This window comes from Bifidobacterium sp. RTP21102st3_E2_RTP21102_210122, assembly GCF_040916945.1.
GTDB lineage: Bacteria > Actinomycetota > Actinomycetes > Actinomycetales > Bifidobacteriaceae > Bifidobacterium > Bifidobacterium longum.
This window is the reverse complement of the sequence record NZ_JBCPAN010000003.1, coordinates 236,286-409,926: the sequence shown is the minus strand read 5'-3', so window position 1 is coordinate 409,926 and position 173,641 is coordinate 236,286. Positions and strand designations below refer to the sequence as shown.

Here is a 173,641-nt window from a genome sequence, read left to right as displayed (position 1 = left end):
GGACGAGGAGATCGCCAGGCTACAATCGAAGGCAGCCAGCCCGAACACAAGCGTTGCGCTTACAAATTGAACCCGGGGGTGGCAAATTGCCGCCGATAAGCGAGTAATATAGCCAACAGTGTCACCGTCGAAACAGGAGTAGTGAAATGCCGAATCGTGCAGAACGCCGTGCCCAAGCCAAAGCAGGCCGCAGGGGAGTGCCGTCGCAGTATGACCAGACCCGTGGCCGTGGCCGTTCGGGAATGATTGACGAATACCAGCTGCAGCAGAAGTCCCAGCGTCTGCAGGACGGCACCGACGGCACCGAATGGAAGCCCAGCGGCGGTACGATTGCGGACACCGAAACCCTGCTGACCACTAACCCGAACTACACGAATCCGAAGATGTTCAAGGCACCGCATTCGCTGCGTCAGTGGTTCCGTGTGGGCAGCTGGACGCTGATCGCCATCGCGATTATCGCGTTCTTCGTGGTTATGTGGCTGCCAAGCCATCCGATGTGGCTGATCATCACCGTTTCCGCGGTGTTCATTGTGGGTGTGCTGAGCCTGTTCTTTACGGCTGGCGATTCCAAGCATAATCCGAATTTGGATCAGAACGGCACGGCAGTCTGATCTTTTGCCTGGTGAATCCGGCTTGAAAAGCAAAACGCACGACGGAAGTTGTGCGTTTTCTTGTATGCGGTGCCCTAAAGTAAGAAGTGCTTGAGTTTCTTTCTGACGCACGAAGGAGAGGCAGTCCGATGAAAGTTGATATTCTAACCCGCGAATACCCGCCGCATGTCTATGGTGGGGCCGGCGTACACGCCGAGGAACTGTCCAAGGTGCTTGCCGAGCGCATCGACGTAACTGTTCGTGCGTTTGATGGCAAGCGCACCGAGGCGGACATTCCTGCTATCCCGAATGCTGCCGATGCTAAGGGCAGCTTGAAGGTCGTCGGCTATGACACGCCTTCTGAGCTGGCTGATGCCAACCCCGCATTGAAGACCTTCGGCGTTGATTTGCAGATCGCCAATGATGTGGACGCCGACATCATCCACGCGCACACCTGGTATGCCTGCCTGGCGGGCTACCTGGCCAAGATGCTGCACGGCACTCCATTGGTTATTACCGCGCACTCTCTGGAGCCGTTCCGCCCGTGGAAGCGTGAGCAGCTCGGCGGCGGCTACAATCTGAGCTCCTGGGCTGAGAAGGATGCTTACGAGCACGCCGACCGTGTGATCGCCGTGTCCGGCGGTATGCGCAAGGACATTCTGACCGCCTACCCGAACCTCGACCCGGACAAGGTCGTCGTGGTGTACAACGGCATCACCATGGCCGACTTCGCCACCCCGGCCCCTGACGACCCGGGCTGGAAGGTGTTCGATCGTTACAACATCGACCGTTCGAAGCCCACCCTGCTGTTTGTGGGCCGCATCACCCGTCAGAAGGGTCTGCCATACCTGCTCAAGGCCCTACATCTGATTTCCAAGGACATTCAGGTGGTGCTGTGCGCGGGAGCGCCCGACACCCCGGAAATCGCCGAAGAGGTCAAGACCGCGTTCGCCAAGCTGGATGAGGAGCGCGGCAACATCGTCTGGATTGAAGAAATGCTGCCGAAGCCTGAGCTGAATGCTTTGGAACACGGCTGTGATGCCTTCATTTGCCCGAGCATTTATGAGCCGCTCGGCATCGTGAACCTTGAGGCCATGGCCTGCGGTCTGCCGGTCGTCGCATCCGCCACCGGCGGTATTCCGGAAGTCGTGGTCGACGGCGAAACCGGCTATCTGGTCCCGATTGACCAGCTGCACGACGGCACCGGCACCCCCACCGATCCGGACAAGTTTGTACACGATATGGCCGCCGCTATCGACAAGATCATGGCTGACCCCGAACTCGCCAAGAAGATGGGACAGGCCGGCTACGAACGCGCCCGCGACGTGTTCAGCTGGGAGACCATCGCCGACAAGACCGTGGAAGTCTACCAGTCCGTGCTCGACGAGCAGAAGAAGTAAGTAGCGCTGCAACGAGTGCCCCCCTCAGTCCGGCTGCGCCGGCCAGCTCCCCTCAGGGAGGGGAGCCAGAATATTGTCTCTTGGCTCCCCTTCTTTGAGGGGAGCTGTCACCGTAGGTGACTGAGGGGAGTCCTCAGATCGCGAATCATAGTTAGCATTTCACTCATGACAAACACCGTCCTCCAACTCGACAACGTCGAATTCCGGCGTAACCGTCGTGTCATTATCACCGACGTGAACCTCACCATCAACGCGGGGGAGCGTTGGGTGCTGTTCGGTCCGAACGGCATCGGCAAATCCACCGCGGTCGGCATGCTGGCCACCCGCACCTTCCCCTCGGAAGGCCGCGTGTTCATTCTCGGCCACCAGCTCGGCAAATACGACGTATTCAAGCTGCGCACCCGCATCGGTCTCGCCTCTGCCGACCTGGGCCGGCAGTTCCCTGAGTTCGAGGACCCGCTGGACGCCGTGGTCACCGGCCTGTCCGCCGTGACTGGGCGCTGGCGTGATACTTATACGGACGAGGAATATGCCCGCGCCCGCCAGCTGCTGCGTGATTTTCGCGTCTCCTATCTGGAAGGCAAGGAGATGTGGCGACTGTCCGAAGGCGAACGCACCCGCGTATTGATCGCCCGTGCGCTGATGGGAGATCCCGAGCTGCTCATCATGGATGAGCCGACCACCGGCCTTGACCTGGGCGGCCGCGAGCAGGTGATGCGCACACTGAGCCGTATCGGCGAGGAAAGTTCTGATCGCGCCGTGGTCTTGGTTACTCACCGCCTGGAGGAGATTCCGGCAGGCTTCGATCACATCGCCATTATGGGTCGCAAGCCGATTCCCGCCGAGGATGCCACTGAAGCGGGCCTCGATGTAATGGGCAATCCCGGTGCGGGCACCATCGTCTATACCGGTTCACTGGAAGACGGTCTGACCGACGAGCGTCTCTCCAATCTCTTCGGTATGCCCATCGAAGTCCAGCACACCCACGGTCGCTGGGCCGCCTACGCCGTGTGACGGCCGTCATTGGACTCTTTTCGGCGACCTTTTCCCTTAGCCTCTGGAGGGGGTTGTCAGCGTAAGCTGGCTGGGTCCCTTTATTAGCCCCCTCTGATGAGGGGGGGCTGTCGGCGAAGCTGACTGGGAGGGGGAGAAAATTGGGGAATATGGAAAGCAACATGACCAACAGCAAACTCGTATTCATCGATATCGACGGCACCCTAGCCGACGAAAACCACGTCGTACCCGAATCTGCCAGAATCGCTTGCAAACAAGCCCAGGCCAACGGCCACAAGCTCTTCATCTGCACCGGGCGTTCCGTGCCGAAAATCGAACGCAGCATCCTCGACCTCGGTTTCGATGGCGTGGTTTCCGTGGCGGGTGCTCAGGCGAATGTCGGAGACAGGCTGCTGTTCCAGCATCTCGCCCCTCCTGAAGCGGTCGATGCGGCGATGGCGTATTTTGCCAAGCATCATATCGAGAGCTACCAATGGCAAGGTGCGGATGGCATGTACATCTCGGAAGGCTACCGTCAACATCTGGAATCGAAAGGCAAGACCTGGAATCGTGGCGAATTCGCGCGATTCTGGCACCTGTTGGATGAGATTGACGTGCCGGCCGGCTCCACGCTGGGGCACACGATTCACGTGAGCAAAGGCTCATACTTCACCGCCCCGAATCCGGACGTGACCTTCGAGGAAACCCAGCGTGATCTCGCTCCTTGGTTCGAGCTCGTTCACGGCTCATACGACAAAATCTCGCCGAATAACGGCGAACTACTCATCAACGGCATCGACAAAGGCACTGCCGTACGCGACGTGGCTTCTTTGCTGGGCTACTCCGTTGCCGACACCATCGCCATCGGCGACTCCGACAACGACACCGCCATGCTCAAGGCCGCCGGCATATCCGTAGCCATGGGCAACGCCATCCACGGCATCCAAGCCTTCTGTGACTTCACCACCACCGACATTCACCAGGACGGCCTGGCCAACGCCTTCAAGATGTTGGGACTGGTGTGAGGCTATGTCGTTTGCTCTCAGACGAAGGATCCTTTCGTGCTGTAGTATTAATAAATAAGTTGAATATACTGAACGGGGAAGGAGGGAACGATCTTATGCCGACGATAATGAAAGAACGGATGGAAGTCAGCATTCGTGTCACTCCTCAGCAGGCTTTTGATTTCATCAAGCAGCAGATAGACACCAATGAAGGCTTTGATGAGGATACTCGACCAGTGCGGGTGCATGATTCAGCTTATTTGAAGCAACTTCTGGAGAGCTGATGAGCTCCGCCGTATGTGTCATTTTCGACTGCAATATTTATATCGATGTGGCAGAAGCCCTAGGTTTTGACGCGTCGCTAGCTAATTTGCGTAATTTCAGAACTGCAAGTAGGCCTTTACAAGCCGAAATCGATGCTTTTCAATGCGTGCTAGCAGGAAAATTTGGTCCGTATGATTTAAAGCTTGGCAGCTCGCTGCACATCAAAGACACGGTACAGCATGAGCTAAGCAGATTGCCGGAATGGTCGGAATCCTCGGCGAAATCATTCCTCGATCAATTCCATGACAATCTTGTTGATATTATGTTGACCGGATTTATCGGAGAAGAACACGTGCCACCCTTGGATCATGAAGATGGAGTGGTATTCGGCACATGCCATGAAATCAGGAATACTCCGGGCATCGTGCAAACGATCCTTGTCACACGAGATAAGCAGTTCGCGGATTCATTCAAAGATGTGCCTTCCCATACTACGGTGCTTCATCCGATTGGCTTCATGAAACTTTGCGACGCGGCACAACGTATGCTGCGCCGAGCATAGAGAATTGTGAATTCAAAATGGTTTGTTCATCATGCGAAAACAGTGGTCATCTGTCCGTCGCGGTTGCGCAATTTACGGTGGCAGAGGAACCGGAACGGAATCTGGAGATCATCGACGGATTCGCGCGTGATGCTGCGGTGGGCGATAGGGAAGCCGATCTCATTACTGCTGAGCTGAGTCGTGAGTGTCTTGATTCCGCGCATCGAACATTGCCGGTGTTGCAGAATCGCCGTTTTGCCGATCCGCAGTTGTGTGACTGACCTCTGAATAACTTTACTAGCGCTGTTGATAAGGGTTCTATGATGGGAATCATGACCACTACTGTTGATAGCTCTGATTCAATGCCGGAACGTCTGCAAGAGGGGAGCGTGGCGCCCGATTTCACTCTGCCGGCGGTTATACCTGGGTTTACAGAGAGCGGATCAATCAACCTGTCTGACGTGCTCGAGGCCGGCCGCAAGGTAGTGCTGTACTTCTACCCGGCCGCGATGACGCCCGGTTGCACCACCGAGGCTTGCGATTTCCGTGACAATCTCGCCCGATTGGCGTCGAAAAACGTTACGGTGCTTGGCGTCTCCAAGGACTCGCTTGACAAGCTGCGCAAGTTTGCACAGCGTGATCATCTCACGTTCCCGCTGCTGTCTGATCCCGACCTGACCGTGCACAAGCTGTACGGCGCATATGGCGAAAAGAAGCTCTACGGCAAGATACACGTAGGCGTGATCCGTTCGACGCTCGTCATCAATCCCGACGGCTCCGTGGTTATCGCTCGTTACAACGTACGTGCCAAAGGCCATGTCGATTCGCTATTAAAGGCACTGGAAAAGTTGGAGAAGCTGGAGAAGTAGTGCGTTCTCGTTGTTCGGACACAGTGGTTCGTGCGGTATGCGCCGTATGAACCACTGCCGTATGAACCACCGGTTGACTTCTCGGACTCACCGGCAAATAGTGAGACCGTGGGCGCGCAGTACGTCTATGGCTGGCATGTAATCGAGCGATGTTGCGGTGGGATTGAGCATCAGTTCGCGGATGGCGGCGGATGCTGAGGACTCGCTTGTCTTCGAGGATTCTGCGGCCGGGAACAGAGCGTCGGCGATTAGGGAGATGATACGGGAACGTGCATCGCCGGCATTGGCATTGTTGCTGCTGTTGCCGGCGTCGGCAGTGGCGGATTTGCCAATAATTGTGGAGCTGTTTCGTAGAATCGTATTCAACGCTGCGGCAAGCGGCTCGGGATTGTTCTTTGTCGCTTCGACAATGTCATCGAGCTGATCGAATAAGGCGAACAGCCATGCACGGCGTTGCCCCTCATCGTTGCCAGCCGCAAGCCTTTCATTGGTGACGCGCACGAGTTCATCAATCGGTACTGCTGGCGTCTTTGCCGGATCGCGATGCTCGCGGTTGTCTTCGATATCTCCCATCAGATGCTGGATTTTGCACTCGTCCTGCAATACGGTGGTCTCGGCAAATGCGGTGGCGATGGCGTCCGCATCGATGAACTTGCCACCCTCGGACTGGAAGCGCACGCGCTTAGGCTCGCTGTAATAATGCGACATGCCGAATGTGATGTACTGCGGCATCTCGTCCTGCAATTGCTTGACCGCATCCGCCACTTTGCGCATGTCCGCAAGCTGCTGATGCACCACAATAAAGGCAAGCACTGCTTTGGCGTCGGCGAGAGTGAGCGGCTGACCGATGCTGGCTCCATGATGGTGCTCATGATGCGCGAACATGTTCTTCAGCGAATCAAACAATCCCATAATATCCTCCTTCGGACTGGGCGTAACCGGCCGACGTGCCTCACGTTTTTTGAGCGCGTAGTGCATAGTGGTGCCTCATCGGGAATGAGCGCGAACGGTACCGGTCCTGTTTGGCTTGTCTTATGGGAGACGGGATCAGCATGGCGACGAAGCGGCAGATCACCCTGAGATTCAGGGATGAGTACATGAAGGCATCGAAGAAGGACAAGGGACGCATCCTCGACGAGATGTGCTCCGTGTTGGCAATCGGCAGGAGCACCGCAAGACGCAGGCTCGCGGAAGCCGGACGCGGCAGGCCGTCGCCGCCGCCCGAGGAGCGGCTGAAGCGGTATTCAGAGCAGTCGCGCGACCTGCTGGTGCGGGTGTGGCTGATGATGGATCTGCCGTGCGCGAAGTATTTGAAGGCGATGCTGCCGACGTGGCTGCCGATGCTGCGCGCGCATGGCGAGCTCGCCGACTATGACGGGTTCGCGTTCCTGGAGCTGGAGAGGATGAGCTCGGCCACGATGGACCGGTACCTCGAAAAGACGCGGGACGCCGCCAGGCCCAGGGGAACCGTGCCGACCCGGCCCGCGGGCGAGCTGCTGCGCAACTCCATCGCGATCAGGAAGGCCGGCGACGAATTGGACGGCCTGCCCGGCAACGTCGAGGCCGACACCGTCGCCCACTGCGGTCCGAGCGCCAGAGGCGAGTTCTGCCGCACCCTGACCGTCGTCGACATCGCGACCGGATGGACCGAGAACGCCTCCTGTCGCAACAACGCGTTCGTGAACTTCTCCAAGGCCGAGGAGACGATCGAGGGGCGGATGCCGTTCCGCATCCGCCCCTACGACACGGACAACGGCAGCGAATTCATCAACCGGGACCTGATCGCATGGCTACAGGAGCGCGACATCGAGCAGACCCGCTCCCGCCCCTACAGGAAGAACGACCAGGCCACCGTCGAATCCAGGAACAACCACATCGTGCGCCGTCACGCGTTCCACTACCGGTACACGGTCGACGAGCTCGGCCTTCTCAACGAGCTATGGGAGTTGGTGCGCATCAAGGCCAACCTGTTCACCCCGTCCAAGAAGCCCGTCGGCCGGGCCTGCACCCGCGACGGGCGGCCGCGGCGCGTCTACGACGAGCCGCGCACCCCGTGGGAGAGGCTCAAGGAGTTCGACGAGAAGGACCGGGCCGCGGGAGGACCGGGATTCATCCTGCCCGGCAAACGCGAGGAGATCGAACGGATCATCGCCACGACGAACCCCGCGGAGCTCGTCCGGCGCATCCACGCCATACAGGACCGACTCGAAGCCCTGGCCGCGCCACGCACTGCACAGCTCGCCAGACGCGCCGGCCCGGACATGGCATACTTGAACAAGACGCTCGCCCGGATCGCGGGCGTCGAACCGGAAGACGACGAAACCCGGCAGGCCGACGAGGACTAGGATTTCGCGCTCACCCCCGGTGAGGCACCACTCCGGATTACGCGCTCACTTTCAAATGAGGCACCTCGAGGCAAGGCGACGAAGGTGAGTTTGACATCAGAACGTGCCGAGTGAGCCGCTTGCACTTATATGCGAACACACTGATGAAATCTGCGAATAGAACCTATATTTTGTCCTTAAACTCCAATACTCGGTTGGTTCTCGGTTGCAAATACTCAATACCGTATCTTCTCTAAAATTTCCGATAATGTGACCCCAAAAAACTTTGTCTCACGAATTAATTGTCTCCCTTATACTCAGAATAAGTTTCGAGCCTTTTGCGACCTTACTATTTCCCCCCATATCACGGTATAAATTATAGACCTGATCCAGTGCAGATTGAATCTGCTCATCTTCGATAGCAGAAAAATCAATATTCATGAAATCTGCAAAAGTAATATCTGTTTTCTGGCAGATTGAAGCAACAAGAAAATAAAGTACATAAAATAATATATCATTTTGATCTCCTCTTGGCAAATCAGAGCCCTTGATAAAGCGTTCTACCCTTTTGCCTAATTCGGCACTTCTCCAATAAACTTGTATACCAATATCATTTGAATATAGTGCCTCGTAGTGATTATCATCGTTTAATAATGTCGACGGCCTAGCCCTCGCCGTATTGGGAGCGGATTTAAAGATCGACATAAGGCATTGTCCTAAAAAGGCAACACTAACAATTTCAGAAGGACGTTTACCCTGATTGCGGTAGTAATTCTTGCGGCGATCATAGTATAGACCATGATACTTAAGACACATTTCTATGTTGCGATGAATTGCGTCAGTGGTTCTCAGTGCTACAGCTGGAATACTAGTCTGACTATTTGTTGCAAGTATTATTTTATCCCGCGAAGACTCACTTTCGGCGACAATCACTCTGACTAGAATATTACGATATTCCATATCCAATTTATCTGGATTATTCTTAAAAAATGAAAAAATTTCATTAGATGTTTGAAGTCCATTAACAATTTCCGGATCAGTAATCAATAGTCGCTTTGATGTTTCTTGAATCGCGTCAGAAGCAATAATGGTGACTCCATTGTTGAGCCACCAGAAATCATCTTTATCATTTGCCGACAATGTATGTTGTATTGCCTTGTTCACATTGTTGTATCCTTGATAATCACGTACATTTGATTCAAAAATTGATTTCCGAATATTTCCATTATCGTCAGAAATAAACTTATAATACGTGTTTAGCTTTACGAGAGCGACATAATCTTTTCGCTCGCCTAATGCAATTGGAATATCCGCCAGAGGAAGACTCAGCTTCATTGTTGGGGCGGAATTCACTAAGGTCATAAGTTCCTTAGCGCCTATATGCCGCACATGGACTTCCTCTTCAGGAAAAAGCTTCTGTATTTCTTCTTTTAGTTCGGCTTCCTGGGCGAGTACATTAGGATGTACTTCCTCACCTAAAGAGACATACACGAATTCAAATGAAATTGAAACGGTTTTACCCATAAGGTCCTGACGCAGTCTGCGAAACATCGCGAAAAAATCTATTAACCTCGAATCATATCGATCTCTGAAATTGAAAAGCTCTTTATCAAAATCTAAAACATTGGAAGCAAGAGTCTTCCATTTCATAATTACATTTTCATTGAATGAAAGTTCATTTTTAGCTTGAATAATCACTACTCGCAATTGCGCTTCGCGTGAACGGTCGGCCACACTCTTAATCTCATCCTCATGTACCAATTCCGAATTACAGAATAGATAGGCGCCATCACATCCGCCATCCCCACTGCGTCCCATCAGCCCTAGATTGATATCGTCAGCGCTGAGTTCATCTTCCTTAAGAGTTTTATCAGCAGCGAAGAATTCAAAATAATCGGAAACTCGAGTGTAGTCGGATCTATTAAACTCTCGTTCGATAAATCCCCTCAGCAGCGATTGATTGTTACTTAATTTTTTTGTCATGCTTAATACCTACTTTCTAGTCTGGCGTCGATTTTACTTCTTGTGCATCTATCCATCAAGCTGTTCGATGTTCATGACCGTGTTTGTTCTTCCGGAAAAAAGGGAGGTAAGACAGGAAGCGACTGGAGACCGCTTATTATGTCCAGAAGCTTCTAAATCATTTCTCGCTGCATCATCAGGACAACGAACACAGTCAAAGTGTCAAAGTCGCTGTGTTTGCTTACCAAGTGTGTTGAGCGGCTATGCTGATGTTCGTAGCATGCATGGCAATGTTTGAACACACGTACGCACAGGCGTGGTGCGGTGTTATCGTGTGCCGTGTCATGTAGAGCGTTTGCGGTTGCTGGCGATGATGTGGGTCTGTGTGACGGTAGAGTCTTTGCCATCTCTTATGCAGTCGTCCTGTGCGTTCTGCCTCAATGTCTGTTCGATGGGCTCGATAGTATTTTTTCCGCAGTGTAGGCTGGTTTTTCCTGGTTTCCGATATGATTATCGGGGGAAAGCATAGGCTCGCATGTCTGTATATTCTTCCAAGTCGCAATTCGAATTGGATTTAGGCTGGTTGCCGCTTGCCGAGGCTCAGGAGAGGAAGGAATAATGATACCCACCGTGCAGGCTATCAGGAGACTCGACCTGCCGGGGCTGTAGCGAGCGGAGATAGTGTGTCATCTGCATGTGGACCGAGGGGCGGCCAAAGTTATGCGGATATGGAGGATCGCTCGCCAAGTCCGAAAAAAGGAATTGCAAGCAGGTAATCGACCATAACGCAATAGGTTAGGGCCGCATCCGAAAGCCGTTCGTCCACGATGAGCTTCTCATAAGCGGGATTGCGCCAGCCGCTGTGACGCTGCGTGCCGCCTTTGGTGGTCATTTCCGGCTGGTACTTGATGCGGTCGATGATGTTCCGGGCACAATCTCTGGCCAGCCCATCAGCCACGTCATGCCATTCGTCTGCGCTAAGACCGCCGTAGATGCGTAACAGATTGCGTAGTTTACTCACGTAATGGGTATCGGATCTGTCGTTGCAGGAAAGAATGTAGTACCGATACACGTTGGCGAGCAGGCCAACGTCATTGAGTCCCTCGGCGCAGCATTCCATGATGGTATGCCATCCATGGGGCAGCAGGTCCGGCAGCAGACCGTTATGCCGGGCATCGATATCGACATCTTCCATATCCCGGCTCGACAGAAGGAAACCTTGTGCGAGCATGTATGCGGAACGCAAGTGCCCTTCATGAATCATGTTCGCAGCGTTCATCAGTGTGAGGGCCATTGACTCCGAGTATTCGCTCAGAAGCTGCTCGCGTCCAGCGTCATCGTCGGACAGAACATACAGATCGTAGGCGTTCATTAGCGTGAACAGTTGCAATACGTGCAACGATTCATCCGAAATGAAGTCGGTTTCGTCGTCTACTTCGCTCGTGTCCTCGTTATCCTCATCCTCGTCGTCCTCGTCGCTTTCTTCGCTCTCTTCGTTGAACGAGTATTCCAGATTACGCGTTATCGCGTTGTCGATCACGTCATAGGCCCACATGCGTTTGTCGTCATATTGGGCGAAAGCGAGCGCGCTGGAAATCAGCAACATACTGTTCAATGGTTCGTATTGCCGCATGTCTTTGTCGTTCGCGGCCTGCGCAATGGTGTTCAATGCCTTGCCGGCGGTAGAGGAGTCGGCGAATTCCGCCACATTCTCCATATAGCATCGCACGCGCATCGCCAGATCATCCATAAGCGTGAGCAAAGGTTCGGAGCCATCATCGTTCTCGGACGAGAGCAGAAGCGCGTGGACTTCGTGTATGCACAGTCGCAGGTTGCCGCATGCGCTCGCGTAATCACTGGATTGCAGGGCATTGCCCGCGATAGCCTGCACGGTTTTGATGAATTCTGTGTAGTCACATGATTTGCTGTACGCATCGCTGTGCTTACTGATATGAATAATGAAACGTTCATGGCATCGGCGGATTGTGTCGGAGAGCATGGTTTGTGCGTCGATCAGCGGGATTAGCGGTCGTTCTTCGTCTGGCTGGGCGCAGAACGTCTTTGCGGCTTCGCGCAGTTGGGTGGACCACAGGAACAGCAGATGGCCTTTGCCCTGCTCTGCGCGCGCGTCGAGGTGTTGCTGGATGGGATCCAGCACGGTGCGGGGGAGTGCGATGACACCATCGTGAGCGTTGGCGGTGTCATCATTGTGGTGATTGCCGTGCGCGCCAATGAGCTGTTTGCGCAGTTCGTAAAGCACGGCACCTATATGCTTGCAATATGGTGTTCTCTGATACGGGCAGGTGCACGCGGCGGATTGTATGCGAATCGAATTGTCGTCAGTTGTGGATTCGTGGTCGCTGTTACTGCTGGTAGTGGCTTGGCCATCAGTGTTTGCTTCATTGGCGTTCTCGCCGTGAGCGTCTTTGCTGAGGCGGATGTCAACGTCATAACAGTCATCGGCACTGCCGGACACCTGCGCGTGATACAGCTGCGGCGCAATCTCCTGCACCGAACTCACGCGGCCCGATTCCCAGTAATCGGTGGCGCGTTCGAGAATCAACGGTGTGCCTTCGAACATGACCTCGAATTGAGCCAGCGTTGGCTTTTGCGGAACAACCATACTGCTGATTGTAGCGGGTGGAGTGTTACTCGCCGCTTGGCGGTGCATACTGGTCTGATGTAGTCTTGTTCCCACTGGGTAATCGCATTCGGGGAAGAGGCGTCAATGGCTGTACTGACAGATGCTGAAGCTCGTCGTATGCTGGAACTGCTGAAGGAAGCTTTGTCTCCGAAGTCCATCACCCTGAATAAAGGCGAGAAGCAATTCCAATTGCATCAGATAAGTTTGTAGTCAAATGAATCGTAGTGTTTACGACGAGAAGAAAGTATGACGAGTTCTGATTTTGACTCATTAATTCGAAGTTACGGAAAATGGCTGTCTGATAACACGACTTATACGCAACTGGATGAGTGGTATGAAGTTAATGTTCCACTTCTGGATGAAGACAACGACTATACGCAGTTCTATGTGAAGCCCGGGAAGAACAGCGTAACGTTCTCTGATGGCTGTGCCACATTACGCCGTTTGGAGTCGCATGGGACGACTGTGACGGAATCGCGTTTGGCAGTGCTCAAAGATATTCTGAATCAGTTTGGTATTGAACGTAACGGCGACGAGCTTACTCTGACGAGCGATACTGCTGATTTTGCTGATGCCAAGAATCGGTTCCTGCAAGCTATCATCAAAGTTGGTGATATGTCTATGCTGGCCAATCCCATGTGCAGACGTATTTTGCAGATGACATTCGTATGTTCTTTAATGCGAACAACATACGGTATGTGGAAGGCGCTCAGTTCCGTGGCAAGTCTGGTTTGCTGTGCCAGTATGACTTTGTGTTGCCGTTCACGAGTAAACAGGCGGAACGATTCTGCACATCTATTACGCGGCCTTCCCAGCGACTCATTTCCGGTACCTTATTTCATGGGAGGATACGCAGGCGGCACGAAAGACACCAAGTGAACTGGTTGTTTTCCTCAATGATTCGGATCGGCGCATTGACAATCAGCTAATAACCGCTTTGGAAAAGTACAATGCGTATCCCATTAAGTGGAGTGAGCGGGAATTTAAGGAGAACTTGTACAAGCTTGCTTCGTGAGTGGTGTTTGTGGCTTTGGTCGGGAGCGAGGTTTCTGCTGTTTGCCGTGTCGACCTCCCCTCAGTCGCCTACGGCGACAGCTCCCCTCGGGGAGGGGAGCTGAGGAAGCGCTTAACGAGCATAGGGCTTCAGCCGCTCCCAATACGCCCGAATCGCGCCGAACGAATACACCGCGATCGCGACCCAAATCACCATGAACGCCGCATAGCCCTGCGCGCGCATCGGCTCGTGCAGCAGGAGCACGGCCACACAGAACTGGATCAGCGGGTTGAGATATTGGATGAAACTCACGGTCAGGTAATGGCTGTGCTGCACGCCGTAGGAGAACGTGGCCAGCGGAATCGCGGTGGCCAGGACGGAGAACGCCACTAACAGCGCGACCATGGCCGCCAACGTGGCGACCAAACGATACGCGAGCACGCTGATGGCATTCATACTGGACAGTGCGCGCCAGTACAGCGGCAGCACGCCCCAGCCGATATTGGACACGAGCGGCGCGGCTATCCCCATTCGCGTCTGCTCGACGGTACGAACCGAAGTCACGTCTCACCACCATAGCGACTGATCACATGAGTGTCCCGCACCTGGTCACATGGCATATTGGACTTGCTGATGATGAACAGTACCGGTTATTGTTAGAGTCTTTTCCACAGGACACGGAGATTGAACAGATGATTCGGCCTTTTCTGAGGGCGCGAATCAGATTCGTAACGCAGTGGTTTGCCCCAGACTCTGTTACGGTGATAATAACTTCATCGTTGATAAGGGAGTCTTCATGGCAGGCAATGGCAACACGGCATTTCGTTTCCGAGTCACTTTGCGCCTTGACGGGCGTGAATGCTGGCGGGAGATTCTGGTGCCGGCATCATTGACGTTCTTCGATTTGCATGCGGTATTGCAGGAATGCTTTATGTGGTACGGCGAGCATCTGTTCTGCTTCTGCGCCACATTTCCGAATGGGAAGCAGGTGCAAGTGGAAGAATTGTGGGGAGAAGAGCCCTCATACCATGAGGCGAGATACGAACAATATATGCCGGTGGAGCCGTTGCCGGAAGTTCGCATTGCTTCGGAAACCGAGCTGGGCGACGTGTTTCCCAAGGCGCGTGCCGCTCGCTATTACTACGATTATGGTGACGATTGGATCCATGATATTAAGCTGCTGCGTACCTACCGCAGCGTGCACGTTGCGGATCCTCAGCTTTGGGATGGGGCGGGGGATGCGCCTCCGGAGGATGTCGGCGGGGCGTATGGGTTCGAGCGGTTCCTTGATACCTTGGGCAATCCCGAAGATGAAGAACATGATGGCACGGTTGAGTGGGCCGAGGACCAGATGTGGGATCGTTTCACGCTGAACCGCCATCGTGAGCGTCTGTTCCGTTGGCACAAGCACCGTGACATGATGTTGTATGAGTGATGCTGAACAGATGATAGCCGAACTGCATTAGGCTACTACGTCCCACACCGTAATGTATGACCAATCATTAGGAGGCCCGTCATGACTGCCCATTTCGACGAGTTCGAAGAGGAGATGACCTCCCGCAGCCTGGAACGAGCATATGATTACGTGGACGAGCATAGGATCGGTGGGTTAGAGGAATTGTCGGCCGGACTATTCCACGCCGAAGTGCACGGTTCTGAACTCTACGATGTCGATATTCGACTTCGTGGCAACGATATCGTGTTCGCATCCTGCACCTGCCCCTACGACTATGACGGATACTGCAAGCATATTGGTGCGGTGCTCTTGACGTTGCGTGATTACAAACACGGCGGTAATCATCAGCAGAACGTGACATACGATGCGATGATTGCAAAGCAGGACGACTCTCGGCCAGACATACCCGTAGCAGCAAATCCTCTCGCATCGAAACCTGAAGTGTTCAATCGAGTGCTGCAACATATTCGAGAACGAGTGGGACTGCGCAAATCAGAACGGTGGACGCCCGCTCAGCATTTCTATCTGATTTGGAATCAGGACGAAATCAATGCCATCATGACTGCGAATCCGGCAATCGCGAGCGGCATGGAACCATTGATGCCCGAAAGCGCCGTGGATCGCGTCATGGAATCTCCCATGCGGCGACATCTCGGCAAGGACTACGGCTGGAAATTCGAATGGGGAGATGCCGCCATAAACGGCGTGATGGCCGTATTCGAGGAAGCAGAACAATCGAACGACTATCCGCTGGCCATGAGACGCATGTGCGCGGCTTTGCGAAAAACAGTGTGGTTCGCGAGACAAGTCGATGATGAAGAGGGTGCGCTACAGACATATATCGAACACCTCAATGAGCGGATCCTCGCTTATACGTATGCCGCGGCACCAATCGTTACAGGCGAGCAAGCGCAGCAGATGCTGATTGCAGCGTTGGGATTCATACGTGATACCCCTATGATCGAGATGCTGTTTTGGCCGCACACGCCGCTGGAATGCGTCATCCCATTCGCGGATATTCACGCACGAGGTACGGCGGACATAGAACAGATGGAGCATCAGCCCCGCGAGATCGGCACGACCTCGTTCATGTGCCGCACCTATGCGCAGTCCACATTGAATGTTGCCCAACAATTCCTTCATGACAAGAAGGGGGATTCCATTGACGGCCATCGAACGAGCCTGACCGATTACGATTGGCGAGCTGCACAGGACTATCTGCTAAAACTCCATCATGACTTTCTGCTGTACGGCGGCGACGCAATTAGTGCCGATGAGCTACTGTCCAAAAACACGGACGTGGCCGAATGCAGATTTGCCGTCATCGCACGTAAATTCCTGGACGGGGATTATGCCTGGGCCGCCGCTTTCTTGGAACAGACTTACGATTGGGATGCCGCGCAAAAGCATGCGGGGTATTGGGAGCTCACCGCTCAACTGCCGCATGGCGAGCTTACCATGCTGGAGGCCTGCTATGAACGACTGAACGATGAGAACGGCATCAAACAATTATATGAGTACTACGTCGCTCACAGTGATTCAGTGGCGGACGAACGTTGCATTCCCATCCTCAAATCGATGGTCGGCAAATCGGGCTGGCCTCAAAGCGTTCAGAACATCCTGCGCAACTATCATGAGCATGATTTCGGTGGGAAAGTCCTTGCACGACTCATGACTGAAGAGCGCCTATCCGATGAGGCCTTGACCTTAGCCGGGCAGCGGCCGGAACTCCTGCGTGATTTGCTCAAGCCCATCAGCCTCAATCACAGCGCGGAAGCAGAACGACTGATCAGAAAGCAGCTGCCGCTGGATCGCGATCTGCAACAGGGAAATCGCGACGAATACCGATTCGTTGCCATGTGGATCGAGCAATATCGCAACGTTTTCGGACTCGACCAAGCCAAGGCTCTCGCCAAGGAGATCATGGCAAAGTACCCGAGACGGTATGCACTCAAAGAGGAAATCGGCCGCGTGCTAAAGTAACTTACTGATGCCAAAACATTCTAGCACTACTCCGACGATGCCCGCCACCGCGGCCACAAGAATGCACGCAATACCGAATATGCGCAGCGCGCCGCCTTTGACCTGCGCATTCGGGCGGAAGAAAATACACCACCAAATCAGATACAGCGAATGACCCCACATCAGCTGCCGCGAACGGCTAAATCTGCCGAGTTCACTGATTTCGCCGGCCCTATTAAGTCCCTCAACTCCCTCAATCGCCTTCTGACCCATCACATCACGCTTTCATACACATTGCCGATTGACAGTCTTAGAACACAGTCTAGAACTGTCATGGCATGTTCACGCAGATAGGGGCTCCAACAAAATTGGCTAAAAGAGAACTCGGCAACCTATAACAAGGACGCGCCCGTGTGCCCTTACGTTCAGCTCCGCTCACGAATGAAATCGAAGATCACGTCGAAGACCTGCTGGCTCCAGAAATCGTACTCATGTTCGGCGCCGTCGACTAGCACCAGCTGCGCGTCCACGCCGTGCTCGACCAGCCGGTCGCGCATCTTGACGGATTGATGGTAGGGGACCACGGTGTCGGCGGTACCGTGCAACAGGAGCATCGGCGGATACTGTTGGTCATCCCGCACCTGCAGGTAGGGGCTCATGTCAGCCGCGCGCTGACGGACCTCGGCGTTGATGCCGGTCTCATGGGTCGCGCCCACCACGGCCGCGAACGGGCCGAAATAATACAGCCGGAATGGATTGGTCTCATCGTCGAATGCGTCGACTGCTTCAAGCATGTCGGTGGGCGGGAAGCAGCTGACCACGTACTTCACCGCATCGCTCTCATCGGCATTGGTGCCGTCCTCATACCGCGGATCGTCGGCGGTCAACCCCACCAGCAGCGACGTGTTGCCGCCGGACGACGTGCCCCAGATACCGAGACGGTCGGGGTCCACGTGCCATTGGCGCGCGTTTGCCCTGAGATAGCGGATGGCTGCTTTGACGTCCTCGAGATATGCGGGGAACATGTCATGGGGATCGCTCGAGGCATCGCGATGATTCACCGTGGCCACCACAAAGCCTTCGCGGGCCAAAGCCGAGAGCTGCGGGATCTCGTAGTCGCGATGCGGCGTGGTCCAGGCGCTGCCTTGCACGAATACCACGGTGGGGTAGCGGCGGTCATCGTCATCGCCGGTGGATTGTGGTGAGATGATATCCATCACCAGGTTATCGGCCCCGGTCTTGTACGCCACGTTGCGGGTCAGCGTGGCCAATCCGGCAAGCGTGGGATTGTGCGGGATATGGATGGCATTGTTTGCGCCGGCATTGGCATCGGTGACTTTGGCTGAATCGGCAGTGTTCATGGAATCCCCCTAGCTCTGTTGCTATAGAGGTCATCATACAAGAAATAGGCATGATTACGGCACAACGATGTCTCGGTCACAGCGAAGACATGAAGGCGCGAAGACGCGCCCGGCAGCGCGCGCTGCCTGCCTGCGAGTTGCCTTCAAGTGCACTTCAAGCGATAAGGTGACATAAGCCGCGGCAATGGAGATTGCTGCCCGGCAACGAGGCGGACAGTGCCCGTTCGCCGATTCGCGATAACAGAAATGAGACACTATGAAGACTCAGGAAATCGGACAATCCGGCATGATTGCGTCACGAGTGGCGCTGGGCGTGATGCGCATGGACGCGTTGGATGCCGCCGATGCGGCACGTACCGTGGCCGTGGCCCATGATTCTGGCATCGACTATTTCGACACGGCGGACATCTATGGATTCCATGATCATGCCGCGCACGCCAGTTCGAAGCGTTTCGGCCAAGCGTGGAAGGACGCAGGACTCGACCGCAGCACCATCTTCATCCAAACCAAGTTCGGCATCGACTACAGTTTCGGCGAAAACGATGGCGGCGCCAACGGATACGACTTCAGCGCCAAGCATCTGATTGACGCACTCGATCACGAGCTTGAGGCTTTGCAGACGGATTACGTCGACGCCGTGCTGCTGCACCGTATTGACACGCTGTTTGAGTTGAACGAGGTCGCCGAAGCATTCGACGCGTTGGAATCAAGCGGCAAAGTGCGTCATTTCGGAGTCAGCAATATGGGCCCGTGGCAGATCGAACTATTGCAAAGCGGCCTTCGTCAGAAATTGGAAATCAACCAACTGCAGTTCGGCCTGATGCATACACAGATGCTCGACGCTGAAATCCAATTCAATATGGCGAGCGATCCCGCAGCCGATCGCACCGGTGGCATCCTGCCTTATTCACGGCTGACGCATATGACCATTCAGGCATGGTGCCCATTCCAATCCGGCACGGAATACGGTCCGTTCGTCGGCAACGAGCATTTCCCCGAGCTGAACGCCGAATTGACCCGTCTTGCCGGCAAATACGGTTCCACGCCCAACGGCATTGCCGTCGCTTGGATTCTGCGTCATCCCGCCGGTATCCAGCCGTTGCTCGGCTCAATGACACCGGAGCGCATCCGCCAGATGGCGGCCGGTGCCGATATCGAACTCGAACGCCGTGACTGGTGGTCGCTGTATCAGGCAGCCGGCAATCCGTTGGTGTGATTGCGGAACCACTCGACAACCCGTGTTTCACTCACCGGCATCATATGGCACGTAGGAAATCCCGGATATCGGCGATTTCCTCATCACAGATGGCATGGGCCATGCCGGAATACTCGCGATAGGTCAGATGTCCGGCCCGTTCAAGGACCTGATGGGCCGTTTGCTGGTCGGGCAGCGGAATCGTGCGGTCCTGCGCGCCATACGCCAGGAAGAATCGGGTAGGGGAGTCAAGCGCCGCCTGTTCCTCGCCCATGAACGAAGGACTGAGCAGGATCGCGGCATCGAACAACGTCGGATGCGCCTTGACCAGACGATACGACAGATAACCGCCTTGGGAGAAACCGATCAATATCTTCCTGCGATGGGCGAATGCCGAGGCGTCCAGCAGTGAAGCCACCGCATCCCCGACCGCCGCGCATTCGCGTTGGCGCTCGTCCACGCCGCAGCCGTCGGGATACCAGTAATTGCCGCCCATATAGGGCCTCGCGTAGGTGGCGCGGAACGAGATATAGCTGGGTACGGCGGCAATTGCGGCCGGGGCCGCATCGGCTCGCGTCGGCGCATATACGGCGTCGAGAATCCGCACCATCTCGCTTTCGTCGTTGCCGTAACCGTGGAACATCAGGAAAATGGGGTCATTGCCGCCGGCATCGATCTGGCTTGTCATCTGCATTCGCATCGTCATCACCTCACCAGCGAGCTTACATGCATTAGACTTGTAGCGATTGACCCACCGAGCACGCAAGGAGCAAGTTATGGAGCCGAGGCGCGGGCCTCTCACCGCAGGCGAGAAAGTGCAGTTCACCGACCGCAAGGGCAAGAAGATCACCGGTCAGCTTGTGGCCGGCGGCTCCACGCAGACCGAGCATGGCCTGATTCTGCATGACGATGTGATCGGCAAGACCGAAGGCACCGTGATCCTCACCGTGCATGCCAAGCGTGAGGCACAGGTCAATCAGGTCTACCCCGAGAAAGACAAGAACAAGCCGTGGAAATCGTCGCGCGCCATCGGCGGCTGGGAGTATGCGGTGATGCGCCCGCGACTGGCCGATTATGTGCTGTCGATGCCGCGCGGCGCGCAGATCATGTATCCGAAGGACATCGCCCAAGTTATTCAGCTCGGCGACATCCGCTCCGGCATGCGCGTGCTTGAGTCCGGTGCCGGCTCGGGCGCGATGAGTGTGAACCTGCTGGACGCCGTGGGCGAGCGCGGCCACCTGACCACGATCGAGCTGCGCCCCGAATTCGCCAAAGTGGCTCAGGCCAATGCCACGCTGTACTACGGCGAGGCCCCCAGCTGGTGGGACCTCAAAACCGGCGACTTCGATTCCGTTGCCGCCGAACTGCCTGAGCATTGGTTCGACCGCATCATGCTCGACATGCTCGACCCGTGGAACAGGCTCGAGCAGGCATACCGCGTGATTGCCCCCGGCGGCGTGTTGGTCAGTTACGTAACTACCACCACGCAGATGAGTCGACTGGCCGAAGCCCTGCGCGCGGCCGGTTGCTGGACCGAGCCGCAGATCCAGGAATCGTTCGAACGCACATGGAAGGCCCAGGGCCTCGCCGTACGCCCCGACCACCAGATGATCGGTCATACCGGTTTCCTTGTTATCTCGCGCGCCATGGCCTCCGGGTTCGAGGCGCTCAGAAAGCGTGATCGCGTGACCAAGGACACACAGACCGACATCGACTCGCTCACCGACGAACAGCGTGAGGCGCAGATCGAGGAACTGGAACTGCGCGACATCTCCGACCACAAACTACGTAAGGTGTTGCGCGACCTCGACCGTCAGGTGGGGGAACTTGGCAACACGCACGAATAACCGCCAAACGATGAGTTTGTGAACGCTCACACACCTCTATACTGGAAGCAACACCACACCGCCACACCGCCACACCGGGCAGACGGTTCGTGAAGGGAGCCACGGATGGGCATCAAGCTGAGTAAAGTCGCCAAAACAGCGAAGAAATACGACCATATTCTCATCATCATGAGGCATGCCAAGGCCGAGCCGTTCGGCGACAAGGGCGACTCGGAGCGCGAGCTCACCGACAAAGGTCTGAAACAGGCGAAGGCAGTGGGCAAGGGCATCGAGTCGTTGGGACTGGTGCCCGACCAAATCTCCTGCTCGTCCGCCACCCGCACGCGCCAGACATTGGACCGCATGCTCAAGACCTTTGGCGACAAGCCAATCGTCGACTACCGCATCAGCCTGTATGACGGGGGAGTGCAGGCGGTGTTCGACGAGCTCGCCCACGTCAAGGCCAAGAATCGCGTGTTCATGATCGTGGGCCACGAGCCGACTGTGTCGATCAGCGCCCAATGGCTCGCCTCCGCCGACTCCGACGGCGAACGACTCGACCTGCTGAATTTGGGACTTTCGCCCGCATCCATCGTGATCATGGGATCGAACAAACCGTTCGACGAATGGCAGGTGCACAGCGGCGAACTGCTCGCGGTCATCAATGTGAAAGACTTCGACTAAAGCGGATATAAATTCCATCTATAACGACACTCTGCGGCCATTTATAAGGGCCGGAATCCGGATGTTTTGCTACCCTAAGTCGGGTTACGAACGCATACATTGGAGGATTCATGTCCACTCTGACTTCCGTCTCCGGCTTCCCCCGCATCGGGCAGAACCGCGAACTGAAGAAGATCATCGAAGGCTACTGGAAGGGTGCCAACGACCTCGCCGCCGTCAAGGCCACCGCCGCCGAACTGCGCGCCAAGCACTGGAAGCTGCAGCAGGCCGCCGGCATCGACCTCATTCCCAGCAACGACTTCAGCTACTACGATCAGATGCTGGACACCGCCATCCTTCTCAACGTGATTCCGCAGCGTTACGCACGTCTCTCCTTCGACAACCAGGAGGACACGCTCTTCGCCATGGCCCGCGGCTACCAGGGCGACAAGGGCGACGTGACCGCCCTGCCGATGAAGAAGTGGTTCACCACCAACTACCACTATCTGGTGCCCGAAGTCGAGTCGGCCGCGGAGATCAAGCTCAACTCCACCAAGCCGTTCGACGAGTTCAACGAGGCCAAGGCGCTGGGCATCGACACCAAGCCCGTGTTCATCGGCCCGTACACGTTCCTGAAGCTCGCCCGTACCCCGGAAGCCACCGAACTCGAGCTCGACAAGGGCCTGGTCAACGCCGTGGCCGCCGTCTACGTCGAAGTGCTCGCCAAGTTCAACGAGCTCGGCGCCGCATGGGTCCAGCTCGACGAGCCGTACCTCGTGCTCGACAAGGAGCCGGGCGACGTTGAACTCTTCAAGACCCTGTACACCAAGATCCTGTCCGCCAAGGGCAATGTCAAGGTGCTGCTCAACACCTACTTCGGCCACATCGCCGACGTGTACGAGACCGTCAACCTGCTCGGCTTCGACGGCATCGGCCTGGACCTCAACGAAGGTCGCGAGGAGAACCTCGAAGCCGTCGCCAAGTACGGCGTGGCCTCCAACACCACCATCTTCGCCGGCGTGATCAACGGCCGCAACATCTGGCGCAACAACTACGCCACCTCCCTCGGCCTGGTCGACGCCCTGAAGCAGGTCACCGCCAACGTGGCCGTCTCCACCGCATCCTCCCTGCTGCACGTGCCGTTCAGCACCGAAGGCGAGACCGGCATCCCGGCCGAAGACCTCAAGCACTTCGCGTTCGCCGTCCAGAAGCTCGACGAGCTCAAGGAAGTCGCCGCCCTGGCCGACGCCACCGAGGACGAGAAGAAGGCATCCGCCGCCCTCGCCGCCAACCAGGCTCTGTTCGACGGCACCCGCGTGGCCGCCGACCCGGCCGTCGCCGAGCGCATCGGCAAGCTGTCCGACGCCGACTACGTGCGTCAGCCTGCCCGCGAGGAGCGTCAGGCCCTGCAGCGCAAGGCCCTCGGCCTGCCGCTGCTGCCGACCACCACCATCGGCTCCTTCCCCCAGACCAAGGAGATTCGCGCCGAGCGTGCCAAGCTGCGCAAGGGCGAGGTCACCAAGGAAGCCTACGACGAGTTCATCAAGGCCCAGATCGACGCCGTCATCAAGAAGCAGGAGGAGATCGGCCTCGACGTGCTGGTCCACGGCGAGTTCGAGCGTAACGACATGGTCGAATATTTCGGCCAGAACCTCAACGGCTTCCTGTTCACCAAGAACGCTTGGGTCCAGTCCTACGGCACCCGTTGCGTCAAGCCCCCGATCGTCTGGGGCGACGTTTCCCGCGCCAACCCGATTACCGTGGAATGGTCCGCGTACGCCCAGTCCAAGACCGACCATGTGATGAAGGGCATGCTCACCGGCCCGGTGACCATCCTCAACTGGTCCTGGCCGCGCGAGGACATCACCCACGAGGAGCAGACCAAGCAGCTCGCCCTCGCCATCCGCGACGAAGTGCTCGATCTCGAGGCCGCCGGTATCAAGGTCATCCAGATCGATGAGGCCGCCCTGCGTGAGAAGCTGCCGCTGCGCAAGTCCGACTGGCACGTCAAGTACCTCGACTGGGCCGTTCCGGCCTTCCGTCTGGTGCACTCCGCCGTCAAGCCGACCACCCAGATCCACACCCACATGTGCTACTCCGAGTTCAACGACATCATCCGCGACATCGACGCGATGGATGCCGACGTGATCTCCTTCGAAGCCTCCCGTGGCGATCTGGTGGTGCTCGACGCCATTCATGACGCGCACTTCGAGACCGAGGCCGGCCCGGGCGTCTACGACATTCACTCCCCGCGTATTCCTTCCGAGAAGGAGATCGAGGATCGTATCTACGAGATTCTTGACAAGATGGACGTCAAGAAGGTGTGGATCAACCCCGACTGCGGTCTGAAGACCCGTGGTAACGCCGAGACCTGGCCGAGCCTGGAGAACCTGGTCGCCGCCGCCAAGGCCGTGCGCGCCAAGCTCGACAAGTAGCGGAAATCACCGAGCTCCCTCTGGATGAGGGAGCTCGGGTTTATGTAAGGAAATCAGCATGCATTCCCCGATGTTCACCCTTGAGGTCTTTCCCCCGAAGCGCAACGCGCCTGTCGGCACCATCTACGACACCCTCGACGGACTCGAAGGGCTGAACCCCGACTTCATCTCCGTGACCTACGGTCACGGCACCCATTCCGACCGCACCGCCACCGCGCGCATCGCCCACACGATCAGCAAGGAATACGGCATCCCTGCAGTCGCCCACCTGACCGCGCTCTACTCCGACAAGGCCAAGATCGATGAGGCTCTCGACATGTTCGAGGAAGCCGGCGTGAGCGCCGTGCTCGCGCTGCGCGGCGACTACATCGACGGCGAGCAGCTGGTCGGCGAGTTCAACCACGCCAGCGACCTCGTGTCATACATCCGCTCCGTGAAGCCGGACTTCAAGGTGTTTGGTGCTTGCTACCCGGAAGGCCACTATCAGGCTGACTCGCTGGACCAGGACATCGAAAACCTCAAAATCAAGGTCGATGCCGGCGTCACTCACCTGATTTCCCAGCTCTTCTACGACAATGAGGACTTCTACCGCTTCCTCGACAAGGCGCGCGCCGCCGGCATCACCGTGCCGATCGAGGCGGGCATCATGCCGGTGCGTGGCGCCAAGTCCGTGCGTCGCATGGCCGAGCGCAACGCCTCGCGCATCCCGGACAAGCTCAACACCCTGCTGAACAAGTGGGGGGACGACATCCAGTCCCTGCGTGCCGCCGGCATCCTCTACGCTTCCGAGCAGATCGCCGACCTCGTGGCCCACGACGTGGACGGCGTCCACCTGTATTCGATGAACCACCCCGCCACCACGCGCCGTATCTGGCGCAATGCGGAACCGTTGTTCCGCGGTACGCAAGGTTGACGCATATCGCGGCGCGGCGCATCTCAATGCGTCGCGCCGCACGTTAATCTGCTGGCGAAACCCAGAGTTCCCCCAGCGGCCGATGGGTATCATGAACGTGCAATCCAACCAAAGCGATGGAAGGGAGTCCGTTATGTGCACTGGTGTCCGTTTCTCCGATGATGAGGGCAACACCTATTTCGGCCGTAATCTCGACTGGAGTTTCTCATATGGGGAGACCATCCTGGTCACTCCGCGCGGCTACCACTATGACACGGTGTTCGGTGCGGGCGGCAAGGCGAAGCCGAACGCGGTGATCGGCGTGGGCGTGGTCATGGCCGATAGGCCGATGTATTTCGACTGCGCCAATGAACATGGTCTGGCCATCGCCGGCTTGAATTTCCCCGGCTACGCCTCGTTCGTCCACGAACCGGTCGAAGGCACGGAAAACGTCGCCACGTTCGAATTTCCGCTGTGGGTGGCGCGTAATTTCGACTCCGTCGACGAGGTCGAGGAGGCGCTCAGGAACGTGACGCTCGTCTCCCAGATCGTGCCGGGACAGCAGGAGTCTCTGCTGCACTGGTTCATCGGCGACGGCAAGCGCAGCATCGTCGTCGAGCAGATGGCCGATGGCATGCACGTGCATCATGATGACGTCGATGTGCTGACCAATCAGCCGACGTTCGACTTCCATATGGAAAACCTGCGCAACTACATGTGCGTCAGCAACGAGATGGCCGAACCGACTTCATGGGGCAAGGCCTCCTTGACCGCCTGGGGTGCGGGTGTGGGCATGCATGGCATCCCGGGCGACGTGAGTTCCCCATCGCGCTTCGTTCGTGTGGCCTACACCAACGCGCATTACCCGCAGCAGAACGATGAAGCCGCCAATGTGTCGCGCCTGTTCCACACCCTCGGCTCCGTGCAGATGGTGGACGGCATGGCGAAGATGGGCGACGGCCAGTTCGAACGCACGCTGTTCACCAGCGGATATTCGTCCAAGACCAACACCTATTACATGAACACCTATGATGACCCCGCCATCCGTTCCTACGCCATGGCCGATTACGATATGGATTCCTCGGAGCTCATCAGCGTCGCCCGATGACTCCTTCCCGGCTCATGCCCCATTCGGAGGGCATGAGCGTATATAGTGGAATCTTATGGAATCGTCGATGTTCAAACCCAGCTCCATGGACCTCATCAGGGCAGGTCTGCAAGACCTCGACAAGGCCCGCACCTTGTTCGACCAGCTCAAGACGGACGACATTCCCGATGAGCGATGCGCCGAACTGCTGAGCGCGCTGGCCCACGCCTGCGACCCCGATATGGCATTGAGCAATTTCGTGGATATCGTCAACGCGATGCAATCCAGCCAGCGCGATCTGGAACACGTCATCCCCGACAACGACGCCCTGAAGCGTCTGGTCACGGTGCTCGGCGTCTCCGACGCGATGGGCAAGTTCATGCGCTTCAAGCCGCAGCTTGTGGAGGCGGCAGCAGTCGACAACTGCAACAGCCATCTGTTCAATCACGCGCAACGCCGTGCACGTCTGCTCAAGGCGGTCGGCGCGGACCCGGACGAACCGGCCATGCCCGTCGCCTCCAAGGATCTGGCCGAAGCGGCCACGGCCCTGCGTTCCAGCTACCGGAACCAACTGGCCGCCATCATCGCCCAGGATGCCGTGGCGGACGACCCGACCTCCATCCAACCGACCATCAGCCGCGAACTGTCCGACCTCGCGGACGCGGCGCTCGAAGGCGCGCTGGCCATCGCCCGCCACGAAACCGAGGGCAGCGAGCACGTGCGCTTCACCATCATCGGCATGGGCAAACTCGGCGCACAGGAACTGAACTACGTCTCCGACGTGGACCTCATCTACGTGGTCGAACCGGCCGACAAGGATGTGGACCATCAGACGCTGATTCGCGTGGGCACCAAGATGGGCACCATGTTACAGCGCGTCTGCCAGTCCGCCATCATGGGCGTGGCCGAGCAGCCGCTGTGGCAGATCGACGGCGGCCTGCGCCCGGAAGGCAAGGACGGCGCGCTGGTGCGCGTGCTCTCCTCGCACAAGAACTATTACGAGCAGTGGGCCGAGAACTGGGAGTTCCAGGCGTTGCTCAAGGCCCGCCCGGTGGCTGGCGACCCCGACCTCGGTCAGGCCTACATGGACATGACCCGGCCGTTCGTGTGGAGCGCATCCAAGCGCAAGAACTTCGTCTACGACTGCCAGAAAATGCGCAAGCGCGTGGAGGATTTGATTCCCGCGCCCCTGAAGGACCGCGAGATTAAGCTCGGCCGCGGCGGTCTGCGCGATGTGGAATTCACCGTGCAGATGCTCCAGCTCGTACACGGCCGCACCGACGAATCGCTGCGCACCAGCAACACGCTCGACTCGCTGCAGCGCCTGTCCGAAGGCGGCTATGTCTCGCGCAAGCAGGCCGTGCGCATGTCCCAGGACTACCGCTTCGAGCGCGTGATGGAACATCGCCAGCAGATCTGGTCCCTGAAGCGCACGCACCTGTTCCCGGACCTCGGCCGGGCCTCGGTCGGAGGCCTCGAAAAGAAGCGCGACATCGACGTGGACGAGCTCAACCAGAACCAGGAGCTGCGCCGACTCGCCCGCGCATTCGGCCTGCACCCGGAAGAACTCGTCGACAAGTACGACGACACCCGCCGCGAAGTACGCCACCTGCACCTCGACATCTACTATCGCCCGATGCTGCCGGTCAACGCCCAGATGGAGAACGACCAGATCGTCCTGAGCGTCGAGGCAGCACAGGAACGATTCGAATCCATCGGTTTCGGCGACCCGGACGCCGCCATCCGCCACGTGCAGGCGCTCACCGCCGGCGTGGGGCGCGCGGCCAAAATCAACCGCATCATTCTGCCCGCCGTCTTGCAGTGGCTGGGCGAGGGCCAGAACCCGGACATGGGCCTGCTCAACTGGCGCAAACTGGAGGAGAACTTCGGCACCGAATCCGGCTACCTCGGCTTCCTGCGCGACTCCACCTCCGCCGCCCAGCGCCTGTGCCACATCCTGTCCAACTCACGATTCCTGGGCGACGCGCTCAACAAGTCGGTCGAATCGATCAGCTGGCTTGGCGACGACGACAATCTGCAGGCCCGCACGCGCGAGGCCTTGGACGTGCAGACCGGCTCGGCGCTGGAACGTTTCGGCTCGAACATCAACGAGTTCGCCACCTCCATGCGCGCCATGCGCCGCCACGAAATCGAACGCATCGGCCTGTCTTGGATGAGCGGTGTGATCAGCGACTCCGACAGTCTCAAGGCCATGACCGACGTGTATGACGCGATCATCGATGCCTCCCTGACCTGGGCCGTGCGCCACCAGATCGCCGAGTTCGGCGTCGAAACCGCGCCGGCCGGCATCACCGTCATCGCCATGGGCCGTTACGGCGGGCGCGAAGTGAACTTCAGCTCCGATGCGGATGCCATTCTCATCTACCGTCCGGCCGACGATGCCGACGACGGCCAAGCCAACGCCTTCGCCAAGAAGGTCGTGGAAGACCTGCGCAACATCCTGCAAGGACCGACGACGCTGGAACCCAAGATCGAACTCGACCTGGACCTGCGCCCGGAAGGCAAGAACGGCCCGCTCGTGCGCTCCTATGCCTCCTGCGAGGAATACTACGAATCCTGGGCTTCGACCTGGGAGCGCCAGGCGCTGCTGCGCGCCCGGTACGCGGCCGGCGACGCTGAACTGGCGCGGGACTTCCTAATCAACATCGCCGACCCGTTGCGCTACCCGACCACGGAGCTGACCGAGGCCGAATTGCAGAACATCCGCAAGCTCAAGGCCCGCATGGAAGCCGAGCGTCTGCCGCGCGGCGTGCGTCGAGAACGTCATCTGAAGCTCGGCAAGGGCGGTCTGTCTGACGTGGAATGGACCGTGCAACTCATGCAGCTCCAGCACGCCGGCGATATCAAAGATCTGCGCGTCAACGGCACATTGGAGGCATTGGACGTGCTGGAGGCCAAGAAGCTCATCAGCGCTATCGATGCGATTCAGCTGCGCAAGGCATGGACGTTGTGCACCGCGGCCCGCAACGGCAGCTATCTGTGGAGCGGGCGCGCCAACCAGGCCGATATTCTGCCTGATGACATCTATTCGCTGGGCGGCATCGCCGTCTACCTCGGCTACGGCGCCCACCGCGGCCAGCATTTCGAGAACGACCTGCTGGCCGTGATGCGCAAATGCCGTGACGTATGCCAGCGCTTGTTCTATGGGCAGACCGAAGGCGAGGCGGCTGCGGCAACCACCGCCACGGCCTCCGCCGCAACGCAGCAGCCGCAAACCGCCCCTCGCCCGCGTATGCACGTGATCGCACCGCGACTGGAACGAAATCGACGCCGCGCGCAGCGATAAGGCAGCATATTCGTTGGATTTTCAGGTGGACACTCGGTGAATGCGGCTGTCCGAAAAATGGCGTAAGTTAGATTAGGTCACGCAAGGGTGGCCACCTGAAAACCACGAGCGAAAAGGTGAGCCTTGTCTGAAGAAACGCCAATGGTCGGCAAAAGCGTCGTAACGCTGGACGGCCTGTCTACAAACCAGATTCTCGACCTGCTGCATAAGGCCGAATACATCGATTCCCACCGCAAAGAGATTGCCCATACCTGCGATGGGCGAGTGCTGGCCACGCTGTTCTACGAGCCCTCCACCCGTACGCGCCTGAGCTTTGAGACCGCAATGTTACGTCTCGGCGGCAAGGTCATCGGATTCGCCGGCGCGCAGCTGGCCTCCGTGACCAAGGGCGAATCCATCGCCGACACGTTGAAGACCGTGTCCAACTACGTGGACGTGGTCGCCATCCGTCACCCGAAGGAGGGTGCCGCGCTGGTGGCCTCCCGCGCCGCATCCGTGCCGGTAATCAACGCCGGCGACGGCGGCCACATGCACCCCACGCAGACGCTGGCCGACCTGGCCACGCTGCAGTCGCGCTTCGGCCGCATCACCGACCTGACCGTGGGACTGTGCGGCGATTTGACCTTCGGCCGCACCGTGCACTCCCTGATCGAGACCCTGTGCCGCTTCGGCAACGTGCGCTTCGTGCTCATCAGCCCGGACGAGCTCAAGACCCCGCAGTACGTGATCGACCGCATCAACGCCACCGACAGCTGCTCCTACGTGGAAGTGCGCGACCTGGCCTCCGTGATCGGCGACCTCGACGTGCTGTACATGACCCGCGTACAGAAGGAACGCTTCTTCAACGAAGACGACTACCTGCGCCTGCGCGACACCTACATTCTCGACGAAGAGAAGCTGCAGCTCGCCAAGCCGTCCATGGCCGTGCTTCACCCGCTGCCGCGCGTCAACGAAATCGCCGTGGACGTGGACGACGACCCGCGTGCCGCCTACTTCGAACAGGTCAAGAACGGCATGCTCGTGCGCATGGCCCTCGAAAGCACCGTGGTGGGCGACGAACTGCCCGGATACGAACCGCTCAACCCCAAGGAGGTTCAGGCCTGATGGAAGTCACCAGCATTCAGAACGGCATCATTATCGACCATGTGCCGGCCGGAACCTCGCTGAAGGTTCTCGAATACCTGAAAATCGACCCGGCCAAAACCAAGCTTGCGCTCATCATGAACGCCGACTCCAAGCGTTACGGCTCCAAGGACATCATCAAAATCGAAGATGACAAGGACATCGACCTCGACGTGCTCGGCTTCGTGGCCCGCCAGGCCACCGTGGACGTGGTGCGCGGCGGCAAGATCGTCGAAAAGAAGCAGCCGAACCTGCCCGAGCACATCGTCGGCGTGATTTCCTGCGTGAACCCGCGCTGCGTGACCACCGCCGAGCCCGGCATCAAGCAGATGTTCCACCTCGTGCACTCCGAGCGGCTCGAATACCGCTGCGACTACTGCGACGAGGAAGCCAAACTGTGAGCATCACCCTACGCAACATCAAGGTCTGGAACACCGGCGAGGTCATCGACCTCGTGGTGCCCGGGACCGCTGCCGCCTACTTCGCCGACACCTCCGCCGTGGCTGACGGCGCCGACATCGACGCCACCGGCCTGACCGTGGCCCCCGGTTTCGAAGACCCACACGTCCACTTCCGCGATCCCGGCCAGACCTACAAGGAATCGATGGTCTCCGGCTGCCGTGCGTCCGCATCCGGCGGATACACGAACGTGCTCATCATGCCGAACACGTTGCCGGCACTGGATGGGCAGACCGTGTCTGGCCCGGAAGCGACCGGTGCAAAAGAGGTTCTGGATGCCGGCTTCGACAACGTCATCGACTTCCTGCAGCAGTACGATACTGCGCATGACGTTCAATTGCCGGTTCGTTACGATCTGTGCGTGTGCGCGTCCAAGGATCGCGCCGGTCATGAGGCAAGCGACGTTGCCGATTGGCTCAAGTACGTGCCCGGATTCGAGGACGACGCCAAGACGCCGGCCATGCTCACGCACCCCATCACCGCAATCAGCGACGACGGTTCCGCTGTGACGCCGGAGATCCTGGACCAGGTGCTGGAGAACGTCAAGGCCTCCGACCTGTACCTGATCGAGCATTGCGAGCATCACGATACAGGTGCCGTGAACGAAGGCCCCGTTTCCCGCGAGCTTGGCGTGCCCGGCATTCCGGAAGACACCGAGCTCAAGATCGTGGCCCGCGATATCGAAGCGGCCCGCCGCACCGGTGTCCACGTGCACTTCCAGCATGTGAGCACTGCCATCTCGTTCGAGGCGATTCGCAGGGCCAAGGCCGAAGGACTGCCGATTACCTGCGAGACCGCGCCGCACTATCTGGCGTTGAGCGACGAGGCGCTGCTCAAGTACGGCACGCTCGCCAAGATGAATCCGCCACTGCGCTCCGAAGCGGACCGCAAAGCCACCATCGCGGCCATCGCCGACGGCACCGTGGATCTGCTGGCTACCGACCATGCGCCGCACACGTTGGCAGAGAAGGAACTCGGCTTCCTTGAGGCGCCCAACGGCATCATCGGACTGGAATGCGCGTACGGCGTGTGCCACAAGGTGCTCGTCGACGGCGGCTTCATTTCCGATGAGCGTCTGATCGAGCTCATGTCCGTTGGACCTGCCGAACTCATGGGGCATGTGCCAACCGACGTGGCCGCGCTGGTCGAGGACTACGCCGAACCCGCGCCCACCGGGGATGATCCGGATGGCGTGATTGCGGGGGAGAGCGACGCTCAGCCGCAGCGTGAAGGCGTCAACCGACTGCTCGACTTGAGCCGCGTGGATGACGCCGACAATGTCGACCTCGTGGTGCTCAACGCCGCCGAGGAATGGACCGTGGACCCCGAACAGTTCCACTCCAAGGCTCGTAACACCCCGTTCGGCGGCTGGCAGGTCACCGGACGCCCCCTCGCCACAATCATCGGCTCCCAGCTGATGTTCAGCCGTCTGTAGATAACACAAGGAGCAGCATGGATCGCCTGATCGAAGCGATTGACAACACTCAGAACCCCAGCGTCGTGGGCCTTGACCCCACTGAGGCGCTGGTGCCGCCGCAGGTCGTGGCGAGCTTTGCCGACGAGGTGCGTGACTCGGTCGAATCCCCGGAGGAAGTCGAATCCGCGCAGCTGGCCGTCGCCTACTTCGAATACAACCGCACGATCATTGACGCCATCGCCGACATCGTGCCCGCCGTCAAACCGCAGATCGCCATGTACGAGGCGCTCGGCCCCGCCGGCGTGGACATCTACACGATGACCTGCGAATACGCGGCCCAGCAGGGCCTCTACGTGCTCGGCGACATCAAGCGTGGCGACATCGGCTCCACCGCAGCCGCCTACGCCCACCACCTGAACGGCGTGGGCGACTTCGACCCGTGGCATGAGGATGCGGTGACCGTCAACCCGTATCTCGGCACCGACGGCATCACCCCGTTCGTCGAGGCCGCCGCCGAAGCCGACAAGGACATCTTCGTGCTCGTGCGCACCTCCAACCCGTCCTCCAGCGAACTGCAGATGCTCGATCTGGCCGACGGCACGAAGGTCTACGAGCACGTGGCCGATCTTGTGGAAGGATGGGGCGCCGAGACCATCGGCAGCCACGGCTACTCCCGCGTGGGCGCGGTGGTCGGCGCCACCCACCCCGAGGAAGGCAAGGCGTTGCGCGCGCGCATGCCGCACACGTTCTTCCTCGTGCCGGGCTACGGTGCGCAGGGCGGCACGGCCGCGGACGTGGCAGGCATGTTCGACAAGCAGGGCAGCGGCGCCATCGTCAACTCGTCGCGCGGCATTATCGGCGCATGGAAGAAGAGCGGCAAGTACTCCGAATCCATGACCGCCGACGAGGCGCTGGACCTTGTGGCGAGCAGCGCGCGCCAGGCGGCGCTCGACATGCGCGATAATCTGCGGGTTGCCGTATATAGGTAGGTAGATTGTCCGGCTGTGGGCTATACGTGAGTGTGGGCTGGAAACCGGAGCCGAGTGTGTTTAACTACCTCTCAGTCAACCTGCGGTTGACCGCTCCCCTGATAGGGGGAGCTTGATGTGCTGAATAGGAATGAAATGACAACTTTCACCCCCACCCATGATGTGGTTACGGAAGCGACTGCGGCCGGATTCTTCCCGCCGCGCCACAACGTCGGAATCACGCAGGTTACGGAACTGACCGACCGCGTGATGCGACTGACGTTCCGCGACCCGTTCATCGCCTCCCATGCCAAGCCCGCCCAGTTCGTCAACCTGTTCACGCACGACGACTTCATGCTCATGCCGCGTCCGTTCGGCGTCAGCGAAGTCGACGGCGACGAAGTCAGCGTGATCTTCGCCGTCGTGGGACACGGCACCGAACAGTTGGCAGGACTGCAGGCCGGCGACACCGTCGACGTGCTCGGCCCGCTCGGCCGCGGCTTCAACCTCAAGGAAGACGCCAACTACATTCTTGTCGGCGGCGGACTCGGCGTGCCCCCGCTAATCTACGCCGCGCAAAAGCTCGCCGAACACGACGCCTCCTTTGCCACCGCCGTATTCGGTTACCGCAACGACCACTTCGCCGAGGAATACGTCTCCCGGTACGCGGACTGGTCGTGGAGCATCGACGACGCCGAAGGCAACGTGGTCGACCTGCTCAACAAACTGGAACAAGGCGACGACCTGAAGGCCTACGATCGCAAGCCGATCATTCTGTCCTGCGGACCGCTGCCTATGATGAAGGCCGTGGCCGACTGGGCCGCCGAACGCGGCATCCCCGCGCAGCTGAGCATGGAACAGCGCATGGGCTGCGGCTATGGCACCTGCGTGCTGTGCACCATCGACACCGTGGACGGCCGCCTCAAGGTCTGCTCCGACGGACCCGTGTTCACCCGCGAACAGCTCGGATGGGGGAAGTGACGATGAGCGCAAACAACCAGTCCGCGCAGGGCGGCGACAACCACATCAACCTGTACGAGCCCCACGTGTGGAAGCACCACACCAAGGTGGCCGGTCTGGAATGGAAGAATCCGGTCGGCACCGCCTCCGGCACCTTCCAGTACGCCGCCGTCCGCTGGTTCTACGACGTCAGCCAGCTCGGCGCCGTATGCACCAAGGGCGCCTCGCCCGTACCGTGGGAAGGTAATCCCTCGCCGCGCACCGCCGAATCGCCGGCCGCGAACATCAACGCCGTGGGCCTGCAGAATCCCGGCATCGACCATTACTTGGCCGAGGACCTGCCCAAGCTCAAGGCCGCGGGCGCGTTCGTCATCTCCAATGTCGCCGGACATTGCGATGACGATTACGCGGCGGTCGTGGAAAAGCTCGCCGACTCCGACGCGGACATGCTGGAAATCAACGTCAGCTGCCCGAACGTTTCCGCCGGCGGCATGAGCGTGGGCACCGACCCGGTGGCCCTCGCCAATCTTATGGACCGGCTGCGCCCGATGACCGACAAGCCGATGATCGTCAAACTCACGCCGAACGTCACCGACATCACCGTGCCGGCGCGCGCGGCCGTGGAACATGGCGCCGACGCGTTGAGCATGATCAACACGCTCAAAGGCATGCGCATTAACATTCGCACCGGCAAGCCGATCATCGCCAACGTCACCGGCGGCGTATCCGGCCCGGCCGTGCTGCCGGTCGGCCTGGCAGCCGTCTATCGGGTGCGCACCGCACTGCCGGAGATTCCGATCATCGGCCTCGGCGGCATCGACAGCGGCGAGAAGGCGCTCGAATACCTGTACGCCGGCGCGAACGCCGTCGAAGTGGGTGCGGCCGCGCTCTTCGACCCGGTGGCCCCGCTGCGCGTCGCCCGCGAACTCGACGACCTGTTGGACAGCCGTCCCGAACTCGCTGCTAAACTGGCCGCAGGACAGACTTGGAGGTAAGGAACATCATGGCAGAAACACTCGCACATCGCTTCACTGAATTCCTGTTGGAATCCAACGCGCTGAAGTTCGGCGACTTCACGCTGAAGTCCGGCCGCAAGAGCCCGTACTTCATCAACGCCGGCGCCTTCGACGACGGCAAGAAGATCGCCGCGCTCGGCGCGTTCTACGCCGAAAAGATTAGCCAGGCCATCGTGCACAACACGATTCCCCGCAACATCGACACCGTGTTCGGCCCCGCCTACAAGGGCATTCCGCTGGCCGTGTCCACCGCGATCGCGCTGACCGCCGGCCACAACATGACCGTCGGATACACCTTCGACCGCAAGGAGAAGAAGGACCACGGCGACGGCGGCTGGATGGTTGGCACCCCGCTGACCGACGGCATGAAGGTGCTGCTCGTGGACGACGTGATGACCGCCGGCACCGCCGTGCGCGAAGTCATCCCCAAACTCAAGGCCGAGGCGAACGTCGAGGTCGTGGGTCTCGTGCTCTCCGTGGACCGCATGGAGAAGACCAAGGACTCCGACATGTCCGCCGTGAAGGCCGTGGAAGCCGAATTCGGCTTCCCGGTGCTCTCCATCGCCAACGTGCGCGAGATCTTCGACGCCGCCGCCAAGATGAAGAACCCCGACGGCACCCCGCTGCTCAGCCACGACATCCAGCAGCGCGCCGCCGCCTACCTTGAGGAATACGGCGCCTGATCGTCTTCAATCTAAAAACCAAAAGCGGGCTTGCGAGCCCGCTTTTTTTATTACGTTCCATGAACAGCAGCACCATATTAAGGCAAAAGCTTTGGCAAGGAGCGTGCTATGAACTGGTTAGTTGATATAGGGCTGTTTGCGCTCGTGGGGATATGCAGTTACTTCGGCATCGAGCATCATCTGGACAGCAAAGCGAACAAGTTGTCGCAAGGTAATGAAGAAGACCGCCGAGATGCTGATGCCCAAGTAGAAGCAGCATGAAAATGGCGGAATGACGTTGGGGTGACGCCGCTCATACTCGGGATATGACGGATGAACAGCCTCTTGAAACGGAGATAAATGTCTCCAGAAGGCCAAATCAGCTCCCTTGAAAGCGAGATAGGGTTCTAAACTCTGGGACCGACTCGCCTGTGATGAAAACCCGCTCGGCGTAGAATTACCGTAGGTTCGTTGCATTCGAACAAGGAAGGCCGCTATGGGGAACATCACCGACGATATTCGGCAACATTTCGACACTTTCGCCGAACTGCCGTTCACCGAGGCGGATAGCCTCGCTTTGTCCCAGTTGGCCTATGCTCGCATGCCGGATAACGTGCCGCGCTATCACGAGAATGCAGAGACCGCCGACGGCATGATCGCCACGGTTCCGATTCACGATTTGCTGCGTGCCGAATGCTATGACGACATGTTCGGCAAGGTGTGGTCGCCTTCGATGAATGTCGATCTGTTACGTGCGATGAGCGAGAGCCCACGTTGGAGGAACCTACGCGTGGGCGCATACGTGGACGAATTCGATGCTGCAACCACCAAGCAGTTCTCGGCCTGCGTGTTCGAACTGGGTAACGGCACGCTCTATGTGGCTTTTCGCGGTACCGACAGCTCAATCGTCGGGTGGAAAGAGGACTTCATGATGGCGTTCCGCCGCCCGGTCGCCTCGCAGGAGGCCGCCGCGCGTTATCTGACCGAGCTGGCTGGCCATTGGGCCGGGCCGATTATGGTCGGCGGCCATTCCAAAGGCGGCAATCTGGCGGTGTATGCGGCGGCCAATGTGCCTAGCGAGATTCAGGAACGTATCACGGTCGTATATTCGCACGATGGGCCTGGATTCGATGAGGTGTTCTTCGATGAGGACGGGTACGTACGCATTGCGTCGAAGATCCATAAATCGGTACCGGGCTCGTCGATCATCGGCATGCTGTTTGAGACTCGTGAGCATGTGGAAGACGGCTATACGGTGGTCAGCAGCGACGGTGCCAGCATCATGCAGCATTTCGCATTGCACTGGCAAGTCGATCATGGCCAATTCGTACAGGCTGATGGACTGACAAGTAGCGCGCAATACCTGGCACGCACGATCAACGGATGGATGGCAAAATACGACGACGAGCATCGCCGCAAGTTCATCGAAAACCTGTTTGCCATCTTCGAGGCTGGCGGATACGACACATTCGGCGACCTCACTTCGCATTTGACACAGTCACTGCCGATTATGCTCGCCGCGGCCCGCAACATTGATGTCGAAGATCGCGACGTGATGATTGAAGTGCTCAAAGGCTTCGCCGCGACAGCCGCCGCGTCGGTAATCTTGGCCAAGTAGTCGGAGGCCATCAAACTGGTTTTGCCAGTCAGTCTCAATAGCGCAAAAGCCGGCCCCTGAGATACTCAGGAGCCGGCCCTTACTTCCATTTCCCCAGCGGGGTTGGCTTAATCGCAGTATATCTCACTGCTGACCATGCCTGTTTTACTTACTCCTAATCAATGAGCTTGTAGCCGTGGTCGGAGACTACGGACTTGAGCTTGTCGAGATAGGTTTCGGCGGCCTTGGAGAGCTTGGAACGCTCGTTCGTGATCCAGCCGACCAACATCGTTTCGTCGGTGTCGAGCGGCACGGTGACGATCTTCTCGTTGTTGAGGTCGCCGTTGTCGATGCCGGTGCACACCGTGTAGCCGTTGAGGCCGATGATGAAGTTCAGGATCGTGGCGCGGTCGGTCACGTTGATCTGCTTGGGGGAGTACTCCGGCCAGACCGCTTCCTCATAGAAGTAGAACGAGCCTTCCTCGCCCTGCTCGTACTGGATGAACGGATAAGGTTTCAGGTCCTCCATGGTGATGACCTTCTTGGCGGCCAGCGGGTTGTTGCGCGAGATGAACACGTGCAGCGGCGCGCGGAAGAGCGGGTGGAATTCGAGGTGCTTCTCGCGCAGGAGCTTGCCGATCACGTCCTTGTTAAAATCGGACAGGTAGATGATGCCGATTTCGGACTGCATGTTGGCGACCTGGTTGATGATGTCGCGCGTGCGGGTCTCGCGGATGGTGAACTCGTATTCGTCGGACTTGATGGAGTTGATCATCTCCACGAACGCCTCGACGGCGAACATGTAGTGCTGGGTGGAGACCTGGCACAGCTGCTTGCGCGGTTTGGCATGCTTATAGCGCTCTTCGAGCAGGTCGGCCTGGTCGAGCACTTGGCGGGCGTAGGTCAGGAATTCCGCGCCGTCCACGGTCAGGGCGATGCCCTGCGAGGAGCGGGTGAAGATCTCGATGCCCAGCTCGTTCTCCAATTCCTTGACCGACGAGCTCAGGGCCGGCTGGGAGACGTACAGGGCATGGGAGGCCTCGTTCATCGAGCCGCACTCGACGATTTTGACGATGTATTTCAGCTGCAGCAGTGTCATAAAGTCTATTTATATCGCTAGGGATAGTCGCCACACGGCCGGTCACCGTCGTCAAGGACGGGTCCATAGACTTCAACTGCCGCGATGCAACGTTTGGCGACTTACAGACGTACGCCGAGTTCTGCGAGCGATTCGCGTGCCTGCAACGCGTTCTCGAAGAGGATGCCGTGGATGCCGACCTCGTTGGCGCCGACGATGTTCTTGGCGGTGTCGTCGAAGAACACGCAGCGCTCGGCCGTGAGGCCGAAACGGGTCAGGGCCAGCTCGTAGATGTCGGCGTTCGGCTTATGCATCTTCTCCACGCCGGAGACCACGGTGCCCTGCAACAGCTGTTCAAGGCGCGGGTACTTCTCGAAGGCCAGGTGGAAGGTCTCATGCGACCAGTTGGTCAGACCCCATACGCCGTAGCCGTGGGCCTTCAAATCCGCCAGCAGCTCGACCATGCCCGGAAGCGTGCGGGGCAGCGCGTCCGCGTAGTGGCCGATGTAGAACTTGAAGATGTCGGCGAGTTCCTGGCCTTGTTCGCGTACCACATCCGGGTAGATGTCCGCGAAATCCTCGCCGGTGTCCATGCGGTCCTCGTAGCGGAAGAAGCCGCAGGGGTCGTCGTCGGCGCAGATGCGTTCCACGATCTCATCGGGGAATCGGCCTTCCAGGCATGCGCGGGTGTTCCAGTCCAGCAGCACGCCGCAGAAGTCGAAAATCACGTCGGTGATGGGGGAGTTGGCCATGATGCTCCTTGTGTTGTTGGGGCCGTTGAGTGGGGTCTGCGATTTAGTATAGGGGGTTTCATACGTTGGCTCCCCTCTCTGAGGGGAGCCAACGTACGGAATCATGCGATGACGTCGGCGATGGCTTCGGGGATGGCGTGGGCCACGTCGCCGGCCACAATCGGGTGGCCGAGCGTCATGAAGCGCTGGCGATGCTCGCGGCCGATCAGTTCCGGCTCCTGCCAGCCTTGTTGCTCGGATTCGGAGGCGATCGCCGCCGCCAGGCCATGCAGGTAGGCGGCCGAGGCCACGGTCTCGCCCGTGGCGGCCACGTCATCCTGCTGGGCGAGCAGGGCGCCGGTTAGACCGGCCAGCACGTCGCCCGCGCCGGCGGTGCCCAGCCAGGCCGGTGCGCTACCCGACGCATAGACGTGGTCCTCATCCACCACGATGGTCACCGCGCCCTTCAACAATACGGTGGCGCCGGTGAGCTCGTGGGCACGCTTCGCGCTGGCCAACGGGTTCAACCGCACGTCGTCGGCGGTGTACGGCTCGTGCGAATCGGCATGCTCCGCGGTGCTGGCGGCGGTTTCGAACCGGTTGAGCAGTTTCGCCATCTCGCCGGCATGTGGCGTGATCACCACCTGGCCGGGCACACGCTCCGGCAGCAGGTCGAGTGCGCCGGCATCCACCACGATTGGCGGCATGTCGTAGGCGTCCTTGTTCTCATCCTCGCTGCCGAGCGCGTAATGCTTGAGCAATGCGGCGATGGTGTCCCGCTGCATATCGCCGTCGGTGCCCTCGACGCTAGCCTCGGGCACGCCGGACCCCACGACCCAGGACTGCACATGTCCCTTGCCGATCACGGCTTCCGGCAGTGCGGCGAGCACCATGTTCTGCGCGCGCTCCGGGCCCAGATACCGGACCATGCCGGTGTTCGCGCGGGCGGCGGCGCTGGCGGTGAGCACGGCGGCACCGGGGTAGCGCTGCGAGCCGGTCACCAGACCAACCACGCCCCGGGAGTATTTGGAATCCTCGAACCTGGGGAGACGGACCGCGTCGGACGCGAACGAATTATCCACCACCTCGACGTCCGGATCCTTGTCGTCGATATCGAATCCGAAATCGAGCAACTCGATACGGCCGCAGGCGAACGTGGCGGGCGGCAGCACCGCGCACGGCTTCATCGCGCCGAACGTGACCGTGACCGTGGCCGGAATGTACGGGCCGGGCAGAGAACCATCGTTCACACCGACGCCGGATGGCGTATCCACGGCAAGTACCAGCGGAAAATCGCCTGACGACTCACGGTTTGGCAGGGCGGGCTCATCGGGAGCCTCGCCGTCGAGACCAAGGGCGGAGGCGAGTGCGGCGGGGATGCCGCGTAGCGAGCCTTGGATGCCGATGCCGGTCATCGCGTCGATGATCAGATGCGATTTCCTGGCCACGGCGATGGCGGTCTGCAATCGCTCGCCGGCCTCACCGGCGGAAAACCCGGACGCGCAACCGGGAATATCAGCCGCGGGATCAAGCACCAGCACCTTGCCTCCGGCGCGCACGAATGAGGCGAATCCGGCCTCATGCAACGACCGGCCCACGGCGATGGCGGTGACGTTCGCGCCCTCCTGGGCCAGCGCGGCGGCCGCGAACAGACCATCGCCACCATTGTCTCCGGCCCCGGCCAGCAGCACGATCGACGTGTCCTCCAGCGCCAGATCCTCGTCGTCCAGCATACCGGCCGCCATGTGGGCCGCGGCCTGGGCGGCCATGCGCATCAGCGGCACGCCTTTGTCCAGCAGGGGTCGCTCCATGGCCCGGACCGTATCGGAGTCATAGGCGCTGTGCAGCAGCAGTTCGCGACGATCGGCGTCTTCGGTGTATTCCATGGCAACCCCTTTCTTGTGTTTGTTACTTGCGGTCCGTGTTTACAGGCCGTACACCTCGTGGGCGAACTTTTCGAACACGGGGATCGAGCGCTTGACCTTCTCCGTGTCGATGCAGTAGGCCATGCGGAAGTATCCGGGCACGCCGAAGCTGTCGGACGGCACAAGAATCAGGTCGTATTCCTTGGCCTTCATGCAGAACGCCACGGCGTCGTCCTCCAGCGCCTTGGGGAAGATGTAGAACGTGCCGCCGGGGCGTACCACGTCGAAGCCGATGCCGGTCAGCGCATCGTAGAGCAGGTTCATGTTCGTCTCGTAGACGTTGAGATCGGCGGTCTGGTCGATGACCTTGGCCACGCCCAGCTGAATCGAGCTCGGCGGGCAGTTGTGGCCGGTGCCGCGCGAGATCTGGCCCATCATGGGCACGAGCAGGTCGGCGTCGGTGGCTGTGGGATTCACCGCGACATAGCCGATGCGTTCGCCAGGCAGGCTCAGCGACTTCGACCACGAGTAGCAGGTCAGCGAGTTCGCGTAGAAGCTGGCCGGGTAGGGCTGGGTGGCGCCGTCGAACACGATTTCGCGGTACGGTTCGTCGCTGATCAGGAAGATATCGTGGCCGTATTCGACCTGCTTGGCGGTCAGGATCGCGGCCAGACGCTTGAGCGTGTCCGCTGAATACACCGCGCCGGACGGGTTGTTCGGGGTGTTGATAAGCACGACCTGCACGTTCGGGTTAAGTGCAGCCTCGAATGCGTCGAAGTTGATTTGGAAGTTCTCGGTGTCGGCCGGCACGATGGTCAGCTTGGCGCCGGCGCCCTTGACGTACGGCTGGTATTCGGGGAAGTAGGGGGCGAAGGTGATGATCTCATCGCCCGGCTTGGTCACCGCACGCATCGCGTGGGACAGCGCGCCCGCCGCGCCCGTGGTCGGGAAGATGTGGTTGCCGGTGTATGCCATGCCGAAACGTTCGTTGAGGTTTTCGGCGATCGCGTCCTTGACGGATGGGATACCGAGCGAGGGGGAGTAGCCGTGGATGGCCACCGGATCGCCGTTTTCGTAGAGGTCGACCATGGCGTCGGTGAAGGATTTCGGAGCCGGCACCGAGGGATTGCCAAGGCTGTAATCGAACACGTTTTGGTAGCCGATTTCGGCACCGCGGCTCGTGGCGTACTCGCTCAGCTCGCGAATCACGGACTTGCCGCCAAGCATGGCCTTGTATTCCTCATTGATCATGGCTGTTCTCCTCGCATGGTTGTACTGGTATGCACCACGCTACTACTATCGCGGCCGGTTTGCGCCATTTGCCGCGCCGTGCCTAAGCTGGCTGTTCTATTTGTTCTATTTGTTCTATTAACTGTCGAAACCGCGGAATAACGCCGATTTCCGCTACAGCTCCATGATTATCCACAACCGTTCATAGCGAGCGCTGTGGGACGGCGGGCGGAAAACGGCCGAATCCGCGTGCCGTCCCACACCTCGTGCAATCCACGTTTCGGGAAAGCACCACCGTAAGACCGGCGCGCATCCGCATCCACGACAGGAGCCTTACCGGCCGTAATCCCGCACTCGATTATTTTTTCTGACAGGGAATCGAACCCGAAACACTAACCCATGCACGCCCCACCGCAAACAGCGAATAACCAAATGTATGCATTTTCGGCACCATGAGCGAAGGAGTTCGCAAACACAACAGTGATTGGCATATACGGCATCGACCGGATGAACAGCATCGCGTCCTCATAGGTCAAGACCCACTGGGACTCGTCGCCCTTGGGTATAGGGACATTGCCTGTGTCATAGTCGTTAAGCAGCACAAGACTCGGCAAATATCGTTCCAAGATCTCGGCGGTGCCAGCAATTTCCGGTTCGGTGGACCTCGATAGCACCTTGACGACGGCGTGAAGTGCGTCAAGCCGCTTGCGATTGATGGTATAACCATCAACGAGATGCTGCTTCAGAACTGAGTTGGCCCATCGCCGGAAATAGATGCCTTCCTTGGATTTGACGCGGTATCCGACCGACAGGATCATATCCAGGTTGTAATGCTCGACTTGGTATGTCTTACCGTCAGATGCAGTTGTCGCAAATTTTGCGACAACTGAAAATCCATTGAGCTCTTCCCTTAATGCATTGCCGACATGCTTGCCGATTGTTTTGATATCGCGGCCAAACAGCAAGGCCAATTGCTGTCTGTTAAGCCACACCGTGTCCTCGTCTACCTTCACATCGAGGTGCACGGTGTGGTCCGCGCTCTCATACAAAGCAATCTGCTGCTTCAGTTCCTCGCCAGTCATGAGATCGCCTTTCTTTTTTCGGGCGTCTGTAAATCATGTCGTTGTCGTCGCTAAATTATGCATCCAGTTTATCAGGGCAGTCGAACGTTTGTTCGATTACTGTATCTCTCATATTTGTATGACTTTCCCGGCTCCCGCCATCAATCACCAGTCGCAGGTAATCGCGGTCGGCGGACTTGCGGCGTGGCACGAAACGACTGATGATGGAGTCCTTCTTGCCGCGGTTCTTCACGTACAGGAAACCGAACACGGAGAACACGACCGCGCCGATGAAGTTGACGACCAGATCCTCCATCGTGTCGATCAGACCGATGTCGAGGTAGCCGCCGAGGCCCAGGTCTTGGCCATTGACCGTGACCTGGGTAATGTCGTTGATGCGAATCGCATGGTTGGTGTGCGTGGGGTCGAGCATCACCGAGCTGATGGAATGCACGATGGCGTCCTTCTGCATGTCGAACCCGAACAACTGGTCCATGCCGAATTCGAAGAACTCCCAGATCACGCCGATGGTCATGGAGAAGCAGAAGGACACGATCGCCAGATACAGGGGCGAAAGCTCGAACTTCACCCGGTCGGACCGGTTGAGCAGGTCGACCAGCGAGAAGCCGATCGCCGCAGCGAGGAAGCCGTTCATCGTATGCAACACCGTGTCCCAGAACGGGAAGATCTCATAGAACGAACTGATCTCGCCAAGAATCTCAGCCGAGAACACGAACACCAGCACGATGACTTCCAGCACCGAAGGCAGCTCGATGCGGAACTGCACCTGGATGAACGCCGGCGCCAACAGCAGCAGCAACGTCAGGATGCACAGGAACACATTTTCGTAGTCGCCGTTAAAGAACTGGAGTATTGCCATGGCGAGCACCAGCATGCGCAGCACCACATAGACCGCGAATGAGCTTTTGTGTTCGCGGATTTCCATGCCCACGGCTCGGCTCATGGTTTTCCAGCGTACGCGCCAGGACGGTTTGCGTTGTGCGTCGTGCTGTTGCGACTGTTTCCGGGTCATCCTTGCCTCTTTCTCGCATTGTTCTCGCGCCAGTCTATCCGAACCTGCTCACAGGCAATCGGCAAGAACGGGCGATAGTCTGGCCGCACGAACCGAACGGAAACCGATACTGTCTCGATTGTGGGCCACGCGAATCATCCGACAATGCTCGATGAGGCCATTACGCCGGCTCCTCATGGCTACTGGTCGTAGGGCTGGCAATCATGGCCATGCCGGTAGTTTGGGCTATCGTGAGGTGTGCGAGATGGGCTTTGTGCCGGCTGGCAGCAAATCCAAGCAGCGAAACAACGGAATGAACGAAGCGAAAGGAACGGTATCTGATGACTCCGATTGAATTGTCAACCCGACGCCGGGTTACGGGACTGACTTCGGATGAGTTCGCCAGGCTGTTCGTCTCTTTGCAGCGTGAAGTGGACGGCGAAGCCGCGCATTGGAGCGCCACGGATGTCGAATCCTGGGAGCTGGTCGGCCCGCCGGTGACCGCCGAACAGCATCTCATCGACACGTTCGCCGCGGCCAACGAATTCGTGGCCACGCTTGCGGACCGCCTGTACCACACGATTATGCCAGTCACGGAAGAATCGGTCATCACCGCATACGCTGATGACCTCACATTCTGGGCATCGCATCCGGACCTTGGCGGAGTGCCGTGCGCATTATGGAACATCGCCGCACTGCAGGCGGCCGAATGGGCCCGCAAGGAAACCGGCATCGCCTGTGAACTGGACGTGCGCGAACCGCTGGTGTGACAGCTGAGCTCAAACATGCGTAGGTAACGGCATGGTTTGAGGACTATGGTGTTGCGTTATCGGTCGGAAAGGATGTGATGGTGGGGCGTCATAGCAAAAAAGCGCGTGGCCAGTCGAGGAGATATGCGCGAAAGCCCTCCGTTTGGAGCGAAATTCGCGGCTATCTGCTGACAGTGATCGCGGTGATGCTGGTCGTGTTGCTGGGACGTACCTTCGTGTTCAACGTATATGTGATTCCATCCCGCAGCATGGAAGACACGTTGCAAATCGGCGACCGCGTATTTGCCTCGCGATTGACTCCGAGACTCTTTACACTGCACCGTGGCGACATCATCGTGTTCAAAGATCCCGCAGACTGGATGGAGGGGGAGCAGCTTCCCACCAATCTGATGTCGATAATCGACAGCAATCGTTACCTAATCAAACGTGTCATCGGTCTGCCCGGCGATACCGTCGCCTGCAAGGGATCCGGGGAGCCCATCACGGTCAACGGCAAACCCATTGATGAAAGCGCTTATCTTAAGTCCGGCGTGAATCCAAGCGACAGCCCTTTTTCCGTAACCGTTACTGACGGCAACGTGTTCGTGCTTGGTGATAATCGCTCCAATTCCAGAGATTCTCGATACCATCTTGACGACGGCAACAATGGGCTAGTGCCATACGACGATATCCAAGGTGTGGCGTTGTTCCGCTTCTGGCCATTTACGAGAATCGGCATACTGAACTGAGTTTGGCGTGAATCCACGAGTTGATACGTGCCGCACGGTCCGGTGCATCCTGCAGCCGGACCGTTACCGGAACCCTCCCCCCGAAATCTGACGACCCCCCTGTCTCACAGCTATCGTACAGCTCCGATACGGGAAACGTGCGGGTGATTCCATAACGACTACGTACTTCAGGAAGTGACGTGTATCACACTATGGTCATGTGTTCAGTCGCGCGCGACCCAAAGCGTATCGAGGTCGTCGGCCTCGGTCGCCTTTTTGCGCTTGCGTACCCACTGTTGCAGGAAATACGCCCCATAGCAGGCCACGATGAACACGAGCTCGGCCACGAGCGCGAACCGTTGCTCCACGTCGAAAATCACCAATACGAACGATGCGGTGCACAGGATGAACGCCGCCCAAGACACGTACGGATAGCCGGGCGTGCGGTATTTGAGTTCGCTGGTGGAATGGCCGGACTCCAGCCAACGGCGACGGAACACGATCTGGCAGTAGGCGATGGCGATCCACACCACCACGGCGGACAGGCCGGAAAGCGCCACCAGCACCAGGTACACAGTCGAGGCGGCGATCACGGAAGACAGGAGCGCCAGCAGGCCACCGGCCATCGCGGCGCACAAGGCGAGCATCGGCACGCCGCGACGGTTCGTTTTGGCGAACCAGCGCGGAATCATGCCTTCGTTGCCCATCGACCACACCATGCGCGTGGAGGCGTACAGGCCGGAATTCGAGGCGGAAAGCACGGCCGTCAGCACCACGAAATTCATGATGTCGCCCGCATAGGGGATGCCGATGCTGTTGAAGACGAGCACGAACGGGCTTTCGCCCACGCCGGCCTGGCGCCACGGGATCAGCGCGCACATCACGGTGATCGAGCCGATGAAGAACAGCACCAGGCGCCACAGCGTGGTGTGGATGGCCTTCGGCACGGCGGTTTCCGGGTCGCGCGTCTCGCCGGCGGTCACGCCGATGAGCTCGGTGCCGGAGAACGCGAAGTTGACGGTCAGGATCGTGGCGAACACCGGCATGAAGCCGTTGGGGAAGATGCCGTCCTTGACGAGGTTGCCGAACATCGGAGCATGCTGGTAGCCGGCGATTGGAATAACGCCGAAGATGGCGAGCAGGCCGATGATGATGAACGCGCAGATGGCGAACACCTTGATTGAGGCGAACCAGAATTCCGCTTCGGCGAAGAACCGCACCGACAAGGCGTTCAAAGTGAAGATGAGAATGATGCACGCCGCGCTCCACACCCATGTGGGAATGTTCGGGAACCAACGTTGCATGAGCAGACCGGCGGCGGTGAATTCGGAGCCGAGCGCCACCGTCCAGGTGAGCCAATACTGGATCGCGATCACGAAGCCGGTGCCGGGGCCGATGAACTTTTCGGCATACACGTGGAAGGAGCCGGTCACCGGCATGGCCACGGACAGTTCGCCGAGTGTGAGCATGACCAGATAGACGATGAGCGCGCCGATGCTGTATGCCAGGATCGTGCCGATGGGGCCCGCCTGCTGGATGGTGTATCCGGAGCTCAGGAACAGGCCGGTGCCGATTACGCCGCCTAATGAGATCATCTGCAGGTGGCGGGATTCCATGCCGCGCTTCAGGTTGGTATGTAGGGCGTGCTCGTCTTTGCCATCATGTGACGACTCGGACTGGCTGGTTTGCGCTGGTTGATTCATCTGTTCCGAATGGCTTCGACGGCCATCCGTCTGAATCTGCGGTTCCTGTTGCGAGGACGGCGACTGTGCCGCCGTGTCGGTGTCGGGCTGACTCATGTTTCTCTCTTTGCCATGCGTGCGTTCCATAGGCGTCGTCGTGACGGCCCGGAATAGTATACCCGCACCGAGGATATAGCTGCGCTGCATGATGCTGAGTCAAAATCAGCTTCAAGGGGCTGATTTGGCGTTTGCCGGAGGTCTACTTCCGTTTCAAGGGGCTGGTCAACTGGCGGAACGCAGATAGAAATGGCATTGTTCTATCGCTATTCCGCCGTTTTTAACCAGTGGCTACTTTGGCATCAGCCCCTTGAAACGGAAGTAGATGTTCCGCAAAGTCAAAATCAGCCCCTTGAAACGGAGATAGGCACTCGCAGCGGCTACTTCACCTTCTGGATACGCAGCACGAACACGGCAGCGCACACGGCCATGACGATGGAGATGGCGAACGCCGGCGTGTAGGTGCCGGTCGTGGTCTTGACCACGGAGGTGATGGTGGGACCGACTGCTTGGCCGAGCGTGGTGGCCAGGTTGAGGATGCCGAGGCCCTTACCGGCCTCTTCCTTGTTCGGCAGCACGTCGACGTTGAGCGCTTGGTCGATGGCTGAGTACACGCCGTAGCCGAAGCCGGCGATGCCCGCATACAGGTACATGCCCGTGACGCTCGGCATGATCCACGGCATCGCGGTGCCAATCGCGAACAGCAGCGAGGCGATGATGACTGGTACCTTGTGCGTGTGCATCTTGTCGGAGATCGGGCCGGAGATCAGCGAAGCGGTCAGGGAAACGACCATGGTGATGATGGACATGGTGGCGATGGTGCCGGCAGCCTCGGTCTTGGTCTGGTGCACGTAATCCTCGACGATGTAGAGTTGGTACACGGAGATCATCTGGTAGCTGAGCAACATGCACACTCGGCAGCCGAACGCCTTGTAGAAGTCACGCGAGGTGGAGAACTTCGGGAAGTGGAAGGAGACAGCGAGATCCTTGAGCGTCATCTTGGTGCGTTCCATGTCCTTTGAGGATTCCTCGCGAGGTCAGATGTCAAGCGCCACGAATCCGGAAGCCCATGATCACGGCGCCGATGATGAAGCCGGCTTGCGCATTGTTGATCATGCGAGAGCCGATCATGGTGCCGATGGGCTGGCCGGTGACCATGCCGCCGCCGTAGAAGGAGTCGGTGCCGCACAGCTTAGGCATCGCGATTATGTGCCTCGTGCTCATCATCCGTATCTGTCTATTGCCTCTCTTCTTCTCCCAAATGCGCGCGACGCAGCGTATGCAGGTGCTCCAACCGCAAATCCAACGTATCCAACGCAAGTACGCCGCGCGTAAGGATCCGCGTTCCAAAGAAGCCATGCAACGTGAAATTATGGCTTTGCAGCAGCGGCATAACGCCAATCCGCTCGGTTCATACCTGCTTCGCTGATTCAGGCGCCGATTCTGTGCTCGCTGTTCTACACGCTGCAATCCCTGCCCGCAAGCGCCGCCGGGAATGCGGAACCGTTGAGCGGCATCGACCGCGTCATGGCGGGCGACATCGAATCATCGTCCATATTCGGCGTGCGCATCGCCGACTCGTTCGGCACGGTCGTCTCGCCGCAGTCGCACGTCGTCATCGGCGTGGCCGTGGCGTTGATGTGTCTGATGTTGTTCGCGATGCAGTGGCTGCTCATCCATCGCAATACGCCGAAGGACGCCATGGATTCACCGCAGTTCCGCACGCAGAAGCTGACCGCGTTTGTGTTCCCGGCCATCTACGTGGTGTCGGGCGGCACCTTGCCGTTCGGCGTGCTGCTGTACTGGCTGACCAATAACCTGTGGAACTTCGGCCAGACGCTCTGCCAACTGCGATGGTTTCCGGCGCCCGGATCCGAGGCGGGGAGCGCAAGGCCGAACGCGACCATGAGCGGGAGAACCGGCACCGCGCCGCCTCCGGATTGCCGTCTTTGGAAGAAGAGCGCGCGGCGGCCGCGCGTGAGGAGGCCCACGTGCGCCGCGAGCGTGAAAAGTCGGTCGCCAGCCGCAATCGCAGACAGCGCAAGAACGTGCAGCTCGCCAAGCGTTGATGGCACATGGGAGAGGTTACGGGGGATGCACTGAGACCCTCGTCCCCGGAACGGTTCGAAGTGCTATACTGCTTGCACTACGCTGCGATGCCTGAGCGCAAACGGATCCAAGACCTTACGATGACAGGATGAACGATGATGGCCACGAACCGCACATTACTGGAACAGGCCCGAGAATTGCAGGCGCTGGCCCAGACCGGACTGATGTACTGCAAGGACCCCTTCGACCGGGAGCGCTACGAGCGTATCCGCGCGATGGCGGTCGACATGCTCTCCACGCAGGTTGATGCGCCGGCCGGACAGGTGAGTCGACTGCTCAGCGCCGGATATCCGACGCCGAAACTCGACACTCGTGCGGCCATCTTCGATGAAGAAGGCAGGATCCTCATGACGCATGAGAACAGCGGGGAATGGTCACTGCCCGGAGGCTGGGTCGACGAGAACCAGTCCATTCGGTCCAACGCCGTCAAGGAGGTCAAGGAGGAGACTGGGCTCGATGTGAGGGGCGAGCGACTCATCGCGGTGCAGGACTGCGCCAATCACAACGCGCTGACCTATCCGTACGGGGTGCTCAAGTTCTTCGTATTGTGCAGCCGCGCCGGCGGTTGGTTCTCGGCCAACATCGAAACGACGGAAATCCGCTACTTCGAGGAAGACCGGTTGCCGCGGCTTTCGGAAACAAGAAACACCGCGGAACAAATCGCCATGTGTTTTGCGGCCCACCGCGATCCCGACTGGATGACGCTATTTGAGTGAACCCCGTGAAGGCATCCGCACATGCGCGTTGCGCGGCGCCGCCTGGTCATCGTGCCGACGGCGAGCATCGGTTCCGAACACTGACGCCGAACCGTCGAAGCCGTTCCTGTGGAAAATCCGTGTCCAGGCCATGCAGAACCAGGTGGCCATCGTCATGTGCAACCGGGTCGGCAAGGAAGGCGATGTGACGTTCGCCGGCCAATCGGTGGTGGTGGACCCGTACGGCAACGTCGTCAGCAAGGCCGACGACCAAGAACAGTTGATTATCGCCGACATCGATCTCACACAGACCGCAGCAGCGCGCAAACAGCGGCCATTCCTGGAACTGCGACGACCCGAATGGTACGACTGAAGGGGCGAATGGGTAATAAGCAATGTCACGATTCGCCGCACCCATCAGCCGCATTCGTGCCGGCCTACAGATACATGACCATACGCAGATTGCAGCCAGCTGGTGCAAGGCGGGAATGTGAAGTCATTGTGCGTTTGCTTCGCGAAGCCGCGCAATGCCGGATTCAAAGCAGCTGCTCATCATTGCTATGGATGCGGGACTGAATGGTCACTTCTCTTGGACCGCCGGTCTCACTGGGAGCTAGCGCGTCACCGTCGTTGTTCCAGAAGCGCAATGCGCCTTGTCGGGTCTCATCGTTGACGGATAGCAAGAGATCTCCCTCAAATAGTGTGCGTGCTGTGCGATGCTCCGAACGAGCATCTTGATGTTCTGCACGAAGCATGAGGTTCCTGCCCCAACGATCCGGCATGCAGTCTTGAAAGATGCGATGCATCGCATTATGCTCGGCCGGGAACGTTCCGGGGGGAGAGGGGCATCTCTGGACAGAGGGATACTGCGTTTGAAGAGCGCATATAGGCCGTATCGTATGTGAAATGTGCCGATTCGATGCCGCGCCTGATACTGGTGAATAATTTCCCGACGGTGACGTCTGTGCCGTTGAACTGCAGGGTGACGATTGCTTCCATGATGTGTTGCGCCTCCTGCTGTACTATCGAATACGTTTTGGAGTGTCTTCGTCGGCGCGTAATTTGCCGATATCTGTGTTAAGAGGGTCCGTCGCTTGCTGTACGCCGTCCAGCAGTCCAAGCAGACGAGCAATGCGGAGGAAGTTCTCAAAGCTGCCATTACCCGTACGCAGCATTTTGGTGACCGTTGGCATGGATAATCCAGCCCGCTCGGCCAGCAAGGCTACGGGAATGCGCTGTTGTCTGCGCGCCAAATCGAGGTTGGCGGATATCTGACGCATCGCCCGACTGACCGGGATTGGTGTGCGTGTCGGCATATTGGCACCTCCTATCCCAAATTTAAACATAAATTTGTATGGACTAGCCTTATGCGGAGGTTACGCCAATATACGACAAGAACGAACCAACGTCAGCCCGGAATCTTTTCGACGATGGTGTTCAAGGTGTCGAAAGTCTCATCGATTTGGTCCACTACCTGCTTGCCCTGGTTGACCATTTCGGTGATCTGTTCCGTGCGGGGTTGCGGCAGCGCATGAATCGACGTCTTGACGCGCTTCAAGACCGCACCGGCGTCGGACAGGTCCTGCTTGATGGAAGCGATTTTGGGAATGGAAAGCGTGCCGTCGGAGAAGTTCATGCCGGACAGCAGCTCTTCGATATTGAAGTCCACCAACGTGCCCTGCGCGGCACTGTCGATTTTGGGCAGGGCGTTGGTCGCGGCGTCGGCGGCCGCGCCCAGCATGCCGCGCACCGCCTTCACGTCCGAACCGTAATATGGCACGTATTCGGCGGCCTGCCATGGCATGCCTTGGGTTTCATCACGCGCCGTGACGATGTGACTGCCAGCGCTGCCCATCTGCTCAAGCGCTTGCTTGAAGTCGCCCTGCCCGACGGATTGCTGTGCTTCAGCCGCATATTCGCCCGCCTGCTGCGCCTCGCCGATCACCCGTTGTACCGACTGCCAGAACAGCCAGCCGGAAACGCCCGACGCCAGCAGAGCCGCGACCAGTATCGTGAGAATTACGGTGCCGATATGTTTGCGCTTAGCCATAGGACCAATGTACCTTTTGTCCCATCTAGCGCCATTGTGTTCTGGCCTTTAGTCCATCAAAGTGTCCAACAGACTTGTCTTCTCTGAAGAAGCGCATGGAAATCAGTTATAGTCGATTCTCTCCTGTAGCTGGCGAAAAACAGATATAGTTGAATTGGACTAACGGGTTTTATGTAGGGATGCCGAGGAGGACAACCATGAATCAGGGAAGGGCTCGACTGGAACGAATTCGGTGATGGAGGGCTTTGCGAAATCCCCGGTCAATCGATTTGCTGACTGGTTGGGATGGGGATTCGTCTTCCTCGGAGCGGGTATAGGAGCGTTTCTGGGTGTCGTCGCGTACGTTCAACACTGGATTAGCTGACGGCTTCGAATAGTTCTCCGACCGCTTCTCGGATTTGCCGGGTGGCATGAGGTTTTCGACCGCTCACGTAGTGGCGGCGACCTCACGCTAATCAGTAATACACACTTTGATCTAGCAGACCCTACGGCTAAGGCTAGGAGGCCGACGATGGGAAACCGCGTATGGAAAGGTGAACCTTCCGCCGGTGGCCGGGCCGGAACGATCATCGCTTTGGGCATCGCGGCGTTGGTAGTGGCGGGAGTATGGTTCGGATGGACTCGATACTAGGGCTATAGTCCGGTTTCGAATCTGTCGCAGACGTTCTCGATCTCATTTTCCGAGGATGCGCGGGCAATCGTCAGCAAGGACGAGGAAAGCTTTCATGGGGACGGATACCGGTACGTGAAGGTCGCCGCTGACCCAGAACAAGTCGACGGCACCATTCTGGACGGCAGGGATTACTCCAGTGGCCAACTGCCCCAGGAGAACATCCGCATAATCAAGGAAGCGGATGCGACCCTGCGATTGAACCTGGGAACACAGCTCGATGCGCTCTACGACCGGCCTCATAAGGAGATAACCAACGAGGGCGGCACGCTGATCATCATCCATGATGCCGATTCCTCGGAATGGCATTTCTTCGAATGCCTCGTCTGAAAGCTGAGCACTCCCGAAACATATGCGATTGTCCTGAAGAAGAGCCCAGACCAACCAAGCCCCGATTATCCAGATAAAAAAGAAACCCCCAGTGCATCACGGCTGAGTCGAAGACCGTCCGGAGAGGCCCTTTGGGGGAATTCTTGATATATCATAATGAGCCATGAGCCGACAGTCAAATTCAACAACTGATTTCCTCTCACGGACTCCAAGGAAAGGAAGTCCGCGGGAGAAGGCGCTGCGCGCGTGCATTACCGATGAACGGCTTGCCACCTACAATTATGAGGCTCAAAGACGTTCATGCCCAGCGCTAGAGCTGTACCTGTGGGATCACGACATGGCCAGCGCCTGTATGGGCGACATCGCCATCCTCGAGGTCGCTCTGCGCAACCGCATGGACCGGCAACTCTCCCTCCTCGCTCTGGAGCAGAATGGCACTGAAGACTGGTATATGGCAGGGCTACAATTCGATGACCGAACCCAGTACCAGATTCGTGAAGCGTGGAACCATCTCACCCCGCACCAGCGAAAAAATCATACGCATGGCCATCTCATAGCGTCATTGACATTCGGATTTTGGCGCAATCTCTTGGAAGACGGCGGAACAATCCACACGAAGTGGCCAGACCAGCGCCGTGCAGATTATGAGAACGATTTATGGCGCAAAGGACTCGATAAGACATTCTCCAATGGGCGCCAGTATGCCCGTGCAGTGGAAGAACGCTGGACGAGAAAGTACGCGCTGGATATCGTAAAAACAGTGCATGCCCTGCGTAATCGGGTCGCTCACCATGAGCCGCTTGTCAACGGCATACCTCTGCCGGGTGAGAATCGACGGATTGCATTGGAGAATGCGACGCAGGCGTGCTTCGCTCTGGCGATGATCCTGGACCGAGACCTACACGCATGGTTGATGGATAACAGCAAGATGAAACTTGTGCTCGAACACGAGCTGAAGCCTAATGAATAGGTAGTGAGTATCGTTTTCGCCAATCATCTCTTCAGTGGGAATGGCAATGAGCTGCAGCGACACCAACAGATTCCTTAGGATCCGACACCGGCACGTCCGGCCTGGTATGCGGGTTATGGCAGTGCTCGATCGCCACCGCGGGCGAACCCGTGCCCCACATGACATGGAAGTCCTTGGATACGGCCGAGATCATCGCGCACATCGCATCCAGGGCGAACGGATCATTGTCCAATACGGGCGATACGGATCGACCGCGCCGCAGCCCCGGTCATGTCATCATGTCCCATGCCGCTCATCGTGGCCACGGTCGCAGCCGGACAAAACCTGCTATCATGCGATTACTTGACACGATGTTGCGCTTTTGGCCATGCGCAGGTTGAATGGGATTGCGCCACGAAAGGATATGCCATGAACGATCTGCTGATTATCGACATGCTGCCCACGTACGGGCTGCTGTTCTACCTGCTGATCTCGGTATTCGTCTTCGTGGGGATGCCGTGGTCTGCGCCGGAGGACCTCGGATCGTGGCCTGCTGCGTTTTGCCGTAGGCGCGTTCTTGGTTGTTTCCGCGCTCGGCGCCGTGTTCGCTGCGCTGGTGTATATCATGGCAGCGCCTTTGGCGCAGCCGGATATGGTCGACTTCTACCGCATGTACCGGCCAGGAGCTCTGATCTTCCTGCTGGGATTGTTCATCATACAATTTGTCTTCGGCGTCGCTGCCGTGTATCGGGGAAAGTAACCTGGTATATCCTGCGATAAACGCATTGACAGACACTTGCTGCCTATCTGTAAACACACCCTAGATAAGGCTTGCGGCCGTTGGCCGAGCACAGTAGTAGTGTGGTCTGCTGTGTCAACAGGAGGAGTGTGACCAATGCGGCTGATCGAGACATGGCTGGCGGACCAGGAACGCGCGTTTGACTTGTTCGCGAAATTCCCGGCGGAGGAGACGGGATTCGAGAACCCAGCGGCCGGCATGAATCGTGAACGGTTCGCCGCATATGTGCGAGGGTTGCGTGATGAGTCGCTTGGCGTCGGCCTGCCGGACGGCTGGGTGCCAGCCACCAAATACATTCTCGTCAACGATGAGGGCGACTATGTGGGCATCTTCAACCTGCGTCACCGGCTCACCGACTTCCTGCGCAACGGTCCGGGCCACATCGGCTACGGTGTCGCCCGCGAATACCGCGGTCACGGCTACGCGACCGCCGGGCTCAAGCTCACGCTTGCCAAGGCCCGCGAGCTCGGCATCAAGGAGGCTTACCTGAGTGTCCACAAAACCAATCCGGCAAGTCTTGCGGTGCAGCAGCATTGCGGCGCACGTATCGACCATGAGGACAAGACGGAATACTACACACGCATCGCCACCTGCACGGAGAGCGATGGCCTCTATGCGCGAGGCGATTGACGGCGCCTCTTGCGTGTAAATGGCCGATTATCAATCGGTTTTAATCGATTTCGCCTCGGTCGATAAAGTCGCCGTCGAGGAACCAATAATCGTGCGGATTTCCGCGTAACGCCATGAACGGCGTGAGTTCCACGCCCTGTGTCTCAGCTCTGCTCAGCAGATAGGCTCGGATAATCCACGGATACTCCAGCACGCCCGACTTGAGGGTGATGATTTGCTCCACTCTGCTGCCGCTGACGCCAAAATCCCTGCCGCCGTTCGGCGGTCAGACCCAGCCGGCTCATGTTCTCCTGAAATTCGCGGATAGTCGCCGCGCGTTGCTCACTGTTGTCATGTGATTGCTTGGCATCAGGTTGTATTGACCGTAATGGAGGCCACTGGATCAGCGCCGGAAACTCATGGAATTCGGGCTATTATGATGGGAGTAAGAAAAGCACAGCACAATTGAACATAAAGACGATCTGGAGCATTGCATGAGCGTCAATACGGCATTTGAAACCAGTGATTTGCCCAAAGCGGAGTTTATGTTTCCTGGGCCTGAACGCGATCGCTTGGTGAAGCTCATTCTGGACGGCGTAAAAACCGCCACCGCTGCGCTGATGATTGAATATGAGGAAGAGGTCGAACCGCTGCCGTGCGTTGGCGCGCATTCGGTGTTGGTGGATTCCGATGAACGACCCGTAGCCGTACTCGTCACCACTGCGGTTGACGTGATTCCGCTCGGAAAAGTCACTGACCGGTACGCCATCGATGAGGGTGAAGGCGACGTCACGGCGGCCCAATGGCGGAGCGCACACGAATCTTTCTGGAATTCGGCGGAATACCGCGATGAATTCGCCAACCCAAACTTTCCGTTGAACGACAACTCGCTCATAGTATTCGAGCATTTCGAAGTCGAGCAACGGTTGGAGTCGAATAACGCATTAGGTTAGGCGATAGCAAAACTTTTCTTCAGGCAACTCTCCGAGCTCCGCAACATCTGAAGGAGTGCCCATGTCCACTAGAGCGACAGAAGCGGAAAGCGTATTGAAGGAGCATATGGGATATCTTCCGGTATCGGAAATGGAGCGTCGAGGAGTTTCCCGCACGGAGATTTCGCGATTCGTGCGTGAAGCCAAGCTTGAGAAAGCGGCAAAGGGCTTATATGTTTCACCGAATGCGGAGTCCGATCCGCTGTTCGAATTGCAGTATCGATATCCGAAAGCCATTTTTTTCGCATGAAACTGCGTTGTTCTTGCTTGGAGAGGGGGAGCGAGCCCCCCTGACACCGACGATTACCTTACCGCAATCATCAGGTACGGCTCGTCTCAAGAATGAAGACGTAACAGTGAGAAAGGTGGCCGACAATCGCTTTGCAATTGGCCTGGCGTCGGCTATCACCATGTTCGGGCATACGGTTCGCGTTTATGATTTGGAACGAACCATTTGCGATTTGTTCCGCTCCCGCAGCACAGTGGATCCGCAAGATTTGCAATCCGCCTTCCAGAATTACATGAGATCCGCGCACACTGACTTGGTCAAACTCATGAACTACGCTCGCGAATTTCGGCTCGTGAACGTGATGCGTCCTTACCTCGAAGCGGTGATGCCAGCATGAATGAGAGTGAAATCAGACCCGTGGGACGCTTATAGAAAGCGGTACGGCTATGCCGCGTGACTATTCTTTTAGCGATGCAATACGGGCGTTGTCGGCTTTATGCGAGGCGATGGCCACGGCATAATCGGCAGCGAAGCATACGCGTATTCATGCAACGGCAAGTCGTACATCATATGTGCATCATAAGGAAGAAGTATTTACCCACGCAGCCATTCGACGATTGTCAGGATGCATTGCTCAGCGAAACAATCCACGGCATCGACGGTGATGCCGGCATGGTTCACCGGCGAATTCATCTTGTAGGCAGATTCAGCATCTTGTAGGTAGCTGGCCTTGGCGAGAGGTCATTGCAATGGCGGTATTCCGATCATCGCCATTGGAATCATCTGCCTACAAGAGCACGAAACACCCTACAAGATGAGACGGGCCAGTTGGGTCAGTCCCATTCATCCTGCCGGTTCGCAGGCCGCAATTGTCAGTCACAACTGGTGTACCTCCCTCATCCATGCGAATGATACGAATCGCCTTTCATCCCAATGATTTCGCTCTCGTGGCCGATACCCGCGTGCCGTCATGTTCCGTACCTTGGAATCAGAAGTCGAGAGATATGGTCCGAAACCGAATGGAGCGGACCGAAGCAGGGAGCATTGAAGATGGGATTTCTCAAGAACTTTTCCGAACCGTTTGCGTTCGCGCTGGCATTGTGGCCGTTTGTGTCCATGCTGCTGACGGTGCCGGTGCTGGCGTTGCTGTATCATCGCGACAATCGCATCCGACTGTCGTCGGCCATAGTGGCGTATGGCACGGTGCTGTACCTGCTCGGCCTGCTGTGCTTCACACTGTATCCGATGCCGGCCGATGCGGCAGCCTATTGCGCCGCGCACCATCTGACGCCACAGCTCAATCCATTGCAGTTCATCGGTGACATCCGTACCGATGGTCTCACCGCCGTACTGCAAATCGCGTTTAATATCGTGTTCTTCCTGCCGTTGGGCTTCATCATGGGCCGTATCTGGCGTTGGCCGCTGCCGGTTACCGCAGTACTGTCATTCGCCACGTCGCTGTTTCTGGAGACGATGCAGCTGACCGGCCTCATGGGCGTGTTCCCGTGCGCCTACCGTCTGTTCGACGTGGACGATCTCCTGTGGAACACGACCGGCGCGCTGATCGGGTTCGCGCTGGCCATGTTCTCGCTGCGCCTGATTCCGGCGCGGGTCGCCGATACGACGCCGACCACCACACCCGGCTTCATGAGGCGGCTGATCACGTTCATCATCGACATGACGCTGATCGGGTTCGCCGTGATGCCGACGCATCTGTTCGTCATGATCGTCCAATCGAACCTGCCCTCGGGCTCCAACGGCTCATGGCAGTCGATGGAACCGTTTGACTGGACCGGTTCGATCCTCTTCCTAGCGGCGCTCATCCTCTTCGAGGGCGTGGTGCCATGGTTGCGCGGCGGCTGCACGTTCGGCGGCAGCTTCACGCACATGACGATAGAGACCCGGCCGCGCGAAGGGTGGCTTCGCGTGGCGTTCTATGTGGCGCGCATGGCGACGCTGATCGCCGTGGTGTGGTGGCATAGTGGCGGATTCAATCTGCTGGTGTTCATCGGCCTCGGCATCTTCTGGCTGGTCAAGCGTCAGATGCCGTACGACCTGATATAAACCGGCGCTCCGCTGCTTGGCGTTACAGGAAAACCTCCGACCACTGGTCGGGATTCGGAATGCTGCGCAGCGGGCCGGCCAACGATACGGCCAATCCCGCTACGGAACAGACCACGGCTACGGCCATCACCGCCGTGAAACCGAGATCTGGCTGTTGCAACAGCCAGCCGACCATCGCCGGGCATGCTGCGCCCAGTATGCCGACCGTGGTTTCAAATACGGCAGAAGCCCGCCCCTGCATGTTGTCGGGTGTCTTGCCGTAGAGAAAGCCCAGCAGACCAGCGTTCAACGCGGGGAACGGCAGGCCGGCCAGAATCTGGCAGATCAGAATGGCCGCGTAGCTGTGCAGGAATAGCAGTGGCATCTGGCTGACCGCGAATAACGCAAGTGCGCCCGCAATCAGTTTCCCTGTGGGAATGATGTCGACCAGCTTGTTGGCTAGCAGCGAGCCGACCAACGTGCTCACGCCCATTGCCGTGCCGAGCAGTCCGATCATGACCGCGCTGGTGCCACGGGAGGCCAACATGATCTGCGCGCCGGTGATACTGGCTACGCAGGCGATGTTCACAATTGCACCGAGTATGATCGCGGAGAGGAAATTCCTTTTGGTCAGGGCCCATCGCCAGCCTTCGACCAAGTGCGTGGGAAATGGCACAACAGAAGTGCCGTGGGCCCAAACGGCGACCACGGCTTAGCACGACGAGTCAACGCGCATTAGCTGTCTGCGAACGACACCAACACCTTGTACATAACAATGCCCCTTTGCAAAAAACAAACTCCAATTATTGTACCAGTTCGAGCATAGAACCAGGCGCGTCACTGGGCACAACATAATCGGCCATCAATGGTTTCTCGGCTTCGAGGGGCTGATTTCGTCCGGTGGGGACATCTACTTGGCTTTCGAGGGGCTGCTCAAACGCCGAACCGCAAGTATAAACGGCTTTGTGGCAACGACATGACGCCATTTCGGAGCCTTGCCTACTTGGGCATCAGCCCCTTGAAACGCAAGTAGACCTCCGGCGAACGCCGAATCAGCCCCTTGAAACCGAGTTAGGTATTCTTTTCGCGTTTGCGCTGCCGTTCGAGTGCGTAATAAGCCGCGTAGCAGCAGGCGACGAACGGGATCATGCAATACAGGGTCGAACGCTGCGTATCATCGAGCACCACGAGCACCAGCGCGCCGATGCACATCACGATGGCCAGCCACGGCAGCACCGGGAAACCGGGCGCACGATAGCCGAGCTCATCGGCGCTGTGCCCATCCCGCGCCCATTCGCGCCGGAAACGGATATGGCACACGCATACGGAGAACCACACCACCAGCGTCGCCAAACCTGACACGGCGACCAACACCAGATACACGGTCGAGGCGGCGATCACGGAAGACAGCAACGCCAGCAGTGAGCCCGCCATGCTGAACAGCACGGCCCACACCGGCACACCACGGAAATTCGTCCTAGCAAAACGTTCGGGAATCAGCCGCTCCTTGGCCAGCGACCACACCATGCGCGAACACACGTACAGGCCGGAGTTCGCGGCGGAAAGCACGGCCGTCAACACCACGAAGTTCATGACGTCGCCGGCGAACGGCATACCGATTGACTGGAACACCAGCACGAACGGGCTCGTATCCACGCCGGCCTGATGCCAGGGAATCAAGGCCGCCATCACCAGAATCGAGCCGATGAAGAAAATTACCAGGCGCAGCACCGTGGTGTGCACGGCCTTGGGAATCGCACGCGAGGGATCCTTGGTTTCGCCGGCCGCCACGCCCACCACTTCGGTGCCGGAGAACGCGAACACCACGGTCAGCAGAGTCGAGAAAATCGGCGCGATACCGCTTGGGAACCAGCCGTCGGCCACGAAGTTGCCCAGCAACGGCGCGGAATCATGACCGGCAATCGGTATGGCGCCGAAGATCGCCAGCAGGCCGATCACAATGAACGCGATGATGGCGAACACCTTGATTGACGCGAACCAGAATTCCGCCTCGCCGTACAGCCGCACGGACATGATGTTGAGCGCGAACACCACCACAATGAACACGGCCGACCACACCCAGGACGGCGAATGAGGAAACCATCGTTGCATCAGCAGCCCTGCCGCCGTGAACTCCGAGGCGAGCGCCACCGCCCAGTTCAGCCAATACAGGACAGCAATGGTGAACGCGGTGCCGGGGCCGATGAACCGCTTCGCATACATGTGGAAGCTGCCGGCGTACGGCATGGCCACGGACAGCTCGCCCAACGACACCATCACGCAGTAGACGAGCAGGGAGCCGGCCGCGTAAGCGAGGATCGCGCCCAACGGTCCCGCCTGATGAATCGCGTAGCCGGAGCTGACGAACAGGCCGGTGCCGATCACGCCGCCCAGGGAGATCATCGTCAGGTGACGCGACTCCATCTTCCGTTCAAGGCCGGTATCGTCCTTGGGTGTGCCGGCTGCCGCCATGCTCGGGTCTCCTTTGGTCGGGTGAACAGTTGTGTCTCGTGTCGGTTGTGCGGGCGGCGCTCGATGCCGCCTACCATATGATAGCGGTAACACGAACAGCGAGTGGAACACGAGGAGTTTGGAATGATGGAACTGTATATCGGATCGCATCTGTCGACGGCCGGCGGATGGAATGCGCTGCTGGAACGTTCCCATGAGGAGGGCGGTACCGCGTTCGCGTTCTTCCCGCGTTCCCCGTACGGCAAGCGTTCGAAGGCGCTCGACCCGGCCGGCGCGGCGGCGTTCGGTGCGCGTCTGAAGGCTGAGGGCTATGGGCCGTTGGTCGTCCATGCGCCGTACGTCTACAATCTAGCCGGCAAGGATGAGGCCAAGCGCACATTCGCGATCGAGGCGTTGGCCGAGGACATCGAGCTGCTGACCGCCATCCGCGAGGCCGGCCAGGAGGTGTATATCAATATTCATCCCGGCGCGCATGTGGGCCAAGGCACCGAGACCGGCTGCCGGCTGATCAGCGAGGGACTGAATCAGGTGTTCGAGCGTACGACCGGCGTCATGGTGCTTCTGGAGACCATGGCCGGCAAAGGCACGGAATGCGGGCGCAACTTCGAGGAGCTCGCCACGATCATGAACGGCGTGGAGAACAAGGCGAACGTCGGCGTCACGTTCGACACCTGCCATGTGTTGGATGCCGGCTACGATTTGGTGCACGACTACGACGGTGTGATGCGCCAGTTGGATGAGGCGATCGGCTTGGCCGAGGTCAAGGCGATTCACGTGAACGATTCGCAGTTTGGCCTCGGCTCGCATAAGGATCGTCACGCCAACATCGGGCAGGGTCAGCTCGGCATCCCGTTCTTCACGCGACTGGTCAACGATCCGACCATGGCCAAGCTCCCGATGATTCTCGAAACCAAGGAGCAGACGCCGACCACGCACCGCGACGAAATCGCGCTGCTGCGCGGTCTGGTGGACTGAACCACATCGGCAGTTCAGCACCACCACCGGCAGCAACGGCACCTACTGGTCCGCCTACCAACGGTGACATCGTTGTCATGCGAACTTCATGTACCACAATTCCACAATATAATTTCATAGTTATGACACTGTGATACATATATAGCAAGCATTGATTCAGTGACGATCTCTCGTCAAAGATGTTCCGTCAAAACAGGCGCATGGGCTCGGTCGAATCCAACGGCTGAATCAGGCGTTTGCCGTCGCCCTGCAGCGGGGCGACCTCGTGAAATTGCAAGCGGCGGGATAACGCAGTGCCTGAGTTCCGCACGCCGGCGAGCAAGGATGCGCCGTCGATTGTGCGGTCCAGCCACGGCGTCCCATTCCAAGTCGAGCGCGAAACGTCTGCACATGCGTGCCAGTTTATGCCAATGTTCTGCCTAAGCCGGAATCGCCTGCGAAAGCCCAAAATGTAGGACGGGTTCGGCAATCGGGACAGGACGTGACCTAGAGTGGCGCATGACCGAACACCAACAAAGGGAGGACCATGTCGGTTTTGGACGAACTGGTGGCGGGAGCGCTGGAGGATCAGCGCACCCGTGAGCTCACCGTATCGCTTGAGGATGTGAAGAAGGCCACGCTGGCGGCCCCGGCTCCGATTGACGCGACACGATGGCTTAAGCGCGCCGACGGCATCCCCGTGATCGCCGAGATCAAGCGCGCGTCTCCGTCCAAGGGCCACCTGTCCGACATCCCGGACCCGGCCGCGCTGGCCCGCGAGTACGAGAAGGGCGGCGCAAGCGCCATCTCCGTGCTCACCGAAGGCCGCAAATTCCTCGGCAGCCTTGACGATTTCGACAAGGTCCGCGCCGCCGTGCACATTCCAGTGCTGCGCAAGGACTTCATCGTCACCGACTACCAGATCTTCGAGGCCCGCGCCCACGGCGCCGACCTAGTGCTGCTCATCGTCGCCGCATTGGACGACGCCCAGCTCAAGCACCTGCTCGATCTGGCGCACGAGCTCGGCATGACTGTGCTGGTGGAGACGCACACCCGCGAAGAGATCGAACGCGCCCGCAAGGCCGGTGCCAAGGTGATCGGCATCAACGCGCGCAACCTGAAGAACCTCAAGGTGGACGTGAACAAATACAACGAACTCGCGGCCGATCTGCCCGATGACGTCATCAAGGTAGCGGAATCCGGCGTATTCGGCGCGGTCGAGGTCGAAGACTACGCCCGCGCGGGAGCGGACGCGGTACTGGTCGGCGAGGGCGTGGCCACCGCCGACAATCATGAACTTGCAGTGGAACGACTAGTAAAGGCAGGAGCACAAGTGAAAGCATCCGAAACGACCCCGCTCAGCGAACATCAGGGACCGTATTGGGGCCAGTTCGGTGGCCGCTATGTGCCCGAGGCCCTCATCACCGCCCTCGACGAGCTTGAGCGCGTGTACACGCAAGCCAAGGCCGACCCCGAATTCCACAAGGAATTCATGACGCTCCAGCAGCGTTACGTGGGCCGCCCGAGCCCGCTGACCGAAGCCCCGCGCTTCTCCGCACTTGTCAAAGAGAAGACCGGTCTCGACGCCCGTATCTTCCTCAAGCGTGAGGACTTGAACCACACCGGCGCGCACAAGATCAACAACGCGCTCGGCCAGGCCCTGCTCGTCAAGCGCATGGGCAAGACCCGCGTGATCGCCGAGACCGGCGCCGGCCAGCACGGCGTGGCCACCGCCACCGTGTGCGCCATGCTCGGCCTCAAGTGCCGCATCTACATGGGCCAGATCGACGCCCGCCGTCAGGCCCTCAACGTGGCCCGCATGCGTATGCTCGGCGCCGAAGTGGTCGAGGTGACCCTTGGCGACAAGATCCTGAAGGACGCCATCAACGAAGCCCTGCGCGACTGGGTCACCAACGTCAAGGACACGCACTACTTGCTCGGCACCGTCGCGGGCCCGCACCCGTTCCCGGCCATGGTGCGCGACTTCCAGAAGATCATCGGCGAGGAGGCCAAGCAGCAGCTCCAGGACTGGTACGGCATCGACCATCCGGACGCGATCTGCGCCTGCGTGGGCGGCGGCTCCAACGCCATCGGCGTGATGAACGCCTTCCTGGACGACGAGCGCGTGAACCTCTACGGCTACGAAGCCGGCGGCAACGGCCCCGAATCCGGCAAGCACGCCATCCGCTTCGCCCCCGGCACCGGCCAGCTCGGCATGTTCCAGGGTGCCAAGAGCTACCTGCTGGAAACCGACGAAGGCCAGACGCTCGACACCTACTCGATCTCCGCAGGCCTCGACTACGCTTCCGTGGGCCCCGAGCACGCATGGCTCAAGGACATCGGCCGCGTGAACTACAGCTGGGCCACCGACGAGGAGGCCATGAACGCCTTCCGTGACCTGAGCCAGACCGAGGGCATCATCCCCGCCATCGAAAGCTCGCACGCCGTGGCCGGCGCGTACAAAGCCGCCGCCGATCTGAAGGCCAAGGGCTATGACAAGGCCGTGATGATCGTGAACATCTCCGGCCGAGGCGACAAGGACATGGCCACCGCCGGCAAGTGGTTCGGCTACCTGACCGACGACCAGGCCGCCGCGCTCGATGTGACCGGCGCCCACGGCAATACTGTCGCCTGAACCAGAAGAGGAGATTTTTGATTATGACCAACGAAGCAACCACGCCGTCCGGCCAGCCGCTGGGCATCAGCCACAAGCCCAGCAATTCGGGTGCTATGTTCACCAAGTTCAAGGCCGAGAACAAGCCCGCCTTCATCGGCTACCTGCCCTACGGCTTCCCTAACCCGGACGTCTCGCTTGACGCCTTCAAGACGATGGTCGAGTACGGCGTCGACGCCGTGGAAATCGGCCTGCCGTACTCCGACCCGGTCATGGACGGCCCGGTCATCCAGGCTGCCGCCTCCATCGCCCTGAACAACGGCGAGACCATCAAGCGCGTGTTCGAGGCCGTCGAAACCGTGGCCAACGCCGGCGGCGTGCCGCTCATCATGAGCTACTGGAACCTCGTGTACCACTACGGCGTCGAGCGCTTCGCCCGCGACTTCGAGAACGCCGGCGGCGCCGGTCTCATCACCCCGGACCTTATCCCGGACGAGGCGGGGGAGTGGATCGAAGCCTCCGACCGTCACGGACTCGACCGCATCTTCCTGGTCTCCCCGGACTCGTCCACCGAGCGCCTCGAAACCGTGGCCCGCAACGCGCGCGGCTTCGTGTATGCGGCCGCCCGCATGGGCGTCACCGGCGAACGCGCCACCATCGACGCCTCGCCCGAACTGCTCGTGGAGCGCACCCGTCAGGCCGGTGCCGAGAACGTGTGCGTGGGCATCGGCGTGTCCACCGCCGAACAGGGCGCCAAGGTCGGCTCCTACGCGGACGGCGTCATCGTCGGCTCCGCGCTCGTGCACACCCTGCTCGCGGACGACAACAAGACCGCACGCGACCCGAAGGAAGGCTTGAAGCTGCTCGCCGCCAAGAGCGAGGAACTGGCCGAAGGCATCCACAACGCCCGGTAAACACCCGGTGCGCCTCACGCGGGTTGTGCCGTGACACGGTAGGGTAGTCACAGAGCGTCAAGCACAACCCGCGCGTGGACACACACCATGAGCACCAGCAAGTAGAGGCACGATGAATCTGGCTTATATTCCCTCGCCGACCTTCTCCAAGTTCGAGATCGGCCCGTTCACTATCCACATGTACGCGATCTGCATCCTGATCGGCATCTGCGTGGCCGTATGGATCCTCGCCACACGTTGGAAGCGGTACGGCGGCACCTTCGACCAGATTCTCGATACCACGCTCGTCACCGTGCCCTGCGCACTGGTGGGCGCGCGCCTTTACCACTGCATCACCACGCCGGCCGACTACTTCCCGCCCACCGGCAACTTGGTCAACATCCTCAAGGTGTGGGAAGGCGGCATGGCCATCTTCGGCGGCATCTCCGTCGGCACCTTGGTGGCGTTCCTGTGGTGCCGTCACAAGCACTATCCGTTCGCGATCTTCGCCGATGCCATCGCCCCCGCGCTGCCCGTGGCCCAGGCCATCGGCCGACTCGGCAACTGGTTCAACCAAGAGCTCTACGGCTGGCCCACCACGTTGCCGTGGGGCCTGAAGCTCAACGACGCGGACGCCATCGGCAAATCCGAAATCTGCTATTCTGGCGCGCAATGCCCGGACTACAGGACCACGCTGTTCCACCCGACGTTCCTGTACGAGATGATCTGGAACCTCATTGGCGCCGCGCTCATCATCTACCTCGGCCACAAGCTTGCCGACCGGCTCAAGGCCGGCCAGCAGTTCGCCATGTACCTGATGTGGTACGGCCTGGGCCGCACCTGGATCGAGAACGTGCGCATCAACTATTCCACGGTGATCCTGGGCCTGAGGACCAACGTGTGGACCGCGATCATCGTCTTCGTGCTCGGCTGCATCCTGTTCGTCGTGCTCTACCAGTACGGGCCGGACCCCAAGGCGCAGGCGCGCGGGCTTGCGGCGGTCACCGCCGACGAGCTCGAACGCCAGAGCATCGAAGAGGAACAACTTCGCCAGAAAAAGCAAACCAATCGCACTAAGTGACACCACGATAAACAGCGCCGAAACAGCGCGAAACACGGGGCTCCAAGTCCCATTGCACAGATAAGGTAGGAAACCATGAGCAATATCGCAATCGCACCCAGCATCCTGTCCGCTGACTTCTGCAACCTCGAACGTGATCTCAAGGCCATCGCCAACGCCGACTTGGTCCACGTCGATGTCATGGATCATCATTTCGTGCCGAACCTGACCTTGGGCGAGCCGATCGTCGGCCGCATCTGTCAGGTCACCGATCTGCCGGTCGACGTGCACCTCATGATCGAGGACCCGGATCGTTGGGCTCCCGAATACGCCAAGCTCGGCGCCGCCTCCGTCTCCTTCCACATGGGTGCCACCCACGCCCCTGTGCGTCTGGCCCGCCAGCTGCGCGAGATGGGCTGCAAGGCCTGCTTCGCCGTGCGTCCGGCCGAACCGGTCGAGCCGATCTTCGATATCCTCGACGAGTTCGACATGGTCCTCATCATGACCGTTGAGCCCGGCTTCGGCGGCCAGAAGTTCCTCGACAACCAGATGGCCAAAGTCCGCCGCCTGCGCGATGAGATCACCCGCCGTGGCTTGAAGACCCGCATCCAAGTCGATGGCGGTGTGAGCCCCAAGACCGCGCACATCGTGGCCGAGGCCGGTGCCGACGTGCTCGTTGCCGGTTCCGCCGTGTACGGCGCCGAGAATCCCGCCCAAGCCATTGACGACATCCGCACCAAGGCCGAGGCCGCGTTCAAGGCCTGAGCTCCAAGCCTGAACCGCAATCCACCTTTCATCCATAACCACAAGAAAAGAATCTGAATCACATGAAGACGTTTGAATCCCTGTTCGCCGAACTGTCCGAAAAGGCCCAGACCCGCCCCGAAGGCTCCCTGACCGTCGATGAGCTCGACAAGGGTACCCACTTCATCGGCAAGAAGATCATCGAAGAGGCCGGCGAGACCTGGATGGCCGCCGAATACGAGGGTGCGGACCGCACCGCCGAGGAAATGAGCCAGCTGCTCTACCACGTCCAGGTCATGATGATCAAGCACGGCCTGACGCTTGAGGACGTCTACAAGCACCTGTGAGAGGAACGCAAATGCTGAGAATCGCAGTGCCCAACAAGGGCATGCTATCCGAACCCGCATGGAACATGCTGGCCGAGGCCGGCTACCGTCTGCGCACCAACCCTCGCCAGCTGGTCGTGCAAGATCCCGACAATGGCATCGAGTTGTTCTACCTGCGTCCGCTCGATATCGCCGTATACGTGGGCCGCGGCGCCATCGACGTCGGCATCACCGGCCAGGATCTACTCAAGAACTCCGGTACCGCCGCGCTCGAGCACATGCCGCTCGGCTTTGGTGCCTCGACCTTCCGTTTCGCCGCACCGAACGAATCCCCGATCACCACCCTGGAGGATGTTCAGGGCAAGCGCGTGGCCACCACATTCGATAAGCTCGTACACGACTATCTGGTCGAGCACGGCATCCAGGCCGAGACCATCCATCTGGACGGTGCGGTCGAATCCTCCGTGCAGCTGGGCGTGGCCGACCTCATCGCCGACGTGGTCTCCACCGGTACCACCCTGCGCAACGCCGGCCTGCGCGTGTTTGCCGAACCGCTCATGCACTCCGAAGCCTGCCTGATTCGCTCGCCGCGTCTGAACGAGCAGGATCCGCGTCTGGCCGTGCTGACCCGCCGTCTGCAAGGCGTGCTCACCGCACATCAGTATGTGCTGATGGACTATGACATTCCGATCAGCAAGGTCGCCGCCGCCGTGGCTGTGACCCCCGGCTTTGAAAGCCCGACGATCTCCCCGCTGCACGATAAACAGTGGAACGCCGTGCGAGTCATGGTTCCCAAGGCCAAGGTCAACCAGCTGATGGATGATTTGTACGAAGTCGGCGCACGCGGCATCATCGTTACCGCTCTACAAGCCTCCCGCATGTAGACTGTTAGTCGATATGACCAACCAGAAAGTCAACACCAGATACAGTCCGGAAGCACGTGACATCTATTTCACCGTGCCCAATTTGATCAGCGCGCTGCGAATCATCTCGATTCCTTTCATCAGCGTGCTGATCTCCAAGCACGAGATGATTGCGGCGCTAGCCCTGATCGCCATTTCCTCGGCTTCGGACGGACTCGACGGCATCATCGCGCGCAGATTCAACCAAGTGAGCAAGATCGGTCAGATTCTTGATCCGATCGCCGACCGACTGCTCATTTTCTGCTCGATTCTGGCCCTCAGCGTCGCTGGCATCATCCCATGGTGGATGCTGATTATCGTGGGACTGAGGGATCTGTGGATGGCGATTCAGGTGCTATGGCTTGCCCAGTACGGTTATGGTCCGCTGCCCGTGCATTTCGTGGGCAAGGCCGGTACCGCGCTGCTGATGATTTCCATCGTCGGTCTGATTTTCGCCGATTTGGGCACCAATACGTTCTTCCACTTGCTCTACATCGCCGCGCTGGCCGCCGGCATCTGGGGCATCGCCATGTATTGGCTCGCCGGATATATCTATACCGAGCAGGGCATCAGATTGCTACGCAAGGAACTGGGGGAGAAGTATGGCGCTTGAGGCCACGGCCCCGGTCTCATTCCCCGTACCCAAGGAGAATGAGCCGGTACGACGCCGCGCCGTGTTCTCCCACTCAGTCCGAGGCGCGGAATCGCATCATGCGCTTTCCCCGGATGACGCCGCCGCCATCCGCACCAGACGCCGCCGTAAAACCAACGACGATTCGCTTCAGCTCATCGATGATCTTGTCAATCGTCCGATGGATCCGATGTTCTCCGACTCACGACTGGTCCATGAGCATCGTTCGACCTTCTCCATCTGGTTTAATCGCATCGTCGTATTCATCATCTGCGTCGGCGTTGGCTTTGCCTGCAGCCTATTCGTGCAACAGTTGCAATCCGATCCGCGTAAGCAGGTACGGCAGACTTTGGCCACGCAATTGGAGAATCGCAACTCGCAAATAGACGAACTCACCACGGCCGTCAATAATTTGCGCTCACAAGTTGACGAACAGTCCAAGAAAATCTCCGGCAGCGTGAAAAGCGACACGCTTATCCAAGACGAAATGGTCAATGGTGCCACGGTGGTCGAAGGCGAAGGAATCACCATGACACTGGCCGATCCAATCGCGGCAAGCCAGTCGGATCAATCCTCCTCGACGAGAGTCGGCACCTCCACCAACATCCGAGTCATCACCGATCTGGATCTGCAGCAACTGGTCTCCCTGATGTTCCAAAACGGAGCCGAAGCCATTGCCATCAACGGTAATAGGCTCGGCGCGCAAACCTCGATACGCAAGGCCGGCGGGCATATTCTCATCGGCATGACCGCGATACAAAGCCCCTATACCATTGAAGCCATAGGCGATAAGAGCGCCTTGGCCGAAGCGATGGGGGAGAAGAAACTTGCAAGTCTTTACGATTCCTTCAAGGAAGCCGGTATCTACCCGCAGGTGAGCAAATCCAATTCGATTACACTTGAGGCAGCAGTCACTGGCGAAGTGAAGTACGCGGAAAGGAATGAATAATGGCAGCCGTTCTGGGACTGATCATCGGCGTCGTCATCGGCGTGTTCGTCAAGCCGGACATTCCGATCGTCGTGCAGCCTTATCTGCCGATTATGGTGGTCGCTGCCCTTGACGCCCTGCTGGGTGCCGCGCGAGCCTATTTCGAGCGCAGCTTCTCCGACCGCGTGTTTGTGATCTCCTTCCTCGCCAACGTGGTGACGGCAACACTGCTCGTGTTCCTCGGCAACCAGCTCGGCGTCGGTTCGCAGCTGCAGACGGCCGTCATCGTCGTACTCGGCATCCGCATCTTCTCCAACGTGTCCGCGATCAGACGCTTCATCTTCCGAGGCTGACAAGGGTACTGACGTATGGCACGTAAAGCACAATCAGACAACATGCTGGAGAAAATGCGCGACCAGCATGCACAAGACAAGGTCAACGACCGGATGGAAACCGGGTCGTTTCCCACGGTGCGCAAGAAGCCCCGGAAGGATCTCAACCGTGCCAGCAACAAATCACGGTTAATATCCTCGATTCTCATCGCTCTGATGTGCGCGTTGTTGGGGTTCGCCTACATGAGCCAGATCAATAACACTAAATCCACGTACGAAACGATGGACGAGAGTGAACTGGTAAGGCTGCTGAACGAGTCGAATACGCAAATCTCCAATCTCGAGCAGCGTAAAACCCAGTTGAACAGCCAGCTTAACTCGCTGAAATCGGCGGCTAACGAGCAGGAGCAGGCGCGTAAGATCGCCAAGCAAAACGAGGAGACCAGCGGCTTGATTTCCGGCAGACTCCCGGCAAAGGGCCAAGGCGTGACCATCCGAATCGGACGAGGCTCGACGACTAAAGTGGACGCCTCAATCATGTTCAACCTTATCGAGGAACTTCGCAATGCCGGTGCCGAGGTAATCGCCATCAATAACGTGCGCGTCATCACCTCCACCTACATTCAGGACGCCGAGGAAGGTTTGATTGTGGATGGCACCACCATCAAGCCCGTATACACGGTGAAGGCCATCGGCAATCCGCAGGAACTGTCCAACGCAGTCGATATCGCCGGCGGTGTGGGCGCTCAGCTCCAGGTGAAATACGGATCCAACGTCAACGTACAGCCTTCTGACAGCATCATTATCGACGAAGTACGCGAAGCTACGCAAAACCAGTATGCAAAGACGGTAGAATAGGAGATTATGACCAACCCGATTCCTAGCGCAGGCGAAACCACCATTATCGGCCTGCCCGCGATTAATGTACTGCCCGTTACCACCACCGGCGATCGACCGCTGACTCAAGAGGATCTGGACACCATCACCAGATTGTCCGAGGGAACGGCATTGCTGATTTCCGCCAGGGGAGCGGTCTCAGGTTCTCGTTACTTGCTTGACGAGGATGAAATCACCGTCGGTCGTGATCCGCGAGCTGATATTCTGCTCGACGACTCCACCGTATCCCGTCAGCATGCCGTGTTCCGCAGGGTCAACGGTCAGTTCTTTGTGGTTGATGCAGGAAGTCTGAACGGCACCTACGTGAACCGTCAGCGTGTTGATCAGGCGGCGCTGAAGAACGGCGACGAAATCATGATCGGTAAATTCCGTCTCGTGTTCTTCACGAAATCTGCCATTATTCCCCAATAGTCCACACCCAGCACGGGGTTAGACTGATTGCAGAAATTGCAATCATGTGATTACACCAGTGTGAGTCACATGCGAGACACGCATGAGTTAGGGGAGTGCCATGGGACAGACCGGGCTGCATCTTCATGTTTCGCTTGAGGACCGTCAGAATCTGAACGCTGACGCGATTCAGGGGGAGTTGTTCTCCAACGTCGATACTGAGGAGATCAAGCGCGGCTACCGTGGCACTGTGGCCTCCAAGGTGGCCGGCATCACGTACCGACAGCTCGATTATTGGGCACGCAAGCAGATTGTTGAGCCGTCCATCACGCCGTCTCATGGCTCCGGTTCACGCCGACTGTACTCGTTTAAGGATGTGGTGATTCTCGCTGTATCCAAGAAGTTGCTTGATGCCGGTGTGAATCTGCAGAACGTGACGGCGGCTATCGGATTCTTGACTCAACGCAGCACCGATCAGCTGGCCAATGTGACCATCATGTGCGATGGTCAAAACGTGCATGAATGCACGACCAGCGAACAGATGCTCGAACTGTTGCAAAGCGGTAAGGCAGTGTTCGCCGTGTCGGTGGGTTCGTTGTGGCACCAGATTGAGACGGCCTTGGAACAGGAAGAATATGTTGATCTTGAGGCCAAGCCGCTGACGATTGCCACGGGCCGTCCGATTGATGAACTGACTGCCATGAGGATGCGCAAGAAGCTCGAGGCACAGCGCTTGCAACGCGCAACCGCCTGATACATGTATGGTTGTTGGCGACTTGCCGGCTTTGGTCGGCAGGTCGCTTTGTTGTATGTGTTGCTTTTGTTGCCTGCCATTTTATGTTTTTTATATGTTGAGGTGATTTATGACTGATTGGAGGACCGGGTGAACGGGATTGTTGTCGGATTGTTGCCGGGCGTTCTGTGGATGGTCGCCGTCATCTTTGCTGTGTCCATCATCACTATAACGGTCAGCCGAGGTCATCTGTTCACGCCGAAACGCCGGCGACCGCCGGTCGATCCGGTCGACTGGTCGATGGTGAAAACGCATTTCATGTCGTTTGCGGCGGCGCTGATCCCGTTTCCCGTGTTGACGTTTACAGCGGATTTGATGGATGTTCGCATGCTCGCGTTCTACGACCACGCACAATTGCCCGGAGCAATCATCATATTCGTGCTGGTGCTGTTGGAACTTGTCGCCATGTATCTGCAGGCGCGCAACGCTTCGGAATCCGAAATGGACAAGCGTTTGGGCGTTGCTTCTCACCGGAATAAGGATGATGTTGCGAAGTAGCCGATTCTCTGCGGCGAGGCTAATCCGCAACTAGATACTACTGGTTCGGCTAAAATCACCACGTACTATTAGCCGATAATGTACGTTATGTCAGATTAGTTATCCTTGACAAGGATTCGGTCGCCTGTATCAACTAGTCCACGCATACCAAGGCCGACAGCCAAAGGAGCACCGGAGCGACCACCGCAATTGCAAGAATCGCCGTGCCTTTCAGCCAATCCTTGTCATCTCGTTTCCAGTGGAATGCTCGCCAAATGAACCATATCAGCATGGGAATCTCATACAGCGACAGCAATGGCAAACCGATGAAAACCAGGTCGAAGCCCGCGGCGCAGGCTCCATCGCATCCCATCATGAAGAAGTCCTCGCCGTTGTGTTTCAGTGTGTTTGGAAATAACGGTTTACGGCTTCTTCGATCTGCTCGGGCTTCTCGATGATTTCGTAGGCACCGTGTTCTTCCATCTCACCGGCCGGAGCGTAGCCCCAGCGGCAGCCAATGGCGTCCAGATTGCAGGCGTGGGCGCCGTCGATGTCGGTGTAGCGGTCGCCGATCATCACGGCCTTGTCCCCCGCTGCAGCATCAAAACCGATTTTGTCGAAGCAGTACCGAATCACCTGATCCTTGTCCAAACGAGAGTTATCCCTGGATGCGCCATAGATGCCGTCCAACAGCTCGGTCAGATGGAAATGCTCACAGATCGGAACGCATTGGTACTCGGGCTTGCAGCTGGCCAACGCCAGATAATAGCCGTCGGCACGCAGCTTGAGCAGCTGTTCGCGGATACCGGGAAACACGACGTTCACCAAGCGGCCGGGAACTTTGTTGCCGGGCTCGTTCGGATCATCGAACACGGCGCGATCCGCATAGTAGCTGCGGTAGATGGTGACCGCCCGGTCAAGCTCATCCTCCGGCACATGGTTGCGTCGCAGCGATTCGATGATGGCCGGACCAATGAAACGATGCAGCTCGGCATCGTCGGGAACCGGGCGACCCAATTCCTCGAACGTCTTGACGACGGAGGCGATGATGCCGCCGTCGGACTTGGTAAGCGTGCCGTCGAGGTCCAACAGGACCACTTTCATCGGATGCTGTGCCATTGAGATTCCACTCCCCTTTGTTCATGTCGACTGCTTTGAATGGTCGTCAAACAATGCGACTTGTTCCAACAATGATTATGCCCAGTCGGGATGACTGGGCATCAAGTTCACGTGTTGTTCAGTAGGAGATCACTCGTAGTCAGGAATCCAACCGTCACGGTGCATTTGCAGGCGCTTTTCGAGTAGGGTGGCCAGTTCCTCTTCGCTACGGCGTTCCAGCAGCATGTCCCAGTGGGTGCGGGTGGGTTTGCTGATCTCGTCGCCCTCACGGTCGGCGTCGCCCTCACGGTGGGCCACGGAACCACAACGGCACTCCCACTCGTCCGGGATTTCGGCACCCTCGGCAAACGGCAGGATGGTGCGGTGGCCCTTCGGGCATACATACGCCACATCGTTTCGTGCGGCGAAATCGACGTTGTCGTCGGACTCCAGCGATTTCGCTCCGATGCTCATGCCCCTGAGGCTACGTTCTGCCATATCGGCATCCTCCTTGAAAGATCTTTAACCCTACTAATTTACGCAACAGTTCGGACTTGGCCGCTATTCCAAGCTTCCGACGTCGGCTGACAAACTCCCATCAAACGGCCCCCCGTCAGTCCACGCCGGAGTAGGCCACCACACCACGATTGACCCGGTCGGCCGCTTCGTGGGCGAGGCCTGCCAGCCGCTCTCCCCCGTCGAACGGCAGCGGCTGGGCGACAGCGATCTGCTGCAGCACGTCAGCCAGTCGTTTGGCAGTGCGCACGAAGTCGCCGCCGGTCATGTCGGTGCCGTACAGGCACGATCCCAGCGAACCGCCATCCGCCCATTCATACATGATGTCGAGAATGCCGAAGTCCGGCCGCTGCATCTCGTCCAGACCGTGATCCTCGCACAGGATATCGATGTCTTCACAGATGCCCTTGAGCTTGGACGAAGCGATTGCGATGGGCCCGGAGATGCCGCCCGGGTAGTGCCTCGGTTCGCCGTCTCCCCCGCGTCTGGCCTCGTATACCAGTGAAGAGAGCACAGCGGCCAGTCCGTTGGCGTCGAGCTTGTCGAACGTGCCGGCGAGCAGCGCCTCGCACAGTTCCAGGTCATGTTCACTGTAGATGCGGCGCAGCAGCGAGCCTTTTTCGGTCAACGTCATGTCAATGTGGCCGGCCGCATTGACATGACGTTCGAGGTAACCAAGCCCGGTGAGAATATCGCAGATGCGATCGAACTGACGGGCCACGGACCCGGTACGGGAGTCGTAGCGATCGGTGACGCGCTGCAGTTCGCGGGTCTCGCGGGCCCAGCGGTGGCCCCACTTGAGGTGTTGCTGGAGGTCCGGGCAGTTGCGGCATGGATGCTCGTGCTCCGCCTTGCGCAAATCGCGAATGCGCTGGTCAAGGTTCTGGAAGGCGCGTGAACGCTCCTGATCGGTCAGGAACACTTCGTGCTTCAGTTTGCGGCGGCCTTCCTTTTCGATGTCGCTCAGCTCCATACGCAGGGTCATGAACTGTTTGAAGTCGCCGTGTTCGCATGCGAACGCCTGTTCGTATCCGGCCAGCGCGTTCTTCAGTGTGTTGATCTGCGATTCCAGCTGCCAGGCCGATTCGTTGGCCTCCCACTGGGCAAACGACTGGTCCAGGGTAACGTGCGCGGTCTCGTAGTCGCTGGAGTTGAGCAGGTTCACGGCCATGTTGAACGTGGGTCGGAAGCTCGAGTGCAGCGGGTAGACACGCTTGGATGACAGCGCGGCGGCCGTGGCGGGCACAAAACCGTGATGGTCAACCACGATGGCGTGGCCGATGGTGTCGATGCCGCGCCGACCGGCACGACCGGTGAGCTGCGTGAATTCGCCGGGCGTCAGGCCCACATGACCGGTACCGTCGAACTTCTCGAGTTTCTCTACCACCACGCAGCGGGCCGGCATATTGATGCCCAAGGCCAGTGTTTCCGTGGCGAACACCATTTTGACCAGACCTTCTTCGAACAATCGTTCGACTATCTGGCGGAACAGGGCAATCATGCCGGCATGATGCGAAGCGAAGCCTTCTTCCAACGCAAAGCGGAACTTGGAGAACTGCAGGGCTTTCAGGTCTTCCTGAGTGAGTTGCCCCTCCACCATCTCATCCACGATGCGGCGAATCTTGGTCACTTCCTCATCGGTGGTGAGCTCCAGTCCAGCGTTGATACACTGTTCCACGGCCTGGTCACAACCGTTGCGCGAGAAGATGAAGTAGATGCCGGGCAACATTCCCAGAAAGTTAAGCTCGTCCACCACGGCCCAGCGGCGCGGGGTGTGGCGTTCCGCTTTCGGGGCATGGCCCTTGGCGCCTTTGCCGCCGCGGCCTCTGCCGAAGCCCTTGCGCTTATCGGGGCGTTCCTCGCCGCGCCGGCGTGCGGCCTTGCGGTCCAACTGGTCGAGCCGGTTGATGAGTTCGGCGTTGAGCTTGGTGGTCTGCTCGCCGTTGCCGTCGCGGCGATAGAGATCCAGCACCTCAGGCTCGGTGTGTTCGTCCGCCTGCACGATGACGTGCTGTTCCAAAGGCACGGGGCGGTGTTCGCTGATCACCAGTTTGGTGTCGCCTCGCACCGAGGCAATCCAGTTGGAGAAATCCTCCACGTTGGACACGGTAGCGGACAGGCCGACGATCTTGACCGTCTTGGGCAGGTGGATGATGACTTCCTCCCACACGGGCCCGCGGAACCGGTCGGCCAGATAGTGCACTTCGTCGAGAATCACGTAGCGCAGTGCGTTCAGCGTGGTGGAACGCTCGTAGAGCATGTTGCGCAGCACTTCGGTGGTCATGACCACGATGTCCGCCTCGGAGTTGATCGAGGTGTCGCCGGTGAGCAGGCCTACCTTGTCCGGGCCGTACACGTCGACCAGATCATGGTATTTCTGATTGCTCAGCGCTTTGATCGGTGTGGTATAGAAGGCTTTGACGTTGCGTTCCTGGGCGAGATAAATGGCAAAATCCGCCACTACGGTTTTGCCGGCACCGGTTGGGGCCGCGACCAGTACGTTGCTGCCGGCTTCGAGCGCGTCATTGGCTTCGGTCTGGAAGTCGTCCAGTTCGAAGGGCAGGGATTCGGCGAATCGCGCTGCTGCGGACGCCCGATGGCGCTGGACTTTTTGGAATGATGCGTACCGCTGCGAAGGGCTCAGCGTCTGGGAATCGGCATTGCCCTTATGGTGTTGGTGACGTGCCATTGCTGCTTTCCGTTAGTTGTTGAATCGCTTCCAGCGGGCCCATGCCTGGGTGTGGCGTTCGCGCTTGGCGGCCTTGCTGCGAATCACGTCCGCATGGGCCTCGGCATAACGATTCTGTGCCACGCTGAGCGGCTGAGTGAACAGAGGCGGCTCGCTGGTGTCGGCAGAGGTGCCAGACTCCCCCATCGCGGCCACGCGTTCACCGAGCTGGCCGCCGATGTCGGACATGTCTTTCAAGGCACGGATTCCATGAAGGGCTGCATAGATGAGTCCGGCAACAATCATGGCCAGCATGAACAGGGCCAGAATCAGCCATATCCACCAAGGCATGAAAGGCTCCTTACTTGTTCTCGCTGATGCTCAGTTCGCGTTCGGCGCGTGCCACGATCATGGTGCGCAACGTTTCCGGGGCGACCGCCGTGATATGACGCGCGTGTGCGATGCAGAAGGCCACGAACCAGGAGTCGGAGGAAACGGTCAGATGCACCTTTTCACCGGCACCGCATTGTTCGACGGTAGCGCCCGGCAATGTCTTGATGAATGCCAGATCGCGCTGATCGGTGATGAACACCGCGTCGGTACCGTTGTCGAAACTCCACTTGCGCAGTTCGCTCACCGGCATGTTCGGGATGTTGATCTGCTTGGTGGGCTTGACCAGTTCCGCCTTTTCGATACGGGCCAAGCGCAGCACCTGCCAGATGCGCGGCTTGCCGTTCGCCTTGTCGATGGTCTTGTCTTTGGAGACGTAGGCCTTCTTGTCCTTAGGGGCGGCGGAACCGACATCCGTGTAGACGGCGGCATAATACACGCCTTCGTCGATGAAAATCTTGGCGGGGGCCACCAGCTTGCGACGGGTACTACCGGTACCGTCGGAGTACTCCATGTCCAACAGCGAATCGGTGTTGATCGCGCGCTTGACGATGGAGAAGCTTCGGGGCTCCAGCTCATAGCCGGTCAGGCTCAGCCACGGGGTCTGGCCCGGGCTGACATGGCGGCGCAAACGCTCATACAGGGATTCGGCCTGCCCACGCTGCTTGTCCGGCAGTAACGGCGAATGCGCCAAGTAGCTGACCGAGGCGGTGAGCATGCTGAGGTATTGCGGCGAAATGCCGGCAAGACGTTCAAGGCCCAACGAATTGGTGGCGGAAACAATACCCTCGGCATCCAGCAGCGGCCAGTCGATATCGAAGAACTGGCTGCCAGCCATCTCACCATCGTCGGAAACGGTGGTCAGGGTGTTGATGTCCTTATGAATGATGTTGACGAATTTCTTGAGCTCGTCGTCGTTCTTCGGTTTGCCGATAAAGCGCTCGGCCAGCTCGCTCATCGAGAATTCCTCACCCAGGTGAGCGGAGAGGAACAGCATCAGACGCAGGCGACGATCCACCTCGCTGCCCGTTTGGAAAGCGGGGCCGTTCTTCTTGTTCTGGGCCTTGATCGACTCGGGATCACCCGGCTCACGAACATCGCGACTAATCGACGGGGAAACCACCGAGGCGCTTACAGGGCTGGCGGATTCGTCAGCCAGAGTGAATCGGCTGGCGGCGTGCAGGCGGCGATGATAGGCGTCCACAGCCTCCTGCGGGCTGACAATCGTGGCACCCGGATGCTCCAGCACAAACATGGCCAAATCGTCGGAATCGGTGTAGGCCACGTTCAGGTGTTCGCCGTCCACATCAACGGTGGCGGCAAAGCGACGCGAATCGATAACCTTGACCAGCGAGTCCGGAATGGGCTGCGTGCCCAAGCCAGGCGCAATCGAATCCAAACCGAGACCGGGAATAGGGGTCTGCGGCACACGCGGCGTGGTGCGCGACGCATGTTGGGCGAGCTGGGACTGATCCGGCTCGGAGGAAATCGACATCGAACGAGCCAGATAGTTGGCGGCGGCAAGCACCGGCATATCTTCCGGCTCGAACATCAGGCGGATGCGCGGTTCGTCGCCCAACTGCAGACGATAGGACGCGAAGTCCTGGCCTTCAGACTTGGACGAGTACTCAGGCTGCCGTGATTCGATGGCAATGCCCATCGCAGCGAGCTTGGCGCGATCACGCTGGAACTGCTTGGCGAACGCGGCCTTGGCGGCCTGATCTGCCAGCTCTCCATACGAGTCGGCGTAAGCCTTGACGCGCTGCGCAATTTGGCGGGATGTGAGCCATTGCGGGAACGCGGATGACAACACAGCCAGTACGTCCAGCTCGTGCTTGCCCCATTTGTCGGAAAAACGCCGACGTCCGCTTGTGCCCTCTGCCATTAGTCCTCACGTATAGTTATTGTTTCGTTATAAGTGCGTATGAGTTTCCCCACACTCACTCTATCTTAGAGGCTTTTTCCACAGTTGAGCGCCATTTCACAAAAATAATATCTTTTTTATCGTTCGGCCGTGTTGTAAATCACACCCAATCGTCCGGTTCGATGCCTTGCGGGCCAACGTATTCGCCGTTCGGCACGTAGCTCGGCTCACCCTTATCTTCAAGTTTGGCGTCGGCGAACATCATGACGTCACGTCCGAATGTCCAGTCGCCCTGAATGGAAACCGAGTTGGCTGCGGCCAAAGATGGCACGGCGTAGGGGAACCGTTCGTCGAAATCGCGGATGTTCTTGTAGTATCGCGGATCAAGTTCGACGTTCGGGAAGATGTAATTGCCGTCTTCCATCTCATACGTGTCCGTCAGGTGGAAGCGATCGGAACGCATAATGAACAAATCATTGGTGGTTTTCACCGGAAGGAAGCGCATACGATCCACTTGGACGCAGATGGAACCGTTGAACAGACCGATTGCGGCACCCATGGCGGTTTCCAGCTGAATCACCTGTTCGGAGTTCGGGTCCGTGGGATTCACGGTCTTTTTGTTACGAATCACCGGCAACGGCAACACACCATCGCATTCGGCGAGCTTGTCTTTCAAAGCGTCGATGCGAATCCAGATCGAGTTGGTGTTGAAGTAAGGATGCTTGGCGATGTCTTGGGCCGCTTCCTTATCATCCGGATGGACCTGGCTCATTTCACGCAGGATCAGGCGACCAGTGGCCTTGTCTCGCACGATATGGCCTCCCTTGCGATCGGCCTTGGTGCGGATAGCCACTTCGGCCATGAACGGGGCACCTGTGTTTTCGAAGTGCTGGGCCAACGTACGCGAGGGGCGTGCACCGAGATTGTCGGAATTGGAGATGAACAGGTACTTGAAGCCGCGCTCCTCCAATACGTCAAGCAGGCCGGACTCCCAGATGGTGGAGAACAGGTCGCCGTGGCCGGGCGGGCACCATTCCAGCTCCGGGTTCATGGGGTAGCTCACCGGTTCGCCGGTGGCGGCCACGAGTTTGGGTTCCTGATGCTGGATGATTTCCATCGGCACGTCATGCTGGCTGAACTTGCGATGATGCTTGAGCGCCTTCATCGTGTCCGCCGAAGTGCGGAAAGAATTCATGAACGTCAGCGGCAGTTCGACGTTCAGGCGGGTGCGAGCGGTAAGCACCTGACCGATGATGATGTCGATGAAGCGCATCTGCTTGGCCTTGTGCCTACGCACCGGCAACAGCGACTTGGCCTTGTCCAATCCCATGGAGGTGCCCAGACCGCCATTGAGCTTGAGGAATGCGGTCTTGGCGAAGGCGTCCACGGCCTTGTCGTGGTTGATGGTCTCATAGACGTCGTGGAAGCTGGGCACGTGGCCAAGCGGCTCGATGTCGTCCTCGCGAATCCAGCTGGAGGCTTCTTCATGGCGCCATACGTCATACAAATGGTGGAACTGGTTGATGGCGGTTTCGCTCATGCCATGCTCGCGCATCTTGGCGGCCGAAAGCTCGAAAGTCTCATCCACTTCGGGGGTGTTTACGGTTTCTTCGGGGGTGTCCGAGGTAACGGCGTCGGTGTCGTCAGCGGCGGCGATATCCAGTTGGGCCTTATCGTTTATTTCTGTCAATTCGGGTCCCTTTCGTCAAATCAATAGGAACCAGTCTAGCCCCTGTTTGGGGCAAACGCATACGACGGGGGTGCGGAGGCGGTGAATTGTCGGTGATAATTCATTACGAATGGCTTACAAAGGTAAGTCCGTCGTCATGTTGTCTCATATTGTCTGAAAACGGAAAAACCCCGGAAGACAACCACTCAAAAGTGGCAGAATTCCGGGGCTAATCGGTCGGGCCGGCGGGATTTGAACCCGCGACCCCTTGACCCCCAGTCAAGTGCGCTACCAAACTGCGCTACGGCCCGATGGTGCAAAAGCACCGAGTAGATAATTTACCAGATATTTGAAATCTGGCAAATTACGCGCGTGTCACTTCCGCTTCTTCTTCTCGCGGATGTTCACGGAGATCTGAATCGGCGTGCCTTCGAAGCCGAATTCCTCGCGCAGGGAACGCTCGATGTAGCGGCGGTAGCCGTGCTCGAGGAAGCCGGTGGCGAAGATCACGAAACGCGGCGGGCGCGTGGATGCCTGCGTGGCGAAGAGGATTCGCGGCTGCTTGCCACCACGCAACGGGTGCGGGTGGGCGGCCTGAATTTTGCCGAGGAAGGCGTTGAGCTTGCCTGTAGGAATACGCTGATCCCAGGATTCCAAGGCCTTATCCATGGCTCGCGTCAGACGGTTGGTGTGCCAGCCGGTCTTGGCGGACAGATTCACACGCTCGGCCCACATCACACGGTCGAATTCGGTGTTCCACAGGCGTTCGAGACGCTGCTTGTCGAACTCGTCCATCGCATCCCACTTATTGAACACGAGCACGATCGCACGGCCCGCATCCACGGCTGTGGACATGACCTTCAAATCCTGATCGGATACCGGCTGCGAAGCATCAAACAGGATCAGCGCCAATTCACAGCGCTCGATGGCGGCCTGCGTGCGCAGAGAGGAATAATATTCCGCGCCTGTGAGCTTGTGCTGGCGTCGCTTGATGCCGGCCGTGTCGATGAACAGCCAGTCCTCGCCATCGATGTTGACGATTTCGTCGACGGGGTCGCGCGTAGTGCCGGCCAAATCGTTGACCACGGCACGTTCTTCGCGCGCCAGCTGATTGAGCAGAGACGACTTGCCCACGTTCGGGCGGCCCACCAGAGCCACGCGGCGCAGGCCGGAAGGCGTGAGGTAGCCGGAAGTCTTCTCGGCCTGCTTGAGCTTGTCGAGCGCGACGTCCAGCAGGTCGCCCACTCCCCTGCCGTGCATGGCGGAAATCGAGTATGGTTCGCCGAGGCCGAGCTTCCAGAATTCGGCGGCAAGGTATTCGCTGGCCTGGTCGTCGATCTTGTTGACGGCCAGCACGACCGGCTTGCCGGCGGCACGCAGCATCTTGACGATGCGCTCATCGGTGGTGGTCATGCCCACTTGACCATCGACAACGAATACCACAGCATCGGCCAAGGTCACGGCAACCTGTGCCTGTGAGGCGATGGCGGATTCAATGCCTTCCACGTCGGCTTCCCAGCCGCCCGTGTCCACCAGCTTAAAGTCGGTGCCGGCCCATTCCGCGTCATAGCTCACACGGTCTCGCGTAACGCCCGGCGTGTCTTCCACAACGGCGGCACGGCGGCCGAGGATACGGTTGACCAGGGATGATTTGCCCACGTTCGGACGGCCTACAACAGCCAGCACACCCACCGGCTTGGGGCCGGCCTTGCGCGCGCCTTCCGTGAAACCGCGGCCGGAAATCAGATCCTCATCGCCTTCGTCCAGCTCATAGCCTTCGAGATTGGCGGCATACTGCTCGTATTCTTGGTTCTCGATGGCGTCCTCGACCAGACCGATGAGCAGATCGAGCGTGTGGGCGAAGTCCAAATCGGAATTGTCGATGGTAGTAACGCCATCGGCGGCGGTCAGGAAGCTGGTGACCTTGGAATCGGCCTTGTCGCGCGCAGCCACATCCTCAGCACCCACGCCCTTGACGGCTTGGCCGGTGCGACGGGCCTGACGGACCTCCTCACGGGCGGTCAGCAGCACGCGCACCTCGGCGTCCGGGGACACCACGGTGGTGATATCGCGGCCCTCGGCCACGATGCCCAAACCCCCGGAGAAGGAGTCGGCCGACGCTTCGCGGGCGATGTAGGCGCGCTGGGCGGCGATGAGCACGTTGCGCACCGGGATGACGTTCGACACCTTGGAGACATGGCTGGAGACTTCGGAGGAACGAATGGCCTCGGAGATGTCCTCGTCGTCGGCGAATACGCGGGGGTTGTCCGGGTCCACGGAGATATCGAAATGGTCGCCGGTGAAGAACTCGCCCACCGCTTCGGTGATGACACGCTCATCCACGGTTTCGGCGTCCAGATCGATGTCCTGCTTCAGACACCACCAAGCGCAGGCACGATACATCGCGCCCGTGTCAAGGTAAGCGTATCCGAAATACTTGGCCAGCGCCTTGGACGTGGACGACTTGCCCACGCCGGCGGGGCCGTCGATGGCAACGCGAATCACAGACCAACCTCCTTGGACAGCGAACGGACTTCCGTCTGGGACAGCACGCGGTAGGAACCGGGCTTCAAATCACCGAGCTTGATCGGGCCGATCTGGGTGCGCACCAAGCGCTTGACCGGGAAGCCGATTGAGCCGAAGATACGTCGCACGATGCGGTTCTTGCCGGAGTGCAGCACGACCTTGACCATCGTGTGGTCACGCGAGGAGTCGATGATCGCGCAGTGGTCGAGCTTGATCCAGCCGTCGTCGAGCTGCACGCCGGTGGTCACGAGTCGACGGCACACGGTGCCGGAGATCTTGCCTTCCAGCGTAGCGACGTAGGTCTTCTCGACCTCGTACTTGGGGTGCATGACGTGCTGCGAGAGCTCGCCGTCGTTCGTCATGAGGATCAGGCCTTCGGAATCGTAGTCGAGACGGCCCATGTGGAAGATGCGCTCGTACTTGTCGCCCACGATGTCGCGCAGCGTGTAGCGGCCCTTCGGGTCGTCCATGGCGGAGAGCACCTTGCGGGGCTTGTTCAGCGCCAGAGTGACGTGGTTCGGATTGACGCGTACGCGCGAACCGTCTACGCGCACCTGCTGCTTATGAGGGTCAACGCGAGTTCCGAGCTCGGTGACCAGTTCACCGTCGACCTCGACACGGCCTTCGGTGATCATGTCCTCGCACTTGCGGCGGGAACCGAATCCCGCTTGGGCAAGCAGCTTCTGGAGTCGAATGGAATTGGAATCGTCTTGCGCTTTCGCAGCGCGGGAATATGCGTTTGGCATCGTTCTCCCAACGTGGCCGGACAGATTCTGTCATCGCAGAGACTGTCGATTTGTATACATACTTCAGAGTTGGCGGACTGGAATCCCAGCCAATCCCAACCTATATATCATACCGCAACGTAGGACTGCTGCTAGACTGGCAACCGTTTGTGCGGGTTCGCCCGTCTTCCGACAGATGAAAAGGAATGAACAATCATGGAAGAAACCAATCAACAGCCGCTGGCTCTGCGCGTGTGCGCCGAATTGGCCGGCAGCTTCCTGCTGTGCTTTGCCATTTACGCCTTCTCCACATGGGGTTCGGCCGTGTATGGCATCAATATCGTGTTCTTCGCGTTGGCTACCGGCTTGGCATATGCCGCAGTCACCGCCATCTTCTCCCGCGTGTCCGGTGGCCAGCTGAATCCGGCCATCACCGTAGCCTCTGTGCTGGTTTCCAAGACGAAAATCCTGGATGGCATCCTCTATGTGATCGCTCAGGTCATCGGTGCCATCGCCGCCGGCTTCGCCGTGGTCAAGCTGCTGCCCACATCCGAGCAGGTAGCTGCCAAAGTGTGGCTGACTCCGGCCGTTAACGGTTTCGAAAACGGCTCCGTGTCTTACTCGCTGCTGACCCAGTATGGCATTACGTTCTCGATTACGCTGGCGATTGTCGTCGAGGTCGTTGCCTCTCTGATTGTCGTTGCCACCGCCATGTCTTCTCTGGGTGATCACGACGAGTCCTCGGACCGTCATGTCATTGCCATGGGTCTTGCCTATGGTCTGGCCACCGCCATCAGCTACCCGGTTACCGGTGCCGGTCTCAATCCCGCCCGTTCCACCGGCATCGCACTGGCCGCGATGAATGAGGGTCTTACGCAAAATCCGCTGCAGCAGCTGTGGGTATTCTGGATTAGCCCGGTCTTGGCCGCCGCTGTGGTGGCGTTGGTCATGATCATCGCGCAGATGATGACCACTCCCAAAGTGCCGGCTGCCGCCGATCTTCCGCAGACGGATGCCGATGCAAACGCGGACACGCTCGACGATGGCGAATTCTTCGATCAGGCCGCCTCGTCTGATGGCGATTCAGCGGAAAAAGATGTTGCCGAAGAGTCCAAAGAAGCTGAAGTAGGTAATCAGCAGGCCGATTCCCAAGGCGATGCCGATGAAGGAGTCGAACGCCACTGAGCGCACTTTCCATGGGCTTCTGTCCTGAAGAATCAGGCGAACAAGCCCGGTGATGATGGCCGTCACGGCAAGTATGACCGTGGCGGCCATCGTATATCCGAAAGCAACCAGCAGTGTGATGACGGCGACGACGCCGAGTACGCACCATTCAAACCATGGCTTGCCCTCATGTGCTTCGGATACATAGGGATGGTTATGCATGTTGCGATTCCTTCTGTCGAACGGTTACGTGACCACAATAGCAGGCGAATAGCAAAGGTGGGATTCCGCTTGGACCCGTTGACGGGTCAGGCGGAATCCCACCTTTGTGCGTTTTGGCTGAGCTGCTCCCCTCAGAGAGTCCCGATCAGTGGAAGAAGTGGCGGGTGCCGGTGAGGTACATGGTCACGCCGGCCTTCTTGACCGCTTCGATGACCTCCTCATCGCGGATGGAGCCGCCAGGCTGCACGATGGCCTTGACGCCCGCGTCGATAAGCACCTGGGCACCATCGGCGAACGGGAAGAACGCATCGGATGCCGCGACCGCACCGGTGGCGCGATCGGCACCATCGGCCAGCGTGTTGGCGCGCTCGACGGCCAAATGGCAGGAGTCCACGCGGTTGACTTGGCCCATGCCGATGCCAACCGTGGCCTGGTCGTGGGCCAGCAGGATGGCGTTGGACTTCACGCAGCGGATTGCACGCCATGCGAACACGAGGTCCTTCAGCGTGTCAGCGTCGGCGGCCTCGCCGGCCACGAGCTTCCAGGCGTCCGGATCGTCGCCGACGGCGTTGATCAGATCAGTGTCCTGCACAAGCAGGCCGCCATCGATCTGGCGGATGGCCTCGTGGCCCTTCGGCGGCTCGGCCACCTCGAGGATGCGCAGGTTCTTCTTCTTGGTCTGCAGCAGTTCGAGCGCGGCCGGCTCATAGTCGGGGGCGACGATGACTTCGGTGAAAATCGGGCGCACGCTTTCGGCCATCTCAAGGGTGACCTTGGAGTTGCAGGCGATCACACCGCCGTAGGCGCTCATCGGGTCGCAGGCGTGAGCCTTCTTGTGGGCCTCGGCCGCGGTCGCGCCGATGGCCAGACCGCACGGATTGTTGTGCTTGACTACGGCCACGGCAATGGCGGGAGCCATATCCCATACGGTGCGCCAGGCGGCGTCCGCGTCCACGTAGTTGTTGTAGCTCATCGGCTTGCCGCCGAGCTGCTCGGCGTGGGCGAAACCGGTCTGGTTGAGCGGGTCGATGTAGAGGGCGGCCTGCTGGTGGGAGTTCTCGCCGTAGCGCAGGGTGTGCGCACGATCCCAGGTGCGGGTGAACTGGGCCGGGAACTTGGCGGAATCGACTTCAGTGCCCTGATCGTCCTTGTCCACCTCGACGGCGTCCAGAGAGGCCGGCTTGGGCCAGTGCTTGGCGGTCCACTCGTTGATGGTGGCGTCATAGGCGGCGGTGTGCGCGAAGGCCTTGGCGGCAAGCCACTTGCGCTCGTCCAAGGAGAAGCCGGTGCCGTCGGCCACGCGGGAGGCGACCAGTGCATAATCGGCCGGGTCGGTGACGATGGCCACGGTGGCGTGGTTCTTGGCCGCGCCGCGCACCATGGAGGGACCGCCGATGTCGATCTTCTCGATGGTATCGGCCTCGTTGGCGCCGGAGCGCACGGTGTCGGCGAACGGGTACAGGTTGACGACCACCAGGTCGAACGGCTTGATGCCGAACTCCTCGAGCTGCTTGGCGTGCTCGGGGTTGGTCATATCAGCCAGAATGCCGGCGTGAATGTACGGGTGCAGCGTCTTGACGCGGCCGTCGAGGCATTCGGGGAATCCGGTGACATCGGACACCTCGGTTACCTTGACGCCCAGTTCGGCAAGCTTCTTGGCGGTCGAACCAGTGGAAACAACTTCAGTGCCGGCCTTCACGAACGCTTCCGCGAGTACTTCGATGCCTTCCTTATGAAAGACCGAGACCAGTGCTCGACGTATCGGTCGGTTCGTGTTTGTCATCCTGTTCCTCCTTGGATTCTTGTGGTTGTGACGCTAGGAACCGCGCCTGACGAACGGTGGCGGTCTTCGAGGTCGCGGCGGTGGTGCGGGAATCCTTGATTCTCTCAACCAACCAGATTATCGGAAAAACGAGCGCTGTGCCAATCAGCGCGAGCAGCCACGCCGCGGTAAGTCCCAGTGCGGTCGAATGACCGACGACTCTGGTGGAGGCCATGACGTCGACGCCTATGTGAGCAAGACGATGATCGCCAAGCGATCCATTGGACAGAGCGAACAGCAATGTGGATGCCAGTGAGATCAGCATCGCGCTCAGGCAGAATGCCCCGGCGGAGTAGATCAGCGAAACCAGTACTGGGCCGCGGGTGGACGTATTCCGTATATTCAACGGCCTGCAGGCGAATCCTTGCGGTAGGAATACAGCCAGCAGGCCCACGAGCGCAGCGATGGCGAGAGGCGCGTTCAAGGCAACGGTACGCCATAGTTCGCTGCTGACCGGTTCGGGCAGAATACCGAATACCGGAATTGCAGGAAGCTCTTTGGATTGGCCGAGCCATAACGTGAAACTGGCCAAATCACCGATGGCGAATCCGCCGCCGAAGAGCCAGGAAACAGCCCAGAGCATGACATTGGGTAGCCAGATCAGCATGGCGACGGTGGTGAGAATTCGTGAACCGGTTTCCATCCCGGACAATTCGAACAACGATACGACAGCGGCATGGTTGCGTACCGACCATACGATGACGGTAATCAATCCAATTGCCAGATATATGCTCAGTATCGCGACGGCCAAGGCGACGCCGATTTTCAGGCAGTGGCGTATGTCCGCCGGCACCTGCTTGCGAGTCCAGTCCCTGAATGCTCGCATTTTGGCTGATTCCGGTACGGCTGCGCATAGGAAACCGATCGAGAATACGATGGCTGCTTTCAGCAACACCAGCCACTGGTCATCGACAAGACCTAGGTGCACGGATTGCCGGAATGCCTCGTTCAACCCGAGCCAAACAATCAATCCGGCAACATACGCATGCGGCCCGTATGCTTTGATTCGCATGATGAGTGCATTGATCAGCCATATCAGCAGTATGGTCAACAGCAATGGCGTAATGGTGAGGGTGAACGAATCGGTTCTAAAGCCCGATCCCTCACTCAGAAGCACAACGGCCTGTGTCAGCGAGGTTGTGCCGACGGTGAGATTGTCGCCGCCCTCTTCCATAGAGACGACCAATAACATCAGCGCTGTATAGCAGCCTAATGCAACGGCATAGATGGCCATGGATGCGAGGGCGACTATGGCTCCCCGCACCCATTGGCGAATCACGGCTTTCATCACGATTGGTTGGAACCGATCAGTCGATGTTGGCCTTGGCGAGTACGTCACGCATGATTTCGGCGGCCTGGCCCGGGGTCTTGCCCACGGGGATGCCCGCCGCCTCGAGCGCGTTCTTCTTGTCCTGGGCGGTGCCCTTGCCTCCGGAGACGATGGCGCCGGCGTGGCCCATCTGCTTGCCTTCGGGGGCGGTGAAGCCGGCGATGTAGGCGACAACCGGCTTGGTCATGTGCTCCTTGGCCCATGCGGCGGCGTCCTGTTCGGCGAAGCCGCCGATTTCGCCGATCATCATGACAGCCTTGGTGTCGGGGTCGGCTTCGAATGCCTGCAGGGCTTCCAGCAGCGTCGTGCCGACGATCGGATCGCCGCCGGCGCCGAGACATGCGGTGAAGCCGATATCGGACAATTCGCCCATGAGCTGGTAGGTGAGGGTGCCGGATTTGGAGACCAGTCCGAGCGGGCCGCGGCCGACGATGCCGTCGGGGATGATGCCCAGATTGACGCCGGGGTTGCCGAGCGTGATGAGACCAGGGCAGTTCGGTCCGATGATGCGCACGCCCTTCTTGAGCGCCAGTTCGACGAAGTATGCGGAATCGGCCACCGGAATGCCTTCAGTGATGACCACGATGAGTTCGATGCCGGCTTCGACGGCTTCGACCACGGCGGACTTGGCGAACTTCGGCGGCACGAACACCACGCTGGCCTTGGCGCCGGTGGCTTCACGTGCTTCGCCGCAGGTGGCGAACACGGGGATGTCCGCGTCGGCACCGTTCTTGGCACCGGGGAAGGTGACGGATGTGCCGGCCTTGCGCGGGTTCACGCCGCCGACGATATTGGTGCCGGCCTTGAGCATGCGAGCCGTATGGGTCATGCCCTGATGGCCGGTCATGCCTTGGACGATAACGGGAGCGCCGTCTTCGATGAACAGCATCAGCGGACCTCCTTGGACTGGGTCGCCTCACCGGCGAGCTGCGCGGCCTTGGCTGCCGCGCCTTCCATGGTTTCGGACACATGGATATTCGGGTTATTGGCGGAGGCGAGGATATGCAGACCCTCGGCGGCGGCGTTGCCATCGAAGCGCACAACGATCGGCTTGGAACCGCCGAGCTTGGCGACCGCTTCGAGGATGCCGTTGGCGACTTCCACGCAGGAGGTGATGCCGCCATAGACATTGATGAACACGGATTCGACCTGAGGGTCGGACAGTACGATCTCCAGGCTTTCGGCCATGACGGCTGCGGAGGCGCCGCCGCCGATGTCCAGGAAGTTGGCGGGCTTGATGTTGGTGCCCTGTTCCTCGCCAGCGCCGGAGACGGCATCCAGGGAACTCATGACGAGTCCTGCGCCGTTGCCGATCACACCGACCTCGCCGTGCAGGTGCACGTAGTGCAGGCCGTGTTCGCGGGCACGCTGCTCGAAGGGGTCGGGAACGATGGGATCCACGAAACGCGCCCAGCCGTCATGGCGGAAGGAGGCGTTGTCATCCAAGGAGATCTTGGCGTCTAGGGCGCTCAGCTGCTTGGTGGATTCGTCATCCGGGTCGCCGATCTTGGCGAGCGGATTGATTTCCACGAGCGTGGCATCGTTGTCTTTGAAGCAGCGCCACATCTTGAGCAGAATCTGTGCGGCCTGATCGACGTCCGCGTGGTAGAAGCCGATGCTCTGCGCCATTTCGGTGGCAGCGGCCAAGTCGAAATCGCCGAGCGCATCGATGTGCAGGCGCTTGACGGCCTCCGGATGTTCCTTGGCGATTTCCTCGACTTCGGTGCCGCCGTTGGCGGTGGCCAGCACATCGAAGTCACGTGAGGTACGGTCCACGGAGATGGACACGTAGTATTCGTGCAGGATGTTCTTGGCTTCGGCTACAAGCACGCCGGAAACCTTGTGCCCGTGGATGGTCATCGGCAGGATGGACTCGGATTCAAGAATCGCCTCGTCGCGGTTATGGGCGATCTTGACGCCGCCGGCCTGACCACGATGACCGATCTTGACCTGCGCCTTGATTACGCAGGGATAGCCGATTTTGTCCGCCGCTTCAGCGACTTCATGGGAGTTCTGGGCAAAGATGGCGTCCGGGGTGGGAATGTCCTGTTCCTCGAGCAGCTGACGCGCCTGGTATTCGTAAAGATCCATCGATCCTTCCCTGACTATGTAATTGGTCCGGCATGTAACTGTACACAGTACATGCCGGACCTTGAAAACTGACTGTACGTTGGGTGAGACGAAATCTCAGGCCGGCATCGCGATCAGCGAGCTGCTGGGCTTGCCGTCGAGCTTATCCAGACCGTCGAGGCCATCGAGCCGCATCACGAAACTGAAGCCCACCACGGTGCCACCGGCCTTTTCGATAAGGTCGGTGGCGGCTTTGGCGGTGCCGCCCGTGGCGATGAGGTCATCGACGATGAGCACTCGCTTCCCTGCCTGTACGGCGTCGGTTTCGATTTCGACACTGGCCGTGCCGTATTCGAGGTCATAGGATTCACCGATGGTTTCAGGCGGCAACTTGCCGGCCTTACGCACGGCGATGAAACCCTTGCCCAAATGGGCGGCCATGGCCGGGCCGAACAGGAACCCGCGCGATTCGAGACCGGCAATGGAGTCGAATTCGCTCGGGGACACCGGCAGGGCCTCTTCAAGTGCTTTGAGCAGAATCTTCAAGCCCTTGGGGTCGGCGAGCACTGGCATGAAATCACGGAAGATGATGCCTTCCTTGGGAAACCCCGGTACGGAACGCACCAAGGACACCAGATATTCGGCGTCCTGTTGCCCTACCTTGCTCAATGCGTCGATGGTGATGTCCGACTGTGCCATAGTGCTCGCCCCTTTTATGCCTTTGCGATGCGATACGCGGATGGTGCTACCGAATCGAACAGCTTACTTCGTCTTGGTTTCGTTGTCGTCACCGGTCTCGTCAGCGGTGTCTTCCTCGGACACGACGGACGCCTCGATCGGAACCTGACCAGCCTCATCGTTAGCCGGAGCCGCGGTGTCTTCGTCGGGCAGCGGGTTGCCGTTCTCGTCGACCTCATCATCGGACACATAGGCCGGGCGGGTGTACTCACGGGCGATGGCGTTGAAGCCGAAACGCAGCTTGGAGCCTTCGGAGTCGATGACGATCTCCTCATACTGCTCGTCGACTTCGACGACCTTGCCGATCACCTGGCCGATGGTGATGACCTCGGTGCCGGGCTGCAGGTTGCGACGGAAGTCCTGCTTCTCCTGCTGTTGCTGCTTGGCCTTCTTGGACTGCCACCACATCATGCCGCCGAACACGACGACGATCACGATGAGCATAATGTACTGTTGTTCCACGAAACAACTCCTTCAAACGAGCGACATTGACGAAACGCCGCCAAGTGTGCAAACAGGAGAAAGTCTAGAAGAGCTTGCTGACATCATCTTTGGGCGTAATCCCCAAATGCTGCCATGCCTTCTCGGTAGCCACGCGGCCTTTGGGCGTGCGAATCATAAAACCTTCGCGCACGAGATACGGCTCGCACACGGTTTCCACGGTTTCCGATTCCTCGCCCACCATGGCCGCCAGATTGTTCAGGCCCACGGGTCCACCGTTGAAGTTGCGCACGATGGCATTGAGCACGGCGATGTCCAGCCGGTCGAGGCCTTCGGAGTCGATCTGGTACAGGGCCAGCGCCTCCTTGACGTCGTCCGGCCGCACCACGATCAGGTCGTGGACGATGGCCCAGTCGCGTACACGGCGTAGCAATCGGTTGGCGATACGCGGCGTGCCGCGCGAACGCAACGCAAGCTCATGAGCGGAACCCGCATCAAGGTTTACGCCCAGTACGTTGGCCGAACGTTCGATGAGCTTTTCCAACTCCTCATGCGGATAGAAGTCGAGATGTGCGGTGAAGCCAAAGCGTGCGCGCAACGGGCTTGGCAGCATACCTTCGCGCGTGGTGGCACCGATGACGGTGAATCGCGGCAGGGTCAGCGGGATGGAGCTTGCGCCCGGGCCTTTGCCGACCATCACATCGACGCGGAAGTCCTCCATCGCGATATACAGCAGCTCTTCGGCGGCGCGCGGCAGACGATGGATCTCGTCGATGAACAGCACTTCGCCGACGTCGAGGGAGCTCAGAATCGAAGCAAGATCACCGGCATGTTGAACCGCAGGACCGGAAGTCACGCGAATCGGCACTTCAAGCTCATTGGCAACGATCATGGCCAACGTGGTTTTGCCCAAGCCAGGAGGGCCGGCAAGCAGAATATGGTCCGGTGGCACATCGCGTTTGCGGGCCGCGTCCAGGAACAGTTGCAGCTGGGCCTTGAGCCGTGGCTGTCCGATAAAGCCTTCGAGAACATGGGGGCGCAGCTCCTCGTCGCTGACCGGCTCGTTGCCGATCGGCTGGGAGGAGACCATGCGCAACGACTCTTCGTTGGCACCGGTGTTGGAGGCTCCGTAATCCGTTGTCTCGCTCATCAGCGGCCCCTATCCATCAGCGCCAAAGCCAGACGTAGCACACGCGGCACATCGTCGGTGGCAAGCGGCGTGGGAATATCGTTTTCGGCGCAAGCCTCGGCAACGGCCTGTTGGGCGTCCTGCTGACGCCAGCCAAGTGAAATCAGTCCTTCGACAACCTGTTCCGTACCGGTATCCACCGGAGACTTGGATATTGCCGCCTGAGCGGAAGCACCCTCGATCTGACTCAAATCAATAGAGCCCTTAAGCTCGAGGATGATTTTCTGTGCGCCCTTCTTGCCCAGCCCCGGAGCCTTGGCCAGCGCGGTGGCGTCGTTGTCGGCGATGGCGTGGGCCAGCTGACTCGGCGTCAGTGTGGAGAGTAACGATTGGGCCACTTTAGGTCCAATGCCGGAGACCTTGATGAGTTGCAGAAAGGTTTTCTTGGCGTCCCGATCCAGGAATCCATGCAGGGTAATGGCATCCTGAGAGAGGTTCATATAGGTGAAGACGCGGGTGTCTTGCCCGGCGTGCAGACGGCTCAGGTCGGTGGCGGACATGCGCACTTCGTAGCCCACTCCCCCAACATCAATCAATGCGGTATCGGTTTCGACCGATTCAACCCGCCCGGTCAGCATGCCGATCATACAGGTACTCCTTCAGGGCTCCAGGATTCAAGACTCGAACAACTGTTCGAAAGTATACTACATGCCTCGGTCGTGGTTGATGCGGCGGCGCGTGGATTTCTGTGCGGCCTCAGCCCACTGGCGTTGCGCGGCGGTCAGATGTTGTTCGCGTTCGCCGCCCTGCAATGCGCCTGCCGGGCGCAGCGCATGGCAAATGGCCAAAGCCAAGGCATCGGCGGCATCGGCGGGAGTCGGCATTTTGGTGAGGTTCAAAATACGTGTCACCATACGCTCCACCTGAATCTTCTGCGCCTGCCCGTTACCGGTGATAGCCAGCTTGGCTTCGGTAGGCGTATGCAACGCCACGGGAATATTGCGTTGCGCGGCGGCGAGCATGGCGAGGCCGGCGGCCTGTGCGGTACCGAGTACGGTGTTGCGGTTGGATTGTGCGAACACTCGTTCGATGGATACGGCATCGGGTGCGAAGCGATCCATTTTCTCGGACAGGCCGTTGTAGATGGCCAGTAGACGCAGATCCTGGGTGATATCCGGTGAGGACCGCACCACGTCCACGTGAATAAACGAAAGCCGGCGGTGCTCGCCGGCTTCGATCACGCCGACCCCGCAACGTGTGAGCCCGGGGTCGACGCCAAGGATAATCACGAGGACTACTCCTCGTCGAGCTGGGCCATCACCTCGTCGGAAGCGGTCCAGTTGGAGTAGATGTTCTGCACATCGTCGAGGTCATCGAGGTTGTCGATGAGCTTGGACACCTTGCGGGCATCTTCAAGGCTCAACTCGACCTCGTTCTTCGGCTGCATGACCTGGTCGGCGGAATCGTAGTCGAAGCCGGCTTCCTGCAGAGCCTTGCGCACGGTGAACAGGTCGGACGGACCGGTCACAACGGTGAACACTTCACCGTCATCGGTAACGTCCTCGGCACCGGCTTCGGCGGCGGTTTCGAACAGCTTGTCGAAGTCCACGCCCTCGGACGGCACCACAATCTGGCCCTTGCGCTCGAAGTTGAAGGACACGGAGCCGGAGGTGGCCAGAGAGCCGTTGCCCTTGGTCAGGGTGGAACGGACTTCGGCGGCCGCACGGTTGCGGTTGTCGGTCAGGCATTCGATGATGAGGCCAACGCCGGCAGGAGCGTAGCCCTCGTAGACGATGTCTTCGTAGTTGGCGGCACCATCTTCAGCACCGGCACCACGCTTGACGGCGCGAGCGATGTTGTCGGCCGGCATGGAGGCCTTCTTGGCCTTGTAGATGGCATCGTACAGGGACGGGTTGCCGTCCGGGTCGCCTCCGCCGAGGCGGGCGGCGATTTCGATGTTCTTGATGAGCTTGGCGAAGAGCTTGCCGCGCTTGGCGTCGATGGCGGCCTTCTTGTGCTTGGTGGTCGCCCACTTGGAATGACCTGACATAATGCTCCTAGCAATTATTGAAACGGATGATGTCAAACGAAACGATTGTAGGCCGTTAATCAGACATACCCGTGATGTTTCCGATGATTGTCTTGTTATGCGTACCGATAAGACCGGTCACGCGGGGTGCCGCACCTGTGTTAGGCAAGCGGCAGATGATACTGCGGAGCCAGCTGTTCGAATGCCTGGGCATAGGCTTCTCGCTGGTCGGACAGCAGAATAGGCATGGTGCGTGTCTGGGCGACGATGGGCATGAAGTTCGCGTCACCATTCCAGCGAGGCACTACATGCTGATGGAGGTGAGCGGCGACTCCTGCGCCTGCTACTTCGCCCTGATTAATGCCGATATTGTAACCGTGCGGACGGGAGACGGTTTCCATCACCTTCATGGCGAGGGTGGTGGCCTTCTCGAATTCGAACAGTTCGGCATCGTCGAGTTCGGTGATGAATCCGACGTGACGGTACGGGCAGATCATGAGATGCCCGACATTGTATGGGTAGAGGTTCATGATGGCGAACACGTGCGTGCCACGCCAGGCGATGAGGCCGTCTTCGTCGGATTTCTTGGGTCCGGCGCAGAACGGGCATTCCTTCGTCTTGGGCTTGGTTGGGCGATCCTCGCTGTTGCGCAGCACATAGGTCATGCGCTGCGGAGTCCACAGTCGTTCGACCGTGTCCTCCTGAGGCGGAAAGTCCGCCGGATTATCGACACGCACGTCAGTCATTTTCGCGCCCTTTCTTGGCTCCCCTCAGAGAGGGGAGCCAGTACCATTCACATCACTCAGCCACAGCAGCGTTGAAGTCGTCGGCGGAGTTCACCTGGACGCGCTTCTTGATGACGGTGAGAATCTGCTCGCGAGCAGTGTCCACCGGCACACCGTTGAGCTGGCTACCGTCGCGGAAGCGGAAGCTGACCGCGTTGTTGTTCATGTCTTCCTCACCGACGATGAGGATGAACGGCACCTTGGACTTGGAGGCGTTGCGAATCTTCTTGCCGAAGCGATCGTCGGAGTAGTCGATCTCGCAACGGACCATCTCATCTTCAAGGGACTTGACGAAGCCGGCCAGATGCGGGGCAAACTCGTCGGCAACCGGCACGCCGAGCACCTGCACGGGGGCCAGCCACGCCGGGAAGGCACCTGCGTAGTGCTCGAGCAGCACGGCGAAGAAGCGTTCGATGGAGCCGAACAGGGCGCGGTGAATCATCACCGGGCGCTGGTGGGTGCCGTCCTTCGCGATGTACTCGAGCTGGAAGCGCTCCGGCAGGTTGAAGTCGAGCTGGATGGTCGAGACCTGCCAGGTGCGGCCGATGGCGTCGCGGGCCTGCACGGAGATTTTCGGGCCGTAGAAGGCGGCGCCGCACGGATCGTCGACGAGCTCGAGGTTGGATTCCTTGGCGACCTCGGCGAGCGTGTTGGTGGCCTCCTCCCAGATCTCGTCGGAGCCGACGTACTTGTTCGGGTCCTTGGTGGACAGCTCGAGGTAGAAGTCGGTCAGGCCAAAGTCCTTGAGCAGGTTCAGCACGAAGGTGAGCAGGCTGGTGAGCTCGTCCTTCATCTGCTCGCGGGTGCAGTAGATGTGGGAGTCGTCCTGGGTGAGGCCGCGCACGCGGGTCAGGCCGTGGACCTCGCCGGACTTCTCGTAGCGGTACACGGTGCCGAACTCGAAGAGGCGCAGCGGCAGCTCACGGTAGGAGCGCTGACGCGACTTGAAGATGAGGTTGTGCATCGGGCAGTTCATCGGCTTGAGGTAGTAGTCGGCGCCCGGCTTGGTGATGTTGCCGTCCGCGTCCTTCTCCTCGTCGAGGTGCATGGGCGGGTACATGCCGTCCTTGTACCAGTGCAGGTGGCCGGAGGTCTCGTACAGGCCGCCCTTGGTGATGTGCGGGGTCTGCACGAAGCTGTAGTGGTGCTTGCGGTGCATCTCACGGGAGTAGTCCTCCATAGCGTTGATCACGGCGGCACCCTTCGGGTGGAACACGGCCAGGCCGGGGCCAATTTCATCCGGGAAGGAGAACAGGTCCATCTCGGCGCCGAGCTTGCGGTGATCGCGTTTGGCGGCTTCTTCCAGGCGGGTCTGGTAGGCCTTGAGGTCTTCCTTGGTGGCCCACGCGGTGCCGTAGACGCGCTGCATGGTCGGGTTCTTCTCGGAACCACGCCAGTAGGCGGCGGCGGAACGCTCGATCTTGAAGGCCTTGATGTAGCGGGTGTTCGGCAGGTGCGGGCCGCGGCACAGGTCCTTCCAAACCACATTGCCATCACGGTCTACGTTGTCGTAGAAGCTGAGCTCCTTTTCGGAGATCTCGGTGGCGGCGGCCGGGTCGAGGTGTGCTTCCTTGTCTTCGATCAGTTCGATCTTAAAGGGCTGGTCGGCCTCTTCCTTCAGAGCCTCTTCCTCGGTCACGGAACGACGGCGGAAGGACTGGGAGGACTTGATGATGCGCTGCATGCGCTTCTCGATGTCCTTGAGGTCGTTCGGGGTGAAGGGCTGGTCGACCTGGAAGTCGTAGTAGAAGCCGTCCTTGATGACGGGGCCGACGCCGAGCTTGGCGTTCGGGTAGACTTCCTGCACGGCCTGGGCCATGACGTGGGTGGCCGAGTGACGCATGATTGCGAGGCCGTCTTCGGAGTCGAGGGCGATGGGGTCGACGGTGTCGCCATCGTTCAGCGGCGTGTACAGGTCACGGTTCTCGCCGTTGATCTTGACCGCGATGATGTTCTTGTCTTCCGCGAACAGTTCTACGCCGGTGGTGGTTGCTTCCACCTCCTTCGCTTCGCCGTTGACGGTTATGGAGATGGTAGCTTGCGCCATGATTTGTCCTTTGCTATCGGGGCCCACGGTACTAATGTGCAGGCCTGGACTGGTTAATCAACGTAGGACACGATAGGTTGGGCGTGCGACAAATACCACCAGCATCTGAACCAATACGAAAAAACCTCGCCGAAGCGAGGTTTCGTTGTGGAGCGGACAACGGGACTCGAACCCGCGGTCTCAACCTTGGCAAGGTTGCGCTTTACCAACTAAGCTATGTCCGCAAAGGAATCCGCCGTGAGAAGCGGAATCCAGTGGGCGATGTAGGAATCGAACCTACGACCCCTTCGGTGTGAACGAAGTGCGCTAGCCGCTGCGCCAATCGCCCGAATACTCGGTTCTTCAGTTATATCCAGTCGAATTGCTTCGACTTTCGTGGGCGATACAAGATTCGAACTTGTGACCCCTTCCGTGTCAGGGAAGTGCGCTACCACTGCGCCAACCGCCCGGGTCATATTTCATCCCATTGAATTGCTTCGCTGGTCTGAGAGGTGGGTACGAGAGTCGAACTCGTCTATACGGCTTTGCAGGCCGCTGCCTAACCGCTTGGCTAACCCACCGTAAGGTCTGTCAACTCACGGACCTAGAGCGGACAACGGGACTCGAACCCGCGGTCTCAACCTTGGCAAGGTTGCGCTTTACCAACTAAGCTATGTCCGCGTGTGTTTCCTTGGCGAGGTCTCCCTACCGAAGCACGAGTGTTTACTATACTCACATGCGTGTAGTTCGTCCAGCTGCGGCGTGTCGCCTGTAATTGCATACTCTCGCTTATGGCTAAAGCGTGCGCTTCGGGCAATGAATTCCAGTTACTCTAGAGGTATGAGTGAAGCAGCGAAGGACACCGGCGCAGTATTGATCGCCGCATTCGAGGGATGGAATGATGCCTGTCAGGCGGCGACGAACGCGGTGCGCCATCTGGTCAAGCGATATGAGTCCCGCGAGATTCGTCATATTAGATGTGATGATTTCTATGACTATCAGGTTGCCCGTCCTATGCTGTGCCATGTTTCGGGACGCACCAATCTTATCTGGCCACAGACCACGTTCTACGACATCACGTTGGACGCAGGCAAGCATATCTATGCGCAGATCGCCCCCGAACCAAACTATCGGTGGAAGGAATACTGTAGCCAGAGTCTGGCCATTGCCGATGAGCTGGATGTCAATCGGATCATTACGTTAGGTTCGATGTTCTCCGATTGCCCGCATACCCGTCCGTTGCCCATCGCCGTCAGCGACGGAGACTGTCAATGCGAAGGAGACCGGTCGTATAACGGCCCGGTAGGCATTCCTACCGTTTTGGATGTGGCCGCCGCGCAGCAAGGTTTTGCTCATTCCTCGATGTGGGTGTCCATCCCCCAATATTTGGGCAGCGACGAATGCTCTGCCGGCACTATACGATTGCTGGATGCGTTGGGCAAGCATATCGGCTTCATCTTCGATACGGCAGACCTGAAGCAGAAAGCCGAACAGTGGAAGGCGCAAGCCTCGATACTGGTTCGTTGCAATGACCAGCTTCACGATTATGTGGAGCATTTGGAGCACGACTACGACTTGCAGCAGAAAGCCGAGGCGGAGGCTTCATTGGGAGCGCCCCAGGCCGAACAACTAGTCAAAGAAGCAGAAGCGTTTCTGCGCCAGATGGGCAATTAGCCCATATATGGTGTGCTCCCGCTGGATGAACAGCCCTGTGGGCTGTTCATAGCAGTGCACCATGTGCACGTCGCACAAAATGTCGGGAGCTGGCTCGCGTAGCGAGACTGAGGGTGGTTCTGCTGGCATATTCCAGTGACCACCCTCAGTCAGCTTCGCTGACAGCTCCCGCCAGCGGGAGCACCATTAATATTGAGTCGCCTATCGACCCGTCTTATGCCGCAGCCACCACGGAGGGATCGATGGCCGGCAGCACGCCCACAATCAGCAGCAAGGCGACGACCACAGCCAAACCGATGCGGTAGATGGCGAAGGCCTTATAGGAGAAGTTCGATACGAACTTCAGGAATCCGATGATCACGATGTAGCCGAGTACGAAGCTGATGACCATGGCTACGAGGGTCGGCCCCCAGCCGGGGAACATCGCATCGGTTTTGTAGTTCTTCACGGCCTTGATGGCTTCGAGCAAACCTGAGCCGAACACCGCGGGGATGGCCATCAGGAAGCTCAGACGCACAGCGGCCTCACGCGTGTAGCCCAGTGCGCGACCGACGGTGATGGTGCCGCCGGAGCGGGACACACCAGGAATCAGCGCCATGGACTGGCCCAAACCGAAGAGGAATGCATCACGATACGTCATATCATTCATGGTTTTGTTCTGGCGAGCCTTGGCATCCACCATCCACAGCAGAATGCCGAATACCAACAGCACGGTTACCGTAATCCACAGGTTGCGCAACGAGGTTTCGATGACGTTCTGCAGAGTGAAGCCGAGGATAATAATCGGAATCGAGCCGACGATAATGTTCCAGCCGAGTGTGGCGTAATTGTCGCCGCGGCCCATGCGGGCCTTCCAATCCTTGCCGTTCTTGCCGAACAGGCAGCTGAACCAGTGAGTAAGGATATTGATGATGTCGTGACGGAAATACAGAATCACCGCAAGTTCGGTGCCGATTTGGATGATGGCGGTAAACGCCGCACCGGGATCAGAGCCCAGCATCAAATCGCCGAAAATACGGATATGCGCGCTGGAGGACACTGGGAGATATTCGGTCAGCGCCTGAACGATGCCGAGAATGATCGCTTGGAAAAAATTCATAACCCCTCGTGATTTCTAAGTATTTGATGTGTTATGACGATGAACACCCTACCCAAGGGGGTGTAGAACAACACTAAGAATCGGTAACATCCACGGCTTCTACAATGAAAGTGGATATAGTACGTAAGCGACGAAGGGAGCATTATGGCCACGTATCGCAAAAGCAGGGCATTCGCACCGGAAGGATTCTTCGAATGCGAGGGTCGAGGACTCGAATGGTTGGGAGCGGCTCATGCGCAAGGCGGCCCGCGCGTGGTGCAGGTATACGGCTGGGGCAAGGATTATCTGGATATCGAACGTGTGGGTAGCGCGTCCCCCACGCCTCAGGCGGCACGAGCTTTTGGCGCGGCTCTGGCCCGTATGCATGATGCGGGTGCCAAGTATTTCGGGTCTGCGCCTGACGGATATAACGGCACATGCTATTTCGGACCATTGCAGGACCCGGTGAAAATGGATACCGGCGAGTGGACCGACCCGATCAGCTATTTCGCTGATGGACGTCTGCGCCCGATGGTCAACCTTGGTGTGAAACGTGGCGAGCTGGATAAGCGCGATGTCGAGTTGACTGAGCGTGTGATTGAAGCGTTGCCGGATCTGATGGGCCGCGCCGCGGCCGACAAGCCGGCGCGCATCCACGGTGATCTGTGGAGCGGCAATGTGATGTGGACCGCCGATTCCGGGCAGTCCGAGGCCGTGCTCATCGACCCGGCGGCACATGGCGGTCATCGCGAGGAGGATCTGGCTATGCTGCACCTGTTCGGCATGAGCTATCTGAGCGAAATCACCGAGGGCTACCAGTCCGTACATCCGTTGAAGGCCGGATGGCAGGAGCGCATCACGCTCTGGCAGCTCTACCCCATCGCCGGCCATTGCGTCTTCTTCGGCGGCGGCTACGTCAACGAATACCGCTCCATGTGCCGCTCCCTGCTGAAGTAACAGACTTGGCTCCCCTCAGAGGGGGAGCCAAGAACGCATCCGCTCTCAGCTCAGTGCGTCCTTCAACTTGCTGAAGAACCACCATTCGCAGGAATGGCGTGATTCCAACGTTTTTAAGGGTTTCAGACGGGCTTCAAAACGTTTTTGCCCACATTTTGCCCACATTCTTCCACGCCCGTCTCCACCTGCACGGCGGCATCGAGCAGACGGGCCACGTCCATAAGGTCGCTGTCGAACAGATCCGCGTACACGTCCAACGTCATGCTCGCGTTCTTGTGGCCCAGCATCCTCTGCAGGGCCTTGACGTTCGCGCCCGCATGCACGGCCAACGAGGCGGCGGTGTGACGCAGGTCGTGAGGCACCGGCCAATCGTCCCGCTTCCAGCCCAGACGGGTGAGCGTGTGCGTCCACCATCCCGTCTCGCGGGCGAGGCTCTGCTTGCGGATAGGGCCTCCACGCACGTCACGGAACACGCGCTCCTCGTGTTCGCGTTGCTCGCATATCGGTTTGAGCGCGTCCATGACTATGCGGGGCATGGGCACGTCACGGCGTTCGTGGTTCTTCGGGGTGCCCTCGGCCCATTTGGCGTTGACGTATACGAGGTTGCGGCGCACGTGCAGTATGCCGGCGTCGAAGTCGAGATCGCGTCTTTGTAATCCGGCCGCTTCGCCCCATCTCAGCCCGCAGAAGCCCAATAGCAGTATGAGCGCCCGGCGCTCCTCTCCCAGCTTCCGGCAGTTCGACGCTTCGTTGGCGAGTGCCAGCAGTCTGGTAATGGTCAGGTAGATGCGGCGATCCTTGCGTTTGGGGAGTCTCGGCAGTTCGATGCCGTCGCACGGGTTGGAGGAGATGAGCTTGTCCCGCACAGCCATGCTGCATATGCCCTGCATGATCTGGTATGGGCGGCTGACGGATGGTGCGCCGGACTTATCGATTATGCTTCCGACCCATGCCTGGACTTCGGCGTGTGTGATGCTGCCTATCTGCCGTTCTGCCCATTTGGCCTCGCAGTGGCATTTCCATGCGCTGTCCATGTTGGAACCCGAAGTCGCCTTCCAAAACGGCTTCTTTTCGGCAATCCACTGGTCATGCAGCGTGCCTATGCGTTGTTTGCCGCCTTCCGGGTCGATGTAGCTGCCGGTGGCCTTGGCTATGGTGACGTGTTCCGCAGCCCACGTCTCCGCGTCAATCTTGCGGCGGAAGCCCCTCTTGTCGGTTTGCGTGCCGTCGGGTTTCCGATAGCGGACTCGATACCTGTTTTCGCCTTTGGCCGTCCTGTATCTGGTGATGTTCGCCATGATTTTTTCACTCGCTCATACTTGTTTTCGGTTTTAACGTGTTTTAACTGGTATTAATGTGTTTTAATGAGATTTGACGGATAACAGGGAAATTAATAAAATATTCTCTTTACGCCAAAATCGGAAAGGAGACGGCCATGACCATGACCGATACCGGCGTGAAGCCGATTCCGGCATACGTGCCGCCCGAGGACGGCAAGCCACGCAACGCCGTGGACGAGAAATGGATGAAGCTGACCCGCAGCGCCCGCCATTACATGGAACGCAGGGCAAAGGCCCGGAAGGAAACCATCGATGGGTCTGAAGCTCGTCATTGAGCGCGAATGCTCCAGAGACCATCAGACGGCCCTCAGGCAGTTCCTGTGCTGTGAACCTGGAGGCCCCGAATGGGCGATGGACCCGCAACGCTACATACGTGACCTCAGCGTGCGCAAGACCCCGAAGGGGATCATGCGCACGCTTCTTGTCGTATCCGGAGATATTCCCCTGCATGATGACGTGGTCGGCTTCTGCGAATACGGCGTAGCCGTGGAAACGACCGATGAGCATGAGGGCGTCTACCAGATCTCGTATATCGCCACCGCTTTGAAGGTGCGTGGCACACATCTCGGAGACACTCTGCTCTCCTCGGTTATCGTGCGCCTGCGTGACGATGCCTGGCGTTTCAACCGCACGCCACTCGTGCTCACCCAGGTGGATCCGCGCAACAAGCCCAGCATGGACCTGTTCACACGATTCGGATTCATGGACGAGGGGCCGGATCCCGACGACCCGGAATACCATCTGCTGTCCCTGGAGTTTACCCCGCAGGAGCGCGGAAACTACTTCGGCAGCACACTCGCGTTCTTCTGACATTTCGGGTATAGCTCCGCCAGGCCTATCGGCTATGATGGGGAGGCGAAGCATCCTCCTTTCCAATTAAGCAAGCTGGTCGATGTTTCACACGCCCTGCCGATGTTCCAGATCGACAGGGCAATTCTTTTTCTATCGATTGACCACGTAATTCGGGTCGGTGACTATATAGGAGTAGTTGTCCTCCCCGCCGGTGCCGGAATACACGTCTCCGACGTCGCGGAATGCTATGGCAACCATCTTCGCGTCCAATGGAACCTGGAACGGATAGGTGACCGTGCTGGTCAATCCCGGCTGGAGCTGGGCGTTGCACTCGGGGTTGCCTTCGACCTGATACAGATTCTTGATGGGCGTGTATTTCTGGTTCTTCGAGTTCAACGCGACTATCTCATAGGGGTAGCTGCAGGTGATGTCCATCGGACTGCTGGTGTTGTTCGTGACCTCCACCTTGGCCACCCAGTACTTGGTGTTCGCGTCCGGTGTCTTTGGCCCGTATTGGCCGTTGCTGCATCCGTCGCCGCATGTGTCGAAGCTGATGGTGGGCTGTTCGCCGGCTTCGAGGACCTTCATTTCGACGCCGCCGCTGACGGCGGTCTCCCCCGTGCCCGAAGCGTCGGTGTTGGATCCCGTGTCGTTGGGATCTTCCTGGGGGTTGAGTTTTTCGTTCGCGTCGGCTAGCTGCGCTTTGACGGAGTCCAATGATGTATTGAGGTCTTGGATGTCCGACTTCTGCTGGTTGATGATGGGCGTGGCGTACAGGTACATGCCTCCGAGTCCGCCGGCTAGTCCCACGACCAGTCCTATGGCTGCGGCGATGGCGATGACGGCCGCCGTTGGGAGCTTCTTCTTCGGTGCCGGCGTTGGCGCGGATGGTGCTGCTGCGGGCTGGCTATCCTGCGTTGCCGGCGGCTGCTGTGCCTGCATGGGGGTTGGCTCGGTCACGGTTCTCTTCTTTCTTCTAGACGACCACACTGTCGTGCAGCCAGTTCTTGTAATCTTCTATGACTTGTACGGTCACATCGAGTTCGCATGCGATGAGGTACGAGTCCGCACCGTACATGCGCTCGGCTATCGCGTACTCATGCGGGTTGATGAGACGCAGGGCGGTATATAGTCTTGCGCGGCGTTCGGCTTTCGACCCGTAGGGACTGCAGCCTTGGTCGTGGTTGTGGGCGTGCACGAGCTCATGGCAGAGGGTACAGCGTTTCTGGAAATCCAGCATGGTCTCATCGATAACGATGAGGTGCTTGGGTTCATAGTAGAAGCCGCATAACCCCTGCTGCAGCTGGCATTCCTCCACCCGAATGCCGCTGTTGGAGGCTTCCCTCAGGAGGTCGTCATAGGTGACGTTTATCGTCCTTCGCCCCCTTCCCTTTCAAGCTCCTTGTTCCGGTCATGATTGGCGGCAGCCTCAAAGGTTTCGGGGTTTGCCGCGAACTTCTCTGCCAGCTCTTCTCCGATGCTTGAATAATGCTTCGTTTTCTTATTTGATTGCTTGAAATTATCTTTGGACAATGTAGGGATGTCATCTACTTCGGAAATAGGCCGAAGATCTGAATCAGAGTCCTTCTCGCTTGATTCGTTGCGTAGACGAGCTTCGTTCATATCCTCATCGGAAATCACGATAGGCTCATTCCATCGAGGATTCCGCTTTGCTGCTCCTGCTGCCAATCTGATTGCCAGCTCATGAATGAGCTCCTCATCTGTGGCATCACGAAGAGCGTCGGAAGATTCTGATTTTCTCAAATCATCGTCATCGATAAGACCCACCGCGACAAGACCGTCGATAGCTGATCCACCGTAAGCTCGCGCAATCTTTACCACGTTTTGCGGGGATAACTTATCTGGGAGTTGTCGGTAGAGAGACGATGGGACGATGCCTGCATTGTCGGCCACGGTGTTTTGACTGTCGTTTCCGACTGTTTCCTGGTACCACTGTTCAATGTTCATGTTTTGCATTATGCAACATTTTCTATTTCTTTGCAACACGCCGTGTTTTGCATTTCGCTTGACTTATTTCGCATCGTGCATTGTAATAATTCGCAGAACGCAACACCAAGGTTGCGAGATGCAAACCACTGAAAGGAGGTTGCCTGAGATGGCTTACGCGATGACCTTTAAACCGGATTTCCTCGAGCGCTGCAAGCGCATGAGCGGGCTGAAATCCAATGCGGCTTTCGCCGGCGCTATCGGCGTCAGCGAAAGCGTGCTGTCGAAAGCAATGCACACCAACATCGTCTCCCCGACGATGATTGTCGGATTCAACCGCGCATTCGGCTTCACGCCAGGTGAAATAGCCGAAGTGACCGAAATACCGGACAAGGATCTCAAACCCGAGGCGGTGGCGTGATGGTTAGGACCTACCGGCTTGGCGGCGCGGAACGTGAGAGGGCCCGTGCGCTGATTCGCATTCTCGGCATCGACATGGATCGCGTCAGATGGTTGGATGGTCACCCGATGACGGTTCGCGTGTTCGATGACGGCAAATGCTGGGTCGAATACACGGGACTCGTCGTCTGCGACAAGGAAGACATTGGCTTCTGTCTCCGTGGGCTCGAGCCCGCGGATGTCGGACCGGGGTCTATAGGGACAGGATCCGGGAATGCCGGAACAGGATTCTTCGCGAGGATACGCGAATGTCTCTCGATTTCGAGGTCTCGACCATCGCGACGATGACGGTGCCGGACTCATGGCGCTTGAGCTTGGAGTCCCCACGGTATTCGACGATAGCGCCGCCCGTCGGCGTCACTCGAATGTCTCGTTCGGTGAGCCACCCGTTGTTGCGCAGTATCCACCCGTCCCCATCCGTCTTCTCCACTCCCCAATCGGTCGAGAGGTACAGGCGTCGTTCCGCGTCGAAGGACAGCAGCAACGCCATCAATCCCATCCAGTTGTCCGCCAGCCATTTCCACATGGCTCAGATTCTAGCCACAAAAAATGCCGCCGATTGCAGCGGCGGCGAATGTCAGATTGAAAGAAGGTCCAAAATGACTGAATCCAATGTACAGCCCTTCGAGTTCAGGGGCAACCCGGTCGCCACGGTGACCGCGGAGAACGGGACGGTGCTGTTCTGCGCGAAGCACGTCGCCACCGCACTCGGATACAGCAACACCCGTGACGCAATCGCAAAGCATTGCAAGGGTGTCGCGAATCGCTACCCCCTTGAGACGGCCGGTGGAATCCAACAGGCCGTGTTCATCACCGAAGGCGACGTGTACCGCCTCATCGCCAGCAGCAAGCTCACCAGCGCGGTCGAGTTCGAGCATTGGCTGTTCGACGAGGTCGTACCCCAAATCCGTCGCACCGGCGGTTACATTCCCCAGGGCGAGACCCCGGAGGAGACGATGGCGCGCGCGGTGCTCATCGCGCAGAGAACCATCGAAGACCAGAAGAAGCAGCTTGAGGCCCAGAGGCCGAAGGTGCTGTTCGCTGACGCTGTCGCAACGTCGAAGCGGAGCATTCTGATTGGGGAATTGGCGAAGATCCTCAAACAGAACGGCGTGAAGACCGGCCAGAACCGGTTGTTCAAGCAATTGCGTGAGGACGGTTTCCTGATGAAGCGCAACGGGAATCCGAACATGCCGACGCAGAAGAGCATGGAACTGGGGTTGTTCGAGGTCAAGGAAACATCGATTGCCCATTCGGATGGTCATGTGTCGTTGAACTTCACGACGAAGGTCACGCCCAAGGGCCAGCAGTACCTCATCCAGAAGTATCTGGGCTGCACTCCCCTTGACTTGGAAGCGGGTGCGTGATGGCCGGTAGTCAAATCGAATCGTCTCTTGACGGCTGGCCGATCGCCAAGGTGGCGAGCTTCCTTGGTGTCTCGAAGGGCAGTCTCTACGTGTGGTCGTGCCACGACAAGTGGGGAGGCCGGTATCCGCCCGCGCCGAAACGCGTAGGCCGCAGGCTCGTTTGGAATCCACAGGAGGTCATCGACTACCGGGACCGGCGGTGCGCGATAAGCCGCAGGGAGCTGGTCTACGGCGAATAAGGGTTTCCCGGATTCGAAACCGGGAGAAAAGGAAGAGGTGCCGGCGTCGCACTGCCAAGGTTCACGCCGGCACCAACATCACCAATCACATTGAAAGGAAGACAAGTGATGTCAAACAACAAGATTAGCGGTATCCACGCCATCGGCGTCGAGGTTCCGGAGGACATGTCGCTGAAGGAGCTCATGGAGCAGCTGCTTGAGGGAGGAGAGGCTGAGTTGGAGAAGGAGTTGGACGAGGAGATGCGCCAGCCGGAAACCGGCAAGTGCGATTGTCCGGCGTGCGATCCGGACAAGGACACCGTGGAGGAAAGATTGTTCCATCCGGTCGATCAGTGGCAGCACGCCGTCGATGTGGCCAGTGACGTGCATGACGCGTCCGGCTCTCTCGAACACGCGCTGTTCGAGCTGGGTGAGAACCAGTTGGCGTTCGAGGCGTCGATGATCCTCAGCCAGTCGCTGACCCTGCTGCGTGCCATCCAACGCAAGCGCAAGGAGGTTGCGGAATGAGCATCGAAGCATTGCGCAAAAAGAAGCGTATGCGCCGACCCCGGCCGAGGTTAACGGACGGGCAGAAATCGGCCGTATTACTGGCTCTCACGTTCTTCGAGGGTTGGCTGGTCGGTTTCGCCGGCACGCATAGTCGCATCCCAAGTCCGGTGGGTACGCCGCAGTGGATGATAACCGGCTCGCTCGCATTGGCGGTCATCCTGCCGCTCATGTTCGTGGGAATCCTGTTGAAGTGGGGCGGCGATGGAACAGCCAAGTGAGTTCACGCTCTGCTTGCCGGGCGACCCGGTGCCGAAGGGCAGGCCCCGCGTCTACAACGGGCATGCGATCACTCCGAAACGCACCGTCAGGGCGGAGGAACGCCTGTTCGCGGAATTCCGGTTGAAATACCCGCAGGCGGAACCGTTCCAATGCCCCGTGCGCTTGGAGGCGGAGTTCTGGATGAGCCATAGGGGTCGGCCCGACCTCGACAACCTGCTGAAGCTGGTTTTGGATTCATTGAACGGCGTCGCCTACGTGGATGACGCGCAGGTCGTCGAATCCCACGCCAGCAAGCGGATGCCCGACCTATGGGTCTACGGGTCGAAGGGCCGCTACCGGAAGCGCAAGAGCGGCGACCCCTACACGTGTTGCGGGCACGAGTACGAGCCGCACCTCTCTATCCGTATCAAGCCGCTCCCGGAATGGGAGCCGAACAAGCAAGGAGAACAATCATGAGCAAGCCGATCAACGAGCCACGCATGGTGCAACAGGCGCTCGTATCCGACGAGGACCTGAGCTTCGAACTGGCGGCCCTGGTGCCGACCGCGAACGGGATCACGAACGCCGCATCCACGTTCATCGACAAGGCCACCAAACTGTTGCTGTCCGACAAGATCATACTCACCAACGAGCAGCATACGGCCGTCACGTCGGCCATCGCCATCGCCCAACTGACCGTCAAGGAAGGCGCGGTCATATCGAAGCTGCTGCGCAACCCGGACGCTTCGGCGGAGGTCATAGCCGGACTGCGACTCACCTCCGAGGACAGGCAGGATGCCTGACCGGCGTCTTTGGATGCCGCGTTGCAGGACATGCGGGCCGCTCGGCAAGCCCACCGGACTGGACGAGGCGGTCACCTGCTGCAACCGGCACACGAACCAGACCAAGCATCAGACGGCGTGGTATCCCACCTACGCCCAAATCATCGTGAAAGGCACATCAAATGACTGCGAATGACACGTCAACCATTGAAACCACGGAGGCCGTGAACCCGGACGGGGAATTGCGCCAAGGATTGTTCGCCGCGCAGGCGGCGCGCATCGTCGAACTGCAGGCCGAGATCGCCAGCCGACAGGAGGAAATCGACAATCTCAAATCCCTGATTCTCGACTCGCATCCGGTCGGCACCTACCAGGCCGGCAACCTGAAGGTGCAGGTCAAGCCGGGCGCGCGCCGCATCAACGCCGGCACGTTCGAGAAAGCCTATCCGGCCACCAAGTATCCCGGAGCCTACCAGTTGCGGCCGCGGCCGCTCAGCCAGTTGGAGAAGCTGCTGTCGGCGGACGCGGTGGCCGATTACGCGATGAGCGGCAAGCCTATGGTGGTGGTCTCATGAGCGCGGAACTGTCCAGCCTGGGCATCGCCCAGATCGTGGAAAGCGTTATCGCCGAGTACGACCTGCGTGACGAGGACGGCAACGAGCTGACCGACGACCTGTACGTCATCCGTTCCGAACAGCTCGACGAGCTGGGCCTCACCGTCGCCAGACGCATCCACAAGGCCATACACGAACTGGAGACGCAAGGCAAGACCGGCTTCCCCGTGCATTCGATGGCCTTCGGCAGCATGCCGGTAACCATCGCGGAGGACGGCGACCGCACCTACACGCTGCGCTTCGAATCGGACGAGGCGGTGGCCATTATACGGCTCAGCCAGACCGCACTGGGCGACATCAAGAAACAGATCGACGACCTTCTCAAGGAGGTGAAGAACCATGAGCATGAATGACGCCATTCTCGCCGTAGCACAAGCCCAACAGCAGGGTGACGCGATACCCGTCGACGTGCCGCCCATGACGCAGTCGGCACCCGATATGGACAAGCCGCCGGCAACGCCGAAAACCAAGACGGACACGATGGAGGAACCACGATTGTGGCCGGAGATCCGCCAGCTCATCGAAGCGGATATCCAGAACGCTCCGCGTGAGCTGCAGCGTGAGATAGGCCCATCCGAACTGGGAACGGATTGCGTGCATTGCCTCGCGGCGAAACTGGCGGGCTGGCCGGAGCGTCGTTCGCCGGGTTGGCGGCCATTCATCGGCACGTGCGTGCACGAGCACTTCGAGCAGATGTTCCGCGAGCTGAACAGGGATCCTGCGCACCAGTTCCTCTACACGAGTGAGGACAACGTGACCGAACTCGTGGAGCGCTGGCGCAGCGAATATCGCGTCACCGTAGGCCGATTGCAGGGCCTGCACGGCGGCTATGACGTCACCGGTTCGATCGACCTCTGGGATCGCAAAACCCATAGCACCATCGATTGGAAGAACGTCGGCAACACAACCGTCACCAAGGTCAAAGCCCACGGCCCATCGCAACAATACCGGATACAGGCGTCGCTCTACGGCATGGGCCTGCAGAACGAGGGCGAACGGGTGGAACGCAACTGCATTTACTTCCTGCCCAGCAACAAGACCAGTCTGGGTGATGCTTTGCCCTGGGAGACGAGGTTTGATCCGGAGCCCGGCAAGTGGGCGTTGAGCCGCGCCCAACTGCTCGTCAACCTCATGGACTGCGTGGAGCAGGCGGAAGGCCCCGACGTGCGCGACAGCTGGATCAAACAGTTGCCGGCGGCCGGACCCGACAAGTGCTTCTCTTGCAAGGGCCGGGTCTGGCCCGACATGAGCGCGCTCCCCGAGTTCGACGCTAAGCCATGGCCGGACGTTCCCGACAAATGGCTCCAGCTCATCCCCTTGATTGAACCTGAATACCAGTTCACCGAATAACGAAAGGAAAACAATCATGTTCGGTCAGCAACCACAGCAACAGTATGGCTACCCCCAGCAGGGGTACGGCTATCAGCCGCAGCAGCGTCAGCCCGCCCAGTTGAGCTCGCTCGGCGACCTGCTCGCCGGCAACAGCGCCAAAGCCTACTTCGGCGCGAACAGCCAGCCGGGGGACACGGTGACCGGCGTCATCGAGAAAATCGAGACCACACAGGTCAACGACTTCCAGACCAAGCAGCCCGCCTTTTGGAACGACGGGCGTCCGAAGGAGCAGATCCACGTCATCATCCAGACCCAACTGCGCGACCCGAGCGTAGACGACGATGACGGCCGCCGCTCGCTATGGATTAAAGGCTGGGGCATCCAACTCAAGGCGTTTCGCGATGCCTGCCGTCAGGCGGGCGTGAAGATTCCGAAGCCGGGCGACACCATCACGGAACGGTTCGTGGGTCTCGGCCAGCGGGGCGACGCGCCCCAACCGCCGAAGGTGTTCGAATTCCACATCGAACCCGCGTCCAGCGTCAACAGTCTCGTCAACGGAAGCCAACCCCAGCAGCCTGTCCAGCAGGGCTCCCAGCAGCCTCCCGTGCAGCAGTCCCAGCAAGGTTACGCGCAGCGGCAGTACGCGCCACAGCAGCCTCAGCAGACCCCGAATCAGGGATATCAGACAGCTCCGGTGGACCCGTGGAACCCTCCCGCGCAACAGCAGCCGCAGCAACCCGCTCAGCCGGTGCAGCTCGGCCAGCCGCAGCAGCCGCAGGCTGATCCGATGAAGGTCAACCAGTTGAAGGCGGCGGGCAAGTCCCCGCAGGAGATCGCCAGACTGTTGGGCGTGCCTGTCGAGGCGGTCACGGCCGTCACCGACCAGGCGCAGCCGCAGAACCACGGAGGTTCGGAACAGCAATTGGAAACCGGTGAATTCTGATGGACGAGCTTTTTGAAGTATATGCAGAACCAGCAGAAGCAGCTGGCCACGCAGATCAGCGAGGTCGACCTGTGTCCCGAAGGTCTGTCGCCCGTCAGTATCGAGCTGCTTTCACTGAAGCTCGTGCTCGCAGGCTGGCATAACACCAAGGACTCGGATAAAGGCTGAGTCCCGTATTGCCGTCGCCGTATCCAAGCGGCCGGCCCTGTTGCGACGACGGGCACGGCACCACACACATTTTCACACTACGTCAAAGGGAGTTTCGAAGATGACCGACATCTACGGATACACGGCAGCCGCACCCCTGTACCGTGCGGCTGGATGGATGCAGGTCATCCCCCTGCCCGAGGGACGCAAGACCCCGCCACCCGCTGGTTTCACTGGACGCAGCCGCAAACCCGTCACCGACGAACAAGTACAGGTCTGGTCGCAGGCGACCCCGGACGCGAACACGGGAATCGTCATCCCCGAAGGCGTATTGGTGTTGGACATCGACGCCGCACAAGGCCATCAGGTCAAGGCGGACGGGGCGAAAGGCATCAGCGAACTCTCTCAGGAACTGGGCATGCTTCCGGCCACGTGGAGCAGCACGGCGCACGGCATCGACAGTCCGGCACGCCACCTGTTCTACAAGGTGCCCGAAGGGCTCGCCTGGAAGGGCGGCGCCATCGAGGGGGTGGACATCCTGCAGCCCGGCCACCGGTATTCCGTGGTCTGGCCGTCGATCCACCCGAGCGGCGAAATGTACTGCTGGTACACGCCAAGCGGCGCATTCGCCAGCACACTCCCCCACATCTCGGATCTGGCGACCCTGCCATGGAAGTGGGTGGACTACCTGCGCAAACCCGACAGCATGGCGAACCTGACACATTCAAACCCGTCGACCACTCCAATCGCCTCTAATCCGAGGGGATACGACGACCGCATGTGCAAGGCGGTCAACACGTTCCTCAACAAGACGCTCGCCAACCCCGCTTCCAAAGGCTCAAGGCATGACACCACGCTGCAGGCCGTCTGGGCGTTGGTTAACTTCGCGCAGGAAGGCCATCGTGGAGCGCTCGACGCCATCAGCCAATTGAAGCCACGGTTCATCGCCGAGGTGGCCCCCGACCGTCAAGGCAAGGAGCGTGAGGCGGCACGCGAATGGGCCAGCATTCTCAGTGGCGCGATGGAGAAGGTCAACGGCGTGCAATCGCATGTGGATCCGTGCGAGCAGTCGAAAATCGAACGCATGACGCCCGGCGAGTTCAACGAACTCACCCAAAACGCGGCTGCGAGTCAAATGGAGGAAAGCCACCCGGAAGCAGTTCAAAACACTGGAACAATGCCGGTTCAAGCCGGTTCAACACCCGTCGCATCGGTTCAAAACGGTTCAATGGAAAGTCACGAGGCAAGTAAAAACGCCTCCTCCAGCTGGCAGTTCGAAGACCTCACCCAGCTCGCTTCCGGCATTGAACTGCCGCCCACCCCCACCGTGTTCCAACGCGAGGACGGCCAAGGATTGTTCTACCGTGGCGCGGTCAACGATTTGCACGGCGAGCCCGGCTGCGGCAAAAGCATGATCGCCCAAATCGCCACCGCGCAGGAATTGAAGGCAGACCGTGACGTCATCTACATCGACTACGAGGATTCCGCACGCAACGTGGTCAAACGCCTCCTGCTGCTCGGCGTATCCGGCGAACAGATCATCGGTCACCTGCACTACGTGCGCCCGTCCGCGAAGCCCAGCAGCCCCACCAGCCTCGGCGGCTGGCGCGAAACCCTCGACTACGCCGATACCGCCACGCTCGCCATCATCGACGGCGTCACCAGCTGCCTCGCCTACGCCGGCCTCGACAGCAACAGCGGTGACGACATCGCCGCCTGGTACAACACCATGCCACGACTCATCAGCGCCTGTGGGCCAGCAGTCGTACTCATCGACCACGTCGTCAAAAGCAAGGACAACCGGGGCCGCTACGCGGGCGGCAGCATGCAGAAACTCGCCCTCATCGACGGCATCAGCTACAGCGTGGACATGACCAAACCTGTCGGCAAGGGCGTGAAAGGCACCATCGTCATCAAATCAGGCAAAGACCGAATCTCGGAGATCGAGGAGCATTGCGCCGTCAGTTGGAGTTCGAATGGCTCGCACCTGCGCGAAGCCGCACGCATCGAAATCAACAGCACTGACCCGAAACTCATGCGCGTCACCATCGCACGACCAAACATGATGCCCAGCGATGAAACCACACGACAGCGCGGCCTCGAACGACCCACCGGACTCATGGAGAAGATCAGCCGGATCGTCGAGAACGCGCCCGAGGAGCCGAACCAGACCGAAATCATCGAACTATTGAAGGACGACGGGTCAAGCGCACGGAAGACCACCGTGCTCACCGCCATCAACCGGCTGCTCGAAGGCGGATGGATATCCAACCGCTCCGGAAGAAACAACCGGAACATCTACGCCAGCGTCAGACCATACCGGCAGATGAACGACCCAAAATCGGACGCTTTCGTGGACCGTATGAGCAGGGAGGAGGCGAACGAATTGGAAGACGAAAACCATCTCGAAATCTAGTTGTTCCCGTTGTTCCCAGTTGTTCCGAGTTGTTCCGGGAACAACTGGAGTAGCGATGTCCAGCTGTTCCCAGCACTCCCCACCCACACTACGTGTGTGGGTGGGTGCGGGAACAACTGCGACTCGGCCCTCCGGAACAGCAAAAAAAGCACGTCAACGACACTAGTTGTTCCCAATCAAGAAAACGTCAGAAAGGAACCACGAAATGGCACTCACATTCAGGGAGCAGATCGAAGCGACCGCATGGGAGCTTGGCAATGGAGAGGGAACCACGCCCGAGCTTCGAAAGCGCTTCGATGCGGATTCTGAGACCCCGAACTTCGATCCGACCAAGGCGTTGGAGATGCTGCACATACTCCAGCTCATCAACTACAAGCAAGCCGGCAAGGGACGCGGACGCGCCCGCTGCCACTATCTGAAGAAACCCGAATACGGACTACTCAACCTCAATGAGCCGAAACCAGCTCCCAAGGACGAGCGGGAGCGGGAAAACCGCATCCAATGGGCCAAGGACTTCCGCCTCATCGCAGACTGGCTCGACGCGAACTGTTACACGACCGAAAGCGAGGAAGCATGAAAGAATCCGTCACCATCCAATACCTCTGCGAGGATGCTGACACCAATCTGGTCGAAACTATCCCAATCGCCTCCATCGGCATCGACCAGTGGAGTCAAGGCCATCCCGTCCTGTTCAACCTTGACCGGAGAGGACATCACGGCCGCCGTATGCTCAGCGTACTCATCACCGCCTGCGAAGCGGTGCTGCATGAAATCCAGGACATCAAATGGGAGGACTGACCCATGGCCGAACCGATTGACCTCACCCAACAAGCCCTCAACGCATTGGCCTCATCGGGGCTGGGCAACGACAGTCCGGCCGAGGCGTTCGTCATCGGCTATCGGAACGGATGGCAGCAAGCCGTCGACCTGTGCATACGAATCGAAACGGCACTCAACGACGAAACGGAGGAAACAAATGAGCATCATCGACCGTGAGATAGAAGCCCGGGAACAACGCGACCCCTCGTACGTCGACGCCGACTTGCAATGGGCATGGGCAAGAGGATACAAGGCCTGCGCAAACCGCGAAATCACCGAGGAGGAGATTGCCGCCGCCATGGACGAAACCCGAAAGTTCATCGCGCTTCCTGGCGCATGGCTGGAAAACATCATCAGAACCGCCTTCAACGCGGCGAGGAGAAAGGCGACGGAGGAATGAGCAGCCCCCGCGCCCGTGAGCGCAAGCCCCCATGGCTGCGCCAATTCATCCCGAAATCCAGTCCCCTCGTGGTCACTGTCTGCGAGGGGTGCGGCCTGTACATTATCCAGGATCGGGAGAGCGTGTGGGAGTCATGGGACTGCGGACTTGTGGAGGGTGATGACCTGACCGTGGCGATAATCCTCGGCCGCCCATTGACGCGCGTGGTCTGGCTGCCCTCCGTCGGGCACCCACTGTTGCGCAGCGTGAGCGGATGTGCGGGCATCAGGCCGGACGGCCAATACCTCGCCGGGCACACTTGCCGCTTGGCGAGGGTGAGCGTCAAACCGTTCACGCCGCCGAAAATGGAGCGTCCGCCGGGCAAACCGTGGGGCGGGCCGAGACTGTCGAAACAGGAGATAGCCGAATTCAAACGCATCTGGAATATGCCGTATTCGCGGCTCAAATACGAGAAAGCCCCAACCATGGTCGGCCAGGGCGATGAGAAGCAAACATTATTCTAGCCGACCAGCCGGAAGGGGCCAACGTGAACTGCCAGAACTGCAAAACGATAACCGAAGGGGGATATTCACTGTGCGAGACGTGCGAACTGCGTTTCGCCGGCACGCTCCTGCGACTGGCGCGCGACGTCACGCCGTTGCATGACTCGTTGGACGCGACCCTGCATCCGGGCGGGCATTCGCCAGTGCGCATCCAGACGGCCACGCCGCCGACACCGATACGACTTGACGTGCTCGATTTGCTGGATCTGCTCGACGCGACGGCGCGTGAGCTGTGGCGTTGCCTCGACGGCATCGACGCACTCGACTGGCATAGGGATCCACGCATGGAGGACCTCAAGGCCACGCTCATCGCATGCGCCGGCCACCCCAGGCTCTCTACATTCGCGGACGCCGGCCTCTACATGCACATCATCAACAACCTCGCCCGCAAGGTCGACCTCGCATTGGATCCTCCCGAGCAGCGCATGGAGATCGGCACGTGCGAACTATGTGAGACCATGCTCACCGCAGGAACCGCAGACCAGTGGGTCACCTGTCCCGTATGCGGGCGCGAACAGCGAGCGCAGACCGTGAAACTGCGTAGGCTCAAGACATTGTGCTGGGATGATTCCAAGCGAGGGTCTGCCGCCGACATCGCCAAGGCATTCGCCGAGGCTGGTATCAAGGTCAGTCGCAAGACCGTCACCACGTGGGAGCAGCGCGGCAAACTGCCCCGTCACGCGGACGGATACGCCTACTGCGACGTGTACCGGCTGCTCGTCGGCCCCGATTTGACAGAATCCATTGGGTGAAGCCATAATAAGCAGTGGCAGAAGTGTCGAAAAACCCAGCTCACGTGGCTGGGTTTTCGCATATCCAGCCACATCTCATGGGCTGAGAGTACTCCGCCGGCAGCGTCCAAAGCACCGGCGCCAGTCAGCCCGCCACTCTTTTCATTTGATTGTGAGGCGATGACGCCATGACAATGCCGGGCATGCCGACCATCAGCCTGCGGATCACGTGCAAGGGGAACACCCTCGCCGACATCGACGCCCTGCCCGTGCCCGTGAGCGTCACCCCGTCCGGCCATCTCGTGGTCGACCCCCTCGAACCGGTCATGCGCCGGGCCGTGCAGGCGTTCGTGGACGCCTGGCAGCGGTCGTGCGACAAGGCCGGGTTATGAGCGGCCGCCGGGGCAACACCCGTCATGCCAATGGCTGGCGACGCCAGCAGGTCGTGGCCCGCGTGCTGGCGGCCTACGACACGTGCCACCTGTGCGGCCGGCCCGTGGACAAATCATTGCCGCCGGGATTGCCGGGCTCGCCCGAGGTGGACGAGATCATACCCGTCAGCAAGGGCGGCTCGCCCTACCTGTTCTCCAACTGCCGGCTCGCGCACCGCTGGTGCAACCGCATCCGCTCCAACCACAGCGTCGAATGGGCGCGCGAACACATCAAACAAACATTCGAACAGGGGCACACGGCCGACCTGAGAGCCACCTCGATGCCGTTGACCACGAGCGGCGACTGGTGACGTGGGGAGGAGACCCCGTCCGCCCCGGTCGAAGCCCCCTCGGGCGCAGGGCCGATATCTCCCCGGCATGTCAAAACGTAACGCCTTGGCCGGCCGTTACGTTATCCCGTTACGTTTTTTTGGAGGTGAGCGCGGTGATTTGCGAGGAATGCGGCCAGCCGTTCACCCCGTCCGGCCGTGGAAAGAAAGCGAAATACTGTTCGGCCAAATGCAAGCAGCGCGCCTACCGCAGGGCCAAGCGCATGAGCCGCATCACCACGCCTCCCGCCCCGGCCGGGGACGTGGAACATGAGCCCGAGGCGATGGACGCCCTCACCGCCGCCGATTTCGAGGCGATGATGAACGACGGGCCCGAGGACTACGTGAGCGTGCTCAAACGCACGCAGGCCCGGCTCAAGGAAGCCATGTTCAGCGCCGGCACCCCGCCGGGCAGCCTGACCGGCATCAGCAAACAGCTGCTCGCCCTGACCCGCGAAATCGAACGGCTCGAAGGCAACCCCGCACAAGGCATGACGACGCAAGAAGATCCGGAGGACGACGATGACGGAGAATTCCGACCCGAAGCTATCTGAGGTCGCACGCCACATCGTCATGCCCTCCGGCATCGTCACCAGCATGTTCCCCAAGGTCAACAAAAGGGCCAAAGCATGCGGCATCCGCTACGACCGCTGGCAGCAGGGACTGCTGACGCTCATCCTCGGCCGAAGGACCGACGGCACGTTCGCCGCCTCCGTCGGCGGCGTGGTGTTGAGCATCTGCCGCCAGACCGGCAAGACCTTCACCGTCTCCAGCCTCGTGGTCATCCTGTGCACGCTCATCCCGAACCTGACCGTCATCTGGACCGCGCACCACAACCGCACCAACAGCAACACGTTCGACCACGTGCGCACCCTGGTACGCAACCCCGCGCTCATCGGATACCTCGACCACTCCGGCCGCACCGACGGCGTGCGCGGCGGCAACGGCATGCAGGAAATCACCTTCGCCAACGGCAGCAAGATACTGTTCGGCGCACGAGCCCAGGGATTCGCCCGAGGCAACGACGCCGTAGACATCATCGTGTTCGACGAAGCACAGATCCTGACCGAACAGGCCATCAGCGACATGGTGCCCGCCACCAACACCAGCCCCAACGCGCTCGTCCTCTACATCGGCACCCCACCGCGCCCCGCCGACCCCGGCGAAGCGTTCACGGAACGCCGCCGCCAGGCGCTCGCCGGCGAGGACGACATGCTCTACGTGGAATTCTCCGCCGACCGCGACGCCGACAGCGACGACCGCGCCCAATGGAGGAAAGCCAACCCGAGCTTCCCGCGCCGCACCAGCGAAACCAGCATGCTGCGCATGCAACGCCAGCTCGGCAAGGACAGCTTCCGCCGCGAGGCACTGGGCATCTGGGACGAAACCGCCACCAATCGGGCCATCAACCCCGAACAATGGACGAAAGCCGCCACCGACACACCCAACATCAAAGGACTGATCGGCTACGCGCTCGACATGAAACCCGACCGCAGCTCGCTGGCCATCGGCGGCGCCGTCAACCACAGGGACGGCACCGCGCACATCGAACTGCGCCGCTTCGAGTCCACCCAATCCAAAGGCACCCAATGGGCGGTCGACTACATCGCCGACCACTGGCCGCGCACAGCAAGCGTGGCCATCGACTCGCAATCACCCGCCATGAGCCTGCTGGCCGACCTCAAAGCCCGGCACGTGAAAGTCATCGTCACCAACTACAGCGACATGGGCCGCGCCTGCGGCAAATTCCTCGACATGCTCAGAGACGGCAAACTCACCCACCTGCCGGACGACAAAGCACCGGCGCTCGCCACGGCCGTGGCCAACGCCACCACACGCAGCATCGGCAAATCCGGCGCCGTCGGATGGAACCCGATGGGCAGCGACATCGACATAAGCCCGCTCGTGGCATGCACGCTCGCCCTCTACGGCACCACCATAACCAAACGAGACCCGGACCGAGTACAGGAGGTCATGATCGGATGAGCGAACAATCCATCAGCTTCGGCAACCCCTACCTGTCCACCGGCTCCTCGTTCATGACACACATCGCCAACGTGCCCGACAACGACATGACGGACATCATCCGCCTGCTGGAGCTGTGGCGCGCCAAATACCCGCGCAACCTGCTACGCTCCGCGTTCTACGACGCCAAACAACGATTCAACAACCTCGGCATCAGCATCCCGAACATCGTCGCCCAGAAAGCCGGCGTCGTGGTCGGCTGGCCACAGAAAAGCGTGCGCGCGCTCGCCGACAAGAGCGTGTTCGAGGGATTCGAGACCGCCGCCGGAGCCGACAACCACGGCATCGACGAGATCATGCGCATGAACGAGCTCGAAACCGACATGAGCGAGGCCGTCATCAGCTGCTACAAGCACTCCTGCAGCTTCCTGACCATCGACTACGACCCGGACGACAACGAGCGCATCCTCATCACCCCGCGCTCGGCCGACTGGTCCGCCGCACTATGGGACAACGACCGCCGCCGCATCAAAGCCGCGCTGACCATCACCGACAGCGACAAATGGGGCAACATCACCGCATTCAACGCATGGCTGCCCGGCCGCAACTACGCCTGCATGAAAACCGGATACGGGTGGGACGCGGAACCCCAATACAACCGGCTCGACCGCGTCGCCGTGGTGCCCATCGTCTACGACAAGCAGATGGACCGCCCCTTCGGCCGCTCACGCATCAACCGCGCCCTGATGAACCTGACCGACATGGCCATGCGCACCATGGTCCGCATGGAAGCGTCCGCCGAATTCTACTCGGTGCCCAAAATCTGGTTCCTCGGCCTGAGCCGCGAATCCTTCCAACAGGACACATGGAGCGCGCTCGTCAGCAGCATCAACGCGGTCAGCCGCGACATCAACGGCGACATCCCCGAACTCAAACAGGTCTCCCAGGCATCGATGCAACCCCACGGCGACATGCTCGAAACCATCGCCATGCTCGCCTCGGCCGAAACCGACATCCCACCCGAACAACTCGGCATACGACTGGCCAACCCCACCAGCGCCGAAGCGCTCGCCGCCGCCGAGAACCAGCTGACGCGCACCGCGAACCGGCAGAACCGCATGTTCTCCCGCCAGCTCCTCAACGCCATGGGCATGGCCGTGCAACTGCGCGACAACAGCCCGCAGCCGCCCGACCTGACCGGCATCCGCCCCCTGTGGGCGCCGACCCGCGAGGTGAGCGACGCGGCAAGAGCCGACTACTACACGAAGGTCGCCGGCGTGAACGGCGACTGGGCGGATTCCGACGTGGGACTGGCCAAGCTCGGACTCACGGCCGGCGAGCTCCAATCGTTCCGCGCCTACCAGCAGCGGATGAAGGCGCAGAGGAACATCGACCAGCTCAGACAGCAGCGGATGAACCCGCAGGACACGGAGGCGGCTGATGGCAGCGAATCCGAAAGCCCCTCCGGAACTGCAACGGCTGTTGGACAGGGCATACAGGGACTACCAGACCGATCTTGACAACCTCAGGGAGGGCGCGGCCGACGTCATCGAGAACATGGTCGACCGCGACCCTTTGAACGTCAAGGACGCGATCCGCGACTTCTCCCGCGACGCCTCCCAGCTGGCGAACGAATACTACGACACCGTGCGCGGCCTGTGGAGCGAATACGCGGGCGTCCGGCTCGACGACTTCGACCACACGCGGCTCATCGACCCCGACCGCGCCCTCTGGCAGGTGCAGGGCGGCTTCAACAACACCGACTACGCCGGCCTGACCTACACGCAGGTCAAGAACGGACAGTCACGCGCGGGAGCCACGATCGAAGACCTGTGGCCCGATCTGGGCAACCCGGATGACGCGATGCAATTCGTCGCCGACATGATCAACGCCTCCGCACGCCTGACCACCCAACGCAACATGCGCATCGACCCGTCGAAACCACGATGGGCCAGAGTGCCGCGCGGAGCAAGGACATGCGCGTTCTGCACCATGCTCGCATCACGGGGCTTCACCTACCTGAGCGAAGACTCGGCAGGCCTGGAGATGCAATACCACCGGGACTGCGACTGCCAGATCGTCCCCAGCTGGGGCCGCCAGACACTCGCCGGATACAACCCCGAACGGCTCACCGCCATGTGGCAGGAAGCCAGCAAGGGAGGCGGCGACTACCGGGAGAAGCTCAAGCGCATGCGCCGGGACAATCCCATGGCGTTCACGGACGGCGTCTACCCGACGCCGACCATGCCGTGGGAGCAGTCCGTCAGACTCCTGTCAATGAAGGGAGAGCCAAAAGGCACTGCGGAATCCTGGTACCGGCGCCAGCTCGCCGTCGGCGTCGACCCGAGCAGGGAAATCCTCGAACGGCACGAGATCGTGTTCCTCGAGAAGTTCCAGAAGCTGGGCGAGGAATACGAGTGGATACCGAAAAGCCATGACGGCAAGCCCAGCAACGACTTCCACTGGCTGAGCCACGAATGCGACGCCGAACTGAAATCACCGGCAGGCCTGAAATACAGGAACGTGGCCCAACGCATCAACGACGCCGTCGTCGGCGGCGTCGAACAGGGCGTTGTCAAGGACGTGTTCGTACTGGACTTCGGAAGCACGAAACTGCCCGACAAGTTCGTCAACCAACTGTCGCTGTACAACGCCCGTCATGAATCCCACATCAAAGAGCTGTGGGTGTTCGACTCGGAAGGATTCCACCAAATCGTATTGAAATAGAAAAACGGGGATAACCCCCCGGATTATGTGCCGGTCTCAAGAGCCGGTTACGTGGGATCCCCGTTACCTCGATTCTACCATACGGCGGGTTGCCAGAGAGGCCGATCGGGGCCGACTGTAAATCGGCTGCACCACGCCACGCAGGTTCGAATCCTGCACCCGCCACTCCACACCACCCGCACGGGTGGTTTTTACGCCCGGAACGGGCCCCATCAACCACAAAGGAGAACCATCATGCACGACATGCCGCACTGGCACCGATTCCGCAACAACCTTCGTCTCATCGATTCCGGCGCGGACGAAGGCGGCTCCGGCGACCCCGCAACGGGAGACCCGGCCGACACCGGCGAGGACATCGACTGGAAGGCGAAGTTCGAGGAGCAGCGCGCCCACTCGCGCAAATGGGAGCAGCGCGCCAAGGACAACAGCAAGGCCGCCGAGGAACTGCAACAGTTCAAGGACTCGCAGCTGTCCGAAGCCGAGAAGGCCGCCAAACGCATCAAGGAACTCGAAGCCGCCAACGCCGCCTACGAGGCGGAGAAACAACGAAACGAGTGGAAGGCGCAGGTCTCCAAGGAGACCGGAGTGCCAGCCTCGCTGCTGCACGGCGACACGCTCGAGGCCATGACCGCGAACGCGAAGGCCATCGACCAGTACGCGCACCCCAAGCCCAAGGGCATGCCCAACCAGGGCAAGACCCCCGACGGCAAGGCCGCAGGAGCCGACGAACGCGCATGGGCCGACGACCTGTTCTCCAACCTCTAAACGCAATCATCCCCCAGAAAGGAACAACATCATGGCAATGGACACCAGCAAACTCCACCTGCCCAAGACCGTCGCCACGGCCGTCGTCAACAAGGTCAAGGAGACATCGACCATCGCGGCCCTGTCCCCGAGCAGCCCGCAGATCTTCACCGACAAGGAATACATGATCTTCAACGGCGCCGCCGAGGCCGACGTGACCGCCGAAGGCCAGACCAAGAGCTCCTACGAGCAAGACCTGAACTACGTGAGCGGCAAGACGTTCAAGGTGCAGACCACCACCCGCGTCACTAGCGAGCTCAAATGGGCCGACGAGGACAACCGCTTCCAGATCATCCAGTCCATCCAGGCCGACCAAGCCGAGGCCATCGGCCGCGCCCTCGACTACGTCGTCTACCACGCCATCAACCCCAAGACCGGCGAACCCCTCACCGGATTCGACGCGCTCACGGCCCGCGCCATGCAGGTCACCGCCGGAGACGACGACATCACCAACGTCGACAACCTGGCCGACCAGCTCAACGAGACCTACGACATCAACGGCATCGCCATCAGCCGCACGTGGGCCTCCCGCCTGCGCAAGATCCGCGTACCCGCCACCGGCATGCGCTACTACCCCGAGATCCCGCTCAACCTGCAGGTCGGCACCCTCGACGGCATCAAGGCCGCCACCAGCGCCACCGTCAACGGGGCCAAGGCCAAGACACCCACCCACGTGCTCGCCATCATGGGCGATTTCAGCCTCATCAAATGGGGCATGGTGCGCGACATTACGTCCGAGATCATCCCCTACGGCGACCCCGACCAGACCGGCGTCGACCTCAAAGCCCACAACCAGATCGCCTACCGCACCGAGGCCATGTTCTCCTACGCGGTCATCGAACCCAAGGCGTTCGCCGTGCTCAAGTCCTCCACGGAAGCGGGTGACTGATGAGCGCGTTCACCCAGGACTTCATCATCCAGCCGGCAGGCAAGAAGAAACACAAGACCGGGGCCATGGACGTGCCGGCACGCCTGTGGAACCCCGACGGTACGCCGTTCACCGGCGGCTCCGCCTATACACTGCCCGCCGCCACCACCGCGGCGCTGGGAGGCGTGAAGAAAGGTGCGTCCGTCGCCGCCGTGTCCGCGGCCGATGCGACGGCGGCCGCCGGCACCACGCCGACCAAGGCCGAATTCGACGCCGTGGTAACCGAACTGAACGAGACGAAGAAGAAGCTCAACGCCGCGCTCGCCTCGCTCAAGGCCGCCGGCGTCATCGGATAAGGAGGCCCGTCATGGCCGATGAACCCGAGCCGTTCGCCACGCACGAGGACCTGGAGAAACGCTGGCACACGCTCACGCCCGACGAACAGGCGCAGGCGGACGAGCTGCTGCTCGATGCGAGCGAGAACATCCGCAACCACGTGTCCGTCTACCCCGAGACCCATGAGGATTCGTGGTGGACGGCGCACCGGCGCGGCCTCGAGATCGTCTGCTGCCAGATGGTGCGCACCGCCATGGAGCAGCAGGTGTCCGGCGTGCCCACAGGGGTCACGCAGAACACCGAGACCACCGGCCCCTTCTCCAACTCCTACTCGTGGGCTTCGCCGGACGGCTACCTGCGATGGAACAACGACTACCTCACAGTGCTCGGCTTGGGTGGCCAGCTGGCCTTCAGCATCGACATGGCATCCGGGGAGGTGGTCTGATGGAACGCATCGACGTTTGGCGCGGCGAGCCCGGACTTGACGCCGACGGCAACACCGTGCAGGGCCCGCTGGAACTCGTCATGAGCTTCGACGGGCTCGTGGCCCCGGTGAACACGCCGGAAACGTCCTCGGACGATTCGCATGGCGTGACCTGGGACCACGCCATCTACATCCGTTCCAAGACCCCCACCGGCATCCGCGACACCGACCTGATCGGCGTGCGCGGCAGGCGGGTGCCCGTCGACGGCGTGGTGTGCGTGTGGGAGAAACCCGACGGCACGCACGTCGGCGACGTCGTCAACGTCAGACTGAAGGAGGGGTAGATGGCCCGGAGCAAGGTCAAGGTCGTGCTCGACCGCACGAATTTCAGCGACGAAGTGCTCAAACGCGCCGTCAAACCGGTCATGGACGACGTGCAGGAACAGGTGGAGGGCATGGCGGCCGTGGATCCGGCGATCAAGGTGTACCGCAACGAGGACACCGACCGCACCAACGTTGTCGCCACCGCTCCGGCCGCGTTCGAACAGGCCCACGGAGTGCTGAGCCAGATGCTGGGCATGGTGGTCGTATGAGCGTCATCCGGCCACCCGTCCGCCCGAACCGGGTGGAACCCGTGCTGCTCGAACGTCTGCGCGACCGGTTTCCCGACGTGCGGTTCGGCACCGTCCGCAACCGGGGTAATCCGCCCAGGGAATGCGTGCTGGTCGCCGTGCCCGGCCGGAAGGCCACGCCCGTCAGCCAGCAGACGCGCCTTCGCATCTCCGTGTGGGTGCGTCGCGACGACGGGACCGGCGACATCGACGCCGCGCAGAACCTCGCCGCCGACATCGAACTGTATCTGACCGGCCTGTATCCGCCACGGCCGGTCGTCACCATCGACCACGAGTCGGGGCCGATCCGCATGAGCGACGAGAACGGCTGCCTCATGGCGTACCTCACGCTCCTGCTCACCGTCGAAACCAACCAAGCATAATCATCGAAAGGCGTATGGCAAATGGCCACAGACACTTCGTACATCACCAGCGGCAACCGCGCCGACCTGGTCAAACTCATCAAGGACTACGCGCTCTTCCTGTGGAAGCTCGACGATTCGAACATCCCCACGATGCCCGACTCCGAAACCTGGACGCCGCCGGAGGGCAAGAAGCCGGTCGGCTACAACTCGGAGGACGGCGCGGTACTGCACCCCGAGCCGGGCGACGAGACCGAGATCAAGGGCCACAACGGCGACATCGTGGTCTCCGAACAGGAGCCCGGCTACTGGACCCTGCAGATACCCGGCATCGAATGCCGTCAGGACATCGCCGAAGCCTACTTCGGCGTCAAGGCCGACACCGACGGCAACTTCCATGTCAGGGACGCGGCCACGAACATCGAATACATGGCCGTGCTCGCATGCCTCGACCAGTACGGCAACCCGATCGTGCTGCCCATCGGCAAATGCAAGGTCTCCGACCGCGACGACATGACCCTCGTATCCACGGAGGTCGTGACCTTCAACGTCACGTTCAAGATGTTCAAGGCCTCGGACGGCTACATGTTCCACGTCTATGGTCTGCTCGCGGCCGAGAAGGCCGGACTGGCCACCAAGGTCGACTCGCTGGCCGCCACCCCGAACACGCTGACCGTCGCCGCCGGCCGCACCGCGACGTTCAACGTGACCGTCTCCCCGGCGAACGCCACGGGCTGGACCATCACCGCCACAAGCGGCGACACCGCGAAGGCCACCGCCACCGTCAACGGCAACACCGTCACCGTGACCGGCAAAAGCGCCACCGAAACCGGCAAACCCGTCACCATCACCGCCACCGCCGGCGGCAAGAACGTGACCGTGCCCGTCACCGTCACCGCCTGACCCTGACATTCTTCCCCGCCCACACCGATGGCGGTCCCTGCGGACGGGGAACCCTCCACGCATCGACCGCCGCAACCAATATTTTTTAGGAGACCGCCATGAGCGAAGAAAACAAGCCCATCGAAATCGAACCCGACATCAACACCGACGCCGAACAGCAGCCCGACGTATGCCTCAGCCTCAAGGGACTCGACACCGAAGTCACACTCCCCAACCTCAACTCCGCCGACCTGCCCATCGAACTGGTCAACGTCGTGCTCATCGTCAAAAGCAAGGTCGTCCTGAGCGAGGAGGAGACGTTCCACGCCACCGCCGTGTTCCTCGCCTACCTGCAGGAAATGCAGCCGACCCTGTGGAACAAGCTGCGGAAGGCCGGCAACCCGCTCGGCTGGATCAGCGCCATCGTCAAAGGCTGGGCCGAAGGATCGGGCCTCGACCCAAAATCGTTTACCTCCTCATCCTCCACCAACAGCATCACTCGGCGCTGACCACCGACTGGCTGACCCGCTACCGGCGCGTCTGGAAGCCATGCCACCTCAACGCATGGCTCGACGCGCCAGCCGGCCGCAAACCATCCGGCAACCTCGACTACGAGAGCGCATGGGCGCTCACCCGCGAAATCCTGCGCGACCACACCTCCAACAGCTTCGCCGCGCTCGCCGGATGGTCATACACGCCCACCGGCGCGGAAATCGCGCTCTGGGACCAGATGGAACTCGAAGGCCGACTCAAACGCAAGGGATACCGGCCATGGGCCGACCGGAGAACCGACCCGTTCCGCCGGGCGAACACGGAAACCCACGCCGATTATGAGGCGCGCATGGCCCGCCGCAAACGCCTCAACGACCACTACCACATCGAATGACCCCGACCGCCATCGGGGCCTCCCAACCACACAGGAGAAGCCCCGATGGCAGAAAGCAGCATCGGCGTCGTCTACATCGAAGTCGCACCAAGCGGCAAGGACTTCGGCAAGAAACTCGAAGGCGACATCACCCAAGCCGCCGACAACGCCGCCAAGACCGCCGGCACCAGCATCCTCGGCAAATTCGGCGGCGCATTCGGCAAAATCGGCAAAGTCGGACTCGGAGCCATCGGCACCATCGCCGGAGGCATCACCGCACTCGCCGCCAAAGGCGGCTTCCAACGCGCCCTGAACATCGAAAACGCGCAGGCCAAACTCAAAGGCCTCGGCCACGACTCCAAAAGCATCGCCGAGATCATGAACAACGCGCTCGCCAGCGTCAAAGGCACCGCGTTCGGCCTGGGCGACGCGGCCACCGTGGCCGCGACCCTGAGCGCCGCCGGCATCAAATCCGGCGACCAGATGACCAACGTCCTCAAAACCGTCGCCGACACCGCACAGATATCAGGCCGCAGCCTCACCGACATCGGCACCATCTTCAGCAGCGTCGCCGCCCGAGGCAAACTGCAGGGCGACGACATGCTCCAACTCATGAGCTCCGGCGTACCCGTCCTCCAACTGCTCGCCAAACACCTCGGCAAAACCTCGGAAGAGGTCTCCGACATGGTGTCCAAAGGCAAAATCGACTTCCAAACATTCGCCGACTCCATGCAGGAAGGCCTCGGCGGAGCCGCATTGGCCGCCGGCGACACCTTCAGCGGCGCTTTGGCGAACGTGAAGGCCGCTCTCAGCCGGTTGGGCGAAGGCCCCGGCAAGCTGGCGCTCGAATCGTTGCGCAAGACGTTCAACGCGGCCATTCCGGCCGTGGACGCGCTCTCAAGCCAGCTCACACCGTTCGTGGAGCAGTTGAACGGCAAGCTCACCCCGTATGTGGACAGGGCCGTCAAGCTCATCGAGCAATTCAGCCAGGGCTTGCAGGACGGCAGCATCACCGTTCAGGACATCGCCGGCAGTCTCGGCCAATTGGCCGGAGCGTTCGCATTGTTCGCCGGGGTCGGCGGCAACGTGGACAAGATCACCAACGTGTTCGACACGCTCGGCAAAATCGGCGACGGCGGATTCGACAAACTCACCACGGGCGTGAAGCAACTGCCCGGCCAACTGCAATCAGGACTGTCCGGCCTGCAACAGTTCAAATCGTATTTCAACAAGGACCTGCGCGCCGCGCTCGCCGTGGACGGCGACCCGTTCGCGAACGCGGTCAACCGCGTCCAGCAGGGCGGCGAACGACTCGCCGGCCCACTCAAGCAACTGGGGGCGAAGCTCGCGTCCACGGACATCGGCCGGTCCGTCTCGGGCATGGCCAACGGGCTGGGCGTCGAGTTCGGCAAGATCACCAGCTCCCTCGACTCGAACATCAAGACGCTGGGCGCCAAGGTCGGCGGAGGATTCTCCGGCGTGTTCTCCAAGGTGTCGGACAGCGGCCTCGTGTCCGGCCTGTCGTCGATAGCCGGCAAGGTGAAGTCCGCCACAGGGCCGATCGTCTCAGGATTGGGCGACGTGTTCGGCGGCATCGGCAACATGGTCGGTCCAAAGGTCCAGACGGGGCTCGGCAAGATCGGCTCCCTGTTCGGGTCGTTCTTCAGCCCCGGCAATTTCATGAAGTACATGGGCATCGCCGGCATCATCGCCGCATTGGTCGCGGGCCTCGGCATGCTGGACCAGAGCATGCAGGGGCAGTTGTTCGCGATGATAGGCCAGCTGTCCGCGCAACTGCCGACACTGCTGCAGCAGCTGAACATGCAGATCACCGCCAGCCTGCCGGCCATGCTCGCCCAGGGCGCGGCCATCCTCACCGCGCTGATGAACGCGATCAGCACGAACGCACCCCAGCTGATGACCACCGCCGTGCTCATCGTCACCACGTTGGTCAACGGGCTGGCCTCGCAACTGCCCACGCTGCTGCCGGCCGCTCTCGACATGATCATGGCGCTCGTCAACGGATTGGCATCCAACGCCGGCCAGCTGCTCAACAGCGGCATGCAATTGCTGCTCGGCCTCGCGCAGGGTTTGATGAACGCGCTGCCGCAGCTCATCGCACAGGCACCCACCATCATCGGCAACCTCGTGCAGTCGATAGCCGCGAACCTGCCACAGATCCTGCAGACGGGCGTGAAGATCCTCGTGACCCTCGCCAACGGTCTGGCCAGCGCCATACCGCAGCTGATCGGCAAGATCCCCGCCATCGTGCGCTCCATCTGGAACGGGTTCACAAGCGTGAACTGGGGCGAGGTCGGCATGAACATCATCACCGGCATCGCCTCCGGCGTCACATCCGCCGCCGGCAAGCTCGTCGACGCGGCGGTCGGTGCCGCCAAGGACGCTCTGAACTGGGTCAAGGACAAGCTCGGCATCCATTCGCCGTCCCGCGTGTTCAGGGACCAGGTCGGCGTGATGATAGGCCGCGGCATGGCCGAGGGCATCGATCAGAGCCAGCGGATCGTCAACCGCAGCCTCGACCGGATAGCCGCCGGACTCACGCTCGACGACCATTCGTTCGGCTCGCCGTCCATCGGAACCATTGGCGGAGGCACGGGCATGCTGCGCGACGGCAATGAACAGGCCTCCATGCAGACCGCCTTGCTGGAACAGCTGCTCGCCGCACTGGTCGCCCTGCACGCGGACATCCCGACCATGCTGCAGGCATTAGGTGTCGAGGTCGACGGGCGCGAAGTAGGAAGGCTGATACGCAAGTATGCAAACGCTTAAATATGTGTGCGCGTCGACCGGCGACGAGATCGTCATGAGCGGCCCCGACATCTTCGCGCAGACCGCCGAAGGCATCCGAGGCCGCTCATGGAGCTACGACCTCGGCTATAGGAGCCTGAGCGGCGTGACCCGCACCGCGAGGGAGACCGACCTGGAACTCACCTACCTGCGGTGCCCGGAGAAGGCGGACTGGACGCGCCGCCTGTTCGATGCCGACGTTGCCGCAGGAACGCCGGGCATGTTTGATGCTGACGGCTGGACGACTCGCGCCTACGTGGTCAAGGCGGAGCCGCAGACCATCACGCCGGTGATAATCCAGCAGAAGCTCACCGTGGTCATGCTTGACGGCATCTGGCGTAAGGCCGGGGAAGTGCAACGCTTCTGGAGCGATTCACTCCAGCCCGGCCTCGACCTGGATTATCCGCACGATTACGAGCATGACTACAAGCCGACCACCAGAAACGCCACCGCACACAACCCGCAGCCCACGGCCATGCCGTTCCAGATGACGATCTTCGGACCCGCGACCGCGCCCGCCATCACCATCGGCGGCAACCGGTACAAGCTGACCACCGACATCCCCAGCGGTGCTTTTGCGACCATCGTCGGCATCGCCGGCCGCAAAAGCGTCACACTGACGGCCGAGAACGGCGACGTCACCGACATTTTCGCCAAGGCCGAACGCGGCGACGGACTGGACGGCGGAAACTACATCTTCCAACCCATACCGCCCGGCGACAGCCCCGTCGAATGGCGGGGATTCGGCTTCGACTTGACAGTCTTCGAAGAGGAGAGCGAACCGCCATGGACCTGATCGTCACCGACGCCGGCCACATCGACCGCGCCGTCATCGAGGACTACGCCCTCGACGCCGCCTGGGGAGCCGACGAAAACGACTTCGAACTCACGGTGGACCGAATGCTTGAACCCGGCAGCTACGTGTACGCGGACGGCTCGGAGCTCGGCGGCGTCATCGACTCGCTGCGCGACCGGCTCGAACGCGGCGGTTCTACCCTCACCTATGGCGGCAGGACCTGGCATGGCATCCTCGCCAACAAGATCCTCGCCCCCGACACGGGCCAGAACTACCTCGTCGTCTCCGGCAAAGCCTCCACGGTCATCGGCATGATCGTCAACCGTGTCGGTCTCGCCCCCCTGTTCCAGGCCGTCGCACCACCACCGGGCATCGGCGACCCCGACATCAAGACCTATCAAGTCGCCCGCTACACCGACTGCTATGCGGGACTGAGGGCGATGTGCGCGGCCAACGGGCTCAAACTCAGACTCGCCTACAGGTCTGGACACGTAGAGATCTGGGCAGAACCCGCCGCCCACTACGGCGACTCGATCGACTCCGACCTGATCGACTTCGATGCGACCCGCACATGGCTCCGCGTCAACCACCTCATCGGCCTCGGCAAAGGCGAACTCGCGAACCGCACCGTGGTCCACTGGTACGCCGACAAGGACGGCAACGTCAGCCAGAACCAAAGCCTGCACGGAACCGAGGAGATCGCCCAAACCTACGACTACTCGAACGCCGAATCCGACGAGCTCGACGCCAAGACCCGCGACAAACTCATCGGCATGCAATCACAAGGCGACGTGAAAGTCACCGTGCGCGACGGCACCGAGATCGAGATGGATGTAGGCGACACCGTCGCCGCACGCGACCAGATCACCGGCATCACCGTCCAAGCGACCGTCACCAAGAAAATCACCAAAACCAAGAACGGCTCCACAAGCATCGACTACGAAGCCTCATAGAAAGGAACGTCATGGCCAAGAACAACGACTGCATCGTCGCCGAATGCGACCGATGCGGAAGATTCGCCTGGTACACCCCATCGAACGCAGACGCCCTGAAAAACGACTGGTGGGACGTGCAACGCCTCGACGCCGACGGCAACCAACACGGCTACTTCTTCTGCTCCAACTGCCACCAGGAATACGTCAACCGTCTCAGGGACGCCGACAACAGCTTCGAATCATGGAAGAAGAACGGAGGCAGGCAATGACCATGGAACTCGTCACCGGGCACGCGGGCGAACCCCACGTCACCGCCGCACAGGACGCGGCCCTCCACGCAGGCGTCATCGGCGGCGACGACTACGTGCTGTCCACAAAGGACCGATTCGCCATCAACGTCGTTAGCGCCAACAAGGTCACCATCGCTGGCGGCGATCTTGTCATGCAGGGCTACCATGCCAGCAGCGACAAACCCGCCGACCTCATCATCACCAACGGCAGCCAAGGCCAAAAAAGAAACGACATCATCTGCTGCCGCTACACCAAAGTCGGCGACTCCATAGAATCCGCCAACCTCGTCGTCGTCAAAGGCACACCCACAACCGGAACCCCGGTTGACCCCACCCTCAACACAACCCCCATATCGCAGGGAGCCACCACCTACGACATGGCGCTGTACAGAGTCCCGCTCGACGGCATCACCATCGGCGAACCCGAACCCATGTTCAACATCCTCCAACCAATGTCATCCGTGTGGGATTCTCTAACCCAGCGTTCTACGACGTGGCGAGTACCTTACAGCAGAGACAGCATTTTGCTTACGCGTATCGGTGATATCTGTTTCATGGGTGGCAACGTAAAATTCAACAGTAGCGGGCAGAACAATTACACGAAGGCTCAGGAGAAGCTCCCCGAAGGGTATCGACCCGTCATCGTCAATACGCCCGTGGCCGTTTTCGGTGGTGAAACGACATTCATCTGTTACGGCGAGGCCAATGGCACCGTCACGATGCTTGGCAATCCGAACAGCGCGTACGCGGGATGCACCGGCGTATGGAGGACCGCCGACCCGATGCCCGCCGCATAGCTTCGGGACACTGGTTCAGGCGGTTGCGCTGTCTTGCAGTGACCCCACGGGTCATAGCGCGTATGAGACGGTCATGCCGAACGCGTTCGTGCCCTGCGTGCCGCCCTGATTGGTGTAGGTCATGGTTCCGTTCGCGTTTACGTTGATGGTCTTCTGGTTCGCGCCGTCGCGTCCGCCGTAGGAGAAGTTCAAGTCCATCGGGGGACGCCAGCTTTCGGGCAGGGTTCCGAAATTGCCGGTGTTCCACGCGCCGGACGCCGACGACTTCCAGTCGATGCGCAACGTGACGAGCGAGCCGCGACGGTAGCCTTTGACGGTACCGTAATTGCCACTGATGAGGGTCGTGACATCGGTGCGGGTTAGAGAAACCCGCTCAGGCCGTTAAGGCTCGCTCCCAGAGGCGTTGCGCGTCTCGCAGGGCTGAGATATCCGGTTTGAGGTAGTACTTTGCGGTGGTTTTGATGTCGCTGTGGCCGAGCATTTTCGACACGATGGCGATATCCGCTCCCGCCGCCAGAGTGTTCGTCGCCCATGAGTGGCGCAGGTTGCGTGCGGGCACGTGCGGCAGATCATGCCGCTTGCAGTAGGCCTTGTATTGGCGTGCCACCTGTGGCGGGGTGAGGGTGCCGATGAGTCGGCCCCCTTCGCGTGGTTTGATTTCGCGCAATCGTTTGACGGCGAAGCGCGGCAACGGGAGTGTGCGGCGGGACAGTTCGGTTTTCGGCGGCACGACGACCTCATGGCCGCTCACCCATTGCAAACCGCGCTCGATATGCAGGACGCCTGCGCGCAGATCAATGTCACTCCACTCCAAACCGTATCCTTCTTCGGTGCGGAGTCCGCATGAGACGGCGCAGATAAGCCACGCCTCAAGCAGATGACCGTAAAAGCCCCGCAACAGCGTGCGCTGCTGGCGGATGGTCAATATTCGCGGCTCGTAATGAGGTTTGGCCGGCAGTTGGATGTCGCGTCTGGTGATGTCCACGTCCAGCAGGTTCCAGCGGATAGCCCGCCTGAGTATCGCGCGTAGTACGGCCCATGCCTTGCGTGCGGCTCCCGCAGTGTCGAAATTCGCAAGCCATTTGTCCACTAGCTCCACGCTTATCGCGTCCATACCCATGCCGCCGAAGCATGGCATGACATGCAGCCGCCACGCGGACTCGTAGCCCACGCGCGTGCTCTCACGCAGATTCCGCGTGCAGTACGGCCAAAACCGGTCGTTCCAAAACTCTCGTAACAGCATTTTCAACCTCCAAAAACCCACACGCCCGTTGGCCTATCCAACGGTGACGAACGTGTGGGTTTTTCCCAACGTAAAGGAGTTTTCCATGTCTTTGCTCGCTCACGTCGTCGATTGGCTCGTGCCTTTTATCTGTGGCGGAGTGGCCACGGTTTTGGGCCTGATGTGGCGATGGGGCAAAGCCATGGTCAACGGGCTGCGCGAGCTCCTGCTGTGCCAGTTGGAGGACCTGCGCCGCGAAATGGTCATCGAGCACGACGGGGTGGCGGACGAGGACCTCAAAGCACGCTCCCAACGCCTCTACGACTCCTATCACTCGCTGGGCGGCAACGGCCACGGGACAGCACTCAACAATGACATCCAATCCGCGCCGATAGCGCCCCGACAATCCTGACCCACGACCGTGGGCCACAAAACAATATTCATCCCGAGAAAGGGGACATATGGTCAATAACAAGGACAAGCCGAAGCCGTGGCATAAGCGCCTGTTCGCCAAGGTCACGGCACTGGCCGCCGCCATCTGCATGATGCTGCTTCCGGCGACCGCGCACGCGGACATGCAAGGCGTGGACATGAGCAACTGGCAGTGCGGCGCAGACGTCTACAACATGCAGGCCGACTTTGTTGTTGTCGGCACCACATGGGGCACGGGACAAGTCAACAACAACTGCCTCGTGTCCGGCGTCAACACCGACGCCAACCGCATGATCGCCCAGGCACAGGCCAGCGGCAAGAAGTTCGGCCTGTACCATTACGCGATGGGCGGCAACCCGGAGGCGGAAGCCCAATTCTTCTACCGGAATACGTCGAACTATTGGCGTCACGGCATCGTGGCGTTGGATTGGGAGATGGACGACAACCCCGCATGGGGCAAGTGGGATTGGGTACGCCGATTCATGGCGGAGTGCGAACGGTTGAGCGGCGGTGTGCGCCCATTGCTGTACACCGGCCCGGTGGCCGGCACCATCCCGCAGGACATCCGCAACCGGTACGGCCTATGGATCGCACAATACGCGAACATGAGCCCGACCGGCTATCAGGCCAACCCGTGGATGCTGGGCGCATACGGCGAGGCCATGCGACAGTACAGCGGTACCGGCGTGGTCAACACGTGGAGTCCCATCGACCTCAACCTGTTCCGCGGCGAGGCATGGCAGTGGGATTTGTACGCCAACCCCACCGGCTCCACAGCCCCGGCCCCGGCAACGCCCGCGCCCGTGCAGCCGAGCAAACCCCAGACCAACACGGGTGGCATCAGCCACGTCATGCAGTGGGGAGAAACCATCTGGGGACTCGCCGTCGCCTATGATGCTTGGCCCCTGTCCGCGTGGCATACGCCCAGCGGTGACATCAACCGCTACTACGTGGGCGACGTCGTAACCTACGGCGGCGGCACCGCCCCCGCATCGTCCGGCGGGGTCTCCAAGACCCTCCAATGGGGCGACACCGTGTGGGATTTCGCCACCTCCCACGGCTACAACGTCAGCCAATGCACGGTACCCTCCGGCAACATCAACGTCTACTACCCCGGTGACGTGGTGACCTGCCGCTGAGACTCAACAGATGCCGCCACCCGCTTGACCGGGTGACGGCATCACCCCATCATCATCCCTTATTGATCGGAGCAAACATGACCGACAGCAAAAACACGACCGACACCGGCGAAACGCTTCCCGGCGTCGATGTGAGCGACTGGCCCGAGACGGCCGACGTCACCCATGACGTGCCCGACTGGCTCATCCCCAGCCGCGTCTACGACATCCTCAAATGGCTCGGCCTCATCGTCCTGCCCGCACTCGCCCTGTTCGTCAACACGGTCGGCCCCGCATGGGGCTGGCCTCACGTGGACGCGATAGTGACCACGCTCAACGCGCTCGGCATCCTCGCCGGCGCGCTCATCGGCGTCAGCGCCATCAAACAACGCCTCGACCGCGCCGCATAACCACACATAGTTCGGCCCCGTCCGGCATCGCAGACAGCTCGCACAGAGCTTGACTGCTGCCGGACGGGGCCGATTTCGCGTTGTGGCAGAGGGCTTCGCGGGCTCGATTTCTGCCCACATTTTGCCCACATTTTTAGTAAAAACAGGTTAAAAACCGTTAAAACCGGTTAAAACGAAAAAAGCCGCTCAGCCTTACTCCCGCAAGGCAAAGCGGCCATTTTCCAACCCGCTCTCAGCTCAGTGCGTCCTTCAACTTGCTGAAGAAGCCTTTCTTTTGGCCAGCCTGTGGACGGGATGCCTGGGAGACGTGCGTGGCGCCTGAATCGTGCGAGGCGGCGAACTGTTCGATGAGGCCGCGCTCGGTTTCGTTGAGCTTGGTGGGAATCAGCACATTGACGTGGGCGATGAGGTTGCCGCGCTCGTCCTTGTTGCGGATGTTCGTGACGCCCAGTCCCTTAAGCGTCACCGTGTCCTCAGTCTGGCAGCCGGCCGGGATGGACACGGTCTTCTCACCATCGAACGTATCAATGGACAGATCGTGGCCAAGCACGGCCCAGCTCATCGGCACCTGAATCCAGCAGTGCAGGTCGTCGCCATCGCGGGTGAACTGCTTATCCGCCTTGATGCGGATGTCGATGTACAGGTCGCCGGCAGCGCCGCCGCCCTCACCCACTTCGCCCTGGTTGGCCAACCGCAGACGCGCGTTGTCGTTGATGCCGGCGGGCACGGTAACGCCCACGGTACGCGTGGTGCGCACACGGCCGTGGCCCATGCAGCTGGGGCACGGGTTCTGGATGATGGTACCGTGGCCCTCGCAACGTTCACAGGGGGCGGAGGTCATCATCTGGCCGAGCATGGTGCGCACGACCTTCTGCATGAATCCCTGTCCGTGGCAGTCGGGGCAGGTGACCGGCTGTGCGCCGCCCTGGGCACCGGAGCCACCGCACTCCTGGCACAGGGAGAACGTATTGATCTTGACATGCGCGGTGCCGCCGAACACCGCCGTCTTCAAATCGATGGACGCCGAGGCCAAGGCATCGCGGCCGGGCTGGGTACGCGGCACCGGGCCCTGTGAGCCACCGCCGAACGCGGAACCGAAGAACGTGGAGAACACGTCGCTCATATCGCCGAAGCCCGCCCCGGAGAAGCCGCCGGCACCGGCGTTCGGGTTGTTCGGGTCGACGCCCGAATCATACATACGGCGCTTGTCCGGATTGGACAGCACATCGTAGGCGTTGTTCACTTCCTTGAACTTGTCCTCGAATTCAGGGCCCGCGATGTCGGGGTGGTACTTACGGCTGAGCTTGCGGTATGCCTTCTTGATCTCGTCGTCACTGGCGCCGCGTTCCACACCCAGCGTCTCGTAATAATCTGCCACTTGATTGATCCTTTGTGTTCGTTTGGTCTGCGGGTCATTGTGCCACAGACGGCGGTCAGTCTTGGGTCCGGCCCTCGGAGAGGAAGGCGGTCAAATATCTGGCTACGGCCCTGACGGCGGCCATAGTGGCCGCATAGTCCATGTGGGTCGGCCCTATGGAGCCGACGAAGGCGATGGGTTCCGTGTCGTTCGTCTGGCTCTCCGTCTCGGATTCGGTTTCGGGTTCGCCTACGGGATCGTTCCCCGCCGGTTCGCCCGCCGCACCGCTGCGCCCATAGCCACTGCTGACCACGGAGGCATGCAGTAGGCCGGGAGTGTGCATTTCGGAGCCGATGGCCACGCCCACGCCGGATGCATTCGTCTCCTCGCTCAGGTTGCTCATGAGCTTCATCAGCACGACCTGTTCTTCCAGCGCGTCGAAGAGCGGGGCCAGATCGGCCAGGGACCGGGAGTGGGCCAGGTGCGAGGTGCCGGACATGTACAGTTCGTCCGCGCGTTCGTCCAATGCCATCGATTCGAAGGCGTCGGCCAGCGCGTCGGCCACGCCGCGCACCGACTCGTAGCCGGCGCTGGCGGCGATGGATCGCACGGTCTCCGCGGATTTCGATAGGGACAGTCCGACACATTGTTCGTTGACGGTGTTGGAGAGCCGGTTGATCTCGTCCACGGCGGGCATGGATGCGATGGTCAGGCCGTGCTGGGCCACGCGGCCGGTGTCGGTAATCACCACCGCGAGCAACGTGGTCATGGCAACGGGCACCATCTCCACGTGCCGCAATGTGGCCTTGGCCAGCGATGGCGAGGCGACTACAGCCACTTGACCGGTGATTTCGGACAACAGTCGTGCCGAACGTTGCAGCGCGTCCTTGAGACTCACCGATCCGGACAGGAAGCTGTTGATGCCGCGGCGTTGCGCCTCGCTGAGCGGCACCACGGTAGCAAGTCGGTCCACAAAGTATCGATAGCCCTTTTCGGTGGGCACGCGACCGGCCGAAGTGTGCGGCTGAATCAGATAGCCTTCGTCCTCCAGAGCGGCCATGTCGTTACGGATGGTGGCCGAACTGACGCCGAGATCATGGTCGCGCGTCAGCGAAGTGGAGCCCACGGGCTCCTGAGAACGGATGTAATCCTCCACCACGGCGCGCAGCACCAGCATGCGTCTTGATTGCGTCATGCGCGCCTCCTTATATATACATACATATTCATATCAGTCACGGTTCACTCAGGGCGTACCCCGACGGTCGGTTCGCCACGCCGCGACACGCGGGAACCCAGAAATATTGCCTCTTTCTTGGCTCCGCCACGTGCAGGTGGCGCACTTCACCTTAGAACATTGTATTAGCACTCCTTAGGCTTGAGTGCTAATGCGTTCGTTTGCAGCGTAGCAATGTTCACTGTGAACGCTAACAGAACACAAACTACCAAAACACGCCAAAATTGCTCCACAACGTCGCAAACCGACGCTAGCATGGTAATCGCAATGTGAGGGCGTCAAGCGCCCGGCACAAGCCGGATACGCGGCCCGACCAATTGGAAGGAAAGTAATCCATGACCGAATTCAAGGAGACCGAGCTCGACGAGCGCGCCATCAAGATGGCGAAGGTCCTTTCGGCTGACGCGGTTGAGAAGGCAGGCTCCGGCCACCCCGGCTCCCCCATCTCCCTGGCGCCCGTCGCCTACACGCTGTACCAGCACTTCATCAAGCACGATCCGAATGATCCCAACTGGGAAGGCCGCGATCGCTTCATCCTTTCCGGTGGCCACGCCTCCCTCACCCAGTACGTCCAGCTGTACTTCTCCGGCTACGGCGTGACCCTGGACGACCTTAAGAACTTCCGTGGCGGCGCTGCCACCCGCACCCCGGGCCACCCGGAGTACGGCCTGACCCCGGGCATCGAAATGACCACCGGCCCTCTGGGCCAGGGCTTCGCCTCCGCCATCGGCTTTGCCTACGGCGAGCGTTTCCAGCGCGGTCTGCTTGACCCGGAGACCCCGAAGGAAGATTCCCCGTTCTACCACAAGATCTGGGCCATCTGCGGTGAAGGCGACATCGAGGAGGGCATCTCCGGCGAGGCCGCTTCCCTGGCCGCCAACCAGAAGCTCGGCAACCTGACCGTGATCTTCGACGCCAACCGCATCCAGATCGAAGGCGACACCAACCTGGTGCTGGCCGAGGACGTGCTCAAGCGCTTCCAGGCCTACGGCTGGTACACCGACGAGTTCAGCTTCATCCAGCCCGACGGCTCCTACAAGGAGGACATCGAGGGCTTGGCTGACGTCATCGCCAAGGCCGAGAAGGCCGCTCCGGACCAGCCGAAGCTCATCAAGGTTCACTCCCTGATCGCTTGGCCGACCCCGGGCAAGACCAACGACCCGTCCTCCCACGGTTCCAAGCTGGGTACCGAGGCTGTTGCCGGCCTCAAGGAAGCCCTCGGCTACGATCCGGAAGAGAACTTCCACGTTGACGAAGAGGCTCTGGCTCACGCTCGCAAGGTTGCCGAGCGCGGTCTCGAAGCCCACAAGGAATGGGACGAGAAGTTCGACGCTTGGCGCAAGGCCAACCCGGACAAGGCTGCCCTGTACGACCGTCTGAAGGCCGGTGAACTGCCGGAAGGCTTCGACAAGGCTCTTGACGACCTTGAGGCCACCTTCGAAGTCGGCAAGGGTGTCGCCACTCGTGGCGCCTCCGGCTCCGTGCTCAACGCCATCGCCGCTGTCATGCCGGAACTCTGGGGCGGCTCCGCCGACCTCGGTGGCTCCAACAAGACCGATCTCAAGGGCGCTGCCACCTTCGCCCCGGCCGAGTGCGCCACCAAGCAGTGGCCGAACTGCAACGAGTTCGGTCGCCAGCTGCACTTCGGCGTGCGCGAGTTCACCATGGGCTGCATCACCAACGGCATCCTGCTGGGCTCCCACACCCGTCCGTTCGGCGGCACCTTCTTCATGTTCTCCGACTACGAGCGTTCCGCCGTTCGTCTGGCCGCCCTCATGGAGATTCCGAACCTGTACATCTGGTCCCACGACTCCGTCGCCGTCGGCGAGGATGGCCCGACCCACCAGCCGGTTGAGCACCTTGCTTCCTTCCGCGCGATTCCTCAGCTTGAGGTCATTCGCCCGGCCGACGCCTTCGAGACCGCCGAGGCTTACCGTTACTTCTTCGAGAAGAAGAACACCCTGCCTGGTGCCATGGTTCTGACCCGTCAGGGTGTCCCGGTTCTTGCCGAGACCGCCGCCAAGGCCAAGGACGGTGTCAAGAAGGGCGCTTACGTTCTGGTCGACACCGAGGGCACTCCGGACGTCATCCTCATGGCTTCCGGTTCCGAGGTCCAGTGGGCTGTGGCTGCCGCCAAGACCCTGGCCGGCGAGGGCGTCAAGGCTCGCGTCGTGTCCGTGCCGTCCATGGAATGGTTCGAGGAGCAGGACGCCGAGTACAAGGAGGCCGTGCTTCCGGCCGCTGTCAAGGCTCGTGTCTCCGTCGAGGCCGGCGTTGCCATGCCGTGGTACAAGTACCTCGGCTCCTACGGCAAGCCCGTCTCCATCGAGCAGTTCGGCCTGCAGGGCGACGGCGCTCAGAACATGATCGACCTCGGCATCACCGCCGAGCACGTGGTGGAAGCCGCCAAGGCCTCCATCACCGAAGTCGAAGCCGCCAAGTGAGTCTCCTAGCCTCCCTCTGACGAGGGAGGCTTGTACTCAAGACTCCACCTGATCGGCCCTCTCGTTAGAGGGGGTCACTTAAAGATTTGTTCCAATACGGAATATAAGGAGAAAAATAAATGACTGAAGCAACTCAGCGTACGTCTGACAACGGCGTTTCCATCTGGCTGGACGACCTGTCCCGCTCCCGCATCGAGTCCGGCTCCCTGCAGGACCTCATCGCCAACAAGAACGTCGTCGGTGTGACCACCAACCCGTCCATCTTCCAGAAGGCCCTGAGCCAGGTCGGCCCGTACGACGCTCAGCTCAAGGAGCTCGGCAAGGTTGACGTTGAGACCGCTGTCCGCGAGCTCACCACCACCGACGTGCGCAACGCCACCGACATCTTCCGCGAGATCGCTGAGGCTACCGACTTCGTCGACGGCCGCGTCTCCATCGAGGTCGACCCGCGTCTGGCCCACGACACCGAGAACACCGCCAAGCAGGCTGTGGAACTCTGGGAGAAGGTCAACCGTCCGAACGCCATGATCAAGATTCCGGCAACCCTCGAAGGCCTGCCGGCCATCACCGCCACCCTGGCCAAGGGTATCTCCGTCAACGTCACCCTGATCTTCTCGCTCGAGCGCTACGAGCAGGTCATCGACGCTTACATCGAGGGCATCGCTCAGGCTGCCGCCAACGGCCACGACCTGAAGCACATCGGCTCCGTCGCTTCCTTCTTCGTGTCCCGCGTGGACAGCGCTGTCGACAAGCTGCTGGAAGCCAACGGCTCCGACGAGGCCAAGGCTCTGGAGGGCAAGGCCGCTGTGGCCAACGCTCGCCTGGCTTACGAGCTCTTCGAGAAGAAGTTCGCCGAGGATCCGCGTTGGGCCGACCTGGCTGCCAAGGGCGCCAAGGTTCAGCGTCCGCTGTGGGCTTCCACCGGCACCAAGAACGCCGCCTACTCCGACTGCAAGTACGTTGACGAGCTCGTTGCCAAGCACATCGTCAACACCATGCCGGAGAAGACCCTGAACGCTCTGGCCGACCACGGCAACGGCGCTCCGTCCATCGAGGGCACCTACGAAGAGTCCCACGCCATCATCAACAAGCTGGCTGAGCTTGGCATCAACCTCAAGGACGTCACCGACAAGCTGGAGGCCGACGGTGTCGCTGCCTTCATCAAGTCCTGGGATTCCGTGCTGGCTGACGTCCAGTCCGGCATCGACCGCGTGAACGCCTGAGATTTGACGACTGATGCGTGTTTAGCGCACTAGTTGATTAGATCACAGAAGCCCCGACCCCAACCGGTCGGGGCTTCTTTCGTTTGTTGCTACAGTGGTACGAGCATATGAGAGAAAGGCCGAACCGTAATGAACAAACTTGTCGCACGCCAGCGGTTGGTGATGACCTTCACCTTCTTTTCGATGTTCTTCGGAGCGGGCAATCTGATTTTTCCGCCGTTCGTCGGCGCTCAGGCCGGTTCCGCGACCATACCGGCGGCCATCGGTTTCATCGTCTCCGCAGTTGGCCTGCCGATTCTCGGCGTGCTGGCGGTCACCTTCGCCGGTGGTTTCGACAAACTCGCCAGCCGGGTCTCCCCCAAATTCGCCTTGTTCCTCGGCGTGACGATCATGCTCACCATCGGCCCGTGCTTTGCGATTCCACGTACGGCGACCACCTCATTCGAAATGATGGTGGCTCCTTTCGTACCGTCCTCCTATGGCTGGCTGGCCCAACTCATCTACTCGCTCGTGTTCTTCACGCTGGCGTTCCTGTTCGCCCAGCATCCCGAGAAACTCTCCAAAGTGCTCGGCCGATTCATGGGGCCGTTGCTGCTGGTGCTCATTGCTGTCCTGTTCATCGCCTGCCTGATCCACGGCATCGGCATCCCGGCCAACCCGATGGGCGACTACTCCACAAACCAGATCGCACGCGGCTTCCTCGACGGCTACCAGACCATGGACCTGCTCGCCGCGCTCTACTTCGGCATCGTGATCTCCGCGAATATCCGCGCCCAACAAGTCGATGACGAATCGCAAGTGCAGAAGGAGACCGCGTATGCCGGGCTCGGCACCGGCGTACTGCTGATCGTGATCTACGGCGCGCTGAGCTACGTGGGCGTGGTGTCCGGAGCCATCGTCACCATCGACCCCACCAAAGACACGGGCGCGACCGTGCTCACCAACCTCACCTCATCCCTGTTCGGCACGTTCGGTACCGCGTTCCTTGGCGTCGTGTTCGTCATCGCCTGCCTCAACGTATGCACCGGACTGATCGGCACCTGCGCCACCTACTTCCATACTCGGTTCCGGACCGTCGCCGGCCGAACGTTGAGCTACCGCACTTGGCAGGTCATCTTCACCGTGTTCAGTTTCATCGTGTCCAATGCCGGGCTGAGCGCGATCATCAAGGTTTCCGTGCCGGTGTTGTCCGCACTGTATCCGATCGCCATCGTGCTGGTACTGCTGACGCTGACCCACAAGTCGCTCGGCGCGCGATTCCCGCGCGTCTATTTCTGGACTGTGCTGCTGGTGGGCATCGCATCCTTCGCCACCTGCATCTCCAGTTTGGTCGCCGTCTTCGGCGGTTCCATCGGCTGGCTGGACGCGGCGCTGGCTATGCTGCCTTTGCAGCAATACCAGCTCGGCTGGGTGGTCCCGGCTATCCTCGGTGTTGCCATTGGTATCGCCGATGCTCCGCGACGGTAGTTTTCCCGGTCTGTGCCGGAGCCTGGCGGTCGGTCGGTGATGGCGGCTGCCGCAGTATCCCTCCTATAAAGCGGCATACAGAATTCCTGTATGCCGCTGGTCTCCGCCCATCTGCCATAGTTATACTGGCATCATCGACGACGGCGATAACGGCATAAGGTGGGGTGAGTCATGGACACCAGTGATAGACAGATAGCGGAAACCGGCCGGAATCGCGAGCTTGGGCTGATTCCGGCCATGGTGATGGCGGTTGTTGCGACGCTCAGTGGTGCCGGTGTATCGTTCGCGCCATTATATGAGCGCATTTGGGGCGGCATGATGTTGCATCCGAATTGTCCGGCGATTGGCAGAATGACCTACTATCTCTCGGGCCAAGCAACTGACGATTATGGAGCCTGCGTCACCTCACCACTGTGGTTTATGACGGTGACTGCGCTGAGTGTTGTCGCGATTCTCTGTCTGACTGTTGCGGGAGTACAGGGCTTTTCGCGCCATCGGCTCCGTTCGGTGTTTAGTGTTCTTATTGCGGCAGTGGCTGTTGCGATCATATTGGTGTTGAGTGCGAATACCAAGATTGTAACGTTGTGGGCGATGTATGCGGTGACGTGGCTGGTGCACGCCATAGTCACCTCATATCTGAGCAACGGTTGGATACGAATCGCGCGACTGTTGTTCGTATGGCAGATTGGCGTGATGCCGGTATTCGTCACCGAATATTCGGTATCCGACGAGTTCAACTTCAGCGGCGGCGCAACCATCGCTTGCGGACTTGGACTTGCGGCATATGCGCTGGTGCAATACGCCTCTCTTACCATCGACTCGCAAAACAACAGTAATCGAATCACGCCAGAACGCAGTGGTATACGGGCTACCTCCTTGCACGACCTGTTCCACACCATCAGCATCAACGCATCCGCCATACGCAATTGCTCTGTTCCCGTTGCCCTGTTCTGGTCAGGTATCACGTTCTTTACCTACAGCTACAACACTGGTAGACACACCGATTTCTGCCCAGCGCTATCGGCAACTGACAATGCAGGTCTTGTCGCTTATTGCATCGGCCATGAAGCTTTGGGACTGCTGACCGTCGTGTTGTGCGTGCTGCCATTGTTCTCCCTGCTTTCGGCGATTACGGCCATCACGTTGGCTGCACGCAACGCAAATAACGGCGGTAACGCTGCCAATGCCGATGGCTCTCGAAATTCAGCCGCCGTGTGCTATCTGCTCCTGGCAACCGCACTGTCCGCCACGGCCTTCGTCATCGCCTTCACCTTGGCATAGCGCGGACCACCATGCCGCAGTTCGCGCGATCGCTGGGATACAGCGCTTCCTGCGCACGACGCGACACCACCGGCATAAGATCTCCTTTATATCACGAAACAATCGAGCGTGTTCGTTTGCGCCAAGGATCAGCTCTGCCAGTAGTAGCTGAAGAAGTCGGAGATCTCCCCCATGGTTTCGCGCAGCATGCCCATGCGCGGCAGGTACACCACGCGGAAGTGGTCGGGGCGATGCCAGTTGAACGCGCCGCCGTGGCTGATGAGGATGTGCTTGTCATGCAGCAGGTCGAGCGCGAACTGCTCGTCCGAGTGGATGTTGAAGCGTTTGACGTCGATCTTCGGGAAGATGTAGAACGCGGCCTTCGGCTTGACGGCGGTGATGCCGGGGATCTGGTTGAGCATGTCGTAGACGAGGTCGCGCTGGTCGTGCACGCGGCCGCCCGGCACGATGTAGTCGTTGACGCTCTGGTGGCCGCCGAGCGCGGTCTGCACCACGGACTGGGCGGGCACGTTCGAACACATGCGCATGTTGGCGAGCATGTTGAGGCCCTCGATGTAGTCCTTGGCAATGCGCTTGTTGCCGGACAGGATCATCCAGCCGATGCGGTAGCCGGCGATCATGTGCGATTTCGACAGGCCGGAGAAGGTCACGCAGAACAGGTCCGGGGCCATCGAGGCGATGGAGATGTGCTGCAGGCCGTCCATGACGAGGCGATCGTAGATTTCGTCGGAGAAGATGATGAGCTGGTGTTCGCGCGCGATGTCGACGATCTGCTGGAGCACTTCCTTTGGGTAAAGTGCGCCGGTGGGGTTGTTCGGGTTGATGATGACAATCGCCTTGGTGTTGCTGGTGATCTTGGAGCGGATGTCGTCGATGTCCGGATACCATTCGGACTGTTCGTCGCACAGGTAGTGCACGGCGGTGCCGCCGGCTAGGTTCACGCAGGCGGTCCACAGCGGGTAGTCCGGGGATGGCACGAGCACTTCGTCGCCGGTGTCGAGTAGCGCGGACATGGACAGGTTGATGAGCTCGCTGACGCCGTTGCCGGTGTAGATGTCGTCGATGGTGACGTTCGGGATGTTCTTCAGCTGCGCGTACTGCATGATGGCCTTGCGCGCGGAGAACAGGCCCTTGGACGGCGAGTAGCCTTCGGTGTCGGTGAGCTGGTGGGCCATGTCGTAGACGACTTCGTCCGGCGTGCGGAAGCCGAAGGGTGCCGGGTTGCCGATGTTCAATTTCAGGATGTGGGTGCCGTTGGCCTCCATGCGCATCGCCTCGTCGGCGACCGGGCCGCGCACGTCGTAGAGCACGTTGTCGAGCTTGTGCGATTTGCCGAAGGTGCGGCGGCGGCCCACGGGAATCTCGCTGTCCGTCTGGGGCTTGGAGGCACCCGTGGCAAGCGGTGTGGCGGCGTGTTCGCCGTCCGTGACGCTGTTGGAGGCGTCCGAGTTCAATTGCGTGGTGGATTCCTCGCCGCGCAGCCAGTTCATGTCGACGTCCAGTTCGCTGGCCAGGAATTCGAGCACGTCCTCGCGGGGCATGGTCTTGCCGGCCACGTATTGGCTGATGTGGCTCTTGCCCATCTTTACACCACGATGTTCGGCGGCGTGCACCAAATCGACCTGCTTCAGTCCCCTGCTGTTCATCGCATTGCGCAGACGTTCCGCAAACACCGATACGCTCATATCCTTATGCCTCCAACCGGGAGTTCAATTTATCTTTTGAACAACGGTTCAAAGCATACCCTCGGTTCAACACAAGTTCAATTTTGGCGTGTTCTCGAGTCTCGACCGGTTCAGCCCAACTGCGCTTCAATCCATTGGGCGACGCCGTCCTCGTTGTTGGACGGGCAGATCTCGTCGGCGATGGACAACACCTTGGGGTTCGCGTTGGCCACGGCCACACCCCGGCCGGATTCGCTCATCATGTTGATATCGATGAGGTCGTCGCCGAAGGCGGCTGTCTGTTCAAGCGGCACGTCCAGTCGCTCGCACAGCAGGTGCAGCGCGTGCTCCTTGTTGGCCTGCGGGTTCATGAGCATCCACATCACGCCTTCGCTGATGGAGATGTCGAAGTCCGGCGGAATCAGCGCACGCAGCTCGTTCCACTGTTCAGGCTCGGGGAAGATGGTGATCTTATCTGCCACGCCTTCGGGCACGTCGTGGAAGTTCGTGTATTGGAAGGCCTGAGTTTTCCAATACACGCGCACATCGAAGTTGGTGTAGCGCACGTCGTTCATCACGATGCCGAGCTTCAGGCCGGGCATGCGATCGAGCAGGAACAGACAGACTTCGCAGGCACGCCGTGAGGAGAAGCCAATCTTGATCAAATGGTTCTCATCGGCCGGCGTGGCACCTGAGGTGAGCAGGTCGAAGTCGGAGTGGGCCGGGTCGAAATCGATGAGGGCGCCGTTCAGATAGATTACGGCGTCCACCGGCAGTTTTTCGGCGAACTGGAGACCGGTACTCACCGGCCGCGCGGTGGCGATGGCGAATTGCATTCCGGCATCGTGCGCGCGGTTGATGGTGTCGATGCTGCGCTGGGTGATGAACCGGTCCTCGAATACCTCGGCGTCGTGCAGCAACGTGCCGTCGAGGTCGGCGACCAGCAGTCGGGGTTGTTTCGGCGTGATGGCGTCGAGAATCACAGCAGCCCCTCACAGTGTTCACGCACGAGTTCGGCGGAATGGTGCAGTTTGGCCCGCTCGTCCTCGCTCAGATCGAGTTCGACGATCTCGTTGGCACCATTGGCGCGCAGTTCAGTGGGGACGCCGAGGAACACGTCATGTTCGCCGTATTCGCCGTCCAACAGGGTGGAGACGGGCACGATGCGGCGTTCGTCCCACAGGATGGTCTGTACGATGCCGGCCACGGTGGAGGCGATGCCGAAGTTGGTGCCGCCCTTGGCCGCGACGATCTCATTGCCACGGGTGCGGGTCTTCTCTTCGATTTCGGTGGTGGACACAGAGGCGAAACGGTCTTGGTTGTCGGCCAGGAAGCGGGCGAATGGCTTGCCGCCGAGCGAGACGGTGGACCATGCGGTGAACTGGGAGTCGCCGTGCTCGCCCATCACGAAGCCGCCCACGTTGCGCGGGTCGAGGCCGGTCTCTTCGCCGATGATGGTCTTGAGACGCGAGGTGTCGAGCGCGGTGCCGGTACCGAGCACCTGGGTGCGAGGCAGACCGGAACGTTTCCAGGCATACCAAGCCATCACGTCGACCGGGTTGGAGACCATGACGATCACGCCGTCAAAACCGGAGGCCATGACGTTGTCGACCACTTCGCCCACAAGACCCACGGTGAAGCCGAGTTCGGCCATGCGGTTGGAGTTGGCCGGCGGCTTGCGGCCCACGGTGATGACGACGATGTCCGCATCCTTGCAGTCGGCGTAGTCGCCGGCGCGCACCTTGACGTGGCGGTCCTGGAATTCGCTGCCATCATCGAGGTCGCGGGCCTCCCCCAGGGCCTTGGCGGCGGAACAGTCGATGAGCACAAGCTCATTGCACAGGCCGTGCGTGACGATGCCGAAGGCGGCGGTGGCACCGACCTGGCCGGTGCCGACGATAACGACTTTGTTGCGGTTCATAGTGACCATGGTGATGTCCTTTCGTAATACTCGATAGAACGCATACGACCCATGACCGACGGTAACGGTCATGGGTCGCGAGCGACAAGTCTATATGGCGTGCAAGCCGATCAGCCGAGGTTGAACTTGGTCATCATGTCGAGGCCGATAATCAAGGCCACCCACACCAGAGCGATGATAACGGTCCAACGGTTCAGGTTCTTTTCGGCGACACCGGAAGTACCGGCGTTCTGGGTCAGACCGCCGCCGAACATGTCGGACAAACCGCCGCCCTTGCCCTTGTGCATAAGGATGAGCAGGGTCAGCACGAAGCTGAGCAGCACGACGATGACTTGCAGCGTGATCTTAAGAGCGGTCACAGGGTACCTCCGGATTGATTGGACTGTTGACCAGCATAGCGCACACACGGGAAAACCGTGGTATTAGTTCCGTGATTTCGTGGATTTCAGTGCCAGTCGAGCGATTTTGGCGAGTTCCTCAACGTCCAGGGCCGCCCCTCCGATCAGGAAGCCGTCAACGTCGGGCTGGGAAATGAGTTCCGCCGCATTTTTCGAGGTGACCGATCCGCCGTACAGGATACGTACGCTATCGGATACCTTCGTGCCAAAAGTGGTCTTCAAATCGTTGCGGATGGCGTTTGCGGCATCCTGGGCGGATTGCGGAGTGGCCACCATGCCGGTGCCAATGGCCCAGACAGGTTCGTAGGCCACGATGAGTTTGGCGGCTTGTTCTTCGTTGAGATCGCGGGTGACGTCTCGTACCTGGCCCACGGCGAAATCAAGTTCAATGCCTTGACGTCGTTCCTCGAAGCTTTCGCCGACGCACAAAATCGGCTGCATGCCGGCGGCGAGCACAGCACGTACCTGATCGACGATATTGGCGTCATCTTCAGGATGGTATTTGCGGCGTTCGGAGTGGCCGACGATGACGTATGAGCAGCCGAGATGGGCGATCATGTCCGCGGACACATCGCCGGTGAAGGCACCTTGGGTGGTCACGGAAACGGATTGTGCGCCGTAGGCGACATGGAGCTTGTCGGCTTCGACCAGCACCTGCACGCTGCGCAATGACGTGAACGAGGGGAAAAGCGCGACTTCGCAGCGTTTAAAGTCGAAGTGAGCGTCACGCAACAGCCATACCAGCTTCTGCACGAAGTAAGTGGCTTCAAGATGGTCGAAATTCATCTTCCAGTTGCCGGCCACCAACGGAATGCGTTTGGACGCCATATGTTTCCCTTCTAAAAAAACGTAGCTCCCCTCAAGGAGGGGAGCTAGAAAATGGATTACTCAAGCACCTTCAGGCCAGGGAGCTCCTTGCCTTCGAGGAACTCGAGGGAAGCGCCACCACCGGTGGAGATGTGGGAGAAGCCGTCCTCCGGGAAGCCGAGGTTGCGCACGGCGGAGGCGGAGTCGCCGCCACCGACGATGGTGAACGCACCGGCTGCGGTGGCGTCGACCAGACCCTGGGCCACGGCCTTGGTGCCGGCGGCGAACTCAGGAACCTCGAACACGCCCATCGGGCCGTTCCACACGACGGTCTTGGAGTCGACGATCTTGTCGTGGAAGAGCTTCTGGGACTCCGGGCCGATGTCCAGACCCATCTTGTCGGCCGGGATGGCGTCGGCGGCAACGACTTCCGGAGCAACCGGGGTGTCACCGGCCGGGAAGCCGGCGTTCACGACGACGTCGGTCGGCAGCACGAGCTCAACGCCGTTCTTCTCGGCGGTCTCGATGTAGCCCTTGACCTTCTCAAGCTGGTCCTCTTCAAGCAGGGAGGTGCCGACCTCGTAGCCCTTGGCCTTGAGGAAGGTGAACACCATGCCGCCGCCGATGACCAGACGGTTGGCCTTGTCGAGCAGGTTCTCGATGACGCCGAGCTTGTCGGAGACCTTGGAACCGCCGAGCACCACGGTGAACGGACGCTCCGGGTTCTCGGTGGCCTTGGACAGGGCCTTGACTTCCTTCTCGACCAGCAGGCCTGCGGCGGCCGACAGATCGGCGGCAACGTCGTAGTTGGAGCCCTGAGCGCGGTGGACCACGCCGAAGCCATCGGAAACGAAGGCCTCGCCGAGGGCGGCGATCTTCTTGGCGTAAGCGGCGCGTTCGTCGGCGTCCTTAGAGGTCTCCTCCGGGTTGAAACGAACGTTCTCAAGCAGCACAACGTCGCCATCGTTCATGGCGGCGACCTTGGCCTGAGCGTCCTCGCCGTAGGTGTCCTTGGCCAGCGGCACGTTGGTGCCGAGCAGCTCGCCGAGGCGGGCGGCAACCGGGGCCAGGCTCAGCTCAGGAACGACCTTGCCTTTCGGGCGGCCAAGGTGGGCCATGAGGATGACCTTGGCGCCTTCTTCGCGCAGGGTCTTGATGGTCGGCAGAGCAGCCTTGATTCGACCGTCATCGGTGATGGTGGTGCCGTCCAGCGGAACATTGAAATCAGCGCGAACCAGAACGCGCTTGCCCTTGAGATCTCCAAGGTCCTTGAGTGTCTTCATGAATATCCTTTCCTTGACGAATCGCACGTCAAAGTGGCCAATTTTGCCACTTTGCATATTACAGGCATTCCGGAACAAAACACCGCATTCGTCTACTGACTGAATGCGGTGTTTTGTCACATCGTTGTCGCGTTTTGCCGAATAGGCACGGCAAATCGGATTGTCGGGTTACTTGCCTTCGGCTGCGCGAGCCTTCTCCGTCTTCTCGGCAAGTTGAAGCAGTCGGCGAATTCGGCCGGCAATCGCATCCTTGGTGATTTGCGGTTCGGCGATCTTGCCGAGCTCCTCGAGGCTCTTGTCCACGTGATCGATGCGCAGCTGGCCGGCCTGACGGAGGTTGTCCGGAATGTTATCGCCGAGTACTTCGAAAGCATGCTGCACTTTTTCGCTGGCTTCGGCGGCGGCCTTGGCGGAACGGCGCATATTGGCGTCATCGAAGTTGGCCAGACGGTTGGCCTTGCCGCGGGCCTCGCCGTCGGAGCGCTTGCCGGTCCATTCGCGGGCCGAACGGGTGGCGCCCATGAGCTTGAGCATGCGTTCGATGGCGTCGGGATCCTTGAGTGTCACGCGCTCGGAGCTACGCAGCGTGCGATGCTTGGCCTGGATGCCTAGACGACGGGCCACGCCACACAGGGCCATGGCGGCCTCTTCCGTGGGGCAAGCGATTTCCAGGAAGCTGGCCTTACCGGGATCGGACAGGAAGCCACGGGCCATGAAGGCGCCGCGCCATGCCGCTTTGATTTGGGCGATGGATCCGTTGACCACTTCAGACGGCAGTCCACGGACCTGCTGCTTGCGGCGGTCGACCAGTCCGGTCTGCAAAGCCAAGGCCACTACGTTGCGGGTGACGAGCACCACATAGGTCTCGACAGGGCCGTTCGGGGTCTGACGTGTGAGGTGATTGACCTCGGCTTCGTGCCCGAACGTGTTCCTCAACGTGTTCTTCAGCCATTCTGCAACGTCAAGCGAGGTGAATACGGCTTGGATAACGTATGTATTCTGTACCGGTCGAAGACCGCCGCCAAAACGGATCATGGCCGCAGCTTGGGCCTTGATCGCGGCTGGCGAATCGCCTTCAAAGGCTGCCAACTCGCTTTTGACATCGTCCAGAAGAGCCAAGATCTACCTCCTACAGTCCCGTTCTTCTCAATGCTTCAGGCGCTTCGTGCCGTTATCTGCTGTCACACGGTCGGAAGCCATCGGCTTTCTGTGATACCTAATCTGGTGGACAAGCGAACCCGTTTGATACGTATTATGGGCTCTGCTTTCTCGCAGTGTGGTCACCGAACGCTTGCCCGATGACCGCTCGACGCCTGCTTACGATGAGTGACGCTTGTGCTGTTCTCTCGCGGAAACGGTTACGTTGAGCCCATGTGCGCGTAAGCGGCGAGCCAGCTCTTCGCTCATCGCCACCGACCGGTGCTGACCACCGGTGCAGCCGACGGCGATGGTTACGTAGTGCTTGTCTTCCTGGGCGTATCCTTCCAACGCAATCTCGATAGCTTTCTCATAAGCGTCGAGAAATTCCTTGGCTCCCTTGCTGGAAAGCACGTAGTCGGCGACCGGCTTGTCGTGCCCGGTAAGCTCGCGCAGGCTGGGCACCCAGAACGGGTTGGGCAGAAAACGCACGTCGGCCACGAAATCGGCGTCGATGGGCATACCGTATTTGAAGCCGAAGCTGAAGATGTGTACTGCCACGGTGGTGGGGCCGGAGCCGAGCATCGCCTCGTAGAGTTTGGTGGACAGCTGGTGGATGCTCAGGGAGCTGGTGTCGATGACCCAGTCGGCTCGTTCCTTGAGGTCTTCCAGCAGGTGACGTTCCTCAAGGATGCCGTCGATCAGTCGGTTGCCGTGCTGCAGCGGGTGCGGGCGGCGCACGGATTCGTAGCGCTTGATGAGCACTTCGTTGCTGGCGTCGAGGAACAGAATACGGGTTTTGACGCCGAGATCATCCAGATGGCCGAGCACGGCGGCCAGCTCGTCGAAATAGCTGGAGCGCACGTCGATGACGGCGGCAAGCTTGTGGACGCCTGACTCCGATCCGGAACCGGAGGTGGTCATCATGTCGACAAGCGGGATAAGCAGTTTGGGAGGCAGGTTGTCGACCACATACCATCCCATGTCTTCCACGCAGTCAGCGGCATGAGAGCGGCCTGCGCCGGACATACCGGTGATGAGCAGCACTTCGAAGGCATCAAGCGGGGTCGGCTGGTTGTCCGGAGTCGATGTGGATGTCGCGGAATTCGCCGGCGCATTCGTGGCGGCCGCCTCGCCGGTATCGCGGTTCGTTGTCTGTTGATTCATTACAGCGCCTCCTCAAGAGCTTTGCGCATCGCGATCTCCAGCTGGTCGTCTTCGGTGGTGGTGTCCTGCAGACGCTGGTCGGCATCGCTGGGCGGGTCGTCATCCCAGATACCGGTCATCAGCAATACCTGTACGAGAGCTTGGTACAGCAGCATTTCTTCGCCGCCGATGGCGTGACCGCCATGAGCGCGCCAGGCTTCCATGAGCTTGGTGGGGCGTGGATCGTAGATCACGTCCAACAGCAGTCCGGAGAATGGCTCGGTTCCGGCATCGGCGAGGGCATCCGCGACGTTGTCGGCCGCGTGTCCGGGAATCGTGTTGATGACATAGGTGGCGTTGCGGGCTGCCTCGAGCAGGGCCTGATCGTCGCCTAATTCGATTTCGTTGTACGGGTTATGCACGTTGACGAACTTTTCGGCCACTGGTTTAAGCCCGGTGTTTTTTCCGGGGTGGCGGGCGGCGACGACGATATGGCCGATTTCGGGCATCATGCAGCATGCGGCCAACGCCGAAGTGGCGGTGTTGCCATTGCCGATGATCAGCGCGGTGCCGCTTCTCGACGCGGTGTGGTGTTCGCCGAGTTCGCGATTGGCATGGTCGAAGGCGAGTTGGATGCCGATGACATCGGTGTTGTATAGCTTGATGCCCGGCTTGCCGTTCGGCCAAGCGGGATCATCGGCAGCCACGCTCCAGTCGAATACCGCGGTATTCGCCACCTTCAGTTCCTTGGCCCACAAATTTTCCGGAACACCGTACGGTTGGATGGTCTTCTTCAACGGCATGGTCAGGCTCAGGCCAGCCCACGTCGAGTCAAGGCCTTTGAGGAAAGCGTCGAGGTCGTCTTCCCCCACCTCGTGCTTGTCGTACAGCCAATCGTCGAGTTTCAGCGAACGGTAGGCCGCGTTGTGAAGCACGGGTGACAATGAGTGTGCGACGGGTTTGCCGAGTACAGCGCAACGATGATTGGCCATATCCCCTCCTTGATGTCTGTTCCCATGCTAGCCGACACTTTGCTTCGAATATGTCAACCACAGGCCCCGCAACCGAAAATTTACTCTGGGCTGCTGGACCGGGCCGGCTCACTGCTCGTGCAGCGCGTTGTACAGCGCTTCGGCTTTGGCGTGGCCGATGCCTTTGACCTTCTCGAAGTCCTCGACACTGGCTTCGCGCATGGCTTTGACCGAGCCGAAGTGGTTGAGCAGCCGCTTCTGGTAGCTTTCGCCGATGCCGGGAATCTCGTCGAGCGCGCTGCGCAGGGCGCCTTTGCGCCGCTGCTGGCGGTGGTAGGTGATGGCGAAGCGGTGGGATTCGTCGCGTACACGCTGCAGCAGATACATGCCTTCGGACTGGCGTTTGAGGATGATCGGATAGTCGTCGTCCGGCACCCACACCTCTTCCAAGCGTTTGGCCAGTCCGCAGACGGCCACGTCGTTCACGCCACAGTCCTCAAGCGCCTTGGCGGCGGCCATGACCTGCGGCTTGCCGCCATCGACCACCACCAGGTTCGGCTTGTAGGCAAAGTGATGCCGGTTTGTGTTCTGCTGGACGATGTCGGGCGGGGACTCCCGCGCATCGTTCTGCACTCCGACCGGCACCGCGTGCCCCTTGCCACTGATGTCGGAACCGCCCTCACCATTGTCGTTACCGTTCGCAGCGATTGTCTCCGCCGCCACGGCAGTGGTCATCTTGCCGGCGGCCGAGGCCACACGCTGTTCCGCGTCGATGCTTTCGCCGGAGTCGCCGGCGATGTTGCCGTGCTTGAAGCGGCGGGTGAGCGTCTCGTAAAGCGCGGACAGATCATCCACCGCGCCTTTGCCGTCCTTGCCTCGGATGGCGAAGCGTCGGTATTCGGATTTCTTGGCGATCGCGTCTTCGAACACCACCATGGAGGCCACCTGGAAGGCACCGCCCACAGTGTTCGAAATGTCGTAGCATTCGATGCGCAGCGGGGCTTCCGCGAGTCCCAATGCCTTGGCCACATCGTTCATGGCCTGGGTGCGTGCGCCCATGTCGGAGATGCGGCTCATCTTGCTGCGTTGCAGTGCTTGGCTGGCGTTCTCGTTGGCGCGGTCCATAAGCTGCTTCTTGTCGCCTCGCGAGGCCACACGGATGGTCACCGCTCCCCCGCGCAGATTGGTCAGCCAGCCTTCGAGTTCCTCACGGCGGGCCGGTTCGACGGGCACGATGATTTCGCGCGGTACCGGTGCGATGGGTGCCAGCAGGTCCGCGCGCCCGGTGGTCTCCTGACGGGTGTTGCGTTCTCGGGTGGCCTGGGCGCGTGCCACAGCGTCCGTGGCCGTGATGGTTTGCGTGGAGCCGATGGCCTCGCGATTAGTGGAGATGGTCGCGGCCGACTGGGGGTGATTGTCCCCGGCGGCGTCCGAATACACCTGCACCAGAAGGTCGGCCATCAAGTCGGCGTCATCGATGTCCTCAACTCGTTCGACGCTCCAGTTGCGTTCGCCGCGAATCGAGCCGGCGCGCACATAAAAAGCGTGCACGGAGGCTTCGAGCTCGTCGCTGGCGAAGCCGAACACGTCCGCGTCCACATCCTGGTCGAAGACGACGGCGTTCTGTTGCACCACGGTTTCCAGCATTTGGATCTGGTCGCGCAGTCGGGCGGCTTTCTCGAATTCGAGTTCGGCGCTGGCCTCTTTCATGTCGCGGGTCAACTGGGCGATGTATGGCCGTCCGAGTCGTCCGGTCATCACGCCGACCAGCTGTTCGCACAGCCTCCGGTGTTCGTCCGCTTCAATGCGGTTCACGCAGGGTGCGGAGCATTTGCCGATGGAAGCGAACAGGCATGGCCGTCCGGTCAGTTGCGCCTTATGGAACACGTTGGTGGTGCAGGTGCGTACCGGGAACGTGCGCAGCAACCGGTCAAGACTGTGCCGCAATTCCCACACTTTGGCATAGGGGCCGAAATACCGGGTATCCCGCCGTTTGCGCGACCGCGTGACCCACACGCGCGGAATTCGCTCCCCCGTGCTGACCGCGAGATACGGATAGGTCTTGTCGTCGCGGAACTGCACGTTGAACCGTGGGTCGAATTCCTTGATCCACGTGTATTCCAACGTCAGTGATTCCAGTTCGGTGGCGACGACCGTCCACTCCAGGCTGCGTGCGGTCAGCACCATGGTCTGCGTGCGCGGATGCAGCAGATACAGCGGCTGGAAATAATTGGTGAGCCTGTTGCGCAGGTTCTTTGCCTTGCCCACATAAATGACGCGCCCTTCCCCGTCGCGCCATTTGTACACACCGGGTTTGGCGGGAATATCCGAGGTCTTGGGTCGGAACAGGTCGCGAGAATCCCCCAGCAAAGGTGCCCCATTCGCATTCACCTTCGCCGTCGTTTCCCCGGCACCCACAGCTATGCTTTCCGACATTAACGCCGCCGCAGTCTTCCGCCACTCATCCGGACTATGCCGCTCAATATCGTTCGTCATAATCCTCCTCGCTATTAAGCAAAACCAATCATCAGGGATTGGGTGGGTTGGGGTGTGTGTTGCTGGACCGTAAAGACTTGACCTGAGCGGCCCGGAGCATGTCCAGCAACAAACACCCCAACCCACCCGAGGTCAGCTGCAATGGAAGGCTAAAGCATGGGTTTCAGGAACTTGCCGGTCCATGAGGCTTCGCATTCGGCAACCTGTTCGGGCGTGCCCTGCGTGACGATGGTGCCGCCTCCGTCGCCGCCCTCCGGACCGAGATCGATCAGCCAGTCGGCCTCCTTGATCACATCCAGATTATGTTCGATGACGATGACCGTATTGCCCTTGTCCACCAGGGACTGCAGCACCTTGAGCAGCTTGTTCACGTCTTCGAAGTGCAGGCCGGTGGTCGGCTCGTCGAGGATGTACACGGTTTTGCCGTCGGATCGGCGCTGCAGCTCGGTGGCAAGCTTGACGCGCTGCGATTCACCGCCGGACAGGGTGGGTGCGGGCTGGCCGAGTCGGATGTAGCCGAGGCCGACGTCCACGAGGGTCTTCAGGTATCGGGAGATGCCGGTGTACGCCTTGAAGAAGTCGGCGGCCTCCTCGATGGGCATGTTGAGGATGTCGGCCACGGTCTTGCCGTTGTACGTGACTTCGAGGGTCTCGCGGTTGTATCGTTTGCCGTGGCAGACCTCGCAGTCCACGTAGACGTCGGGCAGGAAGTTCATTTCGATCTTCAGCGTGCCGTCACCGTGGCAGGCCTCACATCGGCCGCCTTTGACGTTGAAACTGAAGCGGCCGGGGCCGTAGCCGCGCACCTGGGCTTCGGGAGTCTTGGCGAACAGGGTGCGGATCTTGTCCCACACACCGGTGTAGGTGGCGGGGTTGGATCGCGGCGTGCGGCCGATCGGGTTCTGGTCGACGTGGATCACCTTGCGCACCTGGTCCACGCCTTCCACGCGCGTGTGGCGGCCGGGTACGATGCGTGCACCGTTGAGCTTGTCGGCGAGCACCGGGTAGAGGATCGTGTTGACCAGCGAGGATTTGCCGGAGCCGGAGACGCCGGTGACCACGGTGAGCACGCCGAGCGGGAAGCTCACGTCGATGTTCTTGAGGTTGTTCTCGCGGGCACCCACGACTTTGAGCACCTGGGTCTTGTGGATCTTGCGGCGCTTGGCGGGCACGGCGATCTCTCGCCGGTGGGCGATGTAGTCGCCGGTGATGGAGCGCTTGGCTTCTATGAGGTGCTTGGCGGGGCCGGAGTAGATGACTTCGCCGCCGTGTTCGCCGGCGCCGGGGCCGATGTCGACCACCCAGTCGGCGCGGCGTATCGTGTCCTCGTCGTGTTCGACGACAATCAGCGTGTTGCCGAGATCGCGCAGGTGGTGCAGGGTTTCGATGAGGCGTTCGTTGTCACGCTGGTGCAGGCCGATGGACGGCTCGTCGAGCACGTACATGACGCCGACCAGACCGGAGCCGATCTGCGTGGCGAGTCGGATGCGCTGCGCTTCTCCGCCGGACAGGGTGGCGGCCGCGCGCGAGAGGGTCAGGTAGTCGAGGCCGACGTCGTTCAGGAAGCCGAGTCGGGCCTTGATCTCCTTGAGCACTTCGCCGGCGATCAGCTGTGCCGAGCCTTCGAGTTTCAGGCCGTTGATCCAGGCGAGTTCGCGTACGACGGGCATGTCGCACACGTCGAAGATGGATTTTCCGTCCACAGTGACAGCGAGCACTTCGGGCTTCAGACGGCGTCCGTGGCAGACCTGGCAGGGCACTTCGCGCATGTACGACTCGTAGTATTCGCGCATGGACTGCGAATCGGTTTCGTCGTGGCGTCGCATGAGCGTGCGGATCACGCCTTCGAAGCCGGTGGAGTATTCGCGCAGGCGTCCCCAGCGATTGCGGTAGGAGACGTTGACCTTGAAGTCGTGGCCGTAGAGGATGTCGTGCTTGACGTCGTCCGGCAGGCCCTTCCATGGGGTCTTCATGGAGAAGCCCATTTCCTTGGCCAGACCTTCGAGGATGTGGCCGTAGTACTGGGAGGTCATCTTGGTGCCGCTCCACGGTTCGATGACGCCGTCGGCCAGTGACTTGTCCGGGTCGGAGATGATGAGGTCCGGGTCGATTTCCAGTTTGAAGCCGAGACCGGTGCAGGCGGGGCAGGCACCGTAGGGGGCGTTGAAGGAGAAGGTGCGCGGCTCGACCTCGTCGAGTTCGAGCGTGTGCCCGTTCGGGCAGCTGCGGTGTTCGGAGAACGGCTGGCGGCGGGCCGGGCTGCCTTCCTCCTCGTCCACGAAGTCGATGACGATGCTGCCGTTGGCGAGCTTGAGGGCGGTTTCCACCGAGTCGGTCAGGCGTTGGCGGATGCCGTCCTTGACCACGAGTCGGTCGACCACGACCTCGATGGTGTGCTTCTTCTGCTTGGTGAGTTTGATGTCGTCGGACAGCTGCGTCATCTCGCCGTCGATGAGCGCGCGGGCGTAGCCGTCGGAGCGCAGCAGCTCGATCATATCCACGAACTCGCCCTTGCGGCCCTTGACCACGGGCGCGAGAATCTGGAATCGCGTGCGCTCCGGGTAGCCGAGCAGCGTGTCGACGATCTGCTGCGGGGTCTGGGAGGCGACGGGCTCGCCGCATTCAGGGCAGTGAGGGATGCCGGTGCGGGCGAAGAGCAGTCGCAGGTAATCGTAGATTTCGGTGATGGTGCCGACGGTAGAACGCGGGTTGCGGTTGGTGGTCTTCTGGTCGATGGAGACGGCCGGGCTCAGGCCCTCGATGAAGTCAACGTCGGGCTTGTCCATCTGACCCAGGAACTGGCGGGCGTAGGCGGATAGGGATTCGACGTAGCGTCGCTGGCCTTCGGCGAACAGGGTGTCAAACGCGAGCGAGGATTTGCCCGAACCGGACAGGCCTGTGAACACGACCATGCGATTGCGCGGAATCGCCAGGTCGACATTCTTGAGGTTGTGTTCGCGCGCACCCTGAATCGTGATCTTGAGATCGTTCGGGATGTGCGAGATATCAGCTACCAGCGAACCATCGTGTTCGATCAGCGGCGCCTTTTTGATCTCCCGGCTCAGGAAGGAGTCGCTGGTCATCACCTTTTCGACGATGACCTCACCGTTCTTGCCCTTGCTGGTTTTCGCGCCCGTTGCGCTTGTTGCGCGCCTTGCGCCAGTCTGCATTGCCGCCACAGCCACACCCCACCTTCCATCTCACCGTTCCCGCGCGCACGGTCATGCGCGCGCCAAATCTGTCCCAAGGATACCCGAACACACGACCAAATTCGAACGCTTGTTCGATGGCGTGTCAGGCCGGAAAACCGAACCAGAGTATGCAAAATTCCGGACCATCAGTGGACCGAAACGCAAGAGCCGGCCCCCAAGATACTCGGGGCGTCCGGCTCTCACTTCCATTTCCCCAGCGGGGTTGGCTTACCATGAAGTATACACGGTTTTAGGACATCAATCACTGTCGATGAACACTGTTCGAACATGGCCGAGGAATTCATCGTATCTTCCAGTACCGGCCTGGGCATCACCGTACGCTCCTAGCAGCTGATCAGGGAGCCATAGCCTTGCATCAGTCTCCCCTGCACAGAGTTCGACACGAATTGGCCCGATAAATCTGCGGCTTCTCAATCCATCGATGAAACGGATATCGTTCCTGTCCTGTGAAATCTCGCGCCGTTCAAGCACAAGCGTGTCCACGTTGTATTCTGTTTCCAGCAGAGGCAGAAGACGTTCCAAACATTTACGGCGAGCGCGTTCGGCGGTATTCCACTGGCTCATTGGTACCGCAGCCACAATGACATGATCAATGTCCATTGCAGCCATGGCATCAACGACTTTGCCACGCAATGATGGCCGCATGTCTCGCCAGTGCAATTTCCTTGCTCCTTTGGGCTTAAGCAACGCCAATCTTTGCCTTGTTTCGGTTTCCGTATCATCACATACGCATGCGCCCATCAAGTACATAGGCGAGGGAACTCCGGTTTTCCGCACACTCTCGTCACCCCAAGCGGTTGCCATGTTTGTCCCTTCTCGCGCAACGCAAAACAACAGTTCGATAGTATCGGATAGCAGTGCCGGACCTTGCAGCTATGCAATGCCGTTGCATTATTAATCGGAAGGCATAATGTGAGACGAGAAAAAGCTAAGCCGTTCTAGCTCTTGGCAACATCCCCAATCACTCAGCCTAAATCGGCAAATCCTGATTTTCAATGGACTCCACGGGGATGCCAAGCTTGCGTAATTCGTCAACTGCATCACGCATGGGAATGCGTTCCTGTTCGATACGCCGATAAGCGATTGTTTTGTCAGCACACAGTCGTTCATAAAGACGTCGCTCCGCCGATTGAAGGCCGGGCGTCGGCTTAGGCTCCCGCATAGCAATCTTCGCGCTGCGTTCAGTACGATCGGTACCAAATCTGTGGTACCGATCGTATGCATCGCAATCCATCAGGATGGAGTCGCATTCGATACCTGATTCACGTAATGTCGAAAGTATTTCCAGTCCATCCGCATCCATATCACCCCAATACACGATACGCATGTCACGCAGTGCAGGAACCGCAGGTACAGCATCGCTTACAGCGCGACCAGAACCCCATATGCAGATGCCCTGCGCAATCGGCGGCATAGTCTGATACGTGTCTTTGTTCTCAACGATGACAGCATATTTAATGCCGGATAACGCTTCGCCTTCCCACGGACACCATATGATGCGTTCGAGCTCAGCATCGTCGCGGACCGGATCGAGATAACGGAACCGCAGTTCGGTCGGCCGTTTTGACAGACCCAACGTTTCGACACCGAGCAGTCGGCAAATGGCCTTACGACGATTGGTTTTTGACTCATTCAGCCATTTGCCGCTGAATCCTGTCAGTGGAATCTGTCGCGGCGTCATACCGGTCACGTCATGATGCCTGAAATATCGAACTGCGCTGACAAGCAGATCGAAGTCGTCAGGCTGTTCATGGCCTGTCATGCGAGCGGCCGATTCGATTGTTTCCGGAGCAACGTCACAAGCAGCAACCAGACATGCTATGCGGCGGCGCGCTTCGCGACATTCCGCCGCCAGCGTACGACCAACCACACGCATGGCTATTGATTCGTCAGGAACGACGACTTTGGAGATCAGCTCGACAGAGGTGCCTATGGTGCGATGCTTGGTTATGATTTCGCAACCATTCTTGCTTGCCCATTGCCGTATCTCATTGTTGTTGTCATGCACCGCAATCGCATTGGTTTCCAAAAATGCTTGGTCCGGCAATCCCACCGGCACGGGAAATGGCCATGCCGGTTCGATGTCGTACATATGTGAACGCATATGTTTCTTCACGCATGTGGTGATCGCAGCGATGTCTTTCATGCCGGCCATAGTTCCCATCACCTGCTTTCGAACATCGTCGAGTCGAACCGAATCGTCTTAATACCGGCGACGCCAGGACTGCTCATTCGGCAACCCCGTCATCCTTCAATATATCCGACGATGATTCATCGTCCATGTCATTCTGATGCAGCACGGCCTCGCGCAGGGAGGTGAGGCCGGTGTCGGGGTCCTTGTAGGTCACGTAGGCCTTGGTGGAGACCTCGAGGATTTCGCCGGTCTTGCTTTCCGGGGCGGAGACGATGACCTGGAATCCGAGGCGCGGCAGCACCGTGAGGGCGCGCTGCGTGTAACGGCCGTCGGCCTTGATGAGCGCCTCGTCGAGGAACAGCGTGGTGTACGAGGGCTCGCTGGTCAGGCCGCCGCCGAGCAGGTAGATGAGCGCCGCGCCGTATACGAATGAGGTAAGCTCCTGCAAGGCGCCGCCCGAACGGCCGCCGGTGGAGGTGATGCGTTCATCCGGGCCGTCGGCATGATGCACGATGGCGTAGAAGGACGAGCGGCAACGCGGGTCGAGGTTGCGGGCGCCGTAGCTTTTCACGCCGTTCGCGTCCTTGACCTGCGCGAGTTCGGCGCGCAGCAGCCCGACCATCGGCGCGCAGGCCGCGAAAGCCTTGCGCGAGGCGTCGGAATCGTTGACGTCGGCGGATTTCCAATCGTTCAGGGTGCCGATGACGCGGATGAGCTGCGCCCAGAAGGTGCGCTCGGGACGGCGCACGTCCGCGTGCAGGGACAGGCTGCCGTGCTTGGGACCGAACTGCTGGCCTTTGAGCATGGCGTTGATGCGGTCAAGCTGGTCGTGGATGTCGCTGGCATCCGTGTCGATGGCGCGTTTGATGGTCAGGAAGCTCCTGAGCAGCTGTTCGAGGCAGCGCCGGTATTCGGCGTCGGTGGCGGCGACCGCGGCCAGCTGGGTGAGGCTGGCGAGTTCGTCGAGATAGTACCGGTAGTCCTCCACGCTGGCGGTCAGCGAATCATCGTCGGCCGCGTAGAGCGCGATGTAGGTGCTCATTTTCGATTCGACGCCGGTGCGTGCGGCATCGGCCTGGCCGTTCAGCAGGTTGATGCGGGAGGCCATGTCCTTGCCGATGCCGGCGATGGTGCGTTCGGGGAAGCTCTCCCCCGGTGCCTGCGTTCCTGCCGCGCCCGCGCCGATGATCATGTGCGCGCGCATGGCGGCGTCCGCCAGTCCGGCGAATCGGTTGTCGTAGGATTCGGCGAGCGCCGCCGTGACTTCGTCCGGCAGCGGGCCGGACGCGGCGTCATCGTCATTGTCGGCGGTGGCACCGGCGGCGTCCGTCGTGCCGGTGTCGGCATGGTCGCGCAGCCAGATGAGCGCCGCTTCGACGGCGCTGCCGGCGCGGGCCGCGGCCTGGTCGGATTCGATGCGCTGGCGTTCCACACGGTCGAGTTCGGCGTTCAGTTCGTCGCGCTGTTTGGCGAGTTCGGCGAGCTTGGGATCGTTTTTGATGGATGCGATGGCGTCCTGCGTGTCCGTGATGGTCCGTTGCGCGCCGGCGATGTCGATGCGCTCCCAGGACGTGTAGGCGAGCTGGTTGGCCAGTTCGAGTTCGCGGTGGAGGTTATCGGACTGTGTTTTGGCGGCCGTGTAGTCGGTGTCGGCTTGGCTGAGCGCGTTGCGGGCGGCGTCGACCTGCGCTGCGAGCGCGTTGAGGTAGGTTTCGTTGACGAATCCGATGACCTGGGCGCGGTCTTTGGTGCCGTGCTGGCCGCGTGCGCCGGATTTGATCTGACCGTCGGCCTGCACCTGACGGTTGGTGCGGTCGGTGTCGTCGATGGCGGTGACGCATAGGGCGTCGAATCGTTCGTCCTGGGTCTGCGAGCGCAGCCAGTCGGCGAAGGGCGAGTCGTCGCGGTAGCGCAGTTTGCCGGACAGCCAGTCGCCGTCCTGTTCTCCGGTGAGTATGTTCGCGTGCGCGCCGGTGTCGTCGTAGTGGCGTGCGGTGTCCACGAACTGCCAGGTGCGTCGGGGCATGGTGCGCGGGTCGATGGTGCTGACTTTGGCGGCGAAGCCCTGTTCGTGGCGCTTGTCGACGAGGATGGTCTGGGCGATGGGCGCGTAGGCGACGTTCATGGCGAGACGCCAGTCTTCCTCGTGTTCGTTCACGTCCATGAGTTCGGCCACGTACGGCAGTTCGGCGGGGGTGAGTCCGGTGGCGCGGCAGAGCATGGCGCGGGTTTCGTCCATCTGCTGGGAGATGCGGGTGCGCTGGGAGCGTTGCCGGTCGAAGTCGCGTTGCAGTCGTTCGAGGTCGCCGCGTGCGCCGGCCCGCGCGTTGATGGCGGCGGTGAGGGCTTCCTCGCATTCGCCGTCTCGTTTGTTGTATTCGCGTTTGAAGTTCACGGCGTTGATGCGGCGTTCGTTCCAGGCCTGTTCGTCGCCGGGCAGCGTCTCGCCGATGGATGCGAACGTTTGTTTGATTCGTGTTCGGTTGGCTTGCACGTCTTCGAGGGTGCGGCGGGCCTGGTCGAGTTCGAGTTCGAGTCGGGTCAGGTCGCCGCCGTCCAGACCCTGCATCTGGCCTCGGATCATGTCGAGACGGGTGCGCAGGTCTTCGGTTCGGCGGCGCAGCAGCTTGGCTTCCGCCTCGCTGTTCTGTTGTTCGGCGCGATCGGCGGGCAGTTGGACGGCGACTTCGCCGCGCATGCGGGCCAATGCCCAGTCGCGCAGCACGGCCGGCACCGTGCCGTCGACGGCCGGCTTGACCGGTTCGAAGGCGCGGGCCTTGCCGCGTGCGGCGGCGTATTCGCCGTAGGCCTGTTGGATGCCGCGCAGCGTGTCCATGCGGCGGGTCTTCTCGTCCATGGCGTGGAAGTTCTCGTCGTAACGTTCGTAGTCCTCGACCGTGGTGCGGGCCAGGTCCAGGGCTTCGGGCACGCCGAGCACGCCTTGTTTGAAGATGTCGTCGAGCCGGGAGGGCGCGTCGGCGGACTGGATCTTGTGCAGCAGTCGGCAGGCGGCCTCGCTCAGGCCCATTGCGCTCCAGATGTGTGTGTGGAACGCTTCGGCGCTGGGGAATGTGAGGCAGTCGGGGTAGGTGGCTTTGAGCTGGGCCGGCGTGAACGGGGCGTCACGGTATTGGTCCATGCGCCTGGGGTCCACGGGCTTGCCCCAGACCACGTACTGTCGGCGCACGTCGCCGCGGCCGTCGCCGGGCATCAGGTAGAGGAATTTGGCGCAGGAGAGCACCTGGCCGGTGGTCTGGTTGCGATAGGTGTCCACGATGGCGCCCCACACGGGTTGCGGTGCGCCGTTCTCGTCGCGGCCGCGCAGGTAGAGCGGCTCGTCGCCGGTTTCGGTGCTGCCCACGCCGACCATGCCGCGCAGGTAGGTGTAGTCGCTGCGTTCGGAGCGGCCGGAGTTCGAGGCCTTGTTGAACGGCGTGCCGGTTGGGTACAGCAGGGAGATCTGCGCGTCGACCAGCGTGGATTTGCCGGATTCGCTGGCGCCGGCGAGCAGGGTCACCGGCAGCTTGTGGTCCGTGGAGGGGCGGAATTCGTGGTAGCCCTCATAGGAGCCCCAGTTGATGAGTCGGCGGGATTCCAGCATCCACCGGTCCGCGATCATCTGCACGTCTGTCGCCTGCATCATTCGGCTCCCTTCTCGTCGTCATCGTCATCTTCCGTGTCGCCGTCGCCGTGTTCCGCGACGTCGAGCCAGGTGTCGGCCAGTTCGCGGTCGAGCACCACGGGCACGAGCGGCGTGATCTGGTACATGGCTTCGTCGTCCAGGCGCACCAAATACCCGTAGGTGATCATCGCGGAGACGATGGTGCCGATCTGCTTTGCCACGCCTTCCTCGTCGTTGCGGGCGGCCAGATAGCCGGCGCCGGTGGCGAGCGCGGCGCGGATCTCCTCAAAGCTGACGAGCCAGTCGGCGGGGTCGGCGTGCACGTTCTCGTATTCGAGGACGCGGATGCGCAGGAAGGCGAGCAGCGCGGCCTCCTCGCGTTTGAGGCTGACACGGGTTTTGAGCGAGCGCAGGGTCACGTCGTCGCCGGCCACGGGCGTGGCGTACATGATGCGGTAGCGTTCGTTGATCACCAAGTCGAGCAGGTCGTTGTTCAGGGAGCGTACGACGGCGTCGCGGTTGTCGAGCACGGTGTCGTAGGTGGGCCCGCTGATATAGCGGTCGCGTTTGAGGGCGATGGCGGCCATGCGTGCCTCGGCCGGCATGTCGCCGGTGTCGCCTTCGAACAGGGCGTACGGGTTGGCGTTGTCCATATGCTCCTCGTGTTCCTCGTGTTCCTCGGCCACGGTCATCCTTCCTCCACAATGATGCTCAGCTCGTCCATGTCGGCCAGCACCGGTCTAGTGATCCAGTTCCGGGGCTCGCCGTCGATCGATACGCAATGCCAGGTCGCGGTATCGCCGCGCTGCGCCGGGGCCGGCTCGGTGGCGATGTCGCTGTCGACCCCGACGCCGACGCCGTCAGTGGACGGCTCGTCGGCGATGGCGTTGCCGCTTACGGCTCCCAGCCCGCCCAGGAAGCCGACGATCTCGCTTTCGCGGCGTTCGCTTTCGGGCAGCCGGTTGAAGCTGGCGGCGATGTCCACGAGGGTTGCGCCGGGCCTGTCATCGGACCTGTCAACGGTCACCGGGTTGCGCCGGATGAGGCTGACCATGCGCAGGAGTCGGGGGCCGCCGCTGTTGACCATGTCCCGCAGATCGGCCACCGGAGTCGACTGCGGGGCTTCGGCGGCGAGGTCGCTCAGGCCGGGTGCGGTGGCGCGGGTCATGGATTTGGCCGGGCGCATCGGCAATGGCGCGAACAGCGCGTCCGAGGTGGCCGTGTCGTACGGGCGCGAGGCGTCTCCCATATGGGTTTTCGCATCCGCGTTGAGGCGCGCGTACAGTCGGTTCAAGCGGGTGAGCATCGTGCGGTAGCGAGTGTCGGTTTGCTGGCGCACGAGCCGGCTGATCGCCTCGTCGGAGACGCGCATCTGGCGGCGCACGGCTTCGATGCCGTCGTAGATGCGGGCCAGTTCGTCGCGGATCTGGCCGAGCAGCACGCCGGATTCGCCGGCCAGATACGGGGTTTTGGCGATGGCGCGCAGGGCTTCGTCGATTTGCTGGCGGCCCTCGTCGGTGATGATCACCTGGAAGGCGTCCTCGAAGCGGCGGCCGCTGTCTGATTCGCTGAACGAGCGGCGGTATTCATCGTGGTAGCGGGTCAGGTTCTCGTCCACGCTGATGTCGCCGGCCTGCATGCGCCGGCGCAAGGCGTCGCCGTTGTCCCGCTCGTCGAGCACGAGTTCGCGCAGGTCGATGGGCACGCCGCGCAGCGTGTTGTGGATCACGGCGATCACGTCCTCCACCTGGGCTTCGCTCAGCGTGGCATGCTGCTTGCCCTGTTGGATGCGTTTGATCTCGTGCTTGCGTTCCTTGATTTCACGGTTGAGGAGTTTGATGCGCTCGCCGGGGTCGGCGGTCAGCTGCATGCGCGCGTGCTCGATTTCCATGATGATGCTGTTGGCCTGCGCGCCGGACAGGGCGCGTGATTCGTCTTCGAGCCTGCTCAGCGCCTCGATGGCGCGGTGGGCGCGGGCCGTCAAACGGTAGAGGAATCGGTGTGAGGCCGCATCATGCGAGTTGGCGAGCCAGGCGTAGTCGCCTTCGCCTTCACGGGTCAGGTCGGCGAGGATCTGATGAGCGGCCTCGGCGAAGGTCTGGTCCTCGCGCGGCGCATATTCGCCGGCGTCGGCCAGAGCGTTCAGACTTTGCGCGAACCGCTCCTCCACGGTCTCGCGCGGCAGCTCGCCGGTGAGCGGGTCGAACGTGGAACGCAGCAGCGACACGTACAGCATCGCGTTCTGGCGCAACAGCAACCGCAGGACGCCCGTCTCATACACCGGTCGCAGCCGTTCCAGCTCCCGCATCACATCGGCCACAGCATGCCTCCCTCTGTCGTGACCGCACCATACTAGCCGATAGCCGCGAACCACACCCCGCCCGCGCCACGTCCTTCGCCCCCCACAGGGAGGGGCGCCAAGCCATGCTAAAAATCACAGACAGACTATTGCCTTTGCGGGAAATCATCGTTAGATTGGCGAGAGGAATATTGTCAATGCATACGAAACGGAAAACATCGTGACCGCACCGAACACGCCCGCCGAAACCTCTGACCAGCTCAACAAGCCCGCCAAATCCGGCAAACTGGAGGTCTCCGACCTCATCACCATCGGCGTGTTTGCGGCCCTGTACTTCGTGATGGTGTGCATCGCCACACTGGTGAGCACCCTGTTCACCGGCGGCTTCGGCTCCATCTTCCTGCCCGCCATCACGGCCCTCATCTCCGGCTGCGTGTACATGCTGCTGGCCGCACGCCTCGGCAAATTCGGCGGCATCACCGTCATGGGCGTGATCATCGGACTGTTCCTGTTCATCTCCGGGCATTTCGTGCTTTCGTTCATCGCCAGCATCGTGTTCCCGGTGGCGGCCGACCTCATCGCGCGCGCCGGCAAGTATAAGAGCAAGGCGCTACTGCTCGTCAGCTACGTGGTGTTCTCCTACGGCCTGACCGGCCCGATCCTGCCCCTGTGGTTCATGAAGGACGCCTACGTGGCGAGCCTGCAGGCGCGCGGCAAGGACGCAGCCTACATCGACGGCGTATTCGTCAACATCAACACCGGCACGTTCTTCATCTCGATGATCGCGATTCTGGTGTGCGCGGTTCTCGGCGGCTGGTTCGGCCAGCGCATGATGAAGAAGCACTTCATCAAGGCCGGTATCGCCTGATGAATCCTGCCCGCCGGACGCTCGATCCGCGCGCGAAACTCTACCTTCTGCTGGTGGCGAACCTCATGCTGTTCTTCCACGTAGGGCTCGCCACGCAAATCGTCATGGTCGTGCTGTTCCTGCTGCCCCTGCTGGCGGCCGCCCGATGGCGAACCGCGTTGAACTTCGGCGTGACCTATGCAGTACTCACCGCGCTGGGAATGCTCGACCCCGATGCCCTGGGACTGCCGTGGCTGCATGTGGTCTCCGCGCTGGCCGTGGGCGTCACGATGATGCTGCCCTGTTTCATCACCGGCGCGTATACGTTCACCACCACGTCCGCGAGCGCGTTCATCTGCGCGATGCGGCGTATGCGCGTGCCTGAGGCCGTGGTGATTCCCTGTGTGGTGGTCATCCGCTTCTTCCCGACCATCGCCGAGGATTACCGGCAGATTCGCAATGCGATGGCGTTGCGCGGCATCGCGTCCGGCGGCTGGGGGCTGGTTCGTCACCCGGCCCAATCGTTGGAATACATTCTGATTCCGCTGCTGATGAACGCCACCAATGTGGCACAGGACCTGTCGGTGGCGGCACTGACCAAGGGGCTCGGGCGTGAGGGCGAGCACACCTCGCGCACGCTGATCCGTATGACCGTGGTCGACTGGCTGGTCATGATTGTGGTCACTTTGCCGCTCGCGCTCGATATCGCGGGGGTGATCTGATGGGTGGCAACCAATCGCAGCCGAATGCAACTGCCATTATTGGGACCGGCAAGGGTGGCCCACTCGACACGTCTGCGGGAACCATCGCCTCCCGTGGCATCTCCTTTACCTATGACCATGCCGCAGAGCCGGCATTGCGCGACATCACGTTGACCGTGCCCGCAGGCGAGTGCATCGTGCTGTGCGGGGCGAGCGGCTGCGGCAAAACCAGCTATACGCGCGTTGCCAACGGGCTCATCCCCTCATTCTTCCATGGTGCGTTCGCCGGCAACCAGACCACGTGCGGGCTGGATGTGGAGACCGTGCCGATCGACCGGCTCACCCCGCTGGTCGGCAGCGTGTTCCAAAACCCGAAAACCCAGTATTTCAACGCGAACGTCACCGACGAGCTCGCCTTCCCGGCCGAAAACATAGGGCTGCCGGCCGAGGACATCAATCGTCGTATCACGGCCGTGGCTGAGCGCTTTGGCATTGGGCATCTGCTGCATCGCAGCATCTTCCACCTGTCGGGCGGCCAAAAGCAGCGCATCGCCGTGGCGGCGGCCACCATGCTGGGGCCCAGGCTCGTGGTATTGGATGAGCCGACCAGCAATCTCGACGCGAACGCCATCGCGGACATGCGCGCCATGATCGAGCAGATGAAGGACGAAGGGCTCACCATCGTAATCGCCGAACACCGACTCGCATGGCTCAACGGCGTGGCCGACCGGTACGTGGTATTCGACGGCGGGCATATCGTGCAGGATTACGAGGCCGATGAATTCCTGTCCCTCTCCCCCGGCTGCGTGGCCGCCATGGGATTGCGGGCGTTGGACCTGCAACCGTATCGGCACCGGATTGCGACGCTGGCTTCAAGCCCGGCCGCGGATGAGTGCACTTCGGCATTGCTCGGCACCCATAACCTCACCATCGGATACAAAGGCAAGGACGGCTTCACCCGCGCCATCCCGGACCTGCGGTTCCGTGCCGGCGAAATCACCGGGCTCATGGGCAACAACGGCTGCGGCAAGACCACGCTCGTGCGCACGTTGACCGGACTCATCAAGCCTGTTTCGGGCCGCATCGAGCTCAACGGCGTGCCCGCGAAACCGCGCGACCTGACCCGCGCCGGATTCCTAGTCATGCAAGATGTCAACTACCAACTGTTCTCCGACAGCGTGCGCGAGGAACTGCTCATCGGACTCGACGAGACGGATGCCGGCATCACCGCTCAAGCCAATCAGGTCATGGCCGATCTTGACCTTGCAGCGTTCGTCGAACGGCATCCGATGAGCCTGTCCGGCGGGCAGAAGCAGCGGGTTGCCATCGGCTCGGCATTGATGTGCGGCAAGGACCTCATCATCTTTGACGAGCCCACCAGCGGACTCGACCGCTACCACATGGAGCAGGTCGGCGAACTGCTGCGGCAACTGGCGAGCCAAGGCAAGGCGATTCTCGTGGTCACCCACGATGAGGAGCTCGCCGCCGGCTGGTGCGACCGCATTGTCAATCTTGGCGCCGACGATTCCGGGAACAACGGCTCGCATGCCAGTAACCCAGATGCCAGCAGCCCCAACCCTAATGCCTCTACCAATTTCGCCACCGCATCCACCCATGAAAGGAACGCGCAATGACCGCCAGCAACACCACGGATTCCACGGCCTTCGACATCACCGACTGGCTCGGTGAATGGGAAAGCTTCGAGCATTACATTGATTCGGATGACGCCGCCATCCAGCAGACCTGGGAAGCCGCCGAGCAGGCGGTGCTCGCCAACCCGAAGATGGCCCCGATGGCCGCGCGCGGCATCAGGACGTTCTGGTCGATGGCTTGCTCCACCACCAGCCCGGAGAACATCATCCATATCGGCTACTGGCGTGTGAACGAGCCGGCCGCCGAATCCGGCTCCACGGACGATGCCGCGCTCGCCATCGAATGGTTCGCCGAGGACGACACCAGCCTCGACACCTACGAATACACCATCGACCATGTCATC

The 173,641-nt window shown here is 60.1% G+C and carries 179 protein-coding genes, 7 tRNA genes and 3 pseudogenes (1 of these 189 running past the window's edge); 114 read left to right on the top strand and 75 right to left on the bottom strand.

The annotated features are described in order from the left end of the window. Window positions 1–146: 146 nt before the first annotated feature. From AB5287_RS05790 to AB5287_RS05755, 8 genes are all read left to right on the top strand, one after another. Window positions 147–611 carry a membrane protein gene (locus tag AB5287_RS05790; RefSeq protein WP_007053345.1) on the top strand — a complete coding sequence of 155 codons (465 nt, stop codon included), beginning with the start codon at window positions 147–149 and terminating at the stop codon, window positions 609–611. 128 nt (window positions 612–739) lie between these two features. Further along, on the top strand, window positions 740–1,990 hold the full coding sequence (gene glgA / locus AB5287_RS05785; RefSeq protein WP_368220873.1) for a glycogen synthase: 1,251 nt from the start codon (window positions 740–742) through the stop codon (window positions 1,988–1,990). 165 nt (window positions 1,991–2,155) lie between these two features. Then, window positions 2,156–3,004, top strand: a complete 849-nt coding sequence (locus AB5287_RS05780) for an ABC transporter ATP-binding protein (RefSeq protein WP_015512249.1) — start codon at window positions 2,156–2,158, stop codon at window positions 3,002–3,004. Between the two features lie 161 nt (window positions 3,005–3,165). After that, a complete protein-coding gene (locus AB5287_RS05775; protein WP_032684674.1) occupies window positions 3,166–4,008 on the top strand; it encodes an HAD family hydrolase in 843 nt (280 codons plus the stop codon). Window positions 4,009–4,103: 95 nt separating this feature from the next. Continuing rightward, window positions 4,104–4,271, top strand: a complete 168-nt coding sequence (locus tag AB5287_RS05770) for a hypothetical protein (protein WP_015512247.1) — start codon at window positions 4,104–4,106, stop codon at window positions 4,269–4,271. Beyond that, window positions 4,271–4,813, top strand: a complete 543-nt coding sequence (locus tag AB5287_RS05765; RefSeq protein WP_165498934.1) for a hypothetical protein — start codon at window positions 4,271–4,273, stop codon at window positions 4,811–4,813. The genes AB5287_RS05770 and AB5287_RS05765 overlap by 1 nt, the downstream gene beginning before the upstream one ends. Window positions 4,814–4,890: 77 nt before the next feature. Next, a complete protein-coding gene (locus AB5287_RS05760) occupies window positions 4,891–5,073 on the top strand; it encodes a hypothetical protein (RefSeq protein WP_025299794.1) in 183 nt (60 codons plus the stop codon). Between the two features lie 39 nt (window positions 5,074–5,112). Further along, entirely contained in the window at window positions 5,113–5,661 is a 549-nt protein-coding gene (locus AB5287_RS05755; RefSeq protein ID WP_368220869.1) for a peroxiredoxin, read from the top strand. Between the two features lie 87 nt (window positions 5,662–5,748). Here AB5287_RS05755 and AB5287_RS05750 read toward each other — a convergent pair whose 3' ends face one another. After that, window positions 5,749–6,573 carry a hypothetical protein gene (locus AB5287_RS05750; protein ID WP_008783627.1) on the bottom strand — a complete coding sequence of 275 codons (825 nt, stop codon included), beginning with the start codon at window positions 6,571–6,573 and terminating at the stop codon, window positions 5,749–5,751. 140 nt (window positions 6,574–6,713) lie between these two features. On the opposite strand from AB5287_RS05750, the gene AB5287_RS05745 reads away from it, so the two are divergent. Beyond that, the gene (locus AB5287_RS05745; RefSeq protein WP_197531118.1) at window positions 6,714–8,006 is read left to right on the top strand and encodes a DDE-type integrase/transposase/recombinase; all 1,293 of its coding nucleotides are present in this window, start codon (window positions 6,714–6,716) and stop codon (window positions 8,004–8,006) included. A 270-nt stretch (window positions 8,007–8,276) separates the two neighbouring features. Here AB5287_RS05745 and AB5287_RS05740 read toward each other — a convergent pair whose 3' ends face one another. Together AB5287_RS05740 and AB5287_RS05735 are read right to left on the bottom strand one after the other, a co-directional pair. Then, a complete protein-coding gene (locus tag AB5287_RS05740; RefSeq protein ID WP_015512242.1) occupies window positions 8,277–9,968 on the bottom strand; it encodes an AIPR family protein in 1,692 nt (563 codons plus the stop codon). A gap of 697 nt (window positions 9,969–10,665) precedes the next feature. Further along, a complete protein-coding gene (locus tag AB5287_RS05735; protein WP_368220866.1) occupies window positions 10,666–12,570 on the bottom strand; it encodes an SWIM zinc finger domain-containing protein in 1,905 nt (634 codons plus the stop codon). 105 nt (window positions 12,571–12,675) lie between these two features. Between AB5287_RS05735 and AB5287_RS05730 the strand changes: the two genes are divergently transcribed. The 3 genes and pseudogenes from AB5287_RS05730 to AB5287_RS05720 all read left to right on the top strand — a co-directional run bounded on the left by AB5287_RS05730 (window position 12,676) and on the right by AB5287_RS05720 (window position 13,606). Continuing rightward, on the top strand, window positions 12,676–12,801 hold the full coding sequence (locus tag AB5287_RS05730; protein ID WP_012471885.1) for a hypothetical protein: 126 nt from the start codon (window positions 12,676–12,678) through the stop codon (window positions 12,799–12,801). Window positions 12,802–12,837: 36 nt separating this feature from the next. Next, a pseudogene (locus tag AB5287_RS05725) lies at window positions 12,838–13,188 on the top strand (DUF1828 domain-containing protein); the annotation flags it as partial. Between the two features lie 71 nt (window positions 13,189–13,259). Continuing rightward, window positions 13,260–13,606 (top strand): annotated as a pseudogene (locus tag AB5287_RS05720) (DUF1829 domain-containing protein). A gap of 111 nt (window positions 13,607–13,717) precedes the next feature. Here the strand turns inward: AB5287_RS05720 and AB5287_RS05715 are convergent. After that, a complete protein-coding gene (locus AB5287_RS05715) occupies window positions 13,718–14,149 on the bottom strand; it encodes an EamA family transporter (RefSeq protein WP_226829913.1) in 432 nt (143 codons plus the stop codon). 232 nt (window positions 14,150–14,381) lie between these two features. Between AB5287_RS05715 and AB5287_RS05710 the strand changes: the two genes are divergently transcribed. After that, on the top strand, window positions 14,382–15,020 hold the full coding sequence (locus tag AB5287_RS05710) for a plasmid pRiA4b ORF-3 family protein (protein WP_193021243.1): 639 nt from the start codon (window positions 14,382–14,384) through the stop codon (window positions 15,018–15,020). Window positions 15,021–15,101: 81 nt separating this feature from the next. Continuing rightward, entirely contained in the window at window positions 15,102–17,024 is a 1,923-nt protein-coding gene (locus tag AB5287_RS05705) for an SWIM zinc finger domain-containing protein (protein ID WP_131294731.1), read from the top strand. Here the strand turns inward: AB5287_RS05705 and AB5287_RS05700 are convergent. Both AB5287_RS05700 and AB5287_RS05695 read right to left on the bottom strand, forming a co-directional pair. After that, complete coding sequence (locus AB5287_RS05700) at window positions 17,016–17,276, bottom strand: hypothetical protein (RefSeq protein ID WP_015512235.1); 261 nt, start codon at window positions 17,274–17,276, stop codon at window positions 17,016–17,018. The genes AB5287_RS05705 and AB5287_RS05700 overlap by 9 nt on opposite strands. A 152-nt stretch (window positions 17,277–17,428) precedes the next feature. After that, window positions 17,429–18,364 carry an alpha/beta hydrolase gene (locus AB5287_RS05695; RefSeq protein ID WP_193020886.1) on the bottom strand — a complete coding sequence of 312 codons (936 nt, stop codon included), beginning with the start codon at window positions 18,362–18,364 and terminating at the stop codon, window positions 17,429–17,431. Window positions 18,365–18,620: 256 nt separating this feature from the next. Between AB5287_RS05695 and AB5287_RS05690 the strand changes: the two genes are divergently transcribed. Next, the gene (locus tag AB5287_RS05690) at window positions 18,621–19,580 is read left to right on the top strand and encodes an aldo/keto reductase family oxidoreductase (RefSeq protein WP_029680085.1); all 960 of its coding nucleotides are present in this window, start codon (window positions 18,621–18,623) and stop codon (window positions 19,578–19,580) included. Window positions 19,581–19,620: 40 nt separating this feature from the next. On the opposite strand, the gene AB5287_RS05685 is transcribed toward AB5287_RS05690, so the two are convergent. Then, window positions 19,621–20,253 (bottom strand): alpha/beta hydrolase, encoded by a 633-nt coding sequence (locus AB5287_RS05685; RefSeq protein WP_230319339.1) that lies wholly within the window; start codon window positions 20,251–20,253, stop codon window positions 19,621–19,623. A gap of 82 nt (window positions 20,254–20,335) precedes the next feature. On the opposite strand from AB5287_RS05685, the gene AB5287_RS05680 reads away from it, so the two are divergent. The 15 genes from AB5287_RS05680 to AB5287_RS05610 all read left to right on the top strand — a co-directional run bounded on the left by AB5287_RS05680 (window position 20,336) and on the right by AB5287_RS05610 (window position 37,991). Next, window positions 20,336–21,406, top strand: coding sequence for a tRNA (adenine-N1)-methyltransferase (locus AB5287_RS05680; RefSeq protein ID WP_032737673.1), 1,071 nt, complete (start codon window positions 20,336–20,338; stop codon window positions 21,404–21,406). A gap of 105 nt (window positions 21,407–21,511) precedes the next feature. Further along, complete coding sequence (locus AB5287_RS05675; RefSeq protein ID WP_032737674.1) at window positions 21,512–22,069, top strand: histidine phosphatase family protein; 558 nt, start codon at window positions 21,512–21,514, stop codon at window positions 22,067–22,069. 110 nt (window positions 22,070–22,179) lie between these two features. Beyond that, window positions 22,180–24,483: a 5-methyltetrahydropteroyltriglutamate--homocysteine S-methyltransferase gene (gene metE / locus AB5287_RS05670; protein WP_032737675.1), complete on the top strand. Its 2,304-nt coding sequence runs from the start codon at window positions 22,180–22,182 to the stop codon at window positions 24,481–24,483. Between the two features lie 58 nt (window positions 24,484–24,541). Next, entirely contained in the window at window positions 24,542–25,396 is an 855-nt protein-coding gene (metF, locus tag AB5287_RS05665; RefSeq protein ID WP_007056718.1) for a methylenetetrahydrofolate reductase [NAD(P)H], read from the top strand. Between the two features lie 133 nt (window positions 25,397–25,529). Continuing rightward, window positions 25,530–26,483, top strand: coding sequence for a choloylglycine hydrolase (gene bsh / locus AB5287_RS05660; protein WP_007052221.1), 954 nt, complete (start codon window positions 25,530–25,532; stop codon window positions 26,481–26,483). 55 nt (window positions 26,484–26,538) lie between these two features. Then, a complete protein-coding gene (locus AB5287_RS05655) occupies window positions 26,539–29,769 on the top strand; it encodes a bifunctional [glutamine synthetase] adenylyltransferase/[glutamine synthetase]-adenylyl-L-tyrosine phosphorylase (protein ID WP_196025048.1) in 3,231 nt (1,076 codons plus the stop codon). Between the two features lie 141 nt (window positions 29,770–29,910). After that, window positions 29,911–30,873: an aspartate carbamoyltransferase gene (pyrB, locus tag AB5287_RS05650; protein WP_007054218.1), complete on the top strand. Its 963-nt coding sequence runs from the start codon at window positions 29,911–29,913 to the stop codon at window positions 30,871–30,873. Beyond that, the gene (locus tag AB5287_RS05645; protein WP_007052224.1) at window positions 30,873–31,292 is read left to right on the top strand and encodes an aspartate carbamoyltransferase regulatory subunit; all 420 of its coding nucleotides are present in this window, start codon (window positions 30,873–30,875) and stop codon (window positions 31,290–31,292) included. Before pyrB ends, AB5287_RS05645 begins: the two co-directional genes overlap by 1 nt. Next, a complete protein-coding gene (locus AB5287_RS05640) occupies window positions 31,289–32,785 on the top strand; it encodes a dihydroorotase (protein ID WP_007054219.1) in 1,497 nt (498 codons plus the stop codon). The genes AB5287_RS05645 and AB5287_RS05640 overlap by 4 nt, the downstream gene beginning before the upstream one ends. Before the next feature lie 17 nt (window positions 32,786–32,802). After that, window positions 32,803–33,756, top strand: coding sequence for an orotidine-5'-phosphate decarboxylase (gene pyrF, locus AB5287_RS05635; protein WP_007056251.1), 954 nt, complete (start codon window positions 32,803–32,805; stop codon window positions 33,754–33,756). Window positions 33,757–33,891: 135 nt separating this feature from the next. Then, the gene (locus tag AB5287_RS05630) at window positions 33,892–34,716 is read left to right on the top strand and encodes a dihydroorotate dehydrogenase electron transfer subunit (protein ID WP_368220858.1); all 825 of its coding nucleotides are present in this window, start codon (window positions 33,892–33,894) and stop codon (window positions 34,714–34,716) included. Between the two features lie 2 nt (window positions 34,717–34,718). Beyond that, entirely contained in the window at window positions 34,719–35,690 is a 972-nt protein-coding gene (locus AB5287_RS05625; protein ID WP_007052228.1) for a dihydroorotate dehydrogenase, read from the top strand. 8 nt (window positions 35,691–35,698) lie between these two features. Next, on the top strand, window positions 35,699–36,394 hold the full coding sequence (pyrE, locus tag AB5287_RS05620; RefSeq protein WP_007052229.1) for an orotate phosphoribosyltransferase: 696 nt from the start codon (window positions 35,699–35,701) through the stop codon (window positions 36,392–36,394). 108 nt (window positions 36,395–36,502) lie between these two features. Beyond that, window positions 36,503–36,655, top strand: a complete 153-nt coding sequence (locus AB5287_RS05615) for a hypothetical protein (protein WP_007054223.1) — start codon at window positions 36,503–36,505, stop codon at window positions 36,653–36,655. Between the two features lie 214 nt (window positions 36,656–36,869). Next, window positions 36,870–37,991: a DUF2974 domain-containing protein gene (locus tag AB5287_RS05610; protein ID WP_007056247.1), complete on the top strand. Its 1,122-nt coding sequence runs from the start codon at window positions 36,870–36,872 to the stop codon at window positions 37,989–37,991. A 154-nt stretch (window positions 37,992–38,145) separates the two neighbouring features. Here the strand turns inward: AB5287_RS05610 and AB5287_RS05605 are convergent, their stop codons facing one another. The 6 genes from AB5287_RS05605 to AB5287_RS05580 form a co-directional block, all read right to left on the bottom strand. Then, window positions 38,146–39,069 carry a LysR family transcriptional regulator gene (locus AB5287_RS05605; protein WP_007052232.1) on the bottom strand — a complete coding sequence of 308 codons (924 nt, stop codon included), beginning with the start codon at window positions 39,067–39,069 and terminating at the stop codon, window positions 38,146–38,148. 101 nt (window positions 39,070–39,170) lie between these two features. Beyond that, the gene (locus tag AB5287_RS05600) at window positions 39,171–39,800 is read right to left on the bottom strand and encodes an HAD family phosphatase (RefSeq protein WP_007056272.1); all 630 of its coding nucleotides are present in this window, start codon (window positions 39,798–39,800) and stop codon (window positions 39,171–39,173) included. A 101-nt stretch (window positions 39,801–39,901) separates the two neighbouring features. Beyond that, complete coding sequence (locus AB5287_RS05595) at window positions 39,902–41,665, bottom strand: bifunctional ADP-dependent NAD(P)H-hydrate dehydratase/NAD(P)H-hydrate epimerase (protein ID WP_077385784.1); 1,764 nt, start codon at window positions 41,663–41,665, stop codon at window positions 39,902–39,904. 39 nt (window positions 41,666–41,704) lie between these two features. Next, the gene (locus tag AB5287_RS05590) at window positions 41,705–42,895 is read right to left on the bottom strand and encodes a pyridoxal phosphate-dependent aminotransferase (RefSeq protein WP_007052235.1); all 1,191 of its coding nucleotides are present in this window, start codon (window positions 42,893–42,895) and stop codon (window positions 41,705–41,707) included. A 371-nt stretch (window positions 42,896–43,266) separates the two neighbouring features. Beyond that, window positions 43,267–43,956 carry a virulence RhuM family protein gene (rhuM, locus tag AB5287_RS05585; RefSeq protein WP_011068129.1) on the bottom strand — a complete coding sequence of 230 codons (690 nt, stop codon included), beginning with the start codon at window positions 43,954–43,956 and terminating at the stop codon, window positions 43,267–43,269. A gap of 55 nt (window positions 43,957–44,011) precedes the next feature. Next, window positions 44,012–44,968 carry a hypothetical protein gene (locus tag AB5287_RS05580; RefSeq protein WP_007056248.1) on the bottom strand — a complete coding sequence of 319 codons (957 nt, stop codon included), beginning with the start codon at window positions 44,966–44,968 and terminating at the stop codon, window positions 44,012–44,014. A gap of 320 nt (window positions 44,969–45,288) precedes the next feature. Between AB5287_RS05580 and AB5287_RS05575 the strand changes: the two genes are divergently transcribed. Next, window positions 45,289–45,717 carry a hypothetical protein gene (locus AB5287_RS05575; RefSeq protein WP_007052245.1) on the top strand — a complete coding sequence of 143 codons (429 nt, stop codon included), beginning with the start codon at window positions 45,289–45,291 and terminating at the stop codon, window positions 45,715–45,717. A gap of 77 nt (window positions 45,718–45,794) precedes the next feature. Next, entirely contained in the window at window positions 45,795–46,445 is a 651-nt protein-coding gene (gene lepB, locus AB5287_RS05570; protein WP_007054233.1) for a signal peptidase I, read from the top strand. A gap of 203 nt (window positions 46,446–46,648) precedes the next feature. On the opposite strand, the gene AB5287_RS05565 is transcribed toward lepB, so the two are convergent. From AB5287_RS05565 to AB5287_RS05555, 3 genes are all read right to left on the bottom strand, one after another. Further along, window positions 46,649–48,223, bottom strand: a complete 1,575-nt coding sequence (locus AB5287_RS05565) for an amino acid permease (protein WP_368220853.1) — start codon at window positions 48,221–48,223, stop codon at window positions 46,649–46,651. A 320-nt stretch (window positions 48,224–48,543) separates the two neighbouring features. Continuing rightward, complete coding sequence (locus tag AB5287_RS05560; protein ID WP_007054235.1) at window positions 48,544–49,176, bottom strand: MFS transporter; 633 nt, start codon at window positions 49,174–49,176, stop codon at window positions 48,544–48,546. A gap of 31 nt (window positions 49,177–49,207) precedes the next feature. After that, window positions 49,208–49,363, bottom strand: coding sequence for a hypothetical protein (locus tag AB5287_RS05555; RefSeq protein ID WP_007056283.1), 156 nt, complete (start codon window positions 49,361–49,363; stop codon window positions 49,208–49,210). Between the two features lie 7 nt (window positions 49,364–49,370). Here AB5287_RS05555 and AB5287_RS05550 point away from each other — a divergent pair, with 7 nt between their 5' ends. The 4 genes from AB5287_RS05550 to AB5287_RS05535 all read left to right on the top strand — a co-directional run bounded on the left by AB5287_RS05550 (window position 49,371) and on the right by AB5287_RS05535 (window position 51,340). Further along, complete coding sequence (locus tag AB5287_RS05550; protein ID WP_007054237.1) at window positions 49,371–49,592, top strand: YidC/Oxa1 family membrane protein insertase; 222 nt, start codon at window positions 49,371–49,373, stop codon at window positions 49,590–49,592. Continuing rightward, window positions 49,577–50,266 (top strand): YidC/Oxa1 family membrane protein insertase, encoded by a 690-nt coding sequence (locus AB5287_RS05545; protein WP_227249025.1) that lies wholly within the window; start codon window positions 49,577–49,579, stop codon window positions 50,264–50,266. The genes AB5287_RS05550 and AB5287_RS05545 overlap by 16 nt, the downstream gene beginning before the upstream one ends. 101 nt (window positions 50,267–50,367) lie before the next feature. Continuing rightward, window positions 50,368–50,988, top strand: coding sequence for an NUDIX hydrolase N-terminal domain-containing protein (locus tag AB5287_RS05540; RefSeq protein ID WP_007054239.1), 621 nt, complete (start codon window positions 50,368–50,370; stop codon window positions 50,986–50,988). Further along, window positions 50,981–51,340 carry a carbon-nitrogen hydrolase family protein gene (locus AB5287_RS05535; RefSeq protein WP_016507617.1) on the top strand — a complete coding sequence of 120 codons (360 nt, stop codon included), beginning with the start codon at window positions 50,981–50,983 and terminating at the stop codon, window positions 51,338–51,340. The genes AB5287_RS05540 and AB5287_RS05535 overlap by 8 nt, the downstream gene beginning before the upstream one ends. 649 nt (window positions 51,341–51,989) lie before the next feature. On the opposite strand, the gene AB5287_RS05530 is transcribed toward AB5287_RS05535, so the two are convergent. Further along, on the bottom strand, window positions 51,990–52,283 hold the full coding sequence (locus AB5287_RS05530; protein WP_012471870.1) for a hypothetical protein: 294 nt from the start codon (window positions 52,281–52,283) through the stop codon (window positions 51,990–51,992). 92 nt (window positions 52,284–52,375) lie between these two features. Next, window positions 52,376–53,017 carry a moaA protein gene (locus tag AB5287_RS05525; RefSeq protein WP_368220849.1) on the bottom strand — a complete coding sequence of 214 codons (642 nt, stop codon included), beginning with the start codon at window positions 53,015–53,017 and terminating at the stop codon, window positions 52,376–52,378. A 745-nt stretch (window positions 53,018–53,762) separates the two neighbouring features. On the opposite strand from AB5287_RS05525, the gene AB5287_RS05520 reads away from it, so the two are divergent. The 4 genes and pseudogenes from AB5287_RS05520 to AB5287_RS05505 all read left to right on the top strand — a co-directional run bounded on the left by AB5287_RS05520 (window position 53,763) and on the right by AB5287_RS05505 (window position 56,395). Next, window positions 53,763–54,017 (top strand): hypothetical protein, encoded by a 255-nt coding sequence (locus tag AB5287_RS05520; RefSeq protein WP_003829406.1) that lies wholly within the window; start codon window positions 53,763–53,765, stop codon window positions 54,015–54,017. Between the two features lie 352 nt (window positions 54,018–54,369). Further along, window positions 54,370–54,987: a DNA-binding protein gene (locus AB5287_RS05515; protein WP_007055782.1), complete on the top strand. Its 618-nt coding sequence runs from the start codon at window positions 54,370–54,372 to the stop codon at window positions 54,985–54,987. A gap of 408 nt (window positions 54,988–55,395) precedes the next feature. Beyond that, a pseudogene (locus AB5287_RS05510) lies at window positions 55,396–55,726 on the top strand (hypothetical protein). A gap of 135 nt (window positions 55,727–55,861) precedes the next feature. Further along, window positions 55,862–56,395 (top strand): GNAT family N-acetyltransferase, encoded by a 534-nt coding sequence (locus tag AB5287_RS05505; RefSeq protein ID WP_003829402.1) that lies wholly within the window; start codon window positions 55,862–55,864, stop codon window positions 56,393–56,395. A 40-nt stretch (window positions 56,396–56,435) separates the two neighbouring features. On the opposite strand, the gene AB5287_RS05500 is transcribed toward AB5287_RS05505, so the two are convergent. Further along, entirely contained in the window at window positions 56,436–56,618 is a 183-nt protein-coding gene (locus tag AB5287_RS05500; RefSeq protein WP_007054247.1) for a DUF2316 family protein, read from the bottom strand. Between the two features lie 250 nt (window positions 56,619–56,868). Between AB5287_RS05500 and AB5287_RS05495 the strand changes: the two genes are divergently transcribed. From AB5287_RS05495 to AB5287_RS05480, 4 genes are all read left to right on the top strand, one after another. Beyond that, a complete protein-coding gene (locus tag AB5287_RS05495) occupies window positions 56,869–57,327 on the top strand; it encodes an ASCH domain-containing protein (protein ID WP_007054250.1) in 459 nt (152 codons plus the stop codon). A gap of 61 nt (window positions 57,328–57,388) precedes the next feature. Then, window positions 57,389–57,616, top strand: coding sequence for a type IV toxin-antitoxin system AbiEi family antitoxin domain-containing protein (locus AB5287_RS05490; RefSeq protein WP_232780647.1), 228 nt, complete (start codon window positions 57,389–57,391; stop codon window positions 57,614–57,616). A gap of 160 nt (window positions 57,617–57,776) precedes the next feature. Next, window positions 57,777–57,992, top strand: a complete 216-nt coding sequence (locus AB5287_RS05485) for a hypothetical protein (RefSeq protein WP_025301226.1) — start codon at window positions 57,777–57,779, stop codon at window positions 57,990–57,992. A gap of 653 nt (window positions 57,993–58,645) precedes the next feature. Then, a complete protein-coding gene (locus AB5287_RS05480; RefSeq protein ID WP_165506296.1) occupies window positions 58,646–59,659 on the top strand; it encodes a VanZ family protein in 1,014 nt (337 codons plus the stop codon). Window positions 59,660–59,681: 22 nt separating this feature from the next. On the opposite strand, the gene AB5287_RS05475 is transcribed toward AB5287_RS05480, so the two are convergent. Both AB5287_RS05475 and AB5287_RS05470 read right to left on the bottom strand, forming a co-directional pair. Continuing rightward, entirely contained in the window at window positions 59,682–60,296 is a 615-nt protein-coding gene (locus tag AB5287_RS05475; RefSeq protein ID WP_347011054.1) for an MFS transporter, read from the bottom strand. 413 nt (window positions 60,297–60,709) lie between these two features. Beyond that, a complete protein-coding gene (locus AB5287_RS05470; protein WP_347010141.1) occupies window positions 60,710–62,110 on the bottom strand; it encodes an amino acid permease in 1,401 nt (466 codons plus the stop codon). Window positions 62,111–62,233: 123 nt separating this feature from the next. Between AB5287_RS05470 and AB5287_RS05465 the strand changes: the two genes are divergently transcribed. The 14 genes from AB5287_RS05465 to AB5287_RS05400 all read left to right on the top strand — a co-directional run bounded on the left by AB5287_RS05465 (window position 62,234) and on the right by AB5287_RS05400 (window position 74,072). Continuing rightward, window positions 62,234–63,085, top strand: a complete 852-nt coding sequence (locus AB5287_RS05465; RefSeq protein WP_012471866.1) for a deoxyribonuclease IV — start codon at window positions 62,234–62,236, stop codon at window positions 63,083–63,085. Between the two features lie 526 nt (window positions 63,086–63,611). Continuing rightward, window positions 63,612–65,699, top strand: a complete 2,088-nt coding sequence (locus AB5287_RS05460; protein WP_077389563.1) for a bifunctional indole-3-glycerol phosphate synthase/tryptophan synthase subunit beta — start codon at window positions 63,612–63,614, stop codon at window positions 65,697–65,699. A gap of 23 nt (window positions 65,700–65,722) precedes the next feature. Next, entirely contained in the window at window positions 65,723–66,592 is an 870-nt protein-coding gene (gene trpA / locus AB5287_RS05455; protein WP_013410875.1) for a tryptophan synthase subunit alpha, read from the top strand. A gap of 112 nt (window positions 66,593–66,704) precedes the next feature. After that, the gene (gene lgt, locus AB5287_RS05450; protein WP_007052284.1) at window positions 66,705–67,652 is read left to right on the top strand and encodes a prolipoprotein diacylglyceryl transferase; all 948 of its coding nucleotides are present in this window, start codon (window positions 66,705–66,707) and stop codon (window positions 67,650–67,652) included. 75 nt (window positions 67,653–67,727) lie between these two features. Next, window positions 67,728–68,396, top strand: coding sequence for a ribulose-phosphate 3-epimerase (gene rpe / locus AB5287_RS05445; RefSeq protein ID WP_015512222.1), 669 nt, complete (start codon window positions 67,728–67,730; stop codon window positions 68,394–68,396). A 62-nt stretch (window positions 68,397–68,458) separates the two neighbouring features. Beyond that, window positions 68,459–68,722, top strand: coding sequence for a phosphoribosyl-ATP diphosphatase (locus tag AB5287_RS05440; protein ID WP_007054261.1), 264 nt, complete (start codon window positions 68,459–68,461; stop codon window positions 68,720–68,722). 11 nt (window positions 68,723–68,733) lie between these two features. Further along, a complete protein-coding gene (gene hisG, locus AB5287_RS05435) occupies window positions 68,734–69,585 on the top strand; it encodes an ATP phosphoribosyltransferase (RefSeq protein ID WP_012471863.1) in 852 nt (283 codons plus the stop codon). Between the two features lie 13 nt (window positions 69,586–69,598). Continuing rightward, the gene (locus AB5287_RS05430) at window positions 69,599–70,216 is read left to right on the top strand and encodes a CDP-alcohol phosphatidyltransferase family protein (RefSeq protein WP_077382967.1); all 618 of its coding nucleotides are present in this window, start codon (window positions 69,599–69,601) and stop codon (window positions 70,214–70,216) included. After that, entirely contained in the window at window positions 70,206–71,183 is a 978-nt protein-coding gene (locus AB5287_RS05425; protein ID WP_368220841.1) for a DUF881 domain-containing protein, read from the top strand. Before AB5287_RS05430 ends, AB5287_RS05425 begins: the two co-directional genes overlap by 11 nt. Next, window positions 71,183–71,515: a small basic family protein gene (locus AB5287_RS05420; protein WP_032684698.1), complete on the top strand. Its 333-nt coding sequence runs from the start codon at window positions 71,183–71,185 to the stop codon at window positions 71,513–71,515. The genes AB5287_RS05425 and AB5287_RS05420 overlap by 1 nt, the downstream gene beginning before the upstream one ends. 15 nt (window positions 71,516–71,530) lie before the next feature. Further along, the gene (locus tag AB5287_RS05415; protein WP_007055756.1) at window positions 71,531–72,352 is read left to right on the top strand and encodes a DUF881 domain-containing protein; all 822 of its coding nucleotides are present in this window, start codon (window positions 71,531–71,533) and stop codon (window positions 72,350–72,352) included. A 6-nt stretch (window positions 72,353–72,358) separates the two neighbouring features. Continuing rightward, entirely contained in the window at window positions 72,359–72,802 is a 444-nt protein-coding gene (locus tag AB5287_RS05410; RefSeq protein ID WP_032684699.1) for an FHA domain-containing protein, read from the top strand. A 100-nt stretch (window positions 72,803–72,902) separates the two neighbouring features. After that, a complete protein-coding gene (locus AB5287_RS05405) occupies window positions 72,903–73,535 on the top strand; it encodes a MerR family transcriptional regulator (protein ID WP_007052293.1) in 633 nt (210 codons plus the stop codon). A 129-nt stretch (window positions 73,536–73,664) separates the two neighbouring features. Further along, entirely contained in the window at window positions 73,665–74,072 is a 408-nt protein-coding gene (locus AB5287_RS05400) for a hypothetical protein (RefSeq protein WP_032738578.1), read from the top strand. 133 nt (window positions 74,073–74,205) lie between these two features. Here AB5287_RS05400 and AB5287_RS05395 read toward each other — a convergent pair whose 3' ends face one another. The 10 genes from AB5287_RS05395 to AB5287_RS05350 all read right to left on the bottom strand — a co-directional run bounded on the left by AB5287_RS05395 (window position 74,206) and on the right by AB5287_RS05350 (window position 85,528). Next, window positions 74,206–74,427, bottom strand: a complete 222-nt coding sequence (locus AB5287_RS05395; protein WP_013410849.1) for a hypothetical protein — start codon at window positions 74,425–74,427, stop codon at window positions 74,206–74,208. Between the two features lie 23 nt (window positions 74,428–74,450). Beyond that, entirely contained in the window at window positions 74,451–75,170 is a 720-nt protein-coding gene (locus AB5287_RS05390) for an HAD family hydrolase (protein ID WP_007052873.1), read from the bottom strand. Window positions 75,171–75,299: 129 nt separating this feature from the next. Further along, window positions 75,300–75,647, bottom strand: a complete 348-nt coding sequence (locus AB5287_RS05385) for an RNA polymerase-binding protein RbpA (protein ID WP_007052872.1) — start codon at window positions 75,645–75,647, stop codon at window positions 75,300–75,302. 115 nt (window positions 75,648–75,762) lie between these two features. Further along, on the bottom strand, window positions 75,763–78,354 hold the full coding sequence (locus AB5287_RS05380) for an RNA helicase (RefSeq protein ID WP_007057119.1): 2,592 nt from the start codon (window positions 78,352–78,354) through the stop codon (window positions 75,763–75,765). 12 nt (window positions 78,355–78,366) lie between these two features. Continuing rightward, window positions 78,367–78,684 (bottom strand): hypothetical protein, encoded by a 318-nt coding sequence (locus AB5287_RS05375; protein WP_007052870.1) that lies wholly within the window; start codon window positions 78,682–78,684, stop codon window positions 78,367–78,369. A gap of 10 nt (window positions 78,685–78,694) precedes the next feature. Further along, window positions 78,695–80,608, bottom strand: coding sequence for a YafY family protein (locus AB5287_RS05370; RefSeq protein ID WP_007052869.1), 1,914 nt, complete (start codon window positions 80,606–80,608; stop codon window positions 78,695–78,697). Between the two features lie 139 nt (window positions 80,609–80,747). After that, window positions 80,748–82,277 carry a UTP--glucose-1-phosphate uridylyltransferase gene (locus AB5287_RS05365; RefSeq protein ID WP_081292009.1) on the bottom strand — a complete coding sequence of 510 codons (1,530 nt, stop codon included), beginning with the start codon at window positions 82,275–82,277 and terminating at the stop codon, window positions 80,748–80,750. Window positions 82,278–82,493: 216 nt separating this feature from the next. After that, window positions 82,494–82,567 (bottom strand) — tRNA-Pro (locus tag AB5287_RS05360). Window positions 82,568–82,631: 64 nt separating this feature from the next. Further along, window positions 82,632–84,761, bottom strand: a complete 2,130-nt coding sequence (gene der / locus AB5287_RS05355; protein WP_007055764.1) for a bifunctional cytidylate kinase/GTPase Der — start codon at window positions 84,759–84,761, stop codon at window positions 82,632–82,634. Further along, window positions 84,758–85,528, bottom strand: a complete 771-nt coding sequence (locus AB5287_RS05350; protein WP_007052866.1) for a pseudouridine synthase — start codon at window positions 85,526–85,528, stop codon at window positions 84,758–84,760. The genes der and AB5287_RS05350 overlap by 4 nt, the downstream gene beginning before the upstream one ends. A gap of 195 nt (window positions 85,529–85,723) precedes the next feature. Between AB5287_RS05350 and AB5287_RS05345 the strand changes: the two genes are divergently transcribed. Then, window positions 85,724–86,692, top strand: coding sequence for an MIP/aquaporin family protein (locus tag AB5287_RS05345; protein ID WP_049136803.1), 969 nt, complete (start codon window positions 85,724–85,726; stop codon window positions 86,690–86,692). Here AB5287_RS05345 and AB5287_RS05340 read toward each other — a convergent pair. The 18 genes from AB5287_RS05340 to AB5287_RS05255 form a co-directional block, all read right to left on the bottom strand. Further along, complete coding sequence (locus tag AB5287_RS05340) at window positions 86,591–86,893, bottom strand: hypothetical protein (protein ID WP_008783527.1); 303 nt, start codon at window positions 86,891–86,893, stop codon at window positions 86,591–86,593. The two genes, AB5287_RS05345 and AB5287_RS05340, sit on opposite strands and share 102 nt — an antisense overlap. A 145-nt stretch (window positions 86,894–87,038) precedes the next feature. Next, window positions 87,039–88,676: a bifunctional phosphoribosylaminoimidazolecarboxamide formyltransferase/IMP cyclohydrolase gene (gene purH / locus AB5287_RS05335; RefSeq protein ID WP_100988925.1), complete on the bottom strand. Its 1,638-nt coding sequence runs from the start codon at window positions 88,674–88,676 to the stop codon at window positions 87,039–87,041. Next, entirely contained in the window at window positions 88,624–90,003 is a 1,380-nt protein-coding gene (locus AB5287_RS05330) for a DUF6350 family protein (RefSeq protein WP_117651085.1), read from the bottom strand. The genes purH and AB5287_RS05330 overlap by 53 nt, the downstream gene beginning before the upstream one ends. Before the next feature lie 19 nt (window positions 90,004–90,022). Beyond that, entirely contained in the window at window positions 90,023–90,934 is a 912-nt protein-coding gene (gene sucD, locus AB5287_RS05325) for a succinate--CoA ligase subunit alpha (protein WP_007052862.1), read from the bottom strand. Further along, window positions 90,934–92,136 carry an ADP-forming succinate--CoA ligase subunit beta gene (gene sucC, locus AB5287_RS05320; RefSeq protein WP_007052861.1) on the bottom strand — a complete coding sequence of 401 codons (1,203 nt, stop codon included), beginning with the start codon at window positions 92,134–92,136 and terminating at the stop codon, window positions 90,934–90,936. Before sucC ends, sucD begins: the two co-directional genes overlap by 1 nt. Before the next feature lie 96 nt (window positions 92,137–92,232). Further along, window positions 92,233–92,814, bottom strand: a complete 582-nt coding sequence (locus tag AB5287_RS05315) for an adenine phosphoribosyltransferase (protein ID WP_007052860.1) — start codon at window positions 92,812–92,814, stop codon at window positions 92,233–92,235. 63 nt (window positions 92,815–92,877) lie between these two features. After that, window positions 92,878–93,297, bottom strand: coding sequence for a preprotein translocase subunit YajC (gene yajC, locus AB5287_RS05310; RefSeq protein ID WP_368220881.1), 420 nt, complete (start codon window positions 93,295–93,297; stop codon window positions 92,878–92,880). Window positions 93,298–93,379: 82 nt separating this feature from the next. Further along, on the bottom strand, window positions 93,380–94,444 hold the full coding sequence (gene ruvB / locus AB5287_RS05305; protein WP_007057107.1) for a Holliday junction branch migration DNA helicase RuvB: 1,065 nt from the start codon (window positions 94,442–94,444) through the stop codon (window positions 93,380–93,382). After that, complete coding sequence (gene ruvA / locus AB5287_RS05300) at window positions 94,444–95,070, bottom strand: Holliday junction branch migration protein RuvA (RefSeq protein ID WP_007057108.1); 627 nt, start codon at window positions 95,068–95,070, stop codon at window positions 94,444–94,446. Before ruvA ends, ruvB begins: the two co-directional genes overlap by 1 nt. A gap of 57 nt (window positions 95,071–95,127) precedes the next feature. Then, on the bottom strand, window positions 95,128–95,712 hold the full coding sequence (gene ruvC / locus AB5287_RS05295) for a crossover junction endodeoxyribonuclease RuvC (RefSeq protein ID WP_007055752.1): 585 nt from the start codon (window positions 95,710–95,712) through the stop codon (window positions 95,128–95,130). Window positions 95,713–95,717: 5 nt separating this feature from the next. Next, the gene (locus tag AB5287_RS05290) at window positions 95,718–96,473 is read right to left on the bottom strand and encodes a YebC/PmpR family DNA-binding transcriptional regulator (protein ID WP_007052855.1); all 756 of its coding nucleotides are present in this window, start codon (window positions 96,471–96,473) and stop codon (window positions 95,718–95,720) included. Between the two features lie 140 nt (window positions 96,474–96,613). Further along, a complete protein-coding gene (locus tag AB5287_RS05285) occupies window positions 96,614–97,198 on the bottom strand; it encodes an HIT domain-containing protein (RefSeq protein WP_013140773.1) in 585 nt (194 codons plus the stop codon). A gap of 52 nt (window positions 97,199–97,250) precedes the next feature. Next, window positions 97,251–99,284, bottom strand: coding sequence for a threonine--tRNA ligase (gene thrS / locus AB5287_RS05280; protein ID WP_007054284.1), 2,034 nt, complete (start codon window positions 99,282–99,284; stop codon window positions 97,251–97,253). 148 nt (window positions 99,285–99,432) lie between these two features. Next, window positions 99,433–99,508: transfer RNA gene (locus AB5287_RS05275), tRNA-Gly, on the bottom strand. Window positions 99,509–99,539: 31 nt separating this feature from the next. After that, a tRNA-Val gene (locus AB5287_RS05270) sits at window positions 99,540–99,612 on the bottom strand. 48 nt (window positions 99,613–99,660) lie between these two features. Beyond that, window positions 99,661–99,732 (bottom strand) — tRNA-Val (locus AB5287_RS05265). Between the two features lie 41 nt (window positions 99,733–99,773). After that, window positions 99,774–99,844 (bottom strand) — tRNA-Cys (locus AB5287_RS05260). Window positions 99,845–99,871: 27 nt separating this feature from the next. Then, window positions 99,872–99,944: transfer RNA gene (locus tag AB5287_RS05255), tRNA-Gly, on the bottom strand. A 159-nt stretch (window positions 99,945–100,103) separates the two neighbouring features. On the opposite strand from AB5287_RS05255, the gene AB5287_RS05250 reads away from it, so the two are divergent. Continuing rightward, window positions 100,104–100,937: a PAC2 family protein gene (locus AB5287_RS05250; protein WP_368220830.1), complete on the top strand. Its 834-nt coding sequence runs from the start codon at window positions 100,104–100,106 to the stop codon at window positions 100,935–100,937. 214 nt (window positions 100,938–101,151) lie between these two features. Here the strand turns inward: AB5287_RS05250 and uppP are convergent, their stop codons facing one another. Next, window positions 101,152–102,036 (bottom strand): undecaprenyl-diphosphatase UppP, encoded by an 885-nt coding sequence (gene uppP / locus AB5287_RS05245; protein WP_007052850.1) that lies wholly within the window; start codon window positions 102,034–102,036, stop codon window positions 101,152–101,154. 144 nt (window positions 102,037–102,180) lie between these two features. Here uppP and AB5287_RS05240 point away from each other — a divergent pair, with 144 nt between their 5' ends. Beyond that, window positions 102,181–102,972 carry a fructosamine kinase family protein gene (locus tag AB5287_RS05240; protein ID WP_007054285.1) on the top strand — a complete coding sequence of 264 codons (792 nt, stop codon included), beginning with the start codon at window positions 102,181–102,183 and terminating at the stop codon, window positions 102,970–102,972. Window positions 102,973–103,094: 122 nt separating this feature from the next. On the opposite strand, the gene AB5287_RS05235 is transcribed toward AB5287_RS05240, so the two are convergent. Further along, window positions 103,095–104,270 (bottom strand): site-specific integrase, encoded by a 1,176-nt coding sequence (locus AB5287_RS05235; protein WP_007055127.1) that lies wholly within the window; start codon window positions 104,268–104,270, stop codon window positions 103,095–103,097. Window positions 104,271–104,407: 137 nt separating this feature from the next. Between AB5287_RS05235 and AB5287_RS05230 the strand changes: the two genes are divergently transcribed. Together AB5287_RS05230 and AB5287_RS05225 are read left to right on the top strand one after the other, a co-directional pair. Next, on the top strand, window positions 104,408–104,587 hold the full coding sequence (locus AB5287_RS05230; RefSeq protein WP_007052846.1) for a hypothetical protein: 180 nt from the start codon (window positions 104,408–104,410) through the stop codon (window positions 104,585–104,587). Window positions 104,588–104,663: 76 nt separating this feature from the next. After that, on the top strand, window positions 104,664–105,122 hold the full coding sequence (locus AB5287_RS05225) for a GNAT family N-acetyltransferase (RefSeq protein ID WP_007058648.1): 459 nt from the start codon (window positions 104,664–104,666) through the stop codon (window positions 105,120–105,122). Between the two features lie 132 nt (window positions 105,123–105,254). On the opposite strand, the gene AB5287_RS05220 is transcribed toward AB5287_RS05225, so the two are convergent. The 3 genes from AB5287_RS05220 to AB5287_RS05210 are packed head-to-tail and all read right to left on the bottom strand — an operon-like array spanning window position 105,255 to window position 107,072. Continuing rightward, on the bottom strand, window positions 105,255–106,064 hold the full coding sequence (locus tag AB5287_RS05220) for a hypothetical protein (protein WP_143247961.1): 810 nt from the start codon (window positions 106,062–106,064) through the stop codon (window positions 105,255–105,257). 16 nt (window positions 106,065–106,080) lie between these two features. Then, window positions 106,081–106,452: an ImmA/IrrE family metallo-endopeptidase gene (locus AB5287_RS05215; RefSeq protein ID WP_131205511.1), complete on the bottom strand. Its 372-nt coding sequence runs from the start codon at window positions 106,450–106,452 to the stop codon at window positions 106,081–106,083. 20 nt (window positions 106,453–106,472) lie between these two features. After that, on the bottom strand, window positions 106,473–107,072 hold the full coding sequence (locus AB5287_RS05210) for a hypothetical protein (protein ID WP_127052949.1): 600 nt from the start codon (window positions 107,070–107,072) through the stop codon (window positions 106,473–106,475). 148 nt (window positions 107,073–107,220) lie between these two features. Between AB5287_RS05210 and AB5287_RS05205 the strand changes: the two genes are divergently transcribed. Continuing rightward, entirely contained in the window at window positions 107,221–107,472 is a 252-nt protein-coding gene (locus AB5287_RS05205; protein WP_049136814.1) for a helix-turn-helix domain-containing protein, read from the top strand. A gap of 231 nt (window positions 107,473–107,703) precedes the next feature. On the opposite strand, the gene AB5287_RS05200 is transcribed toward AB5287_RS05205, so the two are convergent. Next, window positions 107,704–108,036, bottom strand: coding sequence for a hypothetical protein (locus tag AB5287_RS05200; protein ID WP_347047098.1), 333 nt, complete (start codon window positions 108,034–108,036; stop codon window positions 107,704–107,706). Window positions 108,037–108,109: 73 nt separating this feature from the next. Here AB5287_RS05200 and AB5287_RS05195 point away from each other — a divergent pair, with 73 nt between their 5' ends. The 39 genes from AB5287_RS05195 (at window position 108,110) to AB5287_RS05005 (ending at window position 134,819) form a co-directional block, all read left to right on the top strand. Then, window positions 108,110–108,877: a phage antirepressor KilAC domain-containing protein gene (locus AB5287_RS05195; RefSeq protein ID WP_347047097.1), complete on the top strand. Its 768-nt coding sequence runs from the start codon at window positions 108,110–108,112 to the stop codon at window positions 108,875–108,877. A gap of 347 nt (window positions 108,878–109,224) precedes the next feature. Continuing rightward, window positions 109,225–109,623, top strand: coding sequence for a hypothetical protein (locus AB5287_RS05190; protein WP_196024958.1), 399 nt, complete (start codon window positions 109,225–109,227; stop codon window positions 109,621–109,623). Next, the gene (locus tag AB5287_RS05185; protein WP_007055275.1) at window positions 109,620–109,883 is read left to right on the top strand and encodes a hypothetical protein; all 264 of its coding nucleotides are present in this window, start codon (window positions 109,620–109,622) and stop codon (window positions 109,881–109,883) included. The genes AB5287_RS05190 and AB5287_RS05185 overlap by 4 nt, the downstream gene beginning before the upstream one ends. Next, on the top strand, window positions 109,867–110,340 hold the full coding sequence (locus AB5287_RS05180; RefSeq protein ID WP_196024956.1) for a RusA family crossover junction endodeoxyribonuclease: 474 nt from the start codon (window positions 109,867–109,869) through the stop codon (window positions 110,338–110,340). Before AB5287_RS05185 ends, AB5287_RS05180 begins: the two co-directional genes overlap by 17 nt. After that, window positions 110,337–110,666, top strand: coding sequence for a hypothetical protein (locus tag AB5287_RS05175; protein ID WP_196024954.1), 330 nt, complete (start codon window positions 110,337–110,339; stop codon window positions 110,664–110,666). Before AB5287_RS05180 ends, AB5287_RS05175 begins: the two co-directional genes overlap by 4 nt. A gap of 13 nt (window positions 110,667–110,679) precedes the next feature. Beyond that, window positions 110,680–110,841 carry a hypothetical protein gene (locus AB5287_RS05170; RefSeq protein ID WP_368220824.1) on the top strand — a complete coding sequence of 54 codons (162 nt, stop codon included), beginning with the start codon at window positions 110,680–110,682 and terminating at the stop codon, window positions 110,839–110,841. After that, on the top strand, window positions 110,828–111,220 hold the full coding sequence (locus AB5287_RS05165) for a hypothetical protein (RefSeq protein WP_115796656.1): 393 nt from the start codon (window positions 110,828–110,830) through the stop codon (window positions 111,218–111,220). Before AB5287_RS05170 ends, AB5287_RS05165 begins: the two co-directional genes overlap by 14 nt. Further along, entirely contained in the window at window positions 111,217–111,612 is a 396-nt protein-coding gene (locus tag AB5287_RS05160) for a hypothetical protein (protein ID WP_368220822.1), read from the top strand. Before AB5287_RS05165 ends, AB5287_RS05160 begins: the two co-directional genes overlap by 4 nt. Continuing rightward, complete coding sequence (locus AB5287_RS05155; RefSeq protein ID WP_368220821.1) at window positions 111,599–112,609, top strand: hypothetical protein; 1,011 nt, start codon at window positions 111,599–111,601, stop codon at window positions 112,607–112,609. Before AB5287_RS05160 ends, AB5287_RS05155 begins: the two co-directional genes overlap by 14 nt. A 16-nt stretch (window positions 112,610–112,625) precedes the next feature. Further along, a complete protein-coding gene (locus tag AB5287_RS05150) occupies window positions 112,626–113,534 on the top strand; it encodes a hypothetical protein (protein ID WP_007058834.1) in 909 nt (302 codons plus the stop codon). A 12-nt stretch (window positions 113,535–113,546) separates the two neighbouring features. Beyond that, window positions 113,547–113,702, top strand: coding sequence for a hypothetical protein (locus AB5287_RS05145; protein ID WP_368220884.1), 156 nt, complete (start codon window positions 113,547–113,549; stop codon window positions 113,700–113,702). 100 nt (window positions 113,703–113,802) lie between these two features. Beyond that, a complete protein-coding gene (locus AB5287_RS05140; RefSeq protein WP_368220819.1) occupies window positions 113,803–116,097 on the top strand; it encodes a bifunctional DNA primase/polymerase in 2,295 nt (764 codons plus the stop codon). A gap of 205 nt (window positions 116,098–116,302) precedes the next feature. Further along, a complete protein-coding gene (locus AB5287_RS05135) occupies window positions 116,303–116,674 on the top strand; it encodes a hypothetical protein (RefSeq protein ID WP_368220817.1) in 372 nt (123 codons plus the stop codon). After that, the gene (locus AB5287_RS05130) at window positions 116,671–116,895 is read left to right on the top strand and encodes a hypothetical protein (protein WP_288688537.1); all 225 of its coding nucleotides are present in this window, start codon (window positions 116,671–116,673) and stop codon (window positions 116,893–116,895) included. Before AB5287_RS05135 ends, AB5287_RS05130 begins: the two co-directional genes overlap by 4 nt. Window positions 116,896–116,898: 3 nt before the next feature. Next, window positions 116,899–117,093 carry a hypothetical protein gene (locus tag AB5287_RS05125; protein ID WP_269354117.1) on the top strand — a complete coding sequence of 65 codons (195 nt, stop codon included), beginning with the start codon at window positions 116,899–116,901 and terminating at the stop codon, window positions 117,091–117,093. After that, window positions 117,074–117,316: a hypothetical protein gene (locus tag AB5287_RS05120; RefSeq protein WP_269354118.1), complete on the top strand. Its 243-nt coding sequence runs from the start codon at window positions 117,074–117,076 to the stop codon at window positions 117,314–117,316. Before AB5287_RS05125 ends, AB5287_RS05120 begins: the two co-directional genes overlap by 20 nt. Next, on the top strand, window positions 117,313–117,819 hold the full coding sequence (locus tag AB5287_RS05115) for a hypothetical protein (RefSeq protein ID WP_368220815.1): 507 nt from the start codon (window positions 117,313–117,315) through the stop codon (window positions 117,817–117,819). Before AB5287_RS05120 ends, AB5287_RS05115 begins: the two co-directional genes overlap by 4 nt. A 23-nt stretch (window positions 117,820–117,842) precedes the next feature. Beyond that, window positions 117,843–118,610, top strand: a complete 768-nt coding sequence (locus AB5287_RS05110) for a hypothetical protein (protein ID WP_368220813.1) — start codon at window positions 117,843–117,845, stop codon at window positions 118,608–118,610. A 182-nt stretch (window positions 118,611–118,792) separates the two neighbouring features. Further along, window positions 118,793–118,981, top strand: coding sequence for a tensin-4 (locus AB5287_RS05105; RefSeq protein ID WP_242668377.1), 189 nt, complete (start codon window positions 118,793–118,795; stop codon window positions 118,979–118,981). Further along, window positions 118,978–119,331, top strand: coding sequence for an HNH endonuclease (locus tag AB5287_RS05100; protein ID WP_115791026.1), 354 nt, complete (start codon window positions 118,978–118,980; stop codon window positions 119,329–119,331). Before AB5287_RS05105 ends, AB5287_RS05100 begins: the two co-directional genes overlap by 4 nt. Before the next feature lie 134 nt (window positions 119,332–119,465). Beyond that, complete coding sequence (locus tag AB5287_RS05095) at window positions 119,466–119,903, top strand: hypothetical protein (RefSeq protein ID WP_101628974.1); 438 nt, start codon at window positions 119,466–119,468, stop codon at window positions 119,901–119,903. Next, window positions 119,872–121,335, top strand: a complete 1,464-nt coding sequence (locus AB5287_RS05090; RefSeq protein WP_101628973.1) for a terminase — start codon at window positions 119,872–119,874, stop codon at window positions 121,333–121,335. The genes AB5287_RS05095 and AB5287_RS05090 overlap by 32 nt, the downstream gene beginning before the upstream one ends. Then, on the top strand, window positions 121,332–122,834 hold the full coding sequence (locus AB5287_RS05085; RefSeq protein WP_368220810.1) for a phage portal protein: 1,503 nt from the start codon (window positions 121,332–121,334) through the stop codon (window positions 122,832–122,834). The genes AB5287_RS05090 and AB5287_RS05085 overlap by 4 nt, the downstream gene beginning before the upstream one ends. Then, window positions 122,755–124,041: a hypothetical protein gene (locus AB5287_RS05080; protein ID WP_101628971.1), complete on the top strand. Its 1,287-nt coding sequence runs from the start codon at window positions 122,755–122,757 to the stop codon at window positions 124,039–124,041. The genes AB5287_RS05085 and AB5287_RS05080 overlap by 80 nt, the downstream gene beginning before the upstream one ends. Window positions 124,042–124,124: 83 nt before the next feature. After that, a tRNA-Tyr gene (locus tag AB5287_RS05075) sits at window positions 124,125–124,206 on the top strand. 69 nt (window positions 124,207–124,275) lie between these two features. Continuing rightward, a complete protein-coding gene (locus AB5287_RS05070; RefSeq protein WP_368220808.1) occupies window positions 124,276–124,806 on the top strand; it encodes a heavy metal transporter in 531 nt (176 codons plus the stop codon). 31 nt (window positions 124,807–124,837) lie between these two features. After that, window positions 124,838–125,734, top strand: coding sequence for a phage major capsid protein (locus AB5287_RS05065; RefSeq protein ID WP_115791024.1), 897 nt, complete (start codon window positions 124,838–124,840; stop codon window positions 125,732–125,734). Beyond that, complete coding sequence (locus AB5287_RS05060; protein ID WP_131213292.1) at window positions 125,734–126,069, top strand: head fiber protein; 336 nt, start codon at window positions 125,734–125,736, stop codon at window positions 126,067–126,069. The genes AB5287_RS05065 and AB5287_RS05060 overlap by 1 nt, the downstream gene beginning before the upstream one ends. A gap of 11 nt (window positions 126,070–126,080) precedes the next feature. Next, window positions 126,081–126,494: a Gp19/Gp15/Gp42 family protein gene (locus AB5287_RS05055; protein WP_077384789.1), complete on the top strand. Its 414-nt coding sequence runs from the start codon at window positions 126,081–126,083 to the stop codon at window positions 126,492–126,494. Further along, on the top strand, window positions 126,494–126,817 hold the full coding sequence (locus AB5287_RS05050; protein WP_115791022.1) for a hypothetical protein: 324 nt from the start codon (window positions 126,494–126,496) through the stop codon (window positions 126,815–126,817). Before AB5287_RS05055 ends, AB5287_RS05050 begins: the two co-directional genes overlap by 1 nt. Further along, window positions 126,818–127,066: a hypothetical protein gene (locus AB5287_RS05045; RefSeq protein WP_077384791.1), complete on the top strand. Its 249-nt coding sequence runs from the start codon at window positions 126,818–126,820 to the stop codon at window positions 127,064–127,066. Beyond that, on the top strand, window positions 127,063–127,467 hold the full coding sequence (locus tag AB5287_RS05040) for a hypothetical protein (RefSeq protein WP_230307133.1): 405 nt from the start codon (window positions 127,063–127,065) through the stop codon (window positions 127,465–127,467). Before AB5287_RS05045 ends, AB5287_RS05040 begins: the two co-directional genes overlap by 4 nt. 21 nt (window positions 127,468–127,488) lie before the next feature. Next, window positions 127,489–128,349, top strand: a complete 861-nt coding sequence (locus AB5287_RS05035; protein WP_368220805.1) for a hypothetical protein — start codon at window positions 127,489–127,491, stop codon at window positions 128,347–128,349. Between the two features lie 98 nt (window positions 128,350–128,447). Further along, window positions 128,448–128,837 carry a hypothetical protein gene (locus AB5287_RS05030; RefSeq protein ID WP_077384792.1) on the top strand — a complete coding sequence of 130 codons (390 nt, stop codon included), beginning with the start codon at window positions 128,448–128,450 and terminating at the stop codon, window positions 128,835–128,837. 422 nt (window positions 128,838–129,259) lie between these two features. Beyond that, entirely contained in the window at window positions 129,260–131,983 is a 2,724-nt protein-coding gene (locus AB5287_RS05025) for a tape measure protein (RefSeq protein WP_368220803.1), read from the top strand. Then, the gene (locus AB5287_RS05020; protein WP_077384794.1) at window positions 131,970–132,797 is read left to right on the top strand and encodes a hypothetical protein; all 828 of its coding nucleotides are present in this window, start codon (window positions 131,970–131,972) and stop codon (window positions 132,795–132,797) included. The genes AB5287_RS05025 and AB5287_RS05020 overlap by 14 nt, the downstream gene beginning before the upstream one ends. Beyond that, a complete protein-coding gene (locus tag AB5287_RS05015) occupies window positions 132,788–133,750 on the top strand; it encodes a hypothetical protein (RefSeq protein ID WP_077384795.1) in 963 nt (320 codons plus the stop codon). The genes AB5287_RS05020 and AB5287_RS05015 overlap by 10 nt, the downstream gene beginning before the upstream one ends. An 11-nt stretch (window positions 133,751–133,761) precedes the next feature. Continuing rightward, window positions 133,762–134,001, top strand: a complete 240-nt coding sequence (locus AB5287_RS05010; protein WP_077384796.1) for a hypothetical protein — start codon at window positions 133,762–133,764, stop codon at window positions 133,999–134,001. Further along, the gene (locus tag AB5287_RS05005; RefSeq protein ID WP_368220801.1) at window positions 133,998–134,819 is read left to right on the top strand and encodes a hypothetical protein; all 822 of its coding nucleotides are present in this window, start codon (window positions 133,998–134,000) and stop codon (window positions 134,817–134,819) included. Before AB5287_RS05010 ends, AB5287_RS05005 begins: the two co-directional genes overlap by 4 nt. Before the next feature lie 51 nt (window positions 134,820–134,870). Here AB5287_RS05005 and AB5287_RS05000 read toward each other — a convergent pair whose 3' ends face one another. Both AB5287_RS05000 and AB5287_RS04995 read right to left on the bottom strand, forming a co-directional pair. Then, window positions 134,871–135,101, bottom strand: coding sequence for a hypothetical protein (locus AB5287_RS05000; protein ID WP_368220799.1), 231 nt, complete (start codon window positions 135,099–135,101; stop codon window positions 134,871–134,873). A gap of 91 nt (window positions 135,102–135,192) precedes the next feature. Further along, the gene (locus tag AB5287_RS04995) at window positions 135,193–136,062 is read right to left on the bottom strand and encodes a tyrosine-type recombinase/integrase (RefSeq protein ID WP_368220796.1); all 870 of its coding nucleotides are present in this window, start codon (window positions 136,060–136,062) and stop codon (window positions 135,193–135,195) included. A gap of 85 nt (window positions 136,063–136,147) precedes the next feature. Between AB5287_RS04995 and AB5287_RS04990 the strand changes: the two genes are divergently transcribed. The 3 genes from AB5287_RS04990 (at window position 136,148) to AB5287_RS04980 (ending at window position 138,001) form a co-directional block, all read left to right on the top strand. Then, window positions 136,148–136,453, top strand: a complete 306-nt coding sequence (locus AB5287_RS04990; RefSeq protein WP_117756525.1) for a hypothetical protein — start codon at window positions 136,148–136,150, stop codon at window positions 136,451–136,453. A 49-nt stretch (window positions 136,454–136,502) separates the two neighbouring features. Then, the gene (locus AB5287_RS04985; protein WP_368220794.1) at window positions 136,503–137,612 is read left to right on the top strand and encodes a GH25 family lysozyme; all 1,110 of its coding nucleotides are present in this window, start codon (window positions 136,503–136,505) and stop codon (window positions 137,610–137,612) included. Window positions 137,613–137,689: 77 nt separating this feature from the next. Next, entirely contained in the window at window positions 137,690–138,001 is a 312-nt protein-coding gene (locus AB5287_RS04980) for a phage holin (protein WP_209006540.1), read from the top strand. A 232-nt stretch (window positions 138,002–138,233) separates the two neighbouring features. Here AB5287_RS04980 and dnaJ read toward each other — a convergent pair whose 3' ends face one another. Both dnaJ and hrcA read right to left on the bottom strand, forming a co-directional pair. Continuing rightward, window positions 138,234–139,379 carry a molecular chaperone DnaJ gene (dnaJ, locus tag AB5287_RS04975; RefSeq protein ID WP_007052794.1) on the bottom strand — a complete coding sequence of 382 codons (1,146 nt, stop codon included), beginning with the start codon at window positions 139,377–139,379 and terminating at the stop codon, window positions 138,234–138,236. Window positions 139,380–139,434: 55 nt separating this feature from the next. Beyond that, window positions 139,435–140,553, bottom strand: a complete 1,119-nt coding sequence (gene hrcA, locus AB5287_RS04970) for a heat-inducible transcriptional repressor HrcA (RefSeq protein WP_059280657.1) — start codon at window positions 140,551–140,553, stop codon at window positions 139,435–139,437. A gap of 374 nt (window positions 140,554–140,927) precedes the next feature. Here hrcA and tkt point away from each other — a divergent pair, with 374 nt between their 5' ends. The 4 genes from tkt to AB5287_RS04950 all read left to right on the top strand — a co-directional run bounded on the left by tkt (window position 140,928) and on the right by AB5287_RS04950 (window position 147,007). Continuing rightward, window positions 140,928–143,036 carry a transketolase gene (gene tkt / locus AB5287_RS04965; RefSeq protein WP_368220791.1) on the top strand — a complete coding sequence of 703 codons (2,109 nt, stop codon included), beginning with the start codon at window positions 140,928–140,930 and terminating at the stop codon, window positions 143,034–143,036. Window positions 143,037–143,155: 119 nt separating this feature from the next. After that, on the top strand, window positions 143,156–144,259 hold the full coding sequence (gene tal, locus AB5287_RS04960; RefSeq protein ID WP_013582766.1) for a transaldolase: 1,104 nt from the start codon (window positions 143,156–143,158) through the stop codon (window positions 144,257–144,259). 129 nt (window positions 144,260–144,388) lie between these two features. Beyond that, window positions 144,389–145,726: a branched-chain amino acid transport system II carrier protein gene (gene brnQ / locus AB5287_RS04955; RefSeq protein WP_014485620.1), complete on the top strand. Its 1,338-nt coding sequence runs from the start codon at window positions 144,389–144,391 to the stop codon at window positions 145,724–145,726. Between the two features lie 171 nt (window positions 145,727–145,897). Beyond that, a complete protein-coding gene (locus tag AB5287_RS04950; protein WP_014485619.1) occupies window positions 145,898–147,007 on the top strand; it encodes a hypothetical protein in 1,110 nt (369 codons plus the stop codon). 128 nt (window positions 147,008–147,135) lie between these two features. Here the strand turns inward: AB5287_RS04950 and AB5287_RS04945 are convergent, their stop codons facing one another. From AB5287_RS04945 to AB5287_RS04870, 16 genes are all read right to left on the bottom strand, one after another. Continuing rightward, the gene (locus tag AB5287_RS04945) at window positions 147,136–148,692 is read right to left on the bottom strand and encodes an aminotransferase class I/II-fold pyridoxal phosphate-dependent enzyme (RefSeq protein WP_007054291.1); all 1,557 of its coding nucleotides are present in this window, start codon (window positions 148,690–148,692) and stop codon (window positions 147,136–147,138) included. A gap of 110 nt (window positions 148,693–148,802) precedes the next feature. Further along, window positions 148,803–149,654, bottom strand: a complete 852-nt coding sequence (locus AB5287_RS04940) for an HAD family hydrolase (RefSeq protein ID WP_007054292.1) — start codon at window positions 149,652–149,654, stop codon at window positions 148,803–148,805. Beyond that, window positions 149,651–150,601 (bottom strand): L-lactate dehydrogenase, encoded by a 951-nt coding sequence (locus tag AB5287_RS04935; RefSeq protein WP_007056108.1) that lies wholly within the window; start codon window positions 150,599–150,601, stop codon window positions 149,651–149,653. The genes AB5287_RS04940 and AB5287_RS04935 overlap by 4 nt, the downstream gene beginning before the upstream one ends. A 101-nt stretch (window positions 150,602–150,702) precedes the next feature. Then, complete coding sequence (gene secG, locus AB5287_RS04930; RefSeq protein WP_003829342.1) at window positions 150,703–150,951, bottom strand: preprotein translocase subunit SecG; 249 nt, start codon at window positions 150,949–150,951, stop codon at window positions 150,703–150,705. Between the two features lie 63 nt (window positions 150,952–151,014). Then, window positions 151,015–151,818, bottom strand: a complete 804-nt coding sequence (tpiA, locus tag AB5287_RS04925) for a triose-phosphate isomerase (RefSeq protein ID WP_007052784.1) — start codon at window positions 151,816–151,818, stop codon at window positions 151,015–151,017. A 56-nt stretch (window positions 151,819–151,874) separates the two neighbouring features. Then, on the bottom strand, window positions 151,875–153,080 hold the full coding sequence (gene pgk, locus AB5287_RS04920) for a phosphoglycerate kinase (RefSeq protein ID WP_007056049.1): 1,206 nt from the start codon (window positions 153,078–153,080) through the stop codon (window positions 151,875–151,877). A 168-nt stretch (window positions 153,081–153,248) separates the two neighbouring features. After that, complete coding sequence (gene whiA, locus AB5287_RS04915) at window positions 153,249–154,199, bottom strand: DNA-binding protein WhiA (protein ID WP_007052782.1); 951 nt, start codon at window positions 154,197–154,199, stop codon at window positions 153,249–153,251. A gap of 198 nt (window positions 154,200–154,397) precedes the next feature. Next, on the bottom strand, window positions 154,398–155,384 hold the full coding sequence (gene rapZ / locus AB5287_RS04910; protein WP_007054295.1) for an RNase adapter RapZ: 987 nt from the start codon (window positions 155,382–155,384) through the stop codon (window positions 154,398–154,400). Then, window positions 155,384–156,355: a shikimate dehydrogenase gene (locus AB5287_RS04905; RefSeq protein WP_007056051.1), complete on the bottom strand. Its 972-nt coding sequence runs from the start codon at window positions 156,353–156,355 to the stop codon at window positions 155,384–155,386. Before AB5287_RS04905 ends, rapZ begins: the two co-directional genes overlap by 1 nt. A 108-nt stretch (window positions 156,356–156,463) precedes the next feature. Beyond that, window positions 156,464–158,830, bottom strand: a complete 2,367-nt coding sequence (gene uvrC, locus AB5287_RS04900) for an excinuclease ABC subunit UvrC (protein ID WP_007056084.1) — start codon at window positions 158,828–158,830, stop codon at window positions 156,464–156,466. A 149-nt stretch (window positions 158,831–158,979) separates the two neighbouring features. Continuing rightward, window positions 158,980–162,000, bottom strand: coding sequence for an excinuclease ABC subunit UvrA (gene uvrA / locus AB5287_RS04895; protein ID WP_165506832.1), 3,021 nt, complete (start codon window positions 161,998–162,000; stop codon window positions 158,980–158,982). A gap of 279 nt (window positions 162,001–162,279) precedes the next feature. After that, window positions 162,280–162,846 (bottom strand): hypothetical protein, encoded by a 567-nt coding sequence (locus AB5287_RS04890; RefSeq protein ID WP_007052776.1) that lies wholly within the window; start codon window positions 162,844–162,846, stop codon window positions 162,280–162,282. Between the two features lie 166 nt (window positions 162,847–163,012). Beyond that, window positions 163,013–164,197 (bottom strand): DUF3322 and DUF2220 domain-containing protein, encoded by a 1,185-nt coding sequence (locus AB5287_RS04885; protein ID WP_013582772.1) that lies wholly within the window; start codon window positions 164,195–164,197, stop codon window positions 163,013–163,015. A gap of 73 nt (window positions 164,198–164,270) precedes the next feature. Continuing rightward, the gene (locus AB5287_RS04880; protein ID WP_013410833.1) at window positions 164,271–167,819 is read right to left on the bottom strand and encodes an ATP-binding protein; all 3,549 of its coding nucleotides are present in this window, start codon (window positions 167,817–167,819) and stop codon (window positions 164,271–164,273) included. Continuing rightward, window positions 167,816–168,490, bottom strand: a complete 675-nt coding sequence (locus AB5287_RS04875; protein WP_368220783.1) for a DUF4194 domain-containing protein — start codon at window positions 168,488–168,490, stop codon at window positions 167,816–167,818. Before AB5287_RS04875 ends, AB5287_RS04880 begins: the two co-directional genes overlap by 4 nt. Beyond that, window positions 168,487–170,118 (bottom strand): DUF3375 domain-containing protein, encoded by a 1,632-nt coding sequence (locus tag AB5287_RS04870; protein WP_013410832.1) that lies wholly within the window; start codon window positions 170,116–170,118, stop codon window positions 168,487–168,489. Before AB5287_RS04870 ends, AB5287_RS04875 begins: the two co-directional genes overlap by 4 nt. Window positions 170,119–170,317: 199 nt before the next feature. Here AB5287_RS04870 and AB5287_RS04865 point away from each other — a divergent pair, with 199 nt between their 5' ends. The 4 genes in view from AB5287_RS04865 to AB5287_RS04850 are tightly spaced (each overlapping or abutting the next) and all read left to right on the top strand, a layout consistent with a single transcriptional unit that may run on beyond the window. Then, window positions 170,318–170,965, top strand: a complete 648-nt coding sequence (locus AB5287_RS04865) for an MptD family putative ECF transporter S component (RefSeq protein ID WP_008783739.1) — start codon at window positions 170,318–170,320, stop codon at window positions 170,963–170,965. Further along, complete coding sequence (locus AB5287_RS04860) at window positions 170,965–171,666, top strand: energy-coupling factor transporter transmembrane component T (RefSeq protein WP_007054304.1); 702 nt, start codon at window positions 170,965–170,967, stop codon at window positions 171,664–171,666. The genes AB5287_RS04865 and AB5287_RS04860 overlap by 1 nt, the downstream gene beginning before the upstream one ends. Beyond that, the gene (locus tag AB5287_RS04855) at window positions 171,666–173,279 is read left to right on the top strand and encodes an ABC transporter ATP-binding protein (protein WP_131213127.1); all 1,614 of its coding nucleotides are present in this window, start codon (window positions 171,666–171,668) and stop codon (window positions 173,277–173,279) included. The genes AB5287_RS04860 and AB5287_RS04855 overlap by 1 nt, the downstream gene beginning before the upstream one ends. Then, window positions 173,276–173,641, top strand: partial view of a hypothetical protein gene (locus AB5287_RS04850; RefSeq protein WP_007054306.1) — the 5' portion only. The gene runs 306 nt beyond the window's last position; 366 of the gene's 672 nt are visible here — the first part of the coding sequence; its start codon is at window positions 173,276–173,278; its stop codon lies off the right edge, out of view. Before AB5287_RS04855 ends, AB5287_RS04850 begins: the two co-directional genes overlap by 4 nt.

Bases quoted from the DNA above. Each gene is read 5' to 3' on its own strand.
- AB5287_RS04945 (WP_007054291.1), bottom strand. From the start codon at position 148,692: ATGAGCGTATCGGTGTTTGCGGAACGTCTGCGCAATGCGATGAACAGC.
- AB5287_RS05530 (WP_012471870.1), bottom strand. From the start codon at position 52,283: ATGCCGACACGCACACCAATCCCGGTCAGTCGGGCGATGCGTCAGATA.
- ruvA (WP_007057108.1), bottom strand. From the start codon at position 95,070: ATGATCGGCATGCTGACCGGGCGGGTTGAATCGGTCGAAACCGATACC.
- AB5287_RS05685 (WP_230319339.1), bottom strand. From the start codon at position 20,253: ATGCAGATGACAAGCCAGATCGATGCCGGCGGCAATGACCCCATTTTC.
- AB5287_RS04985 (WP_368220794.1), top strand. From the start codon at position 136,503: ATGGTCAATAACAAGGACAAGCCGAAGCCGTGGCATAAGCGCCTGTTC.
- AB5287_RS05290 (WP_007052855.1), bottom strand. From the start codon at position 96,473: ATGTCAGGTCATTCCAAGTGGGCGACCACCAAGCACAAGAAGGCCGCC.
- hrcA (WP_059280657.1), bottom strand. From the start codon at position 140,553: ATGACGCAATCAAGACGCATGCTGGTGCTGCGCGCCGTGGTGGAGGAT.
- AB5287_RS05160 (WP_368220822.1), top strand. From the start codon at position 111,217: ATGAGCGCGGAACTGTCCAGCCTGGGCATCGCCCAGATCGTGGAAAGC.
- AB5287_RS05705 (WP_131294731.1), top strand. From the start codon at position 15,102: ATGACTGCCCATTTCGACGAGTTCGAAGAGGAGATGACCTCCCGCAGC.
- AB5287_RS05465 (WP_012471866.1), top strand. From the start codon at position 62,234: ATGATGGAACTGTATATCGGATCGCATCTGTCGACGGCCGGCGGATGG.
- AB5287_RS05130 (WP_288688537.1), top strand. From the start codon at position 116,671: ATGAAAGAATCCGTCACCATCCAATACCTCTGCGAGGATGCTGACACC.
- pyrE (WP_007052229.1), top strand. From the start codon at position 35,699: ATGGCAGAAACACTCGCACATCGCTTCACTGAATTCCTGTTGGAATCC.
- AB5287_RS05490 (WP_232780647.1), top strand. From the start codon at position 57,389: ATGTCCACTAGAGCGACAGAAGCGGAAAGCGTATTGAAGGAGCATATG.
- uvrA (WP_165506832.1), bottom strand. From the start codon at position 162,000: ATGCAGACTGGCGCAAGGCGCGCAACAAGCGCAACGGGCGCGAAAACC.
- AB5287_RS05240 (WP_007054285.1), top strand. From the start codon at position 102,181: ATGGCCACGTATCGCAAAAGCAGGGCATTCGCACCGGAAGGATTCTTC.
- AB5287_RS05730 (WP_012471885.1), top strand. From the start codon at position 12,676: ATGGCTGTACTGACAGATGCTGAAGCTCGTCGTATGCTGGAACTGCTG.
- AB5287_RS05150 (WP_007058834.1), top strand. From the start codon at position 112,626: ATGTTCGGTCAGCAACCACAGCAACAGTATGGCTACCCCCAGCAGGGG.
- AB5287_RS04880 (WP_013410833.1), bottom strand. From the start codon at position 167,819: ATGATGCAGGCGACAGACGTGCAGATGATCGCGGACCGGTGGATGCTG.
- AB5287_RS05625 (WP_007052228.1), top strand. From the start codon at position 34,719: ATGAGCGCAAACAACCAGTCCGCGCAGGGCGGCGACAACCACATCAAC.
- AB5287_RS05690 (WP_029680085.1), top strand. From the start codon at position 18,621: ATGAAGACTCAGGAAATCGGACAATCCGGCATGATTGCGTCACGAGTG.
- uvrC (WP_007056084.1), bottom strand. From the start codon at position 158,830: ATGACGAACGATATTGAGCGGCATAGTCCGGATGAGTGGCGGAAGACT.
- AB5287_RS05090 (WP_101628973.1), top strand. From the start codon at position 119,872: ATGACGGAGAATTCCGACCCGAAGCTATCTGAGGTCGCACGCCACATC.
- AB5287_RS05425 (WP_368220841.1), top strand. From the start codon at position 70,206: ATGGCGCTTGAGGCCACGGCCCCGGTCTCATTCCCCGTACCCAAGGAG.
- trpA (WP_013410875.1), top strand. From the start codon at position 65,723: ATGACCAACGAAGCAACCACGCCGTCCGGCCAGCCGCTGGGCATCAGC.
- AB5287_RS05330 (WP_117651085.1), bottom strand. From the start codon at position 90,003: ATGAAAGCCGTGATTCGCCAATGGGTGCGGGGAGCCATAGTCGCCCTC.
- AB5287_RS05185 (WP_007055275.1), top strand. From the start codon at position 109,620: ATGAGCATCGAAGCATTGCGCAAAAAGAAGCGTATGCGCCGACCCCGG.
- AB5287_RS05485 (WP_025301226.1), top strand. From the start codon at position 57,777: ATGTTCGGGCATACGGTTCGCGTTTATGATTTGGAACGAACCATTTGC.
- AB5287_RS05460 (WP_077389563.1), top strand. From the start codon at position 63,612: ATGTCGGTTTTGGACGAACTGGTGGCGGGAGCGCTGGAGGATCAGCGC.
- AB5287_RS04860 (WP_007054304.1), top strand. From the start codon at position 170,965: ATGAATCCTGCCCGCCGGACGCTCGATCCGCGCGCGAAACTCTACCTT.
- AB5287_RS05105 (WP_242668377.1), top strand. From the start codon at position 118,793: ATGCCGACCATCAGCCTGCGGATCACGTGCAAGGGGAACACCCTCGCC.
- AB5287_RS05120 (WP_269354118.1), top strand. From the start codon at position 117,074: ATGAGCATCATCGACCGTGAGATAGAAGCCCGGGAACAACGCGACCCC.
- AB5287_RS05590 (WP_007052235.1), bottom strand. From the start codon at position 42,895: ATGATCAATGAGGAATACAAGGCCATGCTTGGCGGCAAGTCCGTGATT.
- pyrB (WP_007054218.1), top strand. From the start codon at position 29,911: ATGGTCGGCAAAAGCGTCGTAACGCTGGACGGCCTGTCTACAAACCAG.
- AB5287_RS05020 (WP_077384794.1), top strand. From the start codon at position 131,970: ATGCAAACGCTTAAATATGTGTGCGCGTCGACCGGCGACGAGATCGTC.
- AB5287_RS05750 (WP_008783627.1), bottom strand. From the start codon at position 6,573: ATGGGATTGTTTGATTCGCTGAAGAACATGTTCGCGCATCATGAGCAC.
- AB5287_RS05770 (WP_015512247.1), top strand. From the start codon at position 4,104: ATGCCGACGATAATGAAAGAACGGATGGAAGTCAGCATTCGTGTCACT.
- AB5287_RS05495 (WP_007054250.1), top strand. From the start codon at position 56,869: ATGAGCGTCAATACGGCATTTGAAACCAGTGATTTGCCCAAAGCGGAG.
- AB5287_RS05470 (WP_347010141.1), bottom strand. From the start codon at position 62,110: ATGGCGGCAGCCGGCACACCCAAGGACGATACCGGCCTTGAACGGAAG.
- AB5287_RS04855 (WP_131213127.1), top strand. From the start codon at position 171,666: ATGGGTGGCAACCAATCGCAGCCGAATGCAACTGCCATTATTGGGACC.
- AB5287_RS05605 (WP_007052232.1), bottom strand. From the start codon at position 39,069: ATGACACTGCTGCAGCTGAAATACATCGTCAAAATCGTCGAGTGCGGC.
- AB5287_RS05410 (WP_032684699.1), top strand. From the start codon at position 72,359: ATGACCAACCCGATTCCTAGCGCAGGCGAAACCACCATTATCGGCCTG.
- AB5287_RS05190 (WP_196024958.1), top strand. From the start codon at position 109,225: ATGTCAAACAACAAGATTAGCGGTATCCACGCCATCGGCGTCGAGGTT.
- metE (WP_032737675.1), top strand. From the start codon at position 22,180: ATGTCCACTCTGACTTCCGTCTCCGGCTTCCCCCGCATCGGGCAGAAC.
- AB5287_RS05580 (WP_007056248.1), bottom strand. From the start codon at position 44,968: ATGACCCGGAAACAGTCGCAACAGCACGACGCACAACGCAAACCGTCC.
- AB5287_RS05230 (WP_007052846.1), top strand. From the start codon at position 104,408: ATGACCATGACCGATACCGGCGTGAAGCCGATTCCGGCATACGTGCCG.
- AB5287_RS05195 (WP_347047097.1), top strand. From the start codon at position 108,110: ATGACTGAATCCAATGTACAGCCCTTCGAGTTCAGGGGCAACCCGGTC.
- AB5287_RS05515 (WP_007055782.1), top strand. From the start codon at position 54,370: ATGGGCGACATCGCCATCCTCGAGGTCGCTCTGCGCAACCGCATGGAC.
- AB5287_RS04875 (WP_368220783.1), bottom strand. From the start codon at position 168,490: ATGACCGTGGCCGAGGAACACGAGGAACACGAGGAGCATATGGACAAC.
- AB5287_RS05370 (WP_007052869.1), bottom strand. From the start codon at position 80,608: ATGGCAGAGGGCACAAGCGGACGTCGGCGTTTTTCCGACAAATGGGGC.
- AB5287_RS05765 (WP_165498934.1), top strand. From the start codon at position 4,271: ATGAGCTCCGCCGTATGTGTCATTTTCGACTGCAATATTTATATCGAT.
- AB5287_RS05385 (WP_007052872.1), bottom strand. From the start codon at position 75,647: ATGGCAGAACGTAGCCTCAGGGGCATGAGCATCGGAGCGAAATCGCTG.
- AB5287_RS05165 (WP_115796656.1), top strand. From the start codon at position 110,828: ATGACTGCGAATGACACGTCAACCATTGAAACCACGGAGGCCGTGAAC.
- pyrF (WP_007056251.1), top strand. From the start codon at position 32,803: ATGGATCGCCTGATCGAAGCGATTGACAACACTCAGAACCCCAGCGTC.
- AB5287_RS05115 (WP_368220815.1), top strand. From the start codon at position 117,313: ATGAGCAGCCCCCGCGCCCGTGAGCGCAAGCCCCCATGGCTGCGCCAA.
- AB5287_RS05440 (WP_007054261.1), top strand. From the start codon at position 68,459: ATGAAGACGTTTGAATCCCTGTTCGCCGAACTGTCCGAAAAGGCCCAG.
- AB5287_RS05005 (WP_368220801.1), top strand. From the start codon at position 133,998: ATGACCATGGAACTCGTCACCGGGCACGCGGGCGAACCCCACGTCACC.
- AB5287_RS05745 (WP_197531118.1), top strand. From the start codon at position 6,714: ATGGCGACGAAGCGGCAGATCACCCTGAGATTCAGGGATGAGTACATG.
- AB5287_RS05595 (WP_077385784.1), bottom strand. From the start codon at position 41,665: ATGGAATACACCGAAGACGCCGATCGTCGCGAACTGCTGCTGCACAGC.
- AB5287_RS05140 (WP_368220819.1), top strand. From the start codon at position 113,803: ATGACCGACATCTACGGATACACGGCAGCCGCACCCCTGTACCGTGCG.
- AB5287_RS05600 (WP_007056272.1), bottom strand. From the start codon at position 39,800: ATGGCCAACTCCCCCATCACCGACGTGATTTTCGACTTCTGCGGCGTG.
- AB5287_RS04935 (WP_007056108.1), bottom strand. From the start codon at position 150,601: ATGGTCACTATGAACCGCAACAAAGTCGTTATCGTCGGCACCGGCCAG.
- AB5287_RS05135 (WP_368220817.1), top strand. From the start codon at position 116,303: ATGGCACTCACATTCAGGGAGCAGATCGAAGCGACCGCATGGGAGCTT.
- AB5287_RS05065 (WP_115791024.1), top strand. From the start codon at position 124,838: ATGGCAATGGACACCAGCAAACTCCACCTGCCCAAGACCGTCGCCACG.
- AB5287_RS05125 (WP_269354117.1), top strand. From the start codon at position 116,899: ATGGCCGAACCGATTGACCTCACCCAACAAGCCCTCAACGCATTGGCC.
- AB5287_RS05315 (WP_007052860.1), bottom strand. From the start codon at position 92,814: ATGGCACAGTCGGACATCACCATCGACGCATTGAGCAAGGTAGGGCAA.
- AB5287_RS04950 (WP_014485619.1), top strand. From the start codon at position 145,898: ATGGACACCAGTGATAGACAGATAGCGGAAACCGGCCGGAATCGCGAG.
- AB5287_RS05010 (WP_077384796.1), top strand. From the start codon at position 133,762: ATGGCCAAGAACAACGACTGCATCGTCGCCGAATGCGACCGATGCGGA.
- AB5287_RS05555 (WP_007056283.1), bottom strand. From the start codon at position 49,363: ATGCCTAAGCTGTGCGGCACCGACTCCTTCTACGGCGGCGGCATGGTC.
- tkt (WP_368220791.1), top strand. From the start codon at position 140,928: ATGACCGAATTCAAGGAGACCGAGCTCGACGAGCGCGCCATCAAGATG.
- brnQ (WP_014485620.1), top strand. From the start codon at position 144,389: ATGAACAAACTTGTCGCACGCCAGCGGTTGGTGATGACCTTCACCTTC.
- AB5287_RS05380 (WP_007057119.1), bottom strand. From the start codon at position 78,354: ATGGCACGTCACCAACACCATAAGGGCAATGCCGATTCCCAGACGCTG.
- AB5287_RS05415 (WP_007055756.1), top strand. From the start codon at position 71,531: ATGGCACGTAAAGCACAATCAGACAACATGCTGGAGAAAATGCGCGAC.
- tpiA (WP_007052784.1), bottom strand. From the start codon at position 151,818: ATGGCGTCCAAACGCATTCCGTTGGTGGCCGGCAACTGGAAGATGAAT.
- sucC (WP_007052861.1), bottom strand. From the start codon at position 92,136: ATGGATCTTTACGAATACCAGGCGCGTCAGCTGCTCGAGGAACAGGAC.
- AB5287_RS05675 (WP_032737674.1), top strand. From the start codon at position 21,512: ATGGGCATCAAGCTGAGTAAAGTCGCCAAAACAGCGAAGAAATACGAC.
- hisG (WP_012471863.1), top strand. From the start codon at position 68,734: ATGCTGAGAATCGCAGTGCCCAACAAGGGCATGCTATCCGAACCCGCA.
- AB5287_RS05350 (WP_007052866.1), bottom strand. From the start codon at position 85,528: ATGCCAAACGCATATTCCCGCGCTGCGAAAGCGCAAGACGATTCCAAT.
- AB5287_RS05565 (WP_368220853.1), bottom strand. From the start codon at position 48,223: ATGAGTCAGCCCGACACCGACACGGCGGCACAGTCGCCGTCCTCGCAA.
- AB5287_RS05070 (WP_368220808.1), top strand. From the start codon at position 124,276: ATGCACGACATGCCGCACTGGCACCGATTCCGCAACAACCTTCGTCTC.
- AB5287_RS05040 (WP_230307133.1), top strand. From the start codon at position 127,063: ATGAGCGTCATCCGGCCACCCGTCCGCCCGAACCGGGTGGAACCCGTG.
- AB5287_RS05340 (WP_008783527.1), bottom strand. From the start codon at position 86,893: ATGCATAACCATCCCTATGTATCCGAAGCACATGAGGGCAAGCCATGG.
- AB5287_RS05405 (WP_007052293.1), top strand. From the start codon at position 72,903: ATGGGACAGACCGGGCTGCATCTTCATGTTTCGCTTGAGGACCGTCAG.
- glgA (WP_368220873.1), top strand. From the start codon at position 740: ATGAAAGTTGATATTCTAACCCGCGAATACCCGCCGCATGTCTATGGT.
- AB5287_RS05575 (WP_007052245.1), top strand. From the start codon at position 45,289: ATGACTCCGATTGAATTGTCAACCCGACGCCGGGTTACGGGACTGACT.
- AB5287_RS05045 (WP_077384791.1), top strand. From the start codon at position 126,818: ATGGCCCGGAGCAAGGTCAAGGTCGTGCTCGACCGCACGAATTTCAGC.
- AB5287_RS05285 (WP_013140773.1), bottom strand. From the start codon at position 97,198: ATGACTGACGTGCGTGTCGATAATCCGGCGGACTTTCCGCCTCAGGAG.
- AB5287_RS05055 (WP_077384789.1), top strand. From the start codon at position 126,081: ATGGCCGATGAACCCGAGCCGTTCGCCACGCACGAGGACCTGGAGAAA.
- AB5287_RS05050 (WP_115791022.1), top strand. From the start codon at position 126,494: ATGGAACGCATCGACGTTTGGCGCGGCGAGCCCGGACTTGACGCCGAC.
- AB5287_RS05480 (WP_165506296.1), top strand. From the start codon at position 58,646: ATGGGATTTCTCAAGAACTTTTCCGAACCGTTTGCGTTCGCGCTGGCA.
- AB5287_RS04885 (WP_013582772.1), bottom strand. From the start codon at position 164,197: ATGGCCGGCATGAAAGACATCGCTGCGATCACCACATGCGTGAAGAAA.
- AB5287_RS05395 (WP_013410849.1), bottom strand. From the start codon at position 74,427: ATGATGGGATGCGATGGAGCCTGCGCCGCGGGCTTCGACCTGGTTTTC.
- AB5287_RS05615 (WP_007054223.1), top strand. From the start codon at position 36,503: ATGAACTGGTTAGTTGATATAGGGCTGTTTGCGCTCGTGGGGATATGC.
- AB5287_RS05210 (WP_127052949.1), bottom strand. From the start codon at position 107,072: ATGAACATTGAACAGTGGTACCAGGAAACAGTCGGAAACGACAGTCAA.
- AB5287_RS05155 (WP_368220821.1), top strand. From the start codon at position 111,599: ATGAGCATGAATGACGCCATTCTCGCCGTAGCACAAGCCCAACAGCAG.
- AB5287_RS05645 (WP_007052224.1), top strand. From the start codon at position 30,873: ATGGAAGTCACCAGCATTCAGAACGGCATCATTATCGACCATGTGCCG.
- AB5287_RS05655 (WP_196025048.1), top strand. From the start codon at position 26,539: ATGGAATCGTCGATGTTCAAACCCAGCTCCATGGACCTCATCAGGGCA.
- AB5287_RS05180 (WP_196024956.1), top strand. From the start codon at position 109,867: ATGGAACAGCCAAGTGAGTTCACGCTCTGCTTGCCGGGCGACCCGGTG.
- AB5287_RS05035 (WP_368220805.1), top strand. From the start codon at position 127,489: ATGGCCACAGACACTTCGTACATCACCAGCGGCAACCGCGCCGACCTG.
- AB5287_RS05175 (WP_196024954.1), top strand. From the start codon at position 110,337: ATGAGCAAGCCGATCAACGAGCCACGCATGGTGCAACAGGCGCTCGTA.
- AB5287_RS05235 (WP_007055127.1), bottom strand. From the start codon at position 104,270: ATGGCGAACATCACCAGATACAGGACGGCCAAAGGCGAAAACAGGTAT.
- thrS (WP_007054284.1), bottom strand. From the start codon at position 99,284: ATGGCGCAAGCTACCATCTCCATAACCGTCAACGGCGAAGCGAAGGAG.
- AB5287_RS05345 (WP_049136803.1), top strand. From the start codon at position 85,724: ATGGAAGAAACCAATCAACAGCCGCTGGCTCTGCGCGTGTGCGCCGAA.
- rhuM (WP_011068129.1), bottom strand. From the start codon at position 43,956: ATGACTGGCGAGGAACTGAAGCAGCAGATTGCTTTGTATGAGAGCGCG.
- sucD (WP_007052862.1), bottom strand. From the start codon at position 90,934: ATGCTGTTCATCGAAGACGGCGCTCCCGTTATCGTCCAAGGCATGACC.
- AB5287_RS05420 (WP_032684698.1), top strand. From the start codon at position 71,183: ATGGCAGCCGTTCTGGGACTGATCATCGGCGTCGTCATCGGCGTGTTC.
- AB5287_RS05505 (WP_003829402.1), top strand. From the start codon at position 55,862: ATGCGGCTGATCGAGACATGGCTGGCGGACCAGGAACGCGCGTTTGAC.
- AB5287_RS05610 (WP_007056247.1), top strand. From the start codon at position 36,870: ATGGGGAACATCACCGACGATATTCGGCAACATTTCGACACTTTCGCC.
- AB5287_RS05015 (WP_077384795.1), top strand. From the start codon at position 132,788: ATGGACCTGATCGTCACCGACGCCGGCCACATCGACCGCGCCGTCATC.
- AB5287_RS05200 (WP_347047098.1), bottom strand. From the start codon at position 108,036: ATGTGGAAATGGCTGGCGGACAACTGGATGGGATTGATGGCGTTGCTG.
- AB5287_RS05710 (WP_193021243.1), top strand. From the start codon at position 14,382: ATGGCAGGCAATGGCAACACGGCATTTCGTTTCCGAGTCACTTTGCGC.
- AB5287_RS05030 (WP_077384792.1), top strand. From the start codon at position 128,448: ATGAGCGAAGAAAACAAGCCCATCGAAATCGAACCCGACATCAACACC.
- AB5287_RS04990 (WP_117756525.1), top strand. From the start codon at position 136,148: ATGTCTTTGCTCGCTCACGTCGTCGATTGGCTCGTGCCTTTTATCTGT.
- pgk (WP_007056049.1), bottom strand. From the start codon at position 153,080: ATGAAGACACTCAAGGACCTTGGAGATCTCAAGGGCAAGCGCGTTCTG.
- ruvB (WP_007057107.1), bottom strand. From the start codon at position 94,444: ATGAGCGAGACAACGGATTACGGAGCCTCCAACACCGGTGCCAACGAA.
- AB5287_RS05790 (WP_007053345.1), top strand. From the start codon at position 147: ATGCCGAATCGTGCAGAACGCCGTGCCCAAGCCAAAGCAGGCCGCAGG.
- AB5287_RS05225 (WP_007058648.1), top strand. From the start codon at position 104,664: ATGGACCCGCAACGCTACATACGTGACCTCAGCGTGCGCAAGACCCCG.
- yajC (WP_368220881.1), bottom strand. From the start codon at position 93,297: ATGCTCATCGTGATCGTCGTCGTGTTCGGCGGCATGATGTGGTGGCAG.
- AB5287_RS04995 (WP_368220796.1), bottom strand. From the start codon at position 136,062: ATGCTGTTACGAGAGTTTTGGAACGACCGGTTTTGGCCGTACTGCACG.
- AB5287_RS04890 (WP_007052776.1), bottom strand. From the start codon at position 162,846: ATGGCAACCGCTTGGGGTGACGAGAGTGTGCGGAAAACCGGAGTTCCC.
- AB5287_RS05700 (WP_015512235.1), bottom strand. From the start codon at position 17,276: ATGGGTCAGAAGGCGATTGAGGGAGTTGAGGGACTTAATAGGGCCGGC.
- AB5287_RS05695 (WP_193020886.1), bottom strand. From the start codon at position 18,364: ATGAACACTGCCGATTCAGCCAAAGTCACCGATGCCAATGCCGGCGCA.
- AB5287_RS05740 (WP_015512242.1), bottom strand. From the start codon at position 9,968: ATGACAAAAAAATTAAGTAACAATCAATCGCTGCTGAGGGGATTTATC.
- AB5287_RS05560 (WP_007054235.1), bottom strand. From the start codon at position 49,176: ATGGAACGCACCAAGATGACGCTCAAGGATCTCGCTGTCTCCTTCCAC.
- AB5287_RS05780 (WP_015512249.1), top strand. From the start codon at position 2,156: ATGACAAACACCGTCCTCCAACTCGACAACGTCGAATTCCGGCGTAAC.
- purH (WP_100988925.1), bottom strand. From the start codon at position 88,676: ATGACAAACACGAACCGACCGATACGTCGAGCACTGGTCTCGGTCTTT.
- metF (WP_007056718.1), top strand. From the start codon at position 24,542: ATGCATTCCCCGATGTTCACCCTTGAGGTCTTTCCCCCGAAGCGCAAC.
- AB5287_RS05525 (WP_368220849.1), bottom strand. From the start codon at position 53,017: ATGGCTAAGCGCAAACATATCGGCACCGTAATTCTCACGATACTGGTC.
- AB5287_RS05550 (WP_007054237.1), top strand. From the start codon at position 49,371: ATGTGCCTCGTGCTCATCATCCGTATCTGTCTATTGCCTCTCTTCTTC.
- lepB (WP_007054233.1), top strand. From the start codon at position 45,795: ATGGTGGGGCGTCATAGCAAAAAAGCGCGTGGCCAGTCGAGGAGATAT.
- AB5287_RS04980 (WP_209006540.1), top strand. From the start codon at position 137,690: ATGACCGACAGCAAAAACACGACCGACACCGGCGAAACGCTTCCCGGC.
- AB5287_RS05775 (WP_032684674.1), top strand. From the start codon at position 3,166: ATGACCAACAGCAAACTCGTATTCATCGATATCGACGGCACCCTAGCC.
- AB5287_RS05100 (WP_115791026.1), top strand. From the start codon at position 118,978: ATGAGCGGCCGCCGGGGCAACACCCGTCATGCCAATGGCTGGCGACGC.
- AB5287_RS05025 (WP_368220803.1), top strand. From the start codon at position 129,260: ATGGCAGAAAGCAGCATCGGCGTCGTCTACATCGAAGTCGCACCAAGC.
- AB5287_RS05205 (WP_049136814.1), top strand. From the start codon at position 107,221: ATGGCTTACGCGATGACCTTTAAACCGGATTTCCTCGAGCGCTGCAAG.
- bsh (WP_007052221.1), top strand. From the start codon at position 25,530: ATGTGCACTGGTGTCCGTTTCTCCGATGATGAGGGCAACACCTATTTC.
- AB5287_RS05060 (WP_131213292.1), top strand. From the start codon at position 125,734: ATGAGCGCGTTCACCCAGGACTTCATCATCCAGCCGGCAGGCAAGAAG.
- AB5287_RS05250 (WP_368220830.1), top strand. From the start codon at position 100,104: ATGAGTGAAGCAGCGAAGGACACCGGCGCAGTATTGATCGCCGCATTC.
- AB5287_RS05390 (WP_007052873.1), bottom strand. From the start codon at position 75,170: ATGGCACAGCATCCGATGAAAGTGGTCCTGTTGGACCTCGACGGCACG.
- lgt (WP_007052284.1), top strand. From the start codon at position 66,705: ATGAATCTGGCTTATATTCCCTCGCCGACCTTCTCCAAGTTCGAGATC.
- AB5287_RS05540 (WP_007054239.1), top strand. From the start codon at position 50,368: ATGATGGCCACGAACCGCACATTACTGGAACAGGCCCGAGAATTGCAG.
- tal (WP_013582766.1), top strand. From the start codon at position 143,156: ATGACTGAAGCAACTCAGCGTACGTCTGACAACGGCGTTTCCATCTGG.
- AB5287_RS05080 (WP_101628971.1), top strand. From the start codon at position 122,755: ATGGCAGCGAATCCGAAAGCCCCTCCGGAACTGCAACGGCTGTTGGAC.
- AB5287_RS05755 (WP_368220869.1), top strand. From the start codon at position 5,113: ATGATGGGAATCATGACCACTACTGTTGATAGCTCTGATTCAATGCCG.
- AB5287_RS05630 (WP_368220858.1), top strand. From the start codon at position 33,892: ATGACAACTTTCACCCCCACCCATGATGTGGTTACGGAAGCGACTGCG.
- AB5287_RS05170 (WP_368220824.1), top strand. From the start codon at position 110,680: ATGCCGCGTTGCAGGACATGCGGGCCGCTCGGCAAGCCCACCGGACTG.
- rapZ (WP_007054295.1), bottom strand. From the start codon at position 155,384: ATGAATCAACAGACAACGAACCGCGATACCGGCGAGGCGGCCGCCACG.
- uppP (WP_007052850.1), bottom strand. From the start codon at position 102,036: ATGAATTTTTTCCAAGCGATCATTCTCGGCATCGTTCAGGCGCTGACC.
- rpe (WP_015512222.1), top strand. From the start codon at position 67,728: ATGAGCAATATCGCAATCGCACCCAGCATCCTGTCCGCTGACTTCTGC.
- AB5287_RS05680 (WP_032737673.1), top strand. From the start codon at position 20,336: ATGGAGCCGAGGCGCGGGCCTCTCACCGCAGGCGAGAAAGTGCAGTTC.
- AB5287_RS05085 (WP_368220810.1), top strand. From the start codon at position 121,332: ATGAGCGAACAATCCATCAGCTTCGGCAACCCCTACCTGTCCACCGGC.
- AB5287_RS05735 (WP_368220866.1), bottom strand. From the start codon at position 12,570: ATGGTTGTTCCGCAAAAGCCAACGCTGGCTCAATTCGAGGTCATGTTC.
- AB5287_RS04905 (WP_007056051.1), bottom strand. From the start codon at position 156,355: ATGGCCAATCATCGTTGCGCTGTACTCGGCAAACCCGTCGCACACTCA.
- AB5287_RS05375 (WP_007052870.1), bottom strand. From the start codon at position 78,684: ATGCCTTGGTGGATATGGCTGATTCTGGCCCTGTTCATGCTGGCCATG.
- AB5287_RS05430 (WP_077382967.1), top strand. From the start codon at position 69,599: ATGACCAACCAGAAAGTCAACACCAGATACAGTCCGGAAGCACGTGAC.